This is a genomic window from Ereboglobus sp. PH5-5, assembly GCF_029504805.1.
Taxonomy (GTDB): domain Bacteria; phylum Verrucomicrobiota; class Verrucomicrobiia; order Opitutales; family Opitutaceae; genus Ereboglobus.
In genome coordinates, this window is sequence record NZ_JAQFIT010000009.1 from 1 (window position 1) to 162,717 (window position 162,717).

Genomic DNA, 162,717 nt, shown 5'->3' on the forward strand with positions numbered 1-162,717 from the left:
CCGCGAAAAGTCCCCTCAAATCGACCCTCGCGTCCTGCTTTTATCCCCACTCCTTCTCGATGCCCCGATGGGTCAACTTCTGTCTGGACCTCCCGGCATCGCGAGAGGCCGGCGGGTGTGGATTCCCGCCCGCGTCACGTTTTTGATTACCTCACGTCGTGCGCGGCGGCGCGGTTTAGGGCGCTGGCGACGGCTTTGATCGAGGCGAACTCAATGCTGGTGTCCTCGCCCACGCCGTAATAGGTGCGGCCGCGTTCCGACTTGATTTGGATGTAGGCGGCGGCGCGCGCCTCGGCGCCCTTGCCGAGCGAATGTTCGCTGTAACTGATGAGTTCGAATTTTGGCAGCCCGGTGCTTGCGGCGAGCGCGCGCACAAAGGCGTCGATCGGGCCGTTGCCCTGACCGGTGATTTTTTGCGGTTTGCCGCCGTCGATGCGCACAGTCGCCTCGCAACGCACGGTTTTGTCGCGCTTTTCGGCGGTCTTGCATTGGTCGACCGAAAGCGGTGTGTCGCGCTTAAGATATTCGTCCTCGAAGGCGGCGAGGATTTCCTCGGGGGAGAGCTCGGTGCCCTTGGCGTCGGCGATGTCGTTGATGAGCTTGCCGATTTCCTTGTGCATGAGCTTGGGCAGCTGATAGCCGTAATCCGTTTCGAGCACGTAGGCGACGCCTCCCTTGCCCGATTGCGAGTTGATACGGATGATGGCCTTGTAGTTGCGGCCGAGGTCGGCGGGATCGATGGGCAAGTAGAGAACGTCCCAAGGTTTGCCGGGGTGCTGGTGCGGCATGGATTTTTTGATGGCATCCTGGTGCGAGCCGCTGAACGCGGTGAAGACGAGTTCGCCGGCGTAGGGATGGCGCGGGGGCACTTCCATGCGCGTGCAACGCTCGTAGGTTTCGCGGATTGAATTGATGCGGCTGAAATCGAGCCGCGGGTCGATGCCGTGCGAATACATGTTGAGCGCGACGTTCATGATGTCGAGGTTGCCGGTGCGCTCACCGTTGCCGAAGAGCGTGCCCTCGACTCGGTCGGCCCCGGCGAGGAGCGCGAGCTCGGTGGCGGCGACGCCGGTGCCGCGGTCGTTGTGCGTGTGCAGCGAGACGATGCTGAGGTCGCGGCGCGTGAGGTGCCGGCACATCCACTCGATCTGGTCGGCGTGGACGTTGGGCGTGGCGTATTCGACGGTCGCGGGGAGGTTGAGGATGATTTTGTTTTCGGGCGTCGGCTGCCAGACATCGGTGACTGCCTCGCAGACTTCGAGCGCAAAATCGAGCTCGGTGCTGGTGAAGCTCTCGGGCGAATACTCGAGGCTCAGGTTCATGCCCCCGGCAACGAACGGTTGCGCGTGCTGCTTGAGGAAGCGCGTGGCGTTGATGGCGATGGACTTGACCTGGTCGCGCGAGGCGTTGTTGAAAACGTATTCGCGCTGCTTGGGAGAGGTGGAGTTGTAGAGGTGGAAAATGACGTTTTTCGCGCCGCGGACGGCCTCGAGCGAGCGTGTGATCAGCTCCTCGCGGCACTGGCAGAGCACCTGGATGGCGACATCGTCGGGGATGCGGTTTTCGTCGATGAGGCGGCGGCAGAAATCAAACTCGATTTGCGAGGCGGAGGGGAAGCCGACCTCGATTTCCTTGAAGCCGATTGTGTGGGCGAGCATCTCGAAGAACTCGAGTTTTTCGGCGACGCTCATGGGCTGGGCGAGCGCCTGGTTTCCGTCGCGCAGATCGACGCTGCACCAGACGGGCGCGCGGGTGATGGTGCGGTTGGGCCACTGCCGGTCGGGCAGGCTGACGGGAGGGAAGGGAACGTATTTTGTGATGGATGCTTTTTGCATGTGAATGCGAACTGGCGAAAATTTAAAAATAAAAGGCGAAGGCTATTGCGAGGAGGCGACGCGTGTAAATGTCGCAAACCGCTGCGCGCACATTTTGCGGGCGGTGGAAACAGGCTTGGTTGATGACGCACGATCAGCCGCGAACGCGACCCTCTCGGATCGTGCGCCTAAATAAGTCGAAGAGCCTGTGCGTTGTTTCGCATGTGATGGGGCGCACGGAAAACGCGGGCGGTGTTTTAGTCAAGCGGGGATTTTCCAGTCCGCAGATTTCACTTTCAGAGCAAACGGGGAACCTCTCCCTTTGTGGCAGGAATCACGATATGAGAGATAAATGTGCTGTCCGAATTGCAAAGCGTAATTGTTTGCTTATAGGGTGGCGTCTGTTTTCCATGCATCCGCAATTATTTCAACTCTGTTCACCAAGAATATTGCACATTTTTCGACACAATAACCTATTGGATGAATGACCTTATGCGAACATCAATTATTATGGTGGCACTCCTTCTGAGTTGCAGCGTTGTTGCCAAAGAAAAGAAATCCCTGGAAGACGATATTCTTGCCGCCATTGATCGAGTGGCAATCGAACGAGGTATTCAAAAAGAAGTGGTCATGGAAAAAGCGCGCAGCCTTTTTAATGATGGGCAGTGTTGGCCTGTAAAGGGTGGGGTTGCGGTTATTCGCGATGAGATATATGTTCTCGCGCGCTCGAAAAATGGTGTGATTGTAGGTGATGAGACCATTTACGGTGCCGATTGGAAGAAGCCTGAGCTATTTGTATTCGCAGGAAAGAAGCTGGCTGGGCGTCTCAGTATTCCATCGGGGGACGAGGGCGATGTGGTGTTGGCATTATTCACTCCAAAGAAGGTGAGATTTTTTGACTGGAAGCGGCTTGAGGGTGGATTTTATTCACGAAGTCCTGAATGATGAAGCGAATTGCGCTATCGTTAACATTGACAACTGCTGTTGCGTAAAAACTGACGTCACCGTTGGTAGAGTTTCGCCATACTTTCAGGCGTTTTATTAGAATAAAAAAGCCAGCCTTCAGCAGGCTGGCTTTTGGTTGATGTTGTTGCGCGATGTTATCAGTGCATTTGCACGCCGTGCATGTCGCCGGTGGCGAGGAACTGCTGGTGGAACGCGAAGGCGTTCGCGAGCGAGGTCTTCGTGTGGCCGCTCTTCGTCATTTCGCGGTAGCGCATGAGCGCGTCGCGGTAGTCGGGGTGCGCGCACTTGTTGATGATTTCGAGCGAACGCTCGGCGGGCGATTTGCCGCGCAGGTCGGCGATGCCTTGCTCGGTGATGATGACTTGCACGTCGTGCTCGGTGTGGTCGAGGTGGCTGGCGAAGGGCACGATCGCACTGATCTTGCCGCCCTTGGCGGCGGACGGGCAGGTGAAGATAGAGATGTAGGCGTTGCGTGTGAAGTCGCCCGAGCCGCCGATGCCGTTCATGAGGTTGTTGCCCATGATGTGCGTCGAGTTGATGTTGCCGAAGATGTCGGCTTCGATGGCGGTGTTGATCGTGATGATGCCGAGGCGGCGAACCATCTCGGGGTTGTTGGTGATTTCCTGCGGACGGAGGAGGAGGCGCGGACGGAAGAACTCCATGTCGGCGTAGATGGTGTCCTTGAGGAGGTCGGGCGCGATGGTGAGCGAGGTGCCTGTGGCGAAGGTGCACTTGCCGGAGCGAATGAGGCCGATGACGGAATCCTGGATGACTTCCGAATACATCTGGAAGTTCGGGATGTCGGGATTCGCGCCGAGCGCGCCGAGGACGGCGTTGGCGATGTTGCCCACGCCGGACTGGAGGGGGAGAAACTCGCGCGGGATGCGGCCAACGGCGATTTCGTTGGCGATAAAGTTGGCGACGTTGGCGCCGATTTTGGTGGTGAGTTCGTCCGCGGGGTCGAAGCCGCCGACTTCGTCGGGCGCGTTGCTTTCGACAATGCCGGCGATTTTTTTCGGGTCGATTTTGACGGTTTCTGTGCCGATGCGGTCGGTGGGTTTTTCGATGGGGATGACTTTGCGGAAGGGCGGGTCGAGCGGTTCGTAGATGTCGTGGAAGCCGCGGAGCTTGGGCGAGTGGTAACGGTTGAGCTCGATGATGACGCGGTCGGCCTGGTTAAGGAGGGTGGGGGAGTTTCCGACGGAGGTGGTCAGTGTGATTTCGCCGTCGTCGGTGATGTCGCAGGCCTCGACGATGGCCCAGTGGATTTTGCCGAGAAAGCCGCGGCGGATTTGCTGGGCGACGTGCGAGAGGTGCATGTCGAAGAACTGGACGCCGCCGGCGTTGATGGACGCGCGGAGCGATTTGTTGGTCTGGTAGGGCGTGCGCCAGGAGAGGGCGTCGGCGCGGGCGAGTTCGCCGTCGAGCGAGTCGCCGGTGGAGGCGCCGGAAACGACGGCGACTTTGAAGGGGCGTCCGGCTTCGTGCTCGGCGCGCGCGCGCGCCGCGAGGGCCGTGGGCACGACTTTGGCCGCGCCCGCGGGAGTGAAACCGCTAACACCGATGGTGCTGCCGTGATTGATCAGGGCCGCCGCTTCAGCGGCGGTGAGTGTTGGGATTTTTGATGACATGATGTGATAAAAAAGCGTTTGGCGTGTGCGTGCGTGCGATGCTGCGGGTGATTGTGAAAATTGTAATGGATCGATTCAAGTGACAGTCAGGAGACGGTGAAAAACGACGGGCTGCGCGGCAAGTTAGCCAGTTTTTCACGGTTGCGTGACCGTTTTCACGATAAACTCGTGAGTGCGCAAAAATGAAGGGTTGTTTGCCCGCAGTTCAAGTTTTCCCGCAAATAATAACTGAAGTTATGCGGTGTATTAGCCGGGGTGGGGCGAATCCGGCAAACCGGCCCGGGGTGCGCATCCGCGGCGCTGTTGCGATTTGCGAATCGCAAAAATGTGGTTGGGGTGGGCGACGGCGCCGAGCATGAAACTGGTTTCGCCGACATGGAGCCAGTTGTGTTTTTTGTAGAAGTCGATTGCGCGCTGGTTGCCCGCCCAGGCGGAAAGCCAGACGGCGGTTGCCCCGGCGGCGAAGGCGTGCCCGGTGGCGTGCCGGAGGAGCCTGGAGCCGACGCCCTGGCGCGTGAAGCGTTCGAGCACGTAGAGGCGCGTGATTTCGGCTTGCGCGGCGTCGGGTAGCGAGGGCGTGGCGGCGGGGAGGGTAACGTCCGCAAAGCCGATGATGCCGTCGGAGGTTTCGGCGATTCAAATTGTGGTGGACGGGGCGGCGATATGCCGGCGGATTCGCGGTTCGGTGAACTCGGCCAGCACGTGTCCGGCCATGTCGCGGGTGAGGGCGTCGCGGGCGTAGGTGTCGATCCACACGGTTAATCCCGTCGCTGCGATGAGCGACGCGTCCGTTTCGGTGGCGCGGCGGATATTAATGTCCATCGCGGGAAAGAACTGATGACGCGATCCGGCCTCCTGGATGGAGGCTCGCGCCGTTCTGTTAGTAGCGGCGGCGCGGAGGGGGCCGGCGCCAACCGGCGGCCGACTCGTCCTTCATGCGGTAGGTGATGCGCGCTTTTTCGAGATCGTAGGGGCTCATTTCCATTTTCACCGAGTCGCCTGCCGCGATCTTGATGAAGTTTTTGCGGAGCTTGCCGGAGATGTGCGCGAGCACGACGTGCCCGTTTGCCAGTTGCACTTTGAACATGGTGCCGGGGAGCACGGCGACGATTTTGCCCTCTACTTCGATTACGTTGCTGTCAGCCATAGGTTGCGGGGCGCGACGCCCCTTTTCAGGTGTGTGGTTGCGGTTTGTGTTGGTGGTTGGTGTTTGCGAAAAAACAGCGCGCGCGCTGCTGAACGAAAAGCCTCTTGAAAGAGGGGCGCGCTCCGCGTAAGTCAAGGTTTTCCGCTTTATCAATGGATTCCGTTTCATCGCACAACATGCAAAAAAATGCCGCGCCCCCCTGTCCGTTCGACAAACGGTTTCCCTCGCAACTGGTCCGTGATGACACGTTTTACATGAGCCTGGCGTTCAACCAGGCCATTGATGCGTGGCGCGAGGACGAGGTGCCGATAGGGTGCGTGATCGAGCTGGGCGGCGAGGTGATCGCGGGCGCGCACAATCGCGTGGAGTGCACGAACGATCCGACTGCGCACGCGGAGATGCTTGCGATCACGCAAGCCGCGTCGCACGCGGGCGACTGGCGCCTGGAAAACGCGACGCTTTATGTGACGAAGGAGCCGTGCCCGATGTGCTCGGGGGCGACATTGATGTCGCGTGTGAAACGGGTTTGCTACGCGGTGCCCGACCCGAAGATGGGATGCCTGGGCGGCGCCACGAACCTGAACGATTTGCAACGAGTGAACCACCATCTCGAAATCACCGCGGGCGGCGTGCTCGAGGATGAGTGCCGCGAGTTGTTGCAGCGGTTTTTTCAGGAAAAAAGAAAAGGCGGCGACTCGGACCGGTCCGCCTGATTTTTAGAAAACAACCCAGGTGCGCAGCGCCCAGGCCGCGAGGTGCAGGGTGGCGCAGGTGGCGAGGGCGGCGGCGGTGTCGTCGAGCGTGACTCCCCAGCCGCCGGGCAGGTTTTGCAGGCGCGAGATGCCGAGGGGTTTTGTGATGTCGTAGAGCCGGAAAATCGCGAACGCCGCCAGATACACGCCCCAGGGCGCGGCCCAGTTTGGCAGCGACCCGGCGACATGCGGCCAGCCGAGAAAGCAGAGCGGAATCGCGACAAACTCATCGAGCACGATCTGGCCGGGGTCGCGTTCGCCGAGTCGGAATTCGGCCTCGCCGCAAAACGCGACCGAGAGCCAGACCAGGAGCAGGCAGATCAAAATCACGACCGGCAGCGCGAGATAATGAAACACCAGCAGTTGAAACAGGAGCCCGGCGAGCGAACCCCATGTGCCGGGCGCGCGGCGCATGCGCCCGAACGGGCCCACGCGCGCGATGGCGAGCACGATGCCCGAGGGCACAAAGCGGGGCCAGGTGGGTTGGCGAAAATTCATCCCTTGAGCGCGCCTTCCTCAAAAACTTTCCGGTATTTGAGGATGTAGCTCACGCCGGAACTGACGGTGAGCAATGTTGCCAGGACAAAGAGCCCGAGGCCGGTGTAGTTTATAATGTCCGCGTAGGTCGAAATATCCACCGGCAGCTTGTGCGCCCAGTCGATCACAATCGCGGGTTCGAGAAGCATGAACGCGACCGCGATGAGCTGGACGATGGTCTTGATTTTTCCGGTGCGCTCGGCGGCCACGACCACGCCCTTGCTGGCGGCGGCCATGCGCATGCCGCTCACCAAAAATTCCCTGCAAAGCGTGAGCATCACCAGCACCAGAAAAAAGATGACGAGATGGCTCTGGTCGCTGCCCTGCTTGATTCCGTAATAGGCGACGAGCGCCACCATGATGCCGATGACCAGGATTTTGTCCGTGAGGGCATCCATGAATTTGCCGAAATTGGTGACGATGTTTTGCTTGCGGGCCAGGTAGCCGTCGAGCCAGTCGCTGATCGCGGAAATGATGAAAAGCACGAAGGCAATCGTCGCCGAGCCGCGCCACGAGCAGAACATCAACCAAATGATGACGAACATCAGAGGAATCCGGGAAAGTGTGATGATATTTGGGAGATTTAATTTCATTCGGGATCAACAGTGGCGCGACACACTGACAGCGTTTCTCGATAAAAGAGCCTCGTCATGTTGGGCTAATTCGTATTGGAAACAACCCACAAGTTGCGAGTTTCGCGACTTCCGATAACGGCCAAGATTGACGCGGCGAGCAAGAAACCTTTTTCAGAAAAGCCTCCACACTTCATCCTTTCATTCATGCAACACTGCATCTATCCGGGCACTTTTGATCCAGTCACCTACGGGCACCTCGACGTGCTCGCGCGCGCGTCGCGGCTTTTTGACCGCGTGACGATGGCGGTGGCAAGCAACGAGGGCAAGGGGCCGCTCTTCACGGTCGAGGAGCGTGTCGAGATGATCCGCCCCAACATCGCCAACTTGAAAAATGTGGACGTGCAAGTCTTCGACGGCTTGCTGGTCGATTTTGCATTGTCTCAAAAGGCGACGGCGATCATCCGCGGGTTGCGCGCGCTTTCGGATTTCGAGTTCGAGTTTAACATGGCGCTCATGAACCGGCATCTGCAGCCGGCCATTGAGACGCTGTTCGTGATGCCCCGCGGCGCCTACAGTTTCACGAGTTCAAACCTGATCAAGCAAGTGGCGCGCTACAACGGCGACGTGAGCCATTTCGTGCCCGACAATGTCGGCGCGGCGTTGAAAAAAGCCTACCAAGGTTAATCCCGCCAAAACACCGGCGACCGAGGGATCGTCGCGGGCGGGGGTGCCAAAGCTTTTTTGGTTTATTCTATCGCATTGAGGTAGGGCGAACCGTCACGGTGAGCCGCAACACACTCGGCTCACCGTGACGGTTCGCCCTACCAAAAAGGCGTTTCTCAGAAGTGCGGTTGCAGCTTTGCGATGAAGCTGCCCTTGGATTGCATGCCGACGACGGTGTCGATGAGTTTGCCGTCCTTGAAGAGCAGGAAAGTGGGAATCGCGCGGACGTTGTATTCGGCGGCGACGGCGCCGTGGTCGTCGATGTTGAGCTTGGCGATTGTCACCTTGCCCTCAAGGTCGGTGGCGAGTTCGTCAAGGATGGGCGCCATGGCCTTGCAGGGGCCGCACCAAGGAGCCCAGAGATCAATGAGAACGAGGCCGCTGGCGATGGCGGTTTTGAAAGTGTCGGCGGTGAGATCGGCAATGTTGGCGGACATGATGTGAAATTAAGAATTAAGGTTTATGGATTGAGGAGTGAAGACTGCGACGGTGGATGCGAAGAGTGAAGTTTTAAAATCAATATGTGTTTCTGGTGTTAAGGATAACGGAGTCGTCAAGCGGCTGTCGGGAGATTCTCGTTTGCGGGAGGCCGCGCTTCTTAAATCTTAAATCTCAGCCCTTAATTTTTATCTCGGCGTTGCCTTGTGGATGATTTCGGCGAGTTCGGCGCGCTCGACTTGGGAGAGGTGTTTGCCGCGGTGTTTGAGCTCCTCGAAAGTTTTGATGACGGTTTCAGTCATGTGCTCGTGCGTTTGCTCGGAGCCGCCGACGATGGCGAATTGCTCGCCGGTGGTGACTCGTTTGTGCCCGTCCGCATTGTCGAGGCCGACGCCGAGAAGGGCGGACGCGCCGGCGGGTTTCCTTGGGGATTTCTTGATCGCGGGCGCTGTGATCTTGGCTTTTTTTGCGGTGGGTTTTTCGGCTTTGGACGCGGCGGGTTTGCGCTTGGCGGGGCGGCCGCGGCGCTTCGGGGATTTGTCGTCGTTGGATGGCGATTTGCTCACGGAAAAAAGAAGGTGGGCGCGGTGTTGAAAGGCGCAAGGATTGAATAAGGCGATATCCACAAAAAAGCACAAAAGGCGCAAAGATAAAGGCGGCCGATGACTTTTTTTGCGCCGCTTTGCGGTTATTCCTCAGGCGGTCTCATCTTCGGGCGGCGCGTCGAACTCCGAGGTGAAATTTTCCGCGGACTGCCCGGTGGATGTGGCGTCCGGCTCGTCCTCGACCGCCGTGCAGAGGATGTCGGAGTAGGCTTCGTTTTGGCTGATGCGCAGCTTGTGCAGGCGCGTGAGCTCGAGGACGGCGATGAAGGTGGCGACGAGCGTGCGAAGTGTGGTTTTGCCGGGGAAAAGATTCGAAAATATGAAGGACTTTTCGGTGCGGATTCGCTCGAGGATGTGTTCCATCTGGTCGGCCACGGTGATTTGCTCGTCCTTGATTTCGCCGACAACGAGTTTTTCGGCGAGGCGGCGCAGGATGATGTTGAACGCGTTCCAGAGTTCGATGCGGTCGACGTTTTTGAGGGGGCGGTCGCTTTCGTCGGGCGCGTCGGATTTGACGATGCGCGGGAGCTTGTCGTGGTTGAAGGTGGCGAGCCCTTGCAATTCCTGCGCGGCCTCCTTGAACTTTTTGTATTGGAGGAGCTGGTGGACGAGTTCGTAGCGCGGGTCGATGGCGTCGTCGTCGGAGGCGTTGGGATCGACGGCATGCTCGCCCTTGGGCAGGAGCATGCGGCTTTTGATTTCCATGAGCGTGGCGGCCATCACGAAAAAGTCGCCGGCGATTTCGAGGTCGAGCTCCTTGAGCGAGTGAATGACGTCGATATACTGGCGCGTGACCGACTCGATGGGTATGTCGTAGATGTCGATTTCGTTTTTCTTGATCAGGAAAAGGAGGAGATCGAGCGGGCCTTCGAAGGCGGGAAGTTTTATGCGATAGTTGGTTTCTGGCAGCACGGGGCGGAAATGCTTGGCAACGCGGCGGGACGGGCAAGTGGAAAAATGACGAAAAGAGTTTTCCGCCTGTTCCCTCGGTTATCGTTGATTCATCAGCCCTCGGCTTCGAGCAGGCGGGTGGCGGCGGCCTCCCAGTCGGCGGTGGCGGCTTGGAGGCGGTCAACGACACTCGACAGGTCGCGGTTCAACTGCTGCGCCTTGCCGGGAGTGTTGTAGGTTTCGGGCGCCTCGAGCTCGGCGGTGAGCTGGTTTTGCTGCGACTCAAGTTCGGAGACATATTTCTCCAACTGGCCAACTTCCTCGCGCAGTTTGCGGAGCTGGTTGGCGGTGAGCCTGGGTTTGGCGGGCGTGGCGGCGGGAGCCGTTTGCGACGCTCCCGTGGCGGCGGCGGATTGTTTTTCCTGCGGCGGGCGGGCGTTGGTGAAGCCGGCCGTGGTGAGCGCGGCGCGGGCGTCGGTGGCCTTCGACTTTTCCAAATAATAATCGTAGTCGCCCGCGTAGGGCGTGAGGCGGCCGGCGTTGATGTGGAGGACGTGCTGAGCGATTTGCTTGATGAAATATACGTCGTGGCTGATGAAGATGAGCGTGCCCGCGTAGTTTTTCAGCGCGCCGATGAGCGCGTCGATCGAGGGGATGTCAAGGTGCGTCGTCGGCTCGTCCATGAGGAGGAGGTTGGGCGGGTTGACGAGCAGGCGCGCGAGGGCGAGGCGCGATTTTTCGCCGCCGGAGAGCACGGAGACTTTTTTGAAAACGTCGTCCTTGCGGAAGAGGAACGCGCCGAGGATGGCGCGCACCTGCTGCTCGGTGAGCTGGTTCTCGGCGGTGCGCAGCTCCATGACGTTTTCGAAAACGGTCGCGTCGGCGCGCAGGGTGTCGAGGCGGTTTTGCGCGAAGTAACCGGCGGTGACGTTTGCGCCGAGTTCGCGCGTGCCGCCCTGGATCGGGATGACGTCGGCGAGGATTTTGAGAAGCGTGGATTTGCCCGCGCCGTTGGGGCCGACAAGCACGATGCGCTGGCCGCGCTCGGCCATGAATTCGAGGTCGCCGCGATACACGACATGGTCGCCGTAGGCTTGGTAAACGTCCTTCAGCTCGACGACTTTCAAGCCGGAGCGCGCGGGCTGGGGAAAGCGGAAGTTGATGCGCTTGAGTTCGTCGAGCGGCTCCTCGATGGCCTCCTCCTTGAGGCGGGCGATTTGTTTTTCCTTGGACTTGGCGCGCGAGGCGAGGGTGGCCTTGGCGCCGAAGCGGTCCACGAATTCCTGCAAGTGGGCGATTTCGCGCTGCTGGTTTTTGTAGAGGGCGGACTGCTGGGCTTTGCGCGCCTCCTTTTCGGTGACGTAGTTGTCGTAGTTGCCGTGGTAGTAGTGGAGCGTGCCGGCGCGCAGTTCGAGGATGCCGGTGCAGAGGGCGTTGAGGAACGCGCGGTCGTGCGAGATGACGACGAGGCCGCCGGGGTAGCGCGTGAGGTAGTCCTGAAACCAGAGCAGCGCCTCGAGGTCGAGGTGGTTGGTGGGTTCGTCGAGGAGGAGGAGCGAGGGTTCGGAGACGAGGAGGCGCGCGAGGTGGGCGCGCATGACCCAGCCGCCGGAAAATGTTTTCGCCTGCTTGTGGTGGTCGCCCTCGCGGAAGCCGAGGCCGGCGAGGATGCGCTTGGCGCGAGGTTCGAGCGTGTAGTCGATGTCCCAGTTGTCCTCGGTCGGTTCGAGCTGCTTGCCGCTGGTGGCGATTTCGAGGATGGTCTCGTCGCCGACGGGCGCGCTTTCCTGGGGGAGAAAACCGAAGTCGGCGCCGCGCTCCCATTCGATGGTGCCGGTGTCGGCGCGCTCCTCGCCGAGGATGAGGTTGAAGAGCGTGGTTTTGCCGGCGCCATTGGCGCCGACGAGGCCGAGGCGGTCGGTGCGCGCAATGAAGAGCGACACGTCGCTGAAGAGTTCGCGCGTGCCGTAGGATTTGGAAACGTCGGCCAGAGTGAGCATGAAAAACCCGAAAGAAAAATGGAGGTTGCCCGCGCGGTCAATGGCGTGATGCGCGAAGATCGAAGACGGGTGGGCGGCCTCGCTAAAGCGGTCCGGGCAAAACGCAGTTCCGCGTTTTACCGGGCTTTTTGAATCAGTTCCACCTCGTAGCCTTCGGGGGCGTCGATGAAGGCGATCAGGTCGCCATCGACGGTTTTGGTCGGGCCGTCGCTTAGCTTGACGCCTTTCTTTTCAAGCGCGGATGCGAAGGCGGCGAGGTCGTCCACTTGAAACGCGAGGTGCATGAGGTCGGGTTGCACGTTGACGGGTTCGCTGTTCGGCAACTGGCAGAGCTCAATCTCCTCGTCGCTGTTGGGTGTCTGGATAAAAACAAGGCGCGCGCCGCGCGGCGAAACGGTGTCGGCGGAGACCTTGAGCCCAAGCACGTCGACGTAAAAGCGGATCGTTTTTTCGATGTCGTTCACGCGCATCCGCGTGTGGAGAAGTTTTTTAATCATGGTGGGGAGCAAAGTGCGGATTCGTTTAAAAAAGGCAAATAAAGGCGGCGCGATTGCGACTTTTTCGGGGGCGCCGGGCAAACTTTTCAACAAGCAAAACACGGGCCAAAAAACAAGGGCGGCCAGTGATGCCGCCCTTACGATCAGACTGGGTTTCAAGTGGCGGGCGCCTGTTAGAAATATTTTATGTAGCCGTTGCGGCGGAGGCGTTCGAGCCATTGCTCCTGGCTGGCGCGGGCCATTTGCTGGAGGACGATGCGCTCGATCTGGTCGCGGACCTCGTCGATGGGCTGGATGCCGGCGTATTTGCGATCCTCGACATACATGAGAAACGCGCCCTCGGGCATGAGAATCGGTTCGGTGACCTCGCCTTTTTGCAACTTGAAGAGCGGCTCGCTGAGCTCGGCCTTGAGATCGCTGCGTTTTTGCCAGCCCCAGTCGCCGCCCTTGCTGCGGCGGGTGTCCTGGCTGACCTCCTTGGCGATGTCCTCGAATTTTTCGCCGTTTTTCATGCGATTGACCACATCGTTTGCCTTGGAGATGAGCTCGCCGTCGGTCTGGTTGTTGCGTGTGAACTGGATGAGGCGGAGGTGGACTTGGTCGTCCTGGTAAAACCTGTCCTTGTTTTCGCGGTAGAAGGTTTCGACTTTCACGGGGCTGACGACGCTCTGGCTCTTGCGTTGCTGCTGGCGCATGTAGCCGTTGATCATGTCCTCCTCGATTTCCTTGCGAAATTCGCGGATGGTCTGGCCCTTGGCGCGCAGGTAGGCGAGGAACTTTGAGCGGTCGTTGTCGTATTGCGTGATGATGATTTCCTCGAGTTGGTTGTCGATGTAGCTGGCGGGAATGCTTTTCACGGGCTCGCCGTCTTTTTCCTTGTAGAATTCCTTTACGATGAGGGCGCGATCAATGTGGTTTTGCACAATGTCGTCCTGAAGCGCCTGGATTTTGTTGAGGTAATCCTGCTCGCTCGTCGATTCGCGTATGATCTGGGGTAGGAGGGGGGTGATTTCGCGGCGGATGTCGTCCATCGTGATCGCCTTTTCCTCGACGACGGCGACGATGGCGTTTTGAAGGCGCAGGTCCATTTCCTGAGGCGCGGCGGGTTCAGCCTGCTGGGGCGCGGGAGCGGGCATATCCGGAACCAGCGACATCGAGCCGGCGCCGGGATCAAGGAGCGACGGCGACTGTGCGCCGAGGTTTTGGGGTGCTGCGGTTGTGCAAAGGATCGCCGCGAGCGCGGCAGCAGGGAGACGGGTTGCGTGAGAACGGGTAAATATCATGGATGAACGAATCGTTTGCCGATGGGTGAGACTGCAGCTTGTGTCAAATGGTTCAGTTTTATTGATGTGCGAAACTGCGGAAAGTAGGTGTTTGAGAGGCTCGGTCAACAGCGGAAAACGCGGTTCGCTCGCTGCAAAAGGCAATGCGGTCGGGGCGGTGGGTGTCCGCTTCGCAATAAAAACACCCCGCGTTTATTGGCGCGGGGTGCCGGAGTGTGCGGGAGGCTGGTGTGCGTTTGCCCCGGTGTCAGAATTGCTTGCTCGCGCTGATGTAAATGTTGCGGCCAAGGCCGATGCGCGTGCCTGTTTCCAGGTTCGAGGGATGCATGCGTTTTTGGTCGAACACATTGTTTATGCCCGCGTGCAATTGCGTGGTGCCGTCCAAAAAGCTGATGCCCGTGCGCGTCAGGCGCCAGCGCGCGGACACATTGCATTGCGTGTAATCGTCGCGCACGTAATAGGTGCCGTTGGAGTATTGTTTTGGGTTTTGGCTGGGCTTGAACCAGTGCGACACATCGGCCGAGAACTCAATGTCCTCCGAAAACGGGCGCACGGAGCCGCCCAGCCGGATTTTGTCGGCAAAGGCGTGCGGTGTTTTTTTGCCGGTCGCCGCGTCCCTTTGGTTGAGGTGCTCATAGGACAGGTTCACACCCCACTGCGTCATGCGGTAGGCCATTTCCACCTCGACGCCGTCGCGTTTGACCCTGCCGATGTTTTGATATGTTGCGTAGGGAGTGCCCGCGGGCGATGTGCCCGCGCCTTCGATTTCCTCAAGGGCGATCATGTCCTTGATTCGGCCCGTGAAATACATGGCCTTGACGTTGAAGCGGTCGTTGGCGGAAAAGAGGGCGCTTTTGCCCCACGAAAAACCAAATTCATACTCGGCGGACAATTCTGGATCGAGATCGGGATTGGGGCGATACCAGTAAACGATATTCAACGGGCCGTCCGAGGAGGTTTCGTGCGGCGTGGGCGCGCGGAACGCCTCCGAATAATTTGCAAGCAGAACGAGGCCGGTCAGAATTTCAGCGCTCACGCCGATGCGGGGCGAGAAACGCGAGCTGTCGTAATCCTCGGGCACGCCCTTGACCTCGCGCTTGAACGAGTCGTATCGCCCGCCGGCTTGCAGCGCCAGTCTCTCGTTCAGGAAGCGGGGCTCGTATTGCAGGAAAAGGCCGTAGTCGTTGTATTCATTGGGAATCGAGCCGAAATCCGTGCGCGCGGCATTGAGCACATAGAGCGCGTCCTCCTTGCGGTTTTCATAATCGGCGCCAAGAAGCAGCCGGTGCTTAACTGGGCCGGTTTCAAAGTGCATCAGGTTTTGCGCGCCGAGGCCTTTGCGTTTGTCCTGGTTTTTGTAATTTAGCGATTGTTCGATTCCGGCATTGGCGCCGCTTATGGGCACATAGGAGTAACTGCGGTCGAGGTATCCCTTGCTGCGGTAGGCGGTGACGTTCAGGTTGAGCCAGCGGCTGCCCGCCGGATTCGCCGTGTAGCGCAGGATCGAGTCCGTCTGCACCAAGTCGGCGAAAACGGGTCCCGTGGTGGTCGAGTATTGCTGGTTATACAAGCTCTGCCATGTCGTTTCGGCCTCTTCGTCGTATTTGAAAATGCTGAACGCGAGACGGTGGCCGGGGGCGATGTTCCAGCCCACTTTGACAAAGGCCGTGGTCGTGTCCTCGTCATTGCTGATCTCGTCAGAGCTGACCGTGGCGCTGAGCGGAACCTTGTCCGCGAGTTTCAAGTCGCCGCGATGTGACTGCTTTACAAACACCAGCAAATCGAGCGGCACACTCGCGGGCGCCACCGCCACGGCGGAGTATCCCTGCGCCAGGCTGTTGGAATCGTAGCGAGCGGAAAGAAACAACCCGACTTCGCGCCCCGGCAAAATGTAGTCCCGCGCGTCCTTTGTGGTCATGTTGATAATGCCGCCAATCGCGCCCCCGCCGTATGAAATGCCGGACGAACCCCGCACGATATCGACCTGCTTGAGCAAATCCGAATCAACGCGAAAGCTGGAGCTTTGATTGGAATAAAGGTTTGTGGAGCGGCGCACGCCGTCCTGCATGATAATCACGCGATTTTCGTTAACATAACCGAAACCGCGAATGGAGTATTGCTGCCCCATTCCGCGCCCCATGTCGTTGCCCATGTCAATGCCGGGCACATTGGCGAGCGCGCGAATAATATCAGCCGTGAAATCGAGATCGTCCGGCGTCAGCACACTGGCCGAGCCGGGGTATTTCTCGATATTGATGCCAAAACGCGTGCCAACAACAGTCATGCGCGCCAGCTCCACTGTGTTTTTGTTGTAATCATAGAGTTGCGCTTCACTTGGCGATTCCTGTCCGGACGCCTTCCCTGTGGAACCGTGCGCACTGGATGCCGTCGAGACATCCGATGCAAGTCCCTGCGTATGCACGCAGAAAAACACCGCCAAGGCCGCCAAAGCGCGAACGCTTGCAGAGATACCGAGCGGGAAAATTAATGAACAAGGCTTTAAGCTATTGAGACTCATACTCTGTCATGTAGAATGAGTCCCGTTCTCATATGTCAACGCAGTTTTATCTTATCAATGAGATTGCGACTGTCGTTATGTTTCATTAAATGTTGTATGTTAATTGGTTATGGCTGCGAAAAATGTTTTGCGAGATTTTGAAGTCAAAAATAGACCTATGCCGTTGAGACTCCGATAAGCCGCCGATTTCTGTGATGAGGGCTGGGACTGGACAACGGTCCCAAGTTGTTTTTCCTGCGTGTGCGCGGGGAATATTCCAGCAGGTGGATGGGTGTTCTGTCCACGCGCCACGACAATCTGTCGGCGAGTATTTGCGCAGATGCTAGAACCGGGTCTCGCATTGGGGGAGCGTTCGAGGTCTCAAGGCGCAATTTCGCGTCAAACGAAAGTTTAGTCTTGAGGGAACGCCACTTTTCTTTTCCGTTCCCTTTCACGCGGGCGCAACGCCCGCCGGTCGAGGCAATCCGCCACAAGATTGCCGCATTGGTTCTTTTCCAGCGTTTAACTTTTTTCTCCCTCATGCGCCGAAAGTGCGGACTATCGGTGTGGCGTGGGCGGGGGAGAAGGCCGAACGTGTTTGGAAAGCACTGAATAAGACTGAGATGGGCGCGGTAGCCAAGTGGTAAGGCCGAGGTCTGCAAAATCTCTATGCGCCGGTTCGATTCCGGCCCGCGCCTCCAATTTATGACTCGTTGGAAAAAATAGAAAACGAAATTGGGCAATTTGCGTGGATCGCAGGCAGCGTGGGATAAAACTCATCCAACGGCGGCGTGTTTGTCGCGAGAGGGATTTCATCCAGGGCGATTTGCCGGGAGCCTTGTCAAGCCGGACTCCCGTTGAAGGCGGGTTCTCTTTGTGTTGTGCGAACCGATGCGCATCGCGCTTGGATTTCCGAAGGGCGACGCCAGTCGGTCAAGTTTTGGGAAATCCAAAAGTGCCGTGAGCGCGGATGAATTTGCAGGAAATGGAGGAGTGCGCTTGACAAGTTGCCGCTGGAACGGTGCATTCACCGACTTTTCATCAGAATCTTTTCAGAAATCAGTAATCAACATGGCTCTTAAAATCCGTCTTTCCCGCATCGGTGCGACGCACCAACCCATCTACCACGTGGTCGTGGCAGAGGCTCGTTCCCGTCGCGATGGCGCCGCGGTCGAAATCCTCGGCACCTACTCGCCCCGTTCCAAGAAGGACGCTCTCACACTCGATCTTGCCCGCGCCGAATACTGGCTGTCCAAGGGCGCGCTCCCGACCGACACCGCCAAGGGCCTCATCAAGAAGGTTCGCAAGTCGGCCACGATCGAAGCTCCGGTCGTCGAGGAAGCGCCCGCTGCTTGATAAGCGCGCGTCACTTCGCTTCGCATCGCCAATTTTTTCCAACCACGCCTCGGCTTTTGACAAGCCGGGGCTTTTGTTTTGTTAATCAAGCCCGAACCGCCACGCCGGCCTTCGCAACCCTCAACCAAATCGACCCATGAGCTCTGAATTGCCCCGAATCCTTCTTTCGCAACTGACCATCGCAGTGCCTTACTTGTTGCTTTATACTATCTGTTTCTTTTGCGCTCTTGCCTTGCGTTCGCGCGCCCCGAAGGCGGCGATCCTCGCCTTGGTTGGAATCGCCATCCTGTTTGCGGTATCGTTTTTTGGCACTTTGACCACGGCGTATATCATCAACATGCAAATCGGAGGAAACATACCCGCTGAAAAGATGAATCTTATTTTTAATGGGCTTGGGATTGTAAGGGCACTGGGATACGTTGTCGGGTTTGTTGCGGTGTTTGCGGCCGTGTTTGTCGGTCGCAGCGACAAGGCGCAGCCCGTCTCCCGCCCCCAGCCGCCCGTCGTCAATCAACCGCCTCCAGTTGCTTGAGTTCCTGAAATTCCGCGCCGTTCATCCATGCCGCTCACAATCGACGTCATCACACTTTTCCCCCGAATGCTCGACGGCTTTCTTGCCGAGAGCATCCTCGGCAGGGGCATCGGCGCGAAGCGGCTCGATGTGCGCGTGCATGACCTGCGCGAATGGACAACCGACAAGCACCGCACGGCGGACGACCGGCCCTTTGGCGGCGGCGCGGGCATGGTGCTCAAGCCGGAGCCGGTTTTCGCGGCGATGGAGCAGTTGCAAACACCGGGGTGCAGGCGCGTTTACCTGACGCCGGACGGCGAGCCGCTTTCGCCGGTGATCGCGGAGGAGCTTTCGCGCGAGGAGCACGTCATCTTTTTGAGCGGACACTATGAGGGCATCGACCAGCGCATTCGCGATCGCGTGATCGACCGGGAAATCAGCATCGGCGACTACGTGCTCACCAACGGCACGCTGGCGGCGGCGGTGGTGATCGACGCGCTGAGCCGTTTCATCCCCGGCGTGCTTGGTGAAGAAAAGTCATTGACGCATGAATCCTTCACAGGCAAGTTGCTCGACTTTCCTCAATACACGCGTCCCGCCGAATTTCGCGGCATGTCCGTTCCGGAAGTCCTCCTTTCGGGCGACCACCGCAAAATCGAAGACTGGCGGCACGCGCAACGTGTTGAGAAAACTCGCAAAGTTAGACCAGATTTACTCAAACAAAACCAGACATGAATCCGATCATCAAAGAAATCACCGCAAACCAGCTCAAGACCAACATCCCGCAATTCCGGGTTGGCGATGGCGTGCGCGTGCACACCAAGGTTCGCGAAGGCGACAAAGAGCGCATCCAGATTTTCTCTGGTGTCGTGATTGCCCGCAAGGGTGGCGGCATCCAGGAGACGTTTGCCGTCCGCCGCATCAGCTACGGCGAGGGCGTCGAGCGCGTTTTCCCCGTGAACTCGCCCAACATCGAGAAGATCGAGGTTGAGAAGCATTCCGTGCCGATGCGCGCGCGCCTCTATTATTTGCGCGGTCGCGAGGGCAAGGCCGCCATGGCCGTTCGCGTAAGGCGCAACGATAAAGCCTGAGCGGCGCATCCTTAATTTTAGACGAAAGGCGAATCCGAACCGGGTTCGCTTTTTTTGCGCCCAAAAGGCGGCGTGCGGCGTGTCGCCACCCGCCGCCCTCGCGGATTGTGCGCCCTGATTTTTTTTCAATCGTGCATAGACAACGCCGCGGATGCTCCCCAAGGTTGCACGCACTATGGCTGATACCAACACCGTCCCCGCTACCGCTTCCACCGACAGCATCGAAGGCTTGAGCACCTTGTTCAAGGAAACCCTGGTCAACCACGGCGTCTCGCATGAAACCGCGGTGCTCACCGGCACGATCATCGCCGGCGTGTGCCTCGTGCTGGTCGCGTTGCTTGCCTACAAGATTATCAATTTCATCGTGGTGCGAACCGTGCACCGGCTCATCGCCAAGACCGAGGCCAAGTGGGACGACGCGTTGATCGAGTCAAAGCTGATCCAGCGCTTCATGCACCTCGTGCCGGCGATCATCATCAGCACGTTTAACGCCCGCGTGTTTGCCGACGCGCCCGCGGTCGCATCGTTTGCGGATAGTTTTGTCAACCTCTACATCATCGCGATTGCGGTGGGGGTCATCTTTTCGGCTTTCGACACGGTGCATCTCATTTCACAGCGCACGACCCTTCTTAGCGGGATGCCGTTGAAGGGTGTGATCCAGGCCGGCAAGCTTGTCATCGCGCTCATCGCGGCGATCCTCGTGCTCTCGATTCTGCTCGGCAAATCGCCCGTCTATTTCCTCTCCGGAATCGGCGCGCTGGCCGCCGTGCTGATGATGATTTTCAAGGACGCGATCCTTGGTTTCACGGGTGGCATCATGCTTGCGGCAAACAAAATGGTCAGCGTGGGCGACTGGATCGAAATGCCCTCGGCGGGCGCGGACGGCGATGTGATCGACGTGTCGCTCACGACCGTGAAAGTGCGCAATTTCGACAACACGATCGTCACGATCCCCGCCTATTCGCTGGCGTCGGGTTCGTTCAAGAACTGGCGCGGCATGTCGGAGTCGGGTGGACGCCGCATCAAGCGCTCGATCAAGGTTGACATGAAAACAATCCGTTTTGCCGACGAAAAAATACTGGAGCACTGGCGCCATATTGAGCTGCTGAAGCCATACCTTGACGCCAAGCAGAAAGAAATTGACGAGGAGAATAAAAAGAAAGGTTGCGATCTTTCGGTGCTCGGCAATGGCCGTTGCCTGACGAACCTCGGCACATTCCGCGCCTACTGCGAAGCCTACCTGCGCGCCCACGCGAACATTCACAAGAAAATGACGCTCATGGTGCGCCAGCTTGACCCGACGGAGAAAGGCATACCGTTGGAGTTGTATACCTTCACAAGCGATGTTCGCTGGGTTCAATACGAGGGTATTCAGGCGGATATTTTCGACCATCTGCTGGCGATCATCGGCGAGTTTGGCCTGTCCGTGTATCAAAACCCGAGCAGCGAGGACGTGCGCGAATTTAAATCCGCCGTGGTCATGAAAGGTTAAGGCGGAGATCCAAACAAGTTCCATGCCCGGGGGCGCGCTTGTGAGGGGCGTGCTTGCCGGGCGCGTTTTTTTTCGAGGCGTTAAGCACGGCGGTTTCGGCGTTTCAAACGTCCGCCTGCCGCCTTGTCTTTGGCGGCACCCGCAACATGGGGCCGTGTTCGTGGATGGGGGAACTACTGTCCCGGACTTTGCGGGTTAGAGCTGGATTTTGATGCCTTTGCGGAGGTAGGTGGGGCGGTCCAGGTCCTGGTCCTCGAAGAGATTCAGGTCGGAGTTTTCGAAGGTGCCGCGCTGCTGGTCGGCTCCGGCGAAGGTGAATTCTTCCTGATCCTGATTTGCCGGGCCTTTTGTTTTGATGACAGTTTTTTTCCCTTTGGGGGCGGGTTGTTGAACATTGGTTTCGACGTTGGCGTTGTCGGCGGCAGGCGTTGCCGCGCGCACGGGGCGGGGGCGGGTGCCGACATCGGTGGTGCCTATGACGCAGACTTGAATGGCGTCCGGCTGGTCGTCGGAAATGGATGTGCCCATGAGCACGTGGGCATCGCGGCCATATTGCGCGCTTATCACGCTCATCAGGTCGTTGATTTGGGGGAGCGTGATGGCGGAGCCGGCAATGATGTTGACGATGAGGTGGTCAACCTTGCGCGCGGTTTCGGCGATGTGCAGCAGGGGGCACATCTTGAGGCTTTCGAGGGTTTGGGTGATTATGTTTTCACCGGCGCCGTGGCCGAGGGCGTAGAGGGTTTTGCCGCCGCGGGAGACAAAGGCGCGGCGGAGCGAGGCGAGGTCGAGGTTGATGAGGCTGGGGCGGCGGAGGATGGAATAAATGGAGTGGACGCCGCGGAGCATCCATTCGTCGGCGCGGCGGAGTGCGTCGGTGACGGATTCTGTGTCGGTGGTTTGTTGCAGGAGCAGGTCGTTGGGGAGGGTGATGACGGCGTCGCAGGCTCGGCGCAGCTCGACGAGGCTTTCCTCGGCCTGGCGCACGCGGCGCGAGCCCTCGAAGCTGAAGGGGAGCGTGGCGAAGGCGATGACGAGGGCGTTGTTTTCCGTGGCGAGTTCGGCGACGAGGGGGGCGACGCCGCCGCCGGTGCCGCCGCCGAGGGCGACTGAGAGAAAAATGATGTCGGCGCCGGTGGCGAGGGGGGCGAGTTGTTCGCGAGCAGCCTCGGCGGTTTCCCGGCCGAGCTCGGGATCGCCGCCGGTGCTGAGGCCGCCGCGGAGGGCGGGGGCGAGGAGGTGTTTTTCAGCGGGCGAGGTGTGCTGCGCGAGGGCTTTGCGGTCGGTGTCGATGATGGCGGTGTCGAGGCCCTCGAGCGAGGGCAGGGGGAGGCGCGCGAGGGCGTTGGAGCCGCCGCCGCCGATGCCGATGAGTTTGAAGGTGACGGGTGGCGCGTCGGGAGAGGCGGCGGGTGTGAGGGGGAGTTCGTGAAGGTCCATGCGACGGAGGCGGAAAGTTTAGTGTTTGAGTTTGGTGTTTGGCGCAGGCGCCGGCTGGTGGCGTCCGGATTTTCCCTGCTAACGGTTGAAGAGTCCCCAGATGCCCCCCTTTTTTGGCGGGAGTTGTCCGCGGGCGGCGGAGGCTCCGGTGAAGAGCAGGCCGAGGGCGGTGGCGTAGCCTGGGGCGCGGAGTTGTTCGAGGATGTGGGGGGGAAACTCGCCCAGGCGGGCGGTGGATTCGAATGCTTTCGAGGCGGCGTCAACGATGCCCTCGAGTTTGGAGGTGCCGCCGGTGAGGACGATTCCGGCGGGTGTGTTTTCGGGAGTGTAATCAATGTCGAGTTTCTTGCGGACGATTTCGAATATTTCGGAGATGCGCGCGGCGATGATTTGCTCGATGCTTTGGAGGGGGATGGGGCGGTCGCCGATGCCGTGGTCGCCGTTGAGCCAGACCTTGGTTGTTTTGTCGCGGCAGTGAAGGGTGGCGCGACCGTGGCGGATTTTTATGGTTTCGGCCTGACCGGGAGTTGTGCGCAGGCCGAGCATGAGGTCGTTGGTGACGTGGTTGCCGCCGACGGGGACGACGCCGGTGACGTGCGGGGCGCCGTTGCGATAGAGGACGTAGTCGGTGGTGCCGGCGCCGATGTCGATTGCAAGGACGCCGTGATGGCGATCCTCGGGGGTGGTGATCATGCTGCCGGAGGCGAGGCTGGCGAGGCCGAGGTCGAGGATGGGCAGGTTGTAACCCTGGATGATGTAGATGGAGTTGGTGACGGTGTTGGTGTCGCCGTGGACAATCCAGTAGTTGGCCTCGAGGCGGTTGCCGCGGATGTTGAGGGGATTGGCGATGATTTGACCGTCGAGGCGGAAGGGGCGGCGAATTTCGTGAACGATTGTGCGGTTATCGGGGAGTTGCTTGGAAAGGGCGATCTGGCAGGCGGTCTGAATGTCGGTGGAGCTGACGGTGTTGCTGGCGGAGGAGACGTTGACGATGGCGTCGGTTTTGAAGCCCTGGAGGTGCATGCCGGTTTGGGCGAGGATGACTTCGTCGATGGGAATGTGGGCACTTTTTTCCGCGCCCTCGAGAGCGGTGTGGACGGCGTTGCTGGCGGCCTTGGCGTCGATGATCACGCCTTTCATCACGCCGGCGGACTGGCATTCGGATTTGCCGATGATGGTGAGGTTGCGCGAGGTGAGCTCGCCGACGAGGACGGTGATCTTGGAGGTGCCGATTTCGACGCCGGCGATGATTTTGAAGTTTTTGGCCATGGGTTGATTAAAGGACTGAAGGACTGAAAGGCTGAAGGGCTGAAGGAATTGGCGAGGGGACTGAGGCTGTTTTTCTTTCAGTTTTTCAGCCCTTCAGCCTTTCAGTCTTTTATTTTCGGTGAAAGGTGACGGGAGCCTGGATGCCGCTGGCCGTCTGGCCGACGGAGAGGTCGATGGTGTGGACGGGGCCCCGGTTGGGATTCGCGGTGCGGGCGATGTCGTTGAGGATGTAGTCGAGGCGCGCGATTTGGTTTATGAATTCCTCGCGGATGCCGAAGGTGATGCGGGCGGCGTTACTGGTGTTGACAACAAGGAGGCGGTCCTCGTCGTAGCGTTTCATGGAGATGGAGCGCCAGGTGGCGTAGTGATCGGGAATGTTGATTTGGGCCTCGGCGACAAGTTTGGCGACGAAGTCGATGCCGGCGAGGGGCAGGTATTGGTGGGCTCCGGGCGCGGTGCGCAGGAGGTTGACGTCGGCGAGATAGGGGAGGGCTGCGAGGGTGCCGGGCGCGTAGTTGGCGCCCGAATACACGATGCCGTCGGTGGCGACGAGAAGTTCCTCGCGCTCGCCGCCGGGTTGCTGGATGAGAATGCGGGCGACGGGGGAGCGTTCCTCGAGCGTGACAGTGAGCGTGTCGGGAAACTGGCGGGTGAGAACGGCGGTGTGGACTTGGGCGTGATCGAGGATGCGTTTGCGCAGGGCGGTGATGTCGAGCTCCATCATGTCGACGCCCTCGGGGAGCGCGAGTGTGCGGACGGTCCAGTTGTAATCGAGAACGCCGTTGGAGCGGACGGTGATGGTTTTGAGCGGGGTGTCCTTGACGGGCGCCTTGATGTCGGAGGGGTTGTTTTTCCAGACAGTGTAAACTTCGAATGCGATGATTGCCATGACGCAGAGCAGCAGGCAGAGGGCGATTTTTTTGATCATGTCTCGTTTCTGACGTTTCTGGCTGATGGGTGTGCGGACGCCGGGGGTGACCTGGCGGGTGAGGTTCCTCCAGTTGTTGGGTGAGCGTGAGGATGGGTTGGGCGAGTGCTTCACGGGTTTCAAATCTCAGGGGGCGGCGTTGTGGCGGGCGATGGCCGGCGCGACCATTTCGCGGAGGAGGTTTTCGAAATCGAGTCCGGCGCACGCGGCGCTTTTGGGCAGGAGGCTGGTGGCGGTCATGCCGGGGAGCGTGTTGATTTCGATGAGGAGGATTTCGTTTTCAGGTGTGAAGAAAAAGTCGATGCGGGCGAAGTCGCGGCATCCGCAGGCCTCGAAGGCGACCTCTGCGTTGCGGCGGATGACGGCGGCGGTGGCGTCGTCGAAGGGCGCGGGCGCGAGGTAGTCGGTTTTGCCGGCGGTGTATTTGCTTTCGTAATCGTAGATGCCGGACTTGGGGCGGATTTCGACGATGCCCATGGCGCGTCCGTTGAGGACGCCGACGGCGAGTTCGCGTCCGTGGATGCGGCGTTCGACGAGCCAGTCGCCGTCGCGCGCGGTGTCGAGGGCGGTTTCGAGTTGCGCGCGGTTTTCGATGATGCGGAGGCCGACGGAGCTGCCCTCGGCGTTGGGCTTGAGGACGAGGTCGGGGCCGAGTTGCGCGATGATTTGGGTGGCGGAGGGTTTGTTGTGGCGGGCGCTGAAGGTGAGTCCGGCGATGGTGCGGACGCCGCGCGCGGCGGCGGCGCGCTTGGTGCGGGTTTTGTCCATCGTGAACGCGCTCGAGGCGGCGTCGCAGCCGGCGTAGTGGATGCCGGCTTCCTCAAGGAGGCGTTGCATGCCGCCGTCCTCGCCGAAGGTGCCGTGGAGGGTTGAAAAGACAACATGGCGCGCGGGGGAGAGCGCGGCGGGAAGGGCGTTGCGGTCGATGATGATGTGCTCGACGGGAAAATGTTTCGCGAGCGCGGCGGCGCAGGCTTCGCCGGAGCTCAGGGAGACTTCGCGCTCGGAGGAGGTGCCGCCCGCGAGGATGGCGATGATGGGGGAAGGCGCGGAGGCGGGGGAAGCGGGTTGGCGGGCGGATGTGTTCATGGCGTGCTCCTCGCGGGAAATTCCAAATTCCAGTGATCAAATTCCAATGAGTTTCCAAACTCCAACCGGACCTTTCGCATTTCCAATGGAATTTGGAATTTGAATTTTGGAATTTTATTGGAATTTGGGTTTTGGAAATCGAAATTTTTCACAAGTAGTCCTCCCAGTTTGCGCCGAAGAGCAGGACTTCGGGGTCGAGGGTGATGCCGTGGGTTTTCAGGACGGCGGAGCGGATGCGGCGGATGAGCTGGATGATGTCGGTCGCGGTCGCGCCGCCGCGGTTGATGATGAAATTGGCGTGCCGCGGGGAAACTTCCGCGCCGCCGATGCGCGCGCCTTTCAAGCCGGCGGTGTCGATGAGGCGTCCGGCGGAGTCGTTGGGTGGATTTTTGAAAATGGAACCGGCGCTGGGTTCGCGGGGTTGCGCGGTTTGGCGTTTGGCGCGGTTGGCCTCGATTTGCGCGGTGATTTCGGCGGGGGATTTTTTTCCGGCGGGGCGGAGCGTGGCGTCTAGGGCGACGAGGTTGTTTGCGGCGAGCGCGCCGCAACGGCGGTAGGTGACGCCCATCTCGTCGGGGCGAAGGGTTTTGATTTCGCCGGTGTGCGTCATGACTCGGACGGTTTCGACGCGGTTGAAAGTTTCGTCGCCCATTGCGCCGGCGTTCATGCGGAGCGCGCCGCCGAGGTTGCCGGGGATGCCTTCGAGAAATTCAAATCCGGCGAGGCCGGCGGCGGCGGCGAGGCCGCAAAGATTTTTGAGTCGGAGACCCGCGCCGCAGGAGACGAGGTTGCCGGGCAAAATTTCAAAATGCTGCCAGTTCGGGGCGGCGAGTGAGATGACGAGGGCGTCAACACCCTCGTCGGGGATGATGAGATTGGAGCCGCGTCCGAGGAGGAGCGTGCGGATGGCGCGGGCTCGGGCAAAATCGATGAGGAGGGCGAGGTCGCGTTCGTCGGCGGGCTCGGCGTAGAGACGGGCGGCGCCGCCGGCGCGCATGGTGGTTTTTTGCGCGAGCGGTTCCTCGATGCGGACTTTGGACGCGGGCGAGAGCGTGCCGCGCAGGGCGACGCCGAGGGTGCCCCAGTGGTTGGCGGCTTTTTCGTATTCGGTGGCGAGCGTGAGCCAGGCGCGGGCGGAGTGGTCGATGTCGCCCGCGCCGACAAAGACGACCCAGTCGCCGGGGCGGACGTCGCGCGCGAGCGTGGCGAGTGTGGCGTCTGTTTTTCCGTTGCGATAGATGACGGGTTGCGCGGGCGCGGCGGCGCGGAGCTCGGTGTGGAGGTCGGCGGTGTCACCGCCCGCGATTGGAGCCTCGCCGGCGGGATAGACGTCGATCAGGTAGGAGCGGTCGGCGATGGCGAGCGCGGCTGCGAAGTCGGCCTTGAATTGCGCTGTGCGCGAGTAGCGGTGCGGCTGAAATGCGACGAGTAGGCGTCCGGGGGCGGGGATGCGCGAGTGGAGGCTGGAGAGGAGGGCGCGGATTTCGGCGGGGTGGTGGGCGTAGTCCTCGACGACGGTCAGGGTGTCGGTGGCGCGGAGAATTGACTGGCGTCGGCGGACGCCGGGGTAGGCGGCGAGGAGATCGGGCGCGAGTGTCGCGCCCATGAGGTGCGCGGCGGCGAGTGCGGCGGCGGCGTTGGCGGCGTTGAAGTCGCCGAGCGCGCGCACGGTGGCGCTGGAGATGGGGAACTTGCCCGCGAGCGCGAGGGTCTGGCCGTCGTTGGCGGCGCGTGTGATTTGGTAGCGGAAGCCCGCGTCGGCCGCGGAGCCGAATGTGTGATGAAAATGCGAAGTGCGGAGCGCGGAATTCGGAATGGAGCCAATGACCGCCCGTTTCGTGCGGGCGAAGAGGGCTTGGAAGGCGGCCTCGATGTCGGCGGGGGTGCGGTAGTGGTCGGGGTGATCCCAGTCGAGGTTGGTGACGATGGTGATTTCGGGGGAAAAGTTTTCGATGGTGCCATCGCTTTCGTCGATTTCTGCAACGACCCAGTCGGTGTCGCCGGTGTCGGCGGGCGGGAGCGAGGTGTCGTTGAAGAGTCCGCCGAGGATGTAGCCGGCGGAAAACCCGGCGCGGTGCAGTGCGGTGACGAGCATCGCGGTTGTTGTCGTTTTGCCGTGCGAGCCGCAGATGGCGGCGAGTTTTTTCCCGCGAACAACCTCGGCCAGAAGCTCGCCCCGGCGAACGATGGGGATGTCGCGCGTTTTTGCGGCAACAGCGGCGGGATGCTCCGGCGAGATGGCGGTGGAGACGACGAGAAGATCGGGTGAATGCGGAATGTCGGACGCAAGCGGTGCGCCTGCAGTTTGCGTGGTTTGAAATTCCGCATTCCGAAATCCGAAATCCGCATTCACCTCGACGCCCGCGCGCTCGAGTTGGGCGCGCATGGGGGCGGTCATGGCGTCGTCCTCGCCGGTGACGGCGTAGCCGAGGCGGGCGAGGTGGATGGCGAGCGGGCCGAGGCCCATGCCGCCGATGCCCGCGCAGTGGATCGCGCGCACTTCGCGTCCGAAGAGGGTGGGGAGCGGTGTGCGGGAGTCGGTCATGCGGCGGGTGAGGCGGGCTTGCCGGCCTGCGCGGTGTGGGGCGGGCGGCGGTTGGTGATTTGCTCGAGGTCGTCGAGAAGGAGGTCGAGCGAGTTGGCGCGATCCATGCGGACGAGGTTTTCGCGAAATTTGCGCAGGAGCCAGTCGTTGAAAATGGTGTCGCGGACTTCGCGCGTGAGCGTGTTGAGGCGGCTTTGGTCGATCACGACTCCGCCGCCTTGCTGCTCGAAATAAAGCGCGTTGGCCTGCTGGTGATTGTCGGCGGCCTGCGGGTAGGGGATGAGGATCGCGGGGGTGACGCAGCGGATGAGCTCGGCGATGGTGCCCGAGCCGGCGCGCGAAACGACAAGGTCGGCGGCGGACATGAGCGCGGCCATGCGGTCGCAGAAGGGCAAGAAGATGCTTTTGACGGGGCGTCCGTTGGCATCGGGGTGGGTGATGATTTCGTCGCCGCCCTTGCCGAGGCCGGTGACGCAATAAACCTGGATGCCGTCGCGGGCGAGGATGTGGAGGTTTTCGCGGGCCCAGTTGTTGATTGAAGTCGCGCCTTGCGAGCCGCCGAGGATGACGAGAACGCTGCGCTCGGGGGAAAGTCCGAAGCTGGCGCGCGCGGCGTCGCGCGGTTCGCGCTGGATTTCCTTGCGCACGGGCAATCCCATCGGCCGCATGCGCGAGCGGGTGACGCCGGGGAGCGCGATGCCGGGCGGAAGAAAGAGGCGCGCGGCGAGCGGCTGGAGAAAACGGGTGGCGCGACCGGGCACGCGGTTGGATTCATGGAGCGCGATGGGCGCGCGGAAAATCGCGCCGGCAATGATGACGCTCGCCGTGGTGAAGCCGCCGAAGCCGACGATGCCGTCGGGCTTGGTTTTGCGAACCAGGTTAATGCTGAAAAGAAATCCGTGGAGCTGGCGAAGAAGAAACACCGGCAGCAGGAGCGGATTTCGCGGGAGGGGTGCGCTGGGGACGCGGCGGAAGTTGAGGTGCGGGTATTTTTCGGAGAGGCGCGAATCGACTTTTTTGCTGCTGATAAGAAGGGTCGCGTTGTGGCCGCGCGCGAGGAGCGCCTCGGCAAGCGCGATGCCGGGCGCGAGATGCCCGCCGGTGCCGCCGCAGGCGAGGAGGAAGGTTTTCGTGTGAGTTGGCTGGCTGGTGGAAGACACTTGAAAATTTGTGAGCGGGAGAGGCGGGTTGGTGGAATCAAGGGCTAAGGATTTAAGAACTGGGAGTCGCACCGGCACCGCCGGGGGGCGTCCGTTGGCGCGATGGCGCCCACTTCTTAATTCTTAAATCTAAGCTCTTGATTCTCAGGTTTGAACAACTTCCCGGAGGATGCGTTCGCGTTTGGAAAAGGCGGGGCGCGGCCAGTTGCGCTGGTTGTTGAGCAGGATTCCGATGAGCGCGCCGGTGAGAAGGAGGTTGGACATGCCGTAGCTGACGAGGGGCAGTGACATGCCTTTTGTCGGCGCCATGCCTGTGACGACGTAAAAATTGACCAACGCGGGCATGATCAGGAAGAGAACCGTGCCGGCGGTGAGCAGGTATTGGAACATGTTTGGCGCGCGGCGCAGATGCACGAGCGCGGCGATGAAAATGATCAGGAAGAGCGCGAAGACGGAGATCGTGCCGATGAGACCCAACTCCTCGCCGATAACCGCGCAAATGAAGTCGGTGTGAGCCTCGGGCAAAAACGTGATTTGCTGGCGGCCCTGCCCGAGCCCGGTGCCATGGATGCCGCCGACGGCAAATGCGGAGAGCGCCTGCTCGAGCTGCCAGCCGCCGTCACCCGACTTGGTGGTCTCGTGATTGATCCACGCCGTGAGGCGCGCGAGCCGGTTTGGGGATGTCGCCACGAGCACGGCCGCGGCGGCGATTCCGGCAATAAATGTGGGGACGAGGTGCTTGACGATCCTGGCCCCGGCGAGAAAGAGAATGCTGATGCCGACCCCGAAAATAAGGCACGCGGTGCCGATGTCCTTTTGCTGCGAGATGGGCAGCGTGATGGCGGCGATCATGAGCAGCGGGACGCCGTAGCCCTGCAGGGTTTTCCCGATGTGGTTTTGTTTGATCGCGAGGTAGTGCGCGAGGCAGAAGATGAGCGCGATTTTTGCAAACTCCGAGGTCTGGAATGCGAGCGACGGAACGCCGAGCCAGCGGCTGCTGCCGTTGCGGCGGATGCCGATGCCGGGCACCAGCGTGAGAAGCAAAAGGATGACCGCGACCACAAGCAGCGGCACCGCGTATTTGCGCAGATGCTCAAGATCGAGCCGGCTGACAAAAAACGCCACGCACACGCCGAACCCCACTCCGATCAACTGCTTGGTGACAAATGTGGCCGCCCCGTGCTTGGATGCCGTGCTGGCGCTGTAAACAATGGGAATGCCAATCGCCAGGAGCAAAAGCGCGCACGCGATGATGACCGAAACAGGCGTGATGGCCTTCGGTTTTGCCTCAATGGGGGAGTCGAAATAGCTGGCGGAATCCATGTGGCGGCGGAGGTCGGGAAGTTTCTCATAAGGCCCCGGGCGCGCGTCAGCGCGCGGGATCCTGCGGCGTGACGACGGGCGGCGCGTCGGCGGGGGCGGGCGAAATGGGGCTTTCGCTTACCGGTGAAATGGGGCTGACGGGCGCGGTTTCCACGGGCGGCGGAGGAGGCGCCGACGGGGGCGTTTGTGACGCGGCTTGCTGCGCGGCGGGTGTCGTCGCGGCGCCGGCGGGCGTGTCGGCGGGCAGGTTTTTCCTTGCGGATGTGATGGTGAGTTTTTGGCCGGCCTGAAGTTTGCGCGGGTCGGTGATGTGGTTGGTGGTGGCGATTTCGTTGCGCGAGGCTCCGTAGTGGCGGGCGATGACGTCGAGGCTTTCGCCGGGTTTCACAATGTGAGTGATGGTGAAGCGGGGGTCCGATGCGTCGGTGGTGGCGGCGGGCGCGGGCGCGGTTGTCGCGGGCGCGTCGGCAATGGAGGGGACGACGAGTTCCTGCCCGATGCGGATGGATGTGCCGGTGAGTTTGTTTAGGCTTTGGATTCGCGCAACGGTGGTGTTGTAGCGGCGGGCGATGACGGCGAGGCTGTCGCCGGCTTGCACCTTGTAAATGTTGGTGCCGGCTTGTGTTGCCTGCGTCGTGGCGCGGGTGGTTGCCTGGCCGACGGTCCTTGCGGGAATCCTGAGCTTTTGGCCGACTTGGAGCGTGGGGTTGCGCGGAAGCTCGTTGGCCGAGAGGAGTTCGTTGGTGGAGATCTTGAATTTTTTGGCGATTTTCCACGCGCTGTCGCCCGACACGACGGTGTAGGTGAGCATGGGGGGCGGTTCCGGTTCGGTGGCGGGAGCCTCGGCTCCGGTCTGCGGGCGCGGTGGCATGGCGGCGCTGGAGGCGGGGACGCTGAAATTCGTCACGGGGCCGCCGGTGAAGGCGCTGCCGCTGTCGGGCGCCGTTGAGAGGGGCGCGGAGCCGGCGTTGCCGCTGTCGGGCGCGGGGATGCCGGAGTTGGCTTGCCCGCCGACGGTGGTGGCGGCGCGCGCGGCTTCGATGCGCGAGAGGTTGGAGGCGGCGGGTTTTTCCGGCGTCGCGTGCGAGGTGCGCGCGGTGGACTGGCAGCCGGGAAGGATGAAGCCGAAGGTGAGGACGACGGCGTGCACCGCGACGACGAGGCCGATCATTTTTAGAATTTTCATTGGAGGATGAAGGTGTGTTTGTTGTTGTATTTGAAAAATGGATACTGGACGCGGACGTTGTTCAGCGTTTGGAGGCGGGCGCGGCGGCGAGTCCGGCAACAAGCTGCTCGAACTGGTCTCCTCGATCCTCGTAACTGGTGAACATATCAAAACTGGCAAAACCGGGACTTAGCAATACGTGATCTCCACTTTGTGCGTTCTTGGACGCCAATTTTACAGCCTCGGCAAAGGTGGCGCAGGCGGTGTGGGAGACGTTGTAGGCGCGGCAGGCGGCGGAGAGTTCGCCGGAGGTGGCGCCGATGAGGAGGGCGTGCTTGACGGAGGGCGCGATGCGGCGGACGAAGCCGGGGATGTCGCCGCCCTTGGAGAGGCCGCCGGCGATGAGGATGGCGGGCGAGGGGAATTGCGAGAGGGCGGCCTCGACGGCGTGGAAGTTGGTGGCCTTGGAGTCGTTCCAGTAGGAGACGCCCCTCACCTCCGCGACGCGCTGGAGGCGGTGGCGGCCGAGTTTGAAGTTTTGCGCGGCGGCGTAGAGAGCTTGCTCGGGGAGGCCGGCGTGGCGCCACCAGGCGGCGGCAATGAGGAAGTTTTCGCGTTGCGGGTAGTGCTCGAAGATGGTTCCGGCGAGGAGGATGTCGGCGGGCTGGTTCTCGGTGGCGACGCAGGCGTCGGGCGGGAGCGCGCAGCCGAACTCGGCGGCGTGGCGTTGCACGGAGTCGCCGGCGAGGATGATGCCGCCGAGGGAGCGGTCGAGGAGCCGCCATTTGGCGTCGAAGTAGTCGCGCATGTGCTGGTGGCGCTCGAGGTGGTCCTCGGCGAAGTTGATCCAGAGGGCGGAGTCGGCGCGGAAATACTTGAAGCTTTCGGATTGGAAGGAGCTGACCTCGACGACGGCGGTGTCGTCGATTGTGCCTCCGTCGGTGCGGTTGACGAGCGCGCTGAAGGGGAAGCCGACATTGCCGGCGGCGGTGGTGTCGCGCTTGATGGAGCGGAGTGCGTGCGTGAGAAATTCGGTGAGCGTGGTTTTGCCGTTGGTGCCGGTGACGGCGATGATTTTGCCGCGCCAGAAGAGGGATGCGAAGTCGAGTTCGCCGAGCGTTTCGCAACCGGCCTTGCGCGCGGCGGCGAGCCATTTGTGGTTTGCGGTGAAGCCGGGGCTGAAGATGACGAGCGGATGCGCGCGCGCCTGCGTGGCGGTGAAGACGTGCTTGGCGTGCTTGAGTTTTTCATCGTAGAGCACGCCTTTCGCGCCGAGTTTTTCGAGGAGCGCGAGAACGGCCTCGCCGCTGCGGCCTCCGCCGAGGACGGCCGGTGCCTTGGCAAGGTGAGGAACGAGGAAATCTGGGATTTGGAGAGGCATGGGAGAGGAAAAAGGCTGAAAGGCTGAATGACTGAAGAGCTGATTTTTTAGCGGAGTTTGAGCGTGGCCAAGCCTGCCAGGGCGCACATCAACGAGATGATCCAGAAGCGGATCACGACTTTGGTTTCGGGCCAGCCGCGTTTTTGGAAGTGGTGGTGGATCGGGGCCATCAGGAAGAAGCGGCGGCCCTCGCCGTGTTTGCGGCGGGTGTATTTAAAATGGCCGACTTGGATGAGCACCGAGCAGGCCTCGGCGACAAAGACGCCGCCGACGATGATGAGCGTGAAGGGTTGCTGCACCATGAATGCGATCACGCCGATGAGGCCGCCGAGGGCGAGCGAGCCGGTGTCGCCCATGAAGACTTCGGCGGGGTGCGAGTTGAACCAGAGAAAGGCGAGCCCGGCGCCGACGAGCGCGGTGCACACAATGGTGAGCTCGGAGGTGCCGGGCACGAAGCTGATGAGCAGGTATTCGGAGACGAGTGCGTTGCCGGCGGCGTAGGCCATGATGCCATACACGAGCGCGACGGTGACGGTGCAGCCCATCGCGAGCCCGTCGAGTCCGTCGGTGAGGTTGATTGCGTTGCTGAAACCGACGATCCAGAAAAACATCATCACTAGGAGCGCGATTATGCCGAGCACGCCCGTAAAAAGGAGCACGGGTTCCTTGACGAACGGGAGCCACAGTTCGCTGATCTTGGCGGAGCTCATGGGATGGAGCAAAAGCGCGCCGAGCGCGATGATCGTGATGACCGTCTGCCACGCCATTTTTTCGCGCGAGGAAATGCCGTCGCGGCTTTTGCGGACAACCTTGAGGTAGTCGTCGCGGAAACCGACTGCTGTGAGCGCGGCGTAAACAAACATGGCGACGATGATCCAGATGTTGGGGCGCGCCCAGAGGAGCGTGCTGATGAAAACCGACGCAAAAATAAGAAGGCCGCCCATGGTGGGCGTGTTCTTTTTGTCAAAACGCACGGCGAGATCGCCGGTGCGGTCGTCGTCGTAGTGCTGGCCGAATTTGAGAACCCGGAGGCGATGGATGAGCCACGGGCCGAGCGCGAAACCAATAATCGCCGCCGTGCCCGCGCTGGCAAATGCGCGGAAGGTAATGAACCGCAACAGGCGCAGCGGGCCGAAAATAGTGTCGAAATCTGCCAGGTGGCTTAGCATGAAAATCAGAATCAGTGGCGAGTGACGAGTGGCGGGTGAGGAATGGGATTTGAGGTCGGGCGTTGTTGCGCCGCAGGTGTGACGTTGCGCGGGGCGGGGCGGGTGGCGGGCGGGGGCATCATGGAGCTGATCGCGAGCATTGCCCACGGGGTGGCGCTGCCGAGGTTGTTGATGACATAGCTGAAGGCGGCAGCGGGATTGCAGCTGTAAACGTGCGAGCGGTTGTGGGTGGCGAAGGTTGGTGCGTTCATAAATGGGCGTTTTTGATGTTGTCGGGCAGCGTGTTTTCTAGCGCATTGCGGCGGCTGCCTTTCATGAAGACGGCGCCTTGAAACGCGGCGATGCGTTGAGCGGCGGCGGCGGTATCCGTTGTTTGGATGCGGGCGTGTTCGGGCGTGGAAACGCCGGCGGCGATGTCGGGGGCGTGCGCGCCGATGAGGATGAGTTCGTCGCCGGGGCGGTCGCGGAGGAGCGCGGCGAGTTGTTCGCCGAGTTCGCGGTGGTGGCGCGGCGACTCGGGGCCGAGTTCCTCCATGCCGCCGATGATGTAGAGGCGCGGGAGCTCGGGCGGGGCTACGCGGACGAAGGCGTCGAGCGCGTCGGACATCGAGGCGGGGTTGGCGTTGTAGAGATCGAGGTAGAAAAGGCGTCCGGATGAATCGCGCACGATTTCGCCGCGCCATTTCGAGGGCCGCCACGCGTCGAGGGCGGTTTGTATTTGAAAATCGGATACGCCGAGGCGTTTGGCGAGCGTGATGGCGAGCGCGGCGTTTTGTTGCATCCCGGAGGAGGGAAAGGCTGAAAGGCTGAAGGGCTGAAAGGCTGAAATCGGAGCGGGGGAGGGGAGCGCGGCGAAGGCGGCGTGGTTCAGGCAGGCGGGCGGGAAGATGCGCGCGCCGTTGGCGCGGACGTGCTGGAGGAGGATGGCTTTTTCGCGAGCGATGGTTTCGAGGTCGCCGAGGTCTTGGGTGTGCGCGGGGGCAATCATTGTGATGATCGCGTGGTCGGGGGCGATCATCGTGGCGAGGGTTTCCATTTCGCCGGGGGCACTGATGCCGGCTTCAACGACGGCGTATTTGTGGCGCGCGGGGTCGATGCGCGTGAGGGTGAGCGGAACGCCGATGTGGTTGTTGAGGTTGCCCTCGGTGGCGAGGACGCGGTCGGCGCCGTGCGCGGCGCGGAGGATGTCGGCGAGGAGATTTTTCGTGGAGGTTTTTCCGTTGCTGCCGGAGATGCCGATGACAACGACTCCGGCGGCCTGGCAGGCGGCGCGGTGCGCGGCGGCGATTTTCTGAAAGGCGGCGAGCGGGTCGGCGACGACGAGTTGCGGGAGATCGATTGCGGGGTTCGCGCACGAGACGATCGCGGCGGTGGCTCCGGCGGTTTTCGCGGCGTCGAGGTAGTCGTGGCCGTCGCGACTGGGGGTGCGCAGGGCGACGAAGATTTCGCCGGGGCGGAGGGTGCGGGTGTCGTTTGAGAAGCCAAAGAACGCGCGCCCGGGCGCGACGGTCCAGTGACCGGCGGTCCAGTGGGCAAGTGTTGCGGGCGCGAAGAGTGGCATGGGTGGGTGGTGGGGAGCAGGATGCTCCCCTTACGATTTGAGGGTTTTCAGGTTTATCAGTTCGCGGACCGTCTGGCGGTCGTCGAAGGGGATCACGGTGTCGGCGAACTCTTGGTAGGATTCGTGGCCTTTGCCGGCGACGAGGAGGCAGTCGCCGGGTTTGGCCATGTCGAGCGCGAGGCTGATGGCGCGGCGGCGATCCTCGATCCAGGTGAGTTTTTCGGGCGCGGTGACGCCGGTTTTCATGTCGTCGAAAATCTGCTGGAGTGGCTCGGAGCGGGGGTTGTCGGCGGTGGCGAAGGCGTAGTCGGCGAACTCTTGCACGGCGCGCATCATGAGGGGGCGCTTGGCGCGGTCGCGGTTGCCGCCGCAGCCGAAGACGACGAGGAGGCGGCCGGGCGTGATGGCGCGCAGCATGCCGAGGGCGTTGCGGAGGGCGTCGTCGGTGTGCGCGTAATCGACGAGGGCGTTGAAGGGTTGGCCGGCTTCGATGCGTTCCATGCGGCCGGCGACGCCGGTGAATGTTTTGAGGCGCGACATGATGACGAGCGGGTCGCGCCCGAGGCCGATCGCGGTGGCGACGGCGGCGAGGAGGTTGGAGACGTTGTAGCGGCCGATGAGGGGCGAGTCGATGTCGAGGTTTGTGCGAGACTCGGGACGAGTCTCGTCCGCACGCGGGACGCGCGCGCTCCCCTCCGACCAGACGAGGCGGAAGGTGGTGTTCTTGAAATTGAGCGAAATGTTTTCGGCGCGGACGTCGGCCGAGGGGGATTCGCCGAAGGTGAGGACGCGGACGCCCTCGGGGACACGCTTGACGAGTTCGGGGCCGCGCGGGTCGTCGATGTTGATGACGGCGAGCTTGGGTTGCGCGCCGGTTTTGCCGGTGAAGAGGCGCGTTTTGACGTCGAAGTATTCGTCGAGGTTTTTGTGGTAGTCGAGGTGGTCGCGGGTGAGGTTGGTGAAGACGGCGGCGTCGAAGTGCATGCCGAGGACGCGGTTTTGGTCGATGCCGTGCGAGGAGACTTCCATGACGGTCTGGCGGCAGCCGGCGTCGCGCATTTGGGCGAGCATGCCGTAGATGTCGATTGACTCGGGGGTGGTCTTGAAGGAGGGCACGGTGCGGGCGCCGAGGTCGTAGTTGATGGTGCCGACGAGGCCGACGCGCTGGTCGCCGTTGAGGAGGTGCTTGAGGAGGTGGGTGACGGTGGTTTTGCCGTTGGTGCCGGTGACGCCGACGACGGTCATGTCGCGGTCGGGGAAACGGTAGTAGCGTTGCGAGACGCGGGCGAGCTGGGCGCGCGGGTCGGCGACTTGGATGAAGGTGGCCTTGCCGGGGGCGTGGAGGGGGAGCTTGTTGGTGACGATGGCGACGGCGCCGCGGTTGATGGCCTCGTCGATGTATTCGCCGCCGTCGGTGCGGAGGCCGGGGAGCGCGAAGTAGAGGTTGCCGGGGACGACGCGGCGGGAGTCCATGACGATGCCGGAGATGGGGCGGTCGAGGGGGCCCTTGCTGGCGATGATTTCGTCGTCCTTGAAGTAGTCGGAGAGTTTGGGTGCCATTTTGAAAAGGTTGTTTGCGTGGTGTGGTTTGAGCGCGCGAGGCGAGCGGGCGGCGCGCGCGGGAGTGCGCCGGGCGCGTGGCGCGGGCGCGAGGTCGAGCATGGCGGCGGCGGGCGTGTCGCGGAACGCGGTGACGAGAAAGTGGTTTTGTGTGAGATAGCTGATCATCTGGATGCGGTGCGGATCAGTGGTTGGTGGCGATGACGGTTTGGGACCCGAGGTGCGAGGGCCGGGCCTCGGGAACCGGCTTGATGTTGAGATAGGGAATGAGTTTTTCGGCGAGATGCCTGAAACTGGGGGCGGCGACGGTGGAGCCGTAGGCGGTGCGTCCATTGGGGGGCCTGGCGTCGTCAACAATCACGGTGATGACAACCCGTGGCGCGCTGGCCGGGAAGAATCCCGAGAAGGAGCCGACGTGGTTGGTTTTGGAATAGTAAACGCGGATGGGTTTTTTCCTCTCGGTGTCGCCCGGCGCGAACTCGCGGATGAAGCGCTGGGCGGTGCCGGTTTTTCCGGCAAACTGGTAGCCGGGAATGGCGATTCTGCCGGCGGTGCCGTCGGAGGAGACGACGCGTTGGAGGAGCGAGCGCATGGTGCGCGCGGTTTCGCGGGTGATGACGCGGCGGCGGGTCTGCCTGCCGAATTGCAGCGCGAGTTCGCCGTCGGGTTTGCGGACCTCGGCGAGGAGTTGCGGCGTGACGAGTTCGCCGTCGTTGGCGATGGCGGCCATCGCGTAATGGATTTGGAGCGGGGTGGCGCCGATGGAGTAGCCGGCGGGGATGCGCGTGATGTCGATGGCGTTCCAATTTTTGACGTGGGAGATGGAGCCGAAGACTTCGCCGCCGAGCGCCAGGCCGGTGTGCGAGCCGAAGCCGAACGCGCGGATGTAATCGTAGAAACGCTGGTCGCCGAGACGCATGGCGAGAAGCGCGCTGCCGCGGTTGCTGGAGTGGGAGATGATTTCCGAGACGGTGAGCGGATGGTCCCAGCGGTGGTCGTCGGCCATGAGGCGGAGGGTGCGGCCTTTGTATTCGGCAACATCCCTGGAGCAGTCGAAGCGAGTGTCGGGCGTTACGAGCCCCTCGTTGAGCGCGGCCGAGGCGACGACGATTTTGAAGGTGGAGCCGGGATCGATGTAGGATTGGATGGCGAAATTATCGAAGGCTTCCTCGGGCGCCTTGCCGTAGTCGTTGGGGTTGTAGGTGGGGTGGTTGGCGAGGGCGAGGAGCGCGCCGGTCTGCGCGTCGCTGATTATGATGGTGGCGTGTTGAGGCGAGAATTTAGCGGCGAGATCGGCGAGTTCCTCCTCGGCCCATTTTTGGATGACGGAGTCGATGGTGAGCTTGACAGTGTAGCCGTCGACTGCGGGAACTTCGCGCGAGCGGAACTGAACGAGCTCGCGGCTGCGGACGTCTTTCTCGGATTCGCGCCATCCGTTGAATCCCTTGAGGTAGCAATTGAACGCTTTTTCCGAGCCAATGACAGCGGTCTGCTCCTTGTTGACAAAACCGAGGATGTGCGCGGCGAGCTGGTTGTGTGGATAAGTGCGTTCGTAAACGCGCTTCAACACAAGGCCGCTCTTGATGTTGAGATCGGCGATTTTTTTGTAAACGTCCTCGGGGACGCCGTCTCGGTTGATCCAGGAAAATGAGCCGTAGACGTCCCTGGTGCCGTCCTTGGTCGTTTCCGTGCGGAGGAAGATTTTGTTGTTGCAGATGCGGGTGACCTCGGCGTGGGGCACGCCGACGAGATCGGCGAGCCTGGCCCACTTTTCGTTTTCCCCGGCGATGAGCGCGGCGGCTTTTTTGCTTTCGGCGAACCGGTTGTAGGTCTTTTCGTATTCGACGGGATCGACGGCGACCTGGACGAGGAAGCGGCTGGTGGCGAGGATGTCGCCGTGCTTGTCAACGATGTCGCCGCGGCGCGAGTGTTCGACGTCGAATTTGCGGCGGGCTTTGCTGGCGTCGGCGACGCGCTGGTCGCGCTGGGTCACATGCAACTGAACAAGACGCACGGGCACCGCGCAGAAGATTGCAAAAATGCAAACGGCGACGATAATTATGCGTTTGTTGGATGCGAAGCCCTTGGGCATGGGTTGATGGTGGCGCGGCTTAGTGGCTCATGCTCACAAAGCGGATGAGGGAAGGCGTGGTGTTGGTGTCGGGACGCGCGAGCAGGGGCGCGTCGGCGGCGGGCGCGGCGGGCATGAAACCGATGCGCTCCATGTTGCGTTTCAGGTCGAGAAGAAGCTTCGGGTCGCGGGTGACGCGCACGAGTTGTTGCTCGCGGATCGCGGCGAGGTTGAGGCGGAACTGGGCGTTGCGGCGGTTCAGCGCCTCAAGCGTCTGCGCGGTGGCGATCTTGTTGTTGAGCTCGGCCTGGTGGCGCTGGAGGCTCGCGATGCTGTTTTCAAGTTTGCCGCTTTCTTTCGCGACGCGGACATTGCTTTGCTGCTGCCAGACAACGGCGAAGGTGGACGCGCCCAGGCAGAATACCGACGCCAGCACGAGGGCGGTGAGAGTGGTGATATAGCCTTTGTTGAGTGAGGAAGTTTTCATTGGAAATGCTTTTTTTGTAATGCGGAATGACTGTGGCGCGCGGGCGTCAGAGTTTTTTGATGGCGCGGAGCTTCGCGGAGCGGCTTCGCGGATTGGCGGAGATTTCATCGTCGCCGGGGACGATGGGTTTGCGGGTGAGCGGCTCAGCGTGTTTGTCGCGGAACTGCTGCGGGCGGGAATCGGCGGCGCTTTCGGGCTGGCCGCAGAGCCGCCGGAAGAGTGTCTTGACGATGCGGTCCTCGAGTGAGTGGAAGCTGATCACGCAGAGGATTCCCCCGGGTGCGAGGCGGGCGAAGGCGGCGGGCAGCGCGCGCTCTATGGACGCGAGTTCGTCGTTGATGAAAATGCGGATGCCTTGGAACGAGCGCGTGGCCGGGTGGATTTTGGACGCGCGGCGTTCGCGCGCGGGAATCGCGTCGGCGATGACGTTCGCGAGCGAGGATGTGTGCGCAAGCGCGCCGGAGCCGCGGGCCGCGATGAGCGCGCGGGTGACGCGGCGCCAGCTTGGTTCCTCGCCGTAGTTGCGGATGGCGCGGACGATTTCCTCCTCGGGCGCGGTTTCAAGCCACGCGCCTGCGGGGATTCCGGAGCGCGGATCCATGCGCATGTCGGCGGGAGCGTCGGTGCGGAATGAGAATCCGCGCCCGGTTTCGTCGAGCTGGAAGGAGGAAAGACCGAGGTCGAAGAGCGCGCCGTCGAGGTTTGCGATGCCGGAGCCGTCCGCGGGCTCGGCGTCGGGCTCGGCGAGGCGCGCGAAATCGGTATTCGTTAACTGGATACGCCCGGGAAATTCGCGCGCAAGCCTGTCGGCGCGCGCGGCGGCGGCGGGATCGCGGTCGAAGGCGAAGACGAAGGAGCCGGTCGCGGCCTCGAGGATGGCGCGCGTGTGGCCTCCTCCTCCGAACGTGCCGTCGAGATAACGCCCGTTGTCGCGCGGCGAGAGGAGCGCGATCACCTCATTGAGGAGAACGGGTTGATGTTGTCCGGTTGCAGGCATGACGTTGTTTTCTGGCTCATGCGGCATGGCGGGTTTCGTTTCCAGGCCGGACATCGTTGGACGGGGCGGCGGCGTGCGCGCCCATGGCGTGTTGAGAGTGGGAGCGGGCGGTTGCGCGGCGCGCGGTGAACGCGGCCGGGCTGAGGCTGGCGCGCATCAGGCGGAAATGCCAGAGGCGCGCACGGATGTTTCCATCGAGGCGCGAGGTGGCGGCGGGCGCGGAAGGCGGATTGTCGTTGGGAATGACCATGGCTTTTGCGCGCGTTAGATGCCGAGCTGGGCGAGGACGCTGTTGTCGTCGGCCTCGGGTTTGGAAATGCGAGCCCATGTTTCGGGGCTGTAGATGAAAAAGTTGTCCATCGAGCCAACGAGGACGGCGTCGCGGGTGATGCCGGCGTGCTCGCAGTGCTCCGGCGAAATGGCGGCGCGGCCCTGCTTGTCGTAGCTGAAATCTTTCGACTTCGAGAAAAAGCGGGCGAGCGCCTGGCGGCCCTTGACGTTGGAGATGGGGATTTGATCCGACTTGGCGTGGATGGAGGCCACTTTGGCGGGCGTGAGCACGGCGATGAAGCGGTTGCCTTCGTCGTCGTGTTGGGGGACGGCAAGGAACGACACTCCGATGGCCTCGGGCGTGCGCCACGGCGACGGAATCGTGAGGCGATTCTTGTCGTCGAGGGCGTGGCGGTATTCGCCGGAATAAACTGCTGTGCCTTGTGGTGTCATCGGTGTGATGAAGCGGCGTTTTTTACAAGTCGCTCCAAATCTCTCCACATCAATCCATTTTCCTCCATTTCATTCAAGCCCAAAAATTGCGGAAGTGAGGATTTTTGATGGTTTTAACGGAAAACTTATTCACACGAAATTGTGAATAAGCTGTGAGCGAGCCGCGCGTTATTCTCAGAAAGTTGCAAAACGACTTGATTTGATGATGGTTGCGAAGGCGTGTTCGAGGAGAATTCCGGAAAACTCCGCGTATTTTGAGCGCCAGATGCGCGCAAGTGGCTTTGGGGTTGCCTTTGGTCGGGAGCCGACAAGATCAAATGACGGCAAAACAACCCTCCACATCATCCCCACCATGATCATTCAGTTCAAAAAATTGTCACCCGAGGCCAGAATTCCATCACGCGCGAATCCAACCGACGCGGGGTTGGATTTATATTCGATCGAGGATTTTTCGATTGAGCCGGGCAAACGCGCGCTGGCGAAAACGGGGCTGGCGGTTGCGGTGCCCGAGGGGCATTACGGCCGCGTTGCCGACCGCTCGGGCAACGCATGGAAGCTCGGCGTGCATTGCCTTGCGGGCGTGGTGGACGAGGCGTATCGCGGCGAGCTTGGTGTTGTATTATTAAACACGTCGCAGGAACCTGTATTATTCAAAAAGGGCGATCGTATCGCGCAATTTATAATCGAGAAATGCGCCTATCCGACGCCGGTCGAGGCTGGCGAACTGGATGACACAAGCCGCGGCGCGGGCGGGTTTGGAAGCACGGGGAAATAATATAAAGGCGGGGTATGATGATGCTCGACCCGTAATTATTAATTTTATATTAGAATAATAAAGAGTGCGCGCACGTGCCGGTGCTTGAATTGATATTAGAATATTTTTAAACATAAACGCCATGCCCGAACGATGCGCTCAATATTTAACTGTTCGCCCTTGTCCGGCGGGGCGCGCGGTTGTGTAAGCTGAAAAGTCAATGTCCGCGAACTCCAATAAACAAAATCCGCTTGCCGGCATTGATTCGGTTTCATGGGGCAAACTTTCTCACGCCTATGGCGACGCGTCGGATGTGCCGGGGCATTTGCGCGCGCTGGTGGACGGCGACGCCAAGGCGGCCGATCATGCGAGCTCGGAACTGTTCGCAGCCATCCTGCACCAGGGCACGATTTACACGGCGACGATTCCGGCGATTCCGTTTTTTGCGCGGATCGCCGCGTGCCCCGGCGCGCGGGGGCGCAAGGAGGCGTTGTGGTTTCTGATCGGGTTTGGCGAATCGATACGCGCGGGTTGGTCGCGGGCACCGGGGTATTTGCCGCGCGGAACCAACATGAAGGATTTTGACGCGCGCTGTCGCGCGGCGCTGGCCGGCGCGTGCGAAATGGTTGCCAGCGTGGTGAGCGACCCGGCGCCGGAGCTGCGCGCGCTGGCGGCGCAGGTGGCGCAGGCGTCCCTGCCGGTGCCGGGAAAAATAATCGCGATGCTTCGGCGGCAGTTGTCCGTGGAAAAGGACAACGACGCCAAGGCGGCGATCATCCGCGCGCTCGTGGCGGGAGGCGCGTTGTCGAGGGCGGAGGTGGACGCGCTCAGGGAGAAGAGCGCGCCATCGGTCGTGTTTGCGACGGCGTGGAAGGCGGTGCAGTCGGGCGCGGAAATCGAGCCGTGGCATTTAGAAACGCTGGCAAAACACTGGGACGCGTGCGCGGAAAAATTGGAGGCGCGGGGTGTTTGTGGCGACGCCATTGTGGAACTGGTCATGGCGCGCAAGGGCGCGGTGCTGCCGTTGCTCGACGCGCTCGCGGCGCAAAAAAGCCCGGCGGTGCAGCGTTCGGCCATTGATGGCGCCGCGGCGCTGGCGGGCATTTCGCGCGCGTCGGCGGACGCGGCGCTGGACGTGCTTCTCAAGGTGGCGCGGAAACCGCACGCGGACATGCGCCGCCGGCTTGTGCACATGCTCGGGAATACCGGGGTTGGCGGGCGCGCGGCCGATGCGATTATAGAAGTTGCCACGGGCGATCCGTCGCCGACCTGGGCGCAGACGGTGAAGCGGCCCACCGGCTCCGGGCTCGGCGAACAATCTTATTTGCGCGACTTGCGGGCGGACGGCGCGCTGGCGTTGTTGCGCGCGGGCGACAAGCGCTGGGACCGGCTTTTGGACGAGGCGTCGCTAGAGACTGATTGGGTTGGACACAACGCCATGTGCTCCACGTTTGCCATTGCGTTTGCGCGCGAAAAGGCTCCCTGCACGCCGCGCCTGCTGGCGCGCGCGAAAAAACGCATCGCGGTTGAGCCGTCGTCGTGGTGCGAGCTTCTCGAAACATGGCCGGTGGAAAAGGCGTCAACGCTCGCTCGCGAAGTCATGGACGGCTTGCCGAAGGCGGTGCAAAAGGCGTCGCTTCTCCTCGGCTCATGGCGGTGCGCCGCGGCGATTCCGCGGCTTGAGGAGCTTGCGCAAGAACTCGACGCGCGCGGCTCGAACACGGCGATGTGGCCGCACATTGCGCTGGCGCAATTGAAGGGCGACGCGCGGCATTTCGAATTGGCGCGCGCGGCGTATGAGCGAAATGACAAGGAGGGAAAGGCGAGGCATTTTTTGAGCGATTTGCTCACGGCGTGGTCGGCGCGTCCCGGCGCGGCGTTTCATGCGTTGTGCCGCGCATTGATCACCGGCAAGGCGGCGACGAGTTTTCCGGCGCGCGAGGAACAGTTGCTCGCTATTCGCGCGCTGGCCGGCGTCGATGGGGCAAAAAGCGCGTGGCCGACATTGCTGGCGATTATCGACAAGGCGGAGCGCCCGCTGCCAAACGCCTGCGCGCTTGCTGTCCGGCTTTCCAAAGACACGCCGAAAAATCTGATGGACTCGTTGGTGGAGATGCTGGAGTCGATTGTCGCAAAGGGCCGCTCGACATGGTCCGGCAAGGATGAGTGCGTGCCGGTCACGGCGATGGGCGCCTTGTTGCAATTGCAGCCCGATCATCCGAAAGGGCTGGCGACAAATCTCACGGCACTAAAAAAGGCGACGCGTGAACACCGGTTGCTGCCGCTTGTTCCCGATATCTGCGGAATGCTGAAAACGCTCGCGCAACGGAATCCCGCGAATAGGAAAAAAATCGCAGCGACAATCACACGCCTGCTCAAAAGCGACAACCGCGTGGTGACAATTTCCGACGAAGACTGCGCGCGCATGGATGATATTTTTTGCCGCACGCTCGCGGACGCGTTGCATGAGATTTCGGGGACGGGGCTGGACTAAACGGGCGCAACCAATCAGGCACATCGCATGTTGTCGCGCCCCTTCAGGGCGCAGTCGGCATGCTGTTGGGAACCCTGCGGGGCGCGCTGCGCGCTCACCCGGGGCTAAGTTGTGTGACGCCTTTGGCGTTAGGCTTGCAGGCGTTCCCTCGGCGCCAAACGGATGCAACTTTCCCCGCGTGAAAGCGGCGTCGCCGGCCTGCGGCCTCTGCCGCCGCACTCCAAAGTGTTGAGACGTGTGAAGGGGCGCGTGCGCAAGGAGCGGCGCGCGTCCCGCCGCCGGATGAGGCCAACGGCCTCGCCATTTGGCTGCGCGTGCGCGAATGGCGAATACGAATGCGCCATCGAAACCATTTTGAATTCGATAACCAAATACGCGAGGGGCGCTCGCTTTGCTCGCGTCCGGCAGCGAGACGCAGCCGCTCCTTGCGCACGCGTTTGTCGGCAAAAAAATTGAGATGCGCCCGTGTTCAATTCAGGCGCATATAATAATGCGCGAATTATATAATGAAACCCGACTGGTGAATATTATAATTCAGCCAGTATATTATTAAATGTCGCGCTGGGGCGCATGGCGGCGGAGGCTTTGGCAGCGTCGGGTTGGTAGTAGCCGCCGATGTCGGCGGGCTTGCCTTGGACGGCGATGAGTTCGGCGGCGATTGTCGTCTCGGCGGCGGCGAGTTTTTCGGCGACGGGGGCGAAGATTTTTTTCAGATCAGCGTCCTTGTCTTGCGCGGCGAGTTGTTGCGCCCAGTAGAGGGCGAGGTAGAAGTGGCTGCCGCGGTTGTCGATCTGGCCGACTTTGCGCGCGGGTGATTTGTTGTTTTCCAGGAACTGGCCCGTGGCGGCGTCGAGCGTGTCGGCGAGGATTTGCGCCTTGGGGTTTTTGTTCGCGGTGGCGTGGTGCTCGAGCGAGACGGCGAGGGCGAGGAATTCGCCGAGGCTGTCCCAGCGCAGGTAGTTTTCCCCGAGGAATTGCTGGACGTGCTTGGGCGCGGAGCCGCCGGCGCCGGTTTCAAAGAGGCCGCCGCCGTTCATGAGGGGGACGATGGAGAGCATTTTGGCGCTGGTGCCGAGTTCGAGGATGGGGAAGAGGTCGGTGAGGTAGTCGCGCAGGACGTTGCCGGTGACGCTGATCGTGTCCTGTCCGGCGCGGAGGCGTTCGAGGGTGGCGCGGCAGGCGGCGGCGGGGGCGAGGAGGCGGATGTCGAGGCCGGTGGTGTCGTGCGTGGTGATGGCGGGGAGGACTTTGGCAATGAGTTCGGCGTCGTGCGCGCGGTTGCGGTCGAGCCAGAAGATGGCGGGCGCGCCGGTGGCGCGGGCGCGGGTGATGGCGAGTTTCACCCAGTCGAGGACGGCGGCGTCCTTGGTCTGGCAGGCGCGCCAGATGTCGCCGGCCTCGACGGTGTGCTCGATGAGAATGTCGCCGTTGGCGGTGTCGATGACGCGGACGAGTCCGTTGGCGGGAATCTCGAATGTTTTGTTGTGCGAGCCGTATTCCTCGGCGGCTTGGGCCATGAGGCCGACGTTGGGGACGGTGCCCATGGTGCGCGGGTCGTAGGCGCCGTGTTTTTTGCAGTCCTCGATGACGGCTTGATAGACGGGGGCGTAGGAGGCGTCGGGGATGAGGGCGAGGGTGTCCTGGAGTTTGCCCTCGGCGTTCCACATTTTTCCGGAGGTGCGGATCATGGCGGGCATGGAGGCGTCCACGATGATGTCGCTGGGGACGTGGAGGTTGGTGATGCCTTTGTCGGAGTTGACCATGGCGAGGGCGGGGCCGGCGGCGAGCGCGGCGTTGAGGCCGGTTTCGAGGGGGGCTCGTTGGTCTTCGGGAAGGGTTTGTATTTTGGCGACGAGGTCGCCGATGCCGTTGTTGAGGTCGATGCCGAGGGGGGCGAGCGCGGCGGCGTGCGCGGCGAGGTAGTCCTTGAGGTAGGCGCGCACGGCGTGGCCGAACATGATGGGGTCGGAGACTTTCATCATGGTGGCCTTGAGGTGGAGGGAGAGGAGAATGCCTTCGGAGCGTGCGCGGGCGATTTGGGTTTCGTAGAAGGCGACGAGGTCGCGTTTGCTCATGACGGTGGCGTCGAGGATTTCGCCTTCGAGGAGGGGGAGTTTTTCCTTGAGGGTTTTGATGAGCGCGCCGTCGGGCGAGACGAGGTCGATGCGGACGGTGGTGGCGGCGGGGAGGGTGACGGATTTTTCGTTGGAGTAAAAGTCGCCGCCGTCCATGTGGACGACGTTGGTTTTGGAGTCGGGTGTCCAGGCGCCCATGGAGTGCGGGTGTTTGCGGGCGTATTCCTTGACGGCTTTCGGGGCGCGGCGGTCGGAGTTGCCTTCGCGGAGAACGGGGTTGACGGCGGAGCCTTTGACGCGGTCGTAGCGGGCGCGGATGTCGCGCTCGGCGTCGGTCGCGGGGTTGGCGGGGTAATCGGGGAGGTTGTAGCCGTGGGCGCGGAGTTCGTTGATGGCGGCGGAGAGCTGGGGGACGGAGGCGGAGATGTTGGGGAGTTTTATGATGTTGGCCTCGGGGCGGAGGGTGAGCGCGCCGAGTTCGGCGAGGGCGTCGGGGGTGCGCTGGTTTTCGGGGAGCAGGTCGGCGAAGGCGGCGAGGATGCGTCCGGCGAGGGAGATGTCGCGCGTCTCGACCGTGATTCCCGCGTGTTTGGTGAACGCCCGCACGATGGGCAGGAGCGAATGGGTGGCGAGCGCGGGGGCTTCGTCGGTCTTGGTGTAGATGATGGCGGGTGTGGTGGCTGACATACGTTGGGTATTTCGTATGCCAGATGCGCGCAGGGTCAAAACAAAGCTCAGGGTTTAAGTCTAAAGATTAAGTTTAGGATGATGACGGCGGTGGCTTGTCCTTAAACCTAGATTTTATCCCGAATTAAGGTTTTTTGATTTTTTAACCACGGAGGGCACTGAGTGACACGGAGAAATCCGTGAAGAGTTGCCGGTGGATTTTTCCCGATTCCGTGGCTCCCCGTGATTATGCCTTATTTGGGGATTCGCCCCCAATCTTGGGTCTCAAACTTTTTTTCGGCGGCGGTATTTCATGACGCCCATCGTGGCGAGGCCGAGGAGCATGAGCGCGTAGGTGCCGGGTTCGGGAACGGGGGTGAAGGTGATGGCGAGATCGTTGCCGATTTGTTCGATATTAAAATCACCGAGACCCGCGAGCTTGGGGTTGTAGGCGAGAAGAGCGTCGGCGTTGATATTAAAGTAATCGGGGTCAAAGCCGGTGAGGCTTTGGTTGCGGGAGAGGATCGTCCATGTGTAGGACTGGGTGTAATCGAAGTCGAGCAGGGGGCCGAAGCCGTTGCTGTTTACCGAGTAGAGGTTGATGACGATGGGGACGAGCCGGTTGCCCAGAATGTCGATGTTATTCCATGCGCAGAGCCTGTCGCTGCTGGTGGCGGTGAGGTCGACGTGCCAGATGGCGCCGGCCTCGAGTGTGAGGCTGGTGCCGGGGGAATGAAAATGGATTTCGCCTATCCGCCCGAAGCCGCCGGGAACGAGGTTTGCGCCGGTGCTGAGCGTGATGTGCGAGAGGTAGTTGCCGTAGCCGGTGATGGTGGAGCCGGGGTCGAGCACGACGGGGTTGTAAAGCGACACCGACGCACTGGAACCGAGATTGAGCGTGGCGCCGGATGAGACGGAAACGGTGCCGGAGGTGGCGCCGAGGGCATTGTTGGTGTTGACAAACAGCGTTCCGCCGAGGACGCGCGTGCCTCCGCTGTAGGAGTTGGAGGCGGCGATTTCGACAGTGCCTTGGTTGTCCAAGCCGGCCTTGCCTATGACAACGGTGTTCACTTGCGAGGTCGAACCGCCGAGCTGGGAGGAAATTTTCAGATAGCCGTCGTCAAGCGCCGCCAGATAAAGCGCGTCGTAGCCGCCTCCCGCGGTGAGCGTGGGCGTGATTAGGCCGGTGAGGTTGATGTTGCTTGTGGTGCCGATGTAGTAGGGCGTGGTTTGCTCGGTTCTGCCAAGCAGGGAAAGGTCGATGGTGTCGGAAACGGTGCGGGTGGTCGAGGAATCGACGCTGTCTATGCCCACGATGGCGTTGGGGTCGGTGATGGCGTTGATGCTCTGGAGGAATTCCGCGAAGCTGGTGGCAAAGTTTTCCGTGTATCCCAGGTAGGCTTCCGATGAAAGTGTGTATGTTTGCGGGGACTTTTCATCCATGCCTTCCTTGCGTCCGGTCAAAATAACTTTGCCGGTGCCGCGAATGTCGAGCGGAACGACGGTGGTGGCGTCGGCGACGGGGTTGCTGATGTAAAGTTTTCCCGGCCCGTCAACTTGCAAGGTGCCGCCGGCAATCTGCACGCCGTGGAGTGTCACATCCCCGGAACCCAGCGTGATGCCATCGACCAGTCCGATGTTTATCCCATTGCCCGAGAAGGTGTAAGGTGTGGAGTTAAGGAAGACGAGCGCTTTGAGGCGAATCTTGCTGGCGTCGAAATTGATCGTGCCCGCGCCCTCCTCGGTCAGATACACGGTTTCCGTGCCGTTGTTGGCCGAGGGGATTTTTCTGAAGGTCCAGTTGAGAGGATTGTCGTAATTGCCGTCGCCGGCGGCGCCTGTCCACGTGTAATCGGCGGCGGTCAATGTGACTGCGGCTAGAAATGATAAGGCGATGAGCAGGCGTTTCACTGGGCGGGATTGTTAGATAAAGTGATTTGCATTTGCAAGCTGATAGCTGGTGCGCGCGAGATTTTTTTGGAAACCAATTCCCGTGCAGATAAATGTAAAAAACGACGCGTTGTGGTCGCAAGATCAAAACAGGGGGTGGACGACCTCGAAGAGGATCAGAATGCGCGGAAAAAGGGAATTTATGACCACAAATAGGCCATTGCCGCGAATGGCGCGTTTGCATGAGGCGCGCTTGCTGCAATACGGCCCGCCAAATGAACGCCGCGATGCAACCATGGCTCGGGGCAAACCTTGGGGCTCGGTTTTTTGGTGGCCCGATTGTTGTTTCTTGCGGAACCCCAAGGAAGCGGGTAGGGGGTTTACTTCTTTTTAATGTCACAAAATATCGTCACTTTTCACTACACATTGCGCGACGCCTCGGGAAACATGATCGACATGTCGGTCGGCGGCGAACCGGTAAGCTACATGGAGGGCGCCGGGCAGATCATCGACGGGCTGGAAACACAGCTCAGCGGGCTGTCCGCCGGAACCAAAACCACCGTCAACGTCCCCTCCGCCCTGGCTTACGGCGCGCGCGACGAATCGCTCCTGCACAAGGTCAACCGCTCCATGCTCCCCGTCGAGGGCGAGATAAGCGTCGGCGACCAGTTCCGCACCGCGCCCGATCCGCGCGCGCCCGTCGTCACCGTGTCCGCCGTCGAGGGCGACGAGATCACGCTCGACGCCAATCATCCGCTCGCGGGCGTGGACCTGACGTTTCACGTCGAGATCGTCGCCGTGCGCGAGGCGACCGCCGGGGAAATCGAGCAACTGGCAAACGCGCGGCGCTGCGGCTGCGGCAAACAGCGCGGCAGTTGCAAGGACGGCGACTGCGATTGCGAAAACGGCGACTGCGAAGGCTGCTGAAATTTTACTAAAAACACATGACCACGGATTACACGGATATACACGGATGCGGACTCCAGCGCTTTTGCATTTATCCGTGTTAATCCGTGTAATCCGTGGTTAAAAAATTCAGGAAAATTAAATTTGGAGTAACACCTTAATCTTAAATCTTAAACAATCCTCATCCTCATGAACGTTCTCGGCATCGACATCGGCGGATCGGCGGTCAAAGGCGCGCCGGTTGACACTCGCACTGGAAAACTCCTCGCGGAGCGTTATCGCATCGAAACGCCCGACAAGGTTTCGCCGCAACGGCTCGGCGAAATCATCGCGGAAATCGCGAAACATTTCCGCTGGCGCGGACGCATCGGCGCGGGTTTTCCCGGCGTCGCGCAGGGCCCGATGATTCGCACCTCGGCCAACCTCCACAAAAAATTCATCGACTGCGACCTCGTCGCCGTCATCGAAAAAGCCACGAAGTGCCGCGTGAGCGTCATCAACGACGCCGACGCCGCCGGCGTGGCCGAAATGCGCTTCGGCGCGGGTCGCGGCGAGAAGGGCGCGGTGCTTTTGCTGACGCTCGGCACGGGCATCGGCTCGGCGCTGTTCTGGCGCGGCGTGTTGCAGCCGAACACCGAGCTGGGGCATTTGCCGATTCGCGGGAAATCCGCCGAAAAATTCGTCGCCGCCTCCGCGCGAAAACAGCGCGATCTTTCCTGGAAGGAGTGGGGCACGCAGCTCGGCGACTACGTGCGCGTTCTCGAAAAGTTGCTCTGGCCCGAGCTGATCATCATCGGCGGCGGCGTGAGCGACAAGCACGACAAATATTTCAAATACATGAAAACCCGCGCGCGCCTCGTGCCCGCGGAATTTTTCAACGACGCCGGCATCGTCGGCGCGGCGCTCGCGGGCACGGGCAAAATCTGACGCAACGATTTCCTCGGTGTGTGCACGGCCTGCCGCGCGCCGCCAAAAAAATAATTGTAACTTCTCCCGCCGCCGGGGTGTTTGGAAAGCACGCCTCGTTCTTTCATCCCCTCATTCCTGCACTCCCTTTTCCGTTCCAAGCCAATGTCATCCCCCGCATCTCCCTCGTCCTCCGCACCCAACCAGACCGTCACCCGCCCAAGCGCAACGCGCCCGCGCCGCAAATCGCGCAAGGGGCTGCTGCTCCTTGTCAGCGGCCTCGTTGTCGTCGTCCTCGTCATCGCCGCCGTCGCCGCGGGCAAGCGCGGCCCGAAGGCGCAGCGCGTGACCGTCGAGCCGGCGATCATCAAAACAATCACGCAAATCGTCTCGGCCACCGGAAAAATACAGCCCGAGACCGAGGTGAAAATTTCCCCCGAAGTCGCCGGCGAAATCCTTGAGCTGCCGTTTCGCGAGGGCGCGTATGTGAAAAAAGGCGACCTGCTCGCGCAAATAAAAGCCGACAACTACCGCTTCCAAGTCGAGCAACGCGAAGCCGCGCTCGCCTCCGCGCGCGCCTCCGCCGCCGACGCGCAAGTGCAGCTCATCAAAACCGAGGACGACCTCAAGCGCGCCGAGGGCCTCTACAAAACAAACCTCATTTCCGAATCCGACTTCATCGCCACGAAAGCCCTCCACGACCGCGCCCGCGCCAACCTCGACGCCGCCAACGCCTCCATCAACAGCTCCGAGGGCCTGCTCAACCAGGCCAAGGACCAGCTCGACAAAACCACCATCTACTCGCCCATCGACGGCACCATCAGCTCGCGCACCTCGGAAGTCGGCGAGCGCGTCGTCGGCACGGGACAATTCGCCGGCACCGAAATGATGCGCGTCGCCGACCTCACCAACATGGAAGTGCGCGTGGACATCAACGAAAACGACATCGTCAACGTGAAGGTTGGCGACAAGGCCCGCGTCACCATCGACGCCTTTCCCGGTCGCAAGTTCGACGCCGTCGTGAAGGAAATCGGCTCCGCCGCCAAGACCACCGGCAGCAACACGCAGGAGGAAGTCACCAACTTTCAGGTGAAAATCCGCATCCTCGACAAGGACATCCCCATCCGCCCCGGCATGAGCGCCAACGCCGACGTCGAGACGCAAACCGTCGAAAACGTCGTCGCCGTGCCCATCCAGTCCGTCACCGTCCGCTCGCGCGAAGGCAGCAAAACCATGGACCAGCTCGCCGCCGACCGCGCCAGGAAAAGCTCCGAGACAAAAGGCGAGGGCGCCGCCACCGCGGTCAACACCCGCGACAAGCGCCTCTCCGAGCGCAACGACCGCGAGTCGCTCGACCGCGTCGTGTTTGTTCTCGAAGGCGCGAAGGTTAAAATGGTGCCCGTCGAAACCGGCATCGCCGACACCACGCACATGGAAATCAAAACCGGCGTGAAGGAAGGCGACAAAATCGTCTCGGGCAGCTACGCCGCCATCACCCGCATCCTCCGCGACGGCATGGACGTGGTGGAGGACGCGCGGAAGCCGGGCAAGAAGTAATGCGGTGCCGCCTTAAACAATGAGCCTGTTTATTATTTTCGATTCTCGATTTTCGATTTTCGATTGCGCGCTTCCGCGCGTGCCCGAAATCGAAAGCGGAGCGGCAGCTCCCAATCGAAAATCGTTTCGAGCGACAGCGACAGTCTGCCAAATCGAAAATCGAAAATTTTCCCAATGACCTTCGCCCCCCACGAATCTCCCAACGCCGCCACGCCAATCCCCCCCGCGCGCGAATACCGTCCGCCCGGCTCGCTCGTCATCGAAATCGAAGGCGTCACGAAACTCTACCACATGGGCACCGAGACGATCCACGCGCTGCGCGGCGTCGCCCTCAAAATCCATCGCAACGAATACCTCGCCATCATGGGCCCGTCCGGCAGCGGAAAATCGACGCTCATGAACATGCTTGGCTGCCTCGACACGCCGACCGCCGGACTCTACGAATTCAACCGGAAAAACGTCGCCCACATGGTGGACGACGAGCTCGCCGCGATCCGCAACCAGGAAATCGGCTTCGTCTTCCAAACCTTCAACCTGCTCGCCCGCTCGACCGCGCTGCACAACGTCGAGCTCCCGCTCATCTACGCCGGCGTGCCGCGCCACGACCGCCTCGAACGCGCCCGCGCCGCGCTTGAGCACGTCGGCCTCGCCGACCGCATGAACCACAAACCCAACGAACTCTCCGGCGGACAGCGCCAGCGCGTTGCCATCGCGCGCGCCCTTGTGAACACCCCCTCGATCATCCTCGCCGACGAGCCGACGGGAAACCTCGATTCGCGCACCGGCGAGGAAATCATGGCCCTTTTCGAGGACCTCTACAAACAAGGCAACACGCTCATCGTGGTCACCCACGAGGAAGACATCGCAAGGCACGCCAGAAGAATCGTGCGCCTTCGCGACGGCCTGATCGAGTCGGACGAGTTGAATGCGGAATTCGGATTTCGGAATGCGGAATGAAACGAACCCCAAACAACATGAAAAACAACGACCTCAAAAAACGAACCAAACAATTCGCCCTGCGCATCATTAAAATGACCGAAGCCCTGCCGCGAACAATGACTGGCGGCGTGCTCGGCAAACAACTGTTGCGCTCAGCCACATCGGTGGCGGCAAATTATCGCTCCGCGTGTCGCGGACGCAGTAAACCGGAATTCGTCGCGAAACTCGGCATAGTCGAGGAAGAATCCGACGAGTCATCGTTCTGGCTGGAACTCATCGAAGAATCCGGATTGTTGCCCGCCGAAAAACTCGCCGCGTTGAAAAAGGAATCCGAGGAACTCACCGCGATCATGGTCAGCTCCATTCGCACCGCGCGCCGCGCCGCGTCCTAATCATTCCGCATTCCGAAATCCGCATTCCGCATTCAGCCGCCGCCGTTTTACTCCATGCGAAAAATATACTATGAGTTTATCGAATCGCTCCGCATCGCGGCGGCGCAGATTCGCGCGAACAAAATGCGTTCGCTGCTCACCGCGCTCGGCGTCATCATCGGCATCGTCTCGGTTACGCTCATGGGAACCGCCATCAACGGCATCGGCGCGAAAGTCGAAAGCTCCCTCTCCGGCTTCGGCGACGACGTGCTCTACATCACCAAATGGCCGTGGCGCGACGTGGACGACTGGTGGAGCTATCGCAACCGCCCGCGCCTCCGCGTCGAGCACGCCCAGCGCATCAACGAATGGATCTCCGCGCACCCCGAAGACCCGCTCAAGCTCGCCGTGCCCGTGGCCAGCGCCAATAGCACCGTGATCCGCGGCGACTACCGGGTGACCGGCATCTACACGCTCGGCACCGTCTCCGATTACGCGCGCATCGTGCGCACCGACATGAAGGAAGGCCGCTTCTTCAACGAAGTCGAATCGCGCGGCGGGCGCAACGTCGTCGTCATCGGCTTCGACGTCGCCGACGCGCTCTTCCCCAACGGCAGCCCCGTCGGCCAGACACTGCGCATCCGCAGCCAGCAATACACCGTCATCGGCGTCGCCGAGCGGCAGGGCAGCTTTCTCGGCCTGTTCAGTTTCGACTCGATGGTCCTCATGCCCATCAACGCCTTTCGCCGCAACTTCTGGATCGGCAACAATGTCGAAATCCGCGTGCAAGTGGACCAGACCCGCATGGACGACGCGCGTGAGGAATTGCGCGGCCTCATGCGCCGCATCCGCCAGCTCCCGCCCGAGGCGAAGGACAACTTCGACATCAACGAGCAAAAAGTAATCCGCGAACAACTCGACCCCATGATGCGCAGCATCACCCTGGCCGGCCTCTTCATCACGGGACTCTCGCTCTTTGTCGGCGCCATCGGCATCGCGAACATCACCTTTGTCAGCGTGAAAGAACGCACGAAAGAAATCGGCACGCGCAAGGCCCTCGGCGCGCGCCGCGGCACCATCCTCATGCAATTCCTGATCGAGGCCGTGAGCATCAGCGTCATCGGCGGCATCATCGGCCTCACAATCGCGTGGAGCGTCTGCAAGGCCATCGCCATCATGTTCCCCGCGTTTCCGCCCGTGTTTTCCCTGACACTCCTGTTCATCGGCTTCGGCCTCTCGCTCGCCGTCGGCGTCCTGAGCGGATTCATCCCGGCGCTCGGCGCCAGCAAACTCGACCCCGTTGTCGCCCTCCGCTACGAATGATCCTCGTCGAAATACTCCGCCTCGCCTTCTCCTCGCTGCGCGCCAACAAAGTCCGCAGCGGCCTCACCATTTTCGCAATGGCCATCGGCGTGTTCTCGATCATCGGCGCGATGACAATCATGGACGGCGTGCGCAACGAAATCGAATCCGGCCTCAGCCAGCTCGGCTCCAACAGCTTTCAAATCCAGAAATATCCCGCGATCTCCTTTGGCGACGGCTGGCGGCAATTTCGCAACCGCCGCGACATCACCTATCCCATGGCCGACCGCTTCAAGAACGCCATGGGCGACGAGGCCAAGGTGAGCATGCGCCTCGCGCGCGGCGGCCTTGTCGCCAAATACAAGGACCGCAAAACCAACCCCAGCCTCCGCCTCATCGGCACCGACGAAAACTATCTGACCGCCTACAACTACACCATCGCCGACGGCCGCAACCTCAGCCCCGAGGACGTCGCGCTCGGCCGCCCCGTGTGCGTGATGGGCAGCGAAATCGTCGAGAAACTTTTCCCCAACGAACGCGCGGTCGGCGCGCTCGTGCGCATCGGCAACCAAAACTACACGGTCATCGGCGTCACCGCCGCGAAAGGCTCCTCGCTCGGCCAAAGCCAGGACGCGTTTGTCATCACCCCGATCACGCGCTGGCTGATGGTCTACGGACGCGCCTGGCGCTCAATCAGCCTCAACGTGCAATCTCACTCGCAGGAAGATCTCGAAGCCGTGCAGGACCGCGCCATCGGCGTGATGCGCCTCGTGCGCCAACTCAAGCCGGAGGATCCGAACGACTTTGAAGTTTTTTCCAACGAATCGCTCATCGACGCCTTTAACAAAATCGCGGGTGTGGTGGCGATCGGCGCGTTTGTGATCAGCGGCATCGCGCTCGTGACGGCCGGCATCGGAGTGATGAACATCATGCTCGTGAGCGTGACCGAGCGCACGAAGGAAATAGGCATTCGCAAAAGCATAGGCGCGAAAAAAATAAACATCCTTGCGCAATTCCTGATCGAGTCGGTGACGCTCTCGCTCAGCGGCGCGGTGATCGGCGTGCTTGTCGGCTACCTGATCGGCGTCGCGGGCGGACTGCTGCTTGGCTTCAACGTCGTGTTCCCGGTCATCTGGGCGATGGTCGGCATGATCGTGTGCGGCCTGATCGGCGTGATCTTCGGCATGTATCCCGCCTGGAAAGCCGCCTCCCTCGACCCCATCGAAGCGCTGCGTTACGAGTGATTCGGATCGGAAATCACGCGCCCCCAAAAAAACGATCTCCCTCGACACAAACCGTCGCGCGGCGCACTCTGCTGGCATGGCGAAACCGGCACATCTCACACTCTGCTCCTTTTGCGGCAAACCGCGATCCGAGGTGCGCAATCTGCTGACCGGGCCCGGCGTTTTCATTTGCGAAAAATGCGTGCATGTCTGCCAGCTTTTTATTGATCGCGGGGCCAACCCGCCGCCCGGGATTTTTGCCGCCACCGCCGCGGAAATCGCCGCCGCGCTTCCTCCCGTTCCCGCACCGCCGCCGCCCAAGCTCATCAAGCCCGCCGTGATCAAGCGCGAGCTAGACGAATACGTCATCGGCCAGGATCACGCCAAAAAAGTTCTCTCCGTCGCCGTTTACAATCACTACAAACGCATCCAGCCCGCGTCCGCGCAACTCGCGCCCGCCCTCAACGCCGTCGAAATCGAAAAGAGCAACATCCTGCTCATGGGGCCGACCGGCTCCGGAAAAACATTTCTCGCGCGCACGCTCGCCCGCATTCTTGACGTGCCCTTCGCCATCGCCGACGCCACCACGCTCACCGAGGCGGGTTATGTGGGCGACGACGTGGAAAACGTCGTGCACCGCCTCCTCAAGGCCGCCAACTACGACGTGAAAAAAGCCGAGCGCGGCATCATCTACATCGACGAGATCGACAAAATCGGACGCAAGTCCGAGAGCGCCTCGATCACGCGCGATGTTTCCGGCGAGGGCGTGCAGCAGGCGCTTCTCAAAATCCTCGAGGGCACCCTTTGCGCCGTGCCTCCCCAAGGCGGACGCAAACATCCGGGGATGGAAAACATCTACATCAACACGACCAACATTCTCTTCATTTGCGGCGGCGCCTTTGTCGGTCTCGACCAGATCGTGCGCCGTCGCATCGCGGGCGCGGATGTCGTGGGCTACTCGGCAATCAAGCAACAAAAGGAAACCGGCGACACGCCAAGCCAGGTCATGCGGCAAATCATTCCCGACGATCTTGTGCGTTTCGGCATGATCCCCGAATTTGTGGGACGCCTTCCCGTAGTTTCCGCGCTGAACCCGCTGGACGAGCAGGACCTCGAGCACATCCTTCTCGACACCAAAAACGCCATCATTCACCAATACGCGAAACTCTTCGCGATGGACGGCGTGACGCTGCGTTTCACCCGCGACGCCGTGAAAGCCCTGGCGCGCAAGGCGCTCGAACTCAAAACCGGCGCGCGCGCCCTCCGCTCAATCATGGAAACTCTCATGCTCGATGTGATGTTCGAGATCCCGCAGCGCGAGGACATCGCCGAAGTGCTCATCGACGCCGCGGTCGTTTCAGGCAAACGCCGCCCGCAACTCAAGCGCCGTTCCGCCGCCGCGCCCGCCCGTTCAAAACGCGCCGCGTAGCGAAAAAGGCGCCGGGCGTCAGAATACAGGAGTCGGGAGTCGGAGGCAGATTTTTTCGGGGTTCGTTTTCACCATTCACCATTTATCATTCTTATTCATCCGCGCATGTCCTCGCCATCACCCAAACCGCTCACGATCTGGTGCAACGCAAAATTTTCCGACGACGTCTCGCGTCAACTTGAGGAGGGTTTGGGCGCGCTTGGGCACCGGCTTGTGTTTTCGGAATTCTGTTCCGCGTCCGTGCTCGACGCCGGCAAGCCCGACCCGCTTCTAGCCACCGCCGATGTCGCGCTCGGCCAGCCCGATGTCGCGCAGTGCATGTCGCTGCCCGCGCTGCGCTGGATTGAGGTCACCACGGCAGGCTACACGCGCTACGACCGCGAGGATTTTCAAGACGCGATCCGCGCCCGCGCCGGCGCGTTCACAAACGCGTCGCAAGTTTTTGCCGAGCCGTGCGCGCAGCATGTGCTCGCCATGATGCTCGCGTTTGCGCGCCAGTTGCTCCCTTCGCATCGCGACCAGTTGACCGACCAGTCGTGGCACTATTCCGAGCGTCGTTATGATTCGCGCCTCCTCAACGGCGAGACCGTGCTCATGCTCGGCTACGGGACGATCGCGCGCCGTCTCGCGGAATTGCTCGCGCCCTTCGGCATGAAGGTTGTGGCCGTCCGCCGTCGCGCCATCAGCGAGCCCGGCGTGCACATCATCCCCGAGGATCGCGTCAGCGCCGCGCTCGCCGGGGCCGACCACATCGTGAACCTTCTCTCCGACAACGAAACCACGCGCAACTACGTCAACGCCCGCCGCCTTTCCTGCTGCAAATCCGGCGCGAAGTTTTACAACATCGGACGCGGCACGACGGTCGACCATCGCGCGCTGATTGAGGCGCTCGAATCGGGCAGGCTCGCCGCCGCCTATCTCGACGTTTTCGAGACCGAGCCGCTGCCGCCCGCCGATCCGCTTTGGACGGCGCGCAATTGTTACATCACCCCGCACACCGCCGGAGGACGCCGCGACCAGGACGCCGCCATCGTGCGTCACTTTCTGGAAAATCTTGCCGCGTGGACACGCCAAAAGGGCGGGGGCTTGATCGACCGCATTGTATAGGTGAATAAAAAAACAGGGCGGCACTTGAAGAAAGTGGCGCGGAGAATCTTGCGTGTGCCGTGAATAATGGGTTTTGCTTCACGCAAACAGGAATGAATGCCTGTGCCACCCTTTGCAAAAACAGCCCATAAAACACCATATGAAAAAGAATATTACCCTAATCGCCCTTGTCGCGGCGTTCTCATGTTTGTCGTTTGTCGCCAGGGGCGATTCCGTTGGCGTGACCGCGCAAACCGAATCGTCGGCGACCGAAGGCAATCGCGGTGAAATCCGCGCCCCCGCGCTGACGCCCATGACATTTGATTCCTTTATAAACCCGAACTGGGAGGGCTGGAAGGACAGGGCCATCGCCTACGGCATGAAGTCGGGCAAAGTGCCGCTGCCGTTCATGTTCAACGCAACAATCTCGACCGATTCGACACTCGTCGTGCGCGGCGAAAACACCTTCAAGAAGCGCTGGGGATTGCACGTCTTCGAAGGCTACGCCAAGGACTGTCGCTCGCGCATAACGATGATCCTGAACAAGCACATCGAGGAGGGCCTGCCGGTCGCCGAAATGTATTATTACGCCGCCGGCTACGGACAGGGGCTCAAGGCCTACAACTGGTTCAGGATCGGTTCCGACGTGCCTTATCACAGTTTTCTTTTTGGTCGCGACCGGGCGATTTTTTATGGAAACGTGGAGATGCAAAACCTGTTTAGCCTCGCCAGCATCGGGACTGGTGATTTGCGCGACACTTTTCCCACCAAGGCCGAGCGCGCCGCCATCGCCGAGGAGTTCAACAAAACCCATTCGCGTGCTGACTATGAAAACGACGCGGATTACAGGCACGCGCGCAGCGGCGAGGCTTACAAGGAGGAGCTGAAGTGGGTGAAAAAAGAGGCCATCAAAAAGGCTCCCGACGGCTCAATTTTCTACGACACCGACATTGGCGCAGTCGTGGTGAAAGTCCGCGGCAAATGGATGAAAATGCCCCTGGAATCCTTGGGCGACGACTATCCGCACAATGCTGTGACGAGTGGCAATTGAATCATGTGCCCCGTGTGTTGACCCGCACGGGGCGTGATGGATTTTGGTGCTGATAGGTTATATTGTCCGGCGGGAGTGATGGCGTGGTTTTGCGGTGATCTCCAGCTTTTGACAAAAGTCGTTTGAAATGCATGTTGGGTGCATTGGGCATATACGCCGTGGATATTTTCCTTGAGCAACAGAGCCCGCACCCAAGAGTCATTCGCACTTATTACCGTGAGCAAAAAATCCACCGACAAAACAGCCACCGCCGCGAAAAAGACGACGTCCGCCGCCAAGACGGGCGGCGCAAACGCGGCCCCCGCCGCCGCGCCAAAACCCGCAGCGTCCGGCCCCAATCCCTCGCACTCCTCGCCCGTCAACACCGCGCTTTCCGCCGACGAGAAGGTTGAGCTTTACCGCAAACTCGTCCGCATCCGCCGCTTCGAGGAGCGTTCGCTTCGCGCGTATCAGGCGAAAAAAATCGGCGGCTTTCTCCACCTCTACATCGGGCAGGAGGCGGTCGCGGTCGGTTGCTGTTCGCTCATGGGCAAGGACGACCACGTGATCACCGCCTACCGCGACCACGGCCACGCCATCGCCGTCGGCATGGATACGAAGGCGCTCATGGCCGAGCTCTACGGCAAGGTCACCGGCTGCTCGAAAGGCAAGGGCGGCTCGATGCACTACTTCGCCCCCTCCCTCAATTTCTGGGGCGGCCACGGCATCGTCGGCGGCCAGGTGCCGCTCGGCGCCGGCCTCGCCTACGCGCTCAAATACAAGGGGCTCAAGGGCGCCGCGATGGCGTTCATGGGCGACGGCGCGGTGAACCAGGGCGCCGTCCACGAGGCCTACAACCTCGCCTCGCTCTGGAGCCTGCCGGTCGTTTTTGTCATTGAAAATAACGGCTACTCGATGGGCACCTCGCAGGCGCGCTCCTCCGCCGGCGAACTCGCCACGCGCGCCGCCGGTTACGACATGAAATGGGAGATCATCGACGGCCACGACCTCTACGATGTCCGCGCAAAAATGGAGCCGCTCCTCCGCCGCGCGCGCGAGGAATCGAAACCCGCGCTCGTCGAGATCATGACGTATCGCTATCGCGGCCACTCCGTCGCCGACCCCGACAAAACCTACCGCAGCAAAACCGAAATCGAGGATTACCAGCGCACAAAAGACCCGATCAACCTCTTCCGCGCGATCCTCCAATCCGAGGGCGCGCTCACCGACGAGCTCATTGAAAAAATCGACACCGAGGCCCGCTCCGAGGCCGACTTCGCCGCCGATTTCGCCGAGGCCAGCCCCTTCCCGACGCCCGAGGACATCCAGAAGGACGTTTATTGGGAAGCCGACAATCCGTCTCAGCGCACGAGCGGAGGAAGATTGTTCTTTAATTAGAATCCACTCAATTCACCACGGAGACACGGAGAAACACGGAGCCAAAACAGAGAAAACCGTGGAAGAAAAACTCTTCCGAACTCCGTGCTCCTCCGTGTCTCCGTGGTGAACCAAATCACTTTCAAAAACTAAAATCACCTTCACCACACCATGCCTTTAATCACTTACCGCGAAGCGCTCCGCCACGCCATGGCCGAGGAACTCACGCGCGACGAAAACGTCGTCATTCTCGGCGAGGAAGTCGGCCAGTTCCACGGCGCCTACAAAGTCACCGAGGGCCTCCTCGAAAAGTTCGGCCCCAAGCGCATCGTTGACACGCCCATCTCCGAAGCCGGCTTCATCGGGCTCGGCGTCGGCGCGTCCATGCTCGGCATGCGCCCCGTCATGGAGCTGATGTTCTGGTCGTTTTACTCGGTCGCGTTTGACCAAATCCTCAACAACGCCGCCAACATCCGCTACATGAGCGGCGGGCAAATCAACTGCCCCATCGTCATCCGCGGCCCGGCGAACGGCGGCACCAACGTCGGCGCGACCCATTCGCACACGCCCGAAAACATCCTCGCTCACCACCCCGGCGTGAAAGTCGTCGTGCCCTCCACGCCCTACGACGCGAAAGGCCTCCTCAAATCCGCCATCCGCGACAACGACCCCGTCTTTGTCCTCGAAAACACCATCCTCTACGGACTCGAGGGCGAAGTCCCCTCCGAGGAATACCTGATCCCGCTCGGCCATGCCGACGTGAAACGCGCCGGCACCGACCTGACCATCGTCACCTACGGACGCCCCGTGATCCAGTCGCTCGCCGCCGCGCAACAACTCCAGCAAGAGCACAACCTCTCCGTCGAAATCGTCGATCTGCGCACCATCCGCCCGCTCGACATCGACACCGTGCTCGCCTCCGTGCGCAAAACGCACCGCGTCCTCATCGTCGAGGAGCAGCGCCCCTTCTGCGGCGTCGGCGCGCAACTCGCCTACATGATCCAAAACGAAGCCTTCGACGAACTCGACGCGCCCATCCAGCGCCTCGGCACCGTGGACGCGCCCGCAATCTACAGCCCGCCCGCCGAAATCGAGCAACTGCCCAACTCCCAACGCATTCTCAAGGCCGCGCTCGCCACGATGGGTTCATGAGCAATGATGAAAACGCACACACCTCCATGCCATCACCCCATCTTGCATAACGGCAAATAACGCGCACAAACCGACACAATGCGCGCACTATAAATACCTCGCCTCATCATTCTTAACCCTTAAACCTTAAGCATTCAATTTTCAGCGAAGCGTAACACCATGGCTCAAATCATCGACATGCCCAAACTCAGCGACACCATGACGGTGGGCACGCTGGTAAAATGGCTCAAAAAGGAAGGCGACCCCGTCAAGACCGGGGATATTCTCGCCGAAGTCGAAACCGACAAGGCCACGATGGAGCTGGAAAGCTTTTTCGACGGCACACTGTTGAAAATTTTCTCCCCCGAAGGCTCGCAAGTCCCCATTGGAGTCGCGCTTTGCGCCGTTGGCAAACCCGGCGAAACCGTCGAGGCGCCGAAACCGCCCGAACCCGCCCAGGACGATGGCAAGGCGAAGCCTCCGGCTGAGCCGAAAGCGCCCGCACCGGCCGAACCCGTTTCAACTCCGCAACCCAATCCCGCTTCCGCCGGAGACGCCGCCCCGTCGGCCGCCCCTGCGCCGGCCACCCCGCCAAAACCGCAAACCGAGGCGCCCCGCATCCCCAACGAACGCATCCGCATCTCGCCGCTCGCGCGCAAGTTTGCCCGCGAAAAAGGCATCGACTACACGCGACTCCAAGGCAGCGGACGCGGCGGGCGCATCGTGCGCGCCGACATCATCGCCGCGGCGGAAAACCCCTCGCTCCTCGCGCCCGCCTCCACCGCACCCACCGCCGCCGGAGGCCCGTCCAGTTCCGCATTCCGCGCTCCGCATTCCGCATTCTCCACCGGCCCGATCCAGGAGGAGCGCACTGTCGTCGTCGGCAACATGCGCGCCACCATCGCGCGCCGCCTCCTTGAGGCGAAAACGACCATCCCGCATTTTTATCTCGATATCGAAGTCGACGCCGAGCCGCTCCTCGTGTTGCGCCAGCAACTCAACGCCGCGCTCGAAAAGCAGGGCGTCAAACTCTCGGTCAACGACTTCATCCTCAAGGCCAGCGCCGAGGCGCTCCGCCGCGTGCCCGCGGTGAACGCCTCGTGGGAAGGCACGCAAATCCGCTACTTCGGCGGGGCGCACGTCTCGTTTGCCGTGGCGATCGAGGACGGCCTCATCACGCCCGTCATCCGCGACGCGCACAACAAAAGCGTTTTCCAAATCAGCGCCGAGGCGAAGACGCTCGGCAAGCGCGCCAAGGAGAAAAAACTCGCGCCCGCCGAGTTCACCGGCGGCACGTTCTGCGTGAGCAACCTTGGCATGATGGGTATCACGAAATTTAATCCCATCATCAATCCGCCGAACTCGGCGATCCTCGGCGTCGGCACGACCGTGGCAAAACCCGTTGTGAAAAACGGCCAGATCGTGGCCGGCCAGACGATGGGGCTCACGCTCAGTTGCGACCACCGCGTTGTGGACGGCGCCCTCGGCGCGCAATACCTCGCCGCGCTCAAGCAACTCCTCGAAGCCCCCGCGTTGCTGCTGGTGTGACGGTCACGCATGCCGGGCGCCGCCCCGGCAGGTTTGTTTATTTTAGAAAATGCTTTGTGCCGAGCCGGGGTTCGGCGCCTTCGTCATCCCGCGGGGTTGTCGATTTTGTTGATGCGGGCGAGATGGCGGCCGCCCTCGAACTCGGTGGTCAACCACACGCGCACAATTTTCAACGCCTCCTCCTCGCTGATCGTGCGCTGGCCGATCGAAAGCACGTTGCCGTCGTTGTGCGCGCGATTCCAGATCGCCACTTGTTCGTTCCAGCAAAGCCCGCAGCGAATGCCTTTCACGCGGTTCGCGACGATGGCCTCGCCGTTGCCCGAGCCACCAAGCACGATGCCGCGTTCGTATTCGCCGCGCGCAACCGCCTCGGCCACCGGGCGGACAAAGTCGGGATAATCGCACGCCGCCTCCGAATGCGCGCCGAAGTCGCGCACTGTGTGCCCGGCTGAGAGAAGCATGGTTTTGATGGTTTCCTTGTATTTGAAACCGGCGTGGTCGGAACCAATGGCAATCTGGAATGTTTTCATGGATGCGTTTGCAAATTGTTTGAACCTGCCGTTGATTAGGCTGTCTTACCCAAAAGCCTTTTTCCCGGCACCGCAAAACATACTTCCTGTTCATTTGTTATGAAAGTCCAAAACATCATTGCCATCGCGCTTTTTGCTTTTGTCGCGCTGCTTTTCGCGGGTTGCTCAACCACTTCCGGCCGCATCAAGAAAAACCAGCCGCTTTTTGACAGTTTCCCCGCCGAGGTGCAGTCCAACATTCGCGCAGGCAAGGTTGATATCGGCTACACGCCGGACATGGTTCTGATGGCGCTCGGCGAGCCCGACCGCCGTTACACGCGCACCACCGAGCGCGGCAACTCGGAAGTATGGGCTTACAGGTCGAAGGCGCCCGCGATTAGCTTTGGGCTCGGCGTCGGCGGGGGCGGACGCACTTCGGTTGGCACGGGCGTTGGGATTTCGACGGGCGGGGATCGTTCCGACGACAAGGTTCGCGTTATTTTTGAAAACGACAGAGTCGCCTCGCTGGAGCAGGCGAAGTGAGTTTTTTACCTCCCTGATGCTTGCAACATTGTCAGGTCGCGTGCGTCATAGATTGCGTAACGTGCATCCGCACTTTTAGCGAAATTAACAGAAGGAAGGCCATACACATGAAAACCAAGATAACGTCCCTTGCGCTGGCGGTCGCGGCATTGGTGATCGCAGGCTGCTCGACGCCCTCCATGCGCATCAAGCACAACCCCGAATTGTTCGCCTCCATCTCCGCCGCCGACCAGGAGCTTATCAAGCAGGGGCGCGTCGCGCTCGGGTTCACGCCCGACATGGTGAAGCTCGCGCTTGGCGAGCCGGATCAGATCGCCCAAAAAATCGACAAAACCGGCACGACGGTGACGTGGCGCTATCGCGGTTACGACGCCTCGGCGGATTATGGATTTTACGGTTACTGGGGCAGTCCATATTCGATGCGTCCGCGTTATTGGGGCGGTTATTACGGCTGGTCGGGATACTACGGCACTCCCTCGACCATTAACGATTACCTGCGTGTGACATTTCGCGATGGCCGCGTTGTGGAGATCAACCAGCTTCGCTGATCGCAAAAACATTCTCGGAGGCACCGTCGGGGCGGGATTTGGGCGCAAAAAAACCGGAGCATCCGGCTCCGGTTTGAAATTTTTTTGTGCTGCCGCGGATTGCTCAGAGCTCTTTCACATTGAGCTTTTTAAGGAGTTGTTTGAGGATTTTTCCAGACTTGAACTTAACAACGGCGCGTTCGGGGATGATGACCTTGTTTTCGGGCTTGTTGGGATTGCGTCCCACGCGTTCTTTGCGGCGTTGCACCTCCAGCACACCGAAGTTGCGCAACTCGACATTGCGACCCTCAGCCAGCGCTTTCATGATGATATCAAGCGTCATCTGCACAGTTGATACAATTTCCTTTTGGGGGAATTGGGTTTTTTCGTAGATTTCCAATACGATCTCGCGTTTGGTCAGATTTGAAGGCATAGGTATTAATGAGTTGAGTTATTTTTAAGCTATTTGCGGTTAAATGGTTTGCAATCTAAATTATACGTTAATCAGGAGTTACTAGGATATGAGTGATAAAGATTCACAAGAGCCAACGGATCAATTGCCTAAAGAGATTCGCGATCTGATGAAAAGTTCCCCGTTTAAGACATTTTTTGTAGGGAAATCTGAAAATAATCCGGAATCCCCGGAGGAGGGTGATCAGGGGGCCGAGGCGCGTGAGGAAACCTTGAAGCGAATTCAAGGCTTCAACTTGAAGCCTCGCGAGATACGCGATTATCTGGATCGTTTTGTGATCCAGCAGGCGGAGGCTAAAAAAGTGCTCTCGGTGGCCATTTGCGACCACTATAACCATGTGCGCCAGTGCATCGAGAACCCGTCCTTGCGCGAAATCGATTATGCAAAACAAAACATCCTGTTGCTCGGGCCGACCGGCGTCGGGAAAACCTACCTGATGCGCTGCATCGCGCGGCTGATTGGTGTTCCTTTCGTAAAGGCTGATGCGACAAAATTTTCTGAAACAGGTTACGTGGGCGGCGATGTCGAGGATTTGGTTCGCGACTTGGTGAAAGCCGCCGATGGCGACGTGGAGCTGGCGCAATACGGCATCGTTTACATCGATGAAATCGACAAAATCGCCTCGTCGGCAGGCAGCACCGGCGGCGGCGGGCGCGATGTGTCGGGGCGCGGTGTGCAGATAAACCTGCTCAAGCTGATGGAGGAAACCGAGGTCAACTTGCACAGCCAGACCGACCTCGCCGCGCAAATGCAGGCGATGATGGAAATGCAACGCACGGGTCGCAGCCGGAAGCGCACGATCAACACGCGGCACATCCTGTTCATCGTGAGCGGCGCGTTCGACAAACTCTCCGAGCAGATCAAGCGCCGTGTGCAAAGCAGCAGCATCGGGTTTGCCGCGGGAGCGGCGGGCGCGGTGGCGGCGGCTCGGGCGCATGTGACGCACGACAGCGATTTTCTGCGCATCGCGCAGTCGCGCGACATTATTGACTACGGCATGGAGCCGGAGTTTGTGGGGCGCCTGCCGGTGCGCGTGGCGTGCCAAGCGCTCACCGCGGCGGATTTGGAAAAGATACTCGTCACCTCGGAGGGCAGCATCCTCTCGCAATACCGAGCCGATTTTGCCGGCTACGGCATCGACTTCGAGATCACACAACCCGCGGTGGGCGAGATCGCCGCGCAGGCGTATCAGGAAAACACGGGTGCGCGCGGATTGATGACCGTGCTCGAGCGGGTGTTTCGCAATTTCAAGTTCGAGCTGCCTTCGACCGCCGTTAAAGCCTTCCGCGTTGACGAAAAGACCATTGCCGAGCCCGAGGCCGTTCTGTGTTCCTTGCTCAAGGAAAACGCGCAAAAGCAGCACGAGGTGCTTCGCGCCGATGTGAACGCGTTCGCGCAACGCTTTCAGACTGATTACGGCTTCGAGCTGGTTTTTGACGACGGCGCCGTCGATGTGTTGATCGAGCAAAGCCTGGCCGCCGACAAAACGATCCGCGCGCTGTGCGAGGACAAGTTTCGCAACTTCCACCATGGATTGAAGCTCCTTGTGGCGGAGGACGGCGGTGACGGCTCAAAGCGCTTTGTCATCACTCGCGACGTTGTTGAAAATCCGGACAAGGCGATCTCCCGCTGGGTCGTGGAAAGGTTCAAGAAGACGGAATAAAATTCCGCAAAATCCCGCGCCGGCATTTTCGGATGGATATGCCCGATCCATCCGATCAGTCTGCCCCGACCAATTTCCAATGACTGCCAAAACCACCCATACAATCGCGCCGGGAGTGCGCTCGATTCGCGCCGACAAGGCGCTTGCGATCGGCTTTCCCGAGCACAGCCGCTCGGCGTTGCAGCGCGCGTTTGACGCGGGGCTGGTTTTGCGCGGCGGCGTCGCGCTCACACGCGACTCGGCGGTGAGCGGCGGCGATGAGATTGTGTTTTCAATGCCGCAAACCAGGCCGTCGGAATTGAGGCCGGTGAAAATCCCGCTCGATGTTTTGCATGAGGACAAGCACCTGCTCGCGATCAACAAGGCCGCGGGAATGGTTGTGCATCCGGGCGCGGCGACGGGCGAGGACACGCTTGTGCACGCGCTGCTCGCGCACTGCAAAGGCTCGTTGAGCGGCATCGGCGGCGTGGAGCGCCCCGGCATCGTGCACCGGCTCGACCGCGAGACTTCGGGCGTGATGGTGATCGCCAAAACCGACGCGGCGCATCGCGGCCTGGCGGAGCAGTTTTCGGCGCGTTCGTTGCAAAAGGAATACCTCGCGCTCGTGAACGGCGCGCCTTCGCTCCTGAGCGGCAGCATCACAAAAGCCATCGGGCGGCATCCTTCGCAACGGCACAAAATGATGGCATTCGAGGATTCCGCCCGGAGCCTCGCGCCGGAGGAGAAAATTGCGGAGTTCTACGATTTGGAGGCGGATGAGGACGAGAACACTTCCGTGGTCGCGGGCGGCGGGCGTCGCAAGTCCGGCCCACGCGACGCGCACACGGATTGGGAAGTCGTGGAACGCTACGGCAAAATCGCGGCGCTTGTGCGCTGCGCCATTCACACGGGCCGCACGCATCAAATCCGCGTGCACATGAAATCGCTCGGCCATATTTTGCTCGGCGACGCGGTGTATGGCTGGAAGCGCGACGCGCGCGTTCCGGAAAAATCGCAACCCAAGCGCGTGATGCTGCACGCGGAGCATTTGGTCGTGACGCACCCGATCACCGGCAAAACCCTCGACCTCCGCGCCCCCGTGCCAAGGGATTTTTCATCAATGATGAAAGCCCTGAAAACCGCGGCAAAAAACGCGACGAAAACAGCCTGACAGGGTAGGGCGAACCGTCCCTGTGAGCCGTTCACTGTTTCGGCTCACCGGGACGGTTCGCCCTACCAAATCAAATCCCATGGGACGCCGGTGTGTTTATATTCGCTTCTCGGTGAAGGCGCCGGCGGCTTTGTAGTTTTCGTATCGGCGGAGGTGGATTTTGTGACTTTCCATGTTCGGCGCGTAGGCGCGGATGGCGGGTTTGCAGAGCGCTTTTTGCGCCGCTTGCACATTGGCATGCACGCCCGCCACGACGGATGCCTGAATCGCCGCGCCCAGCGCGCCGGTGTGATGGCAGGCCGTGACTTGTATTTCGCGCCCGAGCACGTCGGCGAGGGTTTGCATCACGAGGGGGGATTTTTGCGGGATGCCACCGGCGGCGACGAGGCGTTCGATTTCAATGCCGTTGTCAACAAGGTGGGCGATGGCCGTTTTGGTCGCAAATGCCGTCGCCTCGACAAGGGCGTGATAGATTTGCGGCGCGGTTGTCGAGAGCCTCAATCCCATGAGGCTTCCCGTCAGCGTGAAGTCTGCCGAGGGGCTGCGACGTCCGTTCAGCCAGTCCGTGGCGAAGGGGGCGTTTTCGTCGGGCGCGACCGCCGGCATCGCATCCAGTTCGCGGAGGATTTTGCCGTGGGTTTCGGCGATGAGTTTTTGTTTTGTCCCGTTGTCGATCAGGTTGCTTTTGCGCAGGATTTCCACGAGGGGATAGCTCAGGAATTTTTGGAGCCACGCATAGACGTCGCCAAAGGCGGAGAGGCCCATTTCGAAACCGACAAGGCCCGGGATGATGGAGTGGTCACCCTGTCCGTAGATTCCCTTTATCATGCGGTCGCCCAGGATTTCGCGCGGCACAACCGTCATGTAGCAGGCCGAGGTTCCTATGTTGAGCGCCATCGTTTTATGGGCGACTCCCGCGCCCACCGCGCCGCAATGCGCGTCGATTGTTCCGGTGCCTATTTTCACGTCGCGGGGCAGGCCGAGGCGGTCGGCCCATTCCTCCGTGATTGTGCCGGCGGCCTGGTCGCAGGTGTAAATGCTCGTGTTGAGGCGGCTGGCGAATTCCGGCAGGTCCGGCTCCAGTTGCGCGAAAAATGACGGCGGTGGATAACCGCCCCATCTTTCAGACCACAACCATTTTTGGCTGACGGCGCAGTAGCCCATTTTCAAATCGGCGGTGTTGCTCACGCCCGCGAGGAGCGCGGGGATGAAGTCGCAGAGTTCGATGGCGGCATGGGCGTGTTTTTTGATTTCCGGTTCATCGCGGAAAATGTGCGTTATTTTTGACCAGAAGTTTTCCGAGGAGTAGTGGCCGCCGGTGTGCACCGAATAATCGACGGGCGACGCCGCGCACAGGGCGGTGATTTCGGCGGATTCCTTTTCGCCGGTGTGGTCTTTCCAGAGGACAAACATCGCGTTGGGGTTTTCCGCGTATTCGGGGCGCAGGGCGAGCGGGCGGCATTCCTTGTCCACGAGGCAGGGCGAGCTTCCGGTGGTGTCGGCGGAGACGGCTTTTATTTGCTTCGCGATTTCGGGGTGGGCCGCGGTCAGGTTTCTGATCACGTTCGTCAGGCCCTCGATGTGGTCGAGCGGATGCTGGCGGAATTGCGTCTTTTGCGCGTCGCAATACAGCCCTTGCGACCAGCGGGGGTAATTAAAAACGGCGGAGTCGATCTCCTCGCCGGTGATCGCGTTCACCAACAGGGCGCGGACAGAATCCGTGCCGAAATCGAGGCCTATGACATGCGGGGCGTTGTGCATGATGATTTGTTGCCAGTTTTTCTGAATCAAAAAGGTGTTGCGTGCGAGTCGCAACCGTAGGGACGCATACACTGGCGTGCGCCCTCGTATGCGAAAGACTGTTTGCGTGCGTTCGCGGAAAGCGGGCGGGTATTAGGGCGCACGCCAGGTGCGCCCCTACGAAAACGCATGTGCGCATTTCGTATTTTCATGCCAAATTACGCGGTGAGGTTTACCCCGTCTTGTGTCAGTCGGTTCCGGAGCGCGTTAACATCCACGGCTGACACGGCGGCGTTTGCCTTGAGGCACAGGGCGGCGGCGGTTCCGGCGGCCTGCCCCAATCCCATGACCGAGGCTTGCACGCGCACGGAGGCCGAGGCGATTTCGTCCGCGGAGAATGATCTGCCGGCAACCAGAAGGTTCGGGAAGCCGGGCGCGATCAGGCAGCGGTAGGGAATGAACGCGGCGTTCTTGAGGAACTCGCATCGTTGCTGCGTCGTTTCGGAGGCGTGTATGTCAACCGGATGGCATCCGCGCGAGATGGCGTCGGGGAAATCGACCGCGTTGAGGTATTCGTCGCCGGTGAGCGTGTGGGCTCCCTTGATGCGGCGCGTCTCGCGAACACCGGTTTGCGTGGCGGTGCCGATCAGGCTGGAGTTGCGAAACGCGGGGATGTGCTCGCGAAGAAGTCCGGCGAACAGATGGGCGTGCTCGCGCAGAAGGCATTCCGTGTTGGTGGCCTCGCGGTTGTCCGCCATGTCGGCTTGCGCGCGCGTCATGTTGAGAAGCACGATTCCCGGGGCCAGCACGCCGCAATACCACGGGCCGCCGAACACGGGGATATCCTGCGTTTTGCGCAGCTCGGTGAGTGTCTCGCGGATGGCGAGATCGTGATAATTAACCCCTTGCCGGCTGTGCCGGATCATTGGCAGCGCGTCGGTGTCCACGCCGCCGAGCATGAAAATGAGCGAGGCCGGTTGCAGCGGTTTGGCGGAGGGCTGCATCGGAACGCCGGCTTGCATGGAGAGATCGGCGTCGCCTGTGCAATCGATGAAATACTTCGCGGCGAGGGCCTCCGTGCCGTTTTTGTTTTCCATGATCACATGGGTGATGCTGTCGCCTGTTTTTTTGCAGCCGCTCAGGTAGGAGTGGTAATAGAGCGACACTCCCGCCTCCAGGAGCATGCGCTGGGCGGTGAGTTTGTATTTCTCGGGCGAGAAGGTGATGTTGCCGAGCGGCTTTTCCTCCTCCGCGCCGCCTATTTTCATGAGCCGTTCAACGAACTCCCATGGCAGGCCGCCGATTATCCGGCGTCCGTTGTAATTGAAAACGCTGATCGGGGCGACGAGTCCGGCGGTGGCCATTCCGCCCGCAAACCCATATCGTTCGATGAGCGCGGTGCGCGCCCCGCCTCGCGCGGCGGCGATCGCGGCGATGAATCCGGCGGGGCCGCCTCCGCACACCACCACGTCGTATTGTCCCGCGACGGGGACGTTTTTTGTCTGTGTGATTGATTCCATGATTTTGTTTTTCCGGAAAATTGTTCAGCCGGCGTTTGAGTTTTTTCGTTTTGCCCTGATGCTGTGGTAGAGCAGGAACGCCAGTGTGGACAGGCCGAGGAAAATGCCCCCGTAGATCAGCATCGAGCCGCGGTCGTCCTTGTTGCCGAGGGCGAGCAGCACCATTGCGAGGCCGATGGCGGCGTAGGTGCCCATCATGATTTTGAAGGCCATGTTCGAATACATCGCGCCGGCCTGCTTGTTCTTTTGAATCTGTTCCGCGGTCAGCACTTCGTCCTCTTTCTTGTAGCGCGCGGCGATTTTGAGGAATCCCTCGGCCTGCGGTTTTTTCCACAGGATGAGTTCGAGGATGGTCAGAATGGTGACGGGGAATACCAGGCCGATGAAGGCGTCGACAAACGTGGGGTGCCGGTTGACAACGTCGGGGAAGAGCAATCCGGCCTTCACCAAAATGGCGGTGCCGAAGGTGATGCCCATGCTTATGAAGACGGATTTCTGGCCGACGCGCTTGGAGAACAGTCCCCATATTGACGGAATGAAGAGTGGCGAAATGACCAGCGTGAGGAACGACACGACCACGCGCTCGGCGCCACCGAGGAACGGGATGAGAATGGCGACCAGCGTGATGAGCGAACCATAGATGAACGTGAAAACGCGCCCGACCCGCATCAATGTCCTGTCGGTTGATTGCGGGCGGAGGGATTTGAAGATGTCGTAGGTGAAGACGTTGGCGTAGACATTGAGCGTGCCCGAAACCATGCTCATTGTCGCCGAGAGCATGGCGGCCATCATCATTCCCAGCATGCCCGTGGTCAGGATGTATTGGCTCATCAACATGTAGGCCTGCTCGGGATTGGCGTCGGGATTGATGACGCGGTAAACCAGCGCCGGCACATAAAAAAACAGCGGTGTGACGAAATAAAGACCGGCGACAAGAAAGACGCTCTTCTTCGCATCCCGAGGCGTCGGCACGCTGATGTAGCGTTGCACGAAAGCCCAGTCGCCGCCGATCATGAAGGCGTGCAACAGGCACCACAGGATCATCCACACCCAGGAATACTGGCTGGTGAAAAGGGAGAAATACTCGGGCGGCGCCTTGGCGATGAACTCTTGGACTCCGCCCACGCTGTTGAACGAGAGCGGAATCATGATGAGTATCATCGCTATGAGGATCGCAAACTGCACGACATCGGTCATCAGCACCGCGAGAAATCCGCCCGCCGCCGTATAAACGAAGGTGATAAGCCCGAGCACGATGACCGCGTAGGTGATCGACAGGTGGCCTGTTCGCGGGTCGGCGAGGAAATGTCCCTCGGGCAACGGCATCAGCGCCACGGCCATGATTGCGACGGCGTAGAGCGCCACGGCGGTGTGGACTCCCTTGCCGATCATTCCGAAAACGGTGTAGAAGCGGATGGTTGGCTTGCCGAAGCGGATGCCGAGATATTCCGCGGGAGAATTAATGCGCATGCGCGACCATTTGCCGGCGAGAAACAATCCCACGAACAGCGACGCGAAACCCAGCATGAGCCCCACGACAATCGCCACCACGCCGGAACGGTAGGCGACGCCGCCCCACACGACAAACGTCCCCGCCGAGAATATTGTCATGTAAGTGGACAGGCCGGAGAGCCACCACGAGGAGTTTCTTCCGGCGATAAACATCTCCTTGGAGCTTTTGATTCTGCGCCCGACCGTCGCTCCCAAAATCAAGAGTCCGACGAAGTATAACAATATGATCAGGTAGTCGATTGAGGTCATGTATTGATTGGGTAAACGGGGGGGGGAATTGATTGCTGCTCCATTCAACAGGCTTGCGCAACAAATGAAACGCAAAGCGAACTGAAAGCGTTAATGTCCGCTCGGGCGGCAGTGCTTGACCGCGCAATTTCCGCCTGAAAACTTCGGCGGCATGTCGAAGCTCATAAAGGTTACCCTCACGGATGTCGCGAAGGCTGCGGGGTTGAGCATTGGCGGCACTTCCTACGCATTGCGCGGACATCCGAACATCTCGCGCGCGACCGTGGAGCGTGTGCGAAAGGTGGCCGCGGAGCTCGGCTACAAGCCCGACTTGCGCATCAAATCGCTCATGGCAAACATCCGGCGAGGGAGGCGTCTTGAAAAAGGGGAAACCCTCGCCCTGGTATGGATCAACACCCCGCGCGAATTGTCCGGACTGGCCACGGCCACGCGGGAATTCGCAAAAAACATCCTGCTCGGCGTGACGCGCCGGGCGGAGCAGCACGGCTGCACGCTTGACCAGTTCCGGCTCTTCGGGGACGGGCTGTCCCCGGCGCGCCTGTGGAAGATACTGGTCTCCCGCGGAATTTCCGGCGTCATTTTCGCGCCGATGGATTGTCGCGGGAGCATTGCACTGGATTGGGATTGGAGCCCCTTTGCGACGGCGGTCATCGGCCACACGGAGTTCACGCCGTCCATAAGCCGCTCGGCGCATTTTCATTACCGGAGCGTGTGGCGGGTGCTCGAACGCCTGGGCAAGGAAGGGCACACCCGCCCGGCGATCATTCTCAACCAGGAGGTGCAGGAGCGCATCCACTTCATGCAGACGGCCGCGTTCATCACGAACCACCCGAATCCAAAAGATGCGATGAAATGCGTCGCCTACGGAACGCCCAAGGACTTTTCGCCAATGGAAAAATGGCTGCGAAAAACAAAGCCGGACGTGCTGATAATGGCGTGGCAAATCGACCGGCAGGCAGTCGAGTTGATACGCAAAATATCGCCCAAGACCCGCAAGATAATCACGCTTGAATGGCATCCGCAGGGCGTCCTCTCCGGGGTCAATTTGCGCAACGACGAGCTTGCGGCAAACGCCGTGGACATGGTGGTCGCCCAAATGCACGCAAACAACCTCGGCGTCCCCGAATGTCCGGTCTCGATGTTGATGGACGGCATCTGGAAAGACGCGCCGTAATCAGACTCCGGAAGGGTGGGGCGCGCTCGTCGAGCGTGCCGGGAATATTGAATGCAAACACGGCGGTTTCGGCGAAACCGCCCTACCTTAATTTCTTCTGAAAATGATATGGCACGCTACCGGCGCGCCGCTTTCTTTTTCGCCGCCTCCGCCCGCTCCAACGCGTCCGGATTTTTCTTCAGAAAAGAAAGAATCTCCGCGCGCATTTCTGCGATTGCATTCCGCGTTGACTGGTTCTTCAGCATTTCCTCCGCCACCAGTTTCCCGAGCATGTTCCCGGCTTGCGTATCCGTCGGATAATGCACGCCGCCGATCACCCGGCACCACATCGTCTCCCGGACATAGTCCTCAAAAAGCGCCGCATACTCGGGCATGGCCTCGCTATAAAAGGCAAAAAACAACGCCTCCGCCGAGGAATGGCCGCTCGGATAGGAATAATAATTGTTGGCCTTTGGAATCGCCACGCAGGGCTCGACGCGCCCGTCCCTCACGCTGGGACGTTCACGGCTCCAGTTTTTTTTCGCCGGTTGGAGCACCTTGCGCAGTCCCAGGCGAGCCTTGTAAAGAATCGCCGACACGCGGGGAAGATTCTCAGGCGTGAACTCCGGCCCGAAGACATGCGCTCCCATCGAAAATGTTGTGTTTCCGGCAACGCTGGTCGCGCGCTTCACCTGCTCCGGCGTCCGGTCCTTTTGCACTTGGAGAATGGTTTCCAAATCCGCCATTCCGGCGGGCGAGTCATCGGACGGCGGCGGGGGAAGTTGCGCGACGATGTCCATCGGATCCCTGGTGTAAAACGGCGCGTCGTCCGCGAAAAGCGCGGCAGGGAAAAACAATGTCGCGGAGATGACCGCCGCGTGGAATGCGTGTTTCAGATTCATGCTCGGGTAATGATGAGGGTTAATAAAAAACGCGCCACGTTACCAAGCGGAAGGGCCGAACCAAACCTTTATTCCAGTGAATGCGTTGATTTGCGGAGGACGATTGCGGGCGCGGCGTCACGCGGTTGCGAAACCAAATTGTAGGGGCGCACCTTGCGTGCGCCCTGACGTTAGCCCGCTTTGTGCGAATGTTAGCTGCGGTTTTCCGCAAACGAGGGCGCACGCAAGGTGCGCCCCTACGAAACACATCCGGATTCACCCCGCGCTCACCGTCTGCAAATCGTAGAGGTTTTTGTAGACGGGGCTGTCTTGGTAGAGCTCGGCGTGGGTGCCGGTGGCGATGATGCGGCCTTGGTCGAGGACGAGGATTTTGGTCGCGTTGCGAATCGTGCTGAAACGGTGCGCGATGATGAACGTCGTCTTGCCGCGGGTGAGCTCCTCGAGCGCGCCTTGCACTTGCGCCTCGGACTCGGTGTCGAGCGCGCTGGTGGCCTCGTCGAGTATCAGGATGGGCGCGTTGCGAAGGAACGCGCGCGCGATGGCGATGCGCTGGCGTTGTCCGCCGGAGAGCCGGTCGCCGCGCTCGCCGACAATGGTGTCCCAGCCTTCGGGAAGTCCGGTGATAAATTCAAACGCATAGGCGCGGCGGGCCGCCTCCTCGACCTCGGCGCGCGAGGCATCGGGGCGCCCGAGCAGGATGTTGTTGTAAATGGTGTCGTTGAAAAGAATGGGTTGCTGCGAGACGAGCGCGATGTGACTGCGCAGGTCGGCGAGCGAGGCTTTGCGAAGGTCGATTCCGTTGAGCGTGATGCGGCCGGAGGTGACGTCGTAGAAGCGCGGGATGAGGTTGATGAAGGTGCTCTTGCCCGCGCCGGTGGCCCCGACTAGCGCGACGATTTCCCCGGTGCGAATGCCGATGCTGACATCCTTGAGGATGGGATTTTCCGGGTCGTAGCCGAACGTGACGTTTTCAAAGGCGACATCGCCCCCGCCGGCGGGAATGGGCGCCGGGGTTGCGGGCGAGGCGACTTCGATGGGCGAGTAGAGAACCTCCTCGATGCGGTTGAGCGCGGATTCGCCCTGGCGGATGCGGTTGTTGAGGCCGCCGAGTTTTTTGATGGGCGTGTAGGCGAAATAGAGCGCGCCGATGAGCGCGATGACGGATTCCTGGTCCAGGCCGCTGCCGTGGATTTGGTAGATGGCAAGGGAAATGCCGAAGGCGGCGACGACCTCGATGATGGGCGAGAGCATCTTGTCGTATTTGACGACCTTCAGTTGAAGTTTAAAAAACTTCCGCACTTGCTGGCGGAAGCGGGAGATTTCGCGCTGTTCGAGATTGTAGGCGCGGATGTCGCGCGGCGACTGGAGGCTTTCGGTGAGGATGGCGTTGAGCTCGCCCGCCTGGCCGAGCATCGCCTGGGATTTGCGCAGGGTTTTTTTGCCCACGTAGCGAATGGGAAGAATGCAGAGCGGCACCACCAGGAGGCAGGCGAGGAAGTGCAGCACCTCGGGATGCTGCAAGGTTTCCCAAACAAGATAACCCATGGCGCCGATGAGCGTGAAGGGCTGGATGAGAATGTCGTTGGTGGCCTCGACGATCACGCCCTTGACGACCGTGGTGTCGTTTGAAACGCGGCTGATGAGATCGCCCGACTTGTGTTTGCGGAAATAGTCGAGATGCAGAAACTGCAAGTGCGCGAAGATGTCGGCGCGTATGGACTCGAGGACGCGCAGGCCGGCGTAGTTGAGCAGGTAGGCGTTGAGAAACTGGCTGATGCCGCGTATCGAAAACGTCACCGGAAGCAGGAAAAGCGCGACAATGAGGACGTATTGCTCGGGCACGATGATGGCGGGCATCCACGAGGCCTCCTCGCCGGACAAAAGCACAAGCGGAGTGACGCCCTCGCCGGTGTCGGGGAAAAGCGCGGGCAGCACTTTTTTCAGCATGAACGGAATCCCGAAACCGCTCGAGATGCCGAAACAGATGCCGAAGAAAATGCCGCCGATAAAGGGCCAGCGGACTTGCTTGAGGTGCGAGTAATAGGGAATGAAACGCTTCATGCGGCGGTTTGCTATGACGTGAATTGCCGCACACGCTGAACGATCCCGCCAGCGGGCGCGAGATGAGATTTCGCAAAAGGAGGATTGTTTTTTAACCACGGATTACACGGATTTGCACGGATGCAGACTCCGCTGTTTTGTATTTATCCGTGATAATCCGTGTAATCCGTGGTCGGTATTTTTTGTGTTCGTTTTGATGTGGATGTGTGACGTCTTGCGGGCCCCAAAAAACTCTGCGGGCCTCCGTGCTCCTTTCTGCTGTTTGAAAATCACCGTGTTTGTGAATAAATAATGGCAATGAAAACGACATCCGCATGTTGATTTTGTTTTTTCGATGCGTAACCATACGCCGCATGTCCAAGTTTACCCGCCGCGATTTTCTCCGCACCGGTATCGCCGGTTCCGTTTTGCTCTCAACAGGCTTGCGCGGTTCGGCATCCGCGCCATCCGTCGCGATCACCGCCGGGCCGCGGCGCGCCCGCAATGTCATCCTGCTCGTGTCCGACGGCATGAGCCTCGGCACGCTCACGATGACGGAGCGCTACCTGCGCCGTTTCGAAAACCGCGGCACGCACTGGCTCGGGATGTATAAAAAATATCCCAATGTCCGCCGCGCCCTGATGGACACCTGCTCGGCCAACGCGCTCGTGACCGATTCCGCCGCCGCCGCGTCGGCGTGGGGCTGCGGCCACAAGGTCAAAAACGGCGCGCTCAACCAGACTCCCGACGGGCGCCTGCACAAGCCCATCCTGCGCCTCGCGGCCGAGGCGGGCATCGGCACCGCGCTTGTCACCACGGCGCGCCTCACGCATGCCACGCCCGCGGGTTTTGGCGCGTCGATCGAGTCGCGCGTGGACGAGGGCGACATAGCGATCCAGTATCTCGACGCGCGCTACGACGTGTTGCTCGGGGGCGGCGTGCGTTTTTTTGATTCCGAAAAACGCAACGACGAGCGCGACCTCCTCATCGAGTATTCAAACAACGGATACAGTGTGTTGCGCAACCGCGAGGAGCTTTTGGCGTCGAACGGCGGGCGGCTGCTCGGTGTGTTTGACGACGACCACCTGCCATACGCGATTGACCGGAAGGCGGACGCGGCGCTCAAGGAGTCGATTCCGTCGCTCTCCGAGATGGCGCGCGCCGCCATCGCCCGCATGGCAGGGCACCCCGGCGGCTTCCTCATGCAAATCGAGGGATCGGGCGTGGACTACGCCGCGCACGCCAACGACATCGGCGCGCTGATACACGAAATGATTGACTTCGACGACGCCGTGGGCGCGGCGCTTGAGTTTGCCGCCGGACGCGACGACACGCTGGTCATTGTCACGACCGACCACGGCAACTCGAATCCCGGCCTGAACGGAACCGGCGGCAGTTTCGACAGCCGCGGCGGCAGTTACGGCGACACGCAGAAGTGTTTTGACCGACTGGGCGATTTTTGCCGGAGCAACAGATGGGTGCGCTCGAAGATTTCCAAGAAGAGCTCGCCCGCGCAGATTCGCAACCGCGTGAAAACCGCGACCGGCATCGAGCTGCTCGACGACGAAATCGAACTGCTCATGCGGGCGTTGAAAAAGGACCCTGCGCCGCGCGAGGGATACCGCGTGCGCAACCGCGCCACGATTACGCTCGGCCAGTTGATGGCGAACTACACGTCGATTGGCTGGACCGGCATCGCGCACACCAGCGACCATGTGGAGCTGTCGGCGATCGGCCCCGGCAGCGAGCCCGTTTGCGGATTGATGCAAAACACGGAACTCTTCGGCGTCATGGCCGGCGCGTTGGGCCTCTCGCGAAGCGGCAAACAGGCCGCCGCTGCTTAGTAGGGGCGCACCTGGCGTGCGCCCTCGCGTCCGCCCGAGTTGGGGATGCGTTCGCAAACAGTTTTTCGCAAACGAGGGCGCGCCTTGCGTGCGCCCCCGCGGGGTTTTTTCGGCGCGGCGCGACTCCTGCGTCATGTTAAAAAGCAAGGCATGGGCGTGTCCCGGCCCGGCGGCTTGCCCTCGAGAGAATAAAATTGATACCCGCGCAAAACGCCCCCATCATCTTGGTCGCCTCCAACGTCAGTTCTGCTTTCGCCGTCAACGCCAAAAGGCGATGTCTCCCCGGTTTCGCCTTGTTCCTTGCAAGTCAAAAAACACGACAGGGTTTTGCCACAAGCCTGTCATAACAACCAAACACCATAAACCATCATGCCTCCGACACAAAAATCCATATTGGACGACAAGGCCAGGCTCGCCAAATTAATCGCAGAAACCGCCAAAAAAGCCGCACCCATGATCGACTCGGGAAAGTGGCTCGCCAAAAGTGACGCAGAGGAACTTGTCGTCCTGTGGGCCAAGGCGGGCGGCCTGAAACTTGTGAACGACACCGTCGCGGCGTTTGAGAAAACAAACGGAGTGTCGCCCGCCATACCGGACAAGCTTGTCAAATCGCTCGCGGATGGCGTCGCAAAACAATGCCCGTTCAAGGATTTGAACAGGTGGGTGGAGGACTACTTTTTCATCGAGTTTGCCGACTCGCATAAGGGGGACATATTGCTCATGAACGCCGAGGCGGTGACGGATGCCATGGACGGCGGGGGCGCGGGCGCCTTGAAACGAATAGTCAGGGATGCCGCCCGTGTTGCAATCGCAAGGAAGAAACCCATCAGGGCCGAGATCATTGCGGCCGCGTCAAAGGATTCCGCGTTCAAGAGCGTGGTTGCCAAAGCCGCGGTGGCCCTGTCAGAAATCGCCCATGCGGAAAGTCAGCGGGAGCGGGAGCAAAAAGAGCGGAAAGCGGCGGCCGAAAAACGCAAGAAACAGCAAGCCGTCATTGATGCGGCAATCAAGCAAGCCAAGGATGTGTTCACCAAGGACGCGGGAGCCTTGCATCGGCGGGTGGACGCCCTCGAGTCCATGTATAACGCCATCGTTAAGGAAAATAAGAACCCCTTGATCACCCCGCCAAAAGGTGTGTTGAATCAGGCCAACAACGCCAGGGCTGAACTCTCCAACCTTGCGCGATACAACAGCCAGGGGGACTTTGACGGTGTGATTTCATCGCGAAACAAAGCGTGCGAGCATATCATCAAGGGAACCCGCGAGCTCAGGGAATTTACGAAGAAGACGTGGACCTCGGTGGAGATACTTGAAACCGTTTGCAAGGGGGTTGAGATTTTTCGTGACGGCACCTTTGAGGTGCTGAAAATCCTCACTTCAATGAGAACCGGAGGCAGAGGCGATCCATTTACGGATGCCGGCATCGAGACAATAAAAAGCGCCTCGAATGAGCTGGGCAAAGTCTTCGCTGGAACAAGCAAGGGCTGGGCGTCGGCGCGCGACCAAGTATTTTATGACACAGCGAAGGAATTCATTGTCAGCGCGGCTTTCGGAGGGATTTTTGGCCAAACTTCGCTGGATAAAGTGTTCAGGAAATTCTCGCCCGATGTTGCCAAAATCCTTGCGCCTAAGTTTAGGCACGGCTGGCTCAAAAACGTCAGCCTCGCCGATCTTACCGAGTTTGTCGCGAAGGCAATGGACTCTTTGGCTGAAACCCTCATTACGGCAATAATGAAGGGGCTGGCCTCGATCACCGACGAGGGGAACTTGGTAAAGCACCTCGCAAACAAGGTGTATTCCCATCTCGAACAGATAATGAGCTTGAACATATGGCTGGACAAAAATTTTTATTTGCGCGTCGGCCATGCCCTGAAGGGGGACAAAATTTCGCAAAAAGACCTGGAGCGCATGCTCAATGACTCCTCCGTTCGAAAACTGATTGATGCGCACATTTCGAAGGCGCTGAAAGCGTCACCGGGAAAGGCAACGGCGGAGGGCATCGGCAATCTCATTGTGAGCAATCTCACGAGGGACAAAAAGTTCCGGGATCTGATGGAAAAGCAGCGAAGATAACACGGGCAAAAGCAAGCGTCCCGAATCGGGCGACCGTCCGCGATTTCGTAGGGGCGCACCTTGCGTGCGCCCTCGCGCCCGCCCGAGTTGGGGAAGCGTCCGCAAACAGTTTTTCGCGAACGAGGGCGCACGCCAGGTGCGCCCCCACGGGGATTTTCCGCCGCGACTCAATCCTTCGACGCCTTCACGTCGAGCGCATCGCGGAGGCCGTCGCCGAGGAAGTTTAGCGAGAAAATCATCAGCGAAAAAATCGCCGCCGGATACATGAGCTGCCAGCTGTATTCCTCCATGACTTCAGAGCCTTCTTTTATCAGCACGCCGAGCGAGCTGATCGGCGGCTGCACGCCGAGGCCGAGATAACTCAGGAACGCCTCAAGCAGCATCACCGACGGAATCGTGAGCGTGATATACACAATCACCGGCCCGAGGATGTTCGGCAGGATGTGGCGGAAAATAATGCGCCGCCTTCCAAATCCGAGCGAACGCGCCGCCTCGATGAACTCCATGCGCTTGATCGCCATGACTTGCGAGCGCACGATGCGCGCCATGGTCAACCATTCGACCGCGCCGATCGCCGCGAAAAGCAATATCAAGTGCCGCCCGAAAAGCACCATGAGCAGAATCACGAAAATCGTGAAGGGCAGCGAATACATGATGTCCACGACGCGCATCATGAAGGCGTCGAGCTTGCCGCCGAAAAATCCAGCGATGGCGCCGTAGGTCACGCCGATGATGAGCGCGACGGCGGTCGCGGCGAGCCCGACGCCGAGCGAGATGAGTCCGCCCCAGCAGAGGCGCGCGAAGAGATCGCGTCCGAGCTTGTCGGTGCCGAGCAGGTGGTGGTTGCGCGAATACTGGTTGTCGCCGATGCGGATTGTTTTGCCGCCGAGAAGCGCGGCGCGCAGCGCCTGCGATTCGGGCGCGTCGGTGAACACGCCCTCGTCGTCGAGCATTTCAAACGTCGCAAAATCATACGGGCTGTCGTCGGGTGTGACGCGGATGCCGATGGAGCCGGGCGCGGCGTTGGCGAGGTAGATGTTTTGATCGTAATAGGGTTGTCCGAAAAGCCAGCCGCCAATGCAGATGAGGACGAGCGCCAGCATGACGCCGGCGCCGAAGAGCGCGAGGTGGTTTTTGCGCAGTCGCAGCCATGCGTCGTGCCAGAGCGAGCTGCCTTTTTCAAGCGGCTCGGCGGCGGCGTGTGTGAGCGGTGCGGCGGCGGACATTTTTTTGGCAATTTTTTTCAACCGCGAATGGACGCGAATGAACGCGAATAAACCACGGCAAATGGAAAACGCGTTCGGCCGGGTTTGTGATTATTCGGAACAGGTTCAATACCTCGGGGCTTGCCCCGAGGATCTTTATTCGCGTTCATTCGCGTCCATTCGCGGTTCTTTTTGTTTGGAATCATGGTCAGTTTTCGAGTCGCACCTTCGGGTTCATCCACGCCTGCACGATGTCAACGAGGAGGTTGAGCGTCATGATGAGCGTGGCGTAGAGGATCACGGTGCCGAGGATCATGAAGTAGTCGCGGTTGAAGGCGCTGTTCACGAACTCGCGGCCGAGGCCGGGAATCTGGAAGATCATTTCAATGACAAACGACCCGGTGAGGATGTTTGCCACCGCGGGGCCGAGATAGGACACGACGGGCAGCAGGCCGCCGCGCAGCGCGTGGCGGAAAACAACGCGCGCCTCCGACGCGCCCTTGGCGCGCGCGGTGCGGATGAAATCCTGGTTGAGCACCTCGAGCATTCCGCCGCGCGTGAGCCGCACGATGGGCGCGGCGTAGGCGAGGCCGAGGATGACACAGGGCAGCACGCGATCCTGCGGCGTATACCAGCCGGACGCGTTGAACCAGTGCAGATTGAGCGCGAAGATGAGCACAAACAGCGGCCCGACGACAAACGTGGGCACGGCGAGCCCAACCATGCCGAACGTGGACGCGGCGTAATCGACCCAGGTGTTGTGCCGGAGCGCGGCGACGACGCCGAGCGAGATGCCGATGCCGAGCGCGATGAGCAGCGAGGGCGCGCCGAGCTGGATGGAGACGGGGAGTTTTTCGGCGATGATCTCGTTGACGGTGCGGTTGGCGTATTTGTAGGACGGGCCGAAGTCCATGCCGAGCCCGGCCTTGAGGTCGATGACGCCGCCGCCGGAAAAGAGCAGGGTGGGGCGGAAGGTTTTCGGCATCACGTCCAGGAGGTATTTGCGGTATTGCCACCAGAGGGGCTTGTCGAGGTTGTAGTAGGCTTTCATGTTGGCCTCGATTTCGGGCGTGGTGGATTTTTCCGCGGTGAACGGCCCGCCCGGCGCGAAGCGCGACATGAAAAACGTCGCCGTGACGATGACAAACAACGCGAGCAGCGTCTGCAGGAATCGTGAAATGAAAAAACGTGTCATCGGTTGGAGTGAGGCGGGAGCGGCGCCAATGCCGCAAAACTGAAAGCCGCAAATAAGACACGCTCAATGCGGCGGCGTGAAGAAGAAAGTTTCACGGGGCAAGTTTTCGTGGATGGACGCGTCCGGACGCCTTGCCGCAACTTGGATTTATTTCGAATTACGCCCCAAACGCGGCACGTGGCATAAAAGGCCTTGCATGAGGTGGGGGCGGCATTACGTTTGCCGCTTCCGGCTGAAAATTGTCATTTTTACTACGATGGTTACTGCAAACAAAGAAGCGACTTACAACTCGGCGATCGAGGGCGACATCGTCGTCACGCGCATTGATGCGGTGATCAATTGGATACGCTCCAACTCGATCTGGCCCATGCCGATGGGACTCGCTTGCTGCGGCATCGAGCTCATGGGGGCCGGCGGGGCGCGCTTCGACATTGCCCGCTTCGGCGCCGAGGTGATGCGCTTTTCGCCGCGCCAGTCGGACTGCATGATCGTGGCCGGCACGGTGACTTACAAGATGGCCCCGCACATCCGCCGCATTTATGACCAGATGGCGTCGCCGAAATGGGTGATCGCCATGGGCGCGTGCGCAAGCACCGGCGGCATGTATCGCAGCTACTCGACCATGCAGGGCGTGGACCGGATTTTGCCAGTCGATGTTTACATCAGCGGCTGCCCGCCGCGTCCGGAGGCGATTCTCGATGCGCTCATCAAGATGCAGGAAAAAATCCGCCGCGAACCTTCCGCCAGGATGCTCTTCAAGGAGGAACACAAGGGGTAGGGTTCAGAGGCCGGAGAACCAGAAAGCCAGAATGCCAGAGGCCAGATAAGAGACCAAGGATTCAGAAATAATTCTCAAAAAATGTCCGACGCAATTTCCGAAACAAACACCACCGCGACTTCCGGGATCGTCGCCACTTTGCGCGAGAAATTTCCGCAAAGCGCGGAGAAGATCACACCGCGCGCCTCCGCCGACCATCCCGCGGTGAACGTGCCCGCCGACGCCGCGATGGCGATTCTCACGTATCTGCGCGACGAGCACGGTTACGAAATGCTTTCGGATTTGACGGCGGTCGATTGGGCGGAGGGCGCGTCGCCGCGCTTCACCGTCGTGTGGCATTTGCTTTCGGTTACGATCAATCCCGGCGTGTGCCTGCGTGTCGCGGCCGATTGCGCGAGCGACACCGAGCCGGAAATGCCCAGCGTCGCGGGCATCTGGCCCGCCGCGAACTGGCACGAGCGCGAGACGTTCGACATGTTCGGCATCGTTTTCACCGGCCATCCCGATTTGCGCCGCATCCTCATGTGGGACGGCTATCCGCACCATCCGTTGCGCAAGGAATTCCCGCTCGCCGGCATGGACGACGAGCTGCCCGATCCGGAGGTCGAGGCCGAAACGAAAGCCCGGCTTATTGCCGCCCCGATGGCCGGCGGCCCGTTTGTCGCCTCCACCGGAAACCTCAACCTCGCCGAGTCCGAGCCGCGCGCAAAGGACCAAAGCTGGAGCGAGGAGAATCCAAAGCCTGAAAACCTGAAAGCCTGAAGGCTGAAAAAAAACAGAAGGCCAGAAGCCAGAAAGCCAGAGGCCAGAAAACCAGCACCAAGCCATTTAAAATCCAACACCACCGAAGCTCCGAAAATTTCAGCCTTTCAGTCCTTCAGTCTTTCAGCCTTTCCCTCATGCCCACCGAATACACTTTTCAGGACAACGCCGCCAAGAACGCCAGCGCCGCCGCTGTCGCCGCCGGCCACTTGCCCGACGACGCGCCCATTTTTGACACCGAAAAAATGTCACTCTCGATGGGGCCCTCGCATCCATCGACGCACGGCGTGCTCCGGCTCCAGCTCGAACTCGACGGCGATGATGTTTCCCATTGCGATCCGGTCATCGGCTACTTGCACCGCGGCGACGAAAAAATCGCCGAGAACATGACCTACAACCAGTTCGTGCCCTACACGGACCGGCTCGATTACCTCGCCCCGCTCGCCAACAATGTCGCCTATGTCCTCGCCGTCGAAAAACTCGCCGGCCTGAAAGTCCCGCCGCGTTGCGCCGCGATTCGCGTGCTCGTCGCCGAGCTCGCCCGCATATCGTCGCACCTGCTCGGCTACGGATCGTTCGCGATGGATACCGGCGCGTGGACGCCCTTCCTCTACCAGTTCACCGAGCGCGAAAAACTTTACACGCTTTTCGAGGAGCTGACCGGCGCGCGCCTGACCACCAGCTACACGCGCATCGGCGGCGTCACCCGCGATCTGCCCGAAGGCTGGCTCGGACGTGTCAGCGATTTTTGCGACCAGTTTCTCCCGCGCCTCGAGGAGATGCTCGCGATGCTCACGCGCAACAAAATCTTCATGGACCGCACCGTCGGCGTCGCCGTCATTTCGAAGGAGGACGCGCTCGCCTACGGGCTCACCGGGCCGAACTTGCGCGGCTCCGGCATCAGCTTCGACCTGCGCAAGGACAAACCCTACAGTGGCTACGAACAATACGAGTTCGACGTGCCCGTCGGCACCGTGGGCGATTGTTACGACCGCTATCTTTGCCGCGGCGAGGAAATGCGCCAGTCCGTGCGCATCGTCCGCCAGATTATCAAAAACATGCCCGACGGCCCCTGGTATGCGGACGACACCGAGGAGGCGCGCCGCATTTTTGCGCCGCCCAAGGACAAGGTGCTCACGAAAATGGAGGAGTTGATCAACAACTTCATGATCACGACCACCGGCCCGCAGATTCCTCCTGGCGAGGCGTATTTCGAGGCGGAAAATCCCAAGGGCGCGCTCGGTTTCTACATCGTGAGCAAGGGCGGCGGCGTCCCGTGGCGCATGAAAATCCGCAGCCCGTCGTTCTGCACGCTCTCGATTTTACCCAAGCTCTGCAAGGGAGTGATGATGACCGACATCGTCGCCATCCTCGGCTCGCTCGACTTCGTCATGGGCGACTGCGACAGGTAAACAAAAACATTTCAACCACGGAGCCCACGGAGTCCACGGAGATAACCAACCGCAGATGAACACAGATAAACACAGATTTTCAGTCCGGCAAAACGGCGTAAATTTCAGTCGCGTTTATCCGTGTCCATCTTCGGTTAAAAAGGTTTTTCCTTTATGCTTCTTCGTGTCCTCCGTGGTTAACCCAATTTGTATTTTCTGATGAAACCGGAGACGAACAATGGCTAAATCCAAACAAGACACCATTACCGTCCAGGGGACTGAAGTCGTGCTGTATTCGGCGGCGGCGGGTGCTTACGTTTCATTGACGGACATAGCCCGGCACAGAAACGCCGTGGAGCCTTTTTCCATTATCAACAACTGGATGCGCAGTCGTGCCACAATCGAGTTCATCGGTCTTTGGGAAAAACTAAACAACCCCGCTTTTAAACCTATCGAATTCGAGAGGTTTAGAATGGAGGCGGGAAGCAACTCTTTTGTGCTTTCGCCGCAGCGATGGATTGCGTCCACAAACGCTATTGGCATTGTTTCCAAGTCAGGCAGGTATGGCGGCACTTATGCGCATGTGGATATTGCGTTTGAATTCGCTTCGTGGATTTCGTCCGAATTTAAGCTATACCTGATTACCGAGTTTAAGCGCCTGAAAATTGAGGAAAGCGGGCATCAACGGTTGGAATGGAGTCTGCGGCGCACCATTTCCAAAATCAATTACCGCATCCATACCGACGCCATAAGCGAGCGGATAATTCCGGCTGCCGTGACCAAGGAGCAAGCCGCCGCCATTTATGCGTCAGAGGCGGATTTGCTCAATGTCGCGCTTTTTGGCAAGACCGCCGCCCAATGGCGCGCCGCCAATCCTGCGCTCGCCAAAAAGGAGAGCATTCGCGACGGCGCCACGCTCGAACAACTCGTCGTCCTTTCAAACATGGAAAGCATAAACGCGCTTCTGATACGCCAAGGTCTTTCCCAAAGCGAACGTCTGGTGCAACTAAACACCACCGCCATCGCACAAATGAAGTCGTTGCTAGGAGCCAGCGGTTTGAAAAGGCTAAAGTAAAGCATCATCCTCTTAATCTGTTTCCCACTCGCTACCCGCCACTTTTTTCCACCTGATGAATCTCAAACCCGAAACGCTCAAACAAATCGACGAGGTCATAACGCACTACGCCGCCAAGCGCAGCGCCACGCTGCCGTTGTTGCACCTCATACAAGAGGACATCGGGCACATCCCCGACGAAGCCATCGAGTGGGTTGCCGCCAAGCTGGAGCTCGAGCCGATCAATGTTTACGAAGTCGTCACCTTTTACCCGATGTTCAAGCGCAAGCCCGTCGGACGCCGCCACATCAAGGTCTGCCGCACGCTCTCCTGCGCGCTGATGGGCAGCTACAAGGTTTGCGACACCTTCAAAAAAGAATTCGGCGTTGAACTCGACGAAGTCACGCCCGACGGCGAGGTGACGATCGAGTTTGTCGAATGCCTCGCCAGTTGCGGCACCGCCCCCGTCGTGATGATCAACGAAACCCTCCACGAAAACGTGGACGAGCAGAAAGCCGTTGATCTCGCGAACGAGATCAAAAAGGAGTCAGGAGTCAGGAGTCAGGAGTCGGAAGCCAAACCATAAGACCTCGAAAACGCATACAAACAATCGCGCGCACCAAAATACCATGTCCAAACTCCCCTCAATCTTTCGCCATCCGAAGTTCCGTCTCCTGACTCCTGACTCCTGACTCCTGTATTCTGTGTTCTGACTCCTGTATTCTTTTTCTCCCATGCAACAACGCCGCATCATTTTTAAGCACATCGACGAGCCCGGTTACTCCAACGACCTCGCGTGCTACCAGCGCAACGGCGGCTACGATGTCCTCCGCAAGGCCGTCGCCCGCCCTCCCGCCGAACTCATTGACGAGGTCAAGAAATCCGGTGTCCGCGGACGCGGTGGCGCGGGTTTTCCCGCCGGCGTGAAGTGGAACCTCGTCGATCGCAAATCCGGCAAGCCCATCTACCTCGTCGTCAACGCGGACGAATCCGAACCCGGCACGTTCAAGGACCGCTACATCATCCACCAGGACCCTCACCAGCTCATCGAGGGCACGATGATCACCTGCTTCGCGAACAACGTGAAGCAAGCCTACATCTACATCCGCGGCGAAATGCCCGAAGGCGCGCGCATCCTCGAGCGCGCCATCGCCGAGGCGCGCGCCGCAAACCTCGTCGGCCCGAATATCCTCGGCACCGGTTACTCGTGCGAAATCTACGTGCACCGCGGCGCCGGCGCCTACATCTGCGGCGAGGAAACCGGCCTCATCGAATCGCTCGAAGGCAAGCGCGCCAACCCGCGCATCAAGCCCCCGTATTTCCCCGCCGTCCTCGGCCTCTACCAGTGTCCGACCATCGTCAACAACGTCGAGACCATCTGCCACGTAAAACACATCATCGACATGGGCGGCGAGGCCTTCGCAAAAATCGGCACGCCCAACAATACCGGCACGCGCATCTACTGCGTCTCCGGCCACGTGCAACGTCCCGGCTACTACGAATTCGAGTGCGGCAAAATCACACTCGGCCAGCTCCTCAACGACGTGTGCGGCGGCCCGCGTCCCGGCCGCGCGTTCAAGGCGGTCATTCCCGGCGGCTCCTCGTCGAAAATCCTTCGCTTCGGCGAAACCTTCACGCTCAAAAACAAGGACGGCTCCACGCGCACGCTCGCCGTCGAGGACATCCCGATGGACTTCGACACACTCGCCGCGTGCGGCACGATGGGCGGCTCCGGCGGCGTGATTGTGATGGACGACACTGTCAACATGGTCGAGGCGCTCGCCAACATAAACGCCTTCTACGCGCACGAATCCTGCGGCCAGTGCACGCCCTGCCGCGAAGGCTCGCTCTGGATGAAGCGCATCACCGCGCGCATGGTTCACGGCGCCGCCCGCGCCGAGGACGCCGCGCTGTTGAAAAACGTCGCCGACCAAATTCCCGGCCGCACGATTTGCGCGATGGGCGAGGCCTGCGCCTGGCCCACGCAAAGCTACGTTGAAAAATTCCCCGAGGATTTCGGCAACTATTACGAAACAAAGAAAACACCGAGAGGAGCGGACTGCGTTCCGTTAATCTAAAATTCGACCATTGATATGCCAACGATGATTCAAAAAGGAGTCAGGAGTCAGGAGTCGGGAGTCAGGAGGGAAACCTCCGGCTTCGAGGGCTCGAGGGCTCCCTCGCGCACTTTTGAGGATTTGATCGTCTGGCAAAAGGCGCATGCGTGGGTGCTTGGAGTTTACCGGCTGAGCGCGAAGTTTCCATCACACGAACTCTACGGGCTGACCAGCCAGCTGCGGCGCGCCGCGGTTTCCATTCCCGCCAACATTGCCGAGGGCTATAAAAAAACAGGCGCGGCGGACAAACGCCGCTTCTTCAACATCGCCCAAGGCTCGCTTGAGGAGTGTCGTTACTATCTCATCCTGACGCGCGACCTGAACTACGGTGACACCACCGAACTCAACCATCAACTAGCCGAGATCAGCCGCCTGCTCACCGCCTACACCAACGCCATCCAAGCGCCCTCCCCATGAAATTCCCCTCAATCTTTCGCCATCCGAAGTTCCGGCTCCTGACTCCTGACTCCTGACTCCTGTATTCTATTTCTTCTTCTTCTTTTCTTCTCTTCCACCAATGTCCGCACCAACAGCCACCGCCGCCACCCCCGACCTCGTCACCGTCAACATCGACGGTCGCGACATCGCCGTTCCGCGCGGCACAAACGTCGTCGAGGCCGCGCGACTCCTCGGCGTCAACGTGCCGCATTATTGCTACCACCCGAAACTCCCCGTCGTCGGAAACTGCCGCATGTGCCTCGTCGAAATGGGCGTGCCCGCCGTCGATCGCGAAACCCGGCAGCCCGTCATCGACCCCGCCACCGGCAGGCAAAAAATCAACTGGATGCCCAAGCTCCAAATCGGCTGCGGCACCAACGCCACGCCCGGCCTCCACATTCGCACCGCCACGCCCGCGGTGCGCCAGGCGCGCGAATCCGTTACGGAATTCCTCCTCGTCAACCACCCGCTCGACTGCCCCATTTGCGACCAGGCCGGCGAATGCGATTTGCAGGAGCAAGCCATCGCCTACGGGCGCGGTCGCTCGCGCTACATCGAGGATAAAAACGTAAAACCCAAGCACACGCAGCTCGGCCCGCGCGTCATGCTCGACGACGAGCGCTGCATCCTCTGCTCGCGCTGCATTCGTTTCACCAAGGAAATCGCGAAGGACGACGTGCTCGGTTTCATCGACCGCGGCAGCCACTCGACGCTCACCTGCTATCCCGGCAAACAACTCGCCAACAACTACTCGCTCAACACCGTCGATATCTGCCCCGTCGGCGCGCTCACCTCGACCGATTTCCGCTTCAAGATGCGCGTCTGGTTTCTCAAGCAAACCAACAGCATCGACACCGAATCGAGCGCCGGCGCCAACACCGTCGTCTGGTCGCGCGAAGGCCAAATCTACCGCATCACCCCGCGCCGCAACGACGAGGTCAACGACACCTGGATGCCCGACAGCGGACGCCTCCTCTACAAACAAGTCCGCGCCGAAAACCGACTCACCACCGAGACGCCGCTCGCCGAACTCATCGCGCAAGCCAAATCCCTTCTCACTGGCGCGGTAGCGCCCGGATCGAGTGGCATGGGCGACTCGCCCATGGGGTCGGGTGGCATGGCCGACCCGGCCATGCGAACAGGCGCCGCCGCGCCAAGCACGGACGAGTCGTCCGTGCCACACAACCCTCACGGGCGAGTCGCCCGTGCCACGCAATCCATCGCCTTGGTCGCCTCCGCCCGCAGCACGATGGCTGAGCAATACCTCTGCAAAAAAATCGCCGACCAGCTCGGCATCCCCGCCGGCTCGATCCACGTCCCCGCGCACCTCGGCCAGGGCGACGGGCTTCTCGTTTCCGCCGACCGCACGCCGAACACGCGCGGCGCGCTCCTCTGCGGCCTCGCCACCGGGCTCCCCAAGCAGCAACTCACGCAACTCGCCGCCGACATCGACGCCGGGAAAATCAAGACGCTCCTCGTCATCAACGAAGACCTCGCCGAAGCCGGCATCACGTCCGAACAGCTCGCAAAAGTTTCCATCATCTATCTCGGCACGCACGCCAACGCCACCAGCGCCGCCGCGAAAGTTGTCATCCCCACGCAAACCGTGTTCGAGAAAGACAGCAGTTTTGTGAACCAGCAGTTCCGCCTGCAACGCTCCAAGGCCGCCATCCCCGGCCATCCCGGCACCCACAACGACCTCGTCGTCCTCTCGCATATTCTCGTGGGCCTCGGCGGGCACGATTTTGCCGGCAGCCCCATCGCCGCCTGGAGCCGCCTCTCCGAGGAAACCCCGGAACTCGCCGGTCTCGACTACCTGACAATCCCCGAAACCGGCCGCGTCCTCGACTCCACCCGTTTCGCCCACCTCGCCTTCCCCGAAACCGAGGGACTGCACTACAAGCCTGCCGCGGAGCGGCAGGAGGAGTCAGGAGCCAGAATGCAGGAGTCAGAAGCCAGACCATAAAACTGCAAAAAACGCGCGCACAACAATCACACGCCGACAAAACACCATGTCCCAATTTAAATCAAACCTTCGTCAGCCGAAGCTCCGACTCCTGACTCCTGGCTCCTGACTCCTGTATTCTTTCCAGCATTCTTTCCAAAATGATCGACTTCTATTTCAGCCTGCCAGACATCGTCCGCTACCTCATCCAAGGGATTGCGGTGATCTGTTTTCTCTTTCCCGTTGGCGCCGCCTGCTCGATGGCCGAGCGCAAAGTCGCGGCGTGGGCGCAGGATCGCCCCGGCCCCAATCGCGCGCGCCCGTGGCTGCTCGCGCGGATTCCGATCATCGGCCCGATCCTCGGATACTTTGGCATCTTCAACCTCATGGCCGACGGCGGCAAACTCCTCTTCCGCGAGGACATCATCCCCGGCCACGTCAACAAATTCTACTTCGTCATGGCGCCCATCGTGGCCATGACACCCGCGCTCTCCACGATCGTGTTTGTGCCCTTCGGCGCGTATCTTGACAGCGCCGGACAAATCCTTCCCGTGATGCTCGCCAACGTCGACATCGGCATCCTCGGCGTTTTCGCGCTCGCCTCGCTCAGCGTGTATTCGCTCATCCTCGCCGGCTGGGCGTCGAACTCCAAGTATCCGTTCCTCGGCGCCATTCGCGCCAGCGCGCAACTCATCTCCTACGAGCTCTCCATGACGCTCGCCGTCGTGCCCGTGCTCCTCTGGATCAACGCGCCCGGCACCACCGGCTCGCTCAGCCTCGTGCGCGTGGTCGAGTTCCAAAGCCAGCCCGGATTTTGGGGCGGCATGTGGTTTGTGTTTATCATGCCCGTCTCGGCCTTCATCTTCCTCATCACGATCTTTGCCGAGACCAACCGCCAGCCGTTCGACATGCCCGAGTCCGAGGCCGACCTTGTCGGCGGTTACCACACCGAATACGGCTCCTACAAATGGTCGCTCTTCTTTGTCGCCGAGTATTGCCAGATGATCGTTGGCTCGGGCATCTTCGTCCTGCTCTTCCTCGGCGGCTGGAATCCGCTCCCGTGGATACCGCTCGCCGACCTGGTCAACTGGCTGCACGACCTCCTGCACTGGCAATGGCTCCTGCACCCGATCTTCGTCGGCCTGCTCTCGATTGGCATCTTTGTCACAAAAGTGCTCATCTTCATCTTCATCTTCATGTGGGTGCGCTGGACGCTCCCGCGCTTCCGCTACGACCAAGTCATGCGCATCGGCTGGCAGCGCCTCCTCCCGCTCTCCATCGCCAACCTCGTGGTCTACATAATCGCCATCGCGCTTCTGCAAAAGTAAAACCGCCGCCACTCGTAAAAATTTCCAATCAGACTCATCCGCCCGATCGGGCCAATCCGTCCACTCAATTCCGCATTCCGAACTCCGCATTCCGCATTTCCCATGTCCGTCATCCAAGTCCAACGCAAACCGCTCTCGCTCGCCGAGCGCACATACATCCCGCAAATCCTGTCGGGCATGAAGACGACGATGAAGCACATCGTCGCCAAGCCGGTCACGGTGAACTACCCCGAGGAGCGTCCGGAAATCCCGCCCGGCTACCGCGGCGTGCCCACGCTTGTGCGCGACCCGCACGGACGCGAAAAATGCGTCTCGTGCCAGCTCTGCGAATTCGTTTGCCCGCCCAAGGCCATTCGCATCACGCCCGGCGAAATCCCCGCCGATTCGCCCAACGCCCACGTCGAGAAAGGCCCGAGGGAATTCGAGATCAACATGCTCCGCTGCATCTATTGCGGCCTCTGCCAGGAAGTCTGCCCCGAGGAGGCCATCTGGCTGCAAAACGTGTATTCATCCAGCGGATACACCCGCGCCGAAATGGTGAACAACAAGCAAAAACTCTACGAACTCGGAGGCACGCTCCCCGACACCCACCTCAAGTGGGACAAGAAGAAAGCCGCCGCTGAAAAGCATTAAAAGAAGGAGTCAGGAGTCAGAATACAGGAGTCAGCTTCAAACCATAAAAAGCCGCCCGCAACAATCGCACCAACAAAACGCCATGTCCAAATTTCCAGCAAGCCTTCGCCAGCCGAAGTTCCGACTCCTGACTCCTGACTCCTGACTCCTGTATTCCGTATTCCGATTCCCATATTCTTTTCCCATGCCCGCCATCCTCTTCTACATCTTCAGCGCCCTCACGCTTGCCGCCGCGATCGGCCTGGTCGCCAATCGCAACGCCGTCGCGTCCGCGCTCAGTTTTTTTGTCTGCCTGTGCGGCGTGTCCGTGCTCTTCGTGATGCTTGACGCCCACCTGCTCGCGTTCCTGCTCATCCTCGTTTACGCGGGCGCGGTCGTGGCGCTGTTCCTCTTCATCATCATGCTCCTCGACATGCACGGCGGGAAACGCCCCCCGTTCAAAAAGATGACCATAGTCGCCAGCTCCATTGCCGGCGCGCTCCTCATCTTCGGCGCGTTCTCGTTTTTCGCGCGCGGCCAGTTTTTGACCGACGAGCTCGCGCTCGCCCAAGCCCCCGCATTTTTCACCGACCTGAAAATCTACGGCGCGAAACTCTTCACCACCTACATGCTCCCCGTGCAACTCGTCGGTTTCCTCCTCCTCGTCGGCATGCTCGGCATCATCGTCATCAGCAAAAAGCATGAGGAAAAAGAGCCAGGAGACAGAATACAGGAGCCAGGAGACAAACCATAAAACCTCGCACACAACAATCGCACCAACAAAACGCCATGACCAAATTTTCATCAACCACGCGTCAACCGAAGCCCCGCCTCCTGACTCCTGTATTCTGACTCCTGACTCCTTTTTCCACCATGACCATCGGCCTTTATCATTACCTTGTGCTTGCCGTGACGCTTTTCGCCATCGGCTTCTTCGGGGTGCTCCTGCGCAAGAACACGCTCATCATTTACATGTGCCTTGAGCTGATGCTTGTCGCCGCGACGCTCGCGCTCGTCGCCTTCTCGCGCTTCAACGGCACCATCGAGGGCAACGTGTTTGTCTTCTTCATTCTCACCGTCGCCGCCGCCGAGGTGGCTGTCGGCCTTGCCATCGTCGTCGCCCTCTTCCGCCGCCGCGGCACCGTCGATGTCGCCAAACTCAACGCGTTAAAAAACTAAAGGAAAAGAAGTCAGGAGTCAGAATACAGGAGTCAGCTCCAAACCATAAAAAGCTGCGCACAACAATCACACCAACAAAACGCCATGACCCAATTTCCATCAACCACGCGTCAGCCGAAGTTCCGACTCCTGACTCCTGACTCCTGACTCCTGTATTCTGCATTCTACATTCTGCATTCCGTATTCTCATTCATTCCCGGTATGTCTCCCACACATCTCGCCCTTCTCACCCTGCTCGTGCCGCTCGCCTCGGCTGCGATCATCGCGCTCTTCCTGCGACGCTCCGGCACGCTTGCGCAAATTATCTCCGTCACGGCCTGCGCCGCGTATGCCGCCGCCGCGCTCATGCTCGCGTTCGGAGGTTCGCGCGAAACTGTCGTCAACACATCCTTCGACTGGCTGAGCATCGGTGAATTCACACTTTCGTTGGGGATCAAATTCGACGACCTAGCCGCGCTCATGCTCGTCATCGTCGCGATTGTCGGCCTGTGCGTTCACATCTTTTCCATCGGCTACATGCGCGACGACAAGGCGCGCGCGCGTTACTTCGGCGGCCTCTCGATCTTCATGTTTTCGATGACGGGCATCGTGCTCGCCGACAACCTTTTCATGATGTTCATATTCTGGGAACTCGTCGGATTCAGTTCCTGGCTGCTCATCAATCATTATCGCGAAAAACAATCCGCCGCCGACGCCTCCAAAAAAGCCTTCATCGTGAACCGCGTCGGCGACTTCGGTTTCCTCCTCGGCATCATCGCGTGCTATTACGTTTTCGGCACAACCAATCTCACCGAAATGTCCGCGAAAATCGCCGGGGGCGCGGCCGTTGCCACCTGCATTCCCCTTGCACTCTTCTGCGGTGCGGTCGGCAAGTCGGCGCAATTCCCGCTGCACGTCTGGCTGCCAGACGCGATGGAAGGCCCCACGCCAGTCTCCGCGCTCATCCACGCCGCGACGATGGTTGCCGCTGGTATCTACATGCTCTGTCGCGTCGAGCCGATCTTCGCCGCCGTGCCCGCCGCGCTGAACGTCGTCATGTGGATCGGTGTCATCACCGCGCTCTACGCCGCCCTTTGCGCCATCACGCAAAGCGACATCAAAAAAGTCCTCGCATACTCCACGCTCTCCCAACTCGGCTACATGGTTGCGGCGTTTGGACTGGGGGGGGCTTATATTCCAACAGGTGTGGCCACTGCGAACACTATAGAGCTGGCAATTTTTTTGAATGCTGGCGTTGCCGCTGCAATGTTCCACCTGACCACGCACGCTTTCTTCAAAGCGCTTCTATTTCTCGGCTCTGGTTCGGTCATCGCGGGATGCCATCACGAGCAGGATATTTTCAAAATGGGTGGCATCCGCAAAAAGATGCCCGTGACGTTCATTGCGTTCACGATTGGCGTCTTCGCAATCATCGGCATGCCGTTTCTCGCGGGATTCTTTTCGAAGGATGCGATTCTCCTTCTTGCTATGGTAAATAACACGCCCGCTTTTATCATCCTCGGATTCACCGCGATCCTCACTGCTTTCTACATGGTGCGCATGTGGAAAATTACATTTTTCGGCGAGACTCGTAGTGAGGCTGCTTCGCATGCACACGAAAGTAGTCCGTCAGTGCTGCTTCCGCTTATTGTCCTTGCGGTTCTTTCAGTCGTTGCTGGCTACACGGCTATCTACGGCGGCGCGTTTAACGACGTCCTGCTCGATGTGCCGCAGACCCACGGCACCGCTCACACCATCATCCTCATCACCAGCATTGCCGTCATGCTCATCGGCGCTGGCGCGGCGCTGGCGTTCTACAAATCGGCGGCGACCGACACGTTGCGCGACCGCATTCCGGGCGTGTTCACCATCCTCACGCACCTCAAGGAAACGCCCGACCGCGTTTACAACTACTACGTCACAAAACTCCAGCAACGCTTCGCGCTTTTGCTGAACTTCCTCGACCAATTCCTCATTGGCGGACTGATCGTGCGCGGCCTTGCGGGGTTGACGGGTTTCTTCGGCCTCGGCGCGCGCGCGCTGCACGTCGGCAGCATCCACGCCTACGTCTATTGGTTCTTCATCGGCGTCGTCCTCATCTGGGCCTTCGCCACCGGCTTTCTGAGCTAAGCATTTTTCAAAACAGATTTTAACCACGGAGGACACGGAGCAACACAGAGATGAAAAAACAGAGCGATTCAAACTCGGGCAACAAACCTTCCTTTCTCCGCGCTCTCCGTGTCCTCCGTGGTTAATTAATTTTTCCCAAACCCACTTTCCATTTTCCGAATGAATCCATTCCCGATCGATCTTCTCCTTCTCTCGATAGCGACACCGCTGGCCGCCGCGCTTATCATCGCGTTCGGGCCGTCGCGGAAAATCGCGATGTTTCTCGCCTACATCGGCTTTTCGGTGCCGGCGCTCGTTGCGATCTATCTCGTCGGCAAGTTTGCCGGAATGCCGCTGCACCACGGCTACGCCTACTTCACCAGTTACGACCTGGGACTCGCCGCGTGGGGCATCAAGCTCACGCTCGGGCTCAACGGCATTTCGCTCGGGCTTTTTGCGCTCGCCGGAATCGTCGGTTTCGCCGCGGGGTTTTACGCAATCCAATCCGGAGCGGAGCGCCTGCGCCAATACCTGCTGCTCCTTCTCGTCATGCAGGGCGGGTTGATGGGCGTGTTCGCGAGCGTTGATATTTTCTTTTTCTACTTCTTCCACGAGTTCGCGCTCATCGCGACATTCATCATGGTCGGCGTCTGGGGCGGACGCGACCGCAACTACGCCGCGATGATGATGACAATCTACCTGACACTCGGCGCGATGCTTTCGCTCGCCGGACTCATCGCCATCTACTGGACCAGCGGCGCGGCGAACTTCGACCTCATCGCGCTCCGCGAAGCCATCGCCGCGCAACCGCTTTCCGAGGTCGTGCAGAAAAATATTTTCGGCATCCTCATGTTTGGCTTCGGCATCCTGGTCTCGCTGTTTCCGTTGCACTCGTGGGCGCCGCTCGGCTACGGCGCCGCGCCCAGCTCGGCGGCGATGCTGCACGCGGGCGTTTTGAAAAAATTCGGACTCTACGGGCTTGTGCAAATCGCGCTCCCTCTCATCCCGAGCGGCGCGGCGCACTGGTCGCACATCCTCGCGATTCTCGCGCTCTGCAATGTTGTCATTATCGGTTTCGTTACCATCGCGCAAACCGACCTCAAGCAGATGATCGGTTACAGTTCCGTGATGCACATGGGCTACGCGTTTCTAGGCGTGGCCGCGATGAGCACGCTCGGCGCCGGCGGCGTGGTGCTCATGATGATTGCGCACGGCCTGTCGGTCGCGCTGCTGTTCCTCCTTTCAACGAGCATTCATCACCGCACGCAAACCTTCGACATGACCGCGATGGGCGGCCTCGCGAAACAAGCGCCGCTGCTCTCCGCGCTCTTCGTTGCGGCGATATTTGCGAGCATCGGACTGCCCGGCTTCGCGAACTTCTGGGGCGAACTGACCATCTTCGTTGCGCTGTGGGGCTTTTCCAAATGGATGACGATTGCCGCCGTCGCGGGCATCATCATCTCGGCGATTTACGGCCTGCGCGCCGCGGCGCGCATCTTCTTCGGGCCGCCTACGGAAACCTTCGCAAAAGTCGCCGCCGAAAATCCCGTGACCGACCTGCGCTGGAGCGAGCGGGTGCCCGCGTTTGTGCTGCTCGCCGCGCTGGTGCTTGTCGGTGTCTGGCCCAAAATCGTGACCACCCCGCTCAACGCGCAATTGACGTCCGCAACAATCTCGCAATCCGCAACTCCCAATCAGGGCGTCGCAAGCAACGCCCCTACGACGGCAACCGCGCCCGCGAAATAATTTTTTTATCAGGAAACGAAACCGATGACCTCCGATTTTATAACCAACATCGCACGCGCCGGCGCCCAAAATGGCTGGGTGCTCATTACGCCCGAAATCCTTCTCGCCGGGCTCGCACTCTTGCTGCTCGTGTTTGAGCTGGCGCTGCCCAAGGCCATGCGCCGTTTCATTCCCGCCATTTCGATCGTGGGGCAGATTTGCGTGCTCGCAGCGGCACTTCTGTGGGCGCTTGAGCCAAAGATAAACGGCAGCACCCTGACCGGCTCCATTTTCTACGGCATGCTGAAGTTCACTCCCACGGGACAATTCTTCCGCGTGTTTTTTGTCGTCACCTCGATTTTGGTGCATGCGATTGCGATGATCTCGCTGCCAAAACAACGCGTGCCGCGAGTCGAGTTTTTCCATATCGTGCTCGTGATTACCGCGGCGATGATGCTGCTCGCCCAAGCAAGCCATTTCCTGATGCTTTTTGTGGCGCTGGAAACAATCACCGTCGGGTTCTACGTCCTCGTCAGTTATTATCGCGCGAGCGCGTTTTCCCTTGAGGCGGGATTAAAATATCTCGTGCTCGGTTCGCTCAGTTCGGGACTGCTGCTTTTCGGCATCGTGCTGCTTTACGGCATGGCGGGTAATCCGGCTGCAGCGGGACGTTATCCGATGCTCGATCCCCTCAGTTACCTGCAAGTGCATCATTTTCTGGCAAACAACTCCGGCAACTTCATCGGCAACCTTGGGGTGCTCTTGGTGCTCAGCGGCATTGCCTTCAAGATTGGCTTGGTGCCTTTCCAAATTTGGATTCCCGACGTGTATCAAGGCGCGCCCACGCCCGTGACGGCGTTTCTCTCGGTCGGTTCCAAGGTCGCGGGATTCGCACTCCTCTTTACGCTGCTGCCCATAATCTCGCCCGTTTTCCGCATGGTTGTGCCGCTGCTTGTGGTGGTGACGTTTGCCACGATCATTTTTGGCAATCTCGCCGCGCTCACCCAATACAATGTCAAACGGCTCATGGGTTTGTCGGGCGTCTCGCACGCGGGTTTTCTGATGATGGGAATCGTGGCGGGCATTCACTTGAAGGGATCCTCGGACGTTCCTCTGTTCATTTACATAATCGCCTACACGCTCGCCTCGTTTGCGGTGTTCGGCGTCATGGCGCTTGTGGCCGGTGAAAACGATGCCGAGCAGGAATTCAGCGATTATCACGGACTGGCAAAGCGCAATCCGTTTCTCGCGGCGGTGCTCGTGGTTGCACTCGGCTCGCTCGCGGGTCTGCCTCCGCTGTTTGGTTTCATGGGCAAGCTGCTCATTTTCATCGATGCGTTCCAAGCGGGCTTTTACTGGCTGCTGGCGGTTGCGATTCTCGCCGTGGTGGTTTCGATTTATTACTACTTCGGGTGGATACGCGCGGCATTTTTCCAAAACTGGCAGTCCTCCGCTGTGCCCGACGAAACGCCCGTGCATCCCGCCGACCGGATCAAGGTGCCCGTCATGATGCGGCTGTTGCTCATCGTGCTCACACTGTCCACGCTGTGTTTCGGCTTGTATCAAAAACCCGTCATCGAGTTCCTGAATTTGCTGAAAATATTTTGAGCTGAAACAATCGCATGCGAAGGGAGCGCCCACCGGCGTTCCTTCTCCCTCTATTTCAGCAAATCCGTGTGGCCGACGATGCGCGTGATGGCGGGATATTCGTCGCGCGCGTGGTGCTCGATCTCGTCGATCAACCGGTGGGCGTGCGCAACATCGAGCGACGCGGCGGCGCGGCAATGATAATTGACCACCAGGCCGCCCGGCGTCTGACGCACGCGGACATTGTGGACGCCTGAAACCGATCCGCTTTGCGCGGCGAGTTTTTCGAGGAGCCTCGTGATCGCAATGACAGTTTCGGGTGGCGCGTTTTGCCCGGGGAGATGTTTGACCTCCAGCGGCTCGATATGCGGCTCGACCTCGGTTCCCGCGCCAAACTCGGCGCGGATTTCCGCCTTCAGTGACTCGGCGGTTTCATGCGCCTCGCCGAGACTCATGCGGCCATCCAGTTCCAGGTCGAAACTGATCGAAAGATGCGCGCCGATATCCTGCACCGTGACATGATGCACGGCCAGTCCGCGCCTGTATGCAATGTGCGTGACGCGTTCGCGCACGGTTTCGCTGCGCGGGGCGACAGGCGAGGTTGTCACGGTCAGCATGGTGTCCGGGAATTCCTTGCGGATGGCGGCGAGGACCCTGGTGCGAATCGCTGAGGCCTGCTCCATTGAAAGCGTGCGCGCGACCATCAGCGTCATTTCGCCAAAAACCTCGTGCCCGGCGGCGCGCAGGCGAATATTGCTCGTGCCGAGCACGCCGGGTTCGGCGGAGGCGATTGTGCGCAGCCGGGCGACACGCCCCTTCGGCGCGGCGTCGAGCAACGTGTCGAGCGTGCGCCGCCCGAGCCGCCAGCCCGCAACGGCGATGAACCCCGCGACACCCAGCGCCGCGATTGCGTCGCCGTAGAGAAAACCAAAGCGCGATGCGATCAACCCGAGCAGCACGAGCACCGATCCGGCCATGTCGGACGAAAAATGCAGCACATCCGCCGCGAGCGCCTGGCTGCCCGTGTCGCGCGCCACTTTGCGGAGCGCGCGAATGCGGTTTAGGTCGATCAGGATTGAAGCAATGACAATGGCAAACACCAGCGGCGTGGCCTCGATAATGTGCCCGCCCGAAAAAATGTTTCCGGCCGCTTGCACAAGCACGGCCAACGCGAGCAAAAACAGGATTCCTGTTTCCACGAGCGCGGCGACGCTTTCGAATTTCGCATGGCCGTATTGATGCTCGTCGTCGGCGGGTTTGTTTGAGGCGCGGATGGCAAACCAGGTGACGGTGGTCGCGAATGTGTCGACAAGCGCGTGCGCGGCCTCGGAGAGCAGCGCGAGCGAACCCGAAAACAATCCCGCCAGCAACTTGCCGACTGTGATCACCGCGCTCGCGACGATGGACCAGCGGGCGACGCGCTCCTTGCGGACGGCTGCGTGCGTGTGGGAGGCTTCCATGCGGATTCAGACTACGGCTTTCGCATCACGGCCCGCGACCAATTTTTTGTCGGGACTAAGCGCGCAAAGACGCCGGCTGAGCGATTCGGGCGTCGTGGCGCGGTCGCGCAATTCCCCGGGCGACACCAGTTCGCCGCGCAGGCGCACGCGCGAGAACGGGCGCGGCAGATAAAAACGGTCCCAGCTGCGCAGTTGCCGGGCGTGCTGGAATTGCATGCCGATGAGCACGGCGGCGGCTTTTGCGCGGCGCGCCACGATCATGCCGCCGCCCTTGAATCCGTAAATGGGGCCGCGCGGTCCGTCGGGGGTGATTCCGATGTCGTGGCCCTGTTGCATGACATTGATGAGCAGGGCGACTGATTCGCGCGCGTTGAAACTGCTGGATCCGCGCACGCACTTGATGCCGATGATGTCGAAAAACGCGGCGAGCCACGCGCCATCCTTGCTTGCGCTGACGAGCGCGTAGAGATTGCGACGGCGGTAGCGCCTGAAAACTTCGCCGATCAAGAACAGCCGGTTGTGCCAGATGATAAACGCGACGGGCGTGTCCTCGTTTCGGAGGGCTTTCTCGCTTTCCTTGTCGCAATCAAAACGGATCGATGCGCACCAGAGCCGCACGAGCATGCCGAGCGGCCATATCAGCATGCGTTTCCAGCCGCATATGGTCACGACCTGTGTTTCGATGTTGTCGGTTTTTTGGCTCACGGTGTCGGGTGTCTGGATGGTGAAAATCGCATCTGCGCCGCATGATGCAAGACATCTCAACGCGCCGCAAGTGCCGCGAATTGTTATGTCGCCGCGCGGGCAATCGAACCGGGCGTGGCGGCCTGGCCACGGCGTTTCACAGCGTCTTTACAAGCACCTTCGGGTTGCGGCCGCTTTCCTCGTAGAGTTTGAGGCGGGCCTCGGGGAGGATTTTTTTGTCGGTTTCACCGAAGTCCATCGCGGCGGTGAAGAAGGAGTAGCTTTGCGTGGAGAGGGCGACGGCGGTTGTCGCGCCGCGCTCCTGCGCCTTCATGCAGGCGTAGGTGACGAGTTTGCGCCCGATGCCGCGGTTTTGGTGGTTCGGCGAAACATACAGCGAGCCGATTTCGGCGAGCTCGGGTTTGTCGGGATAAAAGTAGAGCGACACGCAGCCGATGAGGGTGTCGTCGATTTCGAAAAGGTAAAACTGGTCGATGTTTTTTTCAATGGCCTGCTGCGTGCGGTAGATGAGCTCCTCGCGGCGGACCGCGCCGCGGGTGAGGTTGTGGATGGCGCGCACGTCGCCGCGCCTGGCTCGGCGGATTTGCTGGTAGTCGTTTCCGTAGATGAGCGTGCCGACGCCTTCGTTGGAAAAGATTTCGTTGAGCAGGCTGTCGAATGCGCGTCCGTCGATGATGTGCACGCGCGGGGTGCCGGTTTCGATGGCGCGAAGGGCGTTGACCGCCTTGCTTTGCGCGTCGGGCGCGATCTGCTCGGGTGTTTTTTCGAGGATGTTTTTGAGCGTGGGCGCGGGAATGTCGCGGCGCAACTCGCCCTTGATTTCGAGGCCGGGGAGGGGGGCGAGGTAAATGATTTTTGTGGCGCGGAGCGCCTCGGCGAGCTCGGCGGCGAGGAGGTCGGAGTTTATGCGGAGCGCCTTCCCGTCGGGGCCGAAACCGATGGGCGAGACGATGGGGGTGATATTTTTTCCGATGAGCGTGTTGAGAAACTCGGTGTCGATTTGGTCAACTTTGCCGGTGAACTGATGGTCGACGCCGCGGAGGATGCCGAGGGGGAGGGCGCGGACGGCGTTGGTGATGGCGCACTTGATGGCGTTTTGCGTGAGACCCTCGAGGATGACGTGCGAGACGCGCGAGGAGGCGCGGATGGCGAGGTCGAGCGTGGCGGCGTCGGCCACGCCTGTGCCGGCTTCGTCGGTGATGGGAACGCGGCGCAGTTCGGAGAGTTCGCGGAGTTGTTTGCCGATGCCGTGGACAAGCACGACCTTGATGCCGAGGCTGCGGAGCACGGCGATGTCCACGAGGAGGTTGCCGAAATTTTCGTCGGCGATGATGGCGCCGTCGAGCGCGATGACAAAGATTTGGTCCTTGAAGCGGGGCACGTATTTGAGGATGCCGCGCAGGTCCACGGGTTTGATCGTCGTGGCGGTGGCGGCGGGCGCGGGGGATGTGGATACGTTGCTCATCGCGGAAAAGGTTTAAGGTTGAGGATGAAGTTTAAGTTGCAAGCGGAGCCGCGCGTCAATGCGTGAACACGGGGATTACGGGCGGCCTGGCGATGGCGGCGGTCACCCCTTGTTTCGCGGATGGAATTGCGCGTGCTGGTCGATCAGGCGCCTGGACTCGACGGCCGTGTAGATTTGCGTGGTGGCGAGGCTCGCGTGGCCGAGCATTTCCTGGATCGCCCGCAGGTCCGCGCCGCCGCCGAGCAGGTGCGTGGCGAACGAGTGGCGCAGCAGGTGGGGCTTCACTTTTTTTTCGAGTCCGGCGCGCCGCGCGTATTGCGTGACGAGAACCCAGAGCGTTTTGCGGGAAATCGCCGTGCCGCGTTTGCTCAGGAAAACCTCGGCGCCGGTTTTTCCCGTGCGCACGAAGCCCGGGCGGGCGGCGTCGAGATAGACGCGCAGCGCCTCGATTGCCTTGCCGCCGATCGGCACGACGCGCTCCTTGGAGCCTTTGCCGAACACGCGCAGGAATCCGTCGTCGAGGTTGATTTGCGGGATTGTGAGCGTGGAGAGTTCGGAGACGCGCAGTCCGCTCGAGTAAAACAGCTCGAGGATGGCGCGGTCGCGCACGGCCAGCGCGGAGCCGCCGGTCGGGGCCGAGAGTATTTTTTTCATTTCCGTCTCGCTCAATGTGCCTGGGATGCGGCGCGGGAGCTTGGGCATGGAAATGAGCTCGGTGAAGTCGTCGGGGCGCAGTTGGTCGCGCACGAGCTGGCGGGCGAAGACGCGCAGCGAGGTGAGCTTGCGCGCGCTGCTCGCAGCGCTCATGCCGTCGTCGCGCAGCGCGTGCAGCCACGCGGTGGCGTCCTCGGCGCTCGCGTCGAGCCACGACTTGAGGCCGCGTTTTTCGGCGAGGAACGCGGCGCAGGCGTCGAGATCGTTTTGGTAGGCGGACTGGGTGTTGAACGAGAGGCCTCGTTCGAGGCCGAGGTAGGCGATGAATGCGTCGATGCGTTCCGCGAGCCCGGCGGGGGCGCGGCTTGGCTCAAGTTTGCGGTATTTTTTCGGAGGCGGCATCGGCGTGTGTTGCGCGCAATAAATGACATCGCGGCAAAAACGGGCAAGCCGCGATGCGGCGGGCGCATTCGCCGTGCTTTTGCCTTTTCAGCGGGGCCGCGGGATTGCACGCTTGCGCGCATGACCAACGCCTCCATTCCCGCGCTGATTTTTCCCGCGATCTCGCTGTTGTGCCTTGCCTACACAAACCGGTTTCTCGCGCTGACGACGCTGGCGCGCGGAATCCTGAAGGAGCACTCGGTCGCGCCGCAGCCGCATTGGGAGGTGCAGTTGATCAACATCCGGCACCGGCTGCATCTGATCAAGCGTATGCAGATGCTCGGCCTCGCTGCGCTGTTGCTCGCGGCGTTGTCGATGGGGCTCATGTATTTTTCCGTGCCGTGGTATTCCGGCGAAATCACACTCGCGCTCGCGCTGGTCTGCTTCGTGTCGTCGCTCGCGACGTGCGTGCACGAGATCACGCTTTCGATCGACGCGATCGAGGTGGAATTCAAGCGCGCAAAGGTGCCGGAAATCTAATGCGCGCTCGCGGACGTTTTTCCGGACAAGAACCATAATCCATTTAACCAATCATGAAATCCAGCAACAACCCGGCCGACTACACCGAGGCGGAACTGCGCGGCGAGATCGAGCGCGGCGCGCGTCTCGTTGTTTATTCCTACTGCGTGTCATTTCTCGTGGTCACTCTTCGCCGCAGCACGCGCGCGTATCTGATCCATCCGGGGGCCGGCGGGTTCGGCTGCGCGCTTCCGTGGGTGCTTGTTTCGCTCCTCTTCGGCTGGTGGGGTTTTCCGTGGGGAATCATCTACACGCCCGCCGCGCTCTGGCGGACAATCAGCGGCGGCACCGACCTGACCGACGATTGGCGCAAATACTACGATGAGTCGTTGCGCGCCGGGCGTGCGGCAAATCTTTCACCTTCCGAACAACAGCAACCGGCGCCTTCGTCTTTCAACCGTCCGCAACCCGCCGCGCCGATGCCGACGCAGTTCGGCCCGGATTCGTCAACTCCCGCCAGTTTTCGCGACGATGCGCAACACACTTCGCGCCCGTCGCCGGTGTTTGTTGCGTTCAGGCTCGCCGCCGTGCTGTGCGTGTTTGTTTTGGCCGTCTATGTTTGCCTCGGTTTCTGGACGATGAACACGACGCGCACGGTCACGCTCGTCAACGGGCTGGGCGTTTCCTACAAGGTCGCGTTTAACGACGCTTCGCACGAGTGTCCCGCGGCGGCGGGGGAGGGCGCTCCGGTCAAACACATCGAGCTTCCGGGCGGCCGCTACGAGGTGCGCGCCGAGCTTCCCGGCGTGAGCCAGGCGTTCACCGCCACGATCCACGTGGGGCCGGCTTCCATCTGGACGTGGCCCGGCGGGCTTCATCGCGCCGTCATTATAAATCCCGACCGGCTCGCCATCGTCTATCGGGAAAGAATCACCTACACCGCGCGCACCGCGTCCGGCAAGGACGGCGACGACGCGCCCAATCCCATCGAGTTGTTCGTCAACGAGGGCGTTTACGACATTCGGAAGCCCGATTATTATTTCACGGATGCGCCGTCCGCGCTTCGCTTGAAAAAAGGTTCGAACTCCACGCGCACGCATCTCGATGTTGTTCGAGGTATGTCGCTGATGGGTGCGGGCGATCTTATTCATAAATTCTGCACACCGGAGGCCTTGGCGGATTACGCCGCGAACGCCAGTCTCGTCTACGGCGTCAGCGCGGTTGACGTGCTCTTTAACATCGCCACCCAAATGAAGCCGGATGAGATGCGGCGGCTTTTTGAAAGACACATCGACGCGCGTCCGGTCAACGTGCAATGGCATCGTCACTACCAGTCGTGCATGGAAATCGGGTTTCCCGATGTTGATTTGGTCGCCGGCTACCGCGCGCGCCTCACGGCAAATCCGCAAAACGGTGCATACAGTTACTTGCTGGCGCGTGTTATTTCCGATGACGACGAGGCGCGTGAGCTTTACGAAAAGGCGCTCACCGCCCCCGAGGAACCATGCGCGTTTGCGTGGAACGGGCTCGGTTTCCTGGCCCTTCGCAATGGTGACCACGCCAGGGCGCTTGACTGTTTCGAAAAATCCGCGGCCAAAGATGAACAAAACGACCGCAACGTGGAACGGCTCAATCTTCTTGTGGCGCTCAACCGTCCTGACGACGCGCTCGCGCTCGCGAACAAATGGGCGCTGGCCTCGCCCAAGCGCATGAATCATGCGGTTGACGCCATGCTCATGCTCGGCGTGTGCAAACGTCCAAGCACGGAAGCCACGCGTATGCTCATCGCTTTTGATGATGCGTTTGGCTCCAAGATGACCAGGGATATTCGCGCCGAATTTCGCGCCCTTTTGGAATCTTCATACGCTTATGGCATGGGCGATGAAAACCGCTACTTGGCGCTGATTCGTCCGAATCAGCAAGGCGGCGGGCAGGCGTTGAATTACGCGCTCAGCCGGGGCGACCATGTTGCGGTGGCCAAAATACAGGATTCGCTGGACGATCCCCTGGCGCACGTCTGGTTTCTCGCAGCCATTGTCGCGCATCATGGAAACGATGCTGCCAGTGCTGACGCCTATTACGCAAAGGGCATTGACTCATTGCGCAGGGCGGATCGGCGGGGTCGCGTGCTTGCCGATATTCTCGAATCGTCCCGCGAGGCGCCTCCTAGTATTGTTGCGGTTATGAAAGGCACGGGGCGATCTTGCGAGGATCGCATAATTTTTTGTCTTCTCGGTTTCCGTCATCCCTCCCACCGCGACGCCTTTTGGAATGAAGCCAAGGTTAGGAACTACGCCCCCTCGTTTCCGCACCTCCTGCTCAAGCGCGCAATGGCGCAGTAGCGCGAACATACCAGCCCGCGCCGACCGCAAAACACCCAACCCAACTCCGACATGAATACCCCTCCCAACTTTATAAAACCCCGCCGGCGCCCGGGCTCGCGCCTGCGACCGTTCGCGTTGGCTTGCGCATGGTTTGCTTTTTTCTTCTGCGTCACTGCCCCCGCGCAAACACCCACGGGCACGACCGCGCCGCCCGTCGCCGACACCGGGCAAACCAAGGCCGCCATCGCGCACATGCGCGCGCCGATTCGCTCGGTTCCGCTCAGCGTCGTCGTCGAGTCGCTCACGGGCCACAAAGTTCTCCCCTTCGATTTCGAAAATCCAAACCACGCCGAGGTCCTCAAGCGCCTGAATCGCGCCGCCGCCGCGGTTGTTGCGAAAATAAAATCCGAGGGCGGCATCAACAGCAAACGCGTCAACGAAGTCGGCAACACCGTCGAGAAATACGTCCGCGACGCGCTCGACGCCGAGGGGCTGCCCTCCGCCGTTCCCACCGGCGCGAAAAGCGGCAGGGCGCGCGGTGTCGGCTACCCCGACATCACCTTCACGTTCAACGACGAGCGTTTCTACATGGAGTGCAAAACCTACAGCGCCGCCACGGCCGGCACCACCATGCGCACCTTTTATCTCTCGCCCTCCGACGACCCGAAAATCGCGTGCGACGCCGTCCACCTCCTCATCGCCTTCGAGACCGTGCGCGCCGGCGACACCTACCAGCTCGTCCACTACAAACTCATCTCGATCGAGCAACTCGCGCTCGACGTGAAATACGAATTCAACTCAAATAACCGCCGCATGTATTCCGGCAACGACGGCGCCGTCACAATCGCAGACGTTGCTTGCGAGTAGATTCCCGCTCATTCATTTCCTTTTTCACATGGCCGCCACATCACCAAATCTCGACATCGAAAAACTCGCCTCGCTCGCGCGCATCGACCTCGCGCCCGACGAAAAGGAGAAGTTCGCCGCGCAGCTCGGCGACGTCCTCAAATACGTCGATCAGCTCAAGCGCGTTGACATCACCGGCATTGAGCCGACCGCGCACGGCTTCCCCATTTCCAACGTCTGGGCCGAGGACAACGTCACGCCCGGCTTCACCGCCGACGAAGCCCTCCGCAACGCCCCCGCCCAGCGCGACAACATGATCAGTGTGCCGAAAGTAGTCGAATAACCAAAGACGTTCGCATTTTCGATTTTGGATTCTCGATTTTCGATTGCGCGCTACCGCGCGGCACCGAAATCGAAAACGGAGCGGAAGCTCCCCAATCGAAAATCGAGAATCGAAAATCGAAAATTCCAATCTCCCAGATGCCAATCAACCTCCCGCTCACCCAAGTCTCCTCGCAACTCGACTCCCGCGCGATCTCCGCCGTCGAACTCCTCCAAGCCTGCATCGACCGCACCAAGGCCGTTGATTCCCGCGTCGGCGCGTTCAACTCCTTCGACGAAGCCGCCGCGCTCGCTCAAGCCCGCGCGTCCGACGAACGCCGCGCCGCCGGTAAAACGCTCGGCCCGCTCGACGGCATTCCCGTCGGCCTCAAGGACATCATCTCCGTAAAGGATCAGCCGCTCACCGCATCGTCGAAGATGCTCGCCAATTACATCTCGCCCTACGACGCCACCGTGACGCGCAAGCTCCGCGAAGCCGGCGCCGTTTTCTGGGGACGCCTCAATCTCGACGAATTTGCGATGGGCTCCTCCACCGAAAATTCCGCGATGGGACCCACCAACAATCCCTACGACCTCGCGCGCGTCGCGGGCGGCTCCTCCGGCGGAAGCGCCGCCGCCATCGCCGCGGGCGAAGTCACCGCCGCGCTCGGCACCGACACCGGCGGCTCGATCCGCCAGCCCGCGTCGTTCTGCAACCTCGTCGGCCTCAAGCCCACCTACGGCCTCGTCTCGCGCTACGGCGTCTCCGCCTACGCCTCCTCGCTCGACCAAGTCGGCCCCATCGCCCGCACCGTCGAGGACGCCGCCATCATGCTCTCCGCCATCGCCGGGCACGACCCGCTCGACTCCACCTCCATCCTCGCCGAAATCCCCGACTACCGCGCCGCGCTCCACCAGAAAAAAGGCCCGTGGCGGCTCGGCGTCCCGAAGGAATATTTTGGCGACGGACTCGATCCCGAAGTCGCCGCCGCCGTCCAAGCCGCGATCAATTTCTACAAAAACCAAGGCTGCGAAATCCGCGAAGTCTCGCTCCCGCACACCGAATACGGTATCGCCGTTTACTACATCGTCGCGACCGCCGAGTGCTCCTCCAACATGGCCCGCTTCGACGGCATTCGCTACGGCCACCGCTCGACCGCCGCGACCGACGCCGTTGACATCTACTCGAAAACCCGCGCCGAAGGCTTTGGCGAGGAAGTCAAGCGCCGCATCATCCTCGGCACCTACGTTCTCAGCAGCGGATATTACGACGCGTATTATTTGCGCGCGCAAAAAGTCCGCACGCTTATCCGCCAGGATTTCATCGACGCCTACAAGCAAGTTGACGCCATCATCGCGCCCACCTCGCCCACGCCCGCCTTCCTCAAAGGCTCGCACAAGACGCCCCTCGAGGCCTACCTCGGCGACATCTACACCATCGGCGTGAACATGGCCGGCCTCCCCGGCCTGAGCATGCCCTGCGGCTTCACGCAAACCGGCCTCCCCATCGGCGTGCAACTCATCGGCCAGCCCTTCAAGGAAGCCGAGTTGCTGTCAATCGCCCACGCCTACGACAGCGCGCACGACTGGGCAAAGCGTCAACCCAATCTCTGATTTATTAACCACGGAGAACACGGAGAGACACGGAGAATGCAGAGATGAGGGCCGACTTTATTTCCACATGAAAATCACATTACTTCAGGAAGAACTCACTGAAAAAATTATCGGAGCGGCCATTGAGGTGCACAAGGTGCTCGGGCCGGGACTGCTTGAGTCAACCTATGAGGCCGCTCTCGCATTCGAGCTCGGACTGAGGGGCCTGAAATATGAGCGCCAAAAAGAAATGCCCGTGAACTATAAGGGTTTTCTCATCGAAGTCGGTTATCGTTTGGATTTGCTAGTGGAAAACGAAGTCGTCCTCGAGCTGAAAGCCGTGGAAGAGCTTCACGCCGTTCACGAGGCGCAACTCATCACCTACCTAAAACTCTCCGGACACCGCATCGGTTTCCTCATCAATTTCAACGTTCCCCTGCTCAAGGATGGCATATTTCGCAGAGTCCTCTGACTCCGTGCATCTCCGTGTCCTCCGTGGTTAAAAAAAGAATTTTTCCAAAAAAATGAAATACGAAGCCGTCATCGGTCTTGAAGTTCACATTCAGCTCAAGACCCGCACAAAAATGTTCACCCGCGCCGCCTCCGGTTACGGGCACGAACCCAACACGCTCACCGACCCGGTCGTCCTCGCGCTCCCCGGCGCGCTGCCCGTGCTCAACAAAGCCGCCATCGACCAGATCATCCGCGCCGGCCTCCTCGTCAACTGCCGCATCGCCGACGAATGCCGTTGGGACCGCAAAAACTACTTCTACCCCGACTCGCCCAAAAACTACCAGCTCACCCAGCAATTCGCCCCCATCTGCCTCGGCGGCTCCGTCGAAATCGAGCTCCCCGGCTCCGCGCGCAACATCATGGGCGAGCACAAAACGATTCCGCTCAACCGCATCCACCTCGAGGAGGACGTCGGCAAGCTCAACCACTTCGCCACCGAGTCGCTCGTCGATTACAACCGCGCCGGCACGCCGCTCATGGAACTCGTCACCGAACCCGCGCTCGCCAGCGGCGACGAAGCCGCCGCGTTCCTCACCATCCTCCGCGCCACGATGCAGCAAGGCGGCGTCTCCGATTGCGACATGGAAAAAGGCCAGATGCGTTGCGACGCCAACGTCTCCATCCGCCCCGTCGGCTCCACCGCGCTCGGCACCAAGGTCGAGATGAAAAACCTCAACTCCATCTCCTACGTCCGCGACGCCATCGAGCACGAAATCAAGCGCCAGACCGCCCTCGTCGAAAAAGGCGGCTCCGTCGTCCAGGAAACCCGCGACTACGACGGCCTGACCGGCGTCTCGCAATCGCTCCGCACCAAGGAGGACGCGCACGACTACCGCTATTTCCCCGACCCCGACCTCATGCCCGTGCACGTCAGCGCCGAGTGGAAAAACTCCCTTGCCGCCACGCTCCCCGAGCGCCCCTTCGACCGCCAGCGCCGCCTCATGGCCGACCACAACCTCCCCTACACAATCACCTCCGTCCTCATCTGGGACAAACCCCTCGCCGACTACTACGACGCCGCCGTGAAACTCGCCGGCCCCGACGCCCCCGCGCTCGCGCAACCCCTCGGCAACTGGATTACCAATGACCTCCTCCGCGAACTCGGCGCGACCAAGGCCACCTTTGAGGAAGCTGTCGCAAAAATCCCGCCCGCGCACCTCGTCGCCCTCGTCAAACTCATCGCTGCCGGCACGCTCACGACCAACACCGCCAAGGAAGTCTTCGCCGAAATGTTCGCCACCGGCGACGCCCCCGAGCCAATCGCCGACCGCAAAAACCTAAAAGCCGTCCCCACCGACGCCAACGAACTCGAACAATGGTGCCGCGACGCGATCGCCGCCAACGCCAAAGCCGCCGAAGAATTCCGCGCCGGAAAAGAAAGCGCCATCAACGGCCTAAAAGGCCCCGTGATGAAAGCCAGCAAAGGCAAGGCGAACCCAAAACTCGTTGACGAAACCTTGCGGCGACTGCTGGCGGAATAATGGCTCCGGTCGGCGATACCAAAGGTAGGGCGAAGCCTCCGGCTGAGCCGGAATTGTCACCGAACGCGAAAAAGCAATCGGCTCAGCCGGAGGCTTCGCCCTACCCAACAAACCTCCTCGCCACCTGGCGCGCACTCGTCGCGCAATCGCCATCCGCCACCGCTGTCATCGACGGCGCCACCGCGCGCGTCTGGACTCGCGCTGAACTCGCCGCCGCCGCGCGCTCATGGCTCGATTCACTTCCCACCGACACCCGCGCGCACATCACGCGTCGCCGCGTGGTCATGGCCGAGCCGAACAGCGCGCGCTGGTTTTACATTTTTCTCGGTCTGCTCGAAATCGGTGCCGTTCCCGCGCTTGCCGATTCCAAGGAAACGCCCGACCGCCTTGCCGCCATTGCCGGCGCCAGCCGCGCCGTCGCGATCTTGCGCGACGGTGAACTCACCCTGCTCGCGCCTCGCCCGCCCGTTCGCCGCCGCGACGAATTGCTCATCAAACTCACCAGCGGCAGCACCGGTGTTCCCAAGGCGCTCGTTTTCACCCACGCGCAAATGCTCGCCGACGGACGCCAGATTTGCGCTACCATGCGCATCGGCCCCGGCGACCTCAACCTCGGCATCATCCCCTTCGGCCACTCCTACGGACTCGGCCACCTCGTCATTCCGCTCCTCGAACAGGGCACGCCCCTCCTCAGCGCCGCCAGCCCGTTTCCACAATCCATCGCCGCCGATTGCGCCCGCTGGAAACCGACCGTATTTCCCGCCGTGCCCACGCTCCTGCGCGCGCTCTCAAACACCGACGTTTCGCCCGCCGCGCTCGCCAGCCTGCGCCTCGTCATTTCCGCCGGCGCGCCGCTCCAGCCCGCCGACGCGCTCGCCTTCGCAAACAAATACGGCAAACACGTTCACAATTTTTACGGCACCAGCGAAACCGGCGGCATCGCCTACGATCGCAAAGGTGACGCCGCCGAAACAGGCCGCGCCATCGGGCAACTTATCGACGGCGTGCGCATCACCTTCCGCCGCGGCAAACGCTTCACCGTCGAAAGCCCCTCCGTCCACGGACGCGGACGCTACTCGCCGCCCGACCGCGGCGCGCTCAACCCCGCCGGCGAACTCACCCTGCTTGGCCGCGCCGGACGCACGCTGAAAATCGCGGGCCGCCGTCTTGACCCCGGCGAAGTCGAAACGATGCTCCGCGCCCTGCCCGGTGTGCGCGAAGCCTTTGTCGCCGCGCATCCGACGCGCCCCGACGCCATCGCCGCCGCCGTCGCCACCGACGCGCCACTGCCGACCGCCGCCGACATCCGCCGCCGGCTGACCCCGCGCCTCGCCGCGTGGAAAATCCCCGACCGCATTGTTGTGCTGCCGGCATTCCCGCTCACCCAGCGCGGCAAAACCGACCGTGCGGCGCTGATAAAGCTGATCGCAAGATGAGCATTCGATGCGCGCACAATGCGTATGTGTGTGGTTCCCTGCGTTTTTCCGGGCAAAGGTTTGGGTGGTGACGATGAGTATGTTTTGGTCCTCTCGAATTTTTTGGGAAAGGGTGGGGGCATTCGCGAGGTCGACTCCGTGAGGATTTGCGTAAATTCTTCTTGCGCCGCCTTGCGCGCTCCTAGATATATCGCGACTTGCGTTAGTGGAAGTCCGTCGGTTGCGGATTCCCACCATGACCGGTCCGGCATCCCGCCGGATTGGAACGGTGCCACCGGCAAACGCCCGCGTTGTCTCACAACTTCGCAGGCCGGAGCGGGTTGCGCGGACGCCCTTCAACAAGGCGCCCCTACGGTCGTGCAGTTCAAAACCACAAAACCACATGTCAACAGTAGTAAAACCAGAAATCATCAGTCAGTTCAAAACACACGAGAAGGATACCGGATCTTCCGAAGTCCAGATCGCGTTGCTCACCGCTCGCATCAATCACTTGACCGAGCATCTGCGCACGCATCGCAAGGACTTCCACAGCCGCCGCGGCCTTCTCCAGATGGCCAGCCGCCGCCGCAAACTCCTCGATTACTTGAAGCGCAACGATCTGCCCAAGTATAACGAGATGCTGCAAAGGCTCAGCCTCCGTCGCTAACCACTCTTTTCAGCACACGGGCGACCCGATCCGCGGGTCGCCCGTTGTCTTAACTGCCCCGCGCAGCCAACGACACTCGCCACAGATTCCGGGACATTTCCGCTTGCCTCTTCCGCCACAAAAAACGGCGCGGGCGCCAAACGGAAATCTCTCGAACACTGAACGAGGATGCAAAAAAGACACCTCCCGGCAAAAGCAACGCGAACACCATTGTCCGCGAGTTTTTGCCCATAATAAAAACCAGTCAGAGATTTAGAACCGCGAACGAACGCGAATAGACGCGAATAACAGGCCGATTTTCGACCCGTGTTTCATTTGTATTTATTCGCGTCCTTTAGCGTCCATTCGCGGTTAAAAAACAAAACCCGGAAACCATCAATACCCTCTCGAATTATCTTCCGTGGTTCATCAATCCAAAATCGAGAATACAAAATCCAAAATACGAACATGAATCAAAAACACACAGTCACAGTCCCCGAGCTCGGCATCACCTTTGGCACCGGCTCGCTCGCGCACCTCGCCAACGGCGCCGTCACCGTCCAAGTCGGCGAAACCACGCTCTTCGTCGCCGCCACCGCCGCCGAAAACATCAAGCCCGGCCAGGACTTCTTCCCGCTCACAGTCGACTATCGCGAAAAATATTCCGCCGCCGGACGTTTCCCCGGGGGCTATTTCAAGCGCGAAGGCCGCCCCTCCGAAAAGGAAATCCTCACCTCGCGCCTTTGCGACCGCCCCTGCCGCCCGCTCTTTCCCGCCGGCTTCCTCAATGAAGTGCAGGTCATCGGCCTGCTCCTCTCCGCCGACCAAATCAACGACGCCGACATCTCCATGGTCAACGGCGCCAGCGCCGCGCTCGCCATCTCCGACATTCCCTGGTCCGGCCCCATCGGCGCCGTGCGCGTCGGCCAGATCGACGGCCAGTTCGTCGCCAACCCCACCATCGAGCAAATGTATTCGTCCGACCTCGACCTCATCTACGTCGGCACCGAAAAAGACATGCTCATGATTGAGGGCTCCGCCGCGCAGCTCCCCGAGGACCGCTTCATTGAGGCGCTCGAATTCGCGCACAAGGCCATCCAGCCCATCATCGCCGGAATCAAGCAACTCGTTTCCATCGCCGGCAAACCCAAGCGCGAATACCCGCTCGTCTCCGCCAAGCCCGAGGCCCGTGCCATCGTCGAGCGCATCGCCGCCCCCAAGATTGTTGACGCCATCTTCGGCAAGGAAAAACAAGTTCGCTCTGCCAACGTCGCCGCCCTTAAGGAGGAGTGCAAAGCCGCCCTCACCGCCGAGCTCGGCGAAGGCAATTTCGCGGACCACGACATCGGCATCGTCTTCGAAGACCTCCAATACAGCGCCTACCGCAAGGCCGTTCTCGAACGCGGCACCCGCGCCGACGGACGCGACTCGACCTCGCTGCGTCCCATCGCCGCCGAGGCCGGCATCCTCCCCCGCGTGCACGGCTCCGCCATGTTCAAGCGCGGCGACACCCAGACCATCGTCACCACCACCCTCGGCCCCACCAAGGAAGCCCAGGACCTCGACGCCCTCACCGGCGGCGCCAAGTCGAAATCGTTCATCCTCCACTACAACTTCCCGCCGTATTCCGTCGGTGAAACCGGCCGCTTCGGCAGCCCCGGCCGCCGCGAAGTCGGCCACGGCGCGCTCGCCGAGCGCTCCCTCGTTCCCGTGCTCCCGCCCGAGGACGTCTTCCCGTATTCGATCCGCGTCGTCTCCGACATCATGGCCTCCAACGGCTCCACCTCGATGGCCTCCATCTGCGGCGGCTGCCTCTCGCTCATGGACGCCGGCGTGCCCATCATCGCGCCCGTCGCCGGCATCTCCTGCGGCCTCATGACCGAAAACGCCGACGACGGCTCGATCTCCAAATGGGTCACCGTCACCGACATCCTCGGCGAGGAAGATCACTTCGGCGACATGGACTTCAAGCTCGCCGGCACCACCACCGGCATCACCGGCTTCCAGCTCGACCTCAAGATCAACGGTCTCCCCTTCGAGATCGCCAAGAAAGCCATCTATCAGGCCCGCGACGCGCGCATTGAAATCCTGAAAATCATGCTCGCCTCGATCCCCGCGCCCCGCGCCCAACTCAGCACCTACGCGCCGCGCATCCAGACCATCCAAATCGACCCGGACAACATCGGACTCCTCATCGGCCCGGGCGGCAAAACCATCCGCCGCATCGTCGAGACCACCGGCGCGCAAATCGACATCGCCGAGGACGACTCCGGCAAGGTCTTCATCTACTCGAACAACGCCGACTCGATGGCTCGCGCCATCCAGGAAATCGACATCCTCTGCGGAGGCGGCGCGCAAATCGAAGTGGGCAAGCTCTACCGCGGCGTCGTGAAAGGCACGAAGGAATTCGGCGCCTTCGTCGAATGCATCCCCGGCAAGGAAGGCCTCGTGCATATCAGCGAACTCGCTGATTTCCGCGTGCGCCGCACCGAGGACGTCTGCAAAGTCGGTGACGAAATGTGGGTCAAGTGCATCGGCATCGACGAACGCTCCGGCAAAGTCCGCCTCTCGCGCAAAGCCGCGATGAAGGAAATGGAAACCCAGCAGCAAGCCGCCAACGGCGAAGCCGCACCCGCCGCCGACACGCCTCCTCCCGCCGCTCCGGAAACCCCGGCCAGCTAAGCGAGGAAAAACAAAACAACCATTCACACTCAACGGCGTCCCATAAAACGGACGCCGTTTTTTTGTAGCGCGGACTGCCAAGTCGGCCTGTTTGAAAAGCGAAAAATGAGCAAGCATGGCAGTCCAAGTTGCTGTGGCCGATTATCTTGTGGACGTGGGTGGCATGGGCGTTCCGCCCATGCCACGCCGCCAATCTTTGTAAATCAAAACTTCCTGCTTACCTTTCGCGTTCGCTTGTTTTTCCTTGCCGGGGAAAGCATTTAATAACTTATTAAAAATCCAAACCACAGGCAAAACCCCATTGCAGGCCTAATGAATACGAGCGAACCTTCCGTCATGAAAGCGACATCACGCGCATCGAAACCCAGTAAGGGCACGCTCGTCGTGCAAAAATATCGGGCGCAGATGAATACGCTGACGGACGCTGAAAGACTGGATCTCCTGAACGAGGGCCTCGCGATGATTTATTCCAAGCCCTCTCATGCCCCCAAAGCCCAAAGTCGTCGCCGTTGATACGAATATCCTTCTGGATATTGCTGTTCCCAAGGATGCGGCAACTGATGCGGTGGATTTGATGCGCGAACACATGCCCGGTTGCGCGTTTATCGTGCTGCCGACGGTGATTCTGGAACTCCGGTATCTCTCAATAAAAGGCGATGCCGAGGTTCGGATGCTTGCCACGCGAGCGCTCCATCAAATGCGGGCATGGGGATTTCAACCGGTGAATTATATACCTGCGGGCCATGCAATCACCGAACGGATCGCCGATAAAATGCGCGCTCAAGGACTGCTTCCGGAGGAGGAGCGAAACGACTCGTTTATTGTCGCTGAAGCCGCGCTTGCGCTGTGCGAAATGATCATTTCCTCCGACCACCACATGCTCGAAATCCCCAAGGCAAAACTGCACGCTCTGCTTGACGCGCATGATGTCGGCTGCCTGGAAATTGTGTCCCCTTCGGACATGTTGAAGAAGTTTTCGTAACACGGGTTTCCAGTCCGAGGGCTTGGGTAGCATAGACATCCTGCCCATGTGGATAGAGTGGCATGGGCGACCCGCCCATGGACGGCGCTCCGCGTCGCCTCTTTTCAGTGGCACAGCTGCCTGCGAACGGAGTTTTCATCTGTTCAATTACTGCCTTGGCACCGGCATATAATGACTAACACTTCATTGAATGACCCCAATTGATATTATTAAAAATGCCCAGCATGCCGAACTGACGAACGAGGACGGCGACAAAATAACAATCGAGTTATCCCCACCGGCATCCCCGGAGCAGATCAAAACACTTGAAGACAAAATCGGCCAGAAACTTCCTGATGAACTTCGAACAATTTTGTCATTTTGCTCTGCGATTGACGGATGTCTTGAGCAAATTGATTTTACGGGACACTCGCTCTCTTTTGAGTTTCCCGAGGTATTTCCGAACGGATTGCCAATAGCGGCAGATGGATTTGGTAACTTTTGGGTTCTGGATATTACACCGCAAACAAAAGATAGTGCTCCTGTATTCTTTGCATGCCATGATGCGCCTGTTATCCTGTATCAAAGTCCGAGCATTTCATCTTTTCTGATCGAGGTATTTAGACTGTTTACCGCCCCACACGAATCATTGATTAATGACATACATGAAGACAGGCTTTTCGAAGTTTGGAAACGAAACCCGGATGTAATCGAATACGCCGATGCATGTGCATCTTCCGATGAAAGCATTTGTGATTTTGCGCGAACCCTTAATGCAAAATCCAAAATCGTGGATTTAAGAAACGCCAAAGTCGGCATGGGATTTTCATGGGGCCGATACGGACCAAAAACCAAACTTCATAGATACAAACACGAGCATATTTTTGCTTATGAAAAACCGCCGTCTGCTGGATTTTTGACCAAGTTATTTGGCAGATAAGCAAACGCAGCAGAACCAAAAATCTCGTGATGAGCGGTGGCATTCTGGCTCGTCTCTTTCGTTCATTTTTTTGAATGCATGCTTCCGCCCCCATCATTTCACAGAAACCCTATCAAGCACCCTCAACCGTCCATCATCAGTGGCCTCGGCCATCCATGCGTGGCCTCGGCGTTCATTCTTCTTGCCGCTTCCGCCTCCGATTAAAAACTGGCCGCCGGGCAGTGCGGCGATTCCCAACGAGGCATTCGGATAGATACCCTCGGGCTTTCCCGCATGGAAGCCGAAGCGCGCAAATGCGGCGAGGGTTTCGCCGGTCGAAAAAACTTGGTGCCGCCAGCCCGGCGTGCCTTTGCCGCCGACCGGACGCCGGGGCGAGCCCTCATAGGTGCCAAACCACCATCTGCCGCCGCCGAACTCCACTGTCTGAATGCCCATGTCGGTGTTGCCCGTGGCCAGCTCGTGAGCCTTCACGAATCGAAACGCGACATCATATTCATAGAGGTGGTTTTTGTTGTATTTCTCGGGATCGAAACCGCCAGCCCACGGGCCGGGCAGTCCGCCGACCACCCAAAAATGCCCCTTGTGATGCGCCACGCCACCCGCGCCGTGGATAACCTGCGGAACCGAATGGCGGGCTAGAAAATTGAGGTCGGCGTCGTATTCGTAAACCCACTGTCTCGCGGGATTGTTTGGGTTGGGATGGTTGAATTGCCCCGGCTTCTCGCTGACATAATCGTTCACCGCCACATAAACCTTGCCGTTCGCAAAAGTCAGGTCGCCGTGATGGTTGATCACGTTGATTTTTTTGAGAACCTTTCCGGCGGGAGTGGTCTTGACCAGCGCGGTGGTGAACGACCAATAAATGGCATCCGCGCCATTTGTCGTGATCCCCTGCAAATGGCCGGGATAAACGCCCTCGCAGGTCACATAATTTTTCCCCGCGGGCGGCGAAAGGGCAAACGTCCCCAAAGCGGCGCAAGGCGGGGGCAGGCAGCACGAAATGAAAACAAGAAACGGAATGGTTTTGGAAGAAAGCATGGTGATCATTGCATAACGGGCGGTTGGGGGTGAGCGCAACGAAAGGATTCCCGCCCAAGAAGGCGAGGGTAACCAAACCTCGGATTGGTCTTTGCGCAACGCACGGTCGCAACGAGGCGTGGAAGGCGCGAGGAATGCGATTTATTTGATTTGAACACCAAAACACTTCGCGCGATGCCTATCGCACGGTGTTTTGGTATTTCGAGCGAAAGCCCGCCAACCGTCCCACCTATTGGCGCCTTCCGAAGAACACGCTTTGTGGCTGGATTGGACTGGTGATTGCCCCATGAGGCAATCATGTGCGTTTGCAAGGGCTGATTTGCTACTTTCTGATTTGCCAGTCGGTTTCCTTGGCGAGGATTTCCTGAAGCTTGGCGAAGGCGGTGTTGACTTCGTCGTCGGTGAGGGTGCGGTCGGGGGCGCGATAGACGAGGCTGAACGCGAGGCTTTTTTTGCCCTCGGGCAGGCCCTTGCCTTGGTAGACGTCGAAGATGTTCGCGGCTTCGAGCGCGAAGGTTTTCGGCAGCGTGGCGCGGGCGTGCTTGGCCAGTGTTTTTTGCGCGTCGCCGGCGGGGAGCTTTTCATCGACCACGAGCGCGATGTCGCGGAGCGCGGCGGGGTGCATCGTGATGGGTTGATAGCGGCGGCGGTCGGAGACGGTTTTGACGCGCTCGGAGAGAATCGAGAGCGTGCCGCCGTAGACCTTGCCCTCGATGCCGAGGCTGCGAACCATGGCGAGGTTGATCAGGCCGAGGCGCGCGGTCCAGCCGTGGGCGATGTCGCCGATGATGGCGGACTGGCCTTCCTGCCATCCGAAGAACGCGCCGCCGGGCGCTTTCACGGGCTGGCGGGCGATGTCGATGCCGCCGATGCCGGCGAGGGTTTCGACGAGGCGTTTTGTCGTGTAGAAGTCGGCGGGCTCGCGCTTGAGCCAGGCGCGGTCGAGGTCGTTTTCGGCAATGATGAAGGAGACCGAAACACACTCGAAGTTTTGCCCGTCGCGCTCGATAAAGACGCGCCCGGTTTCAAAGAGGCGCGAGGCCGGCACGCCACGCGATTGGTTGAGCTTGAGCGTTTCGAGGAGTCCGAGCACGAGGGTGGGGCGCAGGTGCGACTGATCCTCGGTGAAGGGATTGAGGAGCGCAAGCTCGGCCCCGGCGGCCTGTGAAACCCACGTCTCGACTTCGCGCTTGGAGCGCAGCGTGTAGTTCACGCATTCGTTGAAGCCCTGGCCGACAAGGTAGGCGGAAACTTCGCGGTTGAAGAGCACGATGGGGGCGTCGTTGCCGATGATCGTCGGCGCGAGCACGGGCGCGGGGGGAATTTTTTCCGTGCCGTAAACACGAAGAACTTCCTCGACGAGGTCGATGGGCCGGTCGAGGTCGTTGCGCCAGCTCGGGATGGCAACCGTCCATGCGGGGCCGCCGGGGGCGTTTTTGTCCTCGCGTGTGATTCGGAGCTCGAGCGCCTCGAGCGCGGCGCGTTGCTCGGCGACGGGGATTTCGAAGCCGACGCGTTCGTTCACGAAGGACGCGGTGACTTGAACCTCGCGCTGCCAGGGGACGTCGCCCCCGGCCTTGTGCGTGGCGCCGGCGACCTGCCCGCCGCAGAGTTCGAGGATGAGCGAGATGGCGCGGCGCGTGGCTTCGTCGAGCATGTGCGGATCGACGCCGCGTTCGTAACGGTAGGAGGAGTCGGAGGAGAGTCCGAGACGGCGCGATGTCCAGCGGATGAGGCTGCGCGCGAAACTGGCGGCCTCGAGAATGATGTCGGTCGTGGTGTCGTCGATGCCCGAGTTTTCGCCGCCCATGACACCGGCGATGACGAGCGGTTTTTCGGCGTCGGCGATGACGAGCATGCGGCTGCTGAGCGCGCGCTCCTTTTCGTCGAGGGTGATGATTTTTTCGCCCTCGTTGGCCGGGCGGATGATGAGTTTGTGCCCGCCGATTTTTTTCGCGTCGAAGGCGTGCGTGGGCTGGCCGTATTCGAGCATCACGTAATTGGAGATGTCGACGATGTTGCTGATCGGGCGCATGCCCGCGGCGAGGAGGCGGCGTTGCATCCACTCGGGGCTGGGGCCGATCTTGATGCCGGTGATGACGGTGGCGGTGTAGAGCGGGCACATCTCGGGCGCGTCGACGCGGATGGATTCGAGCAGGTCGGGGCGCGCGGCGAAGGCGGCAAAGGGGGCGCGGGTGTTGCCCGGGTCGTATTTGATTTCCGGATACCGGAGCGATTTTTTGAACCAGGCGGAGAGTTCGCGCGCGATGCCGATGTGGCTGAGGCAGTCGGGGCGGTTGGGTGTGACTTCGATGTCGAAAACGATGTCGCCCGGGGGGAGAATGTCGTTGATGGGAGTGCCGAGGGCGGGCGGGGTTTCCGTCGCGGGGGTGGCGAGGATCATGAGGCCGGCGTGGTCGCCACCCTCGAGCGCGAGTTCCTTGGACGAGCACATCATGCCGTCGGAGGACTGGCCGCGGATTTTGGATTGCTTGATTTCGAAATTGCCGGGGAGGATGGCGCCGGGGAGCGCGACGGGAACGAGGTTGCCCGCGTCGCAGTTGGGCGCGCCGCAGACGATTGTCTTCACGCCGCCGGCGGGGCCGACATCGACGGTGCAAAGGGAGAGCTTGTCGGCGTTGGGGTGTTTGTCGCGTGTTAGGATGCGCCCGACAACGACGTTGTTGAACTGGGGCGCGCCGGTGTTGATGACCGCCTCGACTTCAAGGCCGAGAAAGGTGATGGCGCGGGAGATTTCGTCGGTGGCGATGCCGTTGAGATCGACGTAGTCGTTGAGCCAGGAGAGGGAGATTTTCATGGGTGGTGGTGCGGTAAATGCGGGAGCGGGATTTCGACTTAAATCGACTTAAGTCGACGGAAGTCGATTCAAGTTGGTAATGGGACGTGAGCGGTTCAGGCGAACTGCCTGAGGAAACGCAGGTCGTTTTGGTAGAAGTAGCGGATGTCGTCGATGCCGTAGAGGAGCATTGCGAGGCGTTCGAGGCCCATGCCGAAGGCGTAGCCGGTCCAGACGCTTGAGTCGTAGCCGACGGCGTCGAAGACGGTCGGATCGACCATGCCGCAGCCGCCGATTTCGATCCATTCCTTGTTCACCTTGGGGAGGTGCCTGGCGCTGAGATCGACTTCGAAACTGGGCTCGGTGTAGCCGAAATAGTGCGGGCGAAAACGGGTCTTCGTGTCCTTGCCGAGGAGCGAGGCGAAGATGTAATCAAGGAGCGCCTTGAGGTCGCGGACGGTGACGTTTTTGTCGACGTAGAGGCACTCGAGTTGGTGAAAGTTGGCGGAGTGCGTGGCGTCGGTGGTGTCGCGACGGTAAACGCGTCCGGGCGAGACGATGCGGATGGGCGGCGGGCCCTTGAGCATCGTGCGGATTTGCACGGAGGAGGTGTGCGTGCGGAGGAGGTATTTTTCGTCGGCGACCTTGCGCGAGACGTTGCCGAAGCGCGTGGCGGCGGGGAAATAGAACGTGTCCTGCTCGTTGCGGGCCGGATGGTCGGCGGGTGTGTTGAGCGCGTCGAAGCAGTAGAATTCGGTTTCGACCTCGGGACCCTCGACGACGTTGAACCCGGCTTTTGCGAGGATGCGGCACATTTCCTCGCGCACGAGCGTGAGGGGATGATAGGTGCCGGCGAGGGCGTCGGGCGAGGGAAGGGTGGGGTCGATTTCGGGGCCGAGTTGCGCGGCGAGCTCGTTGGACTCGATGGCGCGGAGCGCGTTTTCGAGGAGGCCGGTGAGGGTGGTCTTGGCCTCGTTGATGAGCTTGCCGACGATGGGTTTTTGCTCCTTGGGCAGGCTGCCCATTTGTTTCATGAACGCGGTGAGCGAGCCGTTGGGGCCGACGTAACGGGCTTTCGCGGCCTCGAAGTCGGCGCGGATTTTTGTCGCGGAGAGTTCGGTGCGGGCTTTGTCGAGCAGGGCTTTGAGTTGGTCTTGCATGTGGAAATTTTCGATTTTGGATTTTCGATTTTGGATTGGGCGCTTCCGCTCCGGTTTCGCCTTCGGTCACGCGCGGTGGCGCGCAATCGAAAATCGAAAATCCAAAATCGAAAATTTGTCTGATTGTCGGCGACGGGCTGGAAGAACGGGACAGGTTGATCTGTCGGTGGATGTTAAAAAACAAAGAGGACGGCACCTCGCTCGAACGAGGCCCGTCCTCTGATGATTTCTGAAAATGAGAGGCGAGCCGCGTCCGGGCTCGCGTTTAAGCTTTTAGGCCGCGGCCTTTTTGGCCCCGGCTTTTTTCTTCAACGCGTCCTGGGCTTGTTTGACCAGGGCGGTAAAGGCCGCTTCGTCGCGGATTGCGAGGTCGGAGAGGACCTTGCGATCAAGGGCGACGCCGGCGGCGTTGAGACCCTCGATGAAGCGGTTGTAGCTGATGCCGGCCTCGCGGCAGGCGGCGCTGATGCGCACGATCCAGAGGGCGCGGAACTCGGCCTTCTTCTTGCGGCGGTCACGGTAGGCGTATTGCCAGGCGTGATGGACGGCTTCTTTCGCGTAGCGATAGAGCTTCGATTTGTTGCCGAAGTAGCCTTTGGCATGCTTCAGCATGTTCTTGCGGCGCTTGCGCGACGCGGGGGAGTTTTTGACACGAGCCATGTTATATTATGTGTATTTTTTTAGTCGCCGCCGGGTCGTCTCGTTGGGATTCACCCGGTTGGCGTGGTTATGGTTTGATCGTTCGCGCGGTCCCTCGGCGGTTTAGGCGTGGGGCAGGCAACGCAGGAGCGGAGGCGTGTGGGTCTCGGAGAGAGCCTTGGCCTTGCCCAAGCGGCGTTTCTGCTTGGAGGACTTGGTGCTCGCGATGTGGCGAGTGCCTGGCGAACGATAGATCAATTTGCCCTTGGCGGACACCTTGAATCGTTTGGCAACGGACTTTTTTGTCTTTTGCATGATTACAGTAGAGCCGTTCAAAAGATAGGCTGCTCGAGCGCGTGTAAAGGGAAAACTTCCCGAATGAAAAAAACGCCGCCCATTGCCGGCGCAAAATCCGTCAAAGATGCGCGGTGAACGCCCCGGGGAGGTCGGCCTTGGCGGCGAAGGTGAACGCGCGTCCGGCGTGGGTGTAGTCGAAACGGGTTTCGAGCGAATGGAGAAAGAGGCGTTTTTCGCGTGTGCGTTTGGCGAAGTCGCGGTTGGCTCGAAAATCGCCGTAAGTGGCGTCGCCGATGATTGGAAGATGGCGCTTGGCGCATTGCACCCGGAGCTGGTGGCTGCGTCCTGTTTTCGGTTCGAGCTGGATGAGCGAGATGGGCGCGCCCGCGGCGGCGGGGGTGTTGCGGCTGGTGCGCAGAAGGCTCATTCGCGCCTCGGCGGGGATGTTTCCGGCCCGGGCGGCGGCGCGGATTTGGCCGCCGCGTTTTTGCACGGCGAGCCGGTCGCGCCAGAGTTGCGTTTTTTCGGAGGGGCTGCCGAAGACGAGCGCGGCGTAGGTTTTGCTGATGTGGCGTTCGCGAAAGAGCGCTCGGATTTCGCGCGCGAGTTCTTCCGTGGTCGCGGCAAGGATCACGCCGGAGGTGGCGGAATCAAGGCGGTTGAGCAGCCAGAGGCGGCATTTGAATGCGGAGTGCGGAGTGCCGAATGCGGAATGACCGGACGCCAGCGGCGGGCGGGCGGGCGGCGCGGATTCGGCGGTTTGTAATTCCGCATTCCGCACTCCGCACCCCGTATTCCATTCATAATATTCGCCGTCGGATTCGTAGGGGGCGTTGAGGAGCGAACGGGGCTGGTCGCGGGGGGCGTTGGGGTGGGAGAGGGTGCCCGCGGGTTTGTTGAGGGCGAGAAGGCCGTTGGGATCGCGGGTGATGACATCCACGCCGCGCCCGAGGGGGAGTGTTCGCCAGTAGTCGTCGATTGGGTCCGGGATTTCGCTCACGGCCTGCCGTAGTAGAAGGTGAAGGTCATTTCCTGTTTCTCGCCGAGGATGGCGACCATGTCGTCGGTCCATTTGCCGTAGGGCGCGCGGTCAGTAATCGCGCTGATGCAGATTTGCGTGGCCTGGCTGCCGCCGTTGCCGTCGGCCTCGACAATTTCGGCGATCTTGCCTTCGGAATCGAGAATGAATCGGACTGTGACCTTCGTGCCGGTGGGCGGCCAGAAACGGCTTTTCTCATTGAGGTCCTCAAATTGGATTTGGACGGTGTCGATCAGCTTTTGAAGATACTGGCCGTAGTTGCTCCATTTGGCGTCGTAGGCCATGGCGCCGATGTTTTGGGTGCCGAATTTGTTTTCCTTAAAAATTGCGGGACGGACTTTTTGCCGGTTGAGCGTGATGCGGGGTTGCGGGCGTTTGGGGTCGATTTGGGGTTGAGTGGTTTGGGGGACGCCGGTGATGAGCGGGGCGTCGGGGAGGCCTTGGGTGTGCTCGGTGGCGTCGGGTGTGATGTTTTTCAGGGCTTCGGGGAGCTTGTATTCGTTCATGCCGTAGCCGGTTTCGCTGTCGCCCTGAATTTTCTGCTCGCCGGAGAGCGGGTTTTGCTCGCGCTGGGCGGGGGTGACTTCGGTGACGCTGCTCGATTCCTTGAGTTCGGGCGTGGGTGGCGGTGGCGGGGGTGTTTCAATGATTGGCTGCTGTCGGAGATCGCCGCTGACGATTTGGGTGGAGTCGATCTCATCCTGACCCTCGATTGCGGGGCGGTCGCTTTTGCCTCCGGGGGTGGGCGTTTCCTGCGCGGCCTGCTGGTTGTGCGCGCCGAAGTTGTCGGTTTTGTCGGGAATGTTTTCGGGGGCGTCGGGATTGGTCTCGACGAAGTTTTGCGGGGGCGGGGGAGGCGGCTTGGGGAGGAGAAACTCCTCGGGCTGGAGCTCTATGTCGAAGGAGGGTTTCGGGGTGGAGATGTCGCCGGTGTTGCTGGTGTGCTGGTGGTCGAGGTGGGTGATGAGGAGGTTGAAAAGGAAAAGGCAGAGGAGCCAGACTCCGATGGTGAGCACAATGCCGAGGCCGATGGTGCGGCGGCGATCCGCCGGGTCCCCGGTTTCGAGCAGCGCGTAGCGCGATTTGCGGCGCGATGGCGGCGCTGCTTCGAGCAGGCTGGAGGGACGTTCTTTGAGCGGCGGCGGCATGTGTGGTTGTTTGTTGTTATACAACAACAGACGCTGGAATGTTCAAAATGTGCCGATGAGACCGCAGCGGGTCAAAATTTGTTTCGTGGCGTCCATGGGCAGGCCCATGATGTTTGAGAAGGAGCCGTCCCAGTGGTCGATGATGAGGTCGCGGCCTTCCTGGATTCCGTAGGCTCCGGCCTTGTCGAGCGGGTTGACGATGTGGAAATAGGCGTCGATCACGGCATCGTCGAGGGGCTTGAATGTGACTTGGCTGGTGACGCCGTCGTCGATGCGGATTTGGCGCGAGAGATTGCGGAGCGCGACGCCGGTAAAAACGGTGTGGGTGCGCCCGGCAAGGCGCTTGAGCATGGCGCGCGCCTCGTCGAGATCGGCGGGTTTGTTGAGCACGGTGTCGTCAATAAAAACGGTGGTGTCGGCCCCGAGCACGAACGCGTTGGGGTGGAGTAAGGCGACATGGTCGGCCTTGAGCGCGGCATTGTGCGCGACCATCGTGCGCGGGTGCGTGGCGGGGTCTTCGTGCTCGATGACATCGGCGACGATCACGTCAAAGGGGATGCCGGTTTGCGCAAGGAGTTCGCGGCGGCGCGGCGAAGCGGAGGCGAGGATGAGGCGCGGGCGCGCGGGTGGCGAATCGGATGAAACGGCCAGATCTGGCTGATGCGACTGATCGTGCATTGCGCGGGTGGCGACAGCGCGCACTCAGCGCAGCGCGAGTGTTTCGCCGTCGTATTCGAGGCCGAGCGAGGGGATGGTGACGGCTTTGCGCTGGCCGTCCTTGCGGACGCGACCGGCGAGCCAGGCATCGTAGCCGGTGGCTTTGGCGGCGGCGAGGGTGGCCTCGGCGTTTTCGGGCGAGACGTAGGCGGCGAAACCGATGCCCTGGTTGAAGGTGGCATACATTTCGCGCTGGGAAATGGGGCCGGCCTCCTGAAGAAACTTGAAGAGCGCGGGGGCCGGGCGCGGGTCGGTGATTTCGTAAACGAAGGGTTCGTCGAGGCGCATGAGTTTGCGCCAGCCGTGTCCGGTGACGTGCGCGACGTAGTTGAGCTTGATGTTGCGGCGCTGGCATTCGCGCACGAACGCGACGTAGATCACCGACGGGGCGAGGAGCGCCTCGCCGTAGTTGCGCGGGTCGCCGTGGCCGATGGGCGTGAGGTAGCCCTGCGGGAGCGAGTCGGCGATTTTCCGGCAGAGCGTGAGTCCGTTGGTTTGCACGCCGGAGGAGGCGAGAAAGATGATCGTGTCGCCGTCGTGAACGTCGCCGGTGATGCGGAGGTTTTTCGGGGAAATTTTTCCGATGGCGGAGCCGGCGAGGACGATTGCGTCGGAATTGACGATGCCGCGAAGGGTGGGGGTTTCGCCGCCGCCCCAGACGGCGCCGGACTGGCGGCAGCCCTCGGCCCAGCCGTCAACGAGGGCGTTCATGCGGGCCTCGTCGGTGAACCATGCGGAATCGCCGACGGCGGCGTGCATGGCAACGGAGATCGGAAGCGCGCCGCAGGTGATGAGGTCGTTGACAATGGTGGCGACGGTGTCGATGGCGATTTCGCGGTAGAAGGTCTTGCCGGTGGCGGCTTGGTAGGCGTCGGCGACGAGGTTTTTGGTGCCGAGGCCCTCCTCGACGTGAGCAAGGTAATGGTCGGACGCCTCAATGAGGTAGGCGCTTTCGCCGCGTGTGGCGGCGGGTTCGGCATAGCCGTGCGGCGCGAGGAGCCCGGCGGTGGCGCGCGCGGCTTTCTGGCAGGCGCGCTTGAAGGCGTCGAGCTGGTCGTAGTTTACACCGGAGGATTCGTAGCTGAGGGACATGTGTGGGAAGGTCTGAAGGACTGAAAGGCTGAAGGCTGGAAGGATTAATGAAGCGTGGGATTATCGAAGCGGGAATCGACTAAAAATCGACTTAATTCGAGTTAAGTCGATTTAGGTCGGGGGGATTGGGTGAACTGCTCGTTCAATAGCTCCTGCCCTCGTGTTTTTCGTAGTAGTTCACGTAGGCTTGGTTGACGATGCGGTAGCCGCCGGGGGTGGGGTAGTTGCCCGAGAAATACCAGTCGCCGGTGTGGTTGGGAACCGCCTTGTGCAGGTTTTCGATCGTCTGGAAGATCACGCTGAGCTCGCCCTTCCAGTCGAGCTTGCGGGGGCGGACGAGTTCGGCGATGCGCGCGGAGATTTCCTCCGGCGTGAAGCCGTCGTAGATTTTGGAGACGTGGTTGACGGCGCCGTTGCGGGCGACTTCGTCGCGGCAGAGTTGATAGACTTCCTGCAGGAGCGGGGTCTGGCCGCGTTCCTTGATGAGGGAGATGGCGGCTTCGAAGGCGATGAGTTTGCCGAGCTCGGACATGTCGATGCCGTAGCAGTCGGGGTAGCGGATTTGCGGCGCGGTGGAGGCGATCACGATGCGCTTGGGCTGGAGGCGGGCGAGCATGCGCAGGATCGATTTGCGGAGCGTGGTGCCGCGCACGATGGAGTCGTCAACGCACACGAGGTTGTCGATGCCGGGGCGGATGGTGCCGTAGGTGATGTCGTAAACGTGGCTGGCGAGCTGGTTGCGCGCGGATTCCTGCCCGATGAAGGTGCGCAGCTTGATGTCCTTGCTGACGATTTTTTCGCCGCGCGGCCAGTTGCGCAGGATCACTTCGTCAAGGAGCGTTTCGGTGAGGCGGTTTTCATTTTGCGCCTCGAGGAGGATTTTTTTGACTTCGTCGCGGCGGCGTTCGCGCAGGGAGTGGAGGAGTCCGAAGTAGGCGATTTCGGAGGTGTTGGGGATGAAGCTGATGATGGTGTTGCCCCATTCGTGGTTGGTGGCGTCGAGGACTTGGTCGGCGAGCTGGCCGCCGAGAGCCTTGCGCTCGGTGTAGATGTCCTGGTCGTTGCCGCGCGAGAAATAGATGCGCTCGAAGGAGCACGCGGCGCGGGGGAGGGGAGTGGTGATTTGCGTGTCGGTGATGGTGCCGCGGCGCTTGATGACGATGACGTGGCCGGGGGCGACTTCCTGGACTTGGTCGATGGCGGCGTCGAACACGGTCATGAGCGGGGCGCGCTCGGATGCGAAGGCGACGACTTCGTCGTCCTGATACCAGAAGCAGGGGCGGATGCCGGAGGGGTCGCGCGCGACAAAGGCGTCGCCGTTGCCGATGAGTCCGCAGAGGGAGTAGGCGCCGTCCCATTGCTGGGCCGCCTTGGTGATGACGCGGGCGAGGTCGAGGTCCTCGCTGATGCGGTGCGACATTTCCTCGCCGGAGAGGCCGCGGGTGCGCAGGTAGCGGTAGATGTCCTCGTGTTCCTCGTCGAGGAAGAAGCCGATGCGCTCGAGGATGGCCTGGGTGTCGGTGGCGAAGATCGGGTGCTGGCCCATGGCGATGAGGCTTTGGTTCAGCTCCGCGGTGTTGGTCATGTTGAAGTTTCCGCAGAGGGCGAGGTTGCGGGTTTGCCAGGGGCTGCGGCGATAGAAGGGGTGGCAGGAGCTGAGGCTGTAGCCGCCGCTGGTGCCGTAGCGCAGGTGGCCCATGTAGAGCTCGGCGCCGAAGTCGAAGTTCTTTTTGACGGTGTCGGCAAACTCGGGGTGGATGGTGCCTTCGGTGACTTTCTGGTTGTAGTCGCTCCAGATGCGCTTGAAGACGCGGTCGAGGGGGTTGGATTCCACGCAGCGGTCGCGGAACATGTATTGCTCGCCCGGGGGCATGTCGAGTTTCACGGCGGCGACGCCCGCGCCGTCCTGGCCGCGGTTGTGCTGCTTTTCCATGAGGAGAAACAGTTTTGTGAAGCCCCAGAGCGGCGTGCCGTATTTGTTTTGGTAATACGAGAGCGGTTTCTTGAGTCGGATGAGCGCGATGCCGCACTCGTGCGTGAGTTTATCGGACATGATGGATGTGAGTTAAAATTGATGCGTGGAAATTGCGCGGCGCGCGGGCGCGGATGCGTTCGCTTGCGATGGTGGCGGGGTGATTTTCCCGGACATTCCGGGCGTGGGGGTGGAGGCGCATTATGGCTGGATGTCGCCCGCTCATCGACGTCCGGCTCCATGCGCAGGACAGGACATCGCGCGCGCGGCGCCTGTGTTTTCGCAGCCTTGCCCGCCGTCACTTTGAGTGACGTCCAGCGGATGATCCCGTATTGTCTGGTCGTTGGTCTTCACAGGCCGTTAAAAGCGAAAAGATGACGCCTTGAATCGCAAGCCGGTCAAGGGTTTTTGCTGATTTTCGCGCAATCACGAGCGGAAGTTTTACGAATCGGGCGGCCAATTAATAACATTCATGGAAAACCGGGGGATTTTTCCAAGGCGCGCATATCTGGCTTGCAGCCCCATCGGGGACGAATTCACATCTGCGAAGCCCGCACAGCGTTTGTGTTGCGCGCGGCCAGCAACCCAAAAAACATCCATCCCTTCACGCCATGGCATACCCGACAATACTCGCCAGCTTCCTCACTGATTGGTGGGGCGCGCTGTCGCTCGCCAAACAGATTTTCTACGGTATCGCGATTTTTGCCGCGTTCCTCGTCATCGTCATGGCGATCGTTTCGATGTTTGGCATCGGCGACGACGCCGAGCTCGACGCCGACGCGGCCGACGGCGGCGGCAGTCTTTTTTCGGTGAAGCCGATCATCGGCTTCTTGTTCGCATTCGGCTGGGCGGGCGGCGCCTCGCTGAGCAGCGGATTGAGCGTTTTGGTGGCGAGCGTGATCGCGCTTGCGGCAGGCGGCGCGGTGATGCTCGGCATCGTCTGGATACTGCGCGCGACCCAGCGCCTCAAGGTTGACGGCACGCTCAAAAAAGAGGACGCCATCGGCAAAGTCGCCACCGTTTACGTGACGATCCCTCCCGACAGCCAGAGCGGCGGCCAGATCATCGTGCCGCTCGACGGACGCACGATCACACTCGGAGCCCTGCAAAAAGGCTCCGCGCCGATTCCCTCGGACGCCAAGGTTAAAGTCGCCGCGCTCATTGATTCGCACACGGCGCTCGTCGAGCCGATCTGATTTTTCGAAACGTCCGCAAACTCCAAACCATAAACTACAAACTCAATATTTATGAACGACATCACCGTCCCGCTACTCGCAGTTTTTGTAATCTTCATCGTCATGATCGGCATCGGCGTGGCGCGCCGTTACCGCATGTGCCCGCCCGACCGCATCCTCGTCGTTTACGGCAAGGTGGGCGCCGGCGCGGCGCGCTGCTACAACGGCGGCTCGACCTTCGTCATGCCGATTTTCCAAAGCTACGCCTACCTGAACCTCACGCCGATCACGATCGAGATTCCGCTGCGCAGCGCCCTCTCCAGCCAGAACATCCGCGTCAACGCCCCCGCGAACTTCGCCGTCGCCATCTCGAACGACCCCGCCGTCATGGGCAACGCCGCCACGCGCCTCCTCGGCAAGGCGCCGCCGGAAATCGCCGAGCTCGCCCGCGAAATCATCACCGGCCAGATGCGCGTCGTCATCGCCTCGATGACCATCGAGGAAATCAACGCCGACCGCGAAAAACTCATCTCGCTCATCACCAAGGGCGTCGAAGTGGAACTCCGCAAAATCGGCCTCCACCTCATCAACTGTAACATCACCGACATCACCGACGAATCCGGCTACATCGACGCGCTCGGCAAGGAAGCCGCCGCCAAGGCGATCAACGACGCGCAAATCAAAGTCGCGCAGGAAAACCAGCGCGGCGCCATCGGCAAGGCCGAGGCGGAAAAACTGCAAGCCATCCGTGTTGCCGAAGCCGAGGCCTCGGCGGCCATCGGTCGCAACAAGGCCCAGCAGGACATCGTCGCCTCGCAAGCCGAGCTCGCCGAAAAGAAAGCCGAGGCCGACCGCCGCGCCGAGGTTGCCCAAAAAACCGCCAAGGCAAAAGCCGAGCAAGCCGCCTATGAGGCGCAAAAAGCCACCGAGGACGCCCGCGCCATGCGCGACGAAGCCAGCGCCGTGGCCGACCAAGTCGCCCAAGCCAACGCCGCCAAGGAAAAAGTTCGCGTTGACGCCGAGGCCACCGCGATCCGCGCCAAAGTGACCGCCGAGGGCCAGGCCGCCGCCGTGCGCATAGCCGCCGAGGGTGACGCCGCGTCCGTGAAAACCCGCGCCGAAGCCGATGCCGCCGCGATTGAGCTGAAACTCACCGCCGAGGCGAAAGGCAAACAAGCCATTCTCGAGGCCGAGGCGAAAGGCCGCCAGGCGCTCCTCGACGCGCAAGCCGACGGCCTTGCAAAATTCACCCAAGGAGGTCGCGACGCCACCGCCGCGATCAACCTCATCCTCGCGCAGCAAGTCGTCGAAGTCGCCCGCGTGCAATCCGACGCGATTCAAAAGCTCAAGTTCGACAAAGTCGTCGTCATGGGCGGCGGCAAGGACGGCGCGAGCGCGGGCGGTTTTGTCCAGGACCTCTACAAAAACGTGCTCCCGCTTCATGAAGTGGCGAAGGCCGCCGGCGTCGTCCTGCCGGGCTTCCTCGGCACGGAAGCCGGAGCCGCCGCGCCGAAGCAACAAGCGTCCGCGGCACCCGTCGCACCGGCGACACCGCCGAAAAACAAAGCCTGATTGATCGCCAAGTATCCCAACAAGAATGCAATCCCTACGGGTATTCTGGTTGGGTGCTTTTTAATTATTCCTGTTTTTGGCGGGGCGATTGGCAGACTGTCGCCAACGCCCGAAACGGTCGTGTGCGGGCCTCGCGTTGCCGGCGCGCTCGGCGAGCGCGCCCCACCCAGAGCAAATGCCGTTTTGTTTAAAAACTGTCCTAATTGGTGTTTGTGAAGGGCGCGGGCATTGGGGTGATTGGCATGGGATCAACGGTTGGCGCAATGGGCGCGATGTCGATTTTCATGGGGGCGGGTTTGAATGGAGCGGGGGCGACGGTTGGCTCGCGGGCGGTTTTGGCGGCGGCGAGTTCTTTCGCGAGCGCTTCCGCGCGGGCTTCGCCGGCGGCGATGGTCTTGGGATACTTGGCCAGAAATTCGCGGAGCTTTTTTTCGCTTTGCGCCGCCTCGATGTTTTTTTCCGCGGCGACGATGAGCCACGCCAGGCCTTCGACGTAGTCGCGTTTCACGCCGCGGCCGCTGGAGAGCATTGCGCCGATGTTGTGCTGCGCGGTGGCGTCCCCGGCGAGGGCCGCGGTTTTGTAGTATTTGAGGCCCTTGGCGTAATCCCGCGGCGTTTCCGTGCCGTCGGCGTAAAGTTTTCCGAGGCGGAAGTTGGCGGCGGTGTGCCCGAGTTGCGCGGCGTCGTCGAGGTAGAGCATTGCGCGTGTGATGTTTTTCGGTGTGTCGGGCGTGCCGTCGAGATACATCTGGCCGAGTTCGTAGAGTGCGTCGGGGTTTTGGGTTTCAGCGGCTTTTTGCAGGGCCTCAAAGCTGGGCCATTTATTGTCCGCGCCGCCGCCTCCGGTTGTGGAAATGAGCTTCGGCCCCGAGTCGTCGGAGACGACGGTGGCGGTTCCGACTTTGACGCCGGATGATTTTTTTGAGCGCGCTTTTTTGGCCGCGGGCTTGGCGTCGGGGGTTTGCGCCGACATGAGCGCGGGGGCGAGGAGCGCGAGACTTGCGATGAGGAGGATGCGGGTAATCGGCGGCATGTTTGATGTTGAAAGGGAAGCAGACTTGTCGGTCCGCGCCACAAAAAAGCGCGCCGTGGCGGACGGCGCGCTTGGTGATTGGGGCCGGGCGTTTAGTCCTTGTCGTTGCCGGTGTCGCCTTCGCCGAGAGCGGTGCCGCCCTTGACGGTCACTTTTTCCAGGACCGCGGCGATGACTTTTTCGGCGACATCGGGGCGCTCGCGGAGCGTGGCCTTGGCGGCGTCGCGTCCCTGGCCGATGAGCTCGCCCTGGTAGGATATCCACGCGCCTTTTTTCTCAAGAATCTTGTGCTCGATGCCGAGGTCGAGGATCGACGCGGTGCGCGAGATGCCCTCGTCATACATGATGTCGAATTCGCATTCGGTGAAGGGCGGGGCGACTTTGTTTTTGACGACTTTGATCTTGGTGCGGTTGCCGATGATTTTGCCGTCGGGTGTCTTGATTTGCTCCTTGCGGCGGATGTCGATGCGGATGGACGAGAAGAATTTCAGGGCGCGTCCGCCGGAGGTCGTCTCGGGGTTGCCGAACATGACGCCGATTTTTTCGCGGATCTGGTTGGTGAAGACGCACACGCAGTTGGTCTTGCTGACGACGGCGGTGAGGCGGCGCATGGCCTGGCTCATGAGGCGGGCTTGCGCGCCGACGGTGGCGTCGCCCATCTGGCCGTCGAGCTCGGCGCGGGTGGTGAGCGCGGCGACGGAGTCGAGCACGATGATGTCGATGGCGTTGGAGCGGATGAGCGTCTCCATGATGTTGAGCGCGTCCTCGCCGGAGTCGGGCTGGGAGACGAGGAGGTCGTCGAGGTTCACGCCGACGACCTTGGCGTATTTCGGGTCGAGCGCGTGCTCGACGTCGATGAAGGCGGCGAGGCCGCCGCGTTTCTGGGCCTCGGCGATGGCGCTCAAGCAGAAGGTGGTTTTGCCGGAGGATTCGGGGCCGTAGATTTCGATGATGCGGCCGCGGGGCAGGCCGCCGACGCCGAGGGCGAGGTCGATGGCGATGGAGCCGGTCGAGAGGGTTTCGACTTTCATTTTTTGCGCGTCGCCGAGGCGCATGATGGAGCCTTCGCCGAATTGCTTGGTGATGGCGGAGACAGCGAGGTCGAGGTTTTTGCGCGTGGCGGCGTCGATGGCGTCCGCAGTTGCGGGAGTTGCGGCGGCGGTTTTGGCGGGTGATGCTTTGGACATGTGAGGCGGGTGGTTTATGTGTGTGTGCTGGTTTTGGTTAAAAAGAGATGAATGGAACGGTGTGCGAGGGTTTGGGTGGTGGCAAATGAAGAAATGATGTTTCGACAAAAAACTCCGGTCGTGGGACCGGAGTTTATGTTTTGGGTTGTTTGTGAAGGAATTAGAACTTCCAGCCGAAGCTGACGCTGGCTGTATGAGTGTTCATGTCGTCGAGTTCGTCTTCAATATTGAATACTCTGTATTCAGTGGATCCAACACGCAGGTAACGATATCCGAAATCCATATAAAAACGATCACTAATGTGGTAGGTGATTCCCATGCCGCCGCCAAAGGCGAATGCGGTATCAGTGTCATCGTCCGAACCGTAACCTCTGCGTTTGAGTTTGAGATTTATGGATGTGAAGCCGGCTGCGGGGGTAAGTCGCAGTTCCCAATTTCCATCGGAATTAAGCGGTATGCAATAGCTGTATGAGGCCAGCAACATCAGCGCGGTGTCCTCTTCTTTGATACCTCGACCATGATCCTCGCTTGACATGAGAACGCCGAGCTCGGCTTGAATTTTGTTGTTTTTATTGATGCGCCAGCCAAAGGCGGTGTTGATACCCCAGAAATCGGCGCCACTTGAATTGCCCGGCTTGGCATTCATGTAAGCAAGCCCGCCTTCGAGGTAGAGATTGGGGCCAGTTGCCTTGGGCATGGCATACGATGAGTCGCGTCCCGATGAATAATTTGGCGCCACGGAGGCGGGTGTGGGCGGGGCAACTTGGGCGAGGGCGGACGCGCTTGCGATGAGCAAGCCCGTGATTAATGCACAAATCGTTTTGCTGGTGGTAGCGTGTTTCATGGTGTTTTTGGAGTTACGCGTCCCTTCACAACGAGGCGGCGCTTGGCACCTGATATGCCGATATTTTTTGTGAGCGTCAAGGTGTGAGGTTGGAACGATTTAGGGGATTCACGCCAAATCAAGGAGGGCAAAGGACATCCGGGACGCAATTCCACGCAATTTGATTGATGTATCAAATAAATTACTTGACATGTAAAGTATTTGGGCGATTGTGCGCCCTCATGCACATCACCACTCACATTCTTGGCGCGGCGGGGGATATTCGGAAGGCGGCGACGCGCGTTTTTCGCAGGCACGGGCTTTCCCCGGCGCAGTTCAATGTGCTCAATTTGCTTTCCGACCAGCCCGACGGCCTTAGCGCCGGCGTGCTTGCGGAAGAGCTCGTTGTCGATCCGTCGAACGTCACCGGGCTGGTGGGGCGCATGAAGCGCGACGGGTTGCTGGTGACCAGGCGCTCCCCCGGGGATGCGCGCATGCATGTGGCGCGCCTTTCGGCAAAGGGGCGGAGGCTTTGGGAGGCGTCGTATGCGGATTACGCAAACGAGCTGGCGCAATTCGACGCCATGCTGGACGAGGCCGGAGTTCCCCCGGATTTGCTCAAGGAGCTGACGGGGTTGATTGTGATGATAAGTGAGTTTTGCCGCCAGAAAGCGATCGTTTCATAACCGCGGCGCTTTTTTGGGAGGAAAGATTTTTCCCCCGGCGCAATATTATCGTGGCGGGATCACCGCCATGTTGTTTGCATCGGCGGGCAGAGATGCTTTTCAAACTCACATCACTTGAGAAAAAGGCCCTGGCTGTGATCGCGCTGTTGATTGTCCTGGGATTGCTGGGATTTTGGCTGCTGTGAGGGCGGCGCCCGCGCCGCGCATTTTCTCTGGTCGAGTTTCGCAAATGAGTTAACCTCCGCAGTTCATTTTTATGAAAAATTTTTTCACATCGCTTTTGGGTTCATTGACCGCGCTGGCCATCTTTTCGATCGGGTCGGTGATATGCGGGTTCATGTTTTTCGCAGTGATCGGCTCCATGGTCGGCGGAGGCGGCGACAGCAGGCAGGTGACGGTGGAGAAGGGCGCGTATCTGGTTTTCGACATGTCGGTGAACATCACCGACGCGCCGGCGCAGATGGACTCGAGCGCGTTGATGGGCGCGCTGGCGGGCGGGCGAAACGAACCCGACCGGTTGCAACTGCGCCAGGTCACGAACGCGCTCAAGGCCGCCGCCGAGGACAGCCGGATCGCGGGCGTGTTTCTGTGCGGCGGCTTCGAGCCGGACGGCTACGGCACGGGTTACGCGGCGTTGCGCGAGGTGCGCGAGGCGCTCGAGCAAGTGCGCGCCGCCAAGAAACCGGTGATCGCGTATCTTGAGCAGGCGACGGTGCGCGAGATGTATGTTGCGTCGCTGGCCGACGAGCTTGTGCTCGATCCCTACGGGCTGGTTTTGATGCCGGGGCTGGCGAGCCAGCCGATGTATTATGCGGGCGCGTTTGAAAAGTTCGGAGTGGGCGTGCAGGTGACGCGCGTCGGAAAATACAAGTCGGCCATCGAGCCCTTCACGCGCACCGGCATGAGCCCCGAAAGTCGCGAGCAAATGCAAAAGCTGCTCGACGATTTGTGGGGCGACTTGCGCAACGACATCGCCGCCGGGCGCGGTTTGCGCGCGCAGGATTTGCAGGTGCTCGTGGATCGCGAGGGTTTCATCCAGCCCGAGGTCGCGTTGCAACGCAAACTCGTGACGCGCCTCGCGTATCGCGACGAGGTGATCGACGACTTGAAAACACGCACGGGCCGCGAGGGCTCGTCGGAGCCGTTCAAGCAGATCGGACTGCAAGACTACATATTCACCCTGCCGCGCACGACGGGGCCGGCGATTCCCCCGAAAACGGAAACCGCGGGCAAGCGCGGCGGCGGAAAGGGCGCGGTCGCGATTGTGTATGCCGAGGGCGCGATTGTTGACGGCAGGGGCAGCGCGAAGGATGTCGGCGGCGAGCGTTTCGCGAGGCAAATCCGCCGCCTGCGCCAGGACGACAAGGTGAAGGCGATCGTGCTGCGCGTGAACAGCCCGGGCGGCTCCGCCACGGCCTCGGAGCACATCCAGCGGGAAATCCGCCTGGCGAGAAAAGAGAAACCGGTGATCGTTTCGATGGGCGCGTATGCGGCGTCGGGCGGCTACTGGATCGCGACTTATGGCGACCGGATTTTTGCGGAGCCGGGCACGATCACAGGCTCCATCGGCGTGTTCGGCATGCAGCTCGACATGCAAAAACTGGCGAACAACGTGGGCGTGACATTCGACAGCGTGAAGACGGGAAAATATGCCGACACGAGGACAATCGCGCGCCCGAAGACGCCTGACGAAATGGCGCTTTACCAGCGCATGGTTGATTGGATTTACGAGGAGTTTGTCGGCAAGGTTGCCGAATCGCGCAACATTCCCAAGGAACGCGTGCACGAAATCGCGCAAGGCCGCGTGTGGTCGGGCGCGGAGGCGTTGAAACTCGGGCTCGTCGATGAAATCGGCGGCCTGGACGACGCGATTCTTTATGCGGTGGAAAAGGCGGGACTCGGCCCAAGCTACCGCGTGCAGGAGTTTCCGCGCAAAAAGGAGATAGCCGAGGTGTTGAACGAAATGCTGGGAGGCCGATTCTCGCCGGAACAATCCGATGCGCGTGTGCGCGCGGGAAACAAGGGCGCGGTCAACGAGCTGGTGTCGCGCATTCAGGACGAGGCGCATATCCTCAATGAGTTCAACGATCCCAAGGGCATCTACGCGCGCCTGCCCCTCGACTTGATCGTGAAGTGAGGGATCGGCGGGCGCCATTCGAGGTGTGGTCAGCGAACGCAAGAAGGCGGGATGGGCGTGTGCGGCGGGGCTTTTTCCCTGGTTCTGCCTTTCCGGTCTTTCGAGCTTCCGCGATTAAATCTTTTTGCGCCGCTTGGCGGCTATTCCATTCGGTTAATCGCGGAAGCGCGAAAAGACGGAAGCGGCGGGGCAATTACCCCATGGCTCCAAACTGACGGGCTTGGCAGTCCGCGTTACGATTTGGCCAGCGCGTCGATTTCGGCAAGGTGGCGCCGCCGTTTCGTCTCGCTGATTTGCGCGACTTCAAAGCCGTTGCGGGCGAGCTGGGCGAGCTCGGGTTTTGTGAATTTGGCCTCGGACGCCAGCGCCGCGTATTCGTCGGTGAGCGTGTTGTTGAACACGAGCGGATCGTCGGTGCTCAGGGTGCAGCGGATGCCGGCTTTCATGCAGGCGCGGATGGGGTGCCTGCGGATCGAGGGCACCACGCCGAGACGCACGTTGCTGATCGGGCACATGTCAAAAGTGACGCCGCGGTCGCGCGCGAGGGCGACGACTTCGGGGTCCTCGATGGCTCGCGTGCCGTGCTGGATGCGCGTGACGCCGAGCTTCACGATCGCCTCGCGCACGCGGGCCGCGCCGTCGAACTCGCCCGCGTGGGCCTTGGTGATTTTTCCGGCGGCGCGCATGCGTTTCCACACGCGCGAGGTCCACGCCTCGGTGGGCAGGGTTTCGAGTCCGTGCAGGTCGACGCCGGTGATGTTGTCGCAGTCGGCGATGCCGTCGATCACGGCGCGCATCGGGCCGCGGTAGTCGTTGCGGAGCATGCCGACGAAGACGCGCACTTCGAGTCCGCGCGGCGCGGCGGAGAGGATCGCGGCGGCGATTTCGGAGGGCGGGATTTTCAGGAAATGCGTCGCGGCGAGGTGGAAGCTCGTCTCGACGTAGCGGACGTTTTGCGCGGTGTGTTTTGCGAAGATCGCCTTCGCGCCCTCGTAATAACGCTCGGTGCTCGTGAACCACGGGAGCGCGTGGCCGAGCAGGATTTCGTCGAAGCGCTCGAACTGGCGGATGCGGTGGCGCGGCGCGTGGAAAAACGGGTTCGCGGGGTATTCGCGCGGTTTCCATTTGCGCAGCACCTGGTAGGGCAGGGCGCCCTCGACGTGGAGATGCGTTTCGGTTTTGGGGAGGGCCTGGATGAATTTTTTGAGCGAGGGCGCGAGTTTGGGTTTTTGGGATGCGGGCTTCATTGTTTTTCCAATGTGCATAGCGGGGCGTGGCGATTTTGAAAATACAAAACCGGCAGGCGCGGGGTGAGCGCGCGGCTGCCGGTTTTGAGCATGAGGGCGCACGCAAGGTGCGCCCCTACGGGTGGTGGCTTAGCGGCCTTTGTTCACATCACCGATGAAGGTGTTGTGCGCGCCGGTGACTTTGCGCACGGTGCCGCCGAGGAGCTTCATGCTGCTTTCGGTTCCGATGTATCCCCACTCCTTGGCGAAGCGGATGTTTTTGCGGACGGTGCCTTGCTGCTCGTCGAGAATCTTGAAGAAGTTTTCGTAGTCCTTGGCGAGGGTCTGGCGGTTTTTGAGCGCGCCCATGTCAACGGCCTTGAACTTCTCCGCCATGTCGGCGATTTCCTTCGAGAGGGCCTCGGCGGGGTCGAGCAGGTCCTTCACCTTGGCAACGGCCTCGGCTTTTTGCTCGTCGGTTTTGCTTCCGGTGCCGGAGCCGACTTGGACGAGGCGCTGGTCCATGAGGATGTCCATCTGCTGTTCGCATTTGGCCATGATGTCGCGCATGTTGAGGATGTAGATGCCGATGGGGTTTTTCTTGAGGGCTTCACGCTCGGCGGCGGAGGCGATCACTTCGGAGCGTTCGCCCATTTCGCCGGTGGCGCGCGCGATTTGCTGGACGAGCTCCTCGATGCGCGGCTTGAGGTCGAGGAATTTCTTGTGTTTGTCGTCCTTGTAGTCCCCGGCCTTGTAGTAGTTGGTGAGCGTGCCGACGGCCTTGTTGAGCTCGGCGGCGCTGTCCTTGGCGAGCTTGATGCGGCTGTCGAAAAACTCGCGGTCCTCCTTGGAGAAGGAGCCGGGCGCGGCGAGGTTGTTCTTGGCGAGCTTGTCGTAGGGATTGACGCCGATCAGCACCATGTTCCAGCGCGGTTTTTCGGCGGTCACGCCGTCGCGGGAGACCCACGAGGCGGAGTCCCCGGTGGTTTGCATGATTTTCTTCAGGGGTTCGCGGGCGAGTTTGTTGAAATCGACGAGCTTGTTGTGAAAGCCGATGGCTTCGTTGCCGGCCTTGTCGCCGGAGCCGGAGCTGGAGCTGCCGGAGGAGGAGGATTTTTTGCCGCAGGCCGAGAGCACGAGCAAGCCGCACAACGACGCGAGCAGCAGGGGGAGGAATTTGCGTGTGTTTTGCATAATTTGAGGCTCAGACGTTCCGTCGCCCGGCGAAATGTGTCAAGAATCCGTAAAGAAAATGGAAACGCGGTTTGTTTTTCCACATTTGCGAGAAAAGTGAGAAAAATTAATAAAGAACGCCGCCCGCGCTAGAACCGCGCCTTCTATCGGGCAAAAACGGTTTGTGTTCGGGTGAAACGGACGCATCGTGAGGGTCTTGAAAAATTGCGCCACCGCACGCGCGGTCGCGCGGTCCAAATCAACAATATATCGCAACAAAATCCACACACATCATGCCCATACAAGTTGGTTCAAAAGCGCCTGATTTCTCACTCAAATCGAAAAATGCCGAGGGCATCGTCGTTGACGTCAAACTCAGCGACAACTTTGGCAGGAGGCCGACGGTTCTGCTCTTTTTCCCGTTCGCGTTCACGAGCGTGTGCACGCGCGAGATGTGCGACACTTCCGGCGGTCTCGCCGAATACGAGAACCTCGGCGCCGATGTGATCGCGATCAGCGTGGACAGTCCGTTCGCGCAGGACTCGTGGGCCCGGGCAAACGGCATCAAGCTCAAGCTCGCCTCCGACCTCAACAAGACGGTCGCCGCCGCCTACGGCGTGCTTTTGGACGATCTCAACGGCATCGGAAGCACGGCCGCGCGCGCGGCATTCGTCATCGGCAGGGACGGCATCGTCAAATACGCCGAGCAAACGCCAACGCCGAAAGACCTGCCCTGTTTCCCCGCGATCAAGGACGCGCTCGCGAAATAAAAATCCTCATTGAACCATGCCCACGCCCGTCTGTCGGTTCGGTGAAAAGTGACAAAACTGAACCTGACTCGTTCGACGCTTCTGTTTAAGCTTCATAGGTTTATATTGGTCGAAGGTTGGCATGGACTATTATGATCGTGTGATGAAGTATTACCCTAATCAAAATGATAATTCGAAATGCAAAGGGCGATGACATCCATATCTAAACAACGCATCTGGATTTTTATAATATTGCTGGGGATCGCGGGGATCGCTGGCATTTCAGCCACTGTGGCACTGAGAAAAGATCCGGTGGCAAAAAGTGACTCGAATGGAGCCGCCATGGACGAAAGCATTGATACACGTTTGGCTGAGTCTATTGCGGATCATCTCAAGATCGCAACAGTGCGAGAATCTTTGCTGTCTTGGATTGATAAAAATATTAAACAAGAAAAAATTGAATTGCTGCCTTACGATCCAACGGATCCGATTCCAGGTTTGGCTATACGGCAAAAACTGGCATTCAATTGGACTCAATTGAGCATGAAGGGGCCTCCCTCTGATGAAATCAGATTGATGCAAACTGCTAAGATGGAATGGATGGCTGTATATATTGGGAATGCGAGGCGTGGTGTTGTTGTGACGCTTAATGGGCAATGGCCTGAACCTGAAAATCCAATTATATATCAAGAGGGGCGTATCGCTGTTTATCGTTGGTGAGGGAACAGCCGAATGGGTCGCCATATCTCGTCTGCGACGGCCACCAGGGCGTCGAGTTTTATATATTGCTCGAGTTGGACGAGGCGTCGCCCTTTTGTATCAAAGCGCCCAGCGACTCCGGGCTTCCGAAAAATGTATATTGGTCCTGACTCATGCTTGTATAAAAAACATCCGGCCTCGTTTGACAAGTAATTAATTGATTATCAATGTGTTGAATTAATTAGGAGTGCCCTTTAGCCGCAACGCGAACGAACACCCTTCGCCGGCGAGCCAACGCCGGATGGTATCTTCCGGGCAACGGGGGATGCCCTGGGCTGTGGCGCTGATGCGCGCCCCTGCGAAACAAGCCGAAGCAGGTTTAGGGGTGTTAATCCCGCGCGAATAAAAAATCTTCATTGAATGTTGCCCAAGCCCGCCTGCCGGCTCAAACAAATGTGTTCGTTTTTCCACTTCCAGCTTCCGACACATGACCACGCCAGCAAATCCCTTCGACACACTGCAAACTTTCGCCGCCAACGGCGCATCGCACCGCTTCTACTCGCTGCCCGCGCTTGAGGCCGCCGGCGCGGGGCGCATCTCGCGACTGCCGGTTTCGATCCGCCTCGTGCTCGAGTCGCTCCTGCGCAACTGCGACGGCAAGCGCGTCACCGAGCAGGCGATCCGCGAGCTCGCGGGGTGGGGCGCGAAGGCGCCGCGCACGGAGGAGATCCCCTTCGTCGTCGCGCGAATCGTGTTGCAGGATTTCACCGGCGTGCCGCTCCTCGTCGATCTCGCCGCCATGCGCGCCGCCGTCGCGCGCCTCGGCAAGGACCCGAAAATCATCGAGCCGCTCGTGCCCGTCGATCTCGTGGTCGATCACTCCGTGCAAGTCGATTACGCCGGCACGCCCGAGGCCTACGCGCGCAACCTCGACATGGAGTTCAAGCGCAACCGCGAGCGCTACCAATTCCTCAAGTGGGGCATGCAGGCGTTCGACACGTTCAAGGTCGTCCCGCCCGGCATCGGCATCGTGCACCAGGTGAACCTTGAATACCTCGCCAAGGGTGTGCTCGCCGATTCCGCGAACGATATTTATTATCCCGACACGCTCGTCGGCACCGACTCGCACACCACGATGATCAACGGACTCGGCATCGTCGGCTGGGGCGTCGGCGGCATCGAGGCCGAGGCGGGGATGCTCGGCCAGCCCGTTTATTTTCTCACGCCCGATGTCGTCGGTGTGCACCTCACCGGCGCGCTCCGCGAAGGCGTCACCGCCACCGACCTCGCGCTCACCATCACGCAAATGCTCCGCAAGGCCAAGGTCGTCGGCAAGTTCGTCGAGTTTTACGGCCCCGGCGCCGCCGCGCTGCCCGTTGTTGACCGCGCGACAATCGCCAACATGGCGCCCGAATACGGCGCGACGATGGGCTTCTTCCCGATCGACGCCGAGTGCGCAAACTATCTCCGCGCCACCGGTCGCGACGAAAAACAAATCGCGCTCTACGAAGCCTACTACCGCGCGCAAAACCTCTGGGGCATCCCGCAGCGCGGCGACATCGACTACTCGACCGACCTCGAGCTCGACCTCGCCAGCGTCGTCCCGAGCGTTGCCGGCCCGAAACGCCCGCAAGACCGCATCGAACTTCCGAAACTCAAGGAGGAGTTCGCCGCCGTGTTTTCAAAACCTGTCGCCGAGGGCGGCTTCGGCAAAAGCGCGGAAGAATTGAAAGAGAATGAAAAGAATACAGGAGTCAGGAGTCAGGAGTCAGGAGTCGGAGGGGCGCTTCCGCGCCAGACTGATTCCGCGAAGCCGGAGGGCTCGTCTCCTGACTCCTCTCTCCTGACTCCTGACTCCTCTTCTCTCCGCCACGGCTCCGTGCTCATCGCCGCGATCACGAGCTGCACAAACACCTCCAACCCGAGCGTCATGCTCGCCGCCGGCCTGCTCGCGAAAAAAGCCGTCGAGCGCGGACTCAAGCCGCACCCCGCCGTCAAGGCCTCGCTCGCGCCCGGCTCGCGCGTCGTCAGCGATTACCTCGCCAAGGCCGGACTGCAAACCTACCTCGACCAGCTCGGCTTCGACCTCGTCGGCTACGGCTGCACCACCTGCATCGGCAACTCCGGCCCGCTCGACGCGCACATCGAGGACGCCGTTGTGAAAAACGACCTCGTCGCCGCGTCCGTCCTCTCCGGCAACCGCAACTTCGAGGCGCGCGTGCACCAAAACATCAAGGCCAACTTCCTCATGTCGCCGCCGCTCGTCGTCGCCTTCGCGCTCGCCGGCCGCGTTGACATCGACATGAGCGGCGAACCCATCGCGACCGACGCCGACGGCAAACCCGTCTACCTGCGCGACCTCTGGCCCACGCTGCAAGAAATCCGCGACCAGATGCAGACCGCGCTCAAGCCCGAAGTCTTCCGCAACCTCTACACCGACTTCGCCGCGCAAAACCCCAAGTGGAACGAAATCCCCGCGACCGCCGGCGACGCCTACACGTTCGACGAAAGCTCGACCTACATCCAGGAGCCGCCCTTCTTCGCCGGCTTCTCGCTCACGCCCGGCACGATCGCCGAAATCCACGGCGCGCGCCCGCTCGGCATCTTCGGCGACTCCGTCACGACCGACCACATCTCGCCCGCCGGCGCCATCAAGAAAACCTCGCCCGCCGGAAAATACCTCCTCGACCACGGCGTCGCCTGGGAGGATTTCAACAGCTACGGCTCGCGCCGCGGCAACGACCGCATCATGACGCGAGGCACCTTCGCCAACGTCCGCATCAAAAACCTGATGCTCGGCGGCGAGGAAGGCGGCAACACGCTCTACTCGAAAACGCCGGCCTCCGCGCCCGAAAAAATGTCGATCCACGACGCCGCGATGAAATACGCCGCGGACAAAACGCCGCTCATCGTAATCGCCGGCCAGGAATACGGCACCGGCAGCTCGCGCGACTGGGCCGCGAAAGGCACGAACCTCCTCGGCGTGAAAGTGGTCGTCGCGCAAAGCTTCGAGCGCATTCACCGCAGCAACCTCGTCGGCATGGGCGTGCTCCCGTTGCAATTCAAGGAAGGCGTGACCGCGCAAACGCTCAAGCTCGACGGCACCGAAACCTACGACGTGCTCGGCCTCGACGGCGGCATCAAGCCGCAGCAAGACCTGACGCTCCGCATCACGCGCAAGGACGGCGCGGTTGAAAACGTCCCCGTCCGCTGCCGCATCGACACGCCCATCGAGATCGAATACTACCAGCACGGCGGCATCCTCCCGTATGTGCTGCGGCAGATCGTGGGCCAAAACTAAGCCTGTTTTTAGGGGCGGAATTAACAGAATGGACAGAATGCAAACCAAGCGAAGAATTCATTCCCTCCAGCCTGTTAATTCTGTCCGAAAATTTGCCTGACGATTCGCGACCTCTTGCGAAGGAAAAACCAAATCCAATGCCGGAAACCGCAAAACCAGTTTATCTTGTCGACGCCTATTCCGATCCGGTCGTGATACGCATCACCGGACGCGCCTCGTTTCAAAACAGCGCGACAATAAACGATTTTATTTCGGAGTGCATGAGGCAGGGGAAACCCCGTTTCGTGATCGATTTCCAAGACTGTGAGAGCATGGACAGCACCTTTCTGGGCGTGCTCGCGGGCGCGGCGTTAAAGTTGCGCAAGTGCGATTCCGGCTCGCTGGTGCTGGCGCGCATGGGCAAGCGCAATCTCGAACTCGCGCGCAACCTCGGTTTGCAGCATTTGGCCACGGTGGAGTGCGGCGATTTTCCGATGAACTTCGGCGCGCCAAACACACCGCTTTCGGCCAGGGCGATGACGGAACTCGATCACGCCAGGCTCGCGCTCGAAGCGCACGAAAACCTTCTCGCCGCCGACGAGGGCAACCGCTCGAAGTTTCAGGATGTGGTCGCGTTCCTGAAAAACCGCGTCGAGCAAAAATAGGCGCGCAAAAACGCGCCGGTGTGTGTTTTCCCCGGCGCTGAAAATACGGCACGCCCTTGGGCGTGTCTTGACTCCGGATATTTACTTGAGCGCGGCGGTCACCATCGGGCGCAGCACCCTGGCCCAAAGGGCGTAGCCGGCCTCGTTCATGTGAAGCTTGTCGGCGAGGTAATATTCCGGGCGCACCTTGCCCTCGGGCGTGAGGATGTGGTCGTTCATGTTGAGAAACGTCAGTCTCGGATCGGAGTGGCAGAACACGGAGAGGTAGGTGTTTGCCAGCGCGATTGTGGAACGCTGCATCACGCGGCTCTCGGTGATGGGGATCGAAATGTAAATCAACTTGGTTTCGGGCAGCTTCTTGTGCAGCTCCGCGCAAAACGCGCGGAAGTCCGATGCCACCTCCTCCGCCGTTTCCCAGGCGTTGATGTCGTTGCCGCCGCTGAAAAAGACAATCAAGCGCGGCTTCGACGGCATCACGAGCTTGTCAAAATAATACGTGCAGTTTGCGACTCGCGAGCCGCCGAATCCGCGGTTGCGCACGGGCACGCCGGGAAAATCCTCGGCGAGCGTTTTCCATAACCGGATGCTCGAGCTGCCGAGGAACAGCACGCCGCCTTGCACGGGCGGGTTTTCGCGGTCTTGTTTCTCGAATGCGGCGATGTCCTTTTTCCAGCGTTCGTGCCTTGGGTTGACGGCCGCCGGCGAGATCGCATGGGCGAGCGTTAAAAACAGGGCGACAATCAGGAATGATTTTTTTGGGAGTGTTTTCATAAGATTCGGGGAAAGTCATTATTGTTGTTAATCGCCTTTGAAAATACCCAATTTCGACGAACTTTCGACGCGGAAGGGTTGCGCGCGCGCATGACAGGGCGGACTTTGGACCCATGAACACAAAACCCTCTCAAATCACCCGTCGCTCCGCGATTAAGACACTCGGTGTGTCCGCCTCGCTGCTCGGTCTCAATCTTTTCTCGCCCGAACTTGGCGCAACGCCCTCGGGGTCGTCCGCCCCCAAATCCGGCGTCACTTATCCTTTCGCGCTTCCGCCGCTCGGTTTTGATTGCGCGGCGCTCGAGCCGCACATCGACGCGCGCACGATGGAGATTCATCACGGCAAACACCATCAGGCCTACGTCACCAACGCCAACAACGCGCTCGCCTCGCACCCCGCGCTTCAAAAGCTCGACATCGCGGAGCTGCTTTCGCGTATCAACGGCAATGCCATCGACGAACCGCTTCGCACCGCGTTGCGCAACAATGTCGGCGGTCACGCCAACCACGCATTTTTCTGGCGGATACTTGCGCCGCGGACAAAAGACTCCGCGCCGGCGTCCGGCGAAACCGCGCTGCGCTCCGCCATTGAAAGCACCTTTGGCAGCCTCGACGCATTCAAAGCGCAATTTGCCGACGCCGCCATGAAGCGTTTCGGCAGCGGCTGGGCGTGGCTCGTCGTGTCGCGCGAGACGGGCAGGCTCGCGATCACCACATCCGCGAATCAGGACTCGCCGCTTCTTTCCGGGGATGTTCCCGTGCTCGGCCTCGATGTGTGGGAGCACGCGTATTATTTGAAATACTAGAACCGCCGCGCCGACTACATCGCCGCATTTTGGAATGTCGTCAACTGGTCGCGCTGCGGCGAATTTTATGCCGCGGGACGCCCGTAGGTGACGGCCTCAAGATTGCCCGCCCCAAATCGCCTGTTTTACAAAAAGCAGACTTGGCAGTTTGCGTCGCGATCCATTTAAGAGGCCGTTGTTTTGAAAAAACTCACCCTCGCCACCCGAAAAAGTCCCCTTGCGCTTGCCCAAGCCGAATTGGTCGCGGCTCGTTTGCGCGCCTGTCTTGGCGTGGAGGTCGGGCTTCTCAAGGTTGTGACGACCGGCGATCAGCGCGTCGAATGGTCGCTCGAGGAACGCGGAGGCAAGGGTCTCTTCACGAAGGAGCTCGAGCACGCGCTTTTTAATGGCGACGCCGATATCGCGGTGCATTCCACAAAGGACCTTCCCGGTGACATGCCCGAGGGGCTGGCCATCGCGGGGTATCTCCCGCGTGCCGATCCGGGCGATGTGCTTGTGCTCCGCGCCGGCGTCACCACGCCGAAAACAATCGCCACCGGCAGTCCGCGCCGGCGACTGCAAATCGCGAAACTTTTTCCCGGCGCGCAATTCACCCAGATTCGCGGCAACGTGGACACGCGCCTGCGCAAAATCGCCGATGGCGAGGCCGACGCGACCATCCTTGCCGCCGCCGGGCTCGCGCGCCTGCGCATCGGCAACTGGCCCGGCGTGGAGTTTCACGCGCTTGGTTTTGAGACAATGGTTCCCGCCGTCGGCCAGGCCGCGATTGGCGTGCAATGCCGCGCCGCCGACGCCGCGAAATACGCCCCGCATTTTGACGCGGAAACCGCGCGACACATCGCCCTCGAGCGCGCCTTCCAATCCGCGCTTGGCGGCGGCTGCCACACCGCGCTCGGCGCCCATGCCGCGCGCGACACGCTGTGGTTTTTCGACGAGCAGACCGGCTCGCACAATTTTCCTCTTGCGCCTGTGGACTTCAACAATCCCGACGAAACCGCCCGCCGCGTGCTGGCGCGCTTGGGACTTAATCTTTAGTCGAACTCAAACAAAACCAAATCCCAAAACATAACCCTCAAACACGATACCATTATGAAACGCAGAGACTTTATTAAACTCAGTTCACTGGCCGGGGTCGCGCTGGTCGCGCCCCATTCAGGCTTGCTCGCGAAAGTGGCAGACCGCAAGGACGCGCGCGCGTCCGGCGCCGGATCACTCGCGGAGGAATTTGTGAACATTCCCGACTCGTCGCGCCCGGGCGGTTACTGGTGGTGGATCGACGGGCAGGTGGACAAGGCGGGCATCACGCACGACCTCGAGGAGTTCGCCGCGAAGGGAATCGGCACGGTGCTGTTCGTGAACTCCACCAATCTCGGCCCGGCAAACCGACGGCTCAAGGGCGCGGCATTTTTGTCCGGCGAGTGGATGGAATTATACAAGCACGCCGTGCGCGAGGCCGACCGGCTCGGCATCGAGTTCGGCGTGAACATGAGCGGCGGCTGGTGCATGGGCGGGCCGTGGATCGAGCCGCGTTATTCGGGCCGCTGGTTTTTGCAATCGCGGCATGTCATCGAGGGTCCGGCAAAGTTCGACGGCGCGCTCCCGCTTCCGGGCGGCCGCGACGGTTACGACAAGGTTTTTAATCCGCCCGGCTACAAGGCCTACATCGACCTGCCGCTCGAAAAGCTCGATTACCGCGACACGTGCGTGGTGGCGTTTCGCGACGACGCGGGCGACGCGGCGCGTTTCAGCGACAAGGAACGGCTTGAGTTTCTCCCCGCAAAAACAAACCGCCGCGACGCGAGCAACCACGCGCCCGCGCGCGACGTGGTCGGCCCGACGCTCGGTGCGTGGCCGTCGCTTCCCTCGGACAAGCCGGTCGCGCCGGAGAATGTCGTTGATTTGACATCAAAGGTTTCCGCCGACGGACGCCTGCGGTGGGACGTTCCCGCCGGTCGCTGGGTGATCGTGCGCACGGGGCATCGCATGACCGGCTCGCGGCTCATGATCGCGCCGCCCGAGGCCGACGGCCTTTCGGTGGACTGGCTCGCGAGCAAGCCGGTGGACATTCAGTTCGAGAACATCGGCAAGAAGTTTTTGGAGGGCGGAAAAGTCAACGGACGCAACACGCTGAAATATTTTTGCAGCGACAGTTTCGAGGACGGTTTTCCAAACTGGACCGAGGATATTTTGAAAGAGTTCGAGACGCGGCGCGGTTACGATCCGCGTCCCTACACGCCGGTGATGAACGGTTTCATTGTCGGCAGCGCGGAAATCTCCGACCGTTTTTTGCATGACTACCGGAAGGCCGTCGCCGATTGCATGGCCGACAGGCATTACGCCTACTTCGGCAAAAAGTGCCACGAGCTTGGCATGGAGGCGCAGCACGAGTCGGCGGGGCCGAGCCGCTCCGGCACGATGTGCATGGACACTCTCAAGAACCTTGGCCGCGCGGATCGTCCGATGGGCGAGTTCTGGATGGGCACGCGCCACGACGAGCCCGGCGGCCTCGATCCCAAGCTCCGCTACGGCACCTCGCGCCTTGAGGAAGGCCAGAACAAGGTCACCAAAATGGTCGCGTCCGCCGCGCACATTTACGGCAAAAAAACGGCGTCGGCGGAATCGTTCACGACGATGCGCCACTGGCAGGATTATCCGGGCAACCTCAAGCAGCAGGCCGACCGCGCGTTCTGCGAGGGCATCAACCATTTCTCGATGCACACGCTGACCGCCACCAAGTCCACGCTCGGAAAACCGGGCTACGAATACTACGCGGGCACGCACTTCAACCCGAACGTGACCTGGTGGCACCACGCCGGCGCGTTCCTGAAATACATCGGGCGAAGCCAGCACCTGCTGCGCCAGGGATTGTTTGTCGCCGACGTGTTGTATTACAACGGCGACTGGGCGCCGAACATCGTTCCGCCCAAGCGCATCGATCCCTCGCTCGGCTTTGGTTTCGACTACGACGTGTGCAACGCCGAGGTGCTGCTCACGCGCCTCTCGGTGGCGAAGGACGGACGCCTCACGCTGCCCGACGGCATGAGCTACCGCGTGCTCGCGCTTCCCGAAACCGACCGCATGCCCGTCGAGGTGATGGAAAAAATAAAGGCGCTCGTGAAGGCGGGCGCGACGATCACCGGGCCGCGTCCGGAAAAAGATCCAGGCATGAAAAATTATCCCAAGTGCGATGCCGCCGTGAAAAAACTCGCGCGCGAAGTCTGGGGTGATTGCGACGGGAAAAACCGCACCGCGAACAAATACGGACGCGGCCGCGTTTTCCAGGGCGTGACGCTGCGCGAGATTCTTGCGAAGGACGGCATCGGCCCCGATTTCTCCTGCTCCGAAAACACCGCCGCCGCCGACAAGTCCACCGGCGTCGCGCACGCGAGCCGCACGGGAATGGACTTCATCCACCGCAGCGTCCCCGGCAAAAACGGCGCGGAAATCTACCTCGTCGCAAACCTCTCGCCCCTCGCGCAAACGCAGGAATGCGGCTTCCGCGTGACCGGACGCGCGCCGGAAATCTGGAACGCGGTTGACGGCGCCATGCGCGCCGCGGCGCACCGCGAGGAGCGCGGCCGCACGGTGGTGTCGCTCGACTTCGCGCCCTTCCAATCGTTCTTCGTCGTGTTCCCCGCGTCGCCCTCCCGCCTCGCCAAAAAAACCCGCGCGAAAAACTCCCTGCAATACGCCGACGCCGCCGAGCTGACCGGCGCGTGGACGGTGACATTCGACCCCGCGTGGGGCGGCCCCGCGAAGGTGGAGTTTGCCGCGCTCGAGGATTGGACGAAGCGCTCCGAGCCGGGCATCAAGTATTATTCCGGCTCCGCGTTTTATACAAAACGCTTCGATTATGAAAAAGGCTCCCTCGACAAGGCCGCGCGCGTTTTCATCGACCTCGGCACGGTCCGCGACATCGCCGGCGTGAAACTCAACGGCCATGATTTCGGCACCGTGTGGACATCGCCGTGGCGTGTTGATGTGACCGACGTCATCAAGGACGGTGCGAACACGCTGGAGATTGAAGTGGTCAACCAATGGCGCAACCGCCTCGTTGGCGACGCTATGCTGCCCGAGGAAAAACGCATCACCTACACCAACATCCCCGTTGATCCGAAAAAAATGCCGCTGCTCCCCTCCGGCCTGCTGGGCCCGGTGAAGCTGGTGCTCGGAACCTGACACAACATTTGCAAGGCACTCGCGCGTTTGCGCGCGTCGCCGTTGGGCATATCCTGTATTCCTCGCATCTATTTTACGTGAAATCAAAACGGCTGGAATGACATCTTGCCTGCCCACAACATTGGGCATTTTTTGTATGTAAAACATCATAGGAAGGATTCCCTTGCGAGCTGCGTTGCGATAGACTCGCGAGGCTTTTCCATAAACCAAATTCCCCGTTCTTCCGCCACGCCCGGATATCCATGCAACGAAACCAAGCACCGTCTTCCATGCCATGAAACCAGCCACCATCATCCTTGCCCTTTGTGTGTTTGCCGCGACTTTGGTTCGCGCGGCGGTTCCCGCGACTTCAACGCTTGAGCGCGATTTTGTCGCGCCGCCCGATGACGCGCGGCCCTGGGTTTATTGGTTCTGGTCGGATGGAAACATCACGCGCGAGGGCATCACCGCCGACTTGGAGGCGATGAAGCGCGCGGGTGTCGGCGGCGTGATCATCATGGAGGTCGACCAGGGCGTGCCCAAGGGGCCGGTGCGGATCGTGACGGCGGAGTGGCGCGAGATGTTTGTCTTCGCCACAAACGAGATGCAGCGGCTCGGCCTGAAGCTCATCATGAACAACGATCCCGGCTGGACCGGCTCGGGCGGCCCCTGGAACAAACCGGAGGACTCCATGCAAAAGGTCGTGTGGACGGAGCGGCGCGTGTCGGGGCCGGCCAAGTTCGACGCCGTGCTGAAACAGCCGCAAACCAACGAGGGCTTTTATCGCGACATCGCCGTGCTGGCGTTTCCAACGCCGGAGGCGGAGATGCGCGTGATGCGCGACGCCAAGCCGGTCATCACGACAAACGCGACAACGCCGGCCGACGAAAATCTTTCCCTTCTCATCGACGGCGACCAGGGCACGGGCGTGCTTCTGGCGCGGCCGCAAAACAGGAGCGAATCGCCGAGCGTGCAGTTCGAGTTCGCCGAGCCTTACGAGGCGTGCCTGCTTGATGTCGCGGTTACTTTTGGGGAGCGCGCCGGGTCGAAGGGGCGCGTTTTGTGCGAGTTGCAGGCGTCCGACGACGGGCGCGTGTTTCGCGAGATCGCGCGCATGCAGGCCAATTCCACGAAGGCGTTCGCGCCGGTGAGGGCGAAGTTTTTCCGCGTGGTGCTGGGCGGCAACGACGCTTCGCTGGACGGCTTGCGCGTGAATGAGATCACTCTGGCGTCGGTTTTCCGCATCGAGGATTACGCGCGCAAGTCCGGCCTCGGGCTCGCCGCGTCGCCGGAGGTCGCCGCGAACGCGAGCGCCGGCATGACTGTATCCAAAAACCAAATACTCGATCTTACGGAAAAGATGCGCGACGGGCGCTTGCAGTGGGACGCGCCCGCGGGCGAGTGGACGGTCATGCGCTTCGGCCACACATCGACGGGCAAGAAGAATTATCCCGCGCCCTCCGACGCGCGCGGGCTGGAGGTTGACAAGCTCAGCGCCGACGCGCTCGACCGGCATTTCGACGGATTTTTGGGCAGGCTCATCAAGGAGTCCGAGGCGGCGGGTGTGAACGCGGGCACGTTCACCGGCTTTCATGTCGATAGCTGGGAGGTCGGCTACCAGAACTGGACGGGGCGTTTTCGCGACGAGTTCAAGCGGCTGCGCGGCTATGATCCGCTGCCGTGGATGCCCGTCCTCACGGGGCGCGTGATCGGCGACGCGGGCGTGAGCGAGCGGTTTTTGTGGGATGTGCGCCGCACGATTTCGGACATGCTGAACGAAAACTACGCGGGGCGCATGACCGCGCTCGCGCGCAAGCACGGACGGATTTTTTCACTCGAAGGTTATCGCAACGGGCCTTTCGACCCGCTGACTTACACCGGGCGCGCGGATTTGCCGATCGGCGAATTCTGGATCAATCCCGACCCCGAAAACCTGCATCCGAGTGTGAAGACGATGGCGTCCGCCGGTCACATTTACGGGCGAAACATCATCGCGGCGGAGGCGTTCACGGCGACGGATTTGCAGAGCAAGCATCGCGTGCATCCCTACGTGGCGAAGGCGGTCGGCGACGCGGCGTTTTGCGCGGGCATCAATCATTTTATCGTGCACCGTTATTCGTTGCAGCCGTGGACGGACGAACGCGCCAAGCCCGGCATGACGATGGGGCCGTGGGGCTGGGAATACGAGCGCACGGCGACGTGGTGGGAGCAGAGCCGCCCGTGGCACGAATACCTGGCGCGCTGCCAGCACATGTTGCGGCAGGGCAGGTTTGTCGCGGACATTTGTTATTTGCAGGACGAGGAGGGCATCAAAAATCCGCCGCTTCGCAAGGAGGTGCAACCGGCGCCGCCGAAGGGTTACGATTACGATCTGTGCTCGGGCGAGGTCGTGCTCACGCGCATGTCGGTGAAGGACGGGCGCCTCGTGCTGCCCGACGGCGTGAGCTACCGCGTGCTCGTGATGCCGCAACAACGCCTGATGTCGCCCGAGCTTCTGCGCAAGATCCGCGACCTCGTGCGCGCCGGCGCGACGGTGCTCGGCGAACCGCCGCTGCGCTCGCCGAGTCTCGCCAACTACCCGGCGTGCGACGACGAGGTGCGCAAACTCGCCGCCGAGTTGTGGGGAAATTGCGACGGCGTGCGCGTCAAGGAGCGCTCGTTCGGCAAGGGCCGCATCGTTCGCGGACGTCCGCTCGCGGAGGTGCTGGCAAAGGCGGGCGACGCGCCGGATTTCGCTTACCAATCCGCTTGTGTCACCGCCGAAAAAACGGCGGCGCAAGCCGAACCGCGCGTGCATTTTATTCACCGCGAGACGGCGGCGGAGGACATCTATTTCGTGGCAAACCTGGAGGCCGCGCCCGCCGACATCCGCGCGGTGTTTCGCATGAAGAATCGCAAGCCCCAGCTCTGGCGACCCGAGCAGGGCGTGATCGCGGACGCGCCCGTTTATGAAACCGCCGGCGCGCGCACGAGCGTGCCGCTCAGGCTGGAGGCGCGCGAGTCGGTGTTTGTTGTTTTCCCAAAAAACCAGCAGGCGAACCCGAGGCGAATCACCGAGGTGTCGCGCGGGCAGGATGTCTTGATCGGCACCGGCGCGCGGAAGGATTCCGGCGCATCCGCCGACGCCGCGCCGAAGGGAGTCGGCGGCGATTTCAGCTACGCCGTTTGGGTGAAGCCCGCCGCCAACATGACCGTGCCGGTCGAGGATTTCGCGGGCACCTCGTCGCTGAACATCGCGCGCAACGACATTCTCTACGCGCCGCAAGGCGTGGAGTTTTACCAGGACCCGACCGCCGCGGGCACCGGCCTGGCCATCGGCAAAAACGTCGTCTGCGTGATCGAGCACAGCTCGTTCCATTTTGTGGCGACGCTCGTCTATGAAATCTCGCTGAACAACTGGACGCATGTGGCGGTTGTCTACAAGGACGGACGTCCCAACTTGTATATAAACGGCAGCCACGCGCACACGGGCCTGCGCTCGCTGTTCACGCCGCGCGGCGCGACGGACGTGCCCTCGGACGCGCGCGCCGCGACGTTTCGCGGTGAGCACTCGCCGTTGCGGTTGTTCGACCGCGCGCTGGGCGAGGCGGAGATTCGCGAGCTGATGCGCTCGACACCGAAGGAACCCGCCTCGGCCGTGGCGAAGGTTGTCCCCAAAACAACATCCGCAAGCGAACCTTCGCCGCTGTTGAGCGTTTCGATGGAAAAGGACGGCCCCGTCGTGTGGACCAGTGAGCCGGGCCGCTACAAAATTAAGCGCGCGAAAGGACGCGCCATCGAGGTTGACACCGGACCGATGCCGGCCGCGCAGGAAATCGCCGGCCCGTGGCAGTTGCGCTTCCCGGAAGGATTGGGCGCGCCGCCCGCGGTGGAGCTGCCCGCGCTCATGTCGTTGAGCGAACACAAAACGCCCGGCGTGAAATATTTCTCGGGCACGGCCGCCTACACAAAAACCTTCGCGCTCGCCGCCGGAATGCGCGCCGAGGGCCGACGCCTCTGGCTGGACTTGGGCGACGTGCAGGCGATTGCGCAAGTGAAGCTCAACGGACGCGACCTCGGCACGCTCTGGAAACCGCCCTTCCGCATCGATATCACCGACGCGTTGCGCGACGGCGACAACACGCTCGAAATCGCGGTCACCAACACCTGGGTGAACCGCCTGGTCGGAGACGAGCAACTGCCCGCCGACCGCGAATGGGTGCGCGTGCCGCGCCGGCGCGGTTACGGACTGAAGGCGTATCCCGACTGGTTCCTGCGCGGCGAATCCAGCCCGACGGGCCGCGTCACCTTCGCGACGTGGAAACATTATGACAAAAACTCCCCGCTCCCGCCCTCCGGCCTGCTCGGCCCCGTCGCCATCCGCCCGGTTGTGAAGCTCAAGTGCGAGTAGGGATTGTTATTCAAAATTATTAAATGAAACTGTAATCGCACTGGGTAGGGCGCGCTCGCCGAGCGCGCCGAGAATTTTCGAATGACAAACACGGCGGTTTCGGCGAAACCGCCCTACCAAAAACGGCAAAAGCTCCAATATTCCCATGAACCAAACGTCCCCGACAAAACCCGCGATGAACCATGTTGAGCGTTTTCGCGCGGTCATGCGTTTCCAGCCCGTGGATCGCATGCCCCGTTGGGAATGGGCGATGTGGTGGGACAAAACCATCGCGCGCTGGCATGGCGAGGGTTTGCCCGCCGCCCTGAATGATGTGTTCGATATCTCATGCCATTTCGGACTCGATCCCTATAAGCAATTTTGGTTCAGCACGACCGAGTCCACAATCGAGGCGGTGCAGCACCATGTGGAGGGAGTCGTTGCCGGAATGGACGATTATCTTGCGCTGCGCCCGAAGATTTATCCGAGGCATGAGGAGGCCATCGCCGGCATGACCCCGTGGGCGTTGCGGCAGAAGGACGGAAAACTGGTGGTGTGGATCACGCTCGAGGGATTTTTCTGGTTCACGCGCACGCTCATGGGATTCGAGCAGTTCATGTATGCCTACATCGACCAGCCGGAACTGGTGCACAAAATCAGCGAGGATTTGCTTGCATACAATCTCGACCTGCTCGAACGAATCTCGCGCGTTTGCGTGCCCGTCTTCCTGACCATCGCCGAGGACATGTCCTACAACAACGGTCCCATGATTTCGCGCGCGATATTCGACGAGTTCATGGCCCCCTATTATCGCAGGCTGATGGAGCGCGTGAAGGAACTCGACGCATTCGCCATCGTGGACACCGACGGCGATGTCACAAAACTCGTCCCGTGGCTGCAATCGGTCGGGGTGGACGGCGTGCTGCCGTTGGAATACCAGGCCGGTGTCGATGGATTGGCGCTGCGCGAGGCTTATCCCGATTTATTGATGATTGGTCATTACAACAAACTCGTCATGAACCAGGGCGAGGCGGCGATGAGGCGCGAATTCGAGCGCCTGCTGCCCCTCATGCGCCGAGGCGGTTTCATTCCGAGCGTGGACCACCAGACTCCGCCCGGAGTTTCCCTGCAAGAATACCATCTATACCTGCGCCTGCTGCAAGAATACACACAGCCCGATGTGGCGAACGGGTGAACATATTCGCTGAATCGTATGTGCATTGAATTCCCTGAACTTTTTATCCACAGATGACGCAGATGAACACAGATGCGCAAACTGCCGAATCTAGGGATTTATCTGCGCATATCTGTGACATCTGTGGATAAGCACAAAGACGGGCACGCATGCGGGGTTGACAGGGCAGGGGAATGGCGGTCGCAGCGGGGGCCCTTGGGCGCGAGGTTCACTTTAGTTTGATATAGGCGAGTTTGGTCTCAGGGGACAAGTATGAGGGGGGGAGCCGACGAAGCACGAAGTGCGAAGCTGGCGTCGTGCAGCGTGGTGAAACAGCTTCGAACGAAGCGAGCGGGTGGGCGGAGTGAACAAAAGCTGCTCATTGCGTTTTAGCCGAAGCTGGCACGTCGTTTGCTATGGTTGGCTTGGATGGTTCGCTTTTTATTTTACGCATTTCGTAAAACCAAAGTGGCATACCGTAATTGTTAAATATCCAATCCGGAACATCGAAACTGATCGTGTCCCCTGAATTAACCTTTTTTTTCTCAAACCTACGTTCATATTTTCTGGGAACAAACACGTTTAATTTTACTCCTCGAAGCTGCATAGGACTATTAACTTCGATACTCATATCGTAGCCACCATTATCGCCCGGCAACGTAGTTAACCATACTTCTTTCGAGATAGATTCAACGGTCGCGTTAATTCGTATATATTTTACTGCTTTTGATGTGTTAACACAAGAGGTTAATATCGACGCCAAAATAATCAGAGTGGTGGTGACAAGTCGATCTGAAAAATACACACGCATATCATTTTAAAATTTATAAGAACCATCTCGAATAACATCATTATATATCTGCTTGAAGTCGTGCCTTAAGCCAATAGTATCTCGATACCCAGAGCCGGTTTCTGGGACATTATTTCTGATCGCCCAATCCTCAACCCAATAACGCACGGATGCTTCATTCATGTAACCTGACGGCTTGCCAAGTGCTGCGTATCCGATATGGGTGGCTTCATGAAGTATCGTGAGTGCTAAAAATTGCGCGGGAGTTCCAGTAAAATTAAGGTATGCTACCGTAAAATCCATGTTGAAAAATATTGTTTTTCCGTCGGTATAACCAGAAACATTTCTCATTTTTGAGTCTGTTTGGTTGCCGTAAGCTTCAAGTTTATATTTTGCCTTCATATATTCATAATACTTTGGCTCTGTTTTCTTTATGAATTTTAGTGCGTCCTTAAAATCAGTTTGAGTAAATTTCCCATCGAGGGCGGGATTGTCTAATGCTCCTGATGTGGAAAATAGATCCTCTCCACTGATTGGGGCATTTAGTTCAGAATTCAGCAGGCGACATCGGAGGAATTTTTGAAATATTAATATTTAGAATGGCAAGTGTTGGTTCAATCGATTTTCTACATTCTTTCTCACTCGCAATAGTTATCGTATATCTATATTTTACATCAATCGTGTCATAACACCGCAAGTAGTTACATGGCAAATCCTCAGGATCTCCGTCAGCCTTTGAAAAAAGCATGCCATTAATTTTGAGCGTGTCTACACACATATCTTTTGGTTTCAAAAAATCGCAAATCAATTTTTTCCCAAACACTAATCCTTCATTATATTTTGTTCCTTCTTTGGTTTTAAACTCATATGTTATCCTGAAAGAATGATCATTAGACATTTGATAAAGCAGTTGACAAGGAATGTTACTAATCTTACTGGTGACAAGTATCAGGTCATCAAATTCTTCGATTTTATCATTTTTATGGTATGTCTTTATCTGATTGCGCGTTTGGTTGATCAAAATCCTAAATTGTTCAGCTCGCACGGGATTAAATAATAACACAAACACGGCACAAATAATATGTATATTTTTTATTTTCATAGTAAATCAACTAATTATTTCCACCAACTTGCAGGGTAGTCGCTGAAATTGCTTGGCACTTCAGCGACTCCACCAGGCGCATGAGGCTTTCCTTCAGCATCCCATGTGGCTATGGTCTGTTTTCGGGCTTTATCAAAATATCCTTCAATAACATTTACTAAAACGCTTTCTGGTATATTCATCTTTAACGATTTCTCTAAAAGAGGAATTAATCCTTCTCTTGCATCCCAATAGTCCTGAACATGCTGCAATTCGCCAAATTTTGGCATTAAAGTAGTATCACCGTGACTACTAGTCAAATATGTTCTTAAATATACTGTTATGTCCAAATCGACCTTCAACACTCCATCCACCATACTTGCTTTTCCTGTAATCGCCGTGACCCCTTTGGCATTTGCTTTATTTAAAGAAGTTGCAGGCTCACCGAATAAGAATCGAAACTGATCGTTTCCGGCCACATATTTGGATTTAGTAGTGGTTTGGATTACTATATTACCACTCGAGGTTTTTATTATAGACCTTGGATCTATGCCTAAATTTTCAGCGGCATCTATCCTTTTCATAGTTATGCGGTCTCCACTACTTGGGGCTTGAATTATGCTCAGTTGGGTATTGCTAAAATTTAGCGTGGCAGTGCCGTCATTTTCGATCAAGAGGGTGCTGCCCAGAGTATTCACC

The 162,717-nt window shown here is 60.4% G+C and carries 137 protein-coding genes, 1 tRNA gene and 1 pseudogene; 72 read left to right on the forward strand and 67 right to left on the reverse strand.

Annotation, left to right across the window (positions count from 1 at the left end):
- Nucleotides 1–146 precede the first annotated feature (146 nt).
- Nucleotides 147–1,835 carry a 2-isopropylmalate synthase gene (leuA, locus tag M2103_RS07035; RefSeq protein ID WP_277509622.1) on the reverse strand — a complete coding sequence of 563 codons (1,689 nt, stop codon included), beginning with the start codon at nucleotides 1,833–1,835 and terminating at the stop codon, nucleotides 147–149.
- Between the two features lie 489 nt (nucleotides 1,836–2,324).
- On the opposite strand from leuA, the gene M2103_RS07040 reads away from it, so the two are divergent.
- Nucleotides 2,325–2,759 (forward strand): hypothetical protein, encoded by a 435-nt coding sequence (locus tag M2103_RS07040; RefSeq protein WP_277509623.1) that lies wholly within the window; start codon nucleotides 2,325–2,327, stop codon nucleotides 2,757–2,759.
- A 158-nt stretch (nucleotides 2,760–2,917) separates the two neighbouring features.
- On the opposite strand, the gene M2103_RS07045 is transcribed toward M2103_RS07040, so the two are convergent.
- From M2103_RS07045 to infA, 4 genes are all read right to left on the reverse strand, one after another.
- Complete coding sequence (locus M2103_RS07045; protein ID WP_277509624.1) at nucleotides 2,918–4,411, reverse strand: succinate CoA transferase; 1,494 nt, start codon at nucleotides 4,409–4,411, stop codon at nucleotides 2,918–2,920.
- A gap of 246 nt (nucleotides 4,412–4,657) precedes the next feature.
- A complete protein-coding gene (locus tag M2103_RS07050; RefSeq protein ID WP_277509767.1) occupies nucleotides 4,658–5,047 on the reverse strand; it encodes a GNAT family N-acetyltransferase in 390 nt (129 codons plus the stop codon).
- Nucleotides 5,048–5,233 carry a hypothetical protein gene (locus tag M2103_RS07055; RefSeq protein WP_277509626.1) on the reverse strand — a complete coding sequence of 62 codons (186 nt, stop codon included), beginning with the start codon at nucleotides 5,231–5,233 and terminating at the stop codon, nucleotides 5,048–5,050.
- 58 nt (nucleotides 5,234–5,291) lie between these two features.
- On the reverse strand, nucleotides 5,292–5,558 hold the full coding sequence (gene infA / locus M2103_RS07060) for a translation initiation factor IF-1 (protein ID WP_277509627.1): 267 nt from the start codon (nucleotides 5,556–5,558) through the stop codon (nucleotides 5,292–5,294).
- A gap of 176 nt (nucleotides 5,559–5,734) precedes the next feature.
- Here infA and M2103_RS07065 point away from each other — a divergent pair, with 176 nt between their 5' ends.
- Nucleotides 5,735–6,271, forward strand: a complete 537-nt coding sequence (locus M2103_RS07065; RefSeq protein WP_277509628.1) for a nucleoside deaminase — start codon at nucleotides 5,735–5,737, stop codon at nucleotides 6,269–6,271.
- 3 nt (nucleotides 6,272–6,274) lie between these two features.
- Here M2103_RS07065 and M2103_RS07070 read toward each other — a convergent pair whose 3' ends face one another.
- Together M2103_RS07070 and pgsA are read right to left on the reverse strand one after the other, a co-directional pair.
- Nucleotides 6,275–6,808: a phosphatidylglycerophosphatase A gene (locus M2103_RS07070; RefSeq protein ID WP_277509629.1), complete on the reverse strand. Its 534-nt coding sequence runs from the start codon at nucleotides 6,806–6,808 to the stop codon at nucleotides 6,275–6,277.
- Entirely contained in the window at nucleotides 6,805–7,440 is a 636-nt protein-coding gene (pgsA, locus tag M2103_RS07075; RefSeq protein WP_277509630.1) for a CDP-diacylglycerol--glycerol-3-phosphate 3-phosphatidyltransferase, read from the reverse strand. The genes M2103_RS07070 and pgsA overlap by 4 nt, the downstream gene beginning before the upstream one ends.
- A 186-nt stretch (nucleotides 7,441–7,626) precedes the next feature.
- Between pgsA and coaD the strand changes: the two genes are divergently transcribed.
- A complete protein-coding gene (gene coaD / locus M2103_RS07080) occupies nucleotides 7,627–8,106 on the forward strand; it encodes a pantetheine-phosphate adenylyltransferase (protein WP_277509631.1) in 480 nt (159 codons plus the stop codon).
- Between the two features lie 155 nt (nucleotides 8,107–8,261).
- On the opposite strand, the gene trxA is transcribed toward coaD, so the two are convergent.
- The 7 genes from trxA to M2103_RS07115 form a co-directional block, all read right to left on the reverse strand.
- Nucleotides 8,262–8,582: a thioredoxin gene (gene trxA, locus M2103_RS07085; protein ID WP_277509632.1), complete on the reverse strand. Its 321-nt coding sequence runs from the start codon at nucleotides 8,580–8,582 to the stop codon at nucleotides 8,262–8,264.
- Nucleotides 8,583–8,771: 189 nt separating this feature from the next.
- Nucleotides 8,772–9,149 carry a hypothetical protein gene (locus M2103_RS07090; protein ID WP_277509633.1) on the reverse strand — a complete coding sequence of 126 codons (378 nt, stop codon included), beginning with the start codon at nucleotides 9,147–9,149 and terminating at the stop codon, nucleotides 8,772–8,774.
- Nucleotides 9,150–9,278: 129 nt separating this feature from the next.
- Nucleotides 9,279–10,100 (reverse strand): segregation/condensation protein A, encoded by an 822-nt coding sequence (locus M2103_RS07095; protein ID WP_277509634.1) that lies wholly within the window; start codon nucleotides 10,098–10,100, stop codon nucleotides 9,279–9,281.
- Between the two features lie 92 nt (nucleotides 10,101–10,192).
- Nucleotides 10,193–12,079 (reverse strand): ABC-F family ATP-binding cassette domain-containing protein, encoded by a 1,887-nt coding sequence (locus M2103_RS07100; RefSeq protein ID WP_277509636.1) that lies wholly within the window; start codon nucleotides 12,077–12,079, stop codon nucleotides 10,193–10,195.
- Between the two features lie 116 nt (nucleotides 12,080–12,195).
- Nucleotides 12,196–12,576: a VOC family protein gene (locus M2103_RS07105; RefSeq protein ID WP_277509637.1), complete on the reverse strand. Its 381-nt coding sequence runs from the start codon at nucleotides 12,574–12,576 to the stop codon at nucleotides 12,196–12,198.
- Nucleotides 12,577–12,749: 173 nt separating this feature from the next.
- Nucleotides 12,750–13,859 (reverse strand): peptidyl-prolyl cis-trans isomerase, encoded by a 1,110-nt coding sequence (locus tag M2103_RS07110; RefSeq protein WP_277509638.1) that lies wholly within the window; start codon nucleotides 13,857–13,859, stop codon nucleotides 12,750–12,752.
- Between the two features lie 247 nt (nucleotides 13,860–14,106).
- Nucleotides 14,107–16,281, reverse strand: a complete 2,175-nt coding sequence (locus M2103_RS07115) for a TonB-dependent receptor (protein ID WP_277509639.1) — start codon at nucleotides 16,279–16,281, stop codon at nucleotides 14,107–14,109.
- A 701-nt stretch (nucleotides 16,282–16,982) separates the two neighbouring features.
- On the opposite strand from M2103_RS07115, the gene M2103_RS07120 reads away from it, so the two are divergent.
- The 6 genes from M2103_RS07120 to M2103_RS07145 all read left to right on the forward strand — a co-directional run bounded on the left by M2103_RS07120 (nucleotide 16,983) and on the right by M2103_RS07145 (nucleotide 20,806).
- Nucleotides 16,983–17,057, forward strand: a tRNA-Cys gene (locus M2103_RS07120).
- Nucleotides 17,058–17,427: 370 nt separating this feature from the next.
- Nucleotides 17,428–17,712, forward strand: a complete 285-nt coding sequence (rpsP, locus tag M2103_RS07125; RefSeq protein WP_277509640.1) for a 30S ribosomal protein S16 — start codon at nucleotides 17,428–17,430, stop codon at nucleotides 17,710–17,712.
- 136 nt (nucleotides 17,713–17,848) lie between these two features.
- Nucleotides 17,849–18,244: a hypothetical protein gene (locus M2103_RS07130; protein WP_277509641.1), complete on the forward strand. Its 396-nt coding sequence runs from the start codon at nucleotides 17,849–17,851 to the stop codon at nucleotides 18,242–18,244.
- Nucleotides 18,245–18,271: 27 nt separating this feature from the next.
- A complete protein-coding gene (trmD, locus tag M2103_RS07135; RefSeq protein WP_277509642.1) occupies nucleotides 18,272–18,958 on the forward strand; it encodes a tRNA (guanosine(37)-N1)-methyltransferase TrmD in 687 nt (228 codons plus the stop codon).
- Complete coding sequence (gene rplS / locus M2103_RS07140; RefSeq protein WP_277509643.1) at nucleotides 18,955–19,314, forward strand: 50S ribosomal protein L19; 360 nt, start codon at nucleotides 18,955–18,957, stop codon at nucleotides 19,312–19,314. The genes trmD and rplS overlap by 4 nt, the downstream gene beginning before the upstream one ends.
- 175 nt (nucleotides 19,315–19,489) lie before the next feature.
- Nucleotides 19,490–20,806: a mechanosensitive ion channel domain-containing protein gene (locus tag M2103_RS07145; protein ID WP_277509644.1), complete on the forward strand. Its 1,317-nt coding sequence runs from the start codon at nucleotides 19,490–19,492 to the stop codon at nucleotides 20,804–20,806.
- A gap of 195 nt (nucleotides 20,807–21,001) precedes the next feature.
- Here M2103_RS07145 and M2103_RS07150 read toward each other — a convergent pair whose 3' ends face one another.
- The 18 genes from M2103_RS07150 to M2103_RS07235 form a co-directional block, all read right to left on the reverse strand.
- Nucleotides 21,002–22,246, reverse strand: a complete 1,245-nt coding sequence (locus tag M2103_RS07150) for a cell division protein FtsZ (protein ID WP_277509645.1) — start codon at nucleotides 22,244–22,246, stop codon at nucleotides 21,002–21,004.
- Between the two features lie 78 nt (nucleotides 22,247–22,324).
- The gene (gene ftsA, locus M2103_RS07155) at nucleotides 22,325–23,515 is read right to left on the reverse strand and encodes a cell division protein FtsA (protein ID WP_277509647.1); all 1,191 of its coding nucleotides are present in this window, start codon (nucleotides 23,513–23,515) and stop codon (nucleotides 22,325–22,327) included.
- A gap of 109 nt (nucleotides 23,516–23,624) precedes the next feature.
- A complete protein-coding gene (locus M2103_RS07160; RefSeq protein ID WP_277509648.1) occupies nucleotides 23,625–24,557 on the reverse strand; it encodes an FtsQ-type POTRA domain-containing protein in 933 nt (310 codons plus the stop codon).
- Between the two features lie 12 nt (nucleotides 24,558–24,569).
- Nucleotides 24,570–25,532, reverse strand: coding sequence for a D-alanine--D-alanine ligase (locus tag M2103_RS07165; RefSeq protein WP_277509649.1), 963 nt, complete (start codon nucleotides 25,530–25,532; stop codon nucleotides 24,570–24,572).
- Between the two features lie 148 nt (nucleotides 25,533–25,680).
- Nucleotides 25,681–28,077: a UDP-N-acetylmuramate dehydrogenase gene (murB, locus tag M2103_RS07170; protein WP_277509650.1), complete on the reverse strand. Its 2,397-nt coding sequence runs from the start codon at nucleotides 28,075–28,077 to the stop codon at nucleotides 25,681–25,683.
- Complete coding sequence (locus M2103_RS07175; RefSeq protein WP_277509651.1) at nucleotides 28,074–29,237, reverse strand: UDP-N-acetylglucosamine--N-acetylmuramyl-(pentapeptide) pyrophosphoryl-undecaprenol N-acetylglucosamine transferase; 1,164 nt, start codon at nucleotides 29,235–29,237, stop codon at nucleotides 28,074–28,076. Before M2103_RS07175 ends, murB begins: the two co-directional genes overlap by 4 nt.
- Nucleotides 29,238–29,381: 144 nt before the next feature.
- On the reverse strand, nucleotides 29,382–30,560 hold the full coding sequence (locus M2103_RS07180; protein WP_277509652.1) for a putative peptidoglycan glycosyltransferase FtsW: 1,179 nt from the start codon (nucleotides 30,558–30,560) through the stop codon (nucleotides 29,382–29,384).
- A 46-nt stretch (nucleotides 30,561–30,606) separates the two neighbouring features.
- On the reverse strand, nucleotides 30,607–31,746 hold the full coding sequence (locus M2103_RS07185) for a LysM peptidoglycan-binding domain-containing protein (RefSeq protein ID WP_277509653.1): 1,140 nt from the start codon (nucleotides 31,744–31,746) through the stop codon (nucleotides 30,607–30,609).
- A 61-nt stretch (nucleotides 31,747–31,807) separates the two neighbouring features.
- On the reverse strand, nucleotides 31,808–33,106 hold the full coding sequence (gene murD / locus M2103_RS07190) for a UDP-N-acetylmuramoyl-L-alanine--D-glutamate ligase (RefSeq protein WP_277509654.1): 1,299 nt from the start codon (nucleotides 33,104–33,106) through the stop codon (nucleotides 31,808–31,810).
- A gap of 47 nt (nucleotides 33,107–33,153) precedes the next feature.
- Nucleotides 33,154–34,275, reverse strand: coding sequence for a phospho-N-acetylmuramoyl-pentapeptide-transferase (gene mraY / locus M2103_RS07195; RefSeq protein WP_277509655.1), 1,122 nt, complete (start codon nucleotides 34,273–34,275; stop codon nucleotides 33,154–33,156).
- 11 nt (nucleotides 34,276–34,286) lie between these two features.
- Nucleotides 34,287–34,526, reverse strand: a complete 240-nt coding sequence (locus tag M2103_RS07200; protein ID WP_277509656.1) for a hypothetical protein — start codon at nucleotides 34,524–34,526, stop codon at nucleotides 34,287–34,289.
- Nucleotides 34,523–35,836, reverse strand: a complete 1,314-nt coding sequence (murF, locus tag M2103_RS07205; RefSeq protein WP_277509658.1) for a UDP-N-acetylmuramoyl-tripeptide--D-alanyl-D-alanine ligase — start codon at nucleotides 35,834–35,836, stop codon at nucleotides 34,523–34,525. The genes M2103_RS07200 and murF overlap by 4 nt, the downstream gene beginning before the upstream one ends.
- Before the next feature lie 30 nt (nucleotides 35,837–35,866).
- Nucleotides 35,867–37,564: a UDP-N-acetylmuramoyl-L-alanyl-D-glutamate--2,6-diaminopimelate ligase gene (locus M2103_RS07210; protein ID WP_277509659.1), complete on the reverse strand. Its 1,698-nt coding sequence runs from the start codon at nucleotides 37,562–37,564 to the stop codon at nucleotides 35,867–35,869.
- 16 nt (nucleotides 37,565–37,580) lie between these two features.
- Entirely contained in the window at nucleotides 37,581–39,488 is a 1,908-nt protein-coding gene (locus M2103_RS07215) for a penicillin-binding protein 2 (protein WP_277509660.1), read from the reverse strand.
- Nucleotides 39,489–39,507: 19 nt separating this feature from the next.
- A complete protein-coding gene (locus M2103_RS07220; protein ID WP_108823780.1) occupies nucleotides 39,508–39,954 on the reverse strand; it encodes a hypothetical protein in 447 nt (148 codons plus the stop codon).
- Nucleotides 39,955–40,000: 46 nt separating this feature from the next.
- Complete coding sequence (rsmH, locus tag M2103_RS07225; RefSeq protein ID WP_277509662.1) at nucleotides 40,001–40,951, reverse strand: 16S rRNA (cytosine(1402)-N(4))-methyltransferase RsmH; 951 nt, start codon at nucleotides 40,949–40,951, stop codon at nucleotides 40,001–40,003.
- A 16-nt stretch (nucleotides 40,952–40,967) separates the two neighbouring features.
- Nucleotides 40,968–41,201 carry a hypothetical protein gene (locus M2103_RS07230; protein ID WP_277509663.1) on the reverse strand — a complete coding sequence of 78 codons (234 nt, stop codon included), beginning with the start codon at nucleotides 41,199–41,201 and terminating at the stop codon, nucleotides 40,968–40,970.
- 14 nt (nucleotides 41,202–41,215) lie between these two features.
- Nucleotides 41,216–41,674, reverse strand: a complete 459-nt coding sequence (locus tag M2103_RS07235; RefSeq protein ID WP_277509664.1) for a mraZ — start codon at nucleotides 41,672–41,674, stop codon at nucleotides 41,216–41,218.
- A 352-nt stretch (nucleotides 41,675–42,026) separates the two neighbouring features.
- Between M2103_RS07235 and dut the strand changes: the two genes are divergently transcribed.
- Together dut and M2103_RS07245 are read left to right on the forward strand one after the other, a co-directional pair.
- Nucleotides 42,027–42,449, forward strand: coding sequence for a dUTP diphosphatase (dut, locus tag M2103_RS07240; RefSeq protein WP_277509665.1), 423 nt, complete (start codon nucleotides 42,027–42,029; stop codon nucleotides 42,447–42,449).
- Nucleotides 42,450–42,648: 199 nt separating this feature from the next.
- The gene (locus tag M2103_RS07245) at nucleotides 42,649–44,922 is read left to right on the forward strand and encodes a hypothetical protein (protein WP_277509667.1); all 2,274 of its coding nucleotides are present in this window, start codon (nucleotides 42,649–42,651) and stop codon (nucleotides 44,920–44,922) included.
- 527 nt (nucleotides 44,923–45,449) lie between these two features.
- On the opposite strand, the gene M2103_RS07250 is transcribed toward M2103_RS07245, so the two are convergent.
- Both M2103_RS07250 and M2103_RS07255 read right to left on the reverse strand, forming a co-directional pair.
- Nucleotides 45,450–47,684: an NADP-dependent isocitrate dehydrogenase gene (locus tag M2103_RS07250; RefSeq protein WP_277509668.1), complete on the reverse strand. Its 2,235-nt coding sequence runs from the start codon at nucleotides 47,682–47,684 to the stop codon at nucleotides 45,450–45,452.
- 264 nt (nucleotides 47,685–47,948) lie between these two features.
- On the reverse strand, nucleotides 47,949–49,574 hold the full coding sequence (locus M2103_RS07255; RefSeq protein WP_277509669.1) for a PEP-CTERM sorting domain-containing protein: 1,626 nt from the start codon (nucleotides 49,572–49,574) through the stop codon (nucleotides 47,949–47,951).
- Nucleotides 49,575–49,946: 372 nt separating this feature from the next.
- Here M2103_RS07255 and M2103_RS07260 point away from each other — a divergent pair, with 372 nt between their 5' ends.
- From M2103_RS07260 to M2103_RS07320, 13 genes are all read left to right on the forward strand, one after another.
- The gene (locus tag M2103_RS07260) at nucleotides 49,947–50,480 is read left to right on the forward strand and encodes a peptidylprolyl isomerase (RefSeq protein ID WP_277509670.1); all 534 of its coding nucleotides are present in this window, start codon (nucleotides 49,947–49,949) and stop codon (nucleotides 50,478–50,480) included.
- Nucleotides 50,481–50,648: 168 nt separating this feature from the next.
- The gene (locus M2103_RS07265) at nucleotides 50,649–51,386 is read left to right on the forward strand and encodes a polyphosphate--glucose phosphotransferase (RefSeq protein WP_277509671.1); all 738 of its coding nucleotides are present in this window, start codon (nucleotides 50,649–50,651) and stop codon (nucleotides 51,384–51,386) included.
- A 144-nt stretch (nucleotides 51,387–51,530) separates the two neighbouring features.
- Entirely contained in the window at nucleotides 51,531–52,922 is a 1,392-nt protein-coding gene (locus M2103_RS07270; protein WP_277509672.1) for an efflux RND transporter periplasmic adaptor subunit, read from the forward strand.
- 291 nt (nucleotides 52,923–53,213) lie between these two features.
- Nucleotides 53,214–53,879 carry an ABC transporter ATP-binding protein gene (locus M2103_RS07275; protein WP_345783548.1) on the forward strand — a complete coding sequence of 222 codons (666 nt, stop codon included), beginning with the start codon at nucleotides 53,214–53,216 and terminating at the stop codon, nucleotides 53,877–53,879.
- Between the two features lie 17 nt (nucleotides 53,880–53,896).
- Nucleotides 53,897–54,253 (forward strand): four helix bundle protein, encoded by a 357-nt coding sequence (locus M2103_RS07280; RefSeq protein WP_277509674.1) that lies wholly within the window; start codon nucleotides 53,897–53,899, stop codon nucleotides 54,251–54,253.
- 54 nt (nucleotides 54,254–54,307) lie between these two features.
- Nucleotides 54,308–55,555, forward strand: a complete 1,248-nt coding sequence (locus M2103_RS07285; protein WP_277509675.1) for an ABC transporter permease — start codon at nucleotides 54,308–54,310, stop codon at nucleotides 55,553–55,555.
- Nucleotides 55,552–56,778: an ABC transporter permease gene (locus M2103_RS07290; RefSeq protein ID WP_277509676.1), complete on the forward strand. Its 1,227-nt coding sequence runs from the start codon at nucleotides 55,552–55,554 to the stop codon at nucleotides 56,776–56,778. The genes M2103_RS07285 and M2103_RS07290 overlap by 4 nt, the downstream gene beginning before the upstream one ends.
- Nucleotides 56,779–56,854: 76 nt before the next feature.
- Nucleotides 56,855–58,186: an ATP-dependent Clp protease ATP-binding subunit ClpX gene (gene clpX, locus M2103_RS07295; RefSeq protein ID WP_277509677.1), complete on the forward strand. Its 1,332-nt coding sequence runs from the start codon at nucleotides 56,855–56,857 to the stop codon at nucleotides 58,184–58,186.
- Nucleotides 58,187–58,291: 105 nt separating this feature from the next.
- A complete protein-coding gene (locus tag M2103_RS07300) occupies nucleotides 58,292–59,293 on the forward strand; it encodes a D-2-hydroxyacid dehydrogenase (RefSeq protein ID WP_277509678.1) in 1,002 nt (333 codons plus the stop codon).
- Between the two features lie 139 nt (nucleotides 59,294–59,432).
- On the forward strand, nucleotides 59,433–60,323 hold the full coding sequence (locus tag M2103_RS07305; protein WP_277509680.1) for a hypothetical protein: 891 nt from the start codon (nucleotides 59,433–59,435) through the stop codon (nucleotides 60,321–60,323).
- 216 nt (nucleotides 60,324–60,539) lie between these two features.
- Complete coding sequence (pdhA, locus tag M2103_RS07310; RefSeq protein WP_277509681.1) at nucleotides 60,540–61,700, forward strand: pyruvate dehydrogenase (acetyl-transferring) E1 component subunit alpha; 1,161 nt, start codon at nucleotides 60,540–60,542, stop codon at nucleotides 61,698–61,700.
- A 150-nt stretch (nucleotides 61,701–61,850) separates the two neighbouring features.
- On the forward strand, nucleotides 61,851–62,831 hold the full coding sequence (locus M2103_RS07315; protein ID WP_277509683.1) for an alpha-ketoacid dehydrogenase subunit beta: 981 nt from the start codon (nucleotides 61,851–61,853) through the stop codon (nucleotides 62,829–62,831).
- Nucleotides 62,832–62,990: 159 nt separating this feature from the next.
- The gene (locus M2103_RS07320; RefSeq protein ID WP_277509684.1) at nucleotides 62,991–64,358 is read left to right on the forward strand and encodes a pyruvate dehydrogenase complex dihydrolipoamide acetyltransferase; all 1,368 of its coding nucleotides are present in this window, start codon (nucleotides 62,991–62,993) and stop codon (nucleotides 64,356–64,358) included.
- 83 nt (nucleotides 64,359–64,441) lie between these two features.
- Here M2103_RS07320 and rpiB read toward each other — a convergent pair whose 3' ends face one another.
- On the reverse strand, nucleotides 64,442–64,888 hold the full coding sequence (gene rpiB / locus M2103_RS07325) for a ribose 5-phosphate isomerase B (protein ID WP_277509685.1): 447 nt from the start codon (nucleotides 64,886–64,888) through the stop codon (nucleotides 64,442–64,444).
- Between the two features lie 99 nt (nucleotides 64,889–64,987).
- Here rpiB and M2103_RS07330 point away from each other — a divergent pair, with 99 nt between their 5' ends.
- Both M2103_RS07330 and M2103_RS07335 read left to right on the forward strand, forming a co-directional pair.
- On the forward strand, nucleotides 64,988–65,410 hold the full coding sequence (locus M2103_RS07330) for a hypothetical protein (RefSeq protein WP_277509686.1): 423 nt from the start codon (nucleotides 64,988–64,990) through the stop codon (nucleotides 65,408–65,410).
- 107 nt (nucleotides 65,411–65,517) lie between these two features.
- Nucleotides 65,518–65,958 (forward strand): hypothetical protein, encoded by a 441-nt coding sequence (locus M2103_RS07335; protein WP_277509687.1) that lies wholly within the window; start codon nucleotides 65,518–65,520, stop codon nucleotides 65,956–65,958.
- Between the two features lie 103 nt (nucleotides 65,959–66,061).
- Here the strand turns inward: M2103_RS07335 and M2103_RS07340 are convergent, their stop codons facing one another.
- Nucleotides 66,062–66,370: an HU family DNA-binding protein gene (locus tag M2103_RS07340; RefSeq protein WP_108823761.1), complete on the reverse strand. Its 309-nt coding sequence runs from the start codon at nucleotides 66,368–66,370 to the stop codon at nucleotides 66,062–66,064.
- A 250-nt stretch (nucleotides 66,371–66,620) separates the two neighbouring features.
- Between M2103_RS07340 and M2103_RS07345 the strand changes: the two genes are divergently transcribed.
- Nucleotides 66,621–68,072 carry an AAA family ATPase gene (locus tag M2103_RS07345; RefSeq protein ID WP_277509689.1) on the forward strand — a complete coding sequence of 484 codons (1,452 nt, stop codon included), beginning with the start codon at nucleotides 66,621–66,623 and terminating at the stop codon, nucleotides 68,070–68,072.
- Nucleotides 68,073–68,151: 79 nt separating this feature from the next.
- On the forward strand, nucleotides 68,152–69,222 hold the full coding sequence (locus M2103_RS07350; RefSeq protein WP_277509690.1) for an RluA family pseudouridine synthase: 1,071 nt from the start codon (nucleotides 68,152–68,154) through the stop codon (nucleotides 69,220–69,222).
- 96 nt (nucleotides 69,223–69,318) lie between these two features.
- Here M2103_RS07350 and M2103_RS07355 read toward each other — a convergent pair whose 3' ends face one another.
- From M2103_RS07355 to M2103_RS07365, 3 genes are all read right to left on the reverse strand, one after another.
- The gene (locus M2103_RS07355; protein WP_277509691.1) at nucleotides 69,319–70,983 is read right to left on the reverse strand and encodes a ribulokinase; all 1,665 of its coding nucleotides are present in this window, start codon (nucleotides 70,981–70,983) and stop codon (nucleotides 69,319–69,321) included.
- A 197-nt stretch (nucleotides 70,984–71,180) separates the two neighbouring features.
- Nucleotides 71,181–72,482: an FAD-dependent oxidoreductase gene (locus tag M2103_RS07360; RefSeq protein WP_277509692.1), complete on the reverse strand. Its 1,302-nt coding sequence runs from the start codon at nucleotides 72,480–72,482 to the stop codon at nucleotides 71,181–71,183.
- 24 nt (nucleotides 72,483–72,506) lie between these two features.
- On the reverse strand, nucleotides 72,507–74,243 hold the full coding sequence (locus tag M2103_RS07365; protein WP_277509693.1) for a hypothetical protein: 1,737 nt from the start codon (nucleotides 74,241–74,243) through the stop codon (nucleotides 72,507–72,509).
- Nucleotides 74,244–74,394: 151 nt separating this feature from the next.
- Here M2103_RS07365 and M2103_RS07370 point away from each other — a divergent pair, with 151 nt between their 5' ends.
- On the forward strand, nucleotides 74,395–75,417 hold the full coding sequence (locus tag M2103_RS07370; protein ID WP_277509694.1) for a LacI family DNA-binding transcriptional regulator: 1,023 nt from the start codon (nucleotides 74,395–74,397) through the stop codon (nucleotides 75,415–75,417).
- A gap of 116 nt (nucleotides 75,418–75,533) precedes the next feature.
- Here M2103_RS07370 and M2103_RS07375 read toward each other — a convergent pair whose 3' ends face one another.
- Both M2103_RS07375 and M2103_RS07380 read right to left on the reverse strand, forming a co-directional pair.
- Nucleotides 75,534–76,298 carry a phosphatase PAP2 family protein gene (locus M2103_RS07375; protein WP_277509695.1) on the reverse strand — a complete coding sequence of 255 codons (765 nt, stop codon included), beginning with the start codon at nucleotides 76,296–76,298 and terminating at the stop codon, nucleotides 75,534–75,536.
- A 255-nt stretch (nucleotides 76,299–76,553) separates the two neighbouring features.
- Nucleotides 76,554–78,359, reverse strand: coding sequence for an ABC transporter ATP-binding protein (locus tag M2103_RS07380; RefSeq protein WP_277509696.1), 1,806 nt, complete (start codon nucleotides 78,357–78,359; stop codon nucleotides 76,554–76,556).
- Nucleotides 78,360–78,712: 353 nt separating this feature from the next.
- Here M2103_RS07380 and M2103_RS07385 point away from each other — a divergent pair, with 353 nt between their 5' ends.
- A complete protein-coding gene (locus M2103_RS07385; RefSeq protein ID WP_277509697.1) occupies nucleotides 78,713–80,182 on the forward strand; it encodes an alkaline phosphatase in 1,470 nt (489 codons plus the stop codon).
- Nucleotides 80,183–80,551: 369 nt separating this feature from the next.
- Nucleotides 80,552–82,255 carry a hypothetical protein gene (locus tag M2103_RS07390; protein WP_277509699.1) on the forward strand — a complete coding sequence of 568 codons (1,704 nt, stop codon included), beginning with the start codon at nucleotides 80,552–80,554 and terminating at the stop codon, nucleotides 82,253–82,255.
- A 167-nt stretch (nucleotides 82,256–82,422) separates the two neighbouring features.
- Here the strand turns inward: M2103_RS07390 and M2103_RS07395 are convergent, their stop codons facing one another.
- Together M2103_RS07395 and M2103_RS07400 are read right to left on the reverse strand one after the other, a co-directional pair.
- Nucleotides 82,423–83,481, reverse strand: coding sequence for an ABC transporter permease (locus M2103_RS07395; protein ID WP_277509700.1), 1,059 nt, complete (start codon nucleotides 83,479–83,481; stop codon nucleotides 82,423–82,425).
- 187 nt (nucleotides 83,482–83,668) lie between these two features.
- The gene (locus M2103_RS07400; RefSeq protein ID WP_277509701.1) at nucleotides 83,669–84,655 is read right to left on the reverse strand and encodes an ABC transporter permease subunit; all 987 of its coding nucleotides are present in this window, start codon (nucleotides 84,653–84,655) and stop codon (nucleotides 83,669–83,671) included.
- A 256-nt stretch (nucleotides 84,656–84,911) separates the two neighbouring features.
- Between M2103_RS07400 and nuoB the strand changes: the two genes are divergently transcribed.
- The 15 genes from nuoB (at nucleotide 84,912) to M2103_RS07475 (ending at nucleotide 101,680) form a co-directional block, all read left to right on the forward strand.
- A complete protein-coding gene (gene nuoB / locus M2103_RS07405) occupies nucleotides 84,912–85,433 on the forward strand; it encodes an NADH-quinone oxidoreductase subunit NuoB (protein WP_277509702.1) in 522 nt (173 codons plus the stop codon).
- A gap of 81 nt (nucleotides 85,434–85,514) precedes the next feature.
- Nucleotides 85,515–86,195, forward strand: a complete 681-nt coding sequence (locus tag M2103_RS07410; RefSeq protein WP_277509703.1) for an NADH-quinone oxidoreductase subunit C — start codon at nucleotides 85,515–85,517, stop codon at nucleotides 86,193–86,195.
- A 137-nt stretch (nucleotides 86,196–86,332) separates the two neighbouring features.
- Complete coding sequence (gene nuoD, locus M2103_RS07415; RefSeq protein WP_277509704.1) at nucleotides 86,333–87,607, forward strand: NADH dehydrogenase (quinone) subunit D; 1,275 nt, start codon at nucleotides 86,333–86,335, stop codon at nucleotides 87,605–87,607.
- Between the two features lie 217 nt (nucleotides 87,608–87,824).
- Complete coding sequence (locus tag M2103_RS07420; protein ID WP_277509705.1) at nucleotides 87,825–88,661, forward strand: KilA-N domain-containing protein; 837 nt, start codon at nucleotides 87,825–87,827, stop codon at nucleotides 88,659–88,661.
- Between the two features lie 55 nt (nucleotides 88,662–88,716).
- Nucleotides 88,717–89,226, forward strand: coding sequence for an NAD(P)H-dependent oxidoreductase subunit E (locus M2103_RS07425; RefSeq protein ID WP_108823746.1), 510 nt, complete (start codon nucleotides 88,717–88,719; stop codon nucleotides 89,224–89,226).
- 148 nt (nucleotides 89,227–89,374) lie between these two features.
- Nucleotides 89,375–90,718 carry an NADH-quinone oxidoreductase subunit NuoF gene (nuoF, locus tag M2103_RS07430; protein ID WP_277509706.1) on the forward strand — a complete coding sequence of 448 codons (1,344 nt, stop codon included), beginning with the start codon at nucleotides 89,375–89,377 and terminating at the stop codon, nucleotides 90,716–90,718.
- A gap of 24 nt (nucleotides 90,719–90,742) precedes the next feature.
- The gene (locus M2103_RS07435; RefSeq protein WP_277509707.1) at nucleotides 90,743–91,174 is read left to right on the forward strand and encodes a four helix bundle protein; all 432 of its coding nucleotides are present in this window, start codon (nucleotides 90,743–90,745) and stop codon (nucleotides 91,172–91,174) included.
- Between the two features lie 100 nt (nucleotides 91,175–91,274).
- Nucleotides 91,275–93,161: a 2Fe-2S iron-sulfur cluster-binding protein gene (locus tag M2103_RS07440; protein WP_277509708.1), complete on the forward strand. Its 1,887-nt coding sequence runs from the start codon at nucleotides 91,275–91,277 to the stop codon at nucleotides 93,159–93,161.
- 140 nt (nucleotides 93,162–93,301) lie between these two features.
- On the forward strand, nucleotides 93,302–94,468 hold the full coding sequence (locus M2103_RS07445) for a complex I subunit 1 family protein (RefSeq protein WP_277509709.1): 1,167 nt from the start codon (nucleotides 93,302–93,304) through the stop codon (nucleotides 94,466–94,468).
- Between the two features lie 102 nt (nucleotides 94,469–94,570).
- Entirely contained in the window at nucleotides 94,571–95,101 is a 531-nt protein-coding gene (locus tag M2103_RS07450) for an NADH-quinone oxidoreductase subunit I (RefSeq protein ID WP_277509710.1), read from the forward strand.
- 184 nt (nucleotides 95,102–95,285) lie between these two features.
- Nucleotides 95,286–95,834 (forward strand): NADH-quinone oxidoreductase subunit J, encoded by a 549-nt coding sequence (locus M2103_RS07455; protein ID WP_277509711.1) that lies wholly within the window; start codon nucleotides 95,286–95,288, stop codon nucleotides 95,832–95,834.
- Between the two features lie 119 nt (nucleotides 95,835–95,953).
- Entirely contained in the window at nucleotides 95,954–96,259 is a 306-nt protein-coding gene (gene nuoK / locus M2103_RS07460) for an NADH-quinone oxidoreductase subunit NuoK (protein ID WP_108823739.1), read from the forward strand.
- Between the two features lie 201 nt (nucleotides 96,260–96,460).
- Entirely contained in the window at nucleotides 96,461–98,368 is a 1,908-nt protein-coding gene (gene nuoL / locus M2103_RS07465) for an NADH-quinone oxidoreductase subunit L (RefSeq protein ID WP_277509712.1), read from the forward strand.
- Nucleotides 98,369–98,527: 159 nt separating this feature from the next.
- Nucleotides 98,528–100,093, forward strand: a complete 1,566-nt coding sequence (locus tag M2103_RS07470) for an NADH-quinone oxidoreductase subunit M (RefSeq protein ID WP_277509713.1) — start codon at nucleotides 98,528–98,530, stop codon at nucleotides 100,091–100,093.
- 24 nt (nucleotides 100,094–100,117) lie between these two features.
- Nucleotides 100,118–101,680, forward strand: a complete 1,563-nt coding sequence (locus tag M2103_RS07475; RefSeq protein ID WP_277509714.1) for an NADH-quinone oxidoreductase subunit N — start codon at nucleotides 100,118–100,120, stop codon at nucleotides 101,678–101,680.
- Between the two features lie 50 nt (nucleotides 101,681–101,730).
- Here the strand turns inward: M2103_RS07475 and M2103_RS07480 are convergent, their stop codons facing one another.
- The 4 genes from M2103_RS07480 to M2103_RS07495 form a co-directional block, all read right to left on the reverse strand.
- Nucleotides 101,731–103,119, reverse strand: a complete 1,389-nt coding sequence (locus M2103_RS07480) for a cation diffusion facilitator family transporter (RefSeq protein WP_277509715.1) — start codon at nucleotides 103,117–103,119, stop codon at nucleotides 101,731–101,733.
- A 6-nt stretch (nucleotides 103,120–103,125) separates the two neighbouring features.
- On the reverse strand, nucleotides 103,126–103,824 hold the full coding sequence (locus M2103_RS07485; RefSeq protein ID WP_277509717.1) for a DUF374 domain-containing protein: 699 nt from the start codon (nucleotides 103,822–103,824) through the stop codon (nucleotides 103,126–103,128).
- 136 nt (nucleotides 103,825–103,960) lie between these two features.
- Nucleotides 103,961–105,289, reverse strand: coding sequence for an amino-acid N-acetyltransferase (gene argA / locus M2103_RS07490; protein WP_277509718.1), 1,329 nt, complete (start codon nucleotides 105,287–105,289; stop codon nucleotides 103,961–103,963).
- Between the two features lie 102 nt (nucleotides 105,290–105,391).
- A complete protein-coding gene (locus M2103_RS07495) occupies nucleotides 105,392–106,345 on the reverse strand; it encodes a site-specific tyrosine recombinase (protein WP_277509719.1) in 954 nt (317 codons plus the stop codon).
- Nucleotides 106,346–106,465: 120 nt separating this feature from the next.
- On the opposite strand from M2103_RS07495, the gene M2103_RS07500 reads away from it, so the two are divergent.
- From M2103_RS07500 to M2103_RS07560, 13 genes are all read left to right on the forward strand, one after another.
- Entirely contained in the window at nucleotides 106,466–106,864 is a 399-nt protein-coding gene (locus tag M2103_RS07500; RefSeq protein ID WP_277509720.1) for a DUF2721 domain-containing protein, read from the forward strand.
- Nucleotides 106,865–106,917: 53 nt separating this feature from the next.
- Nucleotides 106,918–109,185: a tetratricopeptide repeat protein gene (locus M2103_RS07505; RefSeq protein WP_277509722.1), complete on the forward strand. Its 2,268-nt coding sequence runs from the start codon at nucleotides 106,918–106,920 to the stop codon at nucleotides 109,183–109,185.
- A gap of 51 nt (nucleotides 109,186–109,236) precedes the next feature.
- The gene (locus M2103_RS07510; protein ID WP_277509723.1) at nucleotides 109,237–110,034 is read left to right on the forward strand and encodes a hypothetical protein; all 798 of its coding nucleotides are present in this window, start codon (nucleotides 109,237–109,239) and stop codon (nucleotides 110,032–110,034) included.
- A gap of 28 nt (nucleotides 110,035–110,062) precedes the next feature.
- The gene (gene gatC / locus M2103_RS07515) at nucleotides 110,063–110,356 is read left to right on the forward strand and encodes an Asp-tRNA(Asn)/Glu-tRNA(Gln) amidotransferase subunit GatC (protein WP_108823729.1); all 294 of its coding nucleotides are present in this window, start codon (nucleotides 110,063–110,065) and stop codon (nucleotides 110,354–110,356) included.
- Nucleotides 110,357–110,493: 137 nt separating this feature from the next.
- Nucleotides 110,494–111,948, forward strand: a complete 1,455-nt coding sequence (gatA, locus tag M2103_RS07520) for an Asp-tRNA(Asn)/Glu-tRNA(Gln) amidotransferase subunit GatA (RefSeq protein ID WP_277509724.1) — start codon at nucleotides 110,494–110,496, stop codon at nucleotides 111,946–111,948.
- 67 nt (nucleotides 111,949–112,015) lie between these two features.
- Nucleotides 112,016–112,399, forward strand: a complete 384-nt coding sequence (locus tag M2103_RS07525) for a GxxExxY protein (RefSeq protein ID WP_277509725.1) — start codon at nucleotides 112,016–112,018, stop codon at nucleotides 112,397–112,399.
- 52 nt (nucleotides 112,400–112,451) lie between these two features.
- Nucleotides 112,452–113,921 carry an Asp-tRNA(Asn)/Glu-tRNA(Gln) amidotransferase subunit GatB gene (gene gatB / locus M2103_RS07530; RefSeq protein ID WP_277509726.1) on the forward strand — a complete coding sequence of 490 codons (1,470 nt, stop codon included), beginning with the start codon at nucleotides 112,452–112,454 and terminating at the stop codon, nucleotides 113,919–113,921.
- 53 nt (nucleotides 113,922–113,974) lie between these two features.
- Nucleotides 113,975–115,357, forward strand: a complete 1,383-nt coding sequence (locus M2103_RS07535) for a class I adenylate-forming enzyme family protein (protein ID WP_277509728.1) — start codon at nucleotides 113,975–113,977, stop codon at nucleotides 115,355–115,357.
- Nucleotides 115,358–115,739: 382 nt separating this feature from the next.
- Nucleotides 115,740–116,003 (forward strand): 30S ribosomal protein S15, encoded by a 264-nt coding sequence (gene rpsO, locus M2103_RS07540; RefSeq protein WP_108823724.1) that lies wholly within the window; start codon nucleotides 115,740–115,742, stop codon nucleotides 116,001–116,003.
- 447 nt (nucleotides 116,004–116,450) lie between these two features.
- Nucleotides 116,451–118,664: a polyribonucleotide nucleotidyltransferase gene (pnp, locus tag M2103_RS07545; RefSeq protein ID WP_277509729.1), complete on the forward strand. Its 2,214-nt coding sequence runs from the start codon at nucleotides 116,451–116,453 to the stop codon at nucleotides 118,662–118,664.
- Between the two features lie 336 nt (nucleotides 118,665–119,000).
- Nucleotides 119,001–119,177 carry a hypothetical protein gene (locus tag M2103_RS07550; RefSeq protein ID WP_277509730.1) on the forward strand — a complete coding sequence of 59 codons (177 nt, stop codon included), beginning with the start codon at nucleotides 119,001–119,003 and terminating at the stop codon, nucleotides 119,175–119,177.
- Nucleotides 119,146–119,646, forward strand: coding sequence for a type II toxin-antitoxin system VapC family toxin (locus M2103_RS07555; protein WP_277509731.1), 501 nt, complete (start codon nucleotides 119,146–119,148; stop codon nucleotides 119,644–119,646). The genes M2103_RS07550 and M2103_RS07555 overlap by 32 nt, the downstream gene beginning before the upstream one ends.
- A 190-nt stretch (nucleotides 119,647–119,836) precedes the next feature.
- Complete coding sequence (locus M2103_RS07560) at nucleotides 119,837–120,565, forward strand: SMI1/KNR4 family protein (protein WP_277509732.1); 729 nt, start codon at nucleotides 119,837–119,839, stop codon at nucleotides 120,563–120,565.
- A 93-nt stretch (nucleotides 120,566–120,658) separates the two neighbouring features.
- Here M2103_RS07560 and M2103_RS07565 read toward each other — a convergent pair whose 3' ends face one another.
- The 10 genes from M2103_RS07565 to M2103_RS07610 all read right to left on the reverse strand — a co-directional run bounded on the left by M2103_RS07565 (nucleotide 120,659) and on the right by M2103_RS07610 (nucleotide 132,545).
- Nucleotides 120,659–121,603, reverse strand: a complete 945-nt coding sequence (locus M2103_RS07565) for a hypothetical protein (RefSeq protein WP_277509733.1) — start codon at nucleotides 121,601–121,603, stop codon at nucleotides 120,659–120,661.
- A gap of 322 nt (nucleotides 121,604–121,925) precedes the next feature.
- Nucleotides 121,926–124,421, reverse strand: a complete 2,496-nt coding sequence (gene pheT / locus M2103_RS07570) for a phenylalanine--tRNA ligase subunit beta (protein ID WP_277509734.1) — start codon at nucleotides 124,419–124,421, stop codon at nucleotides 121,926–121,928.
- Between the two features lie 95 nt (nucleotides 124,422–124,516).
- On the reverse strand, nucleotides 124,517–125,560 hold the full coding sequence (pheS, locus tag M2103_RS07575) for a phenylalanine--tRNA ligase subunit alpha (protein ID WP_108823720.1): 1,044 nt from the start codon (nucleotides 125,558–125,560) through the stop codon (nucleotides 124,517–124,519).
- Between the two features lie 273 nt (nucleotides 125,561–125,833).
- Nucleotides 125,834–126,220, reverse strand: a complete 387-nt coding sequence (gene rplT / locus M2103_RS07580; protein WP_277509735.1) for a 50S ribosomal protein L20 — start codon at nucleotides 126,218–126,220, stop codon at nucleotides 125,834–125,836.
- Nucleotides 126,221–126,322: 102 nt separating this feature from the next.
- On the reverse strand, nucleotides 126,323–126,514 hold the full coding sequence (gene rpmI / locus M2103_RS07585; RefSeq protein WP_108823718.1) for a 50S ribosomal protein L35: 192 nt from the start codon (nucleotides 126,512–126,514) through the stop codon (nucleotides 126,323–126,325).
- Between the two features lie 100 nt (nucleotides 126,515–126,614).
- Complete coding sequence (locus M2103_RS07590; RefSeq protein ID WP_277509737.1) at nucleotides 126,615–127,496, reverse strand: RNA pseudouridine synthase; 882 nt, start codon at nucleotides 127,494–127,496, stop codon at nucleotides 126,615–126,617.
- Nucleotides 127,493–128,683, reverse strand: a complete 1,191-nt coding sequence (locus M2103_RS07595; protein WP_277509738.1) for a hypothetical protein — start codon at nucleotides 128,681–128,683, stop codon at nucleotides 127,493–127,495. The genes M2103_RS07590 and M2103_RS07595 overlap by 4 nt, the downstream gene beginning before the upstream one ends.
- Nucleotides 128,684–128,725: 42 nt before the next feature.
- Nucleotides 128,726–129,361 carry a Maf family protein gene (locus tag M2103_RS07600; RefSeq protein ID WP_277509739.1) on the reverse strand — a complete coding sequence of 212 codons (636 nt, stop codon included), beginning with the start codon at nucleotides 129,359–129,361 and terminating at the stop codon, nucleotides 128,726–128,728.
- A 24-nt stretch (nucleotides 129,362–129,385) separates the two neighbouring features.
- Nucleotides 129,386–130,492, reverse strand: coding sequence for an AIR synthase-related protein (locus tag M2103_RS07605; protein WP_277509740.1), 1,107 nt, complete (start codon nucleotides 130,490–130,492; stop codon nucleotides 129,386–129,388).
- Between the two features lie 142 nt (nucleotides 130,493–130,634).
- A complete protein-coding gene (locus M2103_RS07610; RefSeq protein ID WP_277509741.1) occupies nucleotides 130,635–132,545 on the reverse strand; it encodes an amidophosphoribosyltransferase in 1,911 nt (636 codons plus the stop codon).
- Between the two features lie 530 nt (nucleotides 132,546–133,075).
- Between M2103_RS07610 and M2103_RS07615 the strand changes: the two genes are divergently transcribed.
- Both M2103_RS07615 and M2103_RS07620 read left to right on the forward strand, forming a co-directional pair.
- Complete coding sequence (locus tag M2103_RS07615; RefSeq protein ID WP_277509742.1) at nucleotides 133,076–133,660, forward strand: hypothetical protein; 585 nt, start codon at nucleotides 133,076–133,078, stop codon at nucleotides 133,658–133,660.
- A gap of 51 nt (nucleotides 133,661–133,711) precedes the next feature.
- Entirely contained in the window at nucleotides 133,712–135,211 is a 1,500-nt protein-coding gene (locus M2103_RS07620) for a flotillin family protein (RefSeq protein ID WP_277509743.1), read from the forward strand.
- Nucleotides 135,212–135,410: 199 nt separating this feature from the next.
- Here the strand turns inward: M2103_RS07620 and M2103_RS07625 are convergent, their stop codons facing one another.
- From M2103_RS07625 to M2103_RS07635, 3 genes are all read right to left on the reverse strand, one after another.
- Nucleotides 135,411–136,244: a tetratricopeptide repeat protein gene (locus M2103_RS07625; protein WP_277509744.1), complete on the reverse strand. Its 834-nt coding sequence runs from the start codon at nucleotides 136,242–136,244 to the stop codon at nucleotides 135,411–135,413.
- A 92-nt stretch (nucleotides 136,245–136,336) separates the two neighbouring features.
- Nucleotides 136,337–137,431 carry a recombinase RecA gene (gene recA, locus M2103_RS07630; RefSeq protein ID WP_277509745.1) on the reverse strand — a complete coding sequence of 365 codons (1,095 nt, stop codon included), beginning with the start codon at nucleotides 137,429–137,431 and terminating at the stop codon, nucleotides 136,337–136,339.
- 160 nt (nucleotides 137,432–137,591) lie between these two features.
- Nucleotides 137,592–138,275, reverse strand: a complete 684-nt coding sequence (locus M2103_RS07635; protein ID WP_277509747.1) for a porin family protein — start codon at nucleotides 138,273–138,275, stop codon at nucleotides 137,592–137,594.
- A gap of 221 nt (nucleotides 138,276–138,496) precedes the next feature.
- On the opposite strand from M2103_RS07635, the gene M2103_RS07640 reads away from it, so the two are divergent.
- On the forward strand, nucleotides 138,497–138,940 hold the full coding sequence (locus M2103_RS07640) for a MarR family transcriptional regulator (RefSeq protein WP_277509748.1): 444 nt from the start codon (nucleotides 138,497–138,499) through the stop codon (nucleotides 138,938–138,940).
- Between the two features lie 256 nt (nucleotides 138,941–139,196).
- Nucleotides 139,197–141,077, forward strand: a complete 1,881-nt coding sequence (gene sppA / locus M2103_RS07645; protein ID WP_277509749.1) for a signal peptide peptidase SppA — start codon at nucleotides 139,197–139,199, stop codon at nucleotides 141,075–141,077.
- Between the two features lie 233 nt (nucleotides 141,078–141,310).
- Here the strand turns inward: sppA and M2103_RS07650 are convergent, their stop codons facing one another.
- Both M2103_RS07650 and M2103_RS07655 read right to left on the reverse strand, forming a co-directional pair.
- A complete protein-coding gene (locus M2103_RS07650; RefSeq protein ID WP_277509750.1) occupies nucleotides 141,311–142,324 on the reverse strand; it encodes an adenosine deaminase in 1,014 nt (337 codons plus the stop codon).
- A 129-nt stretch (nucleotides 142,325–142,453) separates the two neighbouring features.
- On the reverse strand, nucleotides 142,454–143,497 hold the full coding sequence (locus M2103_RS07655) for a hypothetical protein (protein ID WP_277509751.1): 1,044 nt from the start codon (nucleotides 143,495–143,497) through the stop codon (nucleotides 142,454–142,456).
- 272 nt (nucleotides 143,498–143,769) lie between these two features.
- On the opposite strand from M2103_RS07655, the gene M2103_RS07660 reads away from it, so the two are divergent.
- The 4 genes from M2103_RS07660 to M2103_RS07675 all read left to right on the forward strand — a co-directional run bounded on the left by M2103_RS07660 (nucleotide 143,770) and on the right by M2103_RS07675 (nucleotide 148,869).
- Nucleotides 143,770–144,246: a redoxin domain-containing protein gene (locus tag M2103_RS07660; RefSeq protein WP_277509752.1), complete on the forward strand. Its 477-nt coding sequence runs from the start codon at nucleotides 143,770–143,772 to the stop codon at nucleotides 144,244–144,246.
- Between the two features lie 189 nt (nucleotides 144,247–144,435).
- Nucleotides 144,436–144,945, forward strand: a complete 510-nt coding sequence (locus M2103_RS07665; RefSeq protein ID WP_277509753.1) for a hypothetical protein — start codon at nucleotides 144,436–144,438, stop codon at nucleotides 144,943–144,945.
- 466 nt (nucleotides 144,946–145,411) lie between these two features.
- Complete coding sequence (acnA, locus tag M2103_RS07670) at nucleotides 145,412–148,225, forward strand: aconitate hydratase AcnA (protein WP_277509754.1); 2,814 nt, start codon at nucleotides 145,412–145,414, stop codon at nucleotides 148,223–148,225.
- Nucleotides 148,226–148,362: 137 nt separating this feature from the next.
- Nucleotides 148,363–148,869, forward strand: a complete 507-nt coding sequence (locus M2103_RS07675) for an STAS domain-containing protein (RefSeq protein WP_277509755.1) — start codon at nucleotides 148,363–148,365, stop codon at nucleotides 148,867–148,869.
- Nucleotides 148,870–148,950: 81 nt separating this feature from the next.
- Here M2103_RS07675 and M2103_RS07680 read toward each other — a convergent pair whose 3' ends face one another.
- Nucleotides 148,951–149,640 (reverse strand): GDSL-type esterase/lipase family protein, encoded by a 690-nt coding sequence (locus tag M2103_RS07680; protein ID WP_277509756.1) that lies wholly within the window; start codon nucleotides 149,638–149,640, stop codon nucleotides 148,951–148,953.
- Between the two features lie 113 nt (nucleotides 149,641–149,753).
- On the opposite strand from M2103_RS07680, the pseudogene M2103_RS07685 reads away from it, so the two are divergent.
- The 5 genes and pseudogenes from M2103_RS07685 (at nucleotide 149,754) to M2103_RS07705 (ending at nucleotide 160,168) form a co-directional block, all read left to right on the forward strand.
- Nucleotides 149,754–150,533: pseudogene (locus M2103_RS07685) on the forward strand (superoxide dismutase).
- 93 nt (nucleotides 150,534–150,626) lie between these two features.
- Complete coding sequence (hemC, locus tag M2103_RS07690) at nucleotides 150,627–151,481, forward strand: hydroxymethylbilane synthase (RefSeq protein ID WP_277509759.1); 855 nt, start codon at nucleotides 150,627–150,629, stop codon at nucleotides 151,479–151,481.
- 54 nt (nucleotides 151,482–151,535) lie between these two features.
- Complete coding sequence (locus tag M2103_RS07695; RefSeq protein ID WP_277509760.1) at nucleotides 151,536–154,625, forward strand: glycosyl hydrolase; 3,090 nt, start codon at nucleotides 151,536–151,538, stop codon at nucleotides 154,623–154,625.
- A gap of 274 nt (nucleotides 154,626–154,899) precedes the next feature.
- Nucleotides 154,900–158,994, forward strand: coding sequence for a glycosyl hydrolase (locus M2103_RS07700; RefSeq protein ID WP_277509761.1), 4,095 nt, complete (start codon nucleotides 154,900–154,902; stop codon nucleotides 158,992–158,994).
- Nucleotides 158,995–159,139: 145 nt separating this feature from the next.
- Nucleotides 159,140–160,168 (forward strand): uroporphyrinogen decarboxylase family protein, encoded by a 1,029-nt coding sequence (locus tag M2103_RS07705; protein WP_277509762.1) that lies wholly within the window; start codon nucleotides 159,140–159,142, stop codon nucleotides 160,166–160,168.
- 358 nt (nucleotides 160,169–160,526) lie between these two features.
- Here the strand turns inward: M2103_RS07705 and M2103_RS07710 are convergent, their stop codons facing one another.
- From M2103_RS07710 to M2103_RS07725, 4 genes are all read right to left on the reverse strand, one after another.
- Nucleotides 160,527–160,958 carry a hypothetical protein gene (locus M2103_RS07710; protein WP_277509763.1) on the reverse strand — a complete coding sequence of 144 codons (432 nt, stop codon included), beginning with the start codon at nucleotides 160,956–160,958 and terminating at the stop codon, nucleotides 160,527–160,529.
- A gap of 6 nt (nucleotides 160,959–160,964) precedes the next feature.
- The gene (locus M2103_RS07715) at nucleotides 160,965–161,339 is read right to left on the reverse strand and encodes a hypothetical protein (RefSeq protein WP_277509764.1); all 375 of its coding nucleotides are present in this window, start codon (nucleotides 161,337–161,339) and stop codon (nucleotides 160,965–160,967) included.
- 145 nt (nucleotides 161,340–161,484) lie between these two features.
- Nucleotides 161,485–162,039, reverse strand: a complete 555-nt coding sequence (locus tag M2103_RS07720) for a hypothetical protein (RefSeq protein WP_277509765.1) — start codon at nucleotides 162,037–162,039, stop codon at nucleotides 161,485–161,487.
- Nucleotides 162,040–162,053: 14 nt separating this feature from the next.
- The coding region (locus M2103_RS07725) for a hypothetical protein (protein WP_277509766.1) at nucleotides 162,054–162,717 on the reverse strand (664 nt) is incomplete at its 5' end.

Bases quoted from the DNA above. Each gene is read 5' to 3' on its own strand.
- leuA (WP_277509622.1), bottom strand. From the start codon at position 1,835: ATGCAAAAAGCATCCATCACAAAATACGTTCCCTTCCCTCCCGTCAGC.
- M2103_RS07040 (WP_277509623.1), top strand. From the start codon at position 2,325: ATGGTGGCACTCCTTCTGAGTTGCAGCGTTGTTGCCAAAGAAAAGAAA.
- M2103_RS07045 (WP_277509624.1), bottom strand. From the start codon at position 4,411: ATGTCATCAAAAATCCCAACACTCACCGCCGCTGAAGCGGCGGCCCTG.
- M2103_RS07055 (WP_277509626.1), bottom strand. From the start codon at position 5,233: ATGGACATTAATATCCGCCGCGCCACCGAAACGGACGCGTCGCTCATC.
- infA (WP_277509627.1), bottom strand. From the start codon at position 5,558: ATGGCTGACAGCAACGTAATCGAAGTAGAGGGCAAAATCGTCGCCGTG.
- M2103_RS07065 (WP_277509628.1), top strand. From the start codon at position 5,735: ATGCAAAAAAATGCCGCGCCCCCCTGTCCGTTCGACAAACGGTTTCCC.
- M2103_RS07070 (WP_277509629.1), bottom strand. From the start codon at position 6,808: ATGAATTTTCGCCAACCCACCTGGCCCCGCTTTGTGCCCTCGGGCATC.
- pgsA (WP_277509630.1), bottom strand. From the start codon at position 7,440: ATGAAATTAAATCTCCCAAATATCATCACACTTTCCCGGATTCCTCTG.
- coaD (WP_277509631.1), top strand. From the start codon at position 7,627: ATGCAACACTGCATCTATCCGGGCACTTTTGATCCAGTCACCTACGGG.
- trxA (WP_277509632.1), bottom strand. From the start codon at position 8,582: ATGTCCGCCAACATTGCCGATCTCACCGCCGACACTTTCAAAACCGCC.
- M2103_RS07100 (WP_277509636.1), bottom strand. From the start codon at position 12,079: ATGCTCACTCTGGCCGACGTTTCCAAATCCTACGGCACGCGCGAACTC.
- M2103_RS07105 (WP_277509637.1), bottom strand. From the start codon at position 12,576: ATGATTAAAAAACTTCTCCACACGCGGATGCGCGTGAACGACATCGAA.
- M2103_RS07110 (WP_277509638.1), bottom strand. From the start codon at position 13,859: ATGATATTTACCCGTTCTCACGCAACCCGTCTCCCTGCTGCCGCGCTC.
- rpsP (WP_277509640.1), top strand. From the start codon at position 17,428: ATGGCTCTTAAAATCCGTCTTTCCCGCATCGGTGCGACGCACCAACCC.
- M2103_RS07130 (WP_277509641.1), top strand. From the start codon at position 17,849: ATGAGCTCTGAATTGCCCCGAATCCTTCTTTCGCAACTGACCATCGCA.
- trmD (WP_277509642.1), top strand. From the start codon at position 18,272: ATGCCGCTCACAATCGACGTCATCACACTTTTCCCCCGAATGCTCGAC.
- rplS (WP_277509643.1), top strand. From the start codon at position 18,955: ATGAATCCGATCATCAAAGAAATCACCGCAAACCAGCTCAAGACCAAC.
- M2103_RS07145 (WP_277509644.1), top strand. From the start codon at position 19,490: ATGGCTGATACCAACACCGTCCCCGCTACCGCTTCCACCGACAGCATC.
- M2103_RS07150 (WP_277509645.1), bottom strand. From the start codon at position 22,246: ATGGACCTTCACGAACTCCCCCTCACACCCGCCGCCTCTCCCGACGCG.
- ftsA (WP_277509647.1), bottom strand. From the start codon at position 23,515: ATGGCCAAAAACTTCAAAATCATCGCCGGCGTCGAAATCGGCACCTCC.
- M2103_RS07165 (WP_277509649.1), bottom strand. From the start codon at position 25,532: ATGAACACATCCGCCCGCCAACCCGCTTCCCCCGCCTCCGCGCCTTCC.
- murB (WP_277509650.1), bottom strand. From the start codon at position 28,077: ATGACCGACTCCCGCACACCGCTCCCCACCCTCTTCGGACGCGAAGTG.
- M2103_RS07180 (WP_277509652.1), bottom strand. From the start codon at position 30,560: ATGGATTCCGCCAGCTATTTCGACTCCCCCATTGAGGCAAAACCGAAG.
- M2103_RS07185 (WP_277509653.1), bottom strand. From the start codon at position 31,746: ATGAAAATTCTAAAAATGATCGGCCTCGTCGTCGCGGTGCACGCCGTC.
- murD (WP_277509654.1), bottom strand. From the start codon at position 33,106: ATGCCTCTCCAAATCCCAGATTTCCTCGTTCCTCACCTTGCCAAGGCA.
- mraY (WP_277509655.1), bottom strand. From the start codon at position 34,275: ATGCTAAGCCACCTGGCAGATTTCGACACTATTTTCGGCCCGCTGCGC.
- M2103_RS07200 (WP_277509656.1), bottom strand. From the start codon at position 34,526: ATGAACGCACCAACCTTCGCCACCCACAACCGCTCGCACGTTTACAGC.
- murF (WP_277509658.1), bottom strand. From the start codon at position 35,836: ATGCCACTCTTCGCGCCCGCAACACTTGCCCACTGGACCGCCGGTCAC.
- M2103_RS07210 (WP_277509659.1), bottom strand. From the start codon at position 37,564: ATGATCAGCTATCTCACACAAAACCACTTTCTCGTCACCGCGTTCCGC.
- M2103_RS07215 (WP_277509660.1), bottom strand. From the start codon at position 39,488: ATGCCCAAGGGCTTCGCATCCAACAAACGCATAATTATCGTCGCCGTT.
- M2103_RS07220 (WP_108823780.1), bottom strand. From the start codon at position 39,954: ATGAAAACTTCCTCACTCAACAAAGGCTATATCACCACTCTCACCGCC.
- rsmH (WP_277509662.1), bottom strand. From the start codon at position 40,951: ATGCCTGCAACCGGACAACATCAACCCGTTCTCCTCAATGAGGTGATC.
- M2103_RS07230 (WP_277509663.1), bottom strand. From the start codon at position 41,201: ATGGTCATTCCCAACGACAATCCGCCTTCCGCGCCCGCCGCCACCTCG.
- M2103_RS07235 (WP_277509664.1), bottom strand. From the start codon at position 41,674: ATGACACCACAAGGCACAGCAGTTTATTCCGGCGAATACCGCCACGCC.
- dut (WP_277509665.1), top strand. From the start codon at position 42,027: ATGATCATTCAGTTCAAAAAATTGTCACCCGAGGCCAGAATTCCATCA.
- M2103_RS07245 (WP_277509667.1), top strand. From the start codon at position 42,649: ATGTCCGCGAACTCCAATAAACAAAATCCGCTTGCCGGCATTGATTCG.
- M2103_RS07250 (WP_277509668.1), bottom strand. From the start codon at position 47,684: ATGTCAGCCACCACACCCGCCATCATCTACACCAAGACCGACGAAGCC.
- M2103_RS07260 (WP_277509670.1), top strand. From the start codon at position 49,947: ATGTCACAAAATATCGTCACTTTTCACTACACATTGCGCGACGCCTCG.
- M2103_RS07265 (WP_277509671.1), top strand. From the start codon at position 50,649: ATGAACGTTCTCGGCATCGACATCGGCGGATCGGCGGTCAAAGGCGCG.
- M2103_RS07270 (WP_277509672.1), top strand. From the start codon at position 51,531: ATGTCATCCCCCGCATCTCCCTCGTCCTCCGCACCCAACCAGACCGTC.
- M2103_RS07275 (WP_345783548.1), top strand. From the start codon at position 53,214: ATGGGCACCGAGACGATCCACGCGCTGCGCGGCGTCGCCCTCAAAATC.
- M2103_RS07280 (WP_277509674.1), top strand. From the start codon at position 53,897: ATGAAAAACAACGACCTCAAAAAACGAACCAAACAATTCGCCCTGCGC.
- M2103_RS07285 (WP_277509675.1), top strand. From the start codon at position 54,308: ATGCGAAAAATATACTATGAGTTTATCGAATCGCTCCGCATCGCGGCG.
- M2103_RS07290 (WP_277509676.1), top strand. From the start codon at position 55,552: ATGATCCTCGTCGAAATACTCCGCCTCGCCTTCTCCTCGCTGCGCGCC.
- clpX (WP_277509677.1), top strand. From the start codon at position 56,855: ATGGCGAAACCGGCACATCTCACACTCTGCTCCTTTTGCGGCAAACCG.
- M2103_RS07300 (WP_277509678.1), top strand. From the start codon at position 58,292: ATGTCCTCGCCATCACCCAAACCGCTCACGATCTGGTGCAACGCAAAA.
- M2103_RS07305 (WP_277509680.1), top strand. From the start codon at position 59,433: ATGAAAAAGAATATTACCCTAATCGCCCTTGTCGCGGCGTTCTCATGT.
- M2103_RS07315 (WP_277509683.1), top strand. From the start codon at position 61,851: ATGCCTTTAATCACTTACCGCGAAGCGCTCCGCCACGCCATGGCCGAG.
- M2103_RS07320 (WP_277509684.1), top strand. From the start codon at position 62,991: ATGGCTCAAATCATCGACATGCCCAAACTCAGCGACACCATGACGGTG.
- rpiB (WP_277509685.1), bottom strand. From the start codon at position 64,888: ATGAAAACATTCCAGATTGCCATTGGTTCCGACCACGCCGGTTTCAAA.
- M2103_RS07330 (WP_277509686.1), top strand. From the start codon at position 64,988: ATGAAAGTCCAAAACATCATTGCCATCGCGCTTTTTGCTTTTGTCGCG.
- M2103_RS07335 (WP_277509687.1), top strand. From the start codon at position 65,518: ATGAAAACCAAGATAACGTCCCTTGCGCTGGCGGTCGCGGCATTGGTG.
- M2103_RS07340 (WP_108823761.1), bottom strand. From the start codon at position 66,370: ATGCCTTCAAATCTGACCAAACGCGAGATCGTATTGGAAATCTACGAA.
- M2103_RS07350 (WP_277509690.1), top strand. From the start codon at position 68,152: ATGACTGCCAAAACCACCCATACAATCGCGCCGGGAGTGCGCTCGATT.
- M2103_RS07355 (WP_277509691.1), bottom strand. From the start codon at position 70,983: ATGCACAACGCCCCGCATGTCATAGGCCTCGATTTCGGCACGGATTCT.
- M2103_RS07360 (WP_277509692.1), bottom strand. From the start codon at position 72,482: ATGGAATCAATCACACAGACAAAAAACGTCCCCGTCGCGGGACAATAC.
- M2103_RS07365 (WP_277509693.1), bottom strand. From the start codon at position 74,243: ATGACCTCAATCGACTACCTGATCATATTGTTATACTTCGTCGGACTC.
- M2103_RS07370 (WP_277509694.1), top strand. From the start codon at position 74,395: ATGTCGAAGCTCATAAAGGTTACCCTCACGGATGTCGCGAAGGCTGCG.
- M2103_RS07375 (WP_277509695.1), bottom strand. From the start codon at position 76,298: ATGAATCTGAAACACGCATTCCACGCGGCGGTCATCTCCGCGACATTG.
- M2103_RS07380 (WP_277509696.1), bottom strand. From the start codon at position 78,359: ATGAAGCGTTTCATTCCCTATTACTCGCACCTCAAGCAAGTCCGCTGG.
- M2103_RS07385 (WP_277509697.1), top strand. From the start codon at position 78,713: ATGTCCAAGTTTACCCGCCGCGATTTTCTCCGCACCGGTATCGCCGGT.
- M2103_RS07390 (WP_277509699.1), top strand. From the start codon at position 80,552: ATGCCTCCGACACAAAAATCCATATTGGACGACAAGGCCAGGCTCGCC.
- M2103_RS07395 (WP_277509700.1), bottom strand. From the start codon at position 83,481: ATGTCCGCCGCCGCACCGCTCACACACGCCGCCGCCGAGCCGCTTGAA.
- M2103_RS07400 (WP_277509701.1), bottom strand. From the start codon at position 84,655: ATGACACGTTTTTTCATTTCACGATTCCTGCAGACGCTGCTCGCGTTG.
- nuoB (WP_277509702.1), top strand. From the start codon at position 84,912: ATGGTTACTGCAAACAAAGAAGCGACTTACAACTCGGCGATCGAGGGC.
- M2103_RS07410 (WP_277509703.1), top strand. From the start codon at position 85,515: ATGTCCGACGCAATTTCCGAAACAAACACCACCGCGACTTCCGGGATC.
- nuoD (WP_277509704.1), top strand. From the start codon at position 86,333: ATGCCCACCGAATACACTTTTCAGGACAACGCCGCCAAGAACGCCAGC.
- M2103_RS07420 (WP_277509705.1), top strand. From the start codon at position 87,825: ATGGCTAAATCCAAACAAGACACCATTACCGTCCAGGGGACTGAAGTC.
- M2103_RS07425 (WP_108823746.1), top strand. From the start codon at position 88,717: ATGAATCTCAAACCCGAAACGCTCAAACAAATCGACGAGGTCATAACG.
- nuoF (WP_277509706.1), top strand. From the start codon at position 89,375: ATGCAACAACGCCGCATCATTTTTAAGCACATCGACGAGCCCGGTTAC.
- M2103_RS07435 (WP_277509707.1), top strand. From the start codon at position 90,743: ATGATTCAAAAAGGAGTCAGGAGTCAGGAGTCGGGAGTCAGGAGGGAA.
- M2103_RS07440 (WP_277509708.1), top strand. From the start codon at position 91,275: ATGTCCGCACCAACAGCCACCGCCGCCACCCCCGACCTCGTCACCGTC.
- M2103_RS07445 (WP_277509709.1), top strand. From the start codon at position 93,302: ATGATCGACTTCTATTTCAGCCTGCCAGACATCGTCCGCTACCTCATC.
- M2103_RS07450 (WP_277509710.1), top strand. From the start codon at position 94,571: ATGTCCGTCATCCAAGTCCAACGCAAACCGCTCTCGCTCGCCGAGCGC.
- M2103_RS07455 (WP_277509711.1), top strand. From the start codon at position 95,286: ATGCCCGCCATCCTCTTCTACATCTTCAGCGCCCTCACGCTTGCCGCC.
- nuoK (WP_108823739.1), top strand. From the start codon at position 95,954: ATGACCATCGGCCTTTATCATTACCTTGTGCTTGCCGTGACGCTTTTC.
- nuoL (WP_277509712.1), top strand. From the start codon at position 96,461: ATGTCTCCCACACATCTCGCCCTTCTCACCCTGCTCGTGCCGCTCGCC.
- M2103_RS07470 (WP_277509713.1), top strand. From the start codon at position 98,528: ATGAATCCATTCCCGATCGATCTTCTCCTTCTCTCGATAGCGACACCG.
- M2103_RS07475 (WP_277509714.1), top strand. From the start codon at position 100,118: ATGACCTCCGATTTTATAACCAACATCGCACGCGCCGGCGCCCAAAAT.
- M2103_RS07480 (WP_277509715.1), bottom strand. From the start codon at position 103,119: ATGGAAGCCTCCCACACGCACGCAGCCGTCCGCAAGGAGCGCGTCGCC.
- argA (WP_277509718.1), bottom strand. From the start codon at position 105,289: ATGAGCAACGTATCCACATCCCCCGCGCCCGCCGCCACCGCCACGACG.
- M2103_RS07495 (WP_277509719.1), bottom strand. From the start codon at position 106,345: ATGCCGCCTCCGAAAAAATACCGCAAACTTGAGCCAAGCCGCGCCCCC.
- M2103_RS07500 (WP_277509720.1), top strand. From the start codon at position 106,466: ATGACCAACGCCTCCATTCCCGCGCTGATTTTTCCCGCGATCTCGCTG.
- M2103_RS07505 (WP_277509722.1), top strand. From the start codon at position 106,918: ATGAAATCCAGCAACAACCCGGCCGACTACACCGAGGCGGAACTGCGC.
- M2103_RS07510 (WP_277509723.1), top strand. From the start codon at position 109,237: ATGAATACCCCTCCCAACTTTATAAAACCCCGCCGGCGCCCGGGCTCG.
- gatC (WP_108823729.1), top strand. From the start codon at position 110,063: ATGGCCGCCACATCACCAAATCTCGACATCGAAAAACTCGCCTCGCTC.
- gatA (WP_277509724.1), top strand. From the start codon at position 110,494: ATGCCAATCAACCTCCCGCTCACCCAAGTCTCCTCGCAACTCGACTCC.
- M2103_RS07525 (WP_277509725.1), top strand. From the start codon at position 112,016: ATGAAAATCACATTACTTCAGGAAGAACTCACTGAAAAAATTATCGGA.
- gatB (WP_277509726.1), top strand. From the start codon at position 112,452: ATGAAATACGAAGCCGTCATCGGTCTTGAAGTTCACATTCAGCTCAAG.
- rpsO (WP_108823724.1), top strand. From the start codon at position 115,740: ATGTCAACAGTAGTAAAACCAGAAATCATCAGTCAGTTCAAAACACAC.
- pnp (WP_277509729.1), top strand. From the start codon at position 116,451: ATGAATCAAAAACACACAGTCACAGTCCCCGAGCTCGGCATCACCTTT.
- M2103_RS07550 (WP_277509730.1), top strand. From the start codon at position 119,001: ATGAAAGCGACATCACGCGCATCGAAACCCAGTAAGGGCACGCTCGTC.
- M2103_RS07555 (WP_277509731.1), top strand. From the start codon at position 119,146: ATGCCCCCAAAGCCCAAAGTCGTCGCCGTTGATACGAATATCCTTCTG.
- M2103_RS07560 (WP_277509732.1), top strand. From the start codon at position 119,837: ATGACCCCAATTGATATTATTAAAAATGCCCAGCATGCCGAACTGACG.
- M2103_RS07565 (WP_277509733.1), bottom strand. From the start codon at position 121,603: ATGCTTTCTTCCAAAACCATTCCGTTTCTTGTTTTCATTTCGTGCTGC.
- pheT (WP_277509734.1), bottom strand. From the start codon at position 124,421: ATGAAAATCTCCCTCTCCTGGCTCAACGACTACGTCGATCTCAACGGC.
- pheS (WP_108823720.1), bottom strand. From the start codon at position 125,560: ATGCAAGACCAACTCAAAGCCCTGCTCGACAAAGCCCGCACCGAACTC.
- rplT (WP_277509735.1), bottom strand. From the start codon at position 126,220: ATGGCTCGTGTCAAAAACTCCCCCGCGTCGCGCAAGCGCCGCAAGAAC.
- rpmI (WP_108823718.1), bottom strand. From the start codon at position 126,514: ATGCAAAAGACAAAAAAGTCCGTTGCCAAACGATTCAAGGTGTCCGCC.
- M2103_RS07595 (WP_277509738.1), bottom strand. From the start codon at position 128,683: ATGCCGCCGCCGCTCAAAGAACGTCCCTCCAGCCTGCTCGAAGCAGCG.
- M2103_RS07600 (WP_277509739.1), bottom strand. From the start codon at position 129,361: ATGCACGATCAGTCGCATCAGCCAGATCTGGCCGTTTCATCCGATTCG.
- M2103_RS07605 (WP_277509740.1), bottom strand. From the start codon at position 130,492: ATGTCCCTCAGCTACGAATCCTCCGGTGTAAACTACGACCAGCTCGAC.
- M2103_RS07610 (WP_277509741.1), bottom strand. From the start codon at position 132,545: ATGTCCGATAAACTCACGCACGAGTGCGGCATCGCGCTCATCCGACTC.
- M2103_RS07615 (WP_277509742.1), top strand. From the start codon at position 133,076: ATGGCATACCCGACAATACTCGCCAGCTTCCTCACTGATTGGTGGGGC.
- M2103_RS07620 (WP_277509743.1), top strand. From the start codon at position 133,712: ATGAACGACATCACCGTCCCGCTACTCGCAGTTTTTGTAATCTTCATC.
- M2103_RS07625 (WP_277509744.1), bottom strand. From the start codon at position 136,244: ATGCCGCCGATTACCCGCATCCTCCTCATCGCAAGTCTCGCGCTCCTC.
- recA (WP_277509745.1), bottom strand. From the start codon at position 137,431: ATGTCCAAAGCATCACCCGCCAAAACCGCCGCCGCAACTCCCGCAACT.
- M2103_RS07635 (WP_277509747.1), bottom strand. From the start codon at position 138,275: ATGAAACACGCTACCACCAGCAAAACGATTTGTGCATTAATCACGGGC.
- M2103_RS07640 (WP_277509748.1), top strand. From the start codon at position 138,497: ATGCACATCACCACTCACATTCTTGGCGCGGCGGGGGATATTCGGAAG.
- sppA (WP_277509749.1), top strand. From the start codon at position 139,197: ATGAAAAATTTTTTCACATCGCTTTTGGGTTCATTGACCGCGCTGGCC.
- M2103_RS07650 (WP_277509750.1), bottom strand. From the start codon at position 142,324: ATGAAGCCCGCATCCCAAAAACCCAAACTCGCGCCCTCGCTCAAAAAA.
- M2103_RS07655 (WP_277509751.1), bottom strand. From the start codon at position 143,497: ATGCAAAACACACGCAAATTCCTCCCCCTGCTGCTCGCGTCGTTGTGC.
- M2103_RS07660 (WP_277509752.1), top strand. From the start codon at position 143,770: ATGCCCATACAAGTTGGTTCAAAAGCGCCTGATTTCTCACTCAAATCG.
- M2103_RS07665 (WP_277509753.1), top strand. From the start codon at position 144,436: ATGACATCCATATCTAAACAACGCATCTGGATTTTTATAATATTGCTG.
- acnA (WP_277509754.1), top strand. From the start codon at position 145,412: ATGACCACGCCAGCAAATCCCTTCGACACACTGCAAACTTTCGCCGCC.
- M2103_RS07675 (WP_277509755.1), top strand. From the start codon at position 148,363: ATGCCGGAAACCGCAAAACCAGTTTATCTTGTCGACGCCTATTCCGAT.
- M2103_RS07680 (WP_277509756.1), bottom strand. From the start codon at position 149,640: ATGAAAACACTCCCAAAAAAATCATTCCTGATTGTCGCCCTGTTTTTA.
- M2103_RS07695 (WP_277509760.1), top strand. From the start codon at position 151,536: ATGAAACGCAGAGACTTTATTAAACTCAGTTCACTGGCCGGGGTCGCG.
- M2103_RS07700 (WP_277509761.1), top strand. From the start codon at position 154,900: ATGAAACCAGCCACCATCATCCTTGCCCTTTGTGTGTTTGCCGCGACT.
- M2103_RS07705 (WP_277509762.1), top strand. From the start codon at position 159,140: ATGAACCAAACGTCCCCGACAAAACCCGCGATGAACCATGTTGAGCGT.
- M2103_RS07710 (WP_277509763.1), bottom strand. From the start codon at position 160,958: ATGCGTGTGTATTTTTCAGATCGACTTGTCACCACCACTCTGATTATT.
- M2103_RS07715 (WP_277509764.1), bottom strand. From the start codon at position 161,339: ATGAAGGCAAAATATAAACTTGAAGCTTACGGCAACCAAACAGACTCA.
- M2103_RS07720 (WP_277509765.1), bottom strand. From the start codon at position 162,039: ATGAAAATAAAAAATATACATATTATTTGTGCCGTGTTTGTGTTATTA.